Genomic DNA, 230,686 nt, shown 5'->3' on the forward strand with positions numbered 1-230,686 from the left:
GTCGTGCCATCGATCACGATCAGGCAGGCTCCATGGAGAAGAAGAAGCGCGAAGGCTATTTCTAAGTACTTATGTCAGGCAGTCGTGCCATGCGCCACTGTCTCACAGGCTTTCGTCCACAGTGTTCTTCGACAGACGACAGCCAACGAAATTACAGAACACGGGATGTTCGCAGCGCTGGAAGTCTCGTGGGAGGCTCGCGCCGAACAGACCGGGTTCAGGGAGAATGACAGTGTCACACCAGTCAACGATGATCGCGGAAAACATCGAAGCCTATCTCAAGGAACACGAGCAGAAAGATCTGCTGCGTTTCATCACCTGCGGCAGCGTGGATGACGGCAAGTCGACCCTGATCGGTCGTCTGCTTCATGACTCCAAGATGATCTACGAAGATCAGCTGGCCGCCATCACCCGCGATTCCAAGAAGAGCGGCACTACCGGCAAGGTGGATCTGGCACTGCTGGTCGATGGTCTGCAGTCAGAGCGTGAGCAGGGCATCACCATCGATGTCGCCTACCGCTACTTCTCCACCGACAAGCGCAAGTTCATCATCGCTGATACGCCGGGGCACGAGCAGTACACCCGCAACATGGCCACCGGTGCCTCCACCGCGAGCCTGGCGATCATCCTGATCGATGCGCGCTACGGCGTGCAGACCCAGACCCGCCGCCACAGCTACATCTGCTCGCTGCTGGGTATCCAGCACCTGGTGGTCGCGGTCAACAAGATGGACATCGTCGACTACTCCCAGGAACGCTTCGACGAGATCGTCGCGGACTACCAGGAGTTCGCCAAGGACCTCGAGGTCCCGGATATACGCTTCGTACCGCTGTCCGCACTGGAAGGCGACAACGTCGTCTCTCTCAGCGCCAATACCCCGTGGTATGACGATGCCGCCTACGAAGCGCGCCCGCTGATGGACATCCTCGAGACCGTCGATGTCACCGAGGACAGCAACCTGACCGACCTGCGCTTCCCGGTGCAGTACGTCAATCGTCCGAACCTCAACTTCCGTGGTTACTGCGGCACCCTGGCCGCCGGCACCGTCTCACCGGGGCAGCAGATCAAGGTACTGCCGTCCGGCAAGACCTCCACGGTCGAGCGTATCGTCACCTTCGACGGCGATCTCGACATCGCCTGGCCGGGCCAGGCTGTCACGCTGACACTGACCGATGAGATCGACATCTCGCGCGGCGACATGATCGTGGCGGTGGATTCCGACATGGAGCCCTGCACCGCCTTTACCGCGGACGTGGTGTGGATGCATGAGAATCCGCTGGTGGTCGGCAAGGAATACGAGCTCAAGCTCGGTACCTCCAGTGTCATCGGTCGCGTCGGGCGCATCATTCACCAGACCGACGTCAACACCATGGCGCGCAATGAAGCGGAGAATATCCCGCTCAATGGCATCGCCCGCGTGCAGGTCGAGCTGAACCAGCCGCTGGCGATGGACAGCTACCAGCGTTCGCCGCATACCGGCAGCTTCGTGTTCATTGATCGCCTGTCCAATATCACCATCGGTGCGGGCATGGTCAAGGAGACCCTGAGTGCCAGCAACATCGTGTGGCACGATATGGCGGTCACCAAGCAGCGCCGCGCCGAACGCAACAAGCAGAAGCCGTGCATCATCTGGTTCACCGGCCTGTCCGGCGCCGGCAAGTCCACCGCCGCCAACGCGCTGGAGCGTCAGCTGTTCGCCATGGGCTACAACACCTACCTGCTGGATGGCGACAACGTGCGTCACGGCCTGTGTGGGGATCTTGGCTTCAGTGAATCTGATCGTACTGAAAATATTCGTCGCATTGGTGAAGTCGCCAGGTTGATGGTCGATGCCGGCATGATCACCCTGGTCAGCTTCATCTCGCCGTTCCAGGCGGATCGTCAGACCGTGCGTGACATGGTCGGCACTGACGAGTTCATCGAAGTCTTCGTCAACACGCCGATCAGCGTCTGTGAAGAGCGGGATCCCAAGGGGCTGTACCGCAAGGCGCGTGCCGGCGAGATCAGCGACTTCACCGGCATCAGCTCCCCGTACGAAGCCCCGGAGAAACCGGAAATCGAGATCAACACCGGCGAGCTGACGCTGGAGCAGACCGCTCTTACGCTGGTCAGCCAACTCAAGTACTTCAACGTCATCAGTTGACGCCTTTACATCGATCATTCCCTGTTGAAGAGCAGGGAGTCTTGCATTATCAGGATATCAATATGATTTCGCCCTTTATCAAACAACATCGTGCATATGCAATACGGCTTACTGCAGCAGCAGGCATGGCTCTCATCCTCTCAGGCTGTGCGACTTCTTATCCGGCCTCCAGCGGCGCTGGCAGCAACAATCTGGCCAATCTCACCGGTGCTGCGTCGCTGCCGGCGGATGTCTCGTCATTTCTCGACAGCTCAGCTCCCGGTAGCGTGATCGCCGTGCCCACCAGCCCCTGGGGCAGCGATGTCGAAGTGGTCGCCCATGAGCGTTACTTCGCCGCCAGTGGGCGTATCTGTCGCGAGTTGACGGTCTCCAATGCGCGTGACCTGCCGAGCAAGGAGCTGGCCTGTCGTACCAGCAACGAGGGCAAGGCCGGCGAGGGCACCTGGGTGACCCAGCGGCTGGTGACCGGCCTGTTGGAAGAGACGCGCTGAGAGGTTTGTACCGCGACTCAGCATGAACCGACGACACCAGGGAACAGGCTGGCGTGACCGGCACTGTCATTCCTGATCAATACAGCACTATTTTTTGCACTACGAGGGGCCTAGCCCAATGACAATTTCCAGATTCTTGCTCCGGGCCGGGTGCCTGGTGGCGGTAGCGTGCCTGAACGCCAGCCCTGCCATGGCAGCCGGCCTGGGCGGTGGTTCCATCCTGTCCAGCGACGACCAGGCCTCCAGCATTCCGCAGAAGACGGACAGTGTGGAAGACAAGGCGCGCGCCGACTGGCGCAGTGGCACCTACGGCCCGCTGACCTCACGGGAGCAGACCGACCCCGACTCTCTGCCGCCGTTCGGCGAAAACCTCTTTACCGGTGGTTTCCGCGGCATGATGGCCGATGGCCTCAACAGCAGCTACACCATCAAGCCGGGTGATCAGATCACCCTGCGCGTGTGGGGTGGCGTGGAGATGGAGTCTGTTCTGCCGGTGGATGCGCAGGGCAACATCTTCCTGCCGGGTATCGGCCCGGTGAGAGTTCAGGGCACCACCAATGCCCAGCTGGATGGCAAGGTACGCGCCGCCATTCAGGAGGTGTATCCGGAGAATGTCAGCGTCTATACCAATCTTCAGGGCGTACAGCCGGTGGGCGTCTTCGTCACTGGTTACGTCAAGAATCCGGGTCGTTATGCCGGTACCCCGAATGACTCCATGCTGTATTTCCTGGATCAGGCCGGCGGTATCGACCAGGCGCTGGGCAGCTACCGCAAGATCAAGATCAAGCGCAACGGCCGCGTCATCAATACGGTCGATCTCTATGACTTCCTGATCAACGGCGAGATCGCCCGTCCGCAGTTCCGCGATGGCGATACCGTCGTCGTCGAGGAGCGTGGCCCGGCCATCAGCGTGGTGGGAGATGTCGAGCGTGACTATCGCTATGAACTCACCGACTCGCGCCTGAGCGGGGAAGACGTGCTGAACCTGGCGCGCCTCAAGTCCGGTGTCTCGCACGTGCTGCTGCGCGGCTCGCGCTCCGAAGGCCCCATCTCGCGCTATCTGCCGGTGGCGGAGTTCCGTGGCGCTGACGTACGTGCCGGGGATGAAGTGCTGTTCAGTGCCGACCAGCGTGACGAGACCATCGTCGTGCAGCTGGAAGGCAGCTTCTATGGCCCCTCACGCTATGCACTGCCGCGGGATGCTCATCTGGGCGAATTGCTCAACGCCGTCGGCGTGCCGAAAGGACTGACCGATTACCAGAGCGTGTCCATCCGTCGTGAGAGCGTCAAGGAACAGCAGGCGCAGGCACTGCAGGACAGTCTCAAGCGTCTTCAGGCCACCTATCTCGGCGCGTCTTCCTCGACGACAGAGGAATCCGAGCTTCGTGTCCAGGAAGCCGCGATGATCGAGAAGTTCGTCGAGCAGGCCAAGAAGGAAGAGCCGACCGGACGACTGGTCGTGGCACGTGACGACGGCAACATCGCCGATGTGCGTCTGCAGGACGGCGATGTCATTACCATCCCGGAAATCAGCGATTCCCTGCTGATCAGCGGCGAAGTCGTGGTGCCTCAGGCCGTGGTCTACACCCAGGGCATGACGGTGATGGACTATATCAACAGTGCCGGTGGTTTCACCCAGCACGCGGATGATGATCAGATCCTGGTGGTGCGTCAGAACGGCGCCGTACGCCGTGCCGAGGAAGTCGAGCTGCGTTCGGGTGACCAGATTCTGGTACTGCCGGAACCGCCGACCAAGAACCTGCAGCTGGCCACCAGCATCACGCAGATTCTCTATCAGGTCGCCGTTGCCACCAAAGTCGCGATAGACCTCTGATCATGGCCAGTGATAGGAACACTCCAACTGAACGCCCATCAGGCGACAAGAAGAGCGGGCCCAAGGCCCGCTCCGCCTGGGCCGTGACACGCAGTGTCTGGTACGCCATGTTCATTCGTGAGGCTGTTAGTAGAACTATGGCGGATAGGATGGGCTGGTTCTGGATGATTGCTGAACCACTAGCACTGGTAGCAATCATGACTTTCATACGATCGTTTGTTTCAGGGGAAGGGCTGATTGTAAATGCTGAATTTATTCCTTGGTTGGTAGTTGGGCTGATGGGGTTTCATCTTGTGCGCGAGGGAATGATGCGAGGGATGGGGGCGGTCAAGGCCAACCATGCATTATTTACCTATCGACAGGTGCAGACAGCTGATCCTGTTATTGTTCGTAACTTTTTAGAAGGTATGCTGCGCACTTTTGTTTTTTTACTATTCATCGTTGGTGCTTTGTTACTCGGTATTCCACTCTCTCCTGATGATGCATTATCTGCTTTATTCAACTGGTTTTCGCTCTGGGCTTTTGGTTTAGGGCTTGGTTTAACCCTCTCTGTAGTTGCTACTTTAGTGGAGGAGGTCGATAAGATTGTAAAAATGATTAGCATGCCACTATTGATCATATCTGGTGTTATCTTCCCGATAAATCATCTGCCGCATTGGCTGCTGGAATACTTGATGTGGAATCCGATACCCCACGGGCTAGAGTTACTTCGTCTCGGTTTTTTTGAAGATTATCATGTGGTAAAAGGTACAAGCAGGCTCTATCTGTGGTTCTTTATTTTACTCTTAAATGCATTCGGTCTGATGTTACATATCCGTTTTTCCCATAAACTCAAGGCAAAATAACTCATGAAAGCTTTTATCATACGCCAGCCTCATTGGGCAATAGCACTGCTTTCTATTCTACTAGTATCGTTATACTGGACTCTATGGGCATCGGATCGTTATGTGTCCAAAGCATCTGTCGTTCTCGAAAGTCCACAGATAGCCACAACCGATCTGAGTGTGTCTTCTTTATTAACAGGAGGGAGTACTGACAAGGATTTATTGCTTCTACGCGAATATCTTATGTCTACTGATATGCTCAAGTTAGCCGATGAAAAATTGGAGTTTAGAGAGCACTATAGTCAACATGGTGATTTTTTCTCATCATTGATGGATCGCGATACCTCAATCGAAGAGTTGCATGATTATTACCTTCGCCGCGTGAATATTGAAATGGATGAATACGCGGGAGTGTTGGATATCGAGGTGCAGGCGTATACACCGGAATTTGCGCACAAGATGACACAGCTGTTGCTCTCGGCTGGTGAAGCTCACATGAACGAGATGGGACGTCGACTGGCAGAAGAGCAGGTCACGTTCCTTGAGAAACAGTTGGGAAGACTGGAAGGTCGCCTGGATGACGCCCGAGAAGCGCTGTTGACATTCCAGAACAAGGAAGGCCTGGTCTCGCCGACAAGCACAGTGGAAAGCATCAACCAGGTAGTGGCGACATTGGAGGGGCAATTGGCAACCTTGCAGGCCCAGCGCAAGGCATTGGGAAGCTATCAGAGCAATCGCGCCTCCGACATGCGCCGCGTTCAGGCGGAAATAGAAGCGATGCGAGAGCAGATCACCAAGCAGCGCGATCGCCTGGCACAGGCAACGGGTGGTTCACTCAACAGCATTTCGTCCCAGTATGAAACGCTGGAACTCAAGGCCAAGTTCGCTCAGGAGACATATTCCAGTGCGCTTGCAGCACTCGAGAACACTCGTCTTGAAGCAGCTCGCAAGTTGAAGCAGGTCAGTGTGCTGCAAAGCCCTCTGATGCCAGAATATTCGACACAGCCTGAACGCCTTTACAATATCACGGTCTTTGCACTGATCACCATCTTCCTGGCCTTCATCGCCAGCATGTTGATTTTGATCATCAAAGAACATCGGGACTGAATCATGATAGAGATCAAAAATCTCTACAAGCGCTACCACAATCATCATGGCAGTGATTGGGTACTGCGTGATATCAACCTCACCATTCCGGCAGGTGTGAGTGTTGGCCTTATTGGCGCCAATGGTGCAGGCAAGTCAACCTTGCTTAGACTGATTGCTGGGATGGATACACCAGAGCGAGGTGAAGTCATACGGCATAGCCGAGTGTCTTGGCCAGTGGGATTATCTGGTGGAATGCAAGGTAGTATGACTGGACGACAGAATGTCAAATTTGTAGCTAGAGCCCAAGGTAGAAGTAACGAAGTAGATGATATTGTAAACTTTGTTGAAGATTTTGCTGAAATAGGTGCATCTTTTGATGAGCCAGTTAAAACCTATTCCTCGGGCATGCGGTCGCGATTGTCATTCGGTCTTTCATTTGCGTTTGATTTTGATGTGTATATTTCTGATGAAGCTACTGCTGTAGGTGACCGTGCTTTTAAGAAAAAAGCTCAAAGGCTATTTAATCAAAAAGTTGATAAATCTTCATTAATAATGGTCTCACATAGTGAGGGCATCTTGAGAGAATTATGTGATTCAGGCATTTATCTCAAGAATAAAGAAGCAATTTGGTATGATAATATTAATGATGCTATCTATGATTATCATATTGACACAAATAAAGGATTTGATGCAGAAGAATATTTAAGCCTAGAAGATAAAGTAAGTAAGAACAATCAAAATGATCTTGATTATTTGGAAAAAAGTAAAAAGTCATATAACAAAAAAGCAAATGATCTTTGGCAGGCTGTGCGTAAGTTAAAAGATATAGGTGGGTCAAAAGAACAAATTGACATTATAAATAAGCATCATAAGAAATGGAAGTCCGATCTAGCTGAAATCAATGAAAAGATAAGAAAAACCTCCAGTGGAAGATATAAGGAACTTAAGCAAGATTTAAATAATACCCAAAGGTCGATAGATGCATTAAGCATGACTCTTCGGCAAATAGAATTAAAGGATCAAGGTTTAGAAAATTCACTACTAATTAGCTCTTTGGAATTGCTTGAGAAATATAAAAATAAATTAGTTATAGAGATAGAGAAATATGATGAGCTAGATTGATTGAGTTAATATAAATTTTTATTGAATCATATAGGAGTATAGATATGTATAGTAGTAAAGATATTACTATGGTGATTTGCATTAGATTACATGGTCAAAACCCTTGGGTCCTCGATAGGCTGAAGCTTGCTGCTAATTACTATAATCCCGCTCCAAGGATTCTAATTGTAGATTTTGGTAGTGAAAGTGAATATCAAGCACAGATAAAATCTGTATGCAATGAAAATGATGTGGACTATTTTTATGTTGATGATAAAGGTGTGTACTCTGCTGCTGTTGCACACAACCGAGGTTTTGAGAAAGTCTCTACAGATCTAGTTCTTTTCTCTGATATAGATTTCGTGTTTAAAAGTACGATGTTTGGTGAGCTTGCTGAAACAGCAATATCTCTGGAAATGAATAAGAAAATAGATACTTTTATTAATTTTACTGCGTATCATTTAAACAAAAATACTTCGGAAGAATACAGTGAGTTTGAAAAAAAAATAGATAAGGATAGATTTTTAACGAAGGTTAGTTATCAGGCTACATTAGAAAAAAATGGTAATAGTGTGGAATTTATTGCTCCATACTCTAATGTTTATTTGATGAATGTTAAGTTGTATAGTCTAATCGGCGGTTATCATGAAAGCTTTAGAGGTCATGGGTCAGAAGATTTTGAATTCTTTATTAGGCTTGCTTATTACACTAAGCTTCAACCAATACCTGAGGAAATCGAGAAAGATAAATACGGACCTACTAAAAGAGATTTCTTGTGGGTAAAACAATATCGAGGATTTAGACGGTTAAATGAAGCTTTGGCCCTTCCTTCTGAACTAATGGGCTTCAAAGTTTTTCATTTATGGCATCCTACAAAAAGCGAAAATGATTGGCGCTCTCATAATGATTGGAGAAGAGAGCGGATGACGAGTATTGTCAATAGCTATAAGGATAAAAAGAATAAAATATTAAATATAGATTTCATTAATCGAAATAAGAATGCATTATGTATATGTAAGCATGAAGAACATTATGGATATTTCTCCCCTTTAAGAATAGCAGGCTATAAACTAGATGTAATATACGATGGCTCCCCTAAAAGCTTAGACTATATAAAAGAGAAAATAAAGAATAAAGATATAGATGCTTTTGTTATATTTAACCCATATATGAAGAGTCATGCTGAATTTTACCCTTATTTCTTACTTTCACAAGAGTTAAACATTAAGACCATAGTTGTTGAAAGAGGAGCGCTGCCCAATACAATTTACTATTCTAGTGATGTAAGTTATAATTCACTAGACTTTTCTTTAGATTCTTTTAATGAATATAGCCCCAGTTCAGAAAATATAGATGATGCTCGTAGTTATATTGAAGCTCTAACTAAAGGTAACCAGCTTCTTGAAACGGCGAGCGACTTCGATTCAACATATAGTAAGTATGAAGCATTAACAGAAATCAAAAAACATAAAATATTTATACCTCTTCAACTAGATGACGATATGGCGGTTACGAAATATGTACGTAATAGCCAATCATATAATGACTTTAGTAACTCCATTAATCAAGTTGCGGCCAAAAACACTGATAAACTTTTTGTAGTCAAAGCTCACCCTCTCTCAAAGAAAACATTGAATTTAACCTCCGAAAATATAATAATTTCTTCTCCTTCGGATAATGTACATGCTTTATTGGAAGTGGTTGACTCCACAATATGCTATAATTCAGGTGTCGGATTGCTTTCAATTATACATGGCAGGCCTACGATAACTATAGGAAATGCATTTTATAATGTACCTGAGACAGGTTGTTTCTCTGAATCATTAGAAATGGCTGTCAACACAATTAATTCCGTAGATAAACCAAATAAAGAAAAAGTAGAAAAATTAGTTAGCTGGTACCTTAATGTTTTATATAGTAATTTTGTTGCTGCAGATGATATTAAAGAGTTTAAATTTAGAAAAGCTCATTCGTATAAAGATATACTTGTAACGGATTTGAAGATTGATGGTTTGAGTTATGTCTTAAATAGAATTTCGCCGATAATTGACAAAGATAGAAAAAACTATGTTTTTTCTAAATTAAATGTCCCCGCTTTAAGTAATCAGAATGAACCTAAAAATGTAGTAGTAAAACCAAATAAGACTACTCCTAAGCCTACTTCGTCATCAGGGAATAGGGCTCCTAAAGGAACTGTCAAAGACCGTCGCCTAAGGAAACTTCGTGAAAATCCAAAACAATATTTTGCAGATTCATCACATATCTTATTACGTCCATTAAAAGCTTTATTCCCAGATAATAAATTTGGGAGAATTAACAAAAAAGCCATTGAGCTTATTGTGAGGAAAAAATGATTTATTTAATTGGTGGTTCTGGCGGACCTAATTATGGTGATGAACTCATTATATCTCTTTGGATAAAGTTTTATCGTGAGAAAGGTTATAATGGCCCTATTGTCGTAGATTGCTTGAGTAAAAAAAATTCTGAAAGAATGCATTCTAAGTATAGTAATGTATACTTTACTACATTTATAAAAAAATTGGCTAAAGGTAGAGATGGAAGTACTAGCTTCTATATAGATAGGGGGGCTAATTTTATAATAGAGAACAAACAGGCTTTTATAAAAAACATAGAAGAATGCTTTGATGATAATTACTCCTTCGACTTAGATAAAGATTCATGGCATATACATCTCTACGGTGGTGGTTATATAAACGGAGTATGGAAAAATTCTTTTTCCTTGCTTGGGGCTGCTTCACAACTAAAAAAAATGTTTGGTACTAAAATATTTGCTACTGGACTTGGTTTAGCTCCTATAAATATTGAAGGGGGTAGTGATGCTAACCATTTGAAAAATGTAATTAGTACCTTTGATCTATTCGAAGTTAGAGACCTGGATTCATATAATCAAATTGTAGATATTTGTGGTTTTAATAAAAATATCATCTCTGGTTTAGATGACTCTTTTTTATATTCATACGATGAACTCTGCACAGCTAGTAAGCACAAGAGTATACATATATCAGGTTTTTCAAAGTCTTTTGAAAAAATGGATGATGCCACTCTAATAAATTATTTTTCAGATGCTAATGGAAAATATGATAATATTTACTTTTGGGTTTGTAATAAAAGTGATATCGCCGCAGGCGATAGAATTTCTAATTTAGTTGGCGGTGTGACAAAACTTACCTGTTATAATTTAGTGAACTTTGGGCCTCCTTTAAATCCTTCAGATATAATGATTACTGCGAGATTTCATCCCCACTTTATAGCTGCTAGAGCTGGGTTGCATGGTAAATATATCTCGAATTCGGAGTTTTATGTTTCCAAGCATTCATCTATAGTTGATCTTGGTTCGACATTTACAAAGCTTAAAAATGTTGAGCCAGTTATCAAGATGGAAAATTCGAGCACTAATAACCTATGTCGGCGCGACGTTGATTTAGTTCATAGAAAGAATCACTTGGCACAATTTATAGTTAAGGATGTAATATGATTAATTCAACCGTTTTCTCTTCGAATGAGTTCCTGGTCATTGGTGGTATTAATGTTATTGATGATCCAGACGTTGCTTTTAGAACATGCGAAAAGTTTATGGAGGTGACTAATAAGTTAGGCATGAGTTATATTTTTAAAGCTAGTTTTGATAAAGCAAATAGGTCATCATTAAATTCTTATCGAGGACCAGGCCTTGAAGAAGGTTTAAGAATTCTTGATGATGTTAAGAGTAAGTTTGGTGTGAAACTGTTAACTGACGTGCATGAGCCGTGGCAAGCAACTCCAGCATCGGAGATAGTAGATGTATTGCAGCTCCCAGCATTCCTAGCACGTCAAACGGACTTGATTCTTTCATTAGCTAAAACTGGGTCAGCTATTAATGTAAAAAAACCTCAATTTATTAGCCCGTCTCAGATTTCTAATGTAGTGGAGAAATTCAAGGCTGCAGGTTCTGGCGAGTTGATGATTTGTGAAAGAGGTACTTGCTTCGGCTATGATAATTTAGTTGTTGATATGCTAGGGTTTGATGTTATGCGTAAAGCTTGCCCTAATATACCTATAATATTTGATGTCACACATTCTCTGCAGCAACGTGATTCTAGGGCTGAATCTTCTGGTGGACGCAGAGAGCAGGTGGTAAAGCTTGCACGTGCAGGGATAGCTGCGGGAGTTGATGGTTTATTTTTGGAGACACACCCGGACCCCGACAATGCCAAGTGCGATGGACCCAGCGCTTTGCCGCTTCATCAGCTCGAGCCTTTCCTGCAACAGGTCAAGGCTATCGATGATGCAGTGAAGTCGCTGCCTGAACTGGTCATTGAATAAGTCTGCAAAGGGAATAGCGTCGTGACGATTGAGATGAACCAGAAAACGGTCATCATCATTCCTGCACGTTACGGCTCCAGTCGTCTGCCAGGGAAGCCCCTGGTAGACATTGCTGGCAAGCCGATGGTGCAGCATGTGGTGGAGCGTGCTTCCCAGGTATCTGGAATTGATGCTGTCTGGGTTGCCACTGATGACCAGCGCGTCTTCGATACCGTGGAAGCTTTCGGTGGGCAGGCCGTCATGACCTCTCCAGAGCATGCCTCCGGTACGGATCGCCTTGTTGAAGTGATGCAGAAGGTGCCTGCCGACATCTACCTCAATGTGCAAGGTGATGAGCCATTGGTACGACCGGGAGATCTGGAGCTGCTGGTGGCAGCGATGCAAGACAGTTGGGTGAAAGTGGGCACACTCTGTCATGCCATCTCGGCAGAGGAGGCCAGGAATCCGAATACTGTCAAGGTGCTGTGTGATCAGTTTGATGATGCCTTGTACTTCAGTCGCTCTCCGATTCCGTATCCCCGCGAGGCAGAAGAGGCCAGCTATCGCAAGCATGTCGGTGTCTATGCCTATCGGCGCGAGGTGCTGGAGGGATATTCGCAGTTGCCACAGCCTATGGCTGAGCGTGCTGAATCGCTCGAGCAGCTGCGTCTCATGCATGCCGGCATCAAGATTCGTGTCATTGAGGTAGAAGAGACAGGCCCGGGCGTTGACACTCCTGAATGTCTTGAGAAGGTAAGGGCCTTGGTGGAAGGGCGTCCCTCATGCCCCAAGCCTGAGCCACTGGCCAGAACTCGGCTGCTGATTACGGATGTTGATGGCGTACTGACGGATGGCAGTATCTATTACGATGCCTCTGGGGAATCTCTCAAGCAATTCCATGTCCGCGATGGCCTGGGTATCCGCTTGTTGGAGGAGTGCGGTATCCAGGTGGCAGTGCTGTCAGGCCGCGATTCCGCGACATTACGCATGCGTGTGGCGGATCTCGGGATTTCTCATTCCAGGCTTGGGGTGAAAGACAAACATGCTGCATGCCTCGAACTGATGACGGCGGCGGGGGTTACCGCGGATCAGACAGTGTTCATCGGTGATGATGTGATTGATCTGCCAGCCTTCGAGGCTTGTGGTAGCGCTTACGCCGTGGCGGATGCCCCCAACTATATCAAGGCACAAGCCGATGAAGTGTTGTCACTGCCAGGTGGCAAGGGGGCTGTCAGAGAGCTGGCAGACCGAATCCTTTTGGCGCAGGGCAAGGAAGCTGTCTATAGCACCGCAGCAGGTTTCCTGGGCAATGTTGCCAAGGTTGCACAATAAAGAGTGAAGGATACTGCTCAGCAGCAGCATCGCTGGGCAGCCTAGTATCATGGACAGAGGGTTATGCAATGCCAAGCGTCGAGATTGGAAAGAAGGTCTTCGTGACTCAGGCGGAGGCACTTCAAGTCACTTCTGAGCGTTTAGGGAGTGAGTTTGAAGAGTCGGTGCGCATGATCATGACGACGTCAGGTCGGGTGATCGTATCGGGAATGGGGAAGTCCGGTATCATCGGCAACAAGATTGCGGCCACACTGGCTTCGACGGGGACTCCCAGTTTCGCAGTGCACCCGGCAGAGGCTTACCACGGTGACTTGGGGATGTTCACCAAAGGCGATGTGGCCATCCTCATCTCCTACAGTGGTGAAACGGAAGAGGTCATTCGCCTGATCCCTTCCTTGAAGCACTTTGGTGTGAAGATCATTGCACTGGTAGGAAACCCCAGCTCGACACTTGGCAAGAACAGTGACTTGGTACTGGATGTTGGTGTTGATCGTGAGGCGTGCCCCAATAATCTGGCACCGACTACCTCGACTACCGTCACCCTTGCTATGGGGGATGCGCTTGCCGTTGCCTTGATCGAGCGTCGTCAGTTCATGCCTCAGGACTTCGCGGTATTTCATCCCGGTGGAAGTCTCGGGCGTCGTCTATTGACGCGCGTACGCGATGTCATGCATTCGCCAGTCCCTTGCAATACGCCTGCTGACTCCCTGCGTGAAGTCATCATGACGATCACCCAAGGCGGGTTGGGACTCACTGTCATTGCTGACAATGGCACCATCCATGGGTTGATCACGGATGGTGACTTGCGCCGCTCACTCTTTGACAATCAGGGACTGGATGGCGTGACAGGGGGCGATATCATGACGCGCACCCCGATGACGATCAATGAGAACGAGATGTTCTCGGCTGCCGAGAACACCATGTTGAAAGCCAATGTCACCTCCTTGTTGGTGGTAGATGACAATGGTGCGCTGACGGGTGTTCTCAAGCTTCAGGATGCTCGCAAGATCGGTTGAGTGGCTCACTGATCATGAATTCAATGGAGTCAGGCATGCGGTCACTTGCTGCTAGATGCATGGATGCACTTGGATTGTTGACAGGTGCCAAGTCCTTCGTGGCCAATCCAGTGCTGGGCAGTGCTGAGCTCAATCGGCGTGGTCTTCACCTGGCACGCCTGCGCGCTGCGCATTGGCTGATGCGTGTACGCCAGGCCTGGTTTGCCTATGGCGTTCCGCGAGAGCAGCGCAAGGCCTTTCAACGTGATGGCTATCTGATGCTGGAAGATTTCCTGCCTGCAGAGCAGTATCAGCGGCTGCTGGCTGAGGCCGAGGGGGCACGTGGCGAGATTCGTCAGTGTCGGCAGGCAGATACCTTGACCCGTCGCCGGGTGATGTCACCGGAAAATGTTGAAGCCTTGCCGGAAATGCAGACCTTGATGCGTGACAAGCGGTTCCGGCGACTCATGCGTTACTGCAGTGGTCATGCTCGCCAGCCCATCATGCATCTGGAGCGCATCCACAATGGTGTGCTGGAAAGTCACGAGCGCGATCCTCAGAAATCACTGCACGTGGATACCTTCCAGCCCACCATGAAGTTCTGGCTATATCTGCAGGATGTGACGCCTGCACAGGGTCCCTTCATGTTCGTGCCTGGTTCCACTCGCCTGACGTCAGCCCGATTGACGTGGGAGAAGCACATGAGCCTGATCGCCCGTGATCATCCCAATCGCTATACCCAGCGAGGCTCTTTCCGCGTGGATGAGGGGGATCTGGAGCGCTTCGGGCTGGGCGAGGTCAAGCACTTTGCCGTGAAGGCCAACACCCTGTTGATCGCCAATACCTACGGCATGCATGGCCGAGGTGAGGCAGAGCAAGGCAGTACACGGTTTGCGCTGTGGGGAATGAGTCGTACGACTCCCTTCTCTCCGTTACCGGGACTGGGTTTCGAGTGGTTGAATCGCGTGCAGTACAAGGTACTGGAGGCTGAACGGCAGCGTGATGATCGCAAGGCCGCCGCCCGGGGAGAGCAGGCTTCCTGGTTCGTTCCTTCGGACAACGGCGAGCTGTGAGATAGGTCTACTGACGTGCCGGACGCCTGGGCAAGGTATCCGGCCATGGTTCCTGACAGACACAAGAAAGCCCCGTTCGCTTCGCGTACGGGGCTTTCTTGTGTCTGTCATACCTCGGGAGGAGGTTTCTCCCTCGTCATATGAGAATTGCCTCATCATATTGAGGTGACATTCGGCGCAGGAATTTCAGCTGGGCGACGGCAAGTGAATCGGGCGAGGGCCAGCGATGGCGTGACGTATCATCTAGGGACAAGGAGGGTGGCGGCGCGGTGCATTGTCAGCGCCAGGTGGTCGGCGTTGCCATGACTGACAGCACTCTCACATTTTTTTTCTGCGCCAAGTGCGTGGCCGAGGTAAAGCATGAAGTTCCTGATTACCGGTGGTGCCGGTTTCATTGGCTCAGCCGTGGTGCGTGAGTTGATCCATTCGACAACCCATGAAGTGGTCAATCTCGACAAGTTGACCTACGCGGGCAACCTGGACTCGCTGGAGTCCGTCAGTGACCACCCACGGTATGTCTTCGAGCAGGCGGATATCTGTGATGCCAAGGCATTGGCGCGCATCTTCCGTGAGCATCAGCCGGATATCGTCATGCACCTCGCCGCCGAGAGTCATGTGGACCGCTCCATCGATGGGCCGGAAGCCTTCATCGAGACCAATGTCATGGGCACCTGCCGCCTGCTGGAAGCCGCACGTCGTCATTGGAAGCAGCTGACGATGGTCAATCCGGAGAAGGCCGAGAGATTTCGTTTTCACCATATCTCGACCGATGAAGTGTTCGGGGATCTCGATGATGATGCCCCCGGTTTCCACGAGCAGACACCTTACGCACCGAGTTCTCCCTATTCGGCGAGCAAGGCGGGCTCGGATCATCTGGTCAGAGCCTGGCAGCGCACTTATGGCCTGCCCACGCTGATGACCAACTGCTCCAACAACTATGGCCCCTATCACTTCCCCGAGAAACTGATTCCCCTGACGATCCTGAATGCGCTGGAGGGCAAGGCATTGCCTGTCTATGGAAGCGGCCATCAGGTGAGGGACTGGTTGTATGTGGAGGATCACGCCCGCGCCTTGATCAAGGTGGCGTGTGAGGCAGAGGTGGGGCAGAGCTACAACATCGGGGGCCACAACGAGCAACGCAACATCGATGTCGTCCGCATGATCTGCGCTCTGCTCGAAGAGATGGTGCCGACACGGCCAGAAGGCGTCGCACATTACGCGGACTTGATCACTTTCGTCTCTGACCGGCCGGGGCATGATCTGCGCTACGCCATCGATGCCGCCAAGATTGACCGGGAGCTTGGGTGGCGCCCTCGGGAAACTTTCGAAAGTGGCCTGCGCAAGACAGTGCACTGGTACCTGGAGAACCCTGAATGGTGGCAGCGTATCCGTGATGGCCATTATCAAGGAGAGCGCCTGGGCGTCAGCGCCTGATCCGTCGTTCTCATGTGTCTGTAAGGCCTGGAGTATGGCGTCACGTCATGGTGGCATGGGGCGTCTGGATGAGCGGCATCATGCAAGGCATGACTGACACTTGATCCAAGTATGTTAATTAAATGATGTTGGTAACGTCAGCCAAACATGGCGTAAATGGGGATGAATATCGGTGAAAACCATGCTGCGTGACAGGTAAGGGGCACGTACTCTGTTCTGCGACACGGACTGATGAAGCAAGGCATTTTCAAAGCCATGATGCTCTATGCCCATTTGTCGGTCGGTGTTCGCTATCCGCGGTGACAGCGGAATGACGTCAAGGGACAGGGAGATCAGCATGGCACGGAAAGGCATTATTCTCGCGGGTGGTTCGGGTACACGGCTGCACCCGATCACGCTCGGCGTCTCCAAGCAGTTGTTGCCCATCTATGACAAGCCGATGATCTTCTATCCGGCCTCGGTACTGATGCTGGCGGGAATTCGCGACATTCTCATCATCTCGACGCCTGAAGATCTGCCGCAATATCAGCAACTGCTGGGGAGTGGAGAGCAGTATGGCGTGCACTTCGAATACGCCGTACAGCCCAGCCCGGATGGCCTTGCTCAGGCGTTCCTGATCGCCGAGGACTTCATCGGGGAAGACGATGTCTGCCTGGTGCTGGGCGACAATATCTTCCATGGCCCCAATTTCACCGGCCAGCTCAAGCACGCGGCTTCACGTGCTTCCGGGGCTACCGTATTCGGGTATCTGGTTCAGGACCCGGAGCGCTTTGGCGTGGTGGAGTTCGACGAGCAGGGCAAGGCGCTATCCATCGAAGAAAAGCCTGCCCATCCCCGTTCGCCCTTCGCGGTGACAGGCCTTTATTTCTACGACAACGATGTCGTGGAGATCGCCAAGCGCGTCAAGCCTTCCTCTCGGGGGGAGCTGGAAATCACCTGCATCAACAATGCCTATCTGCAGCGGGGCGACCTGCATGTGGAGCGCTTGGGACGCGGCTTCGCCTGGCTGGATACCGGTACCCACGATAGCCTGTTGGATGCAGGGCAGTACGTGCAGACCATCGAGCATCGTCAGGGACTCAAGATTGCCTGTCTGGAAGAGATTGCCTGGGGCAATGGCTGGATCAGCGATGAGGAGCTGCAGGTGCTGGGCCAGCGTCTCAGCAAGACGGGCTATGGGCAGTACTTGCTCAAGCGTCTTGAGGATGTGAGAAGGGCGACCTCACAAGGAGAGGATCGACACGAGCTGATCAGGGTCGCATGAGGCAAGCCCCATGAGGGCCGGTCGATGAGTGATCGGCCGGACATTTGAGGTATCGATGAGTCAAGGCCCACAGCTTACCCTGTGGGCCTTGTCGTTGCTGGAAGGGCTGTCAGCGGCCCTAACGCATGTAACACGTTGATTACCTCCGCTACATGTTGGCAGCATTCGGGTGGTGTCTGGCTCAGAATTCATTAAGCTCAGAGGAAGCGTCCCAGAGACAATGTGTGCTCTTTCGCGCGCTTGCCTCCCTTTTTGGCCTTCGGGCCAGACGCGCCGGGACCATGAATGCCTCGTGTAAAGGAGACTGTCATGACCGCCTTCCCGACAACCCCACGCTGGATCGTACTCAGCGATGATGCTCTGGCACTGGAAGACATCTATTTCTTCCTGCCCGCCATGGGCGCCTTGCGCAAGGAAGGCACTCGCGTCGAGCGTTTCGAGACGCGTCGCTGGAAGTTCTCGCCCAGGCTGGCTCAGGCGCGCCTCGGCGGTGCCTGTCTGCTGATCGCCCGCACCCTGGGTGAGGAGTGGATCGAGATGCTGGAGGCTCACCGCGAGCAGCATGGCCGCATCTGCTATCTGCTGGATCATGACCTCGTCACCGCGCAGCCTCAGGAGGAAAGCGAGAGGCAGGCACGTGAGTTGCAGCAACGCCTGCTGGCGTTGGCGGATGAGGTGGTGGTGGTCAGCGAGCAGTTGCAGACTGCTCTGGCGGGCCTGCATCCCAAGGTCAGCCTGCTGACGCCGCCGCTGACAGGGGCGCTGCCGGACCTTCGACATCTCGATAGTCAGGACTGGTGCATCGGCTTTCATGGCACCCTGGCGCATCGCGACGATATCGTGGCGCTGGCACCGGTACTGCGCGATATCCAGACGCGTCACGACGATACCGAGGTGGAGTTGATGATGGGGCGTCATCTGCCGCTGGCGCTGAGTGATATTCCGCGTCTCAAGTCCATGGAGGCGTTGGGCTGGGAGGCTTTCCAGGACTATTGCTCGCGGCGGCGGATCGCCATCGGTCTCGCGCCCTTGATGGCGGATTCGGTCAATCACGACATGTCGTGGCGGCGTTTTCTCGATATCACGCGCATGGGCGGGGTGGGGGTCTACAGTCGTCGCGCTCCCTATCATGAGCTGATCGAGGATGGCGTCGACGGCCTGCTGGTCGGGGATGACCCGGCAGAGTGGCTGGCGGCGCTGGAGCGTCTGTTGAGTGATCGGGATGCCACCCGTGCCATGGCGCACAACGCCCAGCACAAGGCCCATGAGGTGGGGGACCCCCTGCGAGTGCTGGATTTCTGGCGGGCCCGCAGCACGATGGCCCCGACACGCTGAGGCGTACCATTGCGATCTCCCCGCATGTCGTAAACGAGTTGCTACATGTCTTCAAGCGCCGCGCCCCATGGGGTGCGGCGCTTTGGTATGATCACCAGCCTCAGTCTGTCAATGGAGCAGGGCATGACCTCGTCAGCATTACCGGAACACCCCAAGGACCCAGCACGCCACGCGGCCCAGAAGGATGTCGCACTGGAGAACTCCCGACGGCTGGCAAGCCCCGCGGTCGAGCGCAATCGTGACGTGATTCTCGATGTCTTGCGTGATGTCCTCGCCGAGCGTGGTCAGGTGCTGGAGCTGGCCAGTGGCAGCGGCGAGCATGCCGTGCATTTCGCGCGTGGTCTGCCTCACCTTGAGTGGCAGCCCAGTGACGCCAGCCCACGTGCACTGGAGTCGATCGCGGACTGGCGCGAAGAGGTCGGATTGGCCAATCTCAAGGCCCCCATCACGCTGGATGTGCTGGCCGAGTGGCCTGAAGTGGCCTGCGATGCGCTGGTGGCGATCAACCTGATCCACATCTCTCCGTGGCGCGTCACGTCCGAGTTGATGGCACGGGCAGGGCGACGCCTCCCAGTGGGCGGCGTGCTGTATCTCTACGGCCCTTACAAGCGGGAAGGTCAGCATACGGCACCCAGCAACGAAGGCTTCGATATCCAGCTCAAGAGCCGCAACCCACTATGGGGCGTGCGCGATCTGGAAGCCGTGATCGAGGAAGCGAAGCGTAACGGCCTGACGCTCGACAGGGTGGTCGAGATGCCGGCCAACAATCTGAGTGTCGTCTTTCGGCGCTAGAACTTGAGGTTGCGCTCAGTTGGCAGTCAGGAGGGAGCAAGGTGGTAGGGATTTGACCTCATCTGACCCATTCAATACGACAATGCCCCCGTCCTGCGGCCAGGACGGGGGCATTGTCGTATTGGGGCGAGGCATCGCGCAGGCAGTTGACTCATATGCCTTCCTCCAGCGCCAATCATCGCCGTGAAAGGCAATAGGGCAGCAATGTGGCTCTCGGATTGTCTTGAGGGCAGTAACTTGAGTCGCGATAACTTGGGGGCAGTAACAGATACCCGAAGACTTTCAGCTACCTTGCCTGTCAGGCCGAAGAGCTAGTGCGGGGGGCCGTGCCGATTGAGGCAGAATTGCCCCGGGAGCTTGCGGGCATTCCCCGGGAGCACAAGCGAGCTTACTAGCGCCCGCGAGCGTCGGGTTCGCGCTCGGTATCATTCCAGTCGATCACGTGACTGATGATCTTCCAGCCGGCCTTGCGGGCGGCCTTTTCGGCCTGAATGCGCGCTTCCACCCGGGAGATGCTGTCGGTCTGCACCGTGAAGGGTTCTTCCAGTGCCAGACGTTTCTGCTTGACGCCCAGTGTCACTCTGAGCCCCTTGAGCGGAGTGGTCGTCTTTCTGGCGCGTGGTGCCTCAGGGCGAACGCGCGGCGAGGTGCCGGGAGAGGTTGAGCTGGCGGGGGCAGTAGAGGAGCGGACATATCGCTCCAGCTCACGCTTCATGTTTTCTTCGAATTGTTGGATGGTGGTATCACTCATAATCAGCAGTCTCATTCACGTCCGTAGAGAAGTACGATGATGGCGAAATGGCTCAACACGCATGACGGGCAATGAGTCGTGAGATGTCGGTCAATGGCGTAGACCCGGTAAATTCAAATCTGACGGTGCCCAGGGCGGAGGAGAATATCGTGAGCTCCGAGTCGAGGTCGAAGGTACCGGAGGTTTCAATCGAGAAGGCGTCAATCTTCCTGTAAGGGAGCGAGGTGAAGTCCTTCTTGCTCCCGGTAAGGCCCTGCACATTTACCGCTATGACGCGCTTGGTGGTAAAGATGACCCCGTCACGCATCGATTTGTAGGCCGCGACAATCTCTTCCCCTTCACACAACAACGCTTCCACCTTTTCTGCGTATTCGGCGTGTGGCTTGAGCTTGAACACGCCCTTGTTCTGGAAGTCGATCATGGAATACTCCAGCCTGCTGCTCAAGTCTCTGACATGAGTCTCGCGAACAGGATATCGAGGGGGATGAGAGGCCGTCAGTGAGTCAGTCGCTCATGAATCATGCATCGTGACACGTGGTATAGGCTCAAGGATAAGGGATTCCAGCGCCTGAGGATAGCGTCGTGCTAACGCCTGACAAGGGGCGTCAGCGCACCCTGTTGCGGTGGTTGCCAACGAGCGTGCCATTGGCGAAACAGGATGCGCTTCTGACTTCTAAGGAGGGTGAGACTTTCACGAACCGGCTTTCACGGACAGCCTTTCACGGACAGAAAGGCCGAGTGCGCCTTCAGCGCTCAGCCATTGACGACGGTGCCGCCATTGGGGTGCAGGGTCTGGCCGCTGATGAAGGAGGAATCCAGTGATGCCAGGAAGACATAGCAGGGCCCCAGTTCACAGGGTTGCGCGGCACGTCCCATCGGGGTGTCGGCACCGAAGTCTTCCAGCATCTGCGGGTCATGCGCGCCGAGTGTCGCCGGCTGCAGCGGTGTCCAGACCGGCCCGGGTGCGATGGCGTTGACGCGAATCCCGCGGCCGACCACCTGATTGGACAGTGAGCGGGTGAAGCTGACGATGGCGCCCTTGGTCGCGGTGTAATCGACCAGAAACTCCGGGCCGATATAGGCATTGACCGAGGTGGTATTGATGATGGTGTCATCTTCTCCCAAGTGAGGCAGTGCCGCCTTGGTCAGGTAGAACATGCTGTGCATGTTGGTGGCGAAGGTCTGCTCCCACTGGACATCCTCCAGGGTGGTCAGGTCCTCGCTGACCCACTGGGTGCCGGCGTTGTTGACCAGCACATTGAGCCCGCCGAAGGTCTCGACCACCTGCGCCACGGCGTCGCGGCAGAACTCGGCGTCGCGCAGGTCACCGGCGATCAACAGGCAATGGCGCCCCTCCGCTTCCACGAGTCGCTTCGTTTCCTGAGCGTCCTCTTCTTCGCTTAAATACATCACCGCCACATCGGCACCTTCGCGCGCGAAATGTATGGCGGCGGAGCGACCGATACCGCTGTCGGCACCGGTGATCAGCGCCACCTTGTTCTCGAGCTTGCCGCTGCCGCGATAGTCGTCACGGATGAAGATCGCCTGTGGCTCCATCAGGCGCTCCGTGCCCGGCAGTGTCTGCTGTTGGGCATGAATCTCGGTCTTGGCCACCATCTCATCCTCCTTGACGACGCCGTACGCCGTAGCTGTGTAAGTCGTGTGAGCTGTGTGAGTCATGTGAGCTGCGTCAGTCGCGTGGGCGGTCGTGACCGGCATGACACGCCGCACAGTCTCGGGCACATCAGATATCACGCATGCCCTTGGATAATCTTGTGACAGTGGGCGCAGGGGAAAACGGGCGAGACAGGCAACGCTGCGTCCCGCTCAGGGCAATCCTGTCAGGGATGGGAGATGGAGCGGCCGTGAGAGTGCAAGGGCAGGCGAGGAGAGAAGGGCAAAGAGCTTGTCGCTTAGCGCAGAGGAAAGAGGGAAGGAAGAAGAAGGAAGAGAGAAGAGGTCGGCGTGACCCTCGAAGGGCACAACCTGGCACAACACCTGGCACGACACCGGTCACTCTACCGGCCAGACATTGGCCAGGCTCTGCAATGCCGCCTGAACGCTGGGATCAGCGGCCTTGTCACGGCGCCATACCACGCTGAGTGCGCAGGGCAGACGGGTGTCCGGCACGATATTGAGCCCCCGCTCCTGCCGCTCGGCCAGCGCCAGCACATCACGCGCCAGTGACAGCCCGACCCCCGCGCGTACCAGGTCCAGCATGCAGACTTCCTGATCCACCTGGGCGACGCGATGCAGCGTAGCCTCCACACCGCGCATGGCATGTGCCAGCAGGCGGGAATGTACCGATTTGGGGGGCGTGACGATCCACGGCAGGGCCGCCAACGAGGCCCAGTCGGTCGCGGTCAGCCGCGATGACCAGCCCGCCGGTGCCAGCACGTAGTACTCGAACAGCGCCAATTCCCGGTAGTCGAGGGCGCTGTCGCCCGGCCCTTCTCCCGGTGGGGCGAGATAGAAGCCGATTTCCAGCTCATCCTGCTTGAGTGCCTTGAGCACACATCCACTCATGCCATGTTGCAAAGACGTCTCGATCCCGGGTGCCTGTGCCAGCAGATGCCGCAGGAAACTGCCGAGACGAATGAATTCCGGGTCGATGATGGTGCCGATGCGCAGGGTGCCACGCAGGGTGCTGTGCAGGGCAGAGGCAGCCTGCTCGAACTGGCGGGCACTGGCCAGCGTGCTTTCGGCACTGGAGAGCAGGGCCTGTCCATCGGCGGTCAGCTGCAATCCGTGGGGGTGACGATCAAACAGAGAGAGGCCCAGGCTTTCCTGAAGCTGTTTGAGCTTGAGGCTGACGGCAGGCTGGGTGAGGTGCAAGGCCTCAGCGGCTCGTGACACGCTACCGGTGCGCGCCACGGTGACGAAGGCGTGAAGACGGGACAGATCCTGCATCGAAGGCTCTCTGGGCAAGGGGGCGAAGGATAAACAGCGACATGGTTCATGTAGCAGGTCGCCTGCATTCTTGTCTCAGCGTCCCGCCGATGACCTATTCCCCTTTGGTCTAGCGATGCCACCGAAAGCGCTGCCATGACGCCCGAACATTCCCTCCGCCGTATTCCATTCCACGCTCTCACTCGCCCGCAACCCCGCCATGACTGGGCTGGTGAGCGATGGCGGCTGTCTGCGTTCGGGGGCGTTCGTGATATCAGCAATCGTTATATCGCACCCAAGAATAACTCAATTGAACGTTCCGGCCGGCGGGGTAGATTCAAGGTACAGCCTTCATGCATTCAGCTCTCATAAGCAGCTCTCATGTCCAGCCTTATGACCAGCCCCTATGGCTGAGCCGCCGGGATGCTCCCCGCGCACGCTTCAGTCACAACGCCAGCGGAGACGATTCACGCCATGACCACGCCCCAGCAGACCATCGCCCATTTCATCAATGGCCAGGTGACCCACGGTGACTCCAGCGCCACACAGGATGTCTTCAATCCCGCCACCGGCCAGGTGACCGGCCAGGTCGCGCTGGCACGCGACAGCGACATCGATGCTGCCGTGGCGGCCGCCGACGCCGCCTTTCCGGCCTGGGCCGACACCCCGCCGATTCGTCGTGCCCGGGTGATGTTCAAGTTCCTTGCGCTACTCAACGAGCACAAGGACGCGCTGGCGGAGGCGATCACCCGCGAGCACGGCAAGGTGTTCACCGATGCCCAGGGCGAGGTGGCACGTGGCATCGATATCGTCGAGTTCGCCTGCGGTATCCCGCAGTTGCTCAAGGGTGACTTCACCGACCAGGTCAGCACCGGCATCGACAACTGGACGATGCGCCAGCCGCTGGGTGTCGTCGCCGGTATCACGCCGTTCAACTTCCCGGTGATGGTGCCGATGTGGATGTTCCCGGTGGCCATCGCGGCAGGCAACTGCTTCGTGCTCAAGCCGAGCCCGCTGGACCCCAGCGCCTCGCTGATGATGGCGGACCTGCTCAAGCAGGCGGGCCTGCCGGATGGCGTCTTCAACGTGGTGCAGGGCGACAAGGATGCCGTCGAGGCGCTGATCGATCACCCCAAGGTGCGCGCACTGTCCTTCGTGGGCTCGACCCCGATCGCCAATCTCATCTACGAGCGCGGCGCACGTCACGGCAAGCGCATCCAGGCACTGGGTGGCGCCAAGAACCATATGGTGGTGATGCCGGATGCCAACCTCGACAAGGCGGTGGATGCCCTGATCGGCGCGGCCTACGGCTCCGCCGGTGAGCGCTGCATGGCCATCAGCGTGGCGGTGATGGTGGGCGATGTGGCGGACACCCTGGTGCCGCGTCTGGCCGAGCGTGCCCGCGAGCTCAAGATCAAGGATGGCATGAATCTGGACGCCGAGATGGGCCCGATCGTCACCCGTCAGGCGCATGAGCGTATCTGCGGGTATATCGAGAAAGGCGTCGCGGAAGGGGCCGAGATGATCGTCGACGGGCGTGAGTTCACCGGCAATGACATCGGCGGCGACAGCACTGAAGGTTTCTGGATGGGCGGCACGCTGTTCGATCACGTCACGCCGGACATGACCATCTACAAGGAAGAGATCTTCGGCCCGGTGCTGGCCTGTGTCCGCGTGCCGGACGTCGCGACCGCCATCCAGCTGATCAATGATCATGAATTCGGCAACGGCGTGAGCTGCTTCACCGAGAGCGGCAGTGTCGCGCGTGAATTCGGGCGTCGCATCCAGGTGGGCATGGTCGGCATCAATGTGCCGATTCCGGTCCCGATGGCCTGGCACGGCTTCGGTGGCTGGAAGAGCTCCTTGTTCGGGGATACCCACGCCTACGGTGAAGAGGGGGTGCGCTTCTATACCAAGCAGAAATCCATCATGCAGCGCTGGTCGGATTCCATCGATGCCGGTGCCGAATTCGCCATGCCGACGGCCAAGTAAGTCGCCAAGCCGACGGCCAAGTAAGTCGCTCACACTTTCGGTCATCTGCACCGGCGTCATCAGCATCGTCGCCATCTGCATTCCTGTCATTGGAAAGTACACGCCAGCTGTCTGGAGAGGGACGCGCCATGTCAGACAACAAGAACAATCCGCATCGATCCCCAGGGGGCGAGCAGGACGCTCGCCCCGTCAAACCGGGAGACGATCTGCCGGAATTCGATTTCATCATCGTGGGGGCCGGTTCCGCCGGCTGCCTGATGGCCAATCGCCTCAGCGCCAACCCGGACCACCGCGTGCTGCTCATCGAGGCGGGTGGGCGCGACAACTACCACTGGATCCACATTCCGGTGGGCTACCTGTACTGCATCAACAATCCGCGCACCGACTGGCTGTACCGCACCGAGCCGGACAAGGGGCTCAACGGACGTTCGCTGATCTATCCGCGCGGCAAGACGCTGGGGGGTTGTTCCAGCATCAACGGCATGATCTACATGCGCGGTCAGGCGCGGGATTATGACCACTGGGCCGAGGTGACCGGCGACAGCGAGTGGCGCTGGGAGCAATGTCTGCCGGCCTTCATGCGCCATGAGGATCACGCGCGCCTCGACGAGGGCGGGGATGCCGGCCCCGAGCATCGCCAGTTCCATGGTCACGGTGGCGAATGGCGAGTCGAGCGGCAGCGCCTCAACTGGGAGGTGCTGGACGATTTCGCCAGTGCCGCCGAACAGGCCGGCATCCCGCGCACCGAGGACTTCAATCGTGGCAGCAACGAAGGGGTGGCCTATTTCGAGGTCAATCAGCGTTCCGGCTGGCGCTGGAATACGGCCAAGGCCTTTCTGCGTCCGGCACTCAAGCGCGGCAACCTGACGCTGTGGCACTCCACCCAGGTCAATCGTCTGCTGTTCGCGGGCGGCGAGCAGGGCGCAGGGGATGGCACAGGAGCTGGCACAGGGGCGGACGCAGTGAAGGACGCCTCCAGTCTGCGCTGCACCGGGCTGCAGGTCGTGCGTGATGGCAAGCTCATCAATCTCACAGCGAAGCGTGAGGTCGTGCTGTGTGCCGGCGCCATCGGCTCGCCGCATCTGCTGCAGGTCTCGGGGGTCGGGCCCAAGGCATTGCTGGAGCAACATGGCGTCGAGGTGGTGAAGGACCTGCCCGGCGTTGGCGAGAATCTGCAGGACCACCTGCAGATCCGCTCGGTCTACAAGGTCACCAATGCCAAGACCCTGAACGCCATGGCCAGCACGCTGCTGGGCAAGATGGGCATCGGCATGCAGTACCTGTTCAAGCGTTCCGGACCGATGAGCATGGCACCATCGCAGCTGGGGGCCTTCACGCGCAGCAGCGAGGACTACGCCCATCCCAATATCCAGTATCACGTCCAGCCGCTGAGTCTCGAGGCCTTCGGGCAGCCCTTGCATCCCTTCCCGGCGATCACGGCGAGTGTCTGCAATCTCAACCCCACCAGCCGTGGCTCGGTGCGTCTGCAGAGCGCCGACCCGCGCCAGGCCCCGGCCATCGCGCCCAACTACCTGAGCACGGAGGAAGACCGCAAGGTCGCGGCCGACTCGCTGCGGGTCACGCGGCGCATCGCCTCCCAACCAGCCTTTGCGCGCTACCAGCCCGAAGAGATCAAGCCGGGGGTCCAGTACCAGACTGATAACGAGCTCGCCAGGCTCGCCGGCGATATCGGCACCACCATCTTCCATCCGGTGGGCACCACGCGCATGGGGCGCGCGGATGACCCGATGGCGGTGGTCGACAGCCGCCTGCGAGTGCGCGGTATCCAGGGGTTGCGAGTGGCGGATGCCGGCATCATGCCGACCATCGTCAGCGGCAATACCAACTCGCCGACCCTGATGATCGCGGAGAAGGCCGCTGGCTGGATTCTGGCGTCTGCTGTCGGCGGAGACTGATACGAGACCCTGCATGTCCCCAATGCGTCAGCCATTGCTGATCGCTCAAGGCCGACTCATCTGACTCTGAGCTTGCATGGGTCAGCTCGAGCCAGGTGCATGAGAAGTGCTCAAGCGCTGGGCGTCTTGTGACACGAGGTGAACGTTGAGGTTTCTGCTCATGAGAGTGGCGCATCGGCTGGCGAGACCCTCGCGATGCAAGGGCGGAAAGACTGCCGCGTCAGGTGCTGGCTTATGCGTGACAGTCGCCGCTCATGAGCGTTTGAGACCCACAGGCCGCTGACATTGACGTGTCGGCGGCCTGTTCGCGTCTGGCGGAAATATTGTCGAGAAGGGTGCCAGGAAGGCGCAAGGAGAGGGCAGGAGGGGGAGTGTGCAGCACAAGTTTGATGAATGAAATTCATGTATGCATGAGAAAATACCGTGTCGCGATTCGTGCTCCCCGCGGTTGCCGGGAAAGTATAATGCGCGTGGAATAAAAAAATGTATAATACCGCGCTCTTTTCATTACGAAAAATTATTGAACACAGCGAACTGCCCGAGCAAGAGCGACGTCTCGCCCCTCTTGCTCGGGCTTTCTCACTAAGGTGGTAGTCGTGCAAGAAGCCGTTCCCCCCGCCAGTGATGGCGATCATCTGGACCCCCGTGTCTTCATTCCCGCCGTGTTGGTCATCCTGGCCTTCATCGGCCCGGTCATCCTGTTCCCGGATGCCAGCACCGCGCTGATCAATGCCGCCTTCGCCTTCGCGACCGGCAAGTTCGGCTGGCTGTATCTGGTGGCCGGTCTGAGCGTCGTCGGATTTCTCATCTGGCTGGCATTCAGCCGCTACGGCAACGTCCGTCTGGGTGGGGCAGAGGACACGCCCGATTTCTCCTACTTCAGCTGGGTGGCGATGATCTTCACCTGCGGGATGGGCATCGCGATCGTCAACTGGGCGTGGGTCGAGCCGATCTACTATTACACCTCGCCGGCCTATCACGTGGCGGCCAAGAGTCGTGAGGCCGCGGAGTGGGCGTTGGCCTTCGGTCAGTTCCACTGGGGGCTGACGCCGTGGGCCTTCTATTGCCTGCCGGGCCTGCCGATCGCCTACTCCATGTACGTCAAGAAGCGTGATGGCGTGCGTCTGTCCGTCGCCTCGCGCGGCGTGCTGGGCCGCCATGCGGATGGCGCCTGGGGCGTGCTGCTGGATTCCATCGTCGTGTTCGGGATCGTCGGCGGCGTCGGCACCTCGCTGGGGCTGGCGGTCCCGCTGGTCTCGCAGCTGGTCAGCGGCATCCTGGGCGTTGAGGCCAACTTCGGACTGGAAGTCGCGGTACTGTGCATCTGGACGGCGATGTTCTCGGCCAGTGTCTGGTTCGGCCTGGCCAAGGGCATCAAGATTCTGTCGGACATCAACGTGATTCTGGCGATCTTCCTGCTGGCCTTCACCTTCATCGTCGGTGACTCGCAGTTCATGGTCGAAGGCTTCGTCAACAGCCTCGGCAAGACCCTGGGCAACTTCATCCCGATGAGTCTGTGGACCGACCCGGCGGGGGATTCCACCTTCTGGAAGGACTGGACCGTCTTCTATTGGGCCTGGTGGATCGCCTACGCGCCGATGGTGGGGTTGTTCGTGGCGCGTATCTCGCGCGGTCGTACCATCCGTGAGCTGATCATCGCGGAGCTGGTGTTCGGCTCGCTGGGCACCTGGGTGTTCTTCGCGGTATGGGGCGGTTACGCGCTGGACCTGCAGATCAGTGGCGCGCTGGACATCAAGGCGCTGCTGGATAGCGGCGGTATCCCGCTGGCGGTGGAAGGCATCCTGCAGACCCTGCCGTATGCCAAGCTGGTCACGGTGGCCTTCATCCTGCTGTGCTTCATCTTCCTGGCGACCACGCTGGACAGCTCGGCCTACGTGCTGGCCTCGGTGACCTCACGTAAGCTGTCCGGGTATCAGGAGCCCAAGCGCTCGTTCCGCTTGATCTGGGCTTTCCTGATCGCGGCCGTCGGGGTTGCGCTGATCCAGTTGGGTGGCCTGCAGACCGTGCAGACCTCGACCATCGTGGTGGCGCTGCCGATGATTCCGGTGATGCTGATTCTGGCGCTCTCCATGCTGCGCTGGCTCAAGAATGACTTCCCCAAGGAAGAGCTGAATCCGGTGCTGGTCATCGATGACATGCCGGCGTTTCAGCGCAAGTCGAAGAAGGCGAAGCGCCAGGCGTAGTGGCTGGATGCGCTGAAAGATCTGTCGCAAGACTTGACGACAATGGCTCCTCAACATGAGGGGCCGTTGTCGTTTCTGGCAGTGGAGCGAATCAGGGCGCCTCCGGGGTGACGATGGGCCACGGCCTGAGGCTTCGCGATGCCTGGTTTGCATGCCTGGTTTGTATGACGGGAATGTATGCCTGGATTGGATAGCTGGGTGCAACAATCTTGGACTGCTCTGCTGGCGTTCAGGCCATGGGAAAGCTTTCGCTCAAGGCAGGCGATTCTTACCTCTGGCGTGAAAGCCTCGTCATCGGGACATCTGGCTCAAGGCACACACGGCAAGCATGGCCCGCGAACAGGAAACCACGCCACAGTCCTTGCTTGAGAGTGGAAGTAATTGGTGCTGATTCTGCATCGTGTTAGTTTTTCGCTATTTCAGGGTTAGCTATTATTTATTTTTGCTATGGGAACTTCTCGCGAATACTCCTCGCCTCGTTACTCCCTGATTTGACGAGGAATTTCCGAGATGCTGAGCGTACGTTTTCCCATGAAGACCCTGACAGCCGTGATGGCGCTGGGGCTTTCTGCAAGCAGTCTGGCGCAGCAGGAAGTGATGACACGTTCCAATGGTGCGCCGATCGGCAACAACCAGGACTCCCTGACCGCAGGTCCGAATGGCCCGACATTGCTGCAGGATCACCACCTGCTGGAAAAGCTGGGGCACTTCGAGCGTGAGCGCATTCCGGAGCGCGTGGTTCACGCGCGCGGTATCGGGGCCTACGGTGAGTTCCGTGCCACCGCGGATCTGACCGACCTGACCGTCGCGGCACCTTTCCAGGACAAGGGCCAGGTGACGCCGGTCTTCGTGCGCTTCTCCAGCGTGATCAACAGCAAGGGCTCGCCCGAGACTCTGCGCGACCCGCGTGGCTTCGCCGTCAAGTTCTATACCGACCAGGGCAACTGGGACATGGTCGGCATCAACTTCCCGGTGTTCTTCATCCGCGATGCGATGAAGTTCCCGGACATGATCCATGCCCTGAAACCGGACCCGCGCACCAACCTGCAGGACCCGAATCGCTACTTCGATTTCTTCAGCCATATCCCGGAAAGCACCAACATGCTGACCTATCTGTACTCACCGCTGGGTGTGCCTGCCAGCCTGCGTGAGATGGATGGCTCCGGGGTCCACGCCTTCAAGTTCGTCAATGGCGAAGGTGACTGGAAATACGTGAAGTTCACCTGGAAGTCGCGTCAGGGCAACCATGGCATGTCGCCGGAAGAGATCGCCAAGGTGCAGTCCACCGACTTCAATCACCTGACGGATGATCTCTACACCCATCTCGACGAAGGCGATGACCCGGTCTGGGATCTCTATATCCAGACGCTGGACCCCAGCCAGCTGAACAGCTTCGACTTCAACCCGCTGGATACCACCAAGCTGTGGCCGCAAGACCTGATCCCGGCACGCAAGGTCGGTGAGCTGACGCTGAATCGCGTCCCGGACAACTTCTTCCAGGAAACCGAGCAGGCGGCCATGTCGCCGGCCAACCTGGTACCGGGCATCGAGCCGTCGGAAGACCGCATGCTGCAGGGGCGTCTGTTCGCCTACGCCGATGCCCAGCGTTATCGCCTGGGGGCCAACTACTCTCAGCTGCCGGTCAACGCCCCCAAGGTGGCGGTCCACAACAATCATCAGGATGGCGCGGGCTACTCCGCTCCGCGTTCCGGCTCCATCAACTACCAGCCAAGCCGCAACGCCGACTCGCTGGTGGATGACAGCCAGTACGAATACAAGCGTTACACCCTCAATGGCACTACCCAGCAGCAGCCCATCGGCAAGGAGCAGAATTTCGCTCAGGCCGGGGAGCTGTACCGCTCCTTCTCCGAGGAAGATCAGGATGATCTGATCGAGGTGCTGGGTGGGGATCTGGGCAAGGTCAAGAACGACGAGATCCGCAACATCATGGTCAGCTACTTCTATCAGGCCGACCACGAATACGGCGAGCGTCTGGCCAAGGTCGCTCACGTGGACATGGACGATGTCGAGGAGCTGATCGACGCGCAGCAGAAGTGATTTGACGCGTCGCGTGACAGGGCAGGGGGGCAATGCCTCCCTGCCATCTTCCCGACCGATTTCTGGACCAACCTCGAGGAGAGAGTCCCATGACCTTGACCGTGAATGCCCCCATCAGGCAATCCATCACGAACCTTGTCACCTTGATGCTCGCGCTCAGCGTCGCCGTCATGAGTCTGCTCGCCCTTCCGGCGCAGGCGGACGAGGGCATGGACATCATGGATGCCGCGCGTGAGGGCGACAACGCCGCCATCGAACGCTACCACGACCAGGGCGGAGACCTGTCGATCACGGAATCCCACGGCTATACGCCGTTCATCATGGCTGCCTACTACGGGCATACCAGCACTCTGGCCCTGCTCAAGGGGTATGGGGTGGACGCCTGTGCCGTGGATGAAAGAGGCAGCAATGCCTTCATGGGCGTGGCCTTCCGTGGGCATGTCGAGACGGCAGACTGGCTGTTGGCCAATACCGACTGTGATGTGAATCATCGCAATGCCAGTGGCCAGACGGCGCTGATGATGGCCTCGCTGTTCGGGCGGGAAACCATCATCAGGCATCTGCTCGATGCCGGGGCCGACCCCGGAATTGCGGATCAGCAAGGCAATACCGCCGAATCTCTGGCCGCCGCTCAGGGCCTGTCACGCATCGTCACCCTGGTGAAGTTCAACCTGTAAGGCGTGCAGAGGTTGCCTCTGCCATGCCCGAAGCACCATTGGACGGCTCGGCCGTCCTCTACCCGAGTGCCGCTCCCGCTGGGGCGCTCACTCGACACCACCTGGAGTCTCTCTGAATGAAACGTCTGGTTCCCCTAGTCTGCCTGTCCATGCTCACTGCGGTCAGCACTCTCAGCCACGCAGAAGATAGCGTCTCCGATGCCCGGGTACGTGCTGCCTTGAGCGAGCCTTTGATCGCGGGTCACGCCCACGCGGCGTCCACGCGGCAGGCCGTCTTTGCCGCTACCGGCATGAGCACCTCGGCAGGGCGTGTGCAGCAGGCGCTGGAGCAGCCGCTGCAAGGCGTGCGCGGTGCCGCCGGTGGGATGATGAAAGCCCGCTATCAGGCCAATGATGCTGGCAAGAGTGTTTCTGCAACTCGAGTGGAGCACGCGCTCAACGACAGCGTGTAAGGCTCCGCCTTTCGAGTGATTGAGTGTCTGGCGACCAGCAACAACACCATCAATGGCTGACTCAAGACGAAGCCCGTCCTTGCCTTGCGCTCGATGACTCGAAAGATCTCTGGAAAGCCCTGAAGAAAGCTCTGAAGAAAGCCCTGGAGAGAGACTCGCAGAAGGTCCCGGGAAAGCCCCCAGGACCACACGCGGAACTCTGCCTCCGCGCTCAGCGCCGGCCGAAAGGCCGCGTCGTCAGAAGCGTGCGAGCATTGCCCGCCGCGATGGCATCCTTGCGCAAATGCATGTGACTGACTCGGGCCATCGCCCCTGATGCAGCAGCATGCAGGACGTGTCTTTGCCCAAAGGTGACCTTGTCTGAAGCTGACCTTGTCGGAAGATGACCCTGCCCTGAATATCCTGTCCCGACATTCCTTGCCCGCCTCCGTGCGGGCTTTCTTGTCTTGCGCGCCGGTTCGCGGTGCATCAGCTCTTCAGGAATCCGGCCCTGGCCGATCAGGGGTCGAGGCGTGCCACGCGCTGCGAGATCTCTCTGATCAGCGCCGGAAGCTCGCGTGCACTGCGCATCTTCAGTGCCCCGGAGGGCGTGCCGAGGCCGTCCTCATGGTGGGCGAAGTGGATGACATGCATCCCGGCATCCAGCCCGGCTTTCACGCCGACGGCGGCATCATCGATCACCACGCAGCGCTGCGGCGCGAACCCCATCTGCTCGGCGGCGAGGCGATAGAGGCGTGGGTCCGGTTTCCAGACGCCCAGGGTGTAGGCACTGAAGATATGGCCGTCAAAGAAGCGCGCCAGCCCGGTGGTATCCAGCGCCAGGCGTACCTTGCGTTCCGGCCCGTTGGTGACCACGCCGCAGGGGTAGCCGGAGAGCTCCGCCAGTGCCTGAGGCATGCCGGGCATGGCCGTGAGGCGAGCCGCCATCAGGTCCTCGAGGGTGGCACGCATGCGGGCCTCCATCTCATCCAGCCGCTCGGGGGCCAGCGCGCCATGATGTGCCTCGAGTTCCGCGACGATGCTGCGAAAACGTACGCCCCGGAAATGATCCAGATACTGGGCGGCCATGAAGGGCAGGCCGTAGCCGGGTAACGTGCTGGCAAGCGCTTCTGCCAGCAGGACTTCGCTGTCTACCAGAGTCCCGTCGGAGTCAAACAGCAGGCAGAGTTCGGCCATTGATGCCTCGTGGAGTGTCGGAAGTGATAGTCACGACATTAGCAGTTTCCTGAGGGTGGCGGCCATGGGACAAGTCGTTGAATTCACGCCTCTCATGGCGCGCGAAATGCGTCCGGGTGGTGGAGTTGCCAGGCGGGACTGAGTTGGGCGAGCCAATGAGAATACGTCTTCTTTGGATATTTGTTGACAGTGTCAACCAATCGCCCATATAGTTGCCCTTTAGCAACCAACTGATGGAAGACCATGGCAACGACCGCTTTGCATGAAGTGCTGCATCGTCTGATGCACGTCTATCGCAAGCAGCTCCGCGATGGCATCCAGCAGCACGGCATCGACTTGCCTGTCCTGCACATCCGGATGTTGAAGAGCATCGTCCGGGTTCCCGAATGCACCGCCCACAAGGTCGGGCAGCTGCTCGGGCAGGACAAGGGGCGTGTCACTCGCGTCCTGAACGAGCTGGAGGCCCGCGGGCTGGTGTCACGACACCAGAACCCGCAGGACCGGCGCAGTCAGCTGCTGCAGGTATCCGCGGCGGGGAGTGACATGCTGGAGCGAGTCAAGATGCTGGAACAGGAGACGGCCCAGCGCATGGCCGGTGATCTCGGTGATGAGGAGATCGCGGCCTTTCTGAACACGGCGACTCGCATGATGGACAACGTCTCCGCATGCGGGGATTTCAGCGCTGATGTGCCCAATGGCAATGACGACAGGAGTGCGTGAGATGGCCAAGCCCGCGATGCGAGACCTCGAGGTGATTCGTACCCAGCGTGTCACCGAACACATGTTGCGCGTGACGCTGGGGGGCGAGAATATCGGCTCCCTTCCCGAAGGCCAGGAGAGTGCCTACATCAAGCTGGTCTTCGCGCGTGGGGAAGGTGAGCGACCGATGATGCGCACCTATACCATTCGTCATCAGCGCGCGACCGAGATCGATGTCGATTTCGTGCTGCATGAAGAGGCAGGCCCGGCGTCTGTCTGGGCGGCCAGTGCCAGGCCGGGTGACAGCATCACCATCGGCGGCCCGGGGCCCAGGAAGTTGATCAACATGGCGGCCGACAGCTTCTTGCTGGCGGGTGACATGACGGCGTTGCCGGCGATCAGCGTCAATCTGGCCGAACTGCCGGCGGATGCCCGAGGGCACGCCATCATTGAAGTGCCGGATGCGGCTGACATCCAGACGCTTGAGCACCCGCCGGGAATCGAGCTGCACTGGCTGATCAACCCGCAGCCAGACCCGGAAGGCCAGCCGCTGATGGAGAAGATTGCCTCGTTGCCGAGACTGGAAGGTCAGATCTCTGTCTGGGCGGCCTGTGAATTCGGCAGCATGCGTGCGCTACGTGCTCACCTCAAGCAGGCCTACGAGATTCCCAAGTCCCACTTCTATGTCTCGAGCTACTGGAAGATCGGTCAGTCAGAAGATGGTCACAAGCTGGCCAAGCAACAGGACGCCGAGACCGAGCAGGCGGACTGACACCGGCGCGTCAGGTGCAAGGCGGGTGGTCCGGACACGAAAAAGCCCCACAGGCAGGCCTGTGGGGCAATCTGACAGTCAACACATCGCGAGCATTGGCTGACTGACCCGCAAACAGCGGACGGACTCAGAAGCGGTAGCTGGCACCCAGTCGGATGTCACGACCTGGCTCCAGCATGCTGTCGCCACTGCTGAGCAGGTAGCTGCTGTGATCGCTGTAGCGCTTGTCGAACAGATTGTTGACCGCCAACGTCAGAGTCAGATCCTGCCAGGCGGCCGGTGTCCACTGGGCGCGGATGTCGTGCGTCACGTAGCCCGGCTTTTCCTCATCGCCTTGCGTCACGCGCTCCAGGCGCTCCACCGCATTGAGGGTGTAGCCCAGCGTGATGTCGTGGTGCGCAAGACGGTACTGGTGATCCCAGGTCCACTTGTCGCCGGTGGAGGCACCGATGTTCATCTCGTCACCCAGCGGGTCGCCGTCGTTGTTCTTCATGACGACCTTGGCGTAGCCCAGGCGGGTGTCATAGCCACCGACTCCCCAGTTCAGGCTGGCTTCATAGCCACGACTCTCGACGTCGCCATCCAGGTTGTAGAGCACCGCCGGATCACTGCCGCGATCATAGGCCTGGTAGTTTTCGATATCGGTATGAAAGCCGGTCAGCGCGAAGCCGAGGCGATCACCCTGGGTCAACGCATCCTGCTGGTGCCAATCGAGACCGATCTCGCGCTGGCGAGCGCGTTCCGGCTCAAGCCCTTCCGCGATGGTGACCTCATCCCCGATCAGGATCACTTCCCGCGCCTTGGCACCCCGGATGGCCTCGCCGTAACCGGCATGCAGGGTCAGGTTGTCAGTGGCATCGACACTCAGAATCGCGTTGGGGGAGATCTCGCTGCCACTGACGCTACCCGCCTCGCCGTAATCACTGTCGTAATCATCCAGGCGCGCGCCAACGGACAGAGCCCACGGGCCCAGTGTCATGCGGTTCTGGGCGTAGACTCCCAGGTTGCGTGAGGTGTCTTCGTTGTTGGGGCCAGAGCTGCCTGCGTCATCGGAGCGACGGGTGTCCTGATCATAGAAGTCCACGCCGGTCGTCAGGGCATGCGCCACATCACCCGTCTTCAGGCGGAAGGTGTTGCGAACATCCGCGCCGAATTCGCGGGAGCGGCTGGTGCTGCCACTTTCGACACGATCCAGTTCCTGGATGGTGTGATAGAGGGTGGTCTTCGTATCGATCAGGTCATTGCCCGGGTGCCAGGCGTGATTGACGGTAAAGGTCTCACGCTCCATTTCCTGATAGGTCGGCTGCTGGCTGCTGAAGCTCGGCATGTGAGGGCGTGTGAAGTAGGTGCCGTGATCGGTGGTGCGCTCGGCACTGATGCGCAGGTCCTGATCATTGACGTCAAGCAGAGACATCTTGAGCAGGTAGCCGCGCTGCTGGCCTGCGGTCTGCGCCTGCTCACCGCCACCGCCGACCTCATAATCATCGCTGTTGCGGCCACTGACATATCCCATCAGGCCGAGATTTTCCCCCAGACGTCCATAGAACGCCGTGGTGCCGGAGGTGGCGTCCGCCGCGCTCTCGGTACCGACGGAGACGCGCGCCCCCATATCCTGACCGGGCTTGAGCAGATCCTGCGCATCCTTGGTCTCGAAGCGCAGGCTGCCGCCAAGCGCCCCCGGGCCATCATCCGCCGTCGCAGGGCCGGTATCGACTTCCGCCTGCTTGAGCAGGGCAGGGTCAATGGTCAGTCGGCCGGTATGGTGGAAGAGATAGCCACCCTGACGCGCGCCATCGATGGTGACGTTCAGGTTGGTGTCTTCCAGTCCACGAACATAGACCTTCTGGCCGATGGCGATGCCGCCACCGACACTGACCCCCGGTTCGGCACGGAATAGGTCTTCCAGGTCACGAGCTTGGCGTTCTTCGATCTCTTCGGCGCTGATCACGACATTCTGTTCAAGACGGTCTTCGCTGACGACAAGCGTGGACATGTCGCCGGCGAGCGCATGGCTCGTGGCGCCGAGAATCAGTGCGCTGGCGGAAAGGACGGCGGCGGTAAGCGGATGGAGACGGAGATGCACGTGGATTCCCTTGCTTGAATAGTTATATCTAACGACTGGCAATGATAATCGTTCTCACTAACTCTTTGCAAGATCCTTGCACAATTTATCGTCAGACGCCTCTCCTGAGTCGTCACGAGCCTGTCAGGCGCGAGCGGATTGCGCTGTGGTAGGTGAGCGGCAGAAAGTCAATGAAGAAAGCTCTCGAAACTGAGCTTGGCTTTCTGCGGTTCTCGACAATCATATGACGGATAACGCATAAAAAGCCCGCCATCATGGATGGCGGGCTGTCTTGTCTTTCACCGACGTCTAGCGTTTCAGGCGACTCTTGCCTGGAGCACTCAGCGCCTCGCAGGTGCGAGGCGCGAAGGAGCGTTCAGCCCGTCGAGCCTGCCTTCTCGGGGGGCGTCTGCTTGAGCTGCACCGGCTTGCGGATACCGAGGAAGTAGACGAAGACCACCGTCAGCACGACGAAGAACAGACTGTCCGGGGTGGTGAGGAAGGTCATCGGGTTGCCGTTGGAGAGCGTCAGCGCGCGGCGCAGGAACTCTTCCAGATTCGGGCCGAGAATGAAGCCGAGCAGCAGCGTGATCACCGGATAATCATGCTTGCGCATCAGGTAGGCGACGATGCCCAGCACCAGCGTCATCATCATCTGGAACACGGAGTAGGTGGCCACGAAGCTGCCGACGACGGCCAGCAATGCGATGGCGCCGTAGAGCACGTCCTTGCGGATGGTGACGATGCGCAGGAAGTAGGGACCCATCAGATAGAGCGTCAGGGGAATCAGGATCAGGGCGCTGAACAGCAGCGAGGCCAGCATCGGCGCGATCAGTCCGGATTGTGACGCCATCAGTTGCGGCCCCGGCTGGATGCCGTTGATCACCAGTACGCCCAGCACGATGGCTGTGACCGGATCGCCCGGAATCCCGAAGGTCAGCATCGGCACCAGAGCGCCACCACAGACGGCATTGTTGGCACTTTCGGCGGCGGCGATGCCCTGGGGATTGCCCTTGCCGAAGCTCTCGGGCTTCTTCGAGGTGCGCACGGTTTCCACATAGGCGAGGAAGCCGCCCATCGAACCGCCTGCGCCGGGCAGGGTGCCGACCATGTAGCCGATCAGCGTCGACTTCAGATAGCAGCCGATGCCGATCTCGCGAATGGCGCTCAGCGGCGGAATGAAATCACGACGCTTGAGCTGTTGGCTGGCCTTGAGCTGCTGGCGGATGGCGGCGTCCTTCTTGCGATTGCCGACCTGGATCAGCAGCTCGCTGATGGCGAAGGTGCCGATGATGACCGGCATCAGGTCGATCCCGGCAGTCAGCTCACTGATGCCGAAGGTGAAGCGCGCCAGTGGCTGCATGGCGTCCAGCCCGATCGTCGCCAGCATCAGGCCCAGGCAGGCGGTGATGCCGGCTTTGCGGATGTTGCCGCGCTGGGCGACCACGATCACGATCAGCGCGAAGGCGATCAGTGCGCACTTGCCGGTGGTCTTGACCAGCAGTGAGGCCTCGGCGATAAACGGTGCCAGCACGATCAACAGCAATGCGCCGAGGCTACCGCCGACCATCGAACCGAAGGAGGCATGACCCAGTGCCAGGGCACCTTCGCCACGCTGTTGCATGGGATAGCCTTCCAGTGCCGTCATCATCGAGGAGGGCGCACCGGGGATGTTGATGGTGGTGGCGGTGATGCTGCCGCCACACATGCCGGCCATGTAGATGCTGGCACACGCCATCAGGGCGGTAGTCACGTCCAGGCTATAGGTCAGCGGCAATAGCAGGGCGAGCGCCAGGGTGGCGGTCAGGCCCGGAATGGCCGAGAAGATGGTGCCGATGACGAAGCCGGCGACCACGTAGAACAGGATGACCGGGTCCAGCAGCAGGGCGAAGCTTGAAAATACCTGAGCGATGAATTCCGTGCGTCATCCTCCACTCGTGGCGACGAGAGCGGACAGCTCGAAGGTCGGCAGGTGGACATTGAAGAGTTGTTCGAAGAGCAGATAGCCCAGTGCGGAGATGGCGCAGGCGATCACTGCCTTGCTGACCCACTTGTCACGCCCCGCGAACAGCAGCATCACGGCGAAGATATATAGCGCTGACGAGAGCAGGTAACCCAGATGCGAGAACGCCAGGATATAGAGCGCGGTCACCAGCATCAGGCGCAGCGCCGGCGAGAAGAGCGGCGAGCTTGCGTCGCCGTCCGCGCTGGAGGCGTCATCGTTGGCGGTCTCAGTGCTGGCGGACTCGTTGCTGCGGGAGTCGCGGCTCGCCCGTTGTTGGCTCACCAGCTGCGCCACGCAGAGCACGAGCGCGATGCTGCCGATCAGAGCAGGGAAGAAGGAGGCCGTCAGGCGGCCATTGTCCAATAGCGGCGACATCTGGAAGGCACTGATCAGATAGAGGGCGCTGATGGCGGTCATGACCAGTGTCAGCGGTGTCGCCCCGCTGAGCAACCAGTGACGCCGGGCGGGAGGAGAGGCGGAAGGAGGCATGACAGAATTCCTTGGCGGCGCCCGTGGCCGAGCGCCGCTTGACGATGGAGTGAAGGGGGACGGGTAGATGTGAAGTGGCAGCGGCACTCAGAGGTGCCGCGTGCCAGCGCGTCTACAGGCCGAGTTCATCCATGGCAGTGAAGGTCTTCTGTTGGTAGTCCTCGATCCAGGCGTTGACCTCATCGGCCCCCAGCCAGCTGGGCGTGACGCCGACTCCCGTGATCCACTTCTGGAATTCTGGTGTCTCGTAGGCGCTGTGGTAGGCGCTTTCCAGGGTGCTGACCACTTCCTCCGGGGTGCCCTTGGGCACGGCCAGCACGATGAAGCTGCCGGTCTCGAGATTGCCGCCCAGTTCGCTCATCGGCGGCACTTCCGGGTAGGCCGGATTCTGCTCGGAGGAGAACTCGACGAGGCCGTGGGCGTCGCCGGAATCCAGAATGCCGGAGAAGTCTCCCAGGCTCGAGATGGCGCCGTCGATCTCACCGGAGAGCAGGGCCTCGGCTTCGGCGGTGGAAGAGCCAGGATAGCTGATGACATTGAACTCTACGCCCGCTGCCGCTTCCAGGCGGCGCACCGCCAGATAGGGGCCCGAGCCTTTAGGAGCGACACCGATCCTCACGGTGCCGGGGTTTGCGCGTGCGGCCTCGATCAGTTGCTCATAATTCTCGTAACCGGACTGCCTGGAGACCACGATGGCATCCGCTTCCTTGGTAATGCGGGCGAAGGGGATCATCCGGTCCAGCGAATAGCCGGGCACCAGATTGCCGCGTGGCAGGGTGATGATGCTGTCATAGGTCATCACGCCGACGGTATGGCCGTCCGGACGCGCCTTGCTGAGCTGCATCAGGCCGGTGGCGGTGATGGCGCCGCCGATATTCTCGACGTAGATCGATTTCGGCAGGTCCTGCTCGGCGAGGTTGCTGATCTTGCGACTGATAGCGTCGGCACCACCGCCGGCCGGCCATGGCACGATCAGGCGAATGTCTCGCACGGGATAGTCGGCCTGCACGCCGGTGCTGACGAAGGGCGAGGCCGCCACCATGCCGGACAGGGCCAGCGGGGCGAGCAAGGCCAGCAGCGGACGACTGCGGCGCTTGCGGTCTGCGCGGGATTGCTGACTGGCATCAGAGCTGGCGTGAGGGTTGGCGTTCACGTTGGCCTGATGGCTGTTGAGAAGGCTATTCAGATGGCTATTGAGACGGCTATTCAGATGGGTCATGGCATGACTCCAGTGTTGTTATGGTTGTGGTCACTTGAGGCGCATTGAGGCAGGAGGGATGGCGGACGACAGGTCGGCGTGGCCTGTCGTCCGTGGCCGCCGTGGACAAGACGGCGGCTGGCGAGCCGATTACTGCTTGGCGGCCATATAGCGTTCGAATTCTGCGCGTGCTTCGTCGGTCGGCGGATACAGACCGATCACCGGCGTGCCGTTGCGTACCTTTTCCAGCACGTAATCCTCGAAATCTTCCATCTGGCTGGCTTCCTCGGCGATCTCGTCGGCCAGTTCCAGCGGCACGACCATGACACCATCGGCATCGCCGACCAGCACATCGCCCGGGAAGACCGGCACGCCACCGCAACCGATCGGCACCTGCAGTTCTACCGCGTGATGCTTGGTCAGGTTGGTCGGTGCGCTCGGCTTGGCGCAGAAGATCGGCAAGTTCATCTCGGCGGCGGCGCCTGAATCACGAATGCCGGCATCGGAGACGAAGCCCGCGCACTGACGATACTCCAGACGTGTCAGCAGAATGCTGCCGGCGCTGGCGGCCGAGGCGTCCTGGCGGCAGTCAGACACCATCACGTGACCGGCCGGGACGGTTTCCACCGCCAGACGCTGCGGGTGCTTGGGGTCGCGGAAGGCGGCGACGGTATCGATGTCTTCCCGCGCCGGGATGTAACGCAGCGTGAAGGCCTGGCCCACCATCTGGGTGGTCCTGTTGTTCATCTGCACCACGTTCTGGATGAAGGTGTTGCGCAGACCGCGCTTGAACAGCAGGGTGTGCAGGGAAGCGGTGGAGGCGCGCATCAAACGCTCGCGGGTCACGGAGGAGAGCTCGGCGTAGCTGGGATGCTCTGTGGAGGTAATGGCAGTCATATGGCGTCCGTCGTCAGTATAGGTAAGGAGTCTCGGCTCTCGGCAACGTGCCTGGCCCAAGTGATCAGTCGACACGTGCGTCTGATGTGTTTTCGAGACTCACTATAGGGGGGAAGGGGTGACTGATCAAACAAATATTGACAACTTTTGATGAGCAATAAGTCTAGTGTCGTGACCCAAAAAGCGCGTCTTGGTGGCCGCCAACAGACATGTCACGAAAGGGGTGTGGCAGCGATTGCGCAAGGAGGAATGATGGTGAGCTATTGGGTAATGATAGCAAACTACTGATTGCAAGGGGTTTTTTGTGAGGTGTGAGCGCGATGGGTATCTGGTCGGCCTGGTATCTCGAGACGCGATCAAGGGTTGAGCCCATCTTCAGAGGGAAGTGCGCCCGGTGAGCCGCTCGCCGGTAGCGACATAGGTCGCATGGCAGCAGCTGATACAAGTTGTCATATTTTGTCGGCAGGTGGCATTTGCCCCCTTTGACCGTCAAGGAGATGACATGGAAGCGACATGGCGCTGGTTCGGTCCCGCGGACCCCATCACGCTCGAGGAAATTCGCCAGACCGGCGCGACAGGTATCGTGACGGCGCTGCATGAGATTCCCAACGGCGAGGTCTGGCCGCTGGAGGCCATTCGTGAGCGCAAGGCGCAGATCGAGGCGGCTGGGCTCAGGTGGTCGGTGGTCGAGAGCATTCCGGTGCATGAGAGCATCAAGCAGGCCGCGCCCGGCAGTGATCGCCATATCGCCAACTATCAGCAGTCGCTGCGCCACCTGGCGGAATGCGGGATCGGCACCGTGTGCTACAACTTCATGCCGGTGCTGGACTGGACGCGCACCGACCTCGCCTGGCAGCTGCCGGAGGGCGGCACGGCGTTGCGTTTTGATCAGGATGCCTTCGCGGCCTTTGATCTCTATCTACTGGAGCGCCCCGGCGCTGAGCACGAGTACAGCAGCGAAGAGCAGCAGGCCGCGCTCAGGCATCTGGCGTCGCTCGATGATGCCGGGCGTGAGAAGTTGATCCGCACCATCATCGCGGGGCTGCCGGGGGCGGAAGAAGGCTACACGCTGGCCCAGTTCCGAGCGGCGCTTGCGGCCTATGATGGTATCGATGCCGCGCGACTGCGCCAGCACCTGGCCACCTTCCTCAAGGCCATCGTGCCGGTGGCGGAAGAGGTCGGCATTCGACTGGCCATTCACCCTGATGATCCGCCGCGGCCGATGTTTGGCCTGCCGCGCGTGGTCTCGAGCATGGTGGATGCCGATTGGCTGCTGGGTGTCGTGCCCAGCCCCGCCAATGGCCTGACGTTCTGCACCGGCTCCTACGGGGCCAATCCGGAGATCGACCTGTGCATCATGGCGCGGCGCTTCGCCCCTCATATCCACTTTGCCCATCTGCGGGCCACTGGGCGTGATAGCGAGGACAAGCGCTCCTTCCATGAGGCTGAACATCTCGAGGGCGACCTGGACATGGTGGACATCATCAGCGTGCTGGTGGCGGAGGAGCGCCGTCGCCTGGTGTCTGGTGGCGCGCCCTTGCCGATGCGCCCGGACCATGGCCACCACATTCTGGATGATGCACGCCGCGACACCCGCCCCGGCTATCCCCTCTATGGCCGCATGAAAGGGCTGGCGGAAATCCGTGGCCTTGAAATGGCGATCCAACGGTTGGCGACCTAGCGGCTGGCGATCCAGCGTTTGGTATAACGGCGTCGCGTGATGACAGATACACAAACGGCCACCTCATGGGTGGCCGTTTGTGTATCTGTATGGTGTCATGCATGCCTCACGTTGTTTTGAGCTTTTTTGCTTGAGGAGCATTACGACGTGAGGCATTGATGCGGAAATGGACTTCGTGCTAAAGATGAGAGCTGGCACAAATGCTGATGGCGCTCATCTCAGAGTTTATTGGTCTTGCATGTTGGCATCGGTGATGACGAAATATTTCTTTACGTAGTTTTCGACTGACCATTCAGTTTTCAAACCTGGCTCCATGACAAAGGCATCGCCGGTAGTGACAAAGTGGGTCTCTCCAGTGCCAAGGTTTTTCACCTGAGCTGATCCTTCTATTATGTAGCAGAACTCGATTATACCATCCATCGTTGCAAGGTGGCTGCCTGCCTGACAGTCCCAGGTTCCGAATCGTGCGCCTGCTGCTGTATTGTTGCAGTATAGCCAGACGTTCTGCTGTGGATTTCCGGCTGTGGCGCACGATGAGATATCCTTTTGAAAAGGAGCGACATCGGTGCTGGAAAATGGAATGAATCTGGGGATGGAATTCATATGAGTCCTCTGGGGTTGAAAATAAGAATCGAAGATATCTTCAGTAGAGTGATCAATGATCTTCGAATAACGTTATCGAATAGCTATTTATAACAAGACAACGAGAATCAAAATGAGCACTCGACAGGTAAAGCAGAATTTCTCAGCTAACTTGCAGCATCTTTGTCATTTTTATTCCTCTGCGTCCGAGGTCTGCAGAAAGATCGGAATCAATCGGCAACAGTTCAATCGCTATCTGCATGGTGAATGCTTACCCTCTTTTTCCAACATGAAGAAAATATGTGACTTCTTTGGTGTGGAAAGTGAAGAGATCACTATCGATAATCATGACTTTTGCAAGAAGATATCTCCTGTCAAGGCAGATGATTCCGAAGATGCGACTGCAAAACTTGTAAAACGCCTGCATCCCGTCATCACCAACCATGGTGAATCATTGCAGAGATTTGTAGGGTATTATTACCGATACTTCATCTCGCATGGCTACCCGGGGCATATCTATCGGTCGTTCAATCATATTTACCAAGAAGATGGAGTCACGTATCTCAAGCACATAGAGCGCGTGCGCAAGACGGATGTTTCACTCGGCGGTGGCTCTTCTGTCAAATACGATGGAGTCGTCATTATGATGGCCAATAGAATTTTCATTGTAGAGACAGAACCCTTTCTGAATGCGACAGTGTCAGAAACCATTCTGGCGCCCAATAATCGACCTTCTGAACATTATATACCTGGTCTACAATTATACGCTTCTGCATGTAGTAACCATTATCCCGTGGCTGCGCGGGTGATCTTTGAGTTTCTCGGCAAGAATATCAATGTCAGGGAAGCAATGCGTAAATGTCGCCTGGTACATCATGAGGAGGATGATATTCCTCTCTCCATTCGTGAAGCGATCAAGAATACAATATCACCATCGGATATGCTGTTGCATCCAGCAAAATTATAGACCTCATGGTGCACTCTCTATCTTCCTTCGTGTATTCATGAAGAGCACAGTAGGGAGGGCTGATGGTTCAAGCCCTCCCTTTCTGATCTATTCCTGAATTGGTTCACGCCCTAGCGTGGTCAATGCTTTATTGATATTGTCAAGCCCGATGGTTTCATAGTAATTTGGCCAGACATTCTTGACTACCTTTTCTCTCCATTCTGATTCATCAAGAGATGTGATCTTCATGCCCTGTGTCTTCAATGACTCAATAGCGGATTCCTCTTCGCGCTGAAGGAACTTGAAGCTCTCTTCTGTTGCGAGTTTCCCTGCTTTGAGAATGGCAGATTGGACCTCTTTGGGCTGAGATTGGAAAATCGACTCAGACATGATCAAAGGTTCCAGAAGGAAGTTGTAGTGCAGCCGAGATAAATAATTCTGCACTTCGTAAAACTTGGATTTTTCAATGTCAATAACCGAGAGGTCTTGTCCATCCACTACTTTTTGTTGCAGAGCAGTAAAGACTTCAGACCATGCCATGGGAGTTGGGTTGATCCCCCAGGCACGGTAAGTATCGATCATGATTTCATTCTTGGGAACACGAATAACCAATCCCTGGAGGTCATCAAGTGTCTTGATTTCTCGTTTTGAGTTGGTCAGATACCGGAAGCCAGATAGACTCCATCCGACGATTCTAACGCCTGCATCACGCACTGTATTGTCAACGACAGACTGAGCTGCATCACTCTTCAGGACCTTCATGACATCATCTTCATTGTTGAAGATGTAAGGAAGCGTGAATAGTCCAGAGGTCGGGGAAAAGGGAGTGATATTGTTGATTGCGACAACAGAGAAGTCGAGCAACCCCATCGCGGCGTCATTCACGGTACTTTGTTCTGTTCCAAGTTGACTATTGACGAAGAGATCAGTCGAGTACTTCCCATTCGTGAGTGATTCAAGCTCTTCTGAGAACTGGGATGCCATGAAATACTGAGAACCGCTTTCTGGTCCACCCAATGCGATCTTGAATGTTTCATCAGCTTGTACGCAAGAGAATGCTGAGGGGATCATCAATGCAGCTGTCACTATTGATGCGATTTTCTTGAGTTTCATTGTTTCACCTTTTGTAATTATATTGGTTCGAGAATCAATTTTCCTGAAGGGTGCTACGATGGCGAGATTGCCAATATGTCACTTGTGTCTCCATATAGTCGTACAAACCGTGTTTACCATCTGTTCCTCCTATCCCTGATTGCCGGCGCCCTGCATGATATCCTTGCATGGTCTCGATGTTCTCACGATTGACATATACCTCACCAAACGCAAGATTCTCACATGCATATCCTATTTCATTGATGTCATCAGAGTAGACTGAAGAGGACAAGCCATATCTTGAGTCATTGGCCAGGTGAACTGCTTGCAATATATCATCCACGATCATGACAGGAAGTACTGGTCCGAATATCTCTTCTTGCATGATTGCCATGGAATTATCTTCTACGACGAGCAGAGTTGGTTGGTAATGAGCGCCATTCGTCTTCACTGAACGTGATCCACCACATAGTAGTTGTGCGCCATCTGCGATGGAGTCATTTACCATTTTCTCTATCTTTTCGAGCGCATTGAAGTTGATCAACGGCCCCATTTCTACCATCTGATCTTCGATGGAATCGCCAAAGGTCGTCTCTTTGAAGGCCTGGGTCAATTTACCCAGAAACTCATCTGCAATGGCTCGTTCTACATATACTCGTTCTACGCAGATACAAGTCTGGCCTGCATTTATGATTTTGGAATCTTTTATGGCTTGCACTGCAAGATCAATATCTGCTTTTCTTGAAACAATGGCGGGAGCTTTTCCTCCTAGCTCAAGGTTGACCTTTGTTATGGTCTGAGAACATGAGGCCATGATCTTCTTTCCTGTTTCAACACTACCTGTAAAACTGATCATGCCGACTTCAGGTTGCTTGCAAAGGTGGTCGCCTGCAAGGCCATCGCCATAGATAATATTGCAGACACCCGGAGGAATTCCGATCTTGTGCAATATATGTGCAAATATATCGCAACAGTCAGGTGTTTCTTCACTTGGCTTTATGATTAGGGTATTGCCCGAAAGAAGAGCAGGGGCAAATTTACGCACTATCATGAAGAAAGGGAAGTTCCAGGGCAGAATGGCACCTACGACCCCGATCGGCTTTCTGCTAAGGTAAAGTGTTTCACCTTCTCTGTCGCTTTCCAGAACTTCACCTTCGATGCGGCGTGCCCACCCAGCAACGTAGAGCAAGTATTGTGCAGCACCTGCGACTTCAGCATTAGCCTGGGGAAGTGTCTTGCCTTGTTCCTTGACAAGCTGGAGAGCGATAACTTCCTGTTGACGCATCACTTCTTCAGCTATGAGGAGGAGGTATTCAGCACGCTTTGTCGTTTTCAGGCGAGCCCACTCAGGTTGTGCATCCTGAGCTGCCATGATGGCCATTCTGACATCATGCTCGTTGCTATTGTGAAAGACACTGATGATGTCTTGTGTGTTGGGGTCAATATTCTTCAGTGAATTTTTTTCACGGTAGTCAGTGAAGCTTGAATTGATATAGTTGTGTATTTTTCTCATGTCATGATCCCTTTAGGCAACGCCAGATATCTTGATATCCCAACGGTCACGTGTTTCTAGGTAGGGTATTACTAGCCCGATGGCGAGTGACTTCGCATCGGAGAAGCGGTACCGCGGAAGATCAGTTGTGGGAATGTCCAAATCTTTTGAGGCTTTCCCCAGCACTCTTTGTGCCATGACTCTACCCATCGTACTGCCCATTGCGACGCCACGACCATTGAATCCAAGTCCTGCAAGAATTCCTGGGGCTGGCTCATGAAGGTGAGGCAGCAGGTCAGGAGTAAAGGCAACACGCCCTCCCCAGAAGTATTCAATGTCATTTTCTGAAATACTGGGGTAGACAGTCTTGAATGCAGTAATCAATCGTCGCTTGTCGGAAGCTAGAGAGCACTCCGGAGTCCTCCCGAGACTGCCGAGAAGGATACGGTTGCGATTGTCTCGTCGTGAGTAGTAAATGACACGTCGCGTATCAGCGATCGTATGGCCTTCGGGCAATATCTTCTTATATTGTTCATTTGAAAGTGGTTTGGTTGCTGCTTGCAAGCTGACAAGGGGAATGAATGTCTTGTTCAATCCTGCTAGTACATTATCCGTATAGCCATTGGTGCAGAAGAGTACCCAATCACTGAGAACGCTGCCATCATGGAAGTTGACACGCCATTTATTTCCTTCAGGCACGACGCTTGTGACTCGTGTGTTTCCATGAATTTTGCCACCCATGGAAGATATTTTCTTGGCCATGCTACGGCAATAGGATAGCGGATGAATACAGCCAGCCGACTTTGTCAAAGTTCCAATCCGATAGGAGTTGGAACCTGATAGGCGAAGGAGTTCTTCTGTATCAATCATCTCGATATCCAGGCCTTCACGTGCCCACCCCTGCTGCATGGAGTGCAGGCTTTTCTCTGCCTTTCGGCAGTGCGCTGCTCTTATCCATCCTTTTTGAACAGGCTCACAGTCAAGGTTATTGCTCTTGATGACTGAAAAGAGTTCGTCAGCGGAGTTGATATAGGCCTGTGACAAGCGTGTGCCGAAGACATCACCGAGCTTGCTTCTCATCTGATCGGGTGTTTCGTGTGCCATTGGATTGACTTGGCCGCCCGTTCTTCCTGATGCTCCAAAGCCGGGCTCCTGGCTGTCCAGAATCATGACATTGGTGCCTTGGCTGACAAGTTCAAACCCGGCTCGTAGCCCCGTGAAGCCGGCACCGATAATGGTGACATCCGCTTGATGATGATCATGCAGCGCAGGATATTCCGTTCTTTCGATTGCTGTCTGGCTCCATAGAGAGATGCCAGGCTTCGAAGAGTTCGTCATGAATTTTTCCTGTTGTTGATATTATGTTTCGAGCATATCAACACGTTCTTGCCGTCTGCCATTCACCTCTTTACGCTGTTTTAAGCAGTTGAGCTGAATATGTTTCGCACATCAATATCTGCAGGAGGTGATGGGGCATTATCCAACAATATTCGTCGAGGGCATTATCCTGATGTCATCATGTTGATGAAGGCTGGAAGGAGATGGTTGGCTGTGATGCGGCAGACACTGATCCTGTTTGAATACAAACGGCCACCCATGGGTGGCCGTTGTCGTTACCGCAGATAGGCGCGCCAAGCCGCGCATGGCTCAATTTTCACTCCTCGACGATGTCGAAATCACCATTGGTACGCACGTAGAGCAGGGTCTCGCCGTCGGCGCCGGTGGAGATGTCATGGGTGATCTCGCCCTGAGAGCCGAAGTAGCTGCCAGTCGCCAGGCTCTGGCTGTCGTCCTTGCCTTCGGTCTCGTGGGTCAGGTCGCCCTTGATGACCACGGCGCGGAATTCGTCAGCGTGGCTTTCGATCTCGCCGGAGAAGTCGGCCGGCAGTTTCACCAGGCGGCCGCTCAGCTGGCCGACGTCCGGGTTGCCCCACAGGAAGGCGGTCTTCGGGCCTTGTTCGGCGTCGTCGCTGCCCGGCAGGTTGATCCAGCGGATGTCATTGGCATCCAGCCACACCATGTTGTTCTCTGCGACATTCAGCGGCTCTTCATCGTTGTGGAAGGCCTCGGATTCCGGCTGTACCAGGTAGGGCCCTTCATTGATCTCGATGTAGGCCATGTTGACCTTGTCTCTGGCCGCGGTGATGTGCGATTCCCCTGCCGGCTGGATCCAGAACGAGCCTGCGGGCAGCCACTGCTCATCGGCGTTCTTGTCATCGTTGTGGACCTCGCCCTGGATGACCACGCCACGGTAGGTGATGTTGTGGATGTGGGGCGGTGAGGAGAAGCCTTCGTTGAACTTCACCAGGAAGCCTGAAGCGCCATCCTTGGTGCGGTCGCCCCACAGGTCGCCGGCCGCCGGGCTCTGGTCACCGCGCAGCGGATTCAGGTAGCCCCAGTCGATGTCGGACTGCTGGACGACTTCACTGGACGGTGTGAGCGTGGAGTGGTCATCGGCGTGGGCGGTCATGCTGGCGAAGGCGACCGAGAGGCCGAGAAGAGCAAGAGAGAAGGGACGTTTCATGGTGGCTGCCTGTCTGGTCATGGGAAGAAGGGGGACAATGCCGATGCGCTGGCAATCGACGCAGTGAATCTTGGAACGGGCAGGCGGCGGGATATAGCGGCAGATGGCGTAAAGACTTTCAATCAAAGCATGATAATCAGCCGTTCATCTTGGGCGTGTTATCGGCGCAAAGGCTCAAGACGATGCCATGACCTGTGGCGTGGCGCTCACCCTGAGTTGCGGAGGATTCTTCGACAGATCACGACGTTGGCGCGCTTTTGGGGCGGGTTCGTGCCGCTAGTGTGGCTCGGCCCGCTGGGATGAGGCGGGCAGGAATGAGCCGCTAGGGGAGGCAGAGAGGTATGCGAGGACGAGAAGTTGGCAGTTCCGGACATTCCTCAAACAGTTTTCGGAATGTCCGGATAGTGCGCCGGGTCAGACGAAGTCAGAGGCGATGAGGCGCGGAATGGTCAGCACGAATTCTGGGAACAGGATCATCAACAGGATCACGGCCAGCATCACGCCCAGATACAGCATGGTGGTCGCCATGGCCTTGAGCAGAGGAATGCCGCCTATCTTGGCGGATATCATCAAACACAGGCCGTAGGGCGGCGTGATCAGGCCCAGCCCCAGCGCCATCACGCCGATGACACCGAACTGCACGGGGTGCACACCTGCCGACATCGCCAGCGGATAGAAGATGGGCGCCATGATCGCCATCGCGGGCAGGGCATCCATGAAGGTGCCGATCACCAGCAGCACGATGGTCATCACGATCAACAGCACCGTCGGGTCGGTGATGCTGACGCCCGCCATCAGCTTGGGCGGAATCTGATAGAAGCTGATCAGATAGCCGAAGATGGCCGCGCCCACCAGGCTGAACAGCGACAGCGAGCACAGCCTGACGGTGTCGGTGGAAGCATTGAGCAACTTGGTGAGATCCAGCTCGCGATAGACCACGAAGCCCAGCGCCAGCGCATAGACCACCGCGATCACCGCGGCCTCGGTGGGGGTCACGATGCCCAGGGTGATGCCACCGATGATGACGATCGGAATCCCGGCGGCCAGCAGGCCATCCTTGCCGGAGCTGGCCAGCTCCTTGAGGGTGGCGCGCTTGCGCACCGGCACATCATAGCGGCGGACATAGCGGGTATTGAGCAGCAGCTGAGCCACGCCGATCATCACGCCGGGCAGGATACCGCCCAGAAACAGGCCGGCGATCGAGGTATTGGTCAGTGCGCCCCACACGATCATGTTGATCGACGGCGGGATGATGGTGCCCATCACGGAGGAGGCCGCGGTGACCGCGACGGCGAAGCTGACCGGATAGCCTTCGCGTTTCATGGCCGGAATCAGCACCGTGCCCACGCCGGCACTGTCGGCGGTGGAGGAGCCGGACACCCCTGCAAACAGCATGCTGACCAGTACATTGACGTGGGCCAGCGCGCCACGGAAGTGGCCGACCAGGCGCATGCACAGCGTGATCAGCCGATCGGTGATCCTGGCGGCATTCATCAGGTTGCCGGCCAGCAGGAACAGCGGCACGGCCAGCAGCACGAAGGAATCCATGCCGTTGTACATGCGCTGGAACATGATCCAGTAGGTCAGGCGCGGGTCGAGCAGAATCAGGGTCGTCGCCGTCAGCACCAGCGCCATGGCGATGGGGATGCCGATCACGATCAACACGCCCAGCACGCCGAACAGCAGCCAGGGCATCAGGTAGAGCCAGTCCATTGGCATCATGACAGGGGCCTCCGATCAGTCGCGCCATGCGCATGGCTGGCGATGGCGGGAGACAGAACCGCTTCCGTCTCCTCGGGTATTGCCAGCTCTTCCGCCTCATTGGGCGTATTGAGCGCCTTCTCCATGGCCTGCATGCCGTGCAGCCAGGCATGCAGCAACCGTTGCAGGCTGAACAGCACGATGAAGATGCCGCTGACGATGAATATCGAGTAGACGTAGATCATCGACAGTCCCGAGGCCATGGCACTGCGGCGCAGGCCGGAAAGGGCGAAGTCCTTGCCGTGCAAGATGAACAGTACCCCCAGCAACAGGCAGGCGAGATCACGAATCCAGCGCGTGACGAGATCGGCACGGCTGCCACGCGCAAAGGCTTCCAGCACGAAGTGATCGGCGTGCAGCACCCCGACCGCGGTGCCCAGCATCACCATCCACTGGAAGGCGAAGCGACTGAATTCCTCGGTCCAGAACAGGCGGGGCAGGAAGGCCAGATTGCGACTGGCGATCTGATAGATGATGAAGACGATGAAGCTTGCCAGCAGTACCAGCAAGACGAGATAGAGCAGACGTTCGAGCGTCCGATTCAGGCGTGAGAGCCCTGCGAGCACAGAAGGCATGGCACTGTCCTTTCAAGAAGAGTGCGAGGGAAGGAGAGCGACGACACGAGAGTGATGACACGCGAGGTGACGTGCGCCAGGGGCAGAGGAAGGTGGCGGGGCGCCTGTCCTGAGGCCAGAGTTGGCTGCAGGTGAGGCGCCCCGTCTGACATGCCTTATCTGACGGCGCGTACCTTGTCGTAGATGTCCTGCAGGCCCATCTCGGCGATCACTTCCTTGAGCGGCTCGGCGACGATCTCCTGCATGCGCTCACGGTCGATCTCATGCAGCTTGGCACCCTGCTTCTCCAGCTCCGCGAGGGCTGCCGCATCCTGTTCCAGCTGCACCTTGCGGGCGTAGGCCGCCGCTTCGTGCGCGGATTCCATCAATGTCTTCTGCTGCTGCTCATCCAGATTGTCCCAGGACATCTTGGACATGGTCAGCAGGCGCACGGTGATGTCGTGCTCGGACAGCGCGATGTTGGGGGCGACTTCGTGGAAGCGCATGCGCAGTGTCCATTCCGGCTCATTGAGCAGGCCGTGGATCGCGCCCAGCTGGATGGCGGTGTAGATCTCCTTCCAGGCCACGACGCTCGGCTCGACCCCGAGTGCCTGCCAGGCGACGATCAATGGCTTGGTCGGATTGGTGCGCAGCTTGAGGCCCTTGAGGTCATCGAGTGAGGTGACCTCGCGCGAGCTGACGATGTGGCGCTTGCCGCCACCGAAATAGGCCAGCACCTTCACGTCGGTCTCGTCACTGATCTTCTGGGCGATTTCTTCCCCGACCTCGCCATCCAGCACCTTCTGCCAGTGGTCGACATCGCGATACAGGAACGGGATGGTGAACACGTTGGCGGTGGGCGAGAAGTCGGTGATCAGCCCGGGGCTGACGATGGACATGTCCAGCGCGCCGGCCATCTGCTGCTCGAACATCTCGGTTTCATGGCCCAGCACCGAGTTGCCCATGATGGTCATGGTGATGTCGCCATCGGTCTTCTCGGCGAGCAGGTCTCGCAGGCGCTCGGCGCCGAGCTGGTAGGCGGTATCTTCGGTGCCGGCGTGGCCGAAGCGCAGCTCCATTGCCTGGGCGCTGGCCGAGAAGCCGAGCGTGGCGCCCAGCAGGGTGCCGGTGGTGGCCGCGACGGCCAGCCCCTTGCTCAGCCCTCTGGACAGTCGGGCGCCCACAGGTGAGCGCTGGGAAATGGCAGGGGTGGACGTAGTTGGATTGATCCAATTCAGCATGATGGCGTTTTCCTTGGCGTTGTTTGTTGTTGTGCCTTGCGTCTTTCTGTCTTTCTGTCTTTCTGTCTTGCAGTCTTGCGGCTTGCCAGACCGGCAGTCTCCAGACGGCCGGTCCATGCTCGGGGGTGCGCGGCCAGTCGATGCTCTCCAGGCATGACCCGCCGTTCAGAGAAAGCGTTGGCGTCAGTCCGGGCGAGGCGTCTCGACGATGGCGTCGTCAGGACTCCCGCAGGAGCGGCGTATCTTGAGTTCCGGCGGCATGATGACGCTTTCTCGCTCGCCGCCGGGATTGGCGATCCGTCGCAATGCCAGTCGCGCCGCCTGCTCCCCGATGGCGTAGGGGTGCGTGGCGATACTGGTCAGGGGCGGGTCGCCCAGTTCGGCTTCCTCGACATCATCGGTGCCGATCACGGCACAGTCGCGACCGGGTTCCAGCCCCATCTGGCGCAGGCCCAGCATGGCGCCGAAGGCCACGAGGTCGTTGTGGCAGACCACGGCCGTCGGGCGAGGGCTTTCCTGCATCAGGGTCTTGATCAGCTCATGGCCGACGCGCCGCGTCACGCCATTGCCGCGCACCAGGCGTCGATAGCTCAGGCCGTGATGATCCAGCGCGGCCTGATAACCCAGCCAGCGGTCATGACTGACCGAGTGGTCCGCGCCGCCGATGAAGGCGATGCGCTGATGGCCCAGGCTGACGAGGTGATTGACGGCCATCTCGGCCACGCGCCGGAAATCGGTGCCGGCGTAATCGAAGGGCGGGGCGTCCAGATAGCGCATCACCTGGATGCAGGGCATGCCCCAGTCGGCCAGTTGATGGATCAGGTTCGGGTCTGAGTGTTCGGCGGGGCACAGCAACAGGCCATCGACACGATGTTCACGCATGCGCTCGATGAAGCGCTGCTGACGCTCAGGGGAATCCTCGCTGTTGGCGAGAAATGACACATAGCCTTCCTGATGCAGGGCGGCATCGATCCCCGCGACCATGGAGCCGAAGAAGGGGTTGGCGATGTCATAGACCACCACGCCCAAGGTCGCGGTGCGGCTGCCGCGCATGGCGGCGGCGCCACGGTTGTAGACGTAGCCCAGTGTCTTGATGGAGTCCTGGACCTTCTCGCGGGTGCGTTTCGCCACCAGCGGGCTTTCGCGCAGCACCAGCGAGACTGTGCTGCGCGAGACCTTGGCATGTGCCGCGATATCCTGAAGCGTGATGCTGCTCGAGGCGCTCTGTGATGATGGGGCCTGCGATGACGGGACCTGTGATGACGGGGCCTGCGATGACACCGTGGCATCTGCCTTGGCCGGCGGTGTCGTGATGGGATCTTTCATGGCGTCTTCCCTGGGCGTTTTCTTGTTGTCATCCCGAACTCATGGCCGGGGTGGAGACGTTTTTGGATGGTTCCAAATCCATGTCCAGAGCATAGAGCAATTCGCCCGCGCTCCCCTCAGCACTTTGGTCTGGCAGCCAAGTGTCGAATGGGCGGCGTCACAGGTCTGCCGGCCACCGGTTTGCCGGCCACCGGTTTGCCGGCCACCGGTCTACCGGCGCGTCCAGCTGGCTTCATTGACCGCACTCAGCGGCGATTTCCCCGCCAGTGCCAACAGCAGGTTGTCCAGCGCCCGCTGCGCCATGGCGCGGCGTGTCTCATGGGTGGCAGAGCCGATGTGCGGCAGTGCCACGACCTGTGGCAGGCGCGTCAGCGGTGAACTTGCCGGAAGCGGCTCCTGCTCGAAGACATCCAGCCCGGCGCCGCGGATACCGCCACGCTCGAGACACTCGATCAAGGCCGCTTCATCGATGACACGCCCGCGGGCGATGTTGATCAGGATGGCGCTGGCGGGCATCAGTTCCAGCTCACGCCTGCCGATCAGGCGTTCGGTCTGCTCGCTGAGCGGGACGGTGACGCAGACGAAATCGCTGGTCTTTAGCAAGGTGTCCAGCTCGACGCGGCTCGCGCCCAGTTCGCTCTCCAGCGCAGGCTTGGGGGAGGCATTCGAGTACTGGACCCGCATGCCGAAGCCGAGTGCACCGCGCCGCGCGATCGCCGCGCCGATGCGGCCCATGCCCACCATGCCGAGTGTCTTGCCGTGCACGTCCGTACCGAAGTGAGGCGGTGTGAGGCCACGTGTCCATTGGCCGTCGCGCACCATGTTGGCCAGCTCCACCGCGCGTCGTGCCGTGGCCATGATCAACAGGAAGCCGACATCGGCGGTGGTCTCGGTCAGCACGTCCGGGGTGTTGCACAGCAGGATGCCGCGCGCGTCCATCGCTTCAAGCGGGTAGTTGTCATAGCCCACGGAGACCGTGCAGATCACCCGCAGTGCGGGGGCGGCATCCAGCAGCGCTTCCGTGATCCTGTGTCCAGAGCAGATAAGTCCATGGGCATCGTGCAGGGCGTCGTGCAGTGCCGCATCCAGCGCCTCGGCGCTGTCATGCCCCTCCAGCAGCACGACGTCATGCCGCTCGCGCAGGGTGGCCATCTGCTCCTCATCCAGCGCCTTGAGCACCACGACCTTGCGGCGGGTCACGCACTCGTCAGCGTCACTTGTCATATGGCTGCTACCTCGGGCCGAGTAGTGCTGTGCATGCATCCTTGCCTCCTTGAGAGCGTGGGCGATGAACTGACCGGCAGGCTGCCGTCAGGGGCGTGTCACCCCTGGTCGTGTCGCTACTGGTTGTGTCACCACTGGGTGTCATTGGAAATCGGCCGCGAACTCAGGACACGCTGACGGCATCACCCGCTTCGAGCGCCTTGAGCGTCGCGCGATCCGGCAGGCCCTCCATGTCCCCCCGCACCTGAACGGCACGGCTGCCGAGCAGATTGGCGCGATGCATGGCGTCTTTCGGCGAGAGCCCTTCAAGCAGTGCGCTGACGACACCTACCGCAAAGGCATCGCCTGCCCCCACGGTATCGACGACCTTGTCGACCCGCAGGCCCGGGACGCTGAAGGCGGCTTCCTGGCCGCCGATCATCCCGCGGTAATAGCTGCCCTCAGGGCCCAGCTTGATGATGACGGCCTTGGCACCTTGCTCGAGATAGTGGCCGGCGATGGCCTCAGGCGTCTTCTGGCCGGTCAGTCGCTCACCTTCCGCGAGCCCCGGCAATACCCAGTCGGCGCGGCTTGCCAGCTGATTGAGGGTGTCGCGCATCTCCTGCTCGCTTGACCACAGGGTAGGGCGCAGATTGGGATCGAAGGAAATGCTGGCACCGGACTGGCGGGCCTGTTCGAAGAGATGGAACGATAGTTCACGACAGCTGGGGGAGATGGCCGGCGGAATGCCGGTGGCATGCAGGTGGCGCAGGGCGCTGAAGTCGATGCCATCGGCGTCACTGGCATTCATGCGGCTGGCGGCGCTGCCTTGACGGAAATACTCGACATGCGGATCTTCCCCCTGGCTGGCGCGTGCCTTGAACATCAGGCCGGTAGGGGCATCGCCGTCGCGGGTCAGGTGGCGACAGTCCAGCCCGTTGTCTTCCAGGGTCTGGCGCAGATAGCGCCCGAGGCTGTCGTCGCCCACGCGGCTCAGCCAGCCGACATGAAATCCCAGCCGGGCGAGGCCGATGGCCACGTTGGTATCGGCGCCGGCGATGCGTCGCTCGTAGTGCGAGACCTGTGCAAGATCGCCCTCGCTTTCGGCGACCAGCAGCGCCATGGCTTCGCCAAAGGCGAGGATTTCCAGTGGCGAGGAAGAAGAGAAAGAGGCGGGCGTCGATGACGCGTTGGCTTGCTCAGACATCATGGCGTGTCCTGTGTAGTTGGAGCCGTTCCTTGTGCTTGTCCTGCATGACGACACGGCTGGCGAAGCCGCGCCGTCATGGAAATTGCCGTACTGCGCATTGTCGGTCAGACGTCACTCACTGCACGTCACTTGGGCAATGACTCAGAGCTGGCGCTTGCCGTCCACCAGACGCGGCAGGCCCTGGGTGCCGTCACGCAGGGTCGGGCTCAGCAGTGCCTCAGGCAGATCCTGATAGCAGACCGGACGCAGGAAGCGTTCGATGGCCGCGCTGCCCACCGAGGTGGTGCGGCTGTCAGAGGTTGCCGGCCAGGGGCCACCGTGGACCATCGCCTGACAGACTTCGACACCCGTCGGCCAGCCATTGGCGAGAATGCGACCGGCGCGACGCTCGAGCACCGGCATCAGGGTGCGGGCGGCGTCGATGTCGGCATCGTCCAGGTGCAGGGTGGCGGTCAGCTGGCCTTCCAGGTGCTCGCAGACCGCACGCATCTCGTCCAGATCGCGACAGGCGATGACCAGCGAGCTGGCACCGAAGACTTCTTCCTGCAATGCGGCTTCACTCAGGAAGTCGCTGCCGGTGGTACGGAACAGCGCGGTCTGACACGGACTTGCGTTGTCGCCATCCAGTGCGCCGCGCGCGACTTCCTGTACCTGGGGCAGGGCGGAGAGCTTCTCCACGCCACCCCGGTAGGCGTCGTGGATGCCCGGCGTCAGCATTGTCTGGCAGGCACTGGCCGCGACATTGTCGGCGGCGGTCTTGAGGAAACGCTCCAGCGCTTCGCCTTCGAGGGCCAGCACCAGTCCCGGGTTGGTGCAGAACTGGCCGGCGCCCATGTTGAGCGAGGCGATGAAGGCCTGTCCCAGCCCTTCGGCACGGGCTTCCAGCGCGGCCGGCATCAGCAGTACCGGGTTGATGCTGCTCATCTCGGCGTAGACAGGGATCGGCTGAGGACGTGCCTGGGCGGTCTTGAGCAGTGCGGTACCGCCACTGCGTGACCCGGTGAAGCCCACGGCCTGAATGCGCGGATCATTGACCAGTGCCTGACCCAGGGTGTTGCCGCTGCCGTAGAGCAGCGAGAAGACGCCTTCCGGCAGGTTGCAACGTGTCACGGCGCGCTGGATGGCGCCGCCGACCAGCTCGGACGTCCCCGGGTGAGCGGAGTGTGCCTTGACGATGACCGGGCAGCCAGCCGCCAGTGCCGAGGCGGTATCGCCGCCGGCCACCGAGAAGGCCAGCGGGAAGTTGCTGGCCCCGAAGACGGCGACAGGGCCCAGGCCGATGCGACGCTGGCGCAGGTCGGCGCGCGGCATCGGGCTGCGTTCCGGCATGGCCGGGTCGATGCGCACATCCAGCCACTCACCGGCGCGCACGACGCCGGCGAACAGGCGCAGCTGACCGCAGGTACGGCCACGTTCCCCTTCCAGACGAGCCCGCGGCAGGCCGGTTTCCTGAAGGGCGCGCTCGGTGATCTGCTCGCCGATGGCCTCGATTTCCTCGGCGATGGTCTCGAGGAAGCCGGCGCGGGTTTCAGCATCCGTTTCCCGGAAGCTGTCAAAGGCGTCGTGTGCCAGCTGGCAGGCCAGCTCCACCTCACGGGCACCACCGGCCGGATAGCCCGGCGCCAGGCGCTCACCGTTGGCAGGATTGATGGCGTGTACCGGCTTGCCGTCGGCCAGCAGACTCTGCTGTCCGATGATCTGGTGGCCGCGCAGTGTCGTCTGATCGGAAGGTGACATAAGGCGTCTCTCTTTTCGTGGGGCGTTCTTTTCGTGGGCACAGTCCGGAATGCCCCGCCTCCATCGCCCTCATGGGGCGCGACGCGGGACAAGGGAATGCTCGTCTCGACTGGCGGTGCATGGCGGAACTGTTGCGTGCCGACATGTCATGAGGCCGAGGGCGAGACATTCAGGCTGCTGGGGCGCGTCTCATGGGCGCGATGCCGTCGTGGGCGGTATGCCTCACGGGCACATCTGGCCGCCATTGATGTCGATCACCTGGCCCGTGATGTAGCCACTGGTGGCGTGGGAGGCGAGGAACAGGAAGGTCGGTGCACATTCCTCGGAGGTACCGAAGCGGCCCATGGCGATGCTGCCGGCGATCTTGGCACGCAGCTCTTCGCTCTTGTCGGCGTGGAAGACGGTATCGATGGTGCCCGGCGACACGATGTTGAAGCGCACGTTGTCCTTGGTGAATTCCTTCACCCAGTTGCGGTGCAGGTTGTGCAGCATGGCCTTGGTGCCACCGTACAGGGAGGCGCCGAGACCACCGCCCTCGCGGCCCGCGATGGAGCCGGTGCTGATGACGCTGGCGGTGGTGCCGGAATCCTTGGCGGAGGCCTTCAGATGCGGCATGGCATATTTGGTCGTCATGATCGCCGAGCGCAGGTTCAGGTCCATCACCAGGTCGAAGGCGGCATCGTCCAGGCTCTCGAGTCCGGCACGCACGCCCAGACCACCGGCGTTGTTGACGAGCACGTCCATGCCGCCGAAGGCCTTGGTGAAGTCTTCTATCAGTGCAGCGCAGCCTTCGCTGGTGGACAGGTCGCGCGCGAAATATTCAAAGCGGGCGCCTGTGGCTTCCATCTGGGCGATGGCGTCGCGAGCGGCGTCATCCTGCTGGCGGCTGTTGATGCCGACCACTGCCCCTTCACGGGCGAAGGCCACGGCGGCTGCCAGACCAATACCCTTGGTGGAGCCGGTGATGAGGACTTTCTTCTGCTTGAGATCGGTGAACATGTGGGATTCCTGACGGTGGAAAGCCGTACGCTCTTGGAGGCGGCATGGCGAATGAAAGGTGGAGGAAGTTGCGGCGAGCATTGGCTCCCTCTCGGCACGAGTCACCTTAGCCCAGGCAGACACGATCGACAAACAAATAATGACAACTGGCGAGTAGTGCTTTAGTGCAGTTCGCCGTTGGGTATCTCTGGATCACCCGCCAATGGCACCTGGCAGGACGCGGGCTGGTTTCGGGGCAGGGCAGGCGAGATTTCCTGGAGTGAAGGAAAGGGTGATTTGTCGTGAATTGACAGATAAATCAGTAAAATCAATAAGTTATTCAGGTTTGTCGTGGTTGGGCATGCGCAGGATACGCCGTGGATTGCGGCCATTGGATAAGGGTCTCGCTAGTCCGGTTCGGCTATCCTAGAGGTAGATCCCGTCAGACCCCTACGACAGCCAACCCTTACCTCCCTCCTGATGCTGATTTTTGGATTGGTCTAAAGTTCAAGTTGTCATAACTTGTAAAATTCGTGCATCCCGCTGACACTGATCTCAGTGCCTGGGGCAGCCAACGCCAACCTTCATGACGCTGTCCCACGCTGCAATGCTGCAACAGACATAGCCACGCAACGCCTCCATAACAAGACAACGAGAGAGTCTTCGCCATGCGTAAATTGTCACAAGTCCTCTGTGCCTCCGTGCTGACCCTGTCCGCCTCCGCGGTGATGGCAGCTGACTACCCCTACAAGCCCATCACGCTGATCGTGCCATGGTCTGCCGGTGGTGGCAGCGATGCGGTCGGCCGTCAGCTGGCGGCGGGTCTTCAGGAAGAGCTCGGTCAGCCTGTCAATGTGGTCAACAAGACCGGCGGTTCCGGGGTGGTGGGTCACATGTCCATGAAGATGGCGCGCCCCGACGGTTACACCCTGGGGCTTGGCACCGCAGAGATTGCCACCTATCAGCATATCGGCACCGCGCAGCTGTCCTATGAGGACTTCACGCCCATCGCGCTGCTGAACCTGGATTACGCCTCCTTCACGGTGAACGCCGATTCCGAGTGGAAGACCCTGGATGATGCCCTGTCGGCGCTGAAGGCCAATCCGAGCGATTACACCGTCTCCGGCTCCGCGCCCGGGGCTGCCTATCATCTGTCCTTCGCCGGCTTCCTGGATCAGCAGGGCATCAATCCGAATGACGTGACACTGGTGCCCAGTGAAGGCGCCGCGCCGGGTCTGCAGGAGCTGGCAGCCGGTGGTGTGGATATCGTGTTCTCCTCGCTTCCGGAAATCGAGTCCATGCGCAAGTCCGGACGCGTCAAGGCGCTGGCGGTGCTGGCCAATGATCGTGTCGATTCCTTTGAAGACATTCCGTCCGTCAAGGAAGTCACGGGTGATGACTGGATCCAGGGCTCCTGGCGTGGCCTGGTCGGGCCCAAGGGCCTGCCGGAAGAGGTGACCGCACGCCTGTCAGAAGCCACCGAGAAGGTCTGGAAGTCCGAGCAGTTCCAGGACTTCATGTCCGGTCGCGGTTACGGCACCGTCTGGGAAGATGCCGAAGGTTTCCGTGCCTTCATGAAAGATCAGGATGAGAAGAACGCTGCCACCATCGAAAAGCTGGGCCTGGCCAACTGAACGCGCGGGTCGCCGTGAGCGTCTGCCATTCAGCGTGTTCGACCGTTTCTTCCTGAGTCTTCATGAGTAACCGCACATGCGTACCAACGACAAGGTCACGGGTGTGGTGACGGCAGCCTTCGGGGCTGCCGTCATATATGCCTCCCTCGACTTGAAGAACCTGCCGCGCCAGGAATATGGGGCCGGTACCTTTCCCACGGTCATCGGCGCACTGCTGATGCTGTTCGGAGCCATCCTGCTCGTCCGTGGGCTGCGCAATCGTGAAGTCTGGTTTGCCTGGCAGCACCCTGTGCCACTGATCACCTTCATCATGACATTGGCGGCCATCTGCGCCTCCATCGTGGCCTATATCTACCTGACGCCAGTCATCGGTTTCCCGGTGGTGTCCTTCGTGCTGCTCACGTTGCTGCTCTATGCCTTCCATCATCGTCGCTGGTTGCCTGCCGGTGGTATCGCGCTGGTGGCCACGGGAGTGATATGGGAAGTCTTCGGCCAATTGCTGCACGTTCCGCTTGAGCTGGGCCTGCTGGAAAAGGTGATCTACTGATGAGTGACTTACTGCAAGCCGCCACGATGGTGTTCACGTGGGAAGTGATGCTGATCATTCTGGCAGCCTCCCTCTTCGGGCTCTTCATGGGCGCCATCCCTGGCCTGACGGCCACCATGGCCACGGCACTGCTGGTGCCGGTCACCTTCTTCATGGAGCCGCTGCCGGCCATCGCCGCCATCGTGTCCGCGACTGCCATGGCCATCGTGGCCGGCGACATTCCCGGGGCGTTATTGAGGATTCCCGGCACACCGGCCTCGGCGGTCTATACCGAGGAAGCCTATGCGATGGGCAAGCAGGGCAAGGTCGGGCTGGCACTGGGGCTGAACGTGACCTGCTCGATGATCGGTGGGGTGATCGGGGTGCTGATCCTGGCCTTCTTCGCGCCGCGCATTGCCGAGTTCGCCATCCAGTTCACCAGTGACGAATATTTCTGGCTGGCGCTGCTGGGGCTTTCCTGCGCGATCCTCGTCTCCGGCAGTGACCCGCTCAAGGGCGGGATCTCGATGCTGGCGGGTCTGGTCATCGCGATGGTGGGCATGGACAGCGTCTCGGGGCAGATGCGTTTCACCTTCGGCAACTATGACCTGCTGGCCGGTATCTCCATTCTGCCGGTGCTGATCGGACTGTTCGCGATTTCCGAGCTGATCCGTCGCATGCCGGAAACCCGCAATACCGCGCCGCTGGTGCCGCCCGTCATCAAGCGTCCCTTCGAAGGCGTTGGCGCAGCGCTCTGGAAATACAAGGGCGGTGTCGTTCGCGGCGGTGCCCTGGGGACCGTGATCGGGGCCTTGCCGGGCGCCGGTGCCGATATCGCGTCCTGGATCAGCTACGCCGTGAGCCGCAAGCTCTCCAGGACTCCGGAGAAGTTCGGCAAGGGGCATCCAGAAGGCCTGGTCTCGGCCAGTTCCGCCAACAATGCCTCGTTGTCCGGGGCCTATATTCCGGCCCTGGTCTTCGGGATCCCGGGGGATACGGTCACGGCGATCATCATCGGAGTCCTGATGACCAAGGGCATCACGCCGGGTCCTGACGTCTTCGTCGACCAGGCACCGTTGGTCAATGCCATCTTCATGGTCTTCGTGCTGGCCAATCTGCTGCTGTTGCCGCTGGGCTTCATGGCGATCCGTGGGGCGCGACACATCCTGTCGATTCCCACCGGTATCCTGTTCCCGCTGATCCTGATGTTCTGCATCGTCGGGGCGTTCGCAGCCAACAATGCGATGTTCGATATCTGGATCATGCTCGGTATCGGCCTGGTGGGCTTCTTCATGGCCGAGAACGACTTCCCGGTCGGGCCGATGATTCTGGCGGTGATTCTGGGGCCGATCGTCGAGAGCAACTTCATGCGCTCGATTCTCAAGTCCAATGGGGATCTGACGGCCTTCGTGGATCGTCCCATCGCCATGGTGCTGGCGATTGCCGCAGTGGCGGTCTGGACCATGATCATCGTCAACGGGGTGAAAGCAGGGCGTCGAGTACCGCAGACACCGGCATCGGAACTCCCTCAGGATGCCTGAGTGAGATGACGCGTCGGACCGAGAGGGACTTGCGGGGGAGCACCCATTGAGGGGGCTGCCCCGTAGCCTTTCCTCATGCGGCAGGGTTTCCGGTAGAATCGCACACCATCTGACATGCCTGAAGGTGGACCAAGAGTGATGAGAAAGGGCGACATGACACGATGAGTGACGCAGCCAAGCATTCACTGTCGTTGGTGGTCTACGAGAAGATACTCGCCGCTATCATCAGCGGTGACTATCCCGTCAACAAGAAGCTGCCGACCGAGGCGCGCCTCTGCGAGCTGTATGAGGTATCCCGCCCGGTACTGCGGGATGCCCTGGCGCGTCTGCGCGAGGACAATCTCGTCGTGTCGCGGCGAGGGTCTGGCAGTTTCGTCATCAATCGGCCTGACAGTGCCGTGCTCGAGTTCGCTCGGATCTCCAGCATCGCCGACATACAACGCTGCTTCGAGTTTCGCACCAATGTCGAGGCCAGTGCGGCGGGCCTCGCCGCGCAGCGGCGCACGCCAGAGCAGCTGGAGCACATACGTCAGCGTTTCGAGGCCATCAATCAGGCCAACCTCAATCATGATCGCGCCTCCGAGGAAGACTTCGAGTTCCACCTCGCGATTACCGAAGCCGCCAGCAATCACTACTACGCCACCGTGCTGCGTTCGCTGAATCAGAGCATCAAGGAAGGCATGAACTTGACGCGCGGTCTGTCACTGCGTGCCTCCGAGGAGCGCCTGCGGATCGTCCAGGATGAGCATCAGGCGATCATCGATGCGATCGCCGGCAAGGATTCACCCGCCGCGGAAAGCGCCATGCGTGCCCATCTCGAGGGGGCGCGTCGGCGTATGTTCGAGGGGGTGCACACGCCCTAGTCTCACAGGGGGCGGGCGCTCCACCTGCCATTTCAGCTCCACGACAATGCCTCTGATCATTCCCGGTCAGAGGCATTGTCGTCTCTGGAGCGCAATGCTGTCCCCGTGATGGCTGCGCTCGTCACTCGTCTGCCAGCCAGCGCCGTGCGACCGCGAAGGCGCGTGGCAGGTTGCGGCACCAGGTCAGCTCTCCCGTGCGCTTGCGAATGCCGGCCCGGCGCAGCTTGACGATCAGATGGCTGGGGAGCCCCGACAGGACCAGCGCCACGTGCTGGTGGCGCATGTCATCGATCAGTGACTGCAGAGCGACGATGGCCGTGCCGTCCATGCTGGGTACATCGGCCATGTCGAGAATCACGATCTGGACCTTGTCATCGACCAGGCGCAGCGAGGTCAGTGCCTTTTCCGCCACGCCGAAGAACAGGGGGCCGTCGATGTCATAGAGCGCAATCGCTCGGGTGTCTTCTCCCCGGGCATGCGTCTGGCGTGGAGGATCGCTCTCTGGCGCATCGTTCTCTGGCGCATCGTTCTCTGGCGTGTCTGTCTCTGGCATGTCAACGATCTGACGGGTCTGGGTGAGCTGCATCATGCGGCGGATGAACAGCGCCGCCGCCAGGCCGATGCCAACCGCCACCGCCAGTACCATGTTGAACAGCACGGTAAGGCCGAAGCAGATCAACAGGATCGCCACGTCACCGCCGGGGGCAGAGCGCAAGGTATGCACGAAGTGACGAGCCTCGCTCATGTTCCAGGCGACGATGAACAGCAAGGCGGCCAGTGTGGCCATCGGCACTTTTCCCAGCAGTTCCGCCAGCGCGATCACCGCCAGTAGCACCACCGCGGAATGCACCACGGCGGCCAGCGGTGAGCGGGCACCACACCGGATGTTGGTGGCCGTGCGAGCGATGGCGGCGGTGGCGGTGATGCCTCCGAACAGCGGCGCCACCAGGTTGCCCAGCCCCTGGCCGATCAGTTCGGCATCCGGATCATGGCGTGTCCTGGTCAGTCCATCAGACACGACCGAGCACAGCAGGGATTCGATGGCGCCCAGCATGGCGATGGCGATGGCAGGCCCCAGCAATGCGCGGATCAGGGTGAAATCCAGTGGCAGTGGATATCCGTCCGCTCCGGGCAGGTGCCAGGGGGCCAGAAATGCCGGGGCAATCGGAGGGATGCCATTGCCACTGTCGTTCAGCGTTTCCCAGCTGAAGCGTGAGGCAATGGTCTGCACCAGCATTTCATGTGAGTTATCGCCCAGGCCGTGATTGACGGCGTAGGCGGCAAGTGCCCCGACGAACAGGCCCACCAGCGGCGCAGGAATCGGGAGGTGAAGTCGCGGCCATAGCAGCATGACCACCAGCGAAAAGACCCCGATGGACAGTTCGAAAGGATTCAGTGTCGGCAGGGCGGCCAGAATCTGACCGACGTTCTCCACGAAGTGCTCGCCGAGCTGACCGACACTCAGCCCCAGGAAGTCAGGCACCTGCAAGACAGCGATCACGACGGCGATACCCGCGGTAAAACCCAGCACGACGGGATAGGGCACGAACTGGATGAGTCGCCCCATGCGCGCCAGCCCCAGCATGACCAGTATGGCGCCCGCCATCATGGTGGCGATCAGCAGGCCACCGAGCCCGTACTGCTGAACGATGGGGAACAGGATCACCACGAAGGCCGCTGTCGGGCCGGAGACGTTGACGCGTGAGCCGCCCGTGATGGCAATGATCGCCCCCGCGACGATGGCCGTGTACAAGCCATGCTGTGGTGCGACGCCGGCGGCGATGGCCAGTGCCATGGACAGCGGCACCGCCACGGTGCCGATGGTCAGCCCGGCCAGGATATCCTGGCGGAGATCGGTGAGGCCGTAGCCTGAGTGCCAGGCGGAGCGCAGGCCGGTGGCGATGCGGGGGAGGCGCATGGGAGAGCGCTTGGGGGTCATGGTGGTGGGTCCTCGCGGAGGGAGACGCTACGCTGACTCTGGTGCTGGCGTGTCAGGGCATGGCGTGACATGTCCGAACACGACGAATGCATCAGGCAGCAGCAGGGCGGTCGTCCTGGACTGTCTGCCCTGTCATGACGATCTCATGATAAAGAGATGGTAAAAACATTAACATGTCATTGGCATGTTAGTCATCCGCCCCCCAGTGTCAGGGGGCTGGCCTGTCGGGATTAGCTTGTCTGTACCGGACTCTCGGTATTACCATCAGATGTTAATGGTTTTGGGAGAGCCGAGGATGGAAAAGAAGACCGCACGTCTGACCCTGATGATTGACCCCCACAAGAAGCAGGCCTTCGAGCAACTGTGTGCCACGCAGGACCAGACGCCCTCTCAGGTCGTTCGTCAGTTGATCCGCGAGTATCTGCAGGCACATGGTGTCGAGTACGCCTCCCAGCCCGGGCGTCCGCAACCGCCATCTTCCTGAAAGAACGGGTGTGAAGGGCGTTCTGGCAAGCCGTGACTTGGTCTTCGCTGAAGTGGCCTGTGCTGACAAGCTCCGTGCTTACATGGCCTGCGCTGACGCAAGAGACAAGAAGCCCCTGACAGGCGAACCTGTCAGGGGCTTTCACGTTCATGGGCCAGGCCATTCACCCAGCTCTCTCAGATAGGCGAGATCATTGGCAGAACCTGACCGGTGACAGGCTGCGCGCGTAGCCCGGCAGGGGCTCGCCTGCCACCATCCGGGCCACGATATCCCCTGTCTCGGCCGAGAGTGTCAGGCCTAGATGGCCGTGCCCGTAAGCGAGAAGCAGGCCGGGGCAGCCAGGCATTTCGCCCACTACCGGCAGGCCATCGGGGGTGGAGTGGCGCACGCCCATCCAGTGGCGGGCGACGTCGAGGGGCTGACCGAAGAGTGTCTCGCCCCATTGTGTGAGGGCTTGCCAGCGCTGTGGCGAGGCGGGGCGCGAAGGCGCACAGAACTCGGTGGTGCCCGCCAGGCGAATGCCTTCCGCCATTGGCGAGGCGTAGAAGTGATGCGCCAGCCAGCCTACCGGGCGGGAGAGTGGCAGCTGGGTGTCGAGTTCGATGTGATAGCCGCGCTCACTGACCACCGGCAGACGCTTGCCGAGTCCCGCCAGCAGTGTGTTGCTCGCGATACCGGCACAGACCACGACATGGGGGACCTCGTGGGAGGTGGTGGCGGTGTCGATGCGCCACCCACCACTGGCCAGCGGCGTGAGGGCGTCGACCCGCTGCGCCGTCCACTCAAGGCCACCGTCTTCCAGCTGTGCGAAGAGCTGGCGGCTGAGTGACAGCGGGCTGGTGAGGTGGCGGGTGTCAGGGAAGAACAGGCCGCCTGCCAGCCCCTTCGGGTTGAGCGACGGTTCCATGTCCCGCAGCTGGCTCGCGCCCAGCGGCTGACATTCGACCCCGTCACGGCGCTTGGCCTGGGCCATCTTCTCCAGCGCTGCCGGGGTGATGGCGGTGTCGCGCTGGATCTGCAGGCAACCTGTCTGGCTGGCCAGCGCAGTGGTCGCTTTGGTCTGCAGGTCATCGATCAGGGCATGCTGTCGTTCGACGGCATTGGCCAGCAAGGCGATCAGATCTGCCTTGTGGCGCTGGAAATTGGTGGGCGTTGCCGCCTTGAGGAAACGCCAGCCGAAGTCCGCCAGCGCGGGGGTGTGGCGCAGGGCGATGGCAAGGGAGGGCTGCCTGCTCAGCAGGTGGCCCGGCAGCTGGCGCAGGGTATCTCCGCTGGCCATCGGCGAGGTGGCGTAGTTGGCGATCAGACCGGCGTTGCCGAAGGAGGTGCCTTCGCCGACGGGATTCGGGTCATACAAATGAACGTGATAGCCACGTGCCTGCAAGGCGCGGCAGGTCGCCAGGCCGATGATGCCGGCGCCGATGACGGCAATGCTGTCGTGGCTCGACACTCGGGCGGCGGGGGATTGCGGGGTCATCGCGCGTACTCTCTTTGCCGGTCATGCCGGGCGGATTGCCCGACATGATCAGCGTGATGAAGACGGTGTGAGGGTCGTGACAGGGCCATGACAGAGCTTGGAAAGCCTTGGTCGAGCGGCACAGACCCTGCCGATGGCTCAGTTGTCGCGGTAGAACTTCCAGGAGGCGATGGCGATGACCACGGCGGTGAGGATGCTCAGCAGACAGATGGTGTAGAGAGTGAATCCGAACATGGTCAGGTCCTCAGGAGTGGGTGGGCTGGATCGGGGCGTTCTTGCCGTTGTGGTCTGGCGCCGCGTTCAAGAACTGGTAGACGAGGGTGAAGGCCACGATATTGACGATGACGCCAGCAATCAGTGGGGTGAGCCCGGTGAGGGCTTCCAGTTCCAGGCCACTCCATTTCCACATGCTGGTGGCCAGGGCGCCGGCGATCATCGCGGCCACACCAGCACGCTTGCAGCGAATCCTGAACAGCACGGCGAAGATGAACGGCAGCAGGATGGTCGGCGCCCACAGGGCGTAGCTCAGCAGCAGCGCATCGATGATCGAGGTGGCGTAAAGCGCGAACAGGATGGCGCCCAGGCCGATGGCCAGATTGACGCCGCGCTCGATCCACAGCTGTTGCTTGCCGGACATGGCGGGGTTGATGAAGGGCTTGTAGATGTCGGTCACGAAGATGACCGCTGCCGAGTTCAGATAGGAATCCGCCGTTGACATCACCACCGCCAGCAGTGAGGCCAGCACCAGCCCGGTCAGCCCCAGCGGCAGAGCGTCGCGGATCAGTTCCGGCATGGCCTGATCCGGCGAGATCTGCGGATAGAGCACCAGCGCGATCAAGCCGATGGTGGAGCTGACGGCATAGAACAGCAGACCGAAACCACCGGCCAGCGAGTAGCCGATCCTGGCATGACGGGAATCCGGTGCGGACAGGGCGCGCTGGGTGTAGGGCGGGACGAGGGTCTCGCCGAGCAGGAAGGCGATGAAGATGCTGATGAACATCAGCGGCGTGTAATCGCCCATGAGGCTGAAGTGTTCGCTGGGGAGTGCGGCGATCAGGGCATCCGGGCCACCGATCTTGTCGAGCCCGACGATCATGGTGATGGGCAGGAAGACCGCGAGCATCACGAACTGCACCACGTCAGTCTGGATCACGGCCCACATGCCGCCGGCCGTGGAGTACACCAGTACCACTGCCATGCCGATCAGGATGCCGGTGCTGATCTCGATGCCCAGGATGGCATTGAAGACGGTGCCGATGGCCAGCGCCTGGGCGCCGAGGATGCCGATGCAGAAGATCAGGGAAAAGATGCCGGTCAGCAGGCGGGCGCTGCGACCATAGTGATGCGCCATGATGTCACCGACCGTCTGTGCCCCTGCATAGCGCTTGAGGCGTGGCGCGATGTAGAGGCCCGCGATGATGGTAGCGATGGGGAAGGCGGAGGCCGCGAACATGAAGGCGTAGCCTTCATCGAAGGCCTTGCCGGCGCGTCCCATCGAGGCACCACCGCCGAGGAAGGAAGCGGCGAGCGTGGCGAACAGCACCGGCCAGATGATCTTGTTGCCGGCGACAGCGAAGTCGGCACTGCTGGATGTCTTCCTGGCACTGCGATAGCCGATATACAGCAAGATGGCGAAATACAGCAGTAGCCCCATGAGGTCGATCGTGTGCATTGTCTGTGGCCCTTTGTTGTTGGTTATGAGGGTCTGGTCAGCTTCCTCCCGCTGGGGGTATAAGCACAACTAAAGGCTGTCTATTAAGTCATAAGAACAATTTAGAGCCTATTCACGAGAGGCTAGTCTTGAGCATCCAGTCCCAAGCGTACATTCTCGAACGCCAGGCACGAGGGCCTTGCCACGAGAGTCCCGTCACGAGAGTCCCGCCACAAGAGCCCAGTTGTCATGAAACTCAGACATAACCTGCGTCAGTTGCAGATCTTCCAGGAAGTGGTGCGCACGGGCAGTCTCTCCCAGGCAGCGCGTCGGCTTGGCTTGACGCAACCGGCGGTGAGCACGGCGATCGCCAATCTGGAGAGTGACGTCGGGTTTCTGCTCTTTCGGCGTAACCACTATGGCACCCAGTTGACACCGGAAGCCGTCCATCTGGCGGAGGGTGTCGACAAGGTGCTGGCATCGGTGGGGCATCTGGATGAACTGACGGATGGTCTGCGTGATGGTCACGCCGGCAAGCTCACCGTGGCCTCGATGCCGGGGCTTTCGCCGACGGTGATGCCTCGAGTGATGTCAGGCTATCTTGCCGACTTCCCCAGGAGTCGTCTGTCGCTGCAGACGTTCAGTTCACGCAAGATCGCCGAGTGGGTCGCCGAGGGCCAGTTTGACCTCGGGGTCATCGAGGCAGACGCCGCGGTCGAGGAGCTGGTGCTGGAGGAGTATCAGCTCTGCATGGCACTGGCCGTGCCTGTCATGCATCCGCTGGCGCAACGCGAGGTCTTGTTCCCACAGGATCTGGCCGGGGAAACCATCATCACGCTGGATCAGCACCATCAGAGTACCTTGAAGCTAGCGCGTGCCTTTCAGCAGGCAGGCATGACGCTGCAGGCAAGCATCGAGACGCATCTGTTTCCCTCGGTCGCGATGCTTGTCAATGAAGGGATAGGCATTGCCTTGATCGATCCGGTGACGGCGGAGGCGATGCTGGCGCGGCGCGATTGCCAGCTGCGCGTGGTGCCATTCGCGCCGACCATCAACCTGGATGTCGCGCTGGTCACCTCGCGTTTTCATCCCGTCTCGCGTCAGGGGCAGCGCTTCATACCCTATCTGACGGCGGAGCTTGCTGCCTGGCAGCAGCGCTCGAAGGAGCGTTATGCCGTGACGATGCCGGAGGATGGCGAGGATGCCGCCCCCATGGTGTGAAGCCACTCATGATGGGTCACCGTCACGGACCTGGTCATCTCCCTCGGCGATACTGCCGACAACAATACCCTCGCCAAATAAGCACCAAGGCCCCACCGCTGATGGGCGGTGGGGCCTTGGTTGCCGTTTCAGGCGTGACCGAAGGGTCAGGGTCGCAGAGCCCTCATTCCAGACTCGCCCCATAGCCGAAGCTGGCGGCCGGTTCGGCGGCGGTCTCGACCCACACGCTCTTCACTTCGCTGTATTCGCGCAGCGCATCCAGCCCGGAGGAGCGGCCATAGCCACTCTCGCCGTAGCCCCCGAAGGGGGAGCTGACGTGAATGGTCTTGTAGCCATTGACCCAGAAGGTACCTGCGCGCACCTGACGCGCCACGCGGTGGGCGCGCCCGACATCACGCGTCCAGACGGCACCGGCCAGCCCGAAGCGACTGTCATTGGCGATGCGGATGGCGTCGGCTTCCTCCTCGAACGGTATGGCGACCACGACCGGGCCGAAGATCTCCTCCTGCGCGCAGCTCATGGCGTTGTCGCCCAGCAGCACCGTCGGCGCGACATGATAGCCGCCGGTGTCCGGGATGGGGTCTGCTGAGCCATCCGCCAGGCGCGCGCCGTCTTCGATGGCCCCGGCAAGCATCGACGTCACATGCTGGTATTGCTTCGCGTTGTTGATCGGGCCGATCTGGGTCGCCGGGTCCTGCGGATCACCAAGGGTGAATTGCGTGGCGGCCTCGGCCAGCGCGCTGGTGAACTTCTCGTAGATAGAGGCCTGTACCAGCAGGCGCGAACCCGACACGCAGCTCTGGCCGGCACCGGAGAAGATGGCCGCCTGAGCGCCGCGCAGTGCCACCTCGAGATCGGCATCCTCGAAGACGATATTGGCCGACTTGCCGCCCAGCTCCAGCACGCTGGGAATGCAGCGCTGTGCCGCGGCGGTGGCGATATGGCGGCCGGTGGCGGGCGAGCCGACGAACACCACCTTGCGGATATCGCCCTCGGCGATGAACGCCTGGCCAATGGTATGACCGTAGCCTGCGATGACGTTGACCAGCCCACGCGGCACGCCGGCGCGCTCGATCAACACACCGAGTGCCAGCGAGGACAGCGCCGTCAGCTCCGAAGGCTTGAGAATCACTGCATTGCCGGCGGTGATGGCCGGGGCGATCTGCCAACCGGCGGTGAAGATCGGCGCGTTCCATGGCGTGATCTGCAGCACGGTGCCCAGCGGCTCATAGGTCACGTAGTTGAGGTGTGAGGTCGGGACCGGAATCACCTCGCCGTGCAGCTTGTCTGCCCAGCCCGCGTAGTACTCGAACATCTCGGCGACCTTGGCCACCTCGACACGCGCATCACGAATCGGCTTGTTGGCGCTCAGTGCTTCGAGTTCGGCCAGCGCCTCGGCCTGCTCACGAATCAGGCTGCCTATCTGGTAGATGACGCGCCCACGCGCCTGGGCGGTCATGGCAGCCCACTGCGGTTGCGCCTGACGCGTGGCGGCATTGGCGAGCACGACCTGAGCGCGATCGGCATCCGGGAAGGACAGCATCAGGCTGTCATCATGGGCGTTGCGTACCTCGATGGCGTCACCCGTGCCAGTGACGAACTCACCACCGATCAGGCTGCTGACGACAAAACTGTCGTCAGGAGATTGGCTGCTGCTCTGAAACGCCTGCATCAGCTCGGCGATGCGCTGAGCAATCGGGGAGGTCGGGGTCATGTCCTGGGTCAGCATGGCTTATTCTCCGTGGCCAAAGAGGGTCGGGTCGGTGCGTTGCACGATGGCGCAGAAGTCTTCGCTGTCATCCAGCGTCGCACTGCTCTCGTCCCAGAGCTTTGCGACGGTACTGGAGAGCGGAAGCGCCAGCCCCAGTTCTGCCGTCAGATCACTGGCCAGTCCGACATCCTTGCGCATCAGGCCCATGGTGAAGCCGGAATCGTAGGCCTTGTTGATCACCCAGCTGGGGAACATCACCTGACTCGCGCCGCTGCGTCCCGAGCCCGCATTCACGCCTTCCAGCAATTTCTCTGGGGAGACACCCGCCCTGGCGGCCATGGAGACGGCTTCCGCCGTGCTGATCAGATGGCAGGCCGCCAGCATGTTGTTGGCGATCTTGGCGACATTGCCCGCGCCACAGCGACCGACGTGCACTCGGCTGCCGCTCATGGCCTCCAGCACCGGCATGGCGCGTGCCAGCACCTCATCTTCGGCGCCGATCACCATCGACATGCTGCCGCTCGCGGCGCCCTTGGGGCCGCCGGAGACGGGGGCGTCGATGAAGTCGATACCGCGCGTCGCCAGCGCCGCTGCCACCTTGCGGCTGGTCTCGGGAGTCGAGGTGGTGGTGTCGATCACGATCAGTCCCGGCCTGGCCATGGCCAGCAGGCTTTCGGCCTGGCGGTCTTCTGCTGCATCGCCGCCTAGACACAGGCGTTCGACATGCTCGGCCTTGGGCAGCGAGAGGATCACCACATCGCTCTTCGCGAGCAGCTCGATGAGGGAATCGACCGGCGTGACGCCTGCCGCAGCCGCCTTGTCACGCGCAGCCTGAGAGAGATCGAACCCGAGGATGGGGAAGTCGTGGCGGGCGAGAGTCGCGGCCATGCCGCCGCCCATGTTGCCCAGTCCGATGACACCGACGGTTGTTGTCATTGTGTGATTCCTGTCGTGGTGAAAGGGGGAGTAGCACCCGGTGACTCGAGTATGGACAGCGCTTCTGTGTTCCAGCAATAATCCCGAATTCACTTTAATGTTGCCTTCAAGGCAATGCTGGGGGCGTGATGAGTCTGGTGCAGGAACGACGTATCAGTCATTTCCACGAGGCCGCCAGACTGGGCAGCGTGCGGGCAGCGGCGGATTTCCTGAATGTGGCACCGTCTGCGGTCAGCCGACAGATCACCCAGCTGGAGCATGAACTGGGCATGCCGCTGCTTGAGCGTCATCGACGTGGGGTCAAGCCGACGGAAGCCGGCGAGCGGGTGCTGGAGTACTACCGTCAGCGTCTGGCGCAGCAGGAGGTGCTGCTCGAGTCGTTGCAGTCATTGAAGGGGCTGCAGAGTGGCTCATTGGTATTGGCCATCGGCGAGGGCTTCATCGAGGGACTGGCAGGGCCCTTGAGCCGTTTTTCCGCGCGCTATCCGGGCATCGAGCTCAAGGTGAATCTATGTGGCAGCAATGAGGTGATCCGTCAGGTCGTCGAAGACGAGGCGCATCTGGGGCTGGTGTTCCATCCGGCAAGTGATCCAAGGATTCGCGCGCACGTCTCGCGCCCTCAGCCGGTGTGCGCGGTGGTCAATCCGGCGCATCCTCTGGCGCGTCAGGCGACGGCGGCTGTGCCCGAGCCATTGTCGCTGGCGGCGCTCGACGGCCATGCCCTGGCGCTGCCGGAGGTGTCGTTCGGCATTCGCCAGATCGTCGCGCAGGCGGAGCATCAGGCCGGGGTGATGCTGAGCCCGACGCTCACCTGCAACGCGCTGGCGATGCTCAAGCAGTTCGCGCTGCAGGGCGGCGTGACCCTGCTGCCGGATTTCGTGGTCAGTGAAGAAGTGGCAGCGGGCAGGCTATCTCGACTGTCGCTTCAGGAAGCGCCTTTCATCACGCCGCATGTGCAACTGATCAGTCGACTGGGCCGGCAACTGAGCGTCGGTGCCGATCGACTGCTTGGCCTGCTGCGCGAGGACATGACGGCCTTTGCGGATACAGGGCTCACAGATGGCGCCTGAATCCACGGGCGTCGGCAAGCAGTGCGGGTCAGTTGAGGTCGCGCAGCGTGGCTGACAAGCCTGATGGGAAACAATGAGATAGCGCCAGCGAGGTTCATGGTCCTGACAAGTGGTCAGCGGTATAGTGCGAGGCTTGTGTCATTTGTCCCGAGCCTCGTGCAGCCCGCGGCCTGCTCGGCATCACAGACAAGGATTCCCTCGATGGCTTCATTTTGTATTCTGACGCACCCCGAACACGGGACGCGTGCCGTCAAGATCGGCTGGTCCTGGCCGGCCTTCTTCTTCGGCCTGTTCTGGGCACTCTACAAGCGCATGTGGTTGCTGGCGGCGAGTCTGTTCGGCTTCATCGTGCTCAGCTCGGTCTTCATTCCCGCGACGATGGAAGGGCAGCTGATTTCCAATGTCCTGTTCCTGGGCTTGAACCTGACTATCAGCATGAAGGGCAATCAGTGGTACGCGAGCCTGCTGGAAACCCAGGGCTTCACCCGAGAGGCCCAGGTCGAGGCGCGCAACCCCGGTGATGCGCTGGCCGTGCATGCCAACTCGCTGAAGGCGTCTGCGGCCGACATCCGCGACCATGAACAACGTGGCACTCACAAGCAGGATCTCCCCGTGGATCACCGGGATGAGCAGGAAAACAGGCGCGACCGCAATGATGGCAGGGATGATGAGGATAACGGTGATGGTGGCGCAGGCGGCAAGGGGGGCGGCAACACCTCTGGTACCTTCATCGGCTAGGAGAATTACACACGCTGGTGACGGGCCGCAGACACCCCAGCGCCAGACAGCCTGATAGCAGGCACGTTATCGACCGGAACGGCGCTTCACATTGTGGAGGTGCTGCTCCGGTCGATGGCATTTCTGGGGTCAGACTTCAGCGCCATGTGAATCAGGTCAGTGAAGCTCGGTTGACAGTTGATGGGAAGTGGCGGGTCCTGATAGCGTCACTCCAAGCGATGCCAGCACCACCAGGCCAATGGCCATCCACTGCAGAAGTACCAGCTCCTGCCCCAGCAGTAGCAATGCCGAGAGTGCAGCTGCGGCAGGCTCCAGGCTCATGAGTGTGCCGAAGGCGGGGGCGGAGAGCCTGGGAAGCGTATACATTTCCAGTGCGTAGGGAATCGCCGCCGAAAGGACTGCCACACCCAGCGCCAGTGGCAGGATGTCCCAGGACAGCAGCGCGCTGCCTGCCTCCCATATGCCTATGGGCGTCACGACCAATGCTGCTACCGCCATGCCCAGCGCAACGGCCGAAGTACCATGTCGATTGCCTGCTCGCTGGCCGAACAGGATGTAGCCTGCCCAGCAAGCTCCTGCGCCCAATGCACAGACAACACCCCACGGGTCGATCGGGCCTGAATCCTGTGGCCCGAGAGTCAGTAGCATGACGATACCCAGGATAGCGAGGCACACCCAGGCAAGGTCACCTCTACGTCTTGAACACAGCAATGCAACGCTCAAGGGGCCGGTGAATTCCAGTGCAACGGCGATACCCTGTGGAATCGTCTGCAGAGAGGTGTAGTAGAGCAGGTTCATCATGCCCAGGGCCGCACCATAGCCGAGGATGATCGGCCAGTCGGCTATCGTGATGGGCTTTCGCCATGGCCGGAGTACCGCAAGCAGCAATATTGCGGCGACCAGCAAGCGCAATGTCGTGACACCGCTGGGTCCTATACTGGGGAACAGGCTCTTGCCGAGAGATGCGCCGACCTGGAAGGACGCGATGGCAACGATCAGAATCATCACCGGCCATATGCGATGGACGATGTCTTGAACAAAGGGGGGCATGACGGACTCCGGTAGCGACTTCCCAAGGGTGGCGTAGGGAAGTCATGGCGCAGGTGTTTTTCTGAAGATGCTGTGTTTTTCTGAAGAAGCTGTGTTGGCCTGAGTGGCACTTGGCTCTTTTATTTGTCGCTTGATGATGGGAGGCGATGGGCGAATTTCATGGTGTGCCTTTCACCGTGGTTGTCAGCGCCATGAATCCGGTTATATTCGAAGTCTTGCCAGATGGCATGGCTAGCCTTCTGGCGTGAAAAATCGAGCAAACCACAAACGCAGGTGGCACTTAGATGCTGGGCAATCTTCACGATATCGATCTCAAGTTGTTACGAGTCTTTCATGCTATCTGTGAGTGTGGTGGCTTCACTCAGGCACAACTGCGGTTGGGCATGAGCCAGGCAAGCATCAGTACCAAGATGGCGCGCCTCGAGGGGCGCCTGGGGTATCGGTTATGCCACAGAGGGAATGCCGGGTTCAGCCTGACACCGGAAGGCACTCAGTTGCTGCGCAGTACCCAGCGATTGCTGGCGGCGGTAGACGCTTTCGTCGATGAGGCTGGTGACGTCGGACAGCAACTCAGTGGTGAGCTCAATCTGGGAATCATTGATAATGCGGTCTCCAATCCGGACTTTCGGGTGGCCGATGCTCTCGAGGTATTCCTGGCCGAGGCCCCCGGCGTCAGTGTCAATATCAGTGTTGGTGATCCTGCCGATCTGGAAGCTCAGGTGCTGGATGGTCGCTTGCATCTGGCGATCGGTCTCTTCAATGGCAGTCGTCAGAACCTGGATTACCTGCCGCTCTATCAGACCACTCATGGCTTGTTCTGCGGGCGAGAGCATCCTTTGTTTGCCATCGAGGACGAAGAACTTACCGAGGATGATCTGCATAAAGCCCTGTGTCTGGATACCGGCTATCTGGACACGATAGAGGGCTTTCAGCGCGATATGGGGCTGGGTCAGGTCAAGAGCGATACGCATCAGAATGCTGAAGGCGTGGCACTGTTGGTTCTCTCAGGACGCTATGTTGGCAACTTGCCCGTGTCCTACGCGCAGCGCTGGGTAAAGGAGCAGCGGCTGCGCTTGTTGAAGCCGGATGTCAGTCTGGTGACATCGACTGTCACTGCCATCCATCGTGCTCAACGACCGCCTGCTGCCTTGGTGCGTTTTCTTGAGGTGTTGCGCTTGCAGCATGGATCAGCCCGAAGTGCTTCAAGCCAATCCCTCTGACGGGTGCTTGTGAGCCGAATCCTTGTGAACAGGCATCGGCATGCACTGATGTCGTTGCAATGACAACGCGTGCCAGTGCATGCCGGTTGTGGGGGTTACAGAATGAATCGTCCCATCAGGCTGAGGATCGGGATCGCGATCAATAGACGTAACAGCCAGATCATGAACAGCTGCAAAAGATTCAAACCAATGCGCGCCTTGAGAATCACGATGGCCACTTCCGTCAGGAAGATGATGCCATTCACGGCAGCCCCGGCGACCACGAAGCGTGTCAGTTCGCTTTCGATGCTTGAACCGAGAATCACGGGCATCAGAAGGTCAATGAAGCCCGTCAACATGGCGGTTGCGGCGATTCTGGCTTCCGGCAGTCCCATCAGCTCCAGGTAGGGCACCAGGGGAGTCGCCAGCACCTCGACGACCGGGGTGTACTTGATCAACGCAAGCCCCAGGACACCCAGGATCATCATGGTCGGGTAGACCGTGATGGAAAGGTCGGCAGCTGCGTACAGTGAGCTCTTGAGCTTTGCCAATGGCTTTTTCGCCCTGTCGGCACGCTCGATGCCGCGTCGCAAGGCCCAGCCCAGCAATGGCTCGTCAGCGGCGCGATCTTCCTGTTCCGGTTGAGGCGGCTCATCATCGCGCGTCAAGTTCGCGACTCTGCTCAGCGGTGGCAGGCGTGGAACGATCAGGGCACAGACGATACCGGCCAGGGTGACCGACAGATACCAGCCCAGAAAGACGCGTTCCAGATTGACGAAGCTCAGCACCACATAAGCGAAGGCGATGGAGACGATCGAATAGTTCGTCGCAATCGTCGAAGCCTGACGTTTGGTGTAGTGACCATCATGATACTGCTGTGAGGTCAGAATGATGCCCACTGAGGAGGCGGACAACCAGGAAGCCAGACAGTCGATAGCGGCACGTCCCGGCAGCTTGAACATGCGCTGGAAGGGACGATTGATCATGACGCTGATGAATTCCATCAGGCCGTAATCCGTTAGCAGCGGCAGCAGAATGGAGCTCAGGAAGAACAGCGTCAGCAGAATCGGCGCCACTTCATACAGCAGGACGCCACCAGTATCCTTGTCCCACACCCAGACGGGCCCAACTTCGAAGTACACCATCAGCAGTGCCGCGGTGCCAGCCAGGCGCAGCAGCAGCCAGCCCGGGCGGGCATTGAAGAGCTGAAAGAAGGGATGTGGATGACGTTTCAGGGCGGGGGACAACAGAATGACCAAACTGAAAAGCGATGGGATCACCACGATGATGATGGCAATCGTCATCATGTAGGGAGCTACCATTGCGGTGACCTGACTGATCAGATAAGCAATGGGCACCGTCCACTGGCCCCCCAGCAGCATTGGTGTCATGAATAGCAATACGCCAATCAATGACGGTATCAGAAATCTGAGTAGTCGCTGAGTGCTGACGGGTTGTCCAGTGGAGTGAGTGCTATCCAGCAGGTCGATATTTCCCCGACCTGTACTTGCCTCACGGCGGGTAGGTTTCATGTCAGTTGCCTCGATATTGTAATTATCATGTACTGCTGGCAGTAGGTCTTCGCGGATATTGTCTTCACGTGCTTCATGCACATGCAGTGCCAGGCATATGCAGCTTCACAACGCCATGGGCGGGAGACTCGCTTGCGGGCTGTCCATGCTGCATCGCAGGGTGTCAATCCGTTGCCATTTCTTTCCCTGTCCTTGCCGGGAGCGAACAGGCATGAACGACGCCGTGCTGGCGCTTCATTGAGCCGGTTGACCCTGAGATAGTCATCTCACCGCCTCGCCATCCACTCGCTTGATCGTGAGACGGTGACGAGGCGGTGAGCCCGTGAATTTCAGCTCTCTGGCAATGCGGCAATGACCATCATCTCGACCTTCCACTCAGGTTTGGCGAGCACAGCCTGCACTGCAGCACGCACCGGCGGATGTTGCGGTGAGACCCAGGCATCCCAGACCTCGTTCATCTCGGCAAACTCGGCCATGTCAGTTACCCAGACCTGAGCTGAGACGAGGTGATGCTTATCCGTGCCGGCGCGTGCCAACAGGGCATCGATCTGTTCAAGAATCTGGCGAGTCTGGTCTCCCATGCCGGCGGAAGCGTCGTCAGCCACCTGGCCTGCCAAGTGAACGGCCTTGCCGTGAATGGCGACCTGGCTCATTCGGCGGCCTGAATCAATGAATTGCAGTGTCATGATGAATTCCTTTCGAGAGGTAAGCGGGAGAACATTCAGTATTTCTTGCCCAGGAATGGGAGGGAGACTCCGTGCAAGAGCAGGCGTACTGACTAGGATGATCGGGGGATTCAGACACGGCGTTCAGGCTTGATATGGCTGTCCATTGCACTGAGCATGCTATCCAGGGAGCGCCGCGCGCCACGCTGCAGGTACTCCATGGCCTCCAGCGCACCTTCATGCGCTCGGTAGGACGATCCGGCTACACAGTCTTCGGCGACACGACAGAAGTAATCTCCTTGATGGCCATCAACGAAGGTGTAGTGCACGCAGACATCGGTCAGGCCGCCGCACAGCAGCAGAGTGTCGACATCCAGGCCACGCAGTAGAATCTCGAGGTCCGTGCCATAGAATGCCGAGTAACGGCGCTTCTTGATCAGATAGTCATCTTCGCGATAGCCAAGTTGCTCAGCGGCGATCTCGGTATGTGGGTGGCCTTCGATGCAGTGGCGATCTTCATCGCCATCCAGCTCGCGACCAAAGTCGATGCCGTCCGGACGATGGACTTCCTGAATGAAAATGACGGGAATATCGCGTTCGCGCGCCTTGTCGATCAACTTGCGTGACAGGGCCATGCGCTCGACATAATCCGGCATGTGGGCGATGGCACGCTTGTCCTGATTGATGAAGGCGCCCGCCAGGATGTCGATGACGATGAGGGCCGGGCGGCCTTCGATGATCTTGCGGTTCTTGGCGTCAGGGGTAGACATGATGGGCTCCAGCAACGGGTGGTGGTGTTATTGTCGGGAATGTTGCACCGCGTGAGGGCAGCGATGATTGACGAGAATCATCCTGCTACAGGTCTGAGCATTCGGGAATTTCGCGCTGGTGATGTGTACATTGCGCTGCCGTTAACTAGCTGATGAGTTACGGTTAAATTATTGATATATAATTTTTTTGTACCGACGTGATGCTGGATCATGTGGTGGTGATGCTAGTTCAAAAGGTCGTGTACGAGAACTGCCATTGTTTCGATGGTGATGCTGAAAAGAGAAGATGCAATGAATCATCAGGGAAGATTGACGCGCTGGAACGATGACAAGGGCTTCGGCTTCATCACGCCGGAGTCGGGGGGCAAGGATGTCTTTGCCCACATCAGTGCGTACAAGGGGCGCGGGCGGCCGAAAGCCAGTGCGCAGGTGCAGTATCAGTTGGGCATGGATGAGAACGATCGCCCACGAGCCACACGCTTTCGCACGCATGGAGCAGGGGCTTCCACTACTTCTGCTGGAGTGGGGCTTGCCTGGTTGGTGGTGTTGGTCGTTGCGGTCGTGCTAGGGGCAGGGTGGTGGCAAGGGCGTCTGCCATGGATGTTGCCTGCAGCGTATCTGGGCATGAGTCTGGTGGCGTATCTGGCTTATCGAGTCGACAAACAAGCAGCCACACAGGGTGAGTGGCGTGTGTCCGAGGGGAAATTGCACCTCATGGAGCTGCTGTGTGGCTGGCCGGGCGCGCTGATCGCCCAGCAGAGCCTGCGCCACAAGACGCGCAAGACAAGCTACCGGCTCGTGTTCTGGGGTGTGGTATTGATCAACATCGCGGCCGTGAGCTGGCTGACGCTCTCGCCGGATGCCGCGGCCATTCGTGATTTGCTCGGCTTTCCCGTCATGGCAGGCGAGGCCATGATCAGGTGGTCATGAACGGATGATCGAGCGGCGTTATCGATCGCATGACAACGACAAAGGGGGCCTATGATAGGCCCCCTTTGTCGTTGTTGCTCACTGGTGTGTGCCATCAGAACGGTGCGTAATCATCCTGTTTGACGCTTGAGGCGACCCAGCGGTCTCTGGCAGGTATCGCCCGGCGTTGCGCGCCCTGTGGCGGTATCTGGCCTCGCTCACCATACAGCCACAGCACCAGGTTGGAGCGCTGGCCGCTGGTGATCGGCTGCGCGGCATGCGGCACATTACCGCGATGCAGCATGGCCGAGCCGGGCGTGAACGAGAAGCGCACTGCGTCTCCGCTCGCGGCGTCCAGAACATCCAGTTCAGAGCCCTCGAAGGTCTCGTCGGGCAGGTTCATGTTGATGTTGAGGGTCACGGACGAGGCATCAGTATGCGGCCGAATCGAGGCGTCCGTGGTGGGCTGATAGTGGATCGAGAAGCCGAAGGACTGGCTGTCGTAGCCGATGATTTCCGGGAACAGCAGCCGCGAGATCGGACGCATGTAGGTATCCAGCAGCTGCTGATAGAACGCCTGGAAACTCGGTGCCGCCAGATAGCCCTGTGAGCGACGGTCGAGCATGGCGCCGCGCCGATTGAGCACGATGCCGTAGGGCGGGCGCAGCGGAATACCGGCATCCCATGCCTTTTCCAGGCTCTTCGACGCCAGGTGTGGAATTAGTGCCCTGGAATGGTCCAGGATATGGGCCCCCGAACAGACTGGAGAATTGACATGGATGGTACTCAGATCCTGACCCTTGGTTTGGGCTTGCAAGCGCCTTGGAAACTCAAGGACCAGCATCTGGATACCACGTCATCCCCGCATCGCCTCGAGCTTTACGTGGAAGTCGATCGGGGGAGCCTCTATGCCTGCCCGGAATGCGGTAAGGCATGCCCGGCGCATGACTTTGCCGACAAGTCCTGGCGACACCTGAACTTCTTTCAGCATCATTGCTATCTCCATGCCCGCGTTCCTCGCACCCGGTGTCCAGAGCACGGCGTCAAGCGAGTCGAGGTGCCCTGGGCTCGCCCTGATAGTGGCTTCACACTGTTGTTTGAACAGGCTGCCATGTCGTTGGTCAGGGAGATGCCTGTGCTCGCCGTCTCTCGGCAATTGGAAGTCACTGACAAGCGTCTGTGGCGCATCGTGCATCATTACGTAGGCCGCATGCTGGGAGACCTGGATCTTTCTCAGGTTGCCAATGTCGGGGTAGACGAAACGGCATCACGTCGAGGGCAACGCTACGTCACCGTATTTCTCGATATGCAACGCCAACAAGAGCCGGTGATCTTTGCTGTCCAAGGACGTGGCAAAGAGACGATCAAGGCGTTCAGCGCCTTTCTGGAGGCACATGGCGGCGCCCCGGGCAATGTGGTTGAAGTCGTGTGTGACATGTCTCCGGCCTTCCTCAATGGCACTGCCGAACATCTCCCTGATGCTCGAGTGACGGTTGACTGGTTCCATATCGTGCAGACGTTCACCAAGGCGTTGGATGAAGTGCGTAAGCGGGAACGTCGAGAAAAAGCCCATCCCAAGGCTCTGCGCTGGGCAGTGCTGAAAAGCATGGATAACCACAACCTGACGGAAAAGCAGCTGGTCGCCCTCCGGGAGCTGGTTGCTGACCAAGGGGCTACCGCGAATGCATGGATCATCAAGGAAAAGCTGAGGTGGATTCGTCGCGCACCGACAGCGCGCGGGGCTCGTTGGCGCATCACGAATTACCTCAATGTGATACGTGAGGCATTCGCCGGCCACACGCTTCTCAATCCAATGGCAAAAGCACTCAATACGTTGGAGCGACATGCCGACCAGGTTGTGAGGCGCTGGTATTCAGGCCTGACGAACGCACGTCTGGAAGGCATGAATGGCCTCTTTCAGGCTGCCAGATCTCGCGCTCGCGGCTACCGGAACGAAAGCAATTTCATTGCGATGATCTACCTGATCGGCAGCCCCGTGGGGCGCATGCTGGATGAAGCCAAATCCACATGAAACGTCGAAGAGCCCTTTTCCAGCAGGTTGCGCAAATCAGCAATGCGCTCGACATCGAAGAGCTGGAACTGATAGACGTCAGTGGCGACTTCTGTCATCAGCGCCTTGACGTCCGTCTCGCGCTCGGGATTCTCCCACGCCTGCTTGACGGCAGTGCGCAGCGCCTTGTCGATCAATCCACTGTCGAGGATGGCGAGGTCGTCTTGCTCAACGGCTTCCCATTCACGCCAGGCGTCACTCAGCAGTTGACGGTGGCTGTCCCAGAATTGCTGGACGGAGGGGGCGCGCCGCAGCATGGCTTCGCGGGAAGGCAGTTCGAGCTCGCGGGCTTGCTGCAAGCGGGTCTGCTGTAATCGGGTGGGGTGCAATACAGAGTGGGTCATGGGGTGTCTGCTCCAGAAACTTGCGGCATGAAGGCTGCCGTTTCGATGATATGGGGCAATTTATTACGCCGTGCCTTGTTGATAAACAGGCCCCTGGAGTAAACACATTCAATATTCTATTGATGATCTCCATACGACAGCAGGCCCGCACACAATGCGGGCCTGCTGTCGTATGCCATAGTGATACGTGGCGCTCTGTCAGCGCATCAAGCCATCCACCACGCCCAGTCCATGGAAGGCGATCATGCCGATGATGCCGGCGAAGATCACGTAGTAGAGCGTCGGCAGGATCGTCTTGCGCAGCGTGATGCCTTCACGCCCCAGTAGCCCGACGGTCGCCGAGGCGGCGACCACGTTGTGGATGGCGATCATGTTGCCGGCAGCCGCGCCGACGGCCTGGAGGGCGACCATCATGGCGCTGGAGATGCCCAGCGCGCCTGCCACATTGAACTGGAAATCCGCCAGCATCAGATTGGAGACGGTGTTGGAGCCGGCGATGAAGGCCCCGAGGGCTCCGACGCTGGGGGCGAACAGCGGATAGATGTCGCCCACGCTGTCAGCGATGAACTGCGCCATGGCCACCGGCATCGAGACCAGATCTGCCTCGTTCACGCCGGAGTTGATCAGGATGCGCACCATGGGGATCGTGAACAGCAGCACGAAGCCTGCGCCCAGAATCGTGCGGCTGGATTCCGTGACGGCGGCACTGACATCCTGCATGCGCATGCGGTGCAGCACGACGGTCAGCAGCACCACGATCACCAGGATACCGCCGGGCAGATACAGTGGTTGCAGACTGCCGGAAATATCACTCTCGCCCAGGATACCGCTCCAGCCGAAGCTCAAGGAGGTCAGCGCTTCCTTGAGCGGCTCGATGACGCGGGACATCACCAGCAGCACTGCCAGCAGTACGTAGGGCAGCCAGCCCATGCCGACCGAGAGCGGCGTGCGGCCCTCGACGGGCTCCAGCGTCATGTCCAGCTTGCCCACCCATTCCTCGGGCCAGTGGTCAGCGTTCGGGAAGTCCCAGGTCCTGCTGGGCAGCAGAAAGCCCTTGCGCGCCGCGGGTACCACGATGGCGAGGCCCACCATGGCGCCGATCATCGAGGGGAATTCCGGCCCGAGCAGCAGGCCGGCCAGTACATAGGGCACCACGAAGCAGACACCCGCGAACAGCGCGAAGGGAGCGACTTCGAGTCCCTCGCGCCAGGAGCGATTGGCCCCGAAGTAGCGCACCATCACCGCCACCATGATGAGTGGCATGCAGATACCGATGATGCCGTGGGTAATGGCGACTTCCGAGGTGATCAACTGGAAGTAGCTGTCCCAGCTTGACCCGTTCGCGGCCAGAGCGTCACTGACGCCAGCCTTGTCGAGTCCTCCCGAGACACCGACGACGATGGGGGTGCCGACAGCACCGAAGGAGACCGGAGTGGATTGCACCATCATGCCGACCACGACGGCGGCCAGTGCCGGGAAGCCCAGTGCCACCATCAAGGGGGCAGCGACGGCAGCGGGTGTGCCGAAGCCTGAGGCACCCTCGATGAAGCAACCGAACAGCCAGGCGACGATGATGGCCTGTACTCGCCGGTCCGGGCTGATGCCGGAGAAGCCATTGCGGATCGCGGCAATGCCGCCGGAGTGCTTGAGCGTATTGAGCAGCAGCAGGGCACCGAAGATGATCCACAGGATCGCCACCGTCAGTATCAAGCCCTGCAACGATGAGGCCATGACACGTGTGAAGGTCATGTCCCAGGCAAGCAGGGCGATCAGGGCCGTGACCACGAAGACGATGGGCATGGCAATGCGGGCAGGGATTCTGAACCCTATCAGCAAGATACCAGCCAGTATCAATGGCGTGAACGCCAGAAGCGCCATCCATGATGCATTCATGTCAATACTCTCCTTCGCATGAAAGGGTGATTGTCTTTTTGTTGGTTTTTGTCACTGCAATGTGAAGGTTGATCCAGAGTTTGGCGTTGAGTTTTCATCCACACTGCGGGAAATCACCGTAGGGCTCACCAGATCAAGGTAAGCGAGGAAAACATTCTTGGCGACGTCATGTTGACTGGTAATACCAGTGTCAAACACCGTTTTGAAGACGCGAATATTCGAAGTTTTTCATGAGGTTATGAAAGCCCTGGATAGGCAGTCATGGAGTTTCAGAGACTCTGGTTACGACCAATGAGGGATGGGTTTATGTGTCTTGAGGACTCTTGTTACGCTGCGATTGCGGCTGATAAATCATCGAAGATCTGATTTTTCCTGAGACAAGGGAGCATGAATGGCAAAACTGGGTAGTGTGTTGGTCGTATTGGCCGCTTTTCAATGGGGGCTGACAGGTGGGATTGGCAGCTTGCTGATGTCCTGGGGCTGGGAGGCTGAAGTCATTTCCTTCTGGCGTGCCCTTGTCGGGTTCATCTGCATGCTGGCCTGGATGGTATTGCTGGGCTACCACAAGGTGCCGGCCAGGAAACCGCTCGCGTTGCTGGGGTGGTCGCTGCTGGCGGGAGTAGGGGTCGCCGGCAACTTCATGTTCTATTTCACGAGTGTCAGCATGAGTGGTGTCGCCGTTGCTGCGACTCTCATGTATAGCGCGCCGATTTTCGTCTATATCACGTCATTCCTGGCCCGGGTGGAACGCCCGACACCGATGAAGCTGATTTCCATCGTCGGTGTGATGATCGGCATCGTACTGCTGACGGGGGTGCTGCAATCCGGGAGTGGCAAGGTGACTCCCCTGGGTGTCCTGTTCGGACTTCTGGCGGGTGTGTCATACGCCATCTTCATCTTTGCCTTCAAGTCAGCCACGCGTCATGGCAGCACCCCTGGGGTATTGGCCATCGCGTTGGGCGTGAGCAGTCTGGTGATGTTGCCGTTGACGAATCTTTCACAGGCAGTGGCGGTCCCCTTCGCCGATGAACTGTGGCTGATTCTGATATTCGGCCTGGTGGGGGGAGGGTTCTCCTTCTATTGCTATGTGATCGGCCTGAAGAATACCTTGCCGTCGGTGGCTTCCATCATCGCCATGATAGAACCGATCACGGCCACCTTGTTCGGGGTGTTCGTGTTGGGAGAAGGCATGGACATGATGCAGCTGGCAGGGATGGCGCTGATTCTCGTGGCGATCACGACCCTGAGCCTGGCGCAGAATGGCCCTGAGGTATTGCTTCGCCTGCCGTTGGGCCTGCGGGGCGGAAAGCCGCGCAACATGACGGCCTCCACCCGTGAGGAAGGTGGCGGTACTCAGGCCAGCAAGGGATGAGGCTGCAGACGACTGGTTTGGACAGACGAAGCCGATTGCCAGGATGAAATGACCTGAGAGAAGCAACGAATGGCATGGCCATGCAAGAACGCCTCGACCACCATGTGGTCGAGGCGTTCTTGTACAAGGGGCGGACGACAGCCGTCAGATGGCGGGTGGAGAAACGACCGCGACGTGCCTCAGTTAGGGTTGGCTGGCCTGGATGAAGAAGTCATTCATCGTCAGCTGAAGATATTTCTTCATCATGTCGCGGGCAGGCATCAGCATGCGATCCCCGAGGTCAAAGTTGCCGGTCTGATGAGGTACGGAGTCCTTGACCGTGTAATCCTTGCGATAGAGGAGTTGCTCATCCTTGTCATAGAGGCAGTACACCACCTCGAAATCGGCAATCACATCGAAGTCTTCATTGGCGATGCCGAAGGTGAGCAGATTCATCGGCAGATTCTTTGCCATCAGATAGTCGAGATAGACGGGGCCACGGTTCTCGTGGGCCTGAATCTCGACCTTGAGGCGATAGTCCTTCTCGCGGGCATCGTGCGTGATCACCGAGGTGCTGGGTAACTGTTCGCGCAGCAGCAGGTCGAAATTCTTCATGGGCGGTGAAGAGGCGCGCGGCAGTTTCACGCTGCCCAGTGGGCGCATGGCTTGGGTCGCGGCACCCGAGAACAGATTGGCCTGAGGCTGGCTGTAATAGATGTCGGGGTAGAACGTCTTGTGTTCATAGGCCAGAGACTGCACCGGCTTAATGTTGGGCATATCGATCTCGGCACGCGAGGCGCAACCGGTCATCAGCAGCAGCGCGAGACCTGCCGTGGCGAATTTCAACATTGTCATGGAGGCATCCTGCGCTTTCGGGGGGGGCTCGTGGGCATGAAGAGATGACTTCACGGTAACACGCACGGTGTCACCCGCTAAACGAGCGCTCTACACGGCATTCAACACTGTTGACACCCTGTACATGACGGGGAACTCGTGGCCATTGGGCCGTCACGAGGGGGGAGGCGCTGCCAGGCGCGTCGTCTGCCGTCAATCGAACCAGCGCTTGAGCACCTTGTCCGCGCGTGCGCGATGTTCCGGCTTGATATGGGCCGCCACGATGGCCACCGCGCCCGCCATCAAGGTGATGTCGTCGGTGTAACCCAGCAGGGGGGTGAAGTCCGGCAGGGCATCGATGGGGGAAATGAAGTAGCCCAGCGCGCCATAGATGGTGGTTCTGGCCCAGACGGGGGTATCGGAATCCTGCGCCGCGAAGTACATGCGCAGGGCGGGATTGAGTGCTGTCTGGCCGGCCTTGCGGGCGACCGACGAGACCTTGTGCCAGAAACCTTCCTCGCTGTACTCGGAGGCGTGGGCCGTGAGGGGCTGTGCATCCGGTGCCGGCAATCTGGGTGTCTCGGGTGGAGTGGACGTGGTGGTCGTGTCCTTGCTCATGGGGTGTCCTCCGTCAGCTCACGAGGATGGCGATGACGGCCAGCCTCGCGCTTGATCGTATCATGCCTCCCTATGACAGATGTCGCCCAGCCACGTTCCCTGCAAGGTGTCCTCCCATGCGGACGTGCCATAACGACGCCTCCCCGCAGACAGTGATGTGGGCGGGGAGGCGTCGTGGGTCTAGAGGCCATCGGAGGCCAGCTCAAGCGGGCAGGTCGAACAGCAGCGCATGCAGACCTCGCGCCTCAGCGAGAGTGGCCTCGGGTTCATGATCCAGCGTGACGGCATCCCCCGCGGACAGGGGCAGGCTCTGCTGATCCTTGCCCTTCAGTGTTGCCGTCCCGTCGATGACGTGCAGGTAGTAGCGACGCTGGGGCGCGAAGGGCAGTGCGAGCGAGGTATCCGTGTGTTCCGCGCCTTGCAGGCCGATGCGATACATACGGGCATCCTGATTGATGGACAGGATGCCGTCCACGGCCTCTTGTGGCGGGGCGATCAACAGGTCGAGTCCCTCGCGTGCCGTGAAGGGTTGCTGCTGATAGCGCGGCGTCAGGCCCCTGGCATCCGGGGTGATCCAGATCTGCAGGAAATGCAGTGGCTGGCGAGTCGAGGGATTGTACTCGCTGTGCTCGATGCCGCTGCCGGCACTCATCAGCTGGACTTCGCCCACTCCCAGGGTGCGATGTGAGCCCATGGTGTCACGATGCTCGATGCTGCCTTGCAGCACATAGCTGATGATTTCCATGTCACGGTGCGGATGCGTCTCGAAGCCTGCGCCGGGTGCCACGGTGTCATCATTGAGCACGCGCAGTACGGAGACGCCCATGTGATTCGGGTCATAGTAGCTGGCGAAGGAAAAGCTGTGGCGGCTCTCCAGCCAGCCAAATCGAGCATGACCGCGTTCTGCCGCTGGACGTAACGTGAACATGGCAACCTCCTCAGAGTGTCGTGGTGTCTGCCGGTGAGTGAAGCAGGCTTCAGTCTTCGCGCACGGCGTTGCTGCCCGGTTGCAGTACCCGATCAAGGGACAGCTTGCCGCCGCCGGTGATCATGAGGCTGGCCGCGATGGTCAACAGGGCCAGCGCGTACTCGAAGCCGTTGTTGCTCATGAACAGGCCATTGCCGATATGCACGGTCAGGATGGCGATCAGCATCGTGAAGACCAGCACGGCAGCTGCCGGGCGCGTCAGCAGGCCGATGAGAATGGCCAGTCCGCCGAAGAATTCACCGCTGCCGGACAACAGTGCCATCAGGTAGCCGGGCTCGATGCCCATGGAGGCCATCCACTGCCCCGTGCCTTCCAGACCGTAGCCGCCGAAGGCGCCGAACAGTTTCTGTGACCCGTGGGCCATGAAGATGATGCCGGTGGGCACGCGCAGCACCAGGCTTGCGAGGCTCGTGTCAGTGGACATCAGGCGAGAGAGGGCGGACTTGAACATGAGTGGCTCCAGTGATCAGGTAAGGGGTGGATTTTCAAATCAGTGTGTCTGATCGATGGCGCTACTATAAAATGTGGTGTCACAGAAAAATAACGGAGGATTCTGGTCTGATTGATCAGAATTTTTGAACCATGGTCTCACCCATCACGCTGGACGCGCTGCGCGTATTGGATGCCATTGACCGACGTGGCAGTTTCGCCGCGGCCGCCGAGACACTGCACCGCGTGCCCTCGGCGATTTCCTACTCGGTGCAGAAGCTGGAGGAAGAGCTGGGCGTGCCGCTGTTCGACCGTTCGCGCCGCAAGGCCGAACTGACCGATGCCGGACGCCTGGTGCTGGAGCATGGGCGACGCATTCTGCTGGCCACCGATGAGATGACGGCGCTGGCGTGTCAGGCGGGGGCGGGCTGGGAGGTCGAGCTGCGTATCTGCGTCGATTCCATCCTTGAACCGGACGCGCTCTATCCGCTGTTGGAGGAGTTTCAGGCCATCCAGCCGCGTACCCGGGTGGTACTCGGTGAGGAGGTGATGGGGGGCGCCTGGGAAGCGTTGCATGACAACCGTTGTGATCTGGTGATCGGAGCGCCCGGCGAGGCACCGGTGTCGGGGTTGTCGAGCCGAGTGTTCGGGGCGATCGAGCCGGTCTTCGCCGTGGCGGCCGGTCATCCGCTGACGCATCTGCCGCAGCCGCTGTCCGCCGACGCCCTGCGTGACTATCCCACTGTCATCGTGGCCGACAGTTCGCGCAGCTTGCCCGGGCGCTCTTCGGGGTTGCTGGATGGTCGCAGTCAGATCATCGTCAAGACCACGGCGCAGAAGATAGACGTCCAGCGCAGGGGGCTTGGTGTCGGCTATCTGCCGTTGCACCGGATTCGTCAATCACTGGAAGACGGCAGTCTCACGGTGCTGCCACTGGAGACGGATCGTGCGCCGATCGATCTCTCCCTTGCCTGGCGCAGTGGTCGCCAGGGCAAGGCGCTCAAATGGATTCTCCAGCGTCTCTCGGCTCCCGGCATGGGCGAGGCCTTCGGGCTGTTACCCCGCGAGGCGACGACTGACCGGCACGCGCTCTGACGATTGGGGGGCAGACGATCGGGAGCTGACTGGCGTGGGGGAGCAATCGAGTAAAAGCCCTCAGCCCCAGTCGAGCACTACCTTGCCCGACTGACCGGAGCCCATGATCTCGAAGCCCTGCTGGAAGTCATCGACGGGAAATCGATGCGTGATGATGGGCGAGAGATCCAGCCCTGACTGGATCAGGCTGGCCATCTTGTACCAGGTCTCGAACATCTCACGGCCATAGATGCCCTTGATGGTCAGCCCCTTGAAGATGACCTTGGTCCAGTCGATGGCCATCTCGCCGGGGGGAATGCCCAGCATGGCGATCTTGCCGCCGTGGTTGATGACATCGAGCATCTGACTCACGGCTGATGGCACGCCGGACATCTCCAGCACTACATCGAAGCCCTCATGCATGTCGAGCTCCGCCATCACCTCCCTTAGGGATTCGCGGCTGACATTGACGGTGCGGGTCGCGCCCATCCGCTCGGCCAGTGCCAGTCGATAGTCATTCACGTCGGTGATCACCACGTGGCGGGCGCCGATATGGCGGATGACCGCCGCCGCCATGATGCCGATGGGCCCGGCGCCGGTGATCAACACGTCCTCGCCGACCACATCGAAGGCCAGCGCCGTATGCACGGCATTGCCGAAGGGGTCGAAGATGGCTGCCAGGTCATCGCTGATCTCATCCGGCAGCTTGAAGAGGTTGTAGGCGGGCAGGGCGAGATATTCGGCGAAGGCGCCCGGACGGTTGACGCCCACGCCCTCGGTATTGCGACACAGATGGCGACGCCCCGCGCGGCAGTTGCGGCAATGGCCACAGGTGATGTGCCCTTCGCCGGAGACCCGATCACCGATCTCGTAACCCCGCACCTCGCTGCCCAGCGCGACGATTTCCCCCGCATACTCATGACCGGTGACCATCGGCACCGGTACGGTCGCCTGTGACCACTCATCCCACTGATAGATGTGCATGTCCGTGCCGCAGATCGCGGTCTTGCGGATCTTGATCAGCACATCGTTGTGGCCGATTTCCGGCACGGCCGTCTCGGTCATCCAGATGCCGGGTTCGGGCTTGAGCTTGGCCAGCGCCTTCATGCATCACCTCCCGTCGCAGACCCGATCACGCCCATCTCGAGGCCGATGCGCGCGAAGGCCGAGACGGCCGTGTCGATCTGCTCCGGGGTATGCGCCGCCGAGAGCTGGGTGCGAATGCGCGCCTGTCCCCTGGGCACCACCGGATAGGAAAAGCCGATCACGTAGATGCCGGCCTCCAGCAGCCGATTGGCGAAGTCGCCCGCCAGGCGCGCATCGCCGATCATCACCGGAATGATGGCGTGGCCGGCGCCCGCGAGGGTGAAGCCGGCGGCCTGCATGCCGGTGCGAAAGCGTTCGACGTTCTCCCACAGCTTACGGCGCGGCTCGGCGCTGTCCTCGATACTGTCCAGCGCCTTGAGGGTCGCCGCCACGATGGGCGGTGCCAGCGAGTTGGAGAACAGATAGGGGCGAGAGCGCTGGCGCAGCCACTCGACGATGGGCCCGCGTGCGGCCGTCACGCCTCCCGAGGCACCGCCCAGCGCCTTGCCGAAGGTGGTGGTGATGATGTCGATCTGATCCATCACGTCATGGTATTCGTGGCTGCCACGCCCGTTGTCGCCGACGAAGCCGGTGGCGTGGGAGTCATCCACCATCACCAGCGCGTCGTAGCGGCGGGCGAGTTCACAGATGCCCTTTAGATTGGCGATCACGCCATCCATTGAGAAGACACCATCGGTGGCGATCAGCTTGAAGCGTGCGCCAGCCGCGTCCGCCTCCTTGAGGCGGGCCTCGAGTTCGCGCATGTCATTGTTGGCATAGCGATAGCGGCTAGCCTTGCACAGCCGCACGCCATCGATGATGGAGGCGTGGTTGAGCGCATCGGAAATGATGGCGTCTTCAGGGCCGAAGAGTGTCTCGAACAGGCCACCATTGGCATCGAAGCACGAGGAATAGAGGATGGCATCGTCCATGCCGAGAAAGGCCGCGAGGCGTTTTTCCAGCACGCGATGCTGGTGGTGGGTGCCGCAGATGAAGCGTACCGAGGCCATGCCGAAGCCATCACGCTCCAGCGCCTGTTGCGCGGCCGCGATCAGCTCGGGGCTATCGGCCAGGCCCAGATAGTTGTTGGCGCAGAAGTTGATGACCTGGGCGCCTTGTCCCTCGTCCTTATCGCTGGTGGAAACCTGGATGCTGGCACGCTGGGGCGAGGTGATCTCGCGCTCCTGCTTGTAGAGGCCTTCTTCATGCAGCGTATTGATCTGACGGCTGAGGTGGTCGTGGAAACTGGCTGGCATGCGTCGCTCCTGTCTGTCGTGATCCTGTCGCTTCCGATCGATGCTGTACGCCTTGGGGAAACGTGGTGACACACACTTCAGCCTAGTAGCTCGTTGTCAGCACAGCAGGGCTCTGTCGGCGTCGAGGGCGCAAGACCCGCCATTCCATTCCTGGCCGGTGGCGAAAAAAGGCGGGCATCAGACGTGACACGGCCCTGCACCTCGTTAGAGGGCAGGGCCGTTGTGCTGGACAGGTTGCGTTGCGACAGATCGTTGTCCCGGATTGCGTCGGCACGCGCTGCGGCGCATCACACGCCATGGCGGTTCAGCGCTGGGTGAGTGGCGCCGATGTCGGGATGGCCTGGGAGGCGCGATCACGGCGTACGCGGATCACGAAGGCGATCACCAGGGCGAAGATGCCGAAGGCGACCGGTATCGCGGCGACCGAGATCAGGCTCAGCAGGGTCTTGTAGACGTCGCCGCCCAGCCAGCTGACCACGATGGCCAGGGCGGCCATGGCGATGATCCAGAAGGCGCGTGAGCGCTTGACGGTCAGCATCTCGCAGACCAGTCCTGCCGAGTCGGCACTGGTGATGAAGAACAGCAGGATGTTGAGCGTCAGTATCACCGAGAGGATGCCGGTGGTATCGATGGTATCGATCAGCTTGAACACGTCCTCGACGCCCAGGCTGAGGCTGCCGAGACCGAACACCACGAACCACAGGCACGAGAACAGGGTCGGCACCAGCATCACCCCCAGCACCATGCCACGCAGGGTACGGCCCTTGGAGATGCGCGCCACGAAGACGCCGGTGAAGATGAACCAGCCGTACCAGGCAGCCTCGAAGGCATACAGCCAGTCGGCCAGCCACGCCTTGCGCTCCGGATCACCCAGGCCGATGTCGGTGGCCATCGACGGGTACTTGAGCAGGTATTCCGGCACCAGACGCACGAAGGTGGAAAGGATGTCGCCGGGGACGGTCAGCACCAGCACGCCGATCATCAGAATGATGGCGAACAGGGTGTTGTAGTTGCTCAGCCACTTGATGCCGCGCTTGAGGCCAGAGGCGGAGGAGATGATGGCGCATACGGCCAGCACGCTGATGATCAGGGTCGGGCTGAACTCGATGCCGACCAGCTTGACCAGTCCCTGCTGGATCGGGGTGGTCGCGTAGGTGAAGGACAGCGACAGGCCGATGACGGTGGAAACGACGAGGCTGACCAGATTGAGCTTGCTCCACAGGCCATTGCCCAGCAGTTCTTCGGCGGGCTTGGTCATCTTCATGTTGTACATGGCATGCGCGAACAGCGCGCCGATGGCCAGATAGCCCGCCCAGGCAAGCAGGCCCCAATGATTGAAGGCATTGAGCAGTGCCATGTCGGTGCTCTGGCCGGCATCAGTGTGGTACTTGGGTTCCAGCACGCCCCAGGTGAGCAGGCCGATGCCCATGCCGGTGGCAAACAGCATACCCATCCAGCTCAGGGTGTGGAATTCCGGTTCGCCTTCACCGAAGCGCAGCTTGCCCAGCGGCGTGAAGCACACCGCGACCATCACCAGCGAGATGGCGAAGGCCGGCCAGGTGAAGATGAAGCCGAGATTGCCGATCACCGAGGTCTTGACGGTGTCGAGGGCCGCGAGGAATCCCGTCGGGAAGAGGGCGGCGGCGCCGATCAGCAGCATGATGACCGCCACGGTGGCGATCGAGGTGAGGTACTTGCCCTTGGCGGAGTCTGTATCCCCCAGGCCGCAGACGGAATCCGTGGTGGCCTCGGGCTGGCGGGAGGAGGAAGTGTCGGTCGTCATGAGAGCGCGATTCCTGAAGTTGTTGTTGTCGAACTGGCAAGCTGACGGCAGCAAGAAGTCGTCAAGAGAGGGCAGATAACGATGGCTGTCTCCTGTGGGTGGCAAGGACCTCATAAGCCTATCTTGCCCTCTGGTTAATTTTTGGTTATTGGCGACCAGTATTTGCCATAACACGACATTATGAGTCTCGTGGGACGCCTGACGTGAAAGACATGCCTCAAGGCCCGCCGTTGCCTGTTGGCACGACGGGCCCGGGTCGAGTGAGGGGCTTAGAGCGGGCTCAGGGGCCTGTGTGATGCTGGACGGGTTTCTTGAACCTTTTCAGTGCGTTGCCGGATTCCTGATAGAGCGCCACCAAGAGGCCCATCGTCATTGCCACGATCACGAAGCTCATCGGCAAGGCGGCGGCCATCAGGATGGTCTGCAGTGCCTTGAGGCCGCCTGCCATCAGCAAGGTACCGGCCACCAGTCCGATGCAGATGCCCCAGAAGATGCGGTGACGCGCCAGCGGCTCCTCATCGCCCAGCGACAGGATGGTGGTGACCACCAGGGTGCTGGAGTCGGAGCTGGTCACGAACCAGCTGATCAGCAGGAAGATCAACAGCGAGGAAAGGATGACTCCCAGCACGCCGTTGCCGGCCAGGGCATCGGCGGTGGCGAACAGGGCTTCCGGCAGATTCCAGTTGCGCACCAGCGTCATCAGCTCGCCGGTCCCCGGGCCCATGGCGGCCGTCAGCTCCTGATGCAGACCGGTACCGCCGAACAGCGCCTGCCAGAGGAAGATGATCAGCGGTGGGGCGATCAGCACGCCGAGGATGAACTCGCGCAGGGTGCGTCCCTTGGAGATACGCGCGATGAACAGGCCGATGAACGGGGCCCAGGCCAGCCACCAGGCCCAGTAGAAGATGGTCCAGCCTTCCTGCCAGCTGCTCTCGCCCGGGGTCTGGGCGACCCAGAGTCCCATCGGCACCACGTCGCGCAGATAGGCCAGCAGCGTCTCGCCGAACAGCGAGATCAACCACAGGGTGGGGCCGCCGATCAGGAAGCTGCCGACCACGAGCACCGAGACGCCGATGTTGAGCTCGGAGATGAAGCGGATGCCGCGCTTCACGCCGGAGACGGCAGATGCGATGGAGATCACGCTGATGACGGCGATCAACGCCAGCTGAGTGCCGAGCCCGGCATCCAGTCCGGTGAGGCGGTTGAGCCCGACGGCGATCTGGCTGACGCCGAGGCCCAGCGAGGTCGCGATTCCGAAGACACAGCCCAGTACGCCCATGATATCCACGGCGTGACCGATGGGACCGTAGATGCGCTCGCCGATCAGCGGATAGAGCGCCGAGCGCAGTGCCAGAGGCAGGTGATGGCGGTAGGCGAAGTAGGCGAGTGTCATGCCGACGACGCCATACACCGCCCAGCCATGCAGGCCCCAATGGAAGAAGGCCACCTTGAGGGCCTCGACGGCGCGGGCATGGTCCATGCTGGTAGCGCCGGCCAGATCCGCGTGCGGGTTGTTGGGGTACCCGAAGCCACCGGAGTCGTCGAAGTAGAACAGTGGCTCGGCGACCCCGAAGAACAGGATGCCGATCCCGACGCCTGCCGAGAGCAGCATCGAGATCCAGGTGAAACGCGAGAACTCGGGTCTGCTGTCCCTGGGGCCGAGTCGCAGGCTGCCCCAGGGAGACACCACCATGACCAGTGACAGGGCGATCATGCCCACGACCAGGATGAGGTAGTAGGTGCCGAAGGTGTTCTCGATCCAGGCGCGGGCGGCGCCGAACAGGGCAGAAGAGGCCTGCGGACTCAGGCCGGCACCGACCACGAAGGCCAGCAGCAGGCCGGCAGCGGTGAGTGTCATGCCCTTGTGCATGCCCTTGAGCGGGCCGCGGGTCTCAAGGCGCTGCGTCAAATCAGGGGGGATGCCGCGGTGAGCGGACTCTTGCGAGTCCTGTTGGGCGGGTGTCATGGGAACACTCCTTTATTGTTGTGATTGTTGTCTCGCACTACCTGTGTGGAACGTTCTGGACATCAGACATCGACACGTTCTAAGGCTAGAGCGTCGTCCCCGATCATTTTCTCCCCAAACGAAGTCCAGTTAGCTGAACGCGTCATGCGGCAAGCGTCAGGCCGGCTTTTCGGATATTTTCTCGCTGGAAGCCTGCAGTGCCTCAGCGCTCAGGGGCCCTCCGAGAGAGGCTGGAAGAGGGATGTCCGGGAGCCAGAAACGCCAATCCCCGCCGGGCCTTGTGGCCTCAAGCGGGGATTGGTGTCATGCGGGTGCCGGCATCAGGTCATGGCAGGAGCCGTGACCGGCATCGGTCAGACTGACCGGCGGATCAATTCAGGCCCGTGTCGGGGGAGGCGCGGCGACGTGCCTTGAGCGCCATGCGCGATTCCTCGATCAGGGCGATCAGAAGACCCAGTGTCATGAGCAGAATCACCAGGCTGACCGGCAATGCCGCCGCCATCAGCACGGTCTGAAGGGCTTTCAGGCCGCCGGCCATCAACAGGACGGCAGCGACCGAGCCGATGCAGACGCCCCAGAAGATCCGGTGGCGCGCCAGCGGCTCCTCATCGCCCATCGACAGGATGGTGGTGATGACCAGGGTGCTGGAGTCGGAGCTGGTCACGAACCAGCTGATCAGCAGGAAGATCAGCAGTGAGGACAGGATGACGCTCAGGGTGTCATTGGCCACCAGTGTATCCGCCGTGGCGAACAGCGCCTCCGGCAGGTTCCAGTCGCGGATCATGCCCATCAGTTCGCCGGTTCCCGGGCCCATGGCTGCGGTCAGTTCCTGGTGCAACGCGGTGCCACCGAACAGCGCCTGCCAGATGAAGATGATCAGCGGCGGTGCGATCAGCACGCCCAGCACGAATTCACGCACGGTGCGGCCCTTGGAGATACGGGCGATGAACAGGCCGATGAACGGCGCCCATGCCAGCCACCAGGCCCAGTAGAAGATGGTCCAGGCATCCTGCCAGTCGCGTTCCAGCGGCGTGCCCGCCACCCACAGGCCCATGGGAATGACGTCACGCACATAGGAGACCAGCGTCTCGCCGAACATGCTGATCAACCACAGTGTCGGCCCCCCGATCAGGAAGCTGCCCACCACGATGACGGAGACGCCGACGTTGAGTTCGGAGATGATGCGGATACCCCGGCTGACCCCCGAGACGGCAGACGCGATGGAGATGGCGCAGATCACGGCAATCAGCACCACCTGGGTGTAGATGCCGGAATCCAGCCCGGTCAGACGATTGAGGCCGACGGCGATCTGGCTGACGCCCAGGCCCAGCGAGGTGGCGATACCGAACACGCAGCCCAGTACCCCCATGATGTCGACGGCGTGGCCGATGGGACCATAGATGCGATTGCCGATCAGCGGATACAGCGCGGAGCGCAGGGCCAGCGGCAGGCCGCGGCGATAGGCGAAGTAGGCCAGGGTCATGCCGACGATCACATAGACCGCCCAGCCATGCAGGCCCCAGTGGAAGAAGGCCAGCTTGAGCGCATCCACGGCGCGCGCATGGGTCATGGCGGTGTGGCCGGCGAGGTCCGCGTGGGGGTTGTTCGGGTAGCCGAAGCCGCCGGAGTCATCGAAGTAGAACAGCGGCTCGGCGACCCCGAAGAACAGAATGCCGATGCCGACGCCTGCCGAGAGCAGCATCGAGACCCAGGTGAAGCGAGAGAATTCGGGACGGCTGTCCGGTGCGCCGAGGCGCAGGTTGCCCCAGGGAGAGAACACCAGGGCGATGCACAGCCCGATCAGTCCGACGATGGTGACGAGATAATAGGTGCCGAAGGTGGACTCGATCCAGGCGCGGGCGGCGCCGAACAGACTCGCGGACATGTCGGGTGCCAGGCCCGTGGCCAGGACGAAGAGCAGCAGCAGGCCCGCTGAGGTCAGGGTCATGCCCTTGTGCATGCCGGTCAGCCAGCCTGAGGTCTCGACCTGCACGCTGGAACTGGCGTCGGGATAGGGCAGAGGGGCGGTATTCGTGGAATCGGGAGAGGACGCGGGGTCGGATTGGGAAGGGGTCACGCAGTAACTCCTGTTCGAGCTGGTCAAAGGGCCAGCGATCCCTGTCTCGGTCGAGGCATCGGGGATATCGACCGCTCATCCGGCACCATTATTGTTGTCGTGTTGGCAACGAGAAGAGAAGAGGAACGCATTTTGGAAAGAGCAGTTCTTGGCTAACTGCCTAAAAACATTACGATATATTATGGATGGAATTGTTTTTGATGGCTACAGCTTCTGGAAAAATCACGCTACGCCAGAAGCGGGTCGGGCAAGCGGGACGTGAATCACCGGGACATGATTGCCAGGCGCTCGCACTGAGGCCCCGGGGATGCCCGGGAGGCGGCATGGTGAAGTCTCGACGACAGGTAAATTTCAACAGTCTGTTTTGTCGTCAGGCGAATTATTGTTAACGTAATGCGTCATTTTTGACGGTCGTCGTCATGTCACGCTCTCGGGTGATGACCCATGACACCTCTCTTTCCCTGTCACGGAGGCTCTCGCGTCATGCGTCTCGACTATTCCGGCCCCTTGCCCGAAACGATCGGATTTCTGCTGCTGCCGCGTTTTTCGATGATGGCCTTCTTCGCGGCGGTGGAGCCGTTGCGCATCGCGAATCGCATCAGCGGCAAGCCGCTGTTTCGCTGGTTGCTGATCAGTGAGGATGGCCAGCCGGTCACGGCATCGAGTGGCATGACGCTGGTGGCGGATCACAGCATTCTGGATATCCGCTCGCTGCCTTCGCTTGCGGTATGCAGTGGCTTCGAGCCGGAAGCTCACCTGAATCGCGCTCTCACTGGCTGGCTGAATCGCCTCGATGCCGGTGGCTGTGTGCTGGGCGGGCTGGATACCGGTTGCTTCCTGCTCGCCGCGGCCGGGCTGCTCAATGGTGAACGCGTCACGCTGCACTGGGAGAGTCTGCCGGCGTTTCGCGAGCGTTTCCCTGCCATCAGCACCTCGGATGAATTGTTCGAGCTGGGCGCACGGCGTTTCTCGTGTGCCGGGGGAGCGGCGGCGATGGACATGGCATTGGACGTGATTGCCCGGCGGCACGGCACGGCCCTGGCAGTCGATGTCTCCGAGCAGCTTGTCCATGACCGCATGCGGACGCGTACCGATCAGCAGCGCATGACGCTGGCGCGGCGACTCGGCACTCACAAGCGCCAGCTGGTCGATGCCGTCGCCTTGATGGAGCAGCATCTGGACACCCCCCTGTCGCTGGAGGAGCTGGCCCGACGCTGTCGCATCTCGCTCAGACAGTTGCAGCGTCTGTTCGAGCAGGAACTCGCCACGTCGCCGCGAGCCTGGTACCTGAGGCTGCGGCTGGAGCGTGCTCGGCATCTGCTCAAGGAGACGGATCTCGATATTCTCTCCATCGGACTGTCCAGTGGCTTCACGTCGAGCTCGAGCTTCTCGCGGGCCTATCGCAATCACTTCGGGCATTCCCCGCGAGCCGAGCGCTAGGGCTACCGTGGAGCCGTCTTTGTGAAATGACAGCACTCGTGAAAAGTCAGTTCTCGTGAAAAGTCAGTTCTCGTGAAAAAGGCAGCTTTGTGCAAATGAGCGGCGCGTCTTTCCTTATGGGACGTGTTTTCCATAGGCTTGGCCTTGCGATGGGTGGGCCGTTCAGGTGAAGTGCAGATGACGTGCTGATGCCCTGGTGATCACAAGAGGAAACATGATGAAGCGAATGGCACTGGCCTCGTTGTTCAGCGCGGGGGTCGCCAGCCTGATCCCCGTGTCCGCGATGGCCCACGAGGGGGATGTCTCGGAGCGACTGGCGCAGATCGCCTCCCTGTTCGATGCCCGGAGCATCGTGGCTGGCCCTGAGGTAGTGGATTGCACGCTGTCTGGTGGGACCGAGACCCAGTGCTTCAGCATCACGCTGAAGAACTCGCTGGAGTCCAGCGAGATGGGCCCCTGGTGTCCCGGCAAGCTCTCGGACGGTGCCGACAAGGGGGGGATCTGGGTGCGTGACGGCAAGCAGTACGACGTGGATGGTGCCTTCATCGAGAATCTGGCCACCTTCTATGATGACCCCGAGTGGCAGCTGTTCGACGAGGCCACCGGCAAGGTTCACGTCACGGATACCAGGACGGCCTGTGATCAGGCGGCGCGGCCGGATGTGGCCGAGGCGTACCACAACTACTGCGTGGAATGCCGCACGGAATACATGGATGAGGTCGTCGAGACCACCTATGTGCTGCCACTGGTTCCCGTTGCCCGTCAGGAAGCGGCATCAGGGCGCACTCCGCCAATTCCGCGGGGAATCGCCTTCAATGGCGTCAGATTCGATGCGGCAGCGCCTCAGGATGCGATTCTTGCCGCCCATACCCTGGCGCCTTTCGATGACTGCGGAGGGCATGTGAATCTGCATGTCGGCTATCACTATCACGGTGCCAATGGCTGCAGTCCCGCGAAGGAGAACGTCGCGGCGGATGCCCCGATGATCGGCTTTGCCATGGATGGTTATCCGATCCTGGCCAGACTGACCGGTGACGAGGCCGAGGAGGCAGAACTCGACGCCTGCAGTGGCCATGTCGGTGCAGGCATCGGATACCATTATCATGGCAACAGCGCCGAAAAGAACGAGATTCTGGGATGTTTCCATGGCGAGATAGGCTGCGCACTCGACTCACCGGATGCCGTCTGCACCGCAGATGACATGGGACATCGCGGGCCACCTCCCGGTGAGGAAGATCGTCCGCCGTCCGGGAAGGAGTGAGCCTGCAGGCACCTGAACACCTGTCGTTTTCTGACATATTCGTTGCACATTGCGTCAGCAAGCTTGTCGTCATTGAGTGATGACACAAGGAAATGCCGACATGAAAGCCTCTGAAACTCCTTCCGCTCGCGTGACCTTTCGTCGTCGCGGCAGCCTGGCCTTGATGGCGGGCGCACTGCTGGCCATCAGCGGGATGAGCATGGCGCAGCCTCCGGGTGGCAAGCCGCCGCAGGAAGCCTTCGATGCCTGTGCCAGCAAGCAGGTGGGAGACCAGTGCCAGATCGCGGTGCCTGAGGCAGACTCGCTGGTGCCGGGGCATTGTGTCGCTCCGCCCCAGGGTGGCGAGACGGCCTGCTTGCCGGATGATGCCAAGCAGGGGCCCAAGCACTGAGGTCAGGGCCTGAGCCGAGCCTGAGACCAGGCTGAACTTGAGTCCAGGCCGAGCTTGACCCTCACGGTTGTCCCGCCCATCGACACCCGCCACGCTGATCACTCGAGAGAGCAACAGCGTGGCGGGTGTTCTCTCTTCGGAGCCTACTCATGAAGACGGCACGCCTTGTGCGAAAGACCGCATCGATCACGGCCTGGTTGCCGGCCTCCCTGTTGATGGCAGGGGTGGCCCATGCCGAAGTGGTGCCGAGCCAATTCTCCACGGCCGCGCTGGTCAAGGCGCCGGAAACCGTCAGCTGTACGCTGGAGAATGGCAGCTCTGCCCAGTGCACCCGACTTGTCGTGAAGTACCGGCCTGATGACCTGGAGATCGGCCCTTTCTGTCCACCGACGCTGGATGATCAAGGCGGTATCTGGCAGTGGGATGGCCAGCACCCCGGTCTATATCGGCTGGATCGTGCCTTCTTCGAGATGCTCGATACGCTCGGGTTTCATTTTCATGATGAGGACGAGACGCTTCACATCATGACGGACCTGAGCAAGCGTCAGGAAGAGGCCAACAACTGCCTCAACGTGGCGGAAGATGACAGCGTCGAGATGAGCATTCTGCTGCCTGTCGTCCCGGTGCCGGCCGACTCGCCGACGTCGCTTGGCACTGTCGCCAAGGTAGGCCTGGCACTGGATGGCGTGCCCATCTTCGCCGATGCTCCCTCGGTGCTGGATACCGGCAATCTGCCGGCATTGGATACCTGCGGCGGTCATGTGGACCCGGGTGGCTGGTATCACTGGCACGCGACGGCCACGGATATCGATAGCGTCTATGACACGCAAGGCGTGGATGCCCATTGTCAGCAACCGCAGAGCAAGAGCGCCCAGTTCGCCTATGCCTTCGATGGCTATCCGATGTTCGGCAGTGAAGACCCGACGGGCGAGGTGCCGACCGATCTCGACAGTTGCAATGGTCACTTCGGCCCGACCGAGCGTCACCCGGAAGGCGAGTATCACTATCACGCCACTCAGGAATTCCCCAACCTGCCCGCATGTCTGAAGGGTGTGGTGGCGAAGGACAACTTCACTACCAATGCCAGGATGGGGATCGGCTCTCCACGCAAGCCGGGTCAGGGCCCCATGCCCGGCCATGCAGGCGACGGACATCCGGACGGGCCAATGCCGGGAAATGATGATGACAGCGCCGGGGTCGGGGCGCCGTGAACAGCGCCGGCGTTTTGGCGCTCCGGCGCTGCGTGCCATGCCATACCCTGCTGTCTGCACGAATGTCATGGTCTTTGCCGAGACTTCCGCGTCTCGGTGTGTGTTTCACACTGCTGCTGTCTCCCCCCAACCGAGAGATCTCTTCACTGGATTTGCCTTCATGTCGCTTTCTCGCACCTCTTCATGCACCTCATCTCGCACCACATCTCACACCTCTTCTCGCGTTGCGCCTCTCGCGGCTCACTCCGCTCGGCGTCGTGACTCGCGGCCTTGCCGCTTGCCCCGTCTGACGGCTGCCCTTGTCGGCATGTTGACGGTGCTCTTCACCCAGACAGCCAGCGCGCATGTCGATACGGATAGCGTCGGCGGCTTTGCCGCGGGCTTCCTGCACCCCCTCACGGGTCTGGATCACTTTACCGCCATGGCAGCCGTGGGGCTGTGGGGGGTGATTCTGGGGCGTCCTGCTTCCTGGCTGTTGCCGGTGGTCTTCCCGATGATCATGGCGCTGGGCAGTGTGGTGGGCATCGTGGGGGTGACATTGCCCGGAATCGAGATCGGCATTGCCTTGTCGGCTTTGGTGCTCGGCGGCTTCATCGCGGGGCGCGTGCGCCTGCCGCTGTGGATGGCCTGTGCGGTGATCTCCGTCTTTGCCGTCTGTCATGGCTACGCCCATGGGGCGGAGTTGCCCCTGGCGTCTGATCCCTTTGCCTTTGCGATGGGCTTCATGGTGGCCACCGGCAGTCTGCATGCCGCGGGTATCGGCGTTGGCATCATGGCGGAGCGCTTCCGTCAGGGCATGTTGCTGCGCGGATTGGGGATTCTGACGGCACTGCTGGGTGTCTACTTCCTGGTCGAGGCATTGTCATGATGTGGCCGGAACAGTGGATGATCGGCGTTCGTGCCGTCTGTGGCAGCCCGGTGATCCTGTATCTCATCGTCACGGCGGGTCTTGTCGGAGTCGCCAGTCAGGACACGCTCACCTGGAAGGCGGGCGGGCGAATTCAGCTGCGGCTCATCAATGGCCTGCTGCTCGGGATCACCCTGTCACTCTTTGCGCCACAGAGGCTGGTAATGGCCGTGATGGGACTGGCCATGCTGGTGTCGTTGCTCGTCGCGATTCACGTACCGCTGCGCCATGCCTTCGGTCAGGGCATCTTCCAGCGGGTGCCGGCGCTGCTGGCCGGGCTGGTGGTGGCGCTGCTGTTTCTGGGCCATGAGGTGGCCTCGACACCCTTTGCCATCCTTCTCGGTGTCATGATGACGGTGATGTGGGGTGTCCTGCTTTGCTGTGCGATATTCGCGTTGATCGGTCGCCTTCTGCCTCGTGCGGCCTTCGTGATCGCGCAGCGAGTGCTGGGCGCCTGGATGGTCGCGATCGGTGCCATGTCACTGACCTTCATCGTGATGCAGTGGTAGCCGTCCCGGCATGACGAGAAGAACTCGGAGACCCTGTCGGCCTTCCTGCGTCCGCATCTGACTGGCTGACACCTCAGGCCACCCGGCCATGCGCGAATGCCTCATGAATTCATCGTCCGACACACAGGAAAGCCCATGCGCCCACATTCCCTGACGTCTCGGGGACGACCCCGTATCGTGAAGCCCGTCGTGGCACTGACGGTGGCATCCGTTCTCATGGTGCCAGTGTTCTTCCATGTCGCGCAGTCAGTCGCGAATGATCAACCCTCGCTCGCGAAGGCTCAGTCCGGCTCAGAAAAGTCCACGTCGGAGGCAGCGGCACAGCGTACGGGCAGGTCCGCCGCCGAGGCGCATTGCGCCGCCGTGAAGGCTTCCGTGCAAGATGCCGGCTTCGCCGACTCGGTGTCTGTCACCTGCCAGGACGGCAAGGCGCTGATCACCTCGGATACCTACCCGGATCACGAGATGATGACCGGTATCGTGGGCACCAATGAGCAGGTGCCGGTGCCCGCCAGCGACTACATCTCTCCGATCGCACTTGAGTCCACGCTGGAGGACACACCGCAGACACGTGATGCGGCGCTGGGGGTGGCCGTCAATGGTGTGCCCATCTATGACTACACCGGCGGCGGAGAGATGTCTCAGGATGACCTCTCAAGTTATCAGGCCAAGAATGACACCCTAGCCACCAAACAGCTGGATGCCTGTGGCGGGCACGCCGGACGCGGCGATGATTACCACTATCATGTCAAACCCGTCTGCATGATCGACAAGATGAAGAATGCCGATGACAACCCCATCATTGGCTGGGCTTTCGATGGTTACCCCATCTATGGCGATGACAACCCGGATGGCTCCCCTATCGCGATGGATGTGCTGGATGTCTGCAACGGACAGCCTGATGACACCTTCGGGTATCGCTATCACACCTCCGAACAGGCGCCCTACATCATTCAGTGTCTGATGGGCGAGGTGCCAGAGGCGAAAGACCTGCCGCGTGTTCCGCCGCTGAAGGCCGCGAGTGGCGATACGCAGGCCGACAGTCGTGGGCGGCCTGCCGGCACTCCGCCGCAAGGGGGCGTGGAAGACCTGGTCTTTACCCAGCAGGCAGACGGCAAGCGCAGCATGGATTACACCTATCACGGTGAAGCCTATTACATTCGCTATACGCCCACCGATACGCCCAATTGCTATGACTTCGAGACGCGTACCGTGACGGATGGTGGCGACGTCAAGACCGGGGAGTACTGCCGATGATTCGGGCATGGTCGAGCAAGTTATCGAGCAATCTGGCGGGCAAGTTCTCAAGTGCATGGCAGACGCGTCTAGCACGTGGCTTGGTCGTCGGGCTTGGTGCGATGGCCTTGGCCACACCGGCGCTGGCACAAGGCGACTTCACGCTCACCAGCCCTGCCTTCAATGATGATGGCTGGTTGCCGGATGACCTGAAATGCACTCGTGACGGCGGCGATGGCGTCACGCCGCCGCTGACATGGGGTGATGTGCCTGACGGCACACAGAGCCTCGCCCTCATCATGCATCACTATCCCAAAGGCACCGTCGAAGGTCGTGACGCACCCAGCCAGTATTGGCTGCTGTGGAATCTTCCGGCAGACACCCACGCCTTGCCGCGCGGCAACCCGGCGTCGCTGGGGGATGAGGGCGCCGACAAGGACAAGAAACGTATCGGGTATACGCCGCCTTGTTCACCTCCCGGCCCTGAGGGCTCTTATCACGAATACACGATCACGCTGTATGCCTTGAAGGCACCGCTGGAGGCGTTGCCGGATCATGACGACATGAGCGTGAACTGGGACACGATGACCGAGGCACTGCAGGGCAAGGTGCTGGATTCCTCCTCCATCATCTTCCGTAACTGAGCAGATGATGGACGCAAGCCCCCCCCTGCAAGCCAGGAAGCGCGATCGCCATTCACCACGAAAGGAATTTTTCCATGCGCACATTGCTGACCGCCGCCCTCATTCTGGCTGCCGCACCTGCCTTTGCCGATTCACATGCCAAGGATGAGCATGCGGCCAAGCCCAAGGCCGGCCCCCAGAGTGGCACCAGACTCAAGGCCGAGATCTGGGTCGATAACTGGTTCGAGATGTACGTCAATGGCGAGAAGGCGATGCAAGACAGCGTGCCGATCACCACGGAGCGTTCCTTCAATTCAGAAACCGCCATCATCGAGACGCGATTCCCGGTGACGATTGCCATCAAGGCCAAGGACTTCAAGGAAAACGATTCCGGCCTTGAGTACATCGGCACGGACCGCCAGCAGATGGGCGATGGCGGCCTGATTGCCCAGTTCCGTGATGCCAGAACAGGCGAGGTCATCGGGGTCACCAACCGCGACATGCATTGCCTGGTGGTGCAACACGCGCCTGTCGAGGCTTCCTGTGCCGATGAGAGCGACCCACAGGCAGGCGAGGGTGCCTGTGACTTCGAGGAAACCACGGTGGACGGTGACTGGACGGCCCCGGACTTCGATGACAGCGCCTGGCCGGCTGCCATCGAGCATCAGTACAGCGATGTCAGCCCGAAGGACGGCTACGACGATATCGACTGGGATGACAGTGCCAGGTTCGTGTGGGGGCAAAGCCTCAAGCAGGACAACACCCTGCTGTGCCGCATGACCCTCGACGGCTGAGAAGACACGCGAAAGGCGTGAGCGCCATGACATTGCATTGTGCCCGTTCCTCCCCCATCCCTGAGGGAGGAGCAGGGAGATCTCAAGGAATGGAGCACTTATGCAGTTCATGAAGAATGCCAAGGAACTGGCGCGCAATCCGCTCGGCATCATCGCGCTGTTCATCTCGTTGATCTACGGCTTCGCGAGCCTGTTGCTGAATTCATCCGCAGACAAGCTGACAGAGGTCGAGCGTTGGCCGCTGATCGCCTTCATCGTCATCTTTCCGCTATTGGTGCTGGGCGTGTTCTATCGTCTGGTGACCAGGCATCATGGCAAGCTCTATGCCCCCGGCGATTACCACAAGGACCGCTCCTTCATGCGCACCCTGTCGCCCGCCGAACAGGAGGAGCGCCTGACGGCCGAGGTACAGGACTCACTGGGCGGAGAGCCTGGCATCGAGATGCCGCCAGCCAAGGCCTCGTCTGCCCAGCCACCCGTGGATGATGCCGACGTGGCGCAACTGCTTCACGACGACAGTGACGATACGCCAATGGCGTCACCCGCCGGTGGGGCGGTGACATCGCATGAGATGTCGCGGGAGAAGATGACGCGAGAGCATCGCCATGAGCTGCGCGCATTGAAGACCGCACTGGTAGGACAGATCGTCCGCGAGTCCGGGGCAGAGCCGTCCGGCGAGGTACGTCATGATGTCCAGGTAGGGGATACGCGGGCATGCTTTGATGCGGTGTTTGCCGGCAAGGCCTCCACGACTACCTTCGTGGATGTCAGAGTGCTCAAGCATCACGCCAGGGCCGAGCGTATTCTCGACAGCATTCTCTATGAAGCTCTCATCGCACAGCGGGCGCTGGAGGATGATTTTCGTCTGGTGGTCGTGGTCGTGATCTACGGCGACGCGGACCTGCGTGAGCGACTACAGTCCCGCTGGCAGCCGCGGGTCTCACACTGCCCGGCGGATGTCGAACTGCGTGTCCTTCGACGCGATGACGTGCGCTGTGAGGCAGCGTGATGTGCTGAAGCGTGATCCACCGTAGCCATGGGAATGTCTCGTCCAGACACGGCAGATGAGGGGACACCTCGGGCCGGCCAGTGCTTGAGGTGGATCACGACGAAAAGAGGCCCGTACCGATGCCATCGGTACGGGCCTCTTTTCATGGCGCGACCGCCCGGGACGGCATCATGCCTCGCCAAGACGGCGCGTCAAGGCGTCACAGAAATCACGCCAGGCGATGCCCATCTCAGGCAATTCATGATGAGCGTGCAGGGCGGCGTGGACCATCCCCGTCGCGCAGTGATAGCCGACTTCCGCCCCCTGGGCCTTCCAGGTGGCGACGGCCGCCTCCAGCGGCGCCGTGAGAGGGTCATGTTCGACCGAGAGCACTTCGATGACCTGCGCCGGTGCCTGCCGTGAATGGGGTGGCGTCATGGCGTAACTATGCGAGGGGTCACCCTCGGCCACCAGCTGCCACATGGCGACGATTTCTTCACGGCTCAGCAGTGGCGCCGTCGGCCCCAGTGTGGCGAGGTCCTCATTGTCGAGGCTCAGTACCGGGTCCATCGGCGGGTAGATAAGGCCCAGCACATAGGGGGAGTGTGTCTCGTGATGCAGGCGTGCCACATCCATCACCAGTCGCCCACCGGCGCTGTCGCCGACCACCGCGATAGGGGCCAGTTCACGTACGGCAACATCACAGTCCATCAACGCCTGTTGATAGGAGGCTTCCGGCAACAGGCGATAATCCACGCTGATCACCTCACGATTGAGCCATGCCGCCAGACTTGCAGCGACGCCCTGATGGCTGTCCAGTGAACCGATCTGGCAACTGCCACCGTGGAGGTAGACGACACGGCCGTCCTTGCGTGGCGTATCGAGCATCGGGGTGAAACGGCGCAGAGGAATGACGTGGCCGTCATCACTGCGCAGGCTGTCATCGCGCAACGTGACACCCGCAGCGACTGGGGCGGCCAAACGCGCGTAGAGGGCTTCGCACTGCCGACGGGTCTCGGCGATCGAGAGACCTTCGAGTTCGGCCATGCCGTGAGAGAAAGCCTCGATGAAGGCCTGGCAGCGCAAGGGTGATGGTTTCTCGGTGGTCATGATCACAGGCCCCAGAAGATAAATGTTCTGCATACGATAACACCCCGCCAGAAACTGACGGGGTGTCGGTCCATCCTTCGAAAGGACGGTCTACTTCTTGACGCTGTCGGTGCGCATATCAGGCCGTCTTGCGACGGATACCGATACGGCGGCCAGCAGCCTTGGGCCAGTCTTCTTCGCCTGTCGGCTGGGGCAGGGCGGCAATGCGCTCCGCCACCGGTTCCGGGCAGGGGGTCGGACGACCACCACTGATGCTCATCGCCATCAACATCTGCTCACTGGTGGCGATCTCGCCGCCGTCAGCATCCGTCAGGGTGAACAGCACGTGCTGGCGCTTGGCATCATGGTCCAGCAGCAGGACCTTGACCTTTAGCGTCTGGCCTTCATGCGCTTCCGCCAGATAGCACAGGTGCGTTTCCAGGGTGTAGATGGTCAGGTCGTGCTCGCGACGACCGTCGGCATCCAGGCCCACGTGCTCCATCAGCGCTTCGACGGCCATCGAGAAGGCGCGCGCGTACTCGGCGTCATTCATGTGGCCGTTGTAGTCGACCCACTCATGCGGCACCGTGATCTCGAGCAGGTCCATCAGATACGACCCTCGAGGCCTTCAGCTTCCGGCCAGTACTTGCGTGTCAGCGTCAGCAGCTCGACCAGGAAGTCATCGCGACGACGGTCCAGTTCGGCAACCGGGCGACCCGCTGCCTGGTATTCACAGCCTTCCACGACCTTGTCGATCAGCTCGTCGGTCAGTTCCGGCGCTTCGAGTTTGGTCCACGGAAGTTTCAGAGCCGGGCCGAACTGTTCGAGCATGTGACGCATGCCCGGCTCGCCGCCGGCCAGGTGGAAGGTCAGGAAGGTGCCCATCAGCGACCAGCGCAGACCACAGCCATAGACGACGGCCGCGTCGATCTCTTCGGTGGTGGCGACGCCATCGTTGACCAGGTGCAGGGCTTCACGCCACAGCGCTTCCATCAGACGATCCGCGATGTGACCTTCGATCTCGCGACGCACGATCAGCGGACGCATGGCCAGTCCTTGATAGTCTTCGCGTGCGCCTTCCAGCAGCGCCGGGGAGGTGTGCTCGCCACCCACCAGCTCGACCAGCGGCAGCAGATAGACCGGGTTGAAGGGGTGGGCGACGATGACGCGGCCCGGCGCCTTCTTGCAATCCTGCTGCAGATCGGTCGGCTTGAAGCCGGAGGTGGAAGAGCCGATCACCACGTGCTCTTCGGCCGCGTCATCGATGGCGCTGAGGATTTCCTGCTTGAGCGGCAGACGCTCCGGCACGTTTTCCTGGATCAGATCAGCACCGACGACAGCTTCCTCGAGGGTCGCGGCGAAGCGCAGGCGCTCGACGGAGGCGCCTTCCGCCAGGCCATCCTTCTCCAGTGCATGCCAGGCATTCTCGACGAAGGCGCGAGTGCGGGCTTCGGCGTCCGGGGCCGGATCAAAAGCGACCACATCCCAGCCATTGGCCAATGCACGTGAGATCCAGCCATTGCCGATGACACCGGTTCCTACGACAGATAACTGGCTCATGCGACACCTCCAGCGGTTTCGAGGGCTGCCACGTCGCCGGCGGTCTTGCCGGTAGACGGATCACGCAGCTTGAGGAAGGCGCGCGTCTCGGCCGGGGTCATCACGCTGGAGCCCAGGTTCTCGATGATGCCAGAGGACTTCTCGACCAGCTGTGCATTGGTCGCCATCACGCCCTTGGACAGATAGAGGTTGTCTTCCAGACCGACGCGAGCGTGACCGCCCAGCAGCACAGCCTGTGCGACCATCGGCATCTGCATGCGGCCGATACCGAAGGCTGCCCAGTTGGAGTTGGTCGGAAGCTTGTTCTTCATGGTCAGCATGGTTTCGGTGTCGGCTTCCGCGCCCCACGGAATGCCCAGGCACAGCTGGAACAGCAGGTCGTCGTCGAGCAGGCCTTCCTGCTGCAGCTGGCGAGCGAACCAGACGTGGCCCAGGTCGAAGCACTCGAGCTCCGGCTTGACGCCAGCGGCCTGCACCAGACGAGCGTGCTCACGTAGCCAGTCAGCGGTGTTGATGTAGACCATGTCGCCGAAGTTCAGGCTGCCGCAGTCCAGGGTGCACAGTTCCGGCAGCAGTTCCTGGATCGGCGCGTGACGCTCGGCCGGGGTCTGGATGTCGGTGCCCGGGCCACCACGAGTCGGGTCGTTGACGTCAGGAATCCAGTCGCCGCCGCCACCGGCGGTGATGTTCATGACGATGTCGGTGTCGGCGGAACGCACACGGTCCATGACTTCACGGAAGTGCTCGGTGGAGTGGCTGATGCCGCCGGTCTCCGGATCACGCACGTGAATGTGGGCCACGCTGGCGCCGGCCTTGGCCGCCGCGATGCAGTCATCGGCGATCTGCTTCGGCGTCACCGGGACATTCGGGTTCTTGCTGGCGGTATCACCCGCGCCAGTGATGGCGCATGTCAGGATAGTCTTGCGATTCATCGTCGAGCCTCACGTGTCAGGACACTTGTCTGCGGTAAGTCGCAGCGGCCATGTCACCAGACGTCAATCTGCACGCCCCGGTCGCATCGCCTCTGCGCCTTTGTTGAACACAGTGTCGTGAAGTTGGGGGCAGCGAGATGATCAGAACACGCCGGATACTTTGCGTTTTACGTCAACCTGCCGCTCGCAGCAGATTGAGGGTGATCACTGACATCTCTTGCAGGCTTCTCGACGTCTTTCTCCGACAGGCAGGCCAAGGGTAGCGATACGCTCATTGCGTCGAGGAGGAGAGGGTCGAGATGAAGGAAGAGTGTAGGGATGAGAGAGGAGAGAGATGAGAGATGAGAGCGAAAAGAGATGAGAGAGGAAGTGAGAGGGAGTGAGAGGAGAGAGGGAGCGAGAGGAGAGAATAGAAGAAAGGTGGCGTGAGAAGAGAGCGACAGGAAGGAGAGACAAGCCAGGGGAAATGGACAGTCTCGAGTGCCCTGGTCATCGGCAACGCAACTCCCCCTGGATTGCCAGAGGTAGGGCCTCTGACAATCCAGGGGGAAGAGGACGACATGCCCCTGGCTGAAGAGACATGTCCCTGGCTGAAGAGACATGGCCTTGGCTCAAGAGTATGAGTGGCAACCCCTTGCCCGAGACTCGTGATCTCACGCGGGTCTCATCCCTTGGGCGTCTCAGCGCTTCAGCATCTGATCAGTTCAATCTTTCATCACTGAATCTTGCCACTTTTCAGCTCAGAGAAGACCACCTTGGCGTAGTCGCCGTTGGCCTTGTCGGTTTCCCATACGCCCGTGCCTTCACAGGCATTGGAACTGGCCTTGGTATTGCATTGGTTGTAGGAGCCCGCCTTGAAGTACATCCAGTCACCGGCGTAGCCCGCCGGAAGGTCATCTGCGTCCACCTTGCCGTTGGCATCGACATTGTCGGCAAGGTTGATCTCGAAATTGCGTGTCGGATGGCCGTCCGAATTGAAGGTCAGATGCATGATGTCGCCCTTGACCTCGACCTTGTAGCTGAAGGTCTCGCCCAGCGAAATGCCTTCCTTGCCAGGATCAGCGTTGCTGCTCCAGTCGTTGCCCCATACCGCATAGCTGACATCCGTGCGTTTGGGATCTTCCTTGGCGAGATTCTTCTCGTAGTTCCAGAACACCGAGCCAGTGTCCTGATCCGGCAGCTTCTTGTAGAAGATCTTGAGTGGCTCGTTGCCATGCCCAAAGCCTTCATTCGCCTCCATCAATGCCTGGTCCTTGCCAGCATGTATCTGGCCGATGACCACCGAATAGGTTGACTTCCTGTCTGGTTTCTTCGAACGCTCCGCGACATGGTCCACGCGCAACGTGGCCTCAAGATAGCCGCCTATCTGAGCGAATTCATCGGCCTTTCCATGCGAGGCGAGTGCGAAGTTGTTCTTCGGGTCATGGGTGCCGATGCTGGTGTCGGTACCGCGTAGCATCTGACGCAGTTCCGTGCGGGCATTGCTTGAATTTGGCGTCGTGAAGGCACTGTTGGGCGTCACGAAGACCATATGGGAATCATCGTCGAGATAGAAATAGTCAGAGTGACGATAGCTCTGAAGGTCTGACACCTTGATTTCATCCACCTTGCCATTGCCGTCGGCGTCCATCGGCAGTGTCAGCTTCCAGGTGCTGAGATCGAATGTCTCTCCGGGGGGAGTGTCATTGGCAGCACTTGGCGATGAAATGATACCTGCACTGGCAGCGAGGAGAAATGCTGTCACCAAGGGGTGGCGTACCCGAGTATTACGCATGGTCTCAAGCCTTTTTTATGCTTATGGGGTGAGTGCCAAGATGGCAGTCGAAGGCTAGAGCCAGTTGATCATGACTGTCAAGACGATTTTTGATGAAAATGAAATAGCGTTTTGAAAACTGTATTTCCAATATTTTACAGAGGGTTATGTGGTGATCTGAGAGGTAGGATCGTGCTTTCATCCATGAGAGAGGAAAGGTATCGCTGTTGGCATCTCAATGATTGATAAGGAAAAAATCATATCAATGCGTTTTCTTGAATTTTCATGTCATCCATTGGTCATGCATGGCGGTTTCGCCATGGTGGACGCTGAATGAAGACAAGGCTTGACCGCCTCACGCAAGAAGAGAGTGAGCAGTTGCCTGAAGAGAATGAAGAAGGGGTGGCACGGTGTGTCGATACAATTGCTGGCATGAAGTACTGGCATGCCGACAACGGTGTGACAACGGAGATTCTTTCACGCTGTGACATCCATCCATGGATGTCAGGCGATTGGCGAGCAATGACTTGCACGCTGCGTGCCGGATAGCGAAGCGCTACCTGACGTCGTTCAGGGGTGATGCGTGTCTCAATCCGTTCCCTTCCAGCCAAGTTGGCGGGAAATATTGCGCCCGGATTCACACAGGTTGGCCTTGTAGGCCAGGGTGATATCCTGGTGATAGCGAATGGTGGGGATCGACATGCTCAAGGCGGCAATGGCCTTGCCGGTGTGATCAAGAATCGGTGTCGCGAAACAGCACACTCCGGCGTCCATTTCCTCGAGATCTTCTGCCAGACCCGACTGACGCGCCTGTGCGAGCTGCTCATCCAGCGCCTGACGCGAGGTCAGCGTGCGCTCGGTACGCGGTTCCAGTGGTTGCAGTGTCAGCAGGTGCTCAAGCTGGGCTTCGGTCATGCGTGACATCAGCGCCTTGCCCATGGCAGTGGTGTGCGCGGGGCAACGGTCACCGATGCGGGTATTCATGCACAGGTTGAAGTGCGAGTTGTACTTGTGGACATAGACGATTTCCCCGGTGCTGGCATCCAGAGTGCCCAGGTGAACCGCTTCACGGGTCAATTGCGACAGGGCGGCCATGTCGGGGTCCGCCATCTTGATCAGGTCCATGTTGCCCAGGGCTGAACTGCCCAGCACGAAGGCTTTCATGGTCAGGCGGTATTTCTCGCTTTCGCTGTCCTGGGCGACATATCCGAGGTTCTTGAGTGTCTGAAGAAACCGATAAGCAGTGCTTTTCGACATCATGGCACGCTGCGAGAGTTCGGCGAGGCTGGACTCATGATCGATATCCAGCCCCTCCAGCACTGCCATCACCTTCATCACCGCGGTGACGTTGTCGACCTTGGCTTCGGCAGCCTTGGTTTCTGAAGACATGAAATCCCTTATTCTGAAATTAATGAAACTTGATTTTAGAACACCCATCTTCGCTTTTACACCCTCAGCCGCGCTACCACAACGCTTGCGGCCGGTGGTGGCATCGATGGATGCGCTGAGCGGCAGATCATCGTCCAGGCATTGGAGCGGTCTAAAAGTCTAAGATGGAATGAAATGCTGTTTCAAAAATAAAAATCCCCTGCTACGTTTTCAAAACGCCATTTCAGATTGATGTCTCAATCGACGGTGTCCCTCGCGAATCTGCTCGCGCTGCGAGTGCGGGGGAGCGTCTCAAGGATGGGACATGGTGCTCAGGATTCAGTACCCGGTACTCAGCAGGGAGCGACAGCGATGAACGCAGGCAGTTTCTTCATCAACGACGAACAGGATTGGCAGGATGTCGAGCCGGGCATCCAGCGCAAGATCGTCGCCCACACCCCGGACCTGATGGCCGTATGCGTCAAGTTCGACCTCGGTGCCGTCGGTACGCCCCATCAGCACGAGATTCATGACCAGATCGGCTACGTCGTGCAGGGCGCATTCGAGGTCGAGCTTGACGGCGAGAAGCGCCGGCTCGGGCCGGGCGATGCCTTCGTCGCACCGCATCACACCCTGCATGGCGCCGTGGCGCTGGAGTCAGAGAGTGTGGTGATCGATCTCTTCTCGCCGCGCCGCGATGACATGCTGACACCGTGACGTTACGCCGCTCTCGGGCTCTGGCCCGGGTCGGCACTCTGGCGTCCTTAATGATGCGGTTTATCTAAATAAGACTTTATTGATTTATGGGTGATGACCATTGTGCCGGGGCCACTGACGCCCGCCATTCCCCCAATTTCATTCCACAATTTCAGGAGTGTCGTGATGTTTGAAGATCTCAAGGACAGACGTGTATTGGTGACCGGTTCCACTGCAGGCATCGGGCTTGAGGTGGCGCGAGCCTTCCTAGCGGCAGGTGCCAAGGTCGTGCTGCACGGCAGCCGGAGCCCGTCTCAGGCGGAATCGCTGCTGAGCGAGCTTTCCGCGCCGGGACGCGTGTTCTATCTGCAGGCGGACGTGCGCGAGACGGCTCAGTGCGAGGCGCTGGTGAAGCAGGCCGTCGAGGCCATGGGCGGGCTGGACGTGCTGGTCAACAATGCCGGCGGTCTTGGCGGGCGCCAGGGGCTCGAGGGCATTGACGATGACTTCTTCGACAATGTCATCGACCTCAACATTCGCTCGGTGGTGATGGTGACGCGCTTCGCGATTGAGCCGCTGCGCGCCTCGGCCCGCCAGTCCGGACAGAGCAGCAGCGTGATCACGACCGGGTCGATCGCGGGGCGTGAAGGCGGTGGCCTGGGCGCGTGCCTTTACGGTGGCAGCAAGGCAATGGTGCACAACCTGCATCGCAACTGGGTCAAGGAATTCACCAAGGACAGCATCCGCTTCAATACCGTGGCGCCGGGCACCATCGATACGGCCTTCCATGCCGACAAGAGCGATGCGCTCAAGCAGACCATCGCCGGCAGCATCGCCATGGGGCGCTTCGGCGAGTGCCAGGAAATGGCGCCGACCTACCTCTATCTCGCCTCGCATGCGGCCAGTGGCTATGTCACCGGCCAGGTGATCGACGTCAATGGTGGGCAGATGTGTCCGTGAGTTCGTCAATCCGTGCTCAGGCAATCTCTGCGCCCTCTGGTGTCGCGGGGCCGGGCGAGACTGAGCCAACCAGGGACGTCCGACAAGCTGTCGGGCATCAAGACGACACGCCAACCATCATCGCGAGTGGCCACGCCATGGAACAGACATTGCTATTGGATCGCGCAGCACTGACGGCGCTGCGCCAGGCCCATGAATCGCAGGACAGGAGCGGACTGCTGGCACGCCGGCTGGCACATGCCGAGACGAGCCTGGCGTCGGTCCTCTCGGCACCCCTGTGCATTCCCGGGCAGGGTGAGGCGGGCGGAGAAGAGCATGCACGCCACAAGCTCAACTATCAGCACGTCAATCTGGCCTCTCAGCTGTGGCTGGTGACACATGATGAGCGCTATCTCGAATTCGTGCGTGGCCTGTTGCTGGGATATGCCGAGATCTATGAAGCGCTGCCCGCCCATGTCTCCAGGGACAGCAATCCGCCGGGCAAGCTGTTTCACCAGTGTCTGAACGAGGGGATGTGGCTGCTGTACGCCGCGGATGCCTACGGCAATATCCGCTCGGAATTGCCTGAGGCGGAGCGTGAGCAGATCGAAGCGCATCTATTGCGTCCGATGATCGACCTGCTGGTGGTGCAGAACGCCCATGACTTCGATGTGGTGCACAACCATGGCATCTGGTCCGTGGCGGCGGCGGGGATTGCCGGGCTGGTACTGGGAGACGAGGCGCTGGTGGAGCAGTCATTGCTCGGCAATGCCCGCGATGGCGCCAGCGGTGGCTTTCTCGCCCAGCTGGACCAGCTGTTCTCGCCGGACGGCTATTACCTGGAAGGCCCCTATTACCATCGCTTCGCCCTCAGACCGATGGTGCTCTTCGCCGAGGCATTGGTGAACAGTGGCGTGCGGCCGGACATCCATGATCATCGCGATCAGATCATTCGCAAGGCGATTCTGTGTCTGCAGGAGGTCGCGTTCCCCGATGGCCGTTTCCTGGCGCTCAATGACAGCTCAAGAACCATGGGACTGATCGATGAGGGCGCGATGCTGGGCGCTGCCACGCTGCTCAAGCGCTATCAGGATACGCGGCTCAATCCGGCGGTGGCGGGTCTGATCCGCGACAAGGTCGAACGCCTGCCGCTGTGTGGTGGCAGTCAGTCGCTGGCGGAATTCGCCGAGACGGCGACACGGGCCCCCGGCGCACGTGCCAGTCAATTCATTTCCGATGGTCGCGAGGGCAATGCGGGCGGTCTGGCCATCCTGCGTGCGCCTTCGGCGAGCGGTGCGGAAACCATGCTGTATCTGGCCTTCGGACAGCATGGCAGTGACCCCACGCTGCACTCGGCGCTCGATCATGGTCACTTCGATGGCCTGCACTTCGGTTATCACAACGGCCAGCACGAAGTCCTGACCGACTATGGCTTCAGTCGCTGGGTCAATATCGAACCGAAATTCGGTGGCCGCTACACCCCGGAGAACCGTTCCTACGCGAAGCAGAGCGTGGCGCACAACACCCTGGTCGTGGATGAAACCTCGCACCATGGGCTGGACACCGCACGCGCCTGTGAACATCACGGGGAACTCGGCGCCTTTGACACGACTGACCCGCGTCTGCAGATGGTTCGGGCGCGGCTCCGGGATTACGTGCCGGGCGTGGTGCTCACCCGCAGCCTGCTGCTGGTCTCGCTGCCGGAGATGGCCGAGCCGCTGGTCCTGGACCTGATGCAGGCACGCAGTGATGGCACGCATCGCTATGACTACCCCTTGCATTATCAGGGGCAACTGATGATGGCAGAGCCGGCGCTCGAGCAGCAGGCCTCACCCACGGCATTGGGTGCAGCCAATGGTTACCAGCATCTGTGGAAGATGGCGTCCGGCGCGGAGCAGGCGGCGGGCGTCTCGCAGGCCGTCACCTGGTTGCAGGAGAACCACTTCGTCACCGCGCGCATGGTGTGCACCGCGCCTGCCACGCTGGTCCAGGGCGTCATCGGGGCGAATGATCCCGAGCGCAATCTGCGCGATGAGCCCTACCTGTTGCTGCGCTCTCAGGCCTCTTCGCAGACGGTGGCCTGTGTCATCGAGACACACGGTGTCTTTGAGGAAGCGCGCGAGATCGCCAGTGAGGCGCGTCCCCGTGTCCTCAAGCTTCAGCTGCTTCAGGAGAGTGACGAGGCCTGTGTGCTGGCGCTTGAGCTGCGCGATGGCACTCGACACCGTCTCGCCGTCGCACTGACGCCCGGCGTGCAGCATGCGGTGAGCGTGGCAGGCGAACGCCTCGAATGGCAAGGCGGGTGCGCCTTGCTGTGATGCACCGCCACCTGCCTCGTGAGGCCATCCGTGTCGGTCGCTGCGAGGCAGGACCCGGGCAACAGGCAGGATCAGTGAACGCTTCATTCAGTGAGAATTCTATCTATGTCGGCACAAGGTGATTACCTGCTCTGGACCCGTGAGGAGCTTGACGAGCTTCGCAGGCAGCAGGGGCAGGACAATGCGATGGGGCGCAGCCTCGCCGCGCTGGAGGCCAGAGTGGCGGCCAGCATGGCGCGCGGTATCGTGATTCCGGGGCAGGGCGAGGCGGGTAGCTTCGAGCACAATACCCACAAGGAGAATGCCCGCGTGATCGAGGGGGCGGCTCTGTGGGGACGGCTCAGTGACAATGTGCAGGCCCTGGCGCACGCCGAGGAGCTGCTGGCGGGCTACGCGGCCTGCTACCGCGACATGCCGTATCAGGTCGCGCGCAATACCAATCCGCCCGGCAGGCTGTTCCATCAGATTCTCAACGAGCATATCTGGCTGCTGCATGCCTCGCTGGGGCTGGCGTTGCTCAAGCCGTCCCTGAGCGAGGCGCGGTATCAGTCGCTGCTGGATGGGCTTTTCCAGCCGATGCTCGAGATGTTCACCGAGACCTACCGCCACGATTTCGACCGCATTCACAATCACGGCCTGTGGGCCGTGGCGGCGGTCGGGATCTGCGCGATGGTGATCGAGAGTCCTGAGCATCTGGCGATCTCCATCGATGGCCTGGATGGCAGCGGCGAGACCGGCGGCTTTCTCGCCCAGATCGCGCTGCTGTTCTCCCCGCAGGGCTATTACGTCGAGGGCCCCTATTACCATCGCTTCGCCATCCATCCGCTGTGTCTGTTCGCGGAGGCGATCGAGCGTCACCACCCTGAACGCAAGGTGCTGACACATGCCGACGGACGCATCGAGAAATCGCTGCACGTGCTGCTGTCCACGGCCTATCCGGATGGACGCTTTCCGGCGCTCAATGACGCCTCGCGCAGCATGAATCTCGATGATGAGGGCGCGCGCTGCGCCATGTCGCTGCTGGCGGCACGATACGAGGCACCCCGGGAGCTGCTGGCCATGGCGCGTCAGCAGCAGGGCTGCTGGATCCATGCCAATGGACTGGCGCTGCTGAACGCGGTGCAGGGTGTCGACATGCAGGTGGAAGCGACCAGCCAGCTCTTCCGCGATGGCCCGGATGGCCAGTCTGGCGGGCATGCGCACCTCAAGCGTGGGCAGGGGCTTGCGGCACAGCATGCCGTGCTGACGGCCGGTCAGCACGGCATGGGGCATGGCCACTTCGATGAGCTGGGGCTGAGCTTCTTCTCGCGTGGCAAGGAAGTGCTCAAGGAATATGGCTTCGCACGCTGGGTCAATGTGGAGACCAAGTTCGGTGGACGCTACCTCAAGGAAAACGAGGGCTATGCCAAGCAGAGTGTCGCCCACAACCTGGTCGTGGTGGACATGCAGTCGCAGCACGCGGCGAATCACGCGCTGTCGGACGAGCGACATGGCGAGATCTCACTGCTGACTGGTTGCGCGGCGGGTGCGCGTGCCCGATGTGACAACGCGCATGACGGCGTGGCCATGCAGCGTGAGGTGCTGCTGGTGGAAAGCCGTCATACCGAGACTCCGATTCTGCTGGATGTCTTCACGCTGACCTCGGAGCAGCCGCACGTCTATGACTACACCTTCCATCATGGTGGTCATGTCGTGCGCTGGTGGGGAAGTGAATTCACCGCGCTGGATGCCCTGGAAGTGATGGGGGATCGCCACGGCTATCAGCACCTCTGGAAGCAGGGGCAGTGCCGGCCCGCCACCGGACACAGCATGACCTGGCTTGAGGGTGACAGTTTCCATAGCTGGCATCAGATCACCCAGGCACCTGCTGAAGCCTTCCAGCTGCGTGTCGGTGCCAATGACCCTGATCACAACCTGCGGCCTGACGCCAAGGTGATGACGCGCCTGACCGCCGCCTCGCAGACCTTCTATTCCCTGTTCGAGAGCCACGGGCATTTCGATGAAGCTCTGGAGCAGTGTGGTGGGGCGCGTCCGCAGGTGATCCATTTCCGGGTGCTGCCGAGTGCGGATGGCCTGACGATTCTCGAGTTGACCTTCGCCACCGGTCGACTGCTGGTGGTGCTGGCCGAGCCAGCCCGACAAGGGGAAAGCCTGACGCTCGAGGCCGGGGAGCGCCCCCTGCGAATCGAGCAGGATGTCACGCTCATTGATCTTCCAGACACGGCGCGGATGTCACAGAACGCCTGACCCGCCGTCGGCGTCCGAGGTCTGGATGGCGTCATCCGGGAGTCGATTCAGGATGTGAGTTGGACCGATCCAAACAACGGCCGGGATCTCTCCCGGAGATCGAAGACGCTGCCAGCGACAGATGAGACAGCGCCCCCCCGTGGTCAGGGAAAGGCGGCGGGGAAACGTGCACTGCCGGGTGCGCAACAACAATGACAAGACAGATAAAGACAAGAGTGCATTGCCATGAACCTAGATCTGGATACTGCCGTCATCGGCATCTATTTCCTCTTTCTGATCGCCATAGGCTGGCTGTTCAGAACCTTTACCTCAAGCACCAGTGATTACTTCCGCGGTGGCGGCAAGATGCTGTGGTGGATGGTCGGTGCGACCTCCTTCATGACCCAGTTCAGTGCCTGGACCTTCACCGGTGCGGCAGGCAAGGCCTACAACGATGGCTTTGCCGTGGCGATCATCTTCATGGCCAATGCCTTTGGCTATCTGATGAACTATCTGTATTTCGCACCACGCTTCCGGCAGCTGCGGGTCATCACCGTGATCCAGGCGATCCGGCAGCGCTTCGGGGCCGTCAACGAGCAGGTCTTCACCTGGTCCTCCATGCCCACCAGCATCATCAATGCGGGTATCTGGCTCAATGGTCTGGCCATCGTGACCTCCGGGCTGTTCGGCTATGACATGGAAACCACCATCATCGTGACCGGTCTGGTCGTGCTGGTGATGTCGGTGACCGGCGGTTCCTGGGCGGTCATCGCGTCAGATTACATGCAGATGGTCATCATCATGGCCGTCACCATCACCTGTGCCATCGTGGCCGTGATCCACGCCGGCGGCCCGAGCCATGTCGTGGAAGACTTCCCGGTGAACTTCCTGATCGGGGGTGACATGAACTACCTGTCGCTGTTCGCGCTATGGGGGTTCTTCATCTTCATCAAGCAGTTCAGCATCACCAACAACCTGCTCAACTCCTATCGCTACCTGGCGGCCAAGGATTCGAAGAATGCGCGCAAGGCGGGTCTGCTGGCCTGTGTCCTGATGACCATGGGGCCGTTCATCTGGTTCATGCCCAGCTGGTTCATGGCCAGTGAAGGGGTGGATCTGTTCGCGATGTATCCCGAGGCAGGTGCCAAGGCGGCCGACTTTGCCTACATGAGCTTCGTCAGCCTCTACATGCCTGCCGGGATGCTGGGGCTGTTGGTGGCGGCGATGTTCGCCGCGACCATGTCCTCGATGGACTCCGGCCTGAATCGCAACTCCGGGATCTTCGTGAAGAACTTCTATGAGGTCGTGCTGCGTCCCAAGGCGTCTGAAGGTGAACTGCTGCTGATGTCGCGCCTGTCCTCCACCGTCTTCGGCCTGGCGATCATCGGGTTTGCCCTGTTCATCAACTCCCTGAAGGGACTGAGCCTGTTCGACGCCATGATGTATGTCGGCGCTCTGATCGGTCTGCCGATGACCATTCCCGGCCTGCTCGGCTTCTTCATCCGCAAGACGCCTGACTGGGCGGCCTGGGCGACGCTGGTGGTCGGTGGCCTGGTGTCCTATGTGGTCGGCTTCTTGATGACGCCGGACTTCATCGTCAACACCTTCGGTCTCGACGCGGACCTGACCTCGCGTGAATGGAGCGACATGAAGGTGGCGGTCGGCATCATGGCGCACACCGTGATCACGGCAGGCTTCTTCGTGCTGACCACGCTGTTCTATCGCGGCCTTTCCGCCGAGCGCGAAGCGGAAGTCGCGACCTTCTTCACCAACCGTGACACGCCCGTCATCAGCGATGACGAGGAACATCGCAGCGTCGACAACCGCCAGCGCAACATTCTCGGCTACCTGATCCTGGTTGCCGGCCTGGGCGTGATGCTGATGTTCCTGGTACCCAATCCCTTCTGGGGACGCATGGTCTTCGTGCTGTGTGGCGGCATCATCGTGGCGATCGGTCTGCTGCTGGTGACCTCCATCGACAAGACGTCACATTCCAGGGAAGAGCGCCTGGTCAGCGATGGCAGTACGCGCTGACGCGGCGTGATGGTGAGCGGCGCTGGCACCTGGTGCCTCGTCGCTCACTTGGCTCGCCATTCGTGCGCGCCACTCGCTCCGTAAACCTCTGATACCCCGAACCCGAATCCCCCCCTCCTGACTCGGTCAACGTCAATGACCACATCAGCAGGAGAGTCGATGCGCCTTTGCGCCATCGGCAGGGGATTCTGCGGCCTGCATCTGGCGTCTGGATCGATCCAGTACGCCGATGCCAACACAAGGCAACCCACGCGCTAGCCAATGCCGGGCACGCGACAGGACGCAGGTTGCCTGCAAGTCAATTGACTGACTCCCCATAAAAACAATGAGGTACGCCATGAAACACTACAACAAGATCTCCCTTTCGATTGCCGCACTGGTGTTCACTACCAGCGCCCAGGCCGTGACACTGGATATTCGTCATGAATACAAGCATCACGCCAAGCAACATGCCACCCGAGTCAAGGTGAGCGATTCCATCGACAACTTCTATTACGGGCTGGAATCCAAGTTTGCGTCCGAGAAGCGTGAAGATGGCTCACAACCCGCGATGGGGAATCTGGAGCGCGGTGACAGTGAGATCGATTGGGGCTTCAAGTTCAAGCTGGACGATAACTGGTATATCCAACCCGGCATGCCCATCGCGTTCGGGGACGGCAAGTACACGATCAAGCCGCAGCTGCGTGTCGGCTACAAGGCCAGCAGTATCCCCTTGACCACGGCGCTGCGCTATCGTCGGGAATACTCCAACTACAGTGAAGATTCCAATGATGATTATGAACAGAACAAGATCACCTTCACCATGTCCTACAACCACGGCAAGAATAAATACTGGCTGGAGGCCAACTATTATCGCAACGAAGACAAGGACATCTACAACAATACCCGCGAGAACTACGATTATATTCTGAGTGCGGGGCGTCGCATGGGATCATGGTTCCCGTATCTGGAATTCGCGGATGTCAGTTCCAGTTCCAGTACCGATACGCGTCAGCTCAAGACACGTGTCGGCTTGAAATATTATTACTGATCATGAAGTGCTAGACAGATGAGCGCGCAAGTCTTGCGCGCCCGGCGTCAGTATCACGCCTCATGATGGGGAAGGGCACTCTCGAGCCCCCGAATACTCGGGTTCGAGAGTGCAGGAATGTGCGTCGGCACGGGAATGATCGGCAGGGAGCCACATGACACAGCTGGATAGAGTCGCACTGTTCTTCTCCATCATCCTGATCGTTCTGACGATCCTGGTCTATCGACGTCGCAGCCAGACCCCGGACAGCTTCATCCGGGGGAGCGGCAACGTGCCCTGGTGGATGGCGGGGAGTACGGCGTTCATGACGCAGTTCTCCGCCTGGACCTTCACCGGGGCCGCCCAGAAGGCCTACGAGGATGGCTTTGCCGTGCTGGTGATCTTCTGGGGCAATGCGCTGGGCTTTCTGCTGGCGGCGCTGTATTTCGCGCCGCGTTTCCGCCGGCTGAGGGTCAGCACCTATTCCGACATCCTGGAGCTGCGTTACGGCAAGACGACGCAACTCGTGTATGTCATCAGTCAGATCTTCCTGACGCTGATGACCGCCTCCATCGGCCTCTACGGCGTCTCGCTTTTCCTGAGCGCGGTCTTCGGCTTTCCGGTGGTGAGCATCGCCGTGCTGATCGGCAGTCTCATCATCGCCATTACCCTGGTGGGCGGCGTGTGGATCGTCTCGGCCAACAACTTCATCCAGATGATGCAGCTGGCGATTCTCACGCTTGTCATCGGTGGCTTCTGCCTCACGCTGATGTGGAACGGATCGTTGAGCTTCCCTGAGTCGAACTGGGATTTCTGGATCGGCAGTTCACACAACAACCTGCTCATCATGGGGATCTGGTCACTGGCCATGCTGGTCAAGCAGTGCATCAGCATCAACAATGCCACCTCCAGCTATCGTTTCCTCACTACGGCAGATGACGGCGAAGCGCGCAAGGCGGCAGGCCTGGCGTCGGTGCTGTTCGTGATCGGGCCCGTGACCTGGTTCCTGCCGCCCTGGTTGCTGGGGTCGGCGGGCATCGACCTGGCGGCACGTTATCCCGCGCTCGGCAATGACGCGGCCAACGTGGCCTATGTGCATTTCATCATCCACTACCTGCCGTCCGGTGTACTGGGACTGGTGATCTCCGCCATGCTGGCGGTCACCATCGCGCCCATCACCACGGCCTTCAATCGTGATGCCGGCGTGATGATGCGACTCGTGATGCCACTGCTCGAGCAGACCTCCGGCATGGCAACGCGACTGGTGAGCCTGGGGCGGATGTTCGGTGTCGTGCAGGGTGTCATCGTCGTCCTGTTCGTCATCGTCCTGAGTCGCATTGAGCTGGTGAGCCTGTTCGACATCATGATCATGTTCGGGGTGCTGCTGCAGATGCCGCTGGCACTCCCGGCCCTGATGGTGCTCTTCAGAACGGGGGCGCCTGACTGGGCCGGGTGGGGCAGTGTGCTGGTGGGGATCACGGTCACGCTTGGCAGCTATCTCTGGCTCGACATGCCGACACTGCAGCGTCTGCCCTGGCTCTCGGGCTTCCCGGAATCCCAGCTGGTCGACATCAAGCTGGCGATATCGCTGGTCATCCAGATCGTGACTGTCGTCGGCTTCCTGTTCCTCGCCCGTTATCTGTATGCGCCAAGATGCCCGTTCTCACGCGCGCGACGGCTGGCGGAATTCTTCGCCAACCTCAAGCGTCCCGTCAGTCCTCCGCCTCTAGAAAGCGTATCCCGTCGTCGAATCAGCCTGCCGTCGCGTCTGCTGTGCGTCGCGGCACTGCTGTCCGTGGCGCTGGCCAGCTTCTCCTCCACGCTGGCGGGCCTGAGTGTCTTCGTGTGTATCGCGCTGGGCCAGCTGATGATGGCGTGGGTGATGCGCTGAGCTTGTGTGTGCTCAGGGGGTGTTCAGGTACTGTCGCCGACCCGCAGCGTGAACCCCAGGTCGTGGCTCAGTTCTCCGACGGGTTCACCGTTGATGCGTGCCAGCAACTTGCGTGCGGCCACACGGCCTATCTGCTCCCGCGGTGAGACGATGGTGGTGAGGCGCGGCGTGACATGCTCCCCGATTGGCAGGCCATTGAAGCCGGCGATGGCGATATCCTCTGGGATGCGCACCCCAAGCCGCGCGGCGGCGAGAATCGCGCCACAGGCCATGTCATCGTTGGCGAAGTGGATGGCGTCGCAGTCAGGGTGGCTCTCGCGGATGCGCTCCAGCGCCTGCGCACCGCTGGTCATCTGCTGACGCACGGGCAGGTCGAGCAGGGGAGCCTCCTCGATACCGGCGGCGGCCAGCGCCGCGCGATGCCCGGCGTAGCGCATCGCCGCGCGATAGTCGCGATCGAGCTCGGCACCGGCGAAGTGGATCGTGCGATACCCGCATGCCAGCAGGTGCTCGGTCATGGCGCGTCCGGCGGCGACATGATCCATCCCCACGTTCAGATCCAACCCTTCCCCCAGCTCCATGATCTCCACGATGGGCTGATTCCAGTGCTCGAGTATCTGGCGCGTCGCCTCGTCATGGCGCAGTCCCGTCACCACCAGGCCCGCGGCCGACCAGCCCAGAAAGGTACGGATCAGCTGGGTTTCACGAGCCAGATCGTAATCCGTCTTGCCTAGCAGCAGCTGATAACCGTGCGCCTCGAATTCCTCCTGGAGCCCCTTGATCACGTCGATGAACACCACGTTGGACAGCGAGGGCACGATGACCGGAATCACGCGACTGGTGGCCGAGGCCAGGCTGCCGGCAATCAGGTTGCGCACGTACCCAACCTTCTCGATGGCCGCCTCGACCTTGAGGCGTGTCGCCTCGCGCACGCTGTCGGGACTGTTGAAGTAGCGCGAGACGGTGATCGACGAGACACCGGCTTCCCGGGCCACATCATTCAGGGTCGGCTGCATGGCCCCCTTGCGGCTGCGTCGGGATGATTCTGATTGATTAGACATTTGTCGCGTTTTCTCATCTGCCGCTTGTCGTGGCTTGGAGCCTAATCTATTAGTGATGTTAGCGCTAACATGGTAGCGCTAACATTCATGGAAGTGCAGATCGATGTCGCTGAAAGAGGCCGCCTTGATCGTCACTCGGAACAGGTTCAGCGGGAGACGCCAGATGACAGCAGTAACGACTTCACCAGTGATTGGCCTTGTCGGCCTCGGCGCGATGGGAATGGGCAGTGCGCGCGCCATGCTGGAGGCAGGCCTGGACGTGATCGGCTGTGATATCTCGCCTGGTGCCTGTCAGGCGTTTGACGCGGCAGGGGGGCGCACGGTGGCCTCGCCGCTGGAACTGGCGGCCGAGTGTCAGGTGGTGGTGCTGGTCGTGGTGAATGCCGATCAGGTCGAGCAGGTGCTGTTCGGGGCCCAGGGAGAGGGTGGGCTGGCCGAGGGGCTCGCGCCGGGTAGCCTGGTGATCCAGTGCGCCACCGTGGCGCCGAGCTTCGCGCGTGAACTGGAAACCCGCCTGAATGGCATGCAGCTGGAGCTGCTCGACGCCCCGATCAGCGGCGGTGCCGTCAAGGCACGCAGTGGTGAGCTGTCCGTGATGTCCTCCGGCAGCGACGCGGCTTACGTCAAGGCGGAACGCGTGCTGGCGGCGATGGCGGCCAATGTCTATCGGCTGGGCGACTGCGCCGGCCCGGGCTCCAGCGTCAAGCTAGTCAACCAGCATCTCGCCGGCGTTCACATCGCGGCGGCGGCAGAAGCCATGGCGCTGGGCATGAGCATGGGGATCGACCCCGACACCCTCTATGACGTCATCACCCATTCCGCGGGCAATTCCTGGATGTTCGAGAATCGCGTGCCGCACATCCTCAAGGGCGATTACACGCCGCTGTCGGCCGTCGACATCTTCGTCAAGGACCTGAACATCGTGCACAGCACCGGCCGCGAGCTGAAGCTTGCCATGCCGGTGGCCGGCAGTGCCCTGCAGCAGTTCACCGCCGCCAGTGGCGCCGGTTTCGGGCGCGAGGACGACTCGGCGGTCATCAAGGTCTATCAGCGTCTCGGCAGCTTCAGCCTGCCGGCCGCGAATGATGAAGGAGCGCAGTGATGCCGATCGTACTGGGCGGAATCGCCGATGACTTCACCGGCGCGACGGATCTTGCCAACAACCTGGTACGTGCCGGCATGCGCACCGTGCAGGTGATCGGGGTACCCCAGGATGCGCTGCAGGAAGGGGCGGCGAACGGACTGGATCTGACTGAGGTCGACGCCGTGGTGGTCGCGCTCAAGTCGCGCAGCTGCCCGGTGGATCAGGCGATCAGTGAATCCCTCGCGGCGCTTGAATGGTTGAAGGCCCAGGGGGCTCGCCAGCTGTTCTTCAAGTACTGCTCGACATTCGATTCCACGCCGGAGGGCAATATCGGCCCGGTCGCCGATGCGCTGCTGGAGGCGCTGGACAGCACACAGACCGCCTTCGTGCCGGCGTTCCCGATCAACGGGCGCAGTGTCTATCAGGGGCATCTGTTCGTGGGTGACCGTCTGCTCAATGACAGCGGCATGCAGCATCACCCCCTCAACCCGATGACCGATGCCGACATCGTGCGCGTGTTGTCACGCCAGACGCCCCAAGGCGTGGGGCTGCTCAACCACGCCACGCTGAGTGAGGGAGCGCAGGCCGCTGATGAGCGACTTGCCACGCTGAAGGCGCAAGGAGTGCGTCATGTGGTCTGCGACAGTCTCGACGAGCGTGATCTCGAGGTACTGGCCGAGACGCTGGTGGAGCACGCGCTGGTCACCGGCGGCTCTGGCCTCGCGCAGGCCTTGCCTGCCCAGTACCGCCGCAAGGGCTGGCTTGCGCAGATCGATGATGCGGCGGTCTTGGCCCCGGCGCAGGGCGCCGCGATGGTGCTGTCCGGCAGTTGCTCGCGCATGACGCTCAAGCAGGTGGCTCACTTCACCCAGCAGCATGCCGCCTTCGCGCTGGACCCCGTCAAGCTCAACGCGAGCGATGCCCACTTCGAGGCGGCACTCGACTTTGCCCGTGAGCAACTGGCGGCGACGGACCCCAAGCCATTTCTGATCTACGCCTCGGCCGAGCCGGAAAGCGTCAAGGCGGCGCAGGCGTCACTGGGCGTCAAGCAGGCCGGTGAACTCATCGAGTGCGCCCTGGCCAGTCTGGCCAGCACGCTGGTCGCGGAAGGGGTCGGTCGCCTGCTGGTGGCGGGGGGAGAAACCTCCGGCGCGGTGGTCTCGGCACTCGACATCCGTGAGCTGCGCATCGGCGGTCAGATCGACCCCGGCGTGCCCTGGACACAGGCACCGCACCCGGCCGCCGGCCCCTCGCAGCCGGAGGCGATGCTCTCGCTGACCCTCAAGTCCGGCAACTTCGGCGGCGAAGACTTCTTTACTCGGGCATTCGATGTCCTCGATGCCATGAATCCTCGCGAGGAGACCGCATGAGTCAGTCACGGCACGACATCAACGTGTTGCGCGAGCAGATCGCCACCTACGGCAAGTCACTGTTCGACCGCGGCCTGACCATGGGCTCCAGCGGCAACATCAGCCAGCGGCTGGACGATGGCGGCTGGTTGATGACGCCGACCAATGCCTGTCTGGGGCGCCTGGACCCGGCGCGCATCTCGCGTCTCGACGCCCAGGGCGTATTGATCGATGGCGATGCGCCGACCAAGGAGCACTTCCTGCATCGCGCCATGTATGACGAGCGCCCGCAGTCGGGTGCCATCGTCCACCTGCATTCGACCCACTCGGTGGCGGTGTCCTGCCTGCCGGACGTGAATCCCTGCGAGTGCATTCCGCCGCTGACGGCCTATTACGTGATGCGGGTCGGCAAGCTGCCGCTGGTGCCTTACTACATGCCGGGCGACCCCGCGCTGGGCGATGCCGTGCGTGGCCTGGCCGGCAAGCACTGTGCCGTGCTGCTGGCCAATCATGGCCCCGTCGTGGCCGGAAAGACCCTGGAAGCGGCGGTCTATGCCACCGAGGAGCTTGAGGAAACCGCCAAGCTGTTCCTGCTGCTGCAGGGCAAGAATCCGCGTGGGATGACCCCGGAACAGGTGGCGGAACTCGAAGCCAAATTCGGCCGCCCCTGAGTGATGACCTCTTCGTCTGTGACATCCAAGGATCTGACATGACCCGATTGGCCGCCAATCTCAGCATGCTGTTCACCGAGCATGACTTTCTTGATCGCTTCGCGGCTGCGGCCGACAGCGGTTTTCGCGGGGTCGAATATCTCTTCCCCTATGCCTATTCCCCGGAAGAACTGCGCGCAAGGCTCGATGCACACCAGCTGTCGCAAGTGCTGTTCAATCTGCCGCCGGGCGACTGGGAGGCCGGTGAGCGTGGCCTGACCTGTCTGCCGGGGCGCGAGGAGGAGTTCCGGGCCTCGGTGGCAGAGGCGATTCGCTATGCCGAAGCGCTCGACTGTCCCCGCGTGCATGCCATGGCGGGGCTGGTGCCGGAGGGGGCGGATGACGCCATGCGGGCCCGTTGCACCGAGACCTACCTCAGCAACCTGCGTTACGCCGCCGCAGAGCTTGAGAAGGTCGGCAAGACACTGCTGATCGAACCGATCAACCCGCGCGACATGCCCGGCTTCTATCTGAGTGGCCAGGCGCAGGCACGCGAGATTCTCGCCCGGGTCGGCGCCGCCAACCTCAAGGTGCAGTTCGATCTCTACCACTGCCAGATCGTCGAGGGGGACTTGATCCGCAATCTGGAGGCGCAGTTCGCACACATGGGCCATGTGCAGATCGCCGGCGTGCCGGACCGTCACGAGCCGGATGTGGGGGAAGTGCACTATCCGGCGCTGTTCGCCCGGCTGGAAAGCCTGGGCTACGACGGCTGGATCGGTTGTGAATATCGCCCACGCGGTGAGACGCGCGCAGGCCTCGGCTGGGGACAGGCTTTCGGGCTCAACGACGGCCTGTCCGGCACCGCCTGATCATCAGACAAGCCAGCAACAACGCCGATAACGCCAACAACCATAACAACGACAACACGCCATGGGCCGTCATGCCGACGGCTGGCAAGGAGTCCACACGATGCACGTCATGATTACCGGCGCCGCCGGATTCCTCGGTCAGCGCCTGACCGAGGCCCTGATCGACAAGGGCAGCCTGAACGGCCAGCCATTGTCACGCCTGACTCTGCTGGATCAGATCGAGGCGCCACGTCCCGAGGCGGCGTCATGTCTGGCAGCCGAACCGGCCACCTCGCCGGATGTCGAGATCGTCGCCGGCGACATCGCCGATGCCGAGGTGCTTGATCGCTGCCTGGCCGGTGAGCCTGCGGTGATCTATCACCTGGCAGCCGTGGTCAGTTCCGCGGCCGAGGCGGATCTGGCACTCGGCATGCGCGTCAATTTCGACGCGACTCGCCTGCTGCTGGAAGGCTGCGCGGCGCGCGGGTTGAGCGATACCCGACTGGTGATGGCCAGTTCGGTCGCCGCCTACGGGGGTGATCTCCCCGAGACGCTGAGCGACATGACTGCCCTGGTGCCGCAGAACTCCTACGGCACCCAGAAGGCGATGTCGGAGCTGCTGATCAATGATTACAGCCGTCGCGGTCTGGTGGATGGCTGCGTGCTGCGCCTGCCCACCATCATCGTGCGCCCGGGGCGCCCCAACGCGGCGGCCTCGAGCTTCGCCTCCTCAATCCTGCGCGAACCGCTCAATGGCGAAACCGCCATCTGCCCGGTACCGACCGAGCTTGAGATGTTCGTGATGTCGCCGCGTCGGGTGGTCGCGGCCCTGATCCAGGGTGCGGAAGTGCCGGCGGCTGATTTCGGCCTCTCTCGCTGCTTCATGCTGCCGGGCATCACCGTCAGCGTCGCCGAGATGCTCAAGGCGCTGGCAGATATCGCCGGCGAGCAGGCGCTGGCCCTCGTCAAGCATGAGCCTGACCCGCGGATCACCGCCATCGTCGGCAGTTGGCCGGCGCGCTTTGACACCCGCAAGGCGCGTGCGCTGGGCTTCGTCGGCGATGCCGACCTGCACGAGATTCTCAATGCGTATCGCGACGAGAGCGCCATCGCCTAGCCAGCGTTCGGGCATCTCATCCAGGACGAGCTCGCCAGACACCTTCGCCAGACCTGCTCGTCACACCCGTACGTCAATAACAACGATCGGTGACATGCCAGACGGCAGCGCCGACACCGCACGCCACACAATAACAATCGACAGGAGCATCACCCATGACAGACGCCGCCGTCGCGGGGCCACAGGTCATCATCGGCCTGGGTATCGCCATCTTCGTCATGATCTATCTGGTTTTGAAGACCCGCGTGCATGCCTTGCTGGCCTTGATCATCGCCGCCTCTCTGGCGGGGTTGATCGGTGGCATGCCGCCCAATGAGGTGATCAGTGCCATCACCACCGGCTTTGGCAAGACACTTTCCACCATCGGTCTCGTGATCGGCTTCGGCGTGATGATGGGGCGTGTGCTGGAGGTGACCGGTGCCGGGCAGCGCATGGCCTATGCCATCCTCAATCTGCTGGGCAAGAACAAGGAAGAGGCCGCGATGGCGCTGACGGGCTATATCGTCTCCATCCCGATCTTCTGTGATTCGGCCTACGTGATCCTCAACCCGCTGGTGCGTTCACTGGCGCGCAACAGCGGACGTTCGGTGATCGGTCTGGGCATCGCGCTGGCGGCTGGCCTGATCATCACCCACTCTAGCGTGCCACCGACCCCGGGTCCGCTGGGCGTGGCCGGTATCTTCGGTGTCGACATCGGTCTGATGATCGGCTGGGGCCTGGTGATCACCGCCCCTGCGCTGATCGCACTCGTCATCTATGCCCGTATCATGGGCCCGCGCATCGAGGCGATGCTGGAGGCCCAGCCGGGTGGTTTCGAAGGTAGCGTCAAGCATGACACCGACAGCATGCTGCCTGAATCGGAGCTGCCGTCCCTGCTGATGTCCTGCATGCCGATCGGCCTGCCCATCGCGCTGATCTTCCTCAACACGCTGGTCAGCGCCGTGATGGGCGATACCAGCAATGCGCTCACCAGTACCATCGCCTTCATCGGCAACCCGGTGATCGCCGTGGGCATCGGGGTGCTGGTCGCCATCTATGGCCTGATGCCGAAGACCCCCAGGCAGGAAGTCTTCGATCATCTGGAAAAGGGCGTCGAGACGGCGGGGATCATCCTGCTGGTCACCGGTGCCGGTGGTGCACTGGGCTCGGTACTGCGTGCCAGTGGCGGCGGCGATTACATCGCCATGCAGGTCGCGGCACTGGGGCTTCAGCCGCTGTTGATCCCGTTCATCATCGCAACGCTTGTGCGCTTCATCCAGGGCAGTGGCACGGTGTCGATGATTACCGCAGCCTCGATCTCCGCGCCTATCCTGATGGGCATGCCGGACGTCAACATGGTGCTGGCCGCGCAGGCCGCCTGTATCGGCGCGATGTTCTTCAGCTACTTCAATGACAGCTATTTCTGGGTCGTCAATCGCATGCTCGGCGTCAAGAGCACCAAGCATCAGATGCTGGTGCTGACCCTGCCGACGACACTTGCCTGGGCCATCTCCATCATCACGCTGCTGATGCTCAACGCCATCGTCGGTTGAGCCAGTCAGGACAGTCTGCTGCAACAGCAACGCCGGGCCTCATCGAGGTCCGGCGTTGCTGTGTTGAGCTGCGTGTTCTTGAACCGTGTATCCATCAGCCCTTGAGCTGCTCCTGATAATCGATCCTGTCGCTCTTGCCGATCAGCGCCTTTCGGGTCTTGAGATAGATCACCGGGAAGGACAGCACCAGGCAGAGACATGCGGCCCACCAGGGGTAGGTCAACCCGGGACCCAGCCCCTCGGAGAAGTGATCGATGAGGGCGATGATGAGGGAGGAGAGGAAAGGCAGCATGAGCAGAAGCACCATGACCAGAGCCAGCAGAGGTTTCCTCATCCTGCGTCGCCAGAAGAAGTGCTTGCCGTACTTCTCCAGGACACCATCGATGTTGATCTTGTCGTCATATTGCAGCACGACCATGTAGCCGTGGTCAGGGCTTCCCTGGCGTGCGAGTCTCAAGAACGGGAAGAGAGTCCGAAACGGTGGCGATACGCCGTCAGGGACATGGGCACCAATGACGGATATCTCCTCGCCGAGGGCTGGACGGACGATGTCATCAGCCCCGGGAGGCAAGATCAGGCGGGTATTGCCCAGATAGTAGTGGCGAGTGGTGATCTTTCTGGGGTTGCTGGAGTGATAGCTGATGCCTTCATGTGTCTGTTTCCATCCCTGTCTTTGAAATCTGTCCTCGATTATCGAGTCCGGAGGGGTAGTGGGGGTCGAGGATGTCACTTCCTCAAGCTGCCCGGTCATCCGTCCTGCCGTCGGTGGCATGCCATGACGGGCGTGGTAGGGCAGGCTCATGAGAAACAGGCCCACCCACACGATGACGATCACCACCAGGTTGGCAGGCCAGGGAAGGCTGTCCTTCGCCGGGAAGAGCAATGGCGCCATCAGGAATACGCATGAAAGACCCACCAGCAGGATGCCTACCAGCGCCAGGCTCCAGGCGGTATATAGCTTGCGTCTGCGGATCGGGGCGACATATTCCTGTTCGTGTTGAGTGAAATATCGAATGTCCTTTTCGAAGATGGGGGTCACGGTACCAATGCCTTGTCGGTAGATGAGGGAGAGCTCGCTCAGCGCGCTGCAAGTGAGCGAGGCGTCTCAGGAGGTGGCTCTCGGCAGAATTTCTGCTCAGGAGGCCTGGGGACCAAGCACCTCTCGATGCTCCTCGGTTGAATGCGTCTTGTCTGATGAAAGATCGCGCGAACGCTACCACAGCCAGCCGATGCCCTCCATTCAGCGCTGGTGGAGACTCATCGCATCCGCATGACCGGACTCTGCCCTGACTCTGACCGGATGAGGAGATCGAGCACGGCCACTGACATCCCCGGCGGTCAGACCTTTTACCCTCATGGCAACTCCCCAGCCGCGCTTCAAGCGGCTACACTGCGCGCCGAGATTTTTCATTCACTCCCTGTTCATATCGGAGCTTGTCTTGGCTACGCCTGACACCTCGTCGTCTTCCTCTCCTTCCTCCGCGCCGGACACCGGCGAGGTTGCCTCCACGTCACGCCTGCCATGCGTCGTCATGCCTGCCAGCTGGCGGGGCTGGAGTCTCTTGGCGGTCTTTCTGCTGTTGATCGCGCTGGGTATCTGGCCGGTGATCGGCTGGGTCAATCAGCAGAGCTCGCTGTGGGGCATGCCGTCGTTGATCCTCTGGAGCTACCTGATCATCTTCGCCTGCAGCGGGGCCATGCTGCTGGGCAATCGTCTGTTGCCGGATGAGGAGGATGGCGCACCGCGCGAGGATGAGAGGGCGTCACATGAGTGAGTCACTGACCCTCACGTCCTGGCAGGGCAGCGTGCCGCTGATGATGACTCTGGGCTATATCGCGCTGGCGATGCTGATCGGCTTGGGCGCGCGCGGCGGCCGACGCATGGATTCGCTGGAGCAGTGGGGTGTGGCCGGCCGCTCGATGGGGCCGATGACACTCTATCTGTTGATCGCGGCGGGCAGCGTGAGTGCCTACACCTTCATGGGCGCGCCGGGCTGGGCCTACAGCAAGGGAGTGCCGGTCTTCTATGTCGCGATCTATCTGGCCTATCTGGCGCTGGTGGCCTGGTACTTCGGGCCCAAGGTGTGGAAGTTCGGTGAGCAGTTCGGGCATGTCACCCAGGCAAGCGCGATCGCGGATCGCTATCAGAGCCCCGCACTCGGCGCGCTCTCGGCGCTGGTGATGTCGATCGCCTCGGTGGCCTATGCGGTGCTGCAGACCATCGGCTCGGCCTACATCCTGCTGGTGATGAGCGGCGGGCGTATCCCGCTGTGGGCCGGCGTGCTGCTGGTACTTGCGGCGATCGCCGTGTATCTGTTCGTCAGTGGTCAGCGCGCCATCGGGCGTACCAATGTCTTCCAGGGCGTGCTGATGGTGGTGGTGGCATGGGTCATCGGCCTGTGGGCGGCGCACCTGGCCACGGGGGAGTGGGGCTTCAGCGGAGTGTTCGAGCGCCTCGAGCGTTCACATCCCGAGTATCTCCGCCTGCCGGGGGCGGGGGGCGACATGAGCTTCAGCTTCTGGACCACCTCGATCATCGTCTCGATGCTGTCCTTCATGCCGCCGGTGTGGACGCAATGGATGAGCGCCTCCTCCGCGCAGACTATCCGCCGCAGCGCCAGCTGGCTGCCGACCTACTACGTGGTGATCCTGCCGCTGGTGGTGGTGGGCTTCATCGGCATCTTCAGCCTGCCCGAGCTTGAGCGTGCCGATACGGTGGTGCTGGAGTACGCGATGGCCAACATGCCGGTCTGGCTGGTGGGGCTGCTGGGGGCGGGGACGCTGGCTGCCTCGATGTCCTCCAGCGAGCCCTTCATCCATTCGGTAGCCCTGAGCCTGAGTCGGGATGTGCTGCAGCCCGGGCTCAAGCTCAGTGATGCACGCGCCGGCCAATGGGCACGGTGGCTGATCTTCCCGGTGATGTTTCTGATCATCGCGCCGCTGGCCATCATCGAACCGGGCAATCTGGTGATGATCCTGCTGATCGGGCTGGGCTTTGCCTCCCAGGTGCTGCCGGCGTTTCTCGGCATGTTCTTCTGGCCGCGTGCCTCGGCCGCCGGGGTGTCTGCAGGCATCTGCGCCGGCTTTGTCGTCACGGTGCTGTTGACCATCGTCTGGCCGCATCCGCTCGGGATTCACGCCGGTTTCTGGGGCCTGATGCTCAATCTGCCGGTCTTCGTGCTGGTCTCGCTGATCACGCGTCCCGTGGACGAGGCCGTCACGCGTCGCTTCTTCCGGATTGCCGCGCCGTGGCGCTTTTCATCGCCTGCCGATCGCTGAGGGCGCACTGCCGATTGTCGCCTGCAGGGGGAGAATCACGGGTGACGAGCGAGACGGGAGGGACCCCGTCGCCTCGTCCCACCCGCCGGGGCGTGGGGGCAATGTCCGTGGTCTCGAATATTTGGACAATCGTTTGACAAGCGTGAACGATTGTCACGTTTGGCCCTCATGCCTTATTCACCGGTGTCGCCTTGTATAGAGTGTGATCATTGATTGACTGTCCTCAAGGGAGGGGGCGTGGATGAATGATCTGATGGTACAGGTGGACAGGCAGATACACCGCAACGGCGGGCTGGGTATCGATTTCCCGGACGAGATCGAGGCGCGGTTCGAGCGGGACATCCACGCAGAGCGCAGTCACAAGCTTGTCTGCATGGGGGCGGTGGCGATCAGCATCTATGTGCTGTTTCTGATCAATGACTGGCGCTTTCGGCCGGATCACATGCTGGAAGCCATCATCATCCGGGTCGGAGTGATGACGCCCATCGCGTTGCTCTGCATCTACCTGCTCAAGCGCGGTGTGACGCCGGTGTTGCGCGAGATGCTGATGACCGCTCTCGTGTGCTTCGCGATGATCTTCACGGCCCTGTTGATCCAGTTGTCAGTGTCACCGCATTCCTTTCTGGATCTGTTCGCGCTCGGGCTCATCGTGCTGGTGGGAAATGTCCTGTTCCAGCTGCGTTTCTGGTACGCCCTATGTTCCTCGGCCTTCCATTTCTGCGTGATGCTGTACCTGGTCACCGCCCATCCTGCCCCCTATGAGTCGGCAGGGTTCATGGCGTTGATGGTGTTCTTCTCCATCACGCTGTTTTCCATCATCTCCAATCTGCGCAGCGAGAAGGCCGAGCGGCTTTCCTACCTGTTGCTGCTGCGCGAGCAGTTGCGGGTCGAGGAGTTCACGGAGAAGAATGAAGAGTTTCGGCGACTTGCCTCCATCGACCCCCTGACGGAAGTCTACAACCGCCGCCACTTCGACAGCCTGGTGAGTTCCCTCATCGGCAAGCAGGTCGATCGCCGACTCCAGTACGGCGTCGCCATGATCGATGTCGATCAGTTCAAGGCCTACAACGATCACTACGGTCACGTGAAAGGCGATGTCTGCCTCAAGCGCATCGCGACGGCCATCTTCGAAAGCGTGCACCCCGATGTCGACATCGTGGCGCGTTTCGGGGGGGAGGAGTTCGTGGTGCTTCTGCCATCCTGCTCCCCGCAAGCGGCGCTGGCGCGAGCGGAGGAGATTCGCGAGCATGTCAGCGGACTGGCGCTACCGCATGCGGGCAATCCGCAGCAGGGGATCGTCACCATCAGCGTGGGGGTCTCCGCCGCTGGCAGCGGGGAGGATTACGACTTCGAGAATATCCTGAATCAGGCGGATGAAGCGCTCTATCACGCCAAGGCCAGAGGCAGGGACCGCTGCGTGCTGTCACCTCGCTCGCTGCCCGAGACCCCGGTCACTGCTGACGCCTGATGGCGTACTTCTGCATCTTCTTGACCAGTGTCGATTGATTGATGCCCAGCGAGGAAGCGGCAGCACGCGTCGTGGCATGTCGCTCGAGCGCCCGGTGGATCAGTTCCCGCTCCAGGGCCTGGGTGCATTGCGTGAGTGTGGCGTGGTTCTCGCGCACTCCGGCAGGTATCGTCGCAGCGGCAGAGGGGGCCGCGAGACCGCCTGGCCCCAGGCATTCGGCGGGCAGCATGTCCGTGGTGATGAGCGTATGATGGGTGGTGACGACCAGTCGCTCGACCAGGTTGATCAGCTCACGGATGTTGCCCGGCCACTGATGCGAGGCCAGCAGTTCCAGCACCTCGGGATCGAAGTGGCGAACGCGGGCATGGCGTTGGCAGAAGTGACCCAGATAGTGGCGTAGCAGCGGGATGACCTCACCACGGCGCTCGCGAAGCGGGGGCAGCGTGATGGGGACGACGCTGAGGCGATAATAGAGGTCTTCGCGGAAGCGCCCCTCCCTCACGCGAGCGGCCAGGTCATGATGTGACGCGGTCAGCAGGCGCAGGTTGGTCCGCCTGAGTTCGGTTCCTCCCACGGGCATGAAACGTTGCTCCTCGACGACCTTCAGCAGCTTGGCCTGCAGCGAGAGTGGCAGGTCGCCAATCTCGTCGAGAAACAGCGTGCCACCATTGGCCACATCCAACAGCCCCTGTTTTCCCCGGGCATTGGCACCGGTGAAGGCCCCGGGCGCATAGCCGAACAGTTCCGCCTCCAGCAGTCCTTCGGGCAGGGCGGCACAGTTGAGTTCCAGAAACACGCCGGCAGAGCGTTCGCTGTGCTCGTGAAGGTAGCGGGCCAGCAATGTCTTGCCCGTGCCCGTCTCGCCCTGGATCAGGACCTTCACATCGGTGGCGGCCACGCGTTCTGCCAGCGCGAAGCAAGCGGCCGTGGCCTCGCTGGTGACGAGTTCCAGTGCCTGCTCGTCGGTACCGGCGTTGACGCTGTAGGTCTCGTGCAGGGAGTGCAGCTGGCGAAGCTGTTCCTGGGCATGCTTGGCGCGCAGCAATTCGGTGATATCACGCACGCTGGTGACGACGTGACTCAAGGCGCCATCCCGCGCGTGCATGGGCAGGCCACTGACCAGGATCTTGCGGCCATCGTGCAGGCTCTGGACCAGAGTGACGGGCTTGCCGTCCCGGATGACCTCCAGAGAGACCGACTTGGAGATATAGCCCCTGCGCACCAGTTCCTGCATGTGCCGGCCCAGCACATCGCTGCGCTTGAGCCCCGTGATGCGCTCATAGGCCTGGTTGATGGCCACGGTCACCCCGAGGGCGTCGGTGATGTAGACCCCGTCGTGCAAGGCATCCAGCACTCGCTGCACCGGAACCTCGGCCAGCAGGTCCGTGGCGGTGTCCGGTGGGCCGTCCGGCCCGGCGGCGAGGGTGCGCTGATTCGACCGGGCGAGGCGTTCCTTGCGCTCGGCGGCGGATTCCACTTCCTGGCGCGTCAAGACGCCGATCACCTCGCCGCGGGTGTCGATGACCTCGACGGCCTCCAGTGACTGACGTTCCAGCAGTGCCAGCGCCGCTTCCAGCTTGAGATCCTGTTCCACGTTCTGCATTGAGGGTTCCCCTGACAGAAGCCCCCGCGCGCTCAGGCGGCGGGGGGCCATGGGGTAACGATACGTCAATGCGAGGATGTCGTGGAAACGGTTGGCGTCACGTCACTGGCGGGAGCGTCGATATCGCCCTTGCCGAGATCGCGGCTGAAGGTCTCGTCGTTTTCCCCCGAGAAGAAGCGCTTGCCGTAGATCAACAGGCACAGGGCGATCCCGATTCCGAAGGCCCAGGCGGCGCCCTTGATCACCAGAACGGCGGCGATCACGCCGGCAATGCCGAGGTCACGCTGGCTGCGGGCTTCGAGAATCCCCAGTCGCACGCTGACATAGCCCTGGATCAACAGGGTCAGTGCCAGCGCGATCCCCAGAATGGGCTGGACCAGACTGACGATGGGCAGCAACAGCAGGCCGGTATTCGTGCCCCAGCGGAAGGAGCCTGAGCCCCCGAACAGCGAGTGCATCGCCTGCTTGCCTTCCTTGTAGCGCTCGACCACGACGACCTGCATGGCGGCCCACAGCGGCCCGCACATGGTGACGTCCGGACCGAACAGGCTCATCAGCGTATTGCGGCCACCGAAGATCATGTGGGCACGGTTGGCGTCGTAGTCGATCTTCTCGTCAGGCCGTGACTCATCGGCTTCCTCGACCAGCGCCTTGGATTGCAGGACATCGCCGAACAGCACGATATAGGCGGCCAGTACGGTGGGCAGGGCGGTCAGGAACATCGACAGCGGCGGCAAGCCCACGCCAAAGACGGTGTACTGGCTGAACATGGTCACGAAGTCCGGCTGACTGAAGCCCCACTGCACGTCAGGCCAGGCGGCCTCGCCGACCAGCGGTGCGACGATGATCGCCAGCAGGATGATCGGGAAGATCCCCAGCTTGCCCAGGTTGCCCCAGAACGGATTCGAGGTCTTCAGCCTTGCGAAGTGGCGCGAGAAGATGATGTAGAACGCCAGACCCACGGCGATGCTGATGGTGATGGGATAGGTGTCGAAGCGTCCGCCTTCCTTGAAGACCACGCTGATCGCGGCCAGGCCTGCCCCCATGATGATGCCGGCCTTGATGGCAGAGGGAATCAGGTTGACCACCTTGCTGGCCAGCCCCGTTCGCCCGAGCACGATGGCCAGTATCCCGAGCATCAGCTGGAAGGCGATCAGGGCATGCACCCGCGTCTCGCCCTCGGGGAAGGTGGCCACATAGGCCATCAGCAGAGGGATGGCCGGCGTGATCCAACCGGGAATGACCGGGTCGCCCAGCAGATGGTGAACGAGATACAGCAGCCCGTTGAGCATCACGATGGCCAGGGCGGCTTCAAACGGCATGCCCAGCAGCTCCGTCATCAGCGGGATGGCGGCGAGATCCACCGCGCACATCAGAAGTCCCTGCAGATAGTCGGGCAGCTCGAATCGGTAGTGCAGGAAGGGCAGGCGAATCTTGAAAGGCCCCAGGGCGTAGTAGGGGCTTTCCTCTCCGGGTTGGCGGGTTTTCCAGTGGCTCATGATGGCGTTCCTGTTGTTATCGTTATTCATCTTCACCTGGGGTGGAGATGGTGTTCACGAGAAGGGGCAGTGCTCATGCCTGGCGGGCTTCACCAGGCGGCGCGATAGATGCACTCGATGTCGTGCTGGGTCAGTTGGCGCGGATTGTTGCGCAGCAGGCGTTCCACCTTGACGGCATCTGCCGCAAGCGAAGGAATATCCTTTTCGGAAATGTCGAAATGGCGCAGGCCACTGGGGATGTCCACGTCTCGGCACAGCTGGTGCAGGCGCTCGACGACCAGTTCAGCCGCGGCCTCATCCTTGAGTGCATGATGCGCAGTATCCAGTGCCTCAGCGATATCCCGGAAGCGTTCGACGCAGGCCAGCGCATTCCAGCGCATCACATGCGGCAGCAGCAGGGCGTTGGTCACGCCATGGGGCAGGTGGTAGCGCCCGCCCAGCGGGTAGGCCAGGGCGTGGACCGCACCGACCCCCGCATTGCCGAAGGCCATGCCTGCCAGCAGACTCCCCGTGGCCATGGCTTCACGCGCCTCGAGATTGCCGGGATTGGCATAGGCCTTGGGCAATGCCTTGATGATCAGGCGCATGGCCTTGATGGCCAGCGCATCGGTGATGGGCGTGGCGAAGTTGGACAGATAGGCCTCGATGGCATGCACCAGAGCATCGACGCCGCTGGCGGCAGTGACATGGCGGGGACAGCTGACCGTCAGCTCCGGGGCGACGATGGCGACGTCCGGCAGCAGGTAGTCATTCACGATACCTTTCTTCATGCGTGCTTCGGTGTCAGACAGAATGCCGATGTTGGTGACTTCGGAGCCGGTGCCTGCCGTGGTCGGCATCGCGATCAGCGGTGCACCACGCACACGGGCCTTGTCTTCCCCGAACAGGCTTTCCAGATCGCCGTCATGGGTGGCGTACACCGCCACGCATTTGGCGATGTCCATGGCGCTGCCGCCACCCAGCGCGATCAGGCCATCGCACTGCGCCTCGAGGTAGACGCTCATGCAGTCCTCCACGATGTGCACTTCCGGCTCGGCACTGACCTCGCTGAAGATGCGGTAATGGGTCAGCTGGCCATTGGCCTTCAGTACATCGAGCTGATCCGTGATCGGCTTGAGGGTACCCGACCCCAGCACACCGGGGTCGGTGACCACCATCGGGCAGCGCATGCCCAGGCGAAGGATTTCTTCACTGAGGCGTGATGAGGCCTGTTGGCCCGTTATCAGGCGGTGGGCGGATTTGAAGCTGGCGATGCTCATGGCGATATCCTGTCCTGGATGACATGGGGAAGGGCGCTGGTTGGCGTCTCCTGTCATGATGGATAGCAAATGGCATGCCAGTTTCTTCCTCTTTTCAAGCCACTGAATTCAATGGGTTTTTATTGAGTTTTCGCCTAAGGTCGCTACGCCCAAGGTCGATGTTCTGATGCCATATGGAATCACTCGCGTGGCTTGAGTGATGCGTTATGTCATCAGACGCGATGCGATGATGGCAGGTGACAGACGATCGAAAGCCGTGATTCTGCACGGGTCACTGGTCTCTTTTCCCCAATGTCATTATCGTTTGATGAAAACCGCCGAAGGATTGATGAAAATCGCCATATGCCTGATACCCCGACCGCGCTGGACATGAAGCCCTTGAACACTGGCGCGCATCCCTACCCGCGGCCGGATTCACCGCCCGTGCTGGCGCCCGGCGCCGCCGAGAATACGCTGAATGTCTGGCTGGTACCGCGCTTCTCGATGTTGACGCTGTTCTGCCTGCTCGAGCCCTTGAGGGTCGCCAATCGCTTCGGGCGGGATCTGTTCGCCTGGCGGCTGTTGTCAGCGGATGGTGAGGCGGTGGTGGCCAGCAATGGGGTCCGTATCGATGTCGATGGTCGCCTCGATCAGCTGATGACGGGGGAGCCCCGGCAGGCACCGGAAGCGGTGTGTGAACAGGCCTCGGCATCCATGGCCCGGATGCGCCTGATGGTGGTGTCGTCCTATGAGCCAGAAGCGAGTGTCGACAGTGAGTCGCGTGCCGTGCTGCGCTGGCTGGCGGCCCATGGTGCCTGGCTGGGGGGACTGGATACTGCCCCCTTCATTCTGGCGCGGGCCGGTGTGCTGGCGGGGCATCCGGTCGCATTGCACTGGGAAAGCGTGCCGGCCTTTCAGCAGGAGTTTCCTGAGCTGGACGTCAGCTCGGCCCCTTATGAATGGCAGGGTGAGCGTCTGACCGGCTCCGGCGGGGCGGCCAGCATCGACATGATGCTGGCCTGGATCGAGCGGCTCTATGGCCCTTCGCTGGCCGATGCCGTGGGACGTCAGATCATGCACCAGCGCACGGCCGTGAACGTGGAGAGCCCGACTCCGCGCGATTCGTCGTTGCCGCGCAGTGTCGTGCGGGCGCTGGCGGTGATGGAGGCCAATCTTGCCCAGGCCCTGCCCATTCCGGTGGTCTGCCGGCTCGCGGGGCAGTCACAGCGCCAGCTGACGCGCCTGTTCGTGGCGCAATTCGGCGAGACACCCAAGCAATGCTATCTCGGCATGCGTCTGGATCATGCGCAGCGGGTGCTCGCCGACAGTCGGGTCAGTGTCTCCCAGGCGGCCTTTGCCACGGGATTCACCCATCTGGCGCACTTTTCTCGTGCCTATCAACAGCGTTTCGGTGAGGCACCCAGCGTGACGGCGCGTCGCGGACTGGCCGCTGAATGAACGGCCATCACGCTCGCGTGTGGCGCATGAATGTCAGTTTCGACGTCTGAGGATGCTATGGGTATGAACTGGATAACCTGGCTGGACCTGGCCGGTGTGATGATCTTCGCGCTGACAGGCGTCGTCGTGGCCTGTCGTTCGCGGATGGACCCGATCGGCATGCTGGTGCTCGGCGCCGTGACCGGTATCGGCGGCGGCACCCTGCGTGATCTGGTGCTGGGCATCAGGCCGGTGTTCTGGGTCGAGCAGCCGATCTATCTCTGGGTGATCCTGCTCACGGTGGGCGTGGCGACATTGGGCTTTCACTACATTCACCGCCTGACGCGGGTCTTTCTGCCCGTGACGGATGCCTTCGGCCTTGCGCTGTTCACCGTGCTGGGCGCTCACAAGGCCCGCACGATGGGGGTAGACGGCATCGTTGTCGTGGTGATGGGCACCATGAGTGGCGTGGCAGGCGGCATGATCCGGGATGTACTGGCGCGCCGCGTGCCGATGGTGCTGCGTCAGGAAATCTACGCCTCGGCGTCGCTGGCGGGCGGGATTCTCTATATCGCGCTGCTCGAGCTCGGGATGCCGCTTGCCTGGGCGACAGGCGCGGCCATCGTGATGGTATTGATGATTCGACTTCCGGCCATCTACTGGAATCTGACGCTGCCGACCTTCGCCTGGGTCATCATCCCGCCACCGGACCTGTCAGCGAGTGGTGGACCCCGCACGTCGGGTACGCCCTCAGACAATCAGCGCGAGCAGGGTGACGCTGAATTCGCCACCACCCTGGGGGGCTCAGTGGGGCTCAGCAAGCTTGAGGCCTCTATGAAGATCGACCAGCCCCCCGAGCCGCCGATGCTGCCACGTCGTACTCCCAAGGCCCGGGTGCGCATGCTGCGCCCCGGCGAGAGCCGGCGAGGCAGGAACTGAGCACGGAAGGCCATGGCGTGATCGCTTGGAAGCGGTGCGTGACTGTGGTGCAAGAAGTGCCTGACAGGTGCCGATCATTGCGATTTCTGCAAAGATACGGGCCGAAAAAGGGGTCATCAAGGTCTGACAAGGGCCATCGTCTTCTGGGAGAAGTTTCATCATGCGCAGTCGCTCACAAGACCTTGAATGGTTGCTGGCGGTGGTCGACAGCGGAGGGTTCAGTGCTGCCGCCAAGCAGCGGGATGTGCCCGTGGCCAAGGTGTCACGGGCCATCCAGCGGCTGGAAAGCGAGCTTGAGACACCGCTGTTGACTCGTACCACTCGCAGCGTCGCCCTGACGGACGAGGGGCGTGCTTTCGTCGAGCGCATCAGGGAAGGGCTGCAGCAGTTGAGCGAGGCCGAAGACGTCTTGCGTCAGCAGCGTGATCAACCCAGCGGCCGTCTGCGGGTCGATGCCGCCAGTCCTTTCGTCCTGCATCAGCTGGTGCCGCTGGTGGGAGAGTTCGAACGTCGCTATCCCGGCATTTCCCTGGAGCTTTCGGCGGGTGACGACATCATCAATTTGCTGGAGCAGCGCACCGATGTCGCCATTCGCATCGGCGAGCTCGAGGATTCGACCCTGCATGCCAAGGTACTGGGGCGCTCGACCCTGCACCTGGTCGCCAGCCCCGCTTATCTGGCAAGGCATGGCACGCCGACGAGCGTCGCGGCGCTGGCGGCGCATCGCCTGCTGGGGTTCCTGCCGCCCAGTCGCCTGAATCGCTGGCCACTCAAGGGTGCGCCCCGGGAGCTGGAAACGACGCCGCACCTTTCCACCTCCAGCGGTGAAGTCATGCGCCAGCTATGCCTGGCCGGCCACGGCATCGCGCTGATCTCCCGCTTCATGCTCGCCGATGACCTGGCGTCGGGCGCTCTGGTGGAAGTGCTGCCGGGGCAGGTCCAGTCGCCCAATCCGCGTGAGCTGATCCAGGCGGTGTACTACCGCAACAGCACGCTCTCGCCCCGTATCAGTGCCTTTGTCGAGTTTCTTGCGTCGCGCCTGACGTTGTAGGGAGCCGAGGGGGGCTCCCCAGTCGCTTCAGCTCCTGCCAGCGGGTGGTATAGCGTGAGCTGCGATGCGCGCAGCGCAGCTGCCAGGCGGCATCCGGGCGCGCGACGCCCAGACGCACGGTGCCACGACCCATCTTCTGATTCATCGCATCCAGTGTCGCCATCAGCTGCTGGTTGCGTTCTCGTCTGGCGATATCGGCTTCGCTGTCGAGCAACGAGAGCTGCTCTCGGGGCTGGTCGATGAGGTCCAGCAGCATCACGCCTGCCTTCATGAAGCGATAGCCGCGCAGATAGATACGCTCGAGCGCCTGATGGGCGGCGGCGAGTATCTCGCGGCTGTCGCTGGTCGGTTCGGGGAGTTCGATGATGGTGCTGGGCGAGTATTGCGGGAGATCCGGGCGGTGGCGGTTGCTCTTGAGGAAGACCAGCACGGCACGTGTCTGGCTGCCCTGATGGCGCAGCTTCTCGGCGCCGCGCTGAGCGTGCTGGCGAATGGCATCCTTGAGCTCATTCATGTCATCGGTCATGCGGCCGAAGGAGCGTGAGGTCATGATGCGCTGACGGGCATCATCGGGGTCGTTCATCTCGAAGCAGGGCGTGCCTTGCAACTCGCGCACGGTGCGCTCCAGCACGACGGAATAGCGCTGACCGATGGCGCGCGGGTCCGCACAGCGCAGGTCCCAGGCGGTATGCAGCCCTTGCAGTGCCAGCCGTTCGACCAGGCGATGGCCCACGCCCCAGACATCGCCCAGCGGTGTGTCTTCCAGCAGGCGCTGGGTGCCGACTTCGGCAGGTTCCAGCACGCAGACACCGCCGAATTCCGGCCGCTTCTTGGCGGTACGGTTGGCCAGCTTGGCCAGGGTACGAGTGGGGGCCACGCCGACACATACCGGGATGCCGGTGAACTTGCGCACATTGCGGTGCAGGGTACGACTCAGCGCCAGCATCGCGTTGCGGTCAAAGCCATCGAAGCGCACGAACATCTCGTCGATGGAGTAGGGTTCGACCCCCGCGCTGTATTCCTCCAGCACGTCGCGCACGCGCGCCGACATGTCGCCATACAGCTCATAGTTCGAGGAGAGCAGGTGGATGCGACCCTCGCGTACCAGGGATTGCAGCTGGAAGGCCGGGGTCCCCATCTCGATGCCCAGCGCCTTGAGTTCCTGAGAGCGCGCGATCACGCAGCCGTCATTGTTGGACATCACCCCCACGGGGCGGCCTTCCAGGCGCGGATCAAAGACTCGCTCACAGCTGGCGTAGAAGTTGTTGCAGTCGACCAGCCCGATCATCGGCGCGCTCATACCGAGTATTCGTGGATGACGGAGCGCACCACCCCCCAGACCTGACACTCGAGATCGACGATAGCCACCGGCGGATACAGGGCATTGCCGGAGCACAGATACGGCCGCTGGCCGATCAGTTCGTAGCGCTTGACCACCACCTCGCCCTCGACCAGCGCCACCACGATATGTCCGGGGCGGGCGTCGATGGAGCGATCCACAACCAGGGTGTCATTCTCGTAGATGCCGAAGCCTTCCATGCTGTCACCTGCCACCGTCATGAAGAAGGTCGCTGCCGGACGCTTGATCAGCCGCTCATTGAGATCCAATGTCCGGCCAGCGTAATCCTCGGCCGGTGACGGAAAGCCGGAAATTCCCGCACGCCCCGTGATGTGGGGGTATGGCAGCTCACATGGCGCAGGAGCGGGATGAGGGCGAGCCAACGTCTCGTGAGTGGCAAGGGGGGCAGATGCGGTCATGGAAAGCTCTCCTGTCATGGCTGTATTTATATACAGTATCCGTGGCAGACAAGCGTTAGGCAACCGCTAATATGCAAAGCCGCCTCAAGTGAAAGTGGCCGCTGCGAAGCCCGGATGGCGAGGGTGTTATGCTCGGCATCGGCGAATGCCATCGGGCGCAAGGTCCGGTGTCGACGTGAAAGGCGGATTCACTGTGGAGAGCCATGAACGAACTGACCCAACGACTGCGCACCTTCCTCAAGGTGGCGGAGCATCAGAGCTTCAATGCGGCTGCGCGTGAGCTGGAGATCGCCAGTTCCACGGCGACGCGTCACGTCAATCATCTGGAGCGACAGCTGGGCGAGCCGTTGCTGGTGCGCACCACGCGCCATGTGCGGCTTTCGCCTGCCGGGGAGCGAGCCGTGATCCGTTTCCGTGCCATCCTGGGCGAGGTGGCTCAATTGACGGATGAGCTCGAGACGCTGAGTGAGCGAGTCGCAGGGCCGCTGCGCATCTCGGTGCCGTGGCGATATTCGCGCCTCTATCTTGCGCCGCTGGTGAGTGAATTCATGCGGTGCTACCCCGAGGTGGCGCTGGATATCGTCAGCAGTGATCAGCGCGTGGATCTGATCGAGGAGCAGTTCGATGTCGCCATCCGCATCGGCCATCTGGAAGACTCGAGTCTGATCGCACGGCACATCAGTGACCAGCGTTTCGTGCTGGCCGCGGCGCCGTCCTATCTCAGTGCCCAGCCGCCCATTCGTCAGCCTGAGGACCTGGAGCGGCACCGCCTGCTGACCTTCAGCTATACCACCGCCAATCATCACTGGCGGCTGGTGCAGGGTGAGCGGGAGCACCGCATCTCGGCGCGAGCACGCGCGTTGCGCACCAACAACGCCGACATTCTGACCCAGGCAGCCCTCGAGGGAGCTGGTGTCGTGGTGCAACCGCTCTGGGCCATCCGTGAAGAACTGGACCAAGGACGCCTCGTGGCGGTGCTGGAGGACCATCAGGTCACGTCGTCGGATTTCGACACTGGCATCCATGTCGTCTTCGCGCGCGAGAATCAGCACAACCCGCGCGTGCGTGCCTGGGTCGACTTCCTGCTCGCCCGCCGCGAGCGGCTGGCCGGTCGCTAGCAGGTTCTCGGCAGGTGGTCATCAGTAGAGAATATCGCTGCGGATGATGTACTTGGCACCATCGCGGATCGGCTCGCCTGCGTGCACGCAGTGCTGCGGGTGCGAGCCATGCGGGAAGCACAGCACGCCGCCCTTGGGCGTTGCGATCGAGACTGTCTGGATGTCGTCCCGTGACTGGGCAGGCCTTTCGGGGTCGCGACGGCTGACCAGAAACTCGGTGCGCCCGCCGGTATAGCCATCGCTCAGGAAGATGAGGAAGGTGTACTGGCTCATCCGGCCCGGATAGGCGTCCTGGACGATCTCGCCATTGATGACGCGACTGCCCGGCCAGGCACCATCGGTATGCGGCTTGAAGAAGTCACCGGCCTCGTAGCGATAGACACGAAAGCGCGCATTGATGCCTTTTGCGCCCTCGCCCTGGATCTGCTCGGTCACCAGCGGCGCCGAGCGCGCCCAGATGACCTGATCGATGGCGTCACTGACGACCCAGTTGACGTTGTGGTTGTGGCGGACCGAACGCGGCAGGGAGACGGGCGCATCCTCCTCGAAGCCCATTTCCTCCAGAGTGGCGACGAAGTTGTCGGCCTCGGCAGGCGTCAGCACATTGAGCAGCTGGAAGGCGCCCGGGACACCCTCGACCTCCTGACGGACCACCTCGGGTGTCGCCTTGGGCTCGAAGAGGTCAGACACGTCACCGTTGTCCGTCCAGATGGGCAGGGGCGTGGGAGAGAAGCCGCGCTCGTGACTGACGGCGTAGAAGGACAGGCTCATGGCAAGACTCCTGAATGGCATGATCACGAATGTTGCCCGAGAGGCTAGTGCACTGCCAAAGACAGAAAAAGGCACCTGACGGCAATTGGCCATTGCACGAATGGCAATGATCAATGTCCGCCTGTCAGGTTGAGGCCGACGATCGACAGCACGATGAGGCCGATGCAGGCCATGCGGCGAAACGAGAAATGCTCTCGCCAGAACAGCACCCCGATGATGGCGCTGACCACGGTGCCGATGCCGGAGAATACGGCATAGGCGATGCCCAGGCTGATGGTGTCCATGGCCAGATACAGCAGGCTCAAGGAGGCGCTGAAGCCCAGCGCGACCAGCAGCACACCCCGTCGGCGGCGGTGGTTGGCGTATTGATTGAAACCGGTGACGCCGACGACTTCACAGCAGCCGGCGGCGATCAGATAGACCCAATCCATGTCATCCCTCCTGCTCATTCACTGACGGTGGCCTGTGGTGTGGCACTTGCGTGAGTCCGCTTGCGGCCGGGCGCGCCGGGGGCCGTCTTGAGCACGATGATGCCGATCAGCATCAGCACCACGAAGCCCAGCGTGGACCACTGGAACTCGAGCTCGAAGAACAGCAGATCAGTCACCACCGTCCCCAGCGTGCCCAGGCCGACGAAGATGGCGTAGGTGGTGCTGGCGGGCAGTGTCCTGGCGATCTGGGTGACCAGACTCAGGCTGATGATGACCAGCAGCACCGTCAGCGCCCATTCCAGGGGAGTGTCGGCGACCTTCAGGCCCGTGGCCCAGCCGATTTCGCACAGGGTCGAGATCAGGAAATAGAGCGTGATGCGCATGGTGATCGGGCGTCCTTGTGAGGTGTCGGGAAAATGAGGCGTTCAATCGCCAGCGAAAGACATGCGTTGCATGAATGCGAGTCTATATGAGTTTTTGTTGATGTTTCTGGCCATGAAAAGGCGGAGGGAGCCCCTCCGCCTGGTGCCTGGCGAGTCGTAGGTGCAGCTCCTTCTCACAAGAGCGTCAGGTGACCAGAAAGCGTCAGGAGGCCAGCGGCGTGGTCGTCGCCTGAGCAGCTGACTCCTCGTCGGATGGCGCCTCGGCCGGCTGGGCCAGATAGGCTTCCAGCGAGTCATCCATCGCCTCAAGCCACGGCGTGTGATGTCTGGGCGCCAGGGTGCCGGTCATCAAGGAGCGATAGCCGTGATCGCGGAAGGTCATGATGTTCTCGTGCTTGTGATGCTCCCACTCGAGGAAGGTACGATTCACGCCATCGATATCGAAGCTCGGGTAGTCGGTCTCGCTGATCAGCGATTTCACGTAGTCACCCTGGAAGACGATCATCGCCTCGTCGCTATCCAGCGTTTCCTCACGCTCGCGCCATGCCTGGCTATCGGCTTGCATCGCCGCTTTCGCCGGCAGTGTCTGGGTGCCGAGAATCGCATCGCGCACCCACCAGGCCTGGGCATCGAACATGTTGAAGGTGTACCACTGGTCCTGCATGCCGAGATAGAACAGGCGCGGATTCTCTTCCCACACTACGCCCTTGTAGAGCCCCAGCGGCCACATGCGGTTGGCAGTCTTGAGGCGCAGCGACTCCTCGAGGAACGGGAAGTGATGCAGATAGCCGGTGCACAGGATGATGGCATCGACTCGCTTGTGGCTGCCGTCACTGAAATAGGCGGTATCGCGATCGACCTTCACCAGCAGCGGCTTCTCTTCCCAGTTGTCCGGCCATTTGAAGCCCATCGGGGCGGTGCGGTAGCTGGTGGTGATGCTGCGCGCACCGTATTTGTAGCACTGCGAGCCGATGTCCTCCGCGGAATAGCTGCTGCCGAGCAACAGCAGATCCTTGCCCTTGAATTCCAGTGCATCGCGGAAATCATGCGCATGCAGAATGCGGCCATTGAAGGTCGCGAAACCGGGGAATTCCGGCACGTTCGGAGTCGAGAAATGCCCGGAAGCCACGATGACGTGATCGAATTCTTCGCTGGTCACCAGATCGAGCGCCTGATCATGCACGCTGACCGTGAATTGCTGGGTAGTCTCATCGAAGGTGACCTGACGGACCGGACAGCCGAAGCGAATGTACTTGCGCACGCCAGCCTTCTCGACACGCCCCTTGATGTAGTCGAACAGCACGGCGCGCGGCGGGTAGGAGGCGATAGGGCGCCCGAAATGTTCTTCAAAGGAGTAGTCGGCGAACTCGAGACACTCCTTGGGACCATTCGACCACAGGTAGCGATACATGCTGCCGTGGACCGGCTCACCGTGGGCATCCAGGCCGGTGCGCCAGCTGTAATTCCACAGACCACCCCAGTCATCCTGCTTCTCGTAACAGACAATCTCGGGGATCTCGATGCCCTTGTCGGCTGCGGATTGAAAGGCGCGCAATTGAGCCAGTCCACTGGGGCCTGCGCCGATGATCGCGATACGTTGGGTCATGGATACCATCCTGTTCTTGTTGTGTCTTGATGCGTTACCTGAGGTTTCGTGACGTGATGACGTCGAGAAACACTGACAACGAAACAGGCTAGCGAGATGTGACCTGGCTGCACATTGCTCGGAAAGGGTAGCCATAAAGGAGTATGCGATGCCGGTGCCATACCCACCGGATCATGCAGAATCCCCTGCCAGGTCCGAGGTGTCGACGGCGAAGATGATGCCTTCCACGGCCAGTGGCGTGCCGTCAGGTGAATAGATGCCATGGCCCTTTTCCTGTACCCGGCGCACGTCGCCATCGCGGTGACGAATGCGGTAGGCAAGGGTGAAGGGCGTGTGTGCCTGAAGGGCGGCCTGTACCTGGTCCCACACGCGGTCGGCATCCTCGGGGTGGATCATGTCGCCGTAGGTGAGGGAGGGATGATCGAGCAGGTCGCGCGGGCTGAGTCCGGTGATGGCCAGGCAGCCGTCACTGATGTACTCCATCGACCAGTGGCGGTTGTTGCGCGCGCGATAGACCATCGCGGGCAGGCCCTTGATCAGGCGCGTCAGGCTGCGCAGGTTGGCGGCGTCGATCTGCTCCTGCTGCACGCGCTCGCTGATGTCATGCAGTGTGAGCGTGGCGGGCCAGGGCGAGGCCAGCGAGAGCGACTGGCTACGGACTTCACACCAGCGATAGTGGTGGTCCGGCCCGAGGATGCGCAATCGCCAGCAGTCAGGCCGCTCACGGCGTGACACGTGGCGGGCGAGCACGTCCCAGCGGGCGTGATCTGCGGGGTGCAGTGCTTCCCGCAGGCGTTGAGGGGGCGCGACCAGCTCCGTGGTCTGCCCTCGGGAGATGGCTTTTGTGATGTCCCGCTGACTTTCCGGCAGGTGTCCGCTCAGGGCCTGCCAGCCACGCGAGGCATAGAGCAGCGTGCTGTCAGCATCCACCACGACCACGGCATCACTCAGGCTGTCGAGAATCGCCTGTGCGCTGAAGGGCGAGGCAGTCGAGGCGGAGGCGAACTGTTCGAGAAAGCGCATCATCTCAGGCTCTCCTTTTCGGCCCGTGTCATGGCCTCTTTGGCGCTTGTCGCGTCCTCGGCGGGCGCTCGGGTGGCATCTCTCGCTGGCGTCAGCGGGTGGGCGTAGACCCAGGCGGCCAGCTCCAGTCGCGAATGCAGATCCAGCTTGCGCAGCAGATTCTTGACGTAGACCTTCACCGTGCTGTCACTGATGCCCAGCTCGCGCGCGATCAGCTTGTTGCTGAGGCCGCGCCCGATCCATTTGAGGGTATCGCGCTCACGCTCGGTCAGGCCGCGATGCCAGTCCGCCGTCTCGGCCTCAGCCATGCCGTCAGCCAGGGCAGCGTCTTTCGCCTCGATCAGCGGCGCGCCCGGACCCGGCGTGGGAACGCCACCCTCCGGCGATGCATGTTCGCGTGCCGAGCGCTGGCGGTGGTCCTGCTGCAGGCGCCTGGCCAGCAGCAGCAAGGTCTCTTCCTCCAACCCCAGCTTGCCGTCGATGACGGCCTGCAGGCGCTCGAGAATGCGTTCGGGGGCGGTGTCCTTCATCAGGTAGCCATCCGCCCCTTGCTGGATGGCATCCAGCAGGTGACGGCTGTCGTCGGAGGCGGTCAGCAGTACGACCTTGAGAGCGGCATCACGCTGCTTGAGATGGCGCATCAGGGTCAGGCCATCAAGCTGCGGCATCTGCCAGTCGACGATCACCAGCTCGGGGGCGAGGATGGGGAGGCGCTCGAGCAGATGCGCACCATCATCGAAGTCGGCCACGACCTCGAACAGGCCACCTTCACTCAAGAGCTCGGCAAGCCCGCGCCGAAACAGCGGATGGTCGTCGACGAGTACCACTCTTGTCGGGAGTGTATGACGTGTCGGGTGCGTCGAGGGTGTCTGTCGTGTCGCGGTCATGTGTCGCGGCGCTCCCAGCTCAGTGTCACGCGGGTACCGCCCTGGCGAGGCTGGGTGATGGCGAACTCGGCCCCGAGGTGGCGTGCGCGATCCTGCATGATGCCCAGTCCGAAATGCGCGGCGGGGATCTCGGCGGGATCGAACCCGCAGCCGTTGTCCTCGATGGTCAGCAACACCCGCGCCGCCGGCTGCGGTCCTGAAGACTGATAGAGCAGTTGCAGGCGCAGGTGGGTGGCCCTGGCATGACGCACGCTGTTGGTCATCGCTTCGCGCACGATGAACATCACCTGCAGGGACAGGGCATCGGGGAGGTGCAGTGACTGGATGCGATTGTCGAGCTCGAACACCATGCTGGAACGGGTCTCGAATTCCTCGATCAAGGCCTCCAGCACACAGGCAAGCGGCGCGTCTCCCCAGGTGGCGTGCGCGCCATTGATCAGTTCACGGGTCTGGCGGAAGGCGCGGCGGGCCTGGGTATGCACCTCCTCAGCCAGTGCCTGCACCTCCTGTGGCGCATGACGGGCGGCACGTGTCAGGCGTGCGCTCTGCATCTGCAGATAACTCAATTCCTGGGCGAGGGTGTCGTGCAGCTCCGCCGCCAGTTGTCGGCGTTCGTTCTTCAGGGCCTGCGCCACCGCTGATTTCGTGTCTTCGGCATGACGCGCCTGTTGCTGGTGATGCAACGCCAGGCCACGGCTCAGGGTATTGATGACGACGTTCGCCAGCCCTGATTCGATGACTGCGGCTGTCGGCTCTCCAAGCCACAACCAGTCATCGCCCGTCGCCCCTTTGCCTGTTTCCCCTCTGCCCGTCTCCCCTCTATCAGTGGCGTCCGTGAGGGCGATCAGCACGCCACCTGGCGTGCCGTCCATGTCAGACACCTGCTGTCGGGCGCCGGGATCGCGACTGATATCCCAGACGACCTCCTGCAATCTCTCACGCGCAGCGGCTGACAGAGCGAGACCGACAGGGGAAATCACCGCATGGGTCGCCTGACCGGGTGCGCGATGCACGACACAGAGTTCGCCAGTCGCGGAGAGCGCCGTGCCGCTTTCAGGACAGCCGTTCAGCATGTCCAGCAGCTCTCTCAGCACGGATGGCAACGCCTCCTCGAGGTCAGCGCAGGTAGCGATGCGCAAGGTGATGGCATCGAGGGGGTGTCTGTCACGCAGATCAGGCGGCGGGATGGCAGCAGGGCGAACGGGAGTCTCGGCATCGGCGGGACAGCCTCGTGCGCGCTGGACATCAAGGCGATGTGCTATCCCTTGCGATGCAGGCGCCTTGCCTGTCTTCGATGCGCCGAGACTGAGTGCCATGCGAGTTCCTCTGTCGTTTCGCCGCCCCTGCGGCGCGCCATGATTCGAGTGTCACACCAGCAAGCTTCATGCCAGCGAATGGATTACTCCTTCATGGGTACCTCTCTTGATGGATTGTCGTCGCATCTACTGAGAGTAAATTTAATTAACCATGAAGAACGTGGTGCGCGGCGCAAGGGGTCATGCACCATCCAGGCACATCTGATCCAGGCTTGCCCTTCGAGCACTTCCTTCGACTGGCTCGCCTGCCATGACAACAAGAGGTATCACCAGGATGGGACTTGCAGTCGAGATACCCGCTGCCACGCCGAGCCAGCCGTATCGTTACCGAATCGCCGGCCTGGAGGTGTTGGCACTTGATCTGTCGCCCGGCGATAGCGTGCAGGTGTCATCCGTTGACGGTGCGCAGTCCTGTGAGTGGCTGGCACTGAAGGCTAGGGGTGATGAAGCCGCCGATGCGGCACAGCAGAGCGGGGAAAGCCCCCGCGAAGCGGTGAAGGGGGCAGGCACGACAATCGAGGCGTCGCTTGCGCACTTCGCGAGCGTTGTCAGCCAGGGAGATCACGCCTTCGCCAGTCAGCCTCAGGCCAGCGAGGCACAGGAGATGTCTGGCAATAGGAGTCCGCACACTCAGGCACGCCTGGAGGCGCTGGGAGTCGCGCATTGCCCGCCAGCGTACTGGCAGCGCCTGTCAGCGGCCGGATTGCCGGCCGAGATTCGCTGGCCGCTGGAAGCGCCTGCCGCACGCCTGATTCTGCTGGCCCCCGGCAGTGACATGACGATCGAAGGAGAGCGGCTGGCCACCGAGCTTGAGGTGTCCCATTTCTGCACCGGGCTTGTGGGGCTGGAACATCTGCCGGTGCCGCTGGCGCCGATCCGCCAAGAGACGAGAGTCGCGGCGGGGACGGTCGAGGTCTATGAGGTCAAGCAGGGCGAGTGGATCCAGATCATCGATGTGGCGGGGCGTCAGTGCTCCGACTTCGTGGCCTTCGACGCCACTGCCTGGGCACGGGGCGAGGAGCTGGGGCTGGATGCCGGCGCCACGCGCAGCCTGTCCGGGCATTGCATGCCCAATCCGGGACTGTATTCGGTGTTCTTTGATCAGCACCTGCATCCGATGCTCGAGGTGATCCAGGACACGGTCGGACGTCATGACAGCTTCATGCTTGCCTGCTCGCCGCAGTATTACGAACACCACGGCTACTTCGGTCACGACAGCTGCACGGTCAACTTCAACAATGCCCTGTCGGCGTCTCACGGCATCCGACAGCGTGCCAGCTGGCCGGCCATCAACTTCTTCTTCAATACCTGGGTACAGCCCTGCGGCACCCTGGCGGTGGATGAGCCCTGGTCACGACCCGGCGACTATGTGCTGCTGCGCGCCGACCGTGACCTCATCTGTGCCTCATCCGCCTGTCCGGACGACATCGACGCCGCCAACGGCTGGGTGCCGACCGATATCCATGTGCGTATCTACGCCGCTGAACATGACTTCCCCCGCGGTATCGCCTATCGCAACCGGCCCGAGGAATTGCCGCGCATGACATTGCCCACCGCCTTCCATCCCTGCACCTCCGCCTTGACCAAGCAGTACATCGATTACCACGGCTACTGGCTGGCCACCCATTACGAGGGGTGGGGGGCCAAGGCGGAGTATCTCGCCTGTCGCGAACGGGTCGCGGTGATGGATCTCTCCGCATTGCGCAAGTTCGAGGTCGCCGGACCGGACGCCGAACGCCTGTTGCAATATGCGCTGACCCGCAACGTGCGCCGACTCTCCATCGGAGAAGTGGTGTATTCCGCCATGTGTCAGGAAACCGGCGGCATGCTCGATGACGGCACCCTGTTCCGCATGGGCGAGCAGACCTTCCGCTGGATCTGTGGTGATCCGGCCAGTGGCCAGTGGCTGCGGGATCTCGCAGAGCAGCAGGGCTATCGCGTCACGGTGCGCGACTCCACCCATCAGCTGCACAACATCGCGCTGCAGGGGCCGAAGAGCCGCGAGGTGCTGGCGCCGTTGATCTGGAATGCGCGTACCCAGCCGGAGGTGGAAACGCTGGGCTGGTTCCGCTTCATGGTCGGTCGTCTGGCGGGCCCGAATGGCATCCCGCTGATGGTGTCGCGGACCGGCTATACCGGTGAGCTCGGCTATGAAGTCTGGTGTCATCCGCATGACGCCCCGGCCGTGTGGGAGGCGATCTGGGCGGCCGGTGAGCCGCATGGCATCGCGCCGCTGGGGCTGGATGCCCTCGACATGCTGAGGATAGAGGCGGGGCTGATCTTCGCTGGCCATGAATTCTGCCCGCAGACGTCTCCCTACGAGGCGGGCATCGGCTTCACCGTGCCGATGAAGAGCAAGGAGGATGATTTCATCGGGCGTGCGGCCATGCAGCGCGAGACGCCGGAATCCCGCCATCGGATCATGGGCCTGAGGGTGGACAGCAGCGAGCTGGTCAGCCACGGCGACCTCGTCTATCACGGGCGCTATCCGGTCGGGGTGATCACCAGCGCGACCCGCTCTCCCTTGCTCAACCAGTCCATCGCCATGTGTCGTCTCGCCCCGGATTTCTCAAGCCCCGGAACGCAGCTTGAGATCGGTCAGCTGGATGGTCACCAGAAGCGTCTCGTCGCCGAGGTGGTGACATTGCCTTTCCATGATCCTGAGCGTCTCAAGGTGCGCAGCTGAGTGATGCATGACGCATGACCGAGACCTCGCGCGTGAGGCTGGCCGGTGACGATCCGTATATGCAGTACGACTCACGTCATATCACGGTGCAGGACGCCGCCTGCCTGCCTCAATAACGAACACCCTCTTGCCAGGTGGTGATTTCCGGGCTTCATATGTGAAGAGGTGTCCACGATTTCGAGAAGATATCAATGAAAACAACGTATTGCTGAAGGTGCCCATCAGGGGTCATCTGGCATGTCGCTTGCTTTATCCAGCAGGTCCCCCTTGAAAAACAACAACAACCTTCGGGCAGACAGGGTTTCCACCGGCAGGCATGCGGTGGCAGACCCGGCCCGGAAAAGGAGAAAAGACGATGGATGAAAAGACGTTGCAAAGCATATTGGATATGCACCAGGCGATGAACATCGAGGTGTTCTACTGGTGGTGTACCGCCATCATGTTCCTGATCCACGCAGGCTTTCTGGCCTATGAGATCGGTGCCTCCCGTTCCAAGAATGCCCTGGCGTCCGGCATGAAGAACGTGCTGACGCTGGCCTCGATCATCCCCGCCTTCTACTTCGTGGGCTGGTGGATCTACAACGCCTTCCCCAACGGGCTGATTCCCATCGAGGCTTCCGCGGCACTGCCGTGGAGCGCGAGCATGCGCCCGGACGCCGATGACATGGGCACCGGTATCTTCTTCGCGGCCTTTGCCCTGTTCGGTGCGACCACGGGCTCGATTCTCTCGGGGGCGGTGATCGAACGCATCCGCCTGGGCGCCTTCCTGTTACTGGCGGTGATTCTCGGTGCGGGTGTCTGGATCCTGGCGGGTGCCTGGGGCTGGCATCCGGATGGCTGGATGCTGCACAAGCTGGGCTACCACGATGTCGGCGCGGCGGGCGTGGTGCATGCCGTGGCCGGCTTCTTCGCGCTGGGCGTGCTGCTCAATCTGGGCGCGCGTATCGGCAAGTACAGTGACGATGGCAAGCCGCAGGTGATCGCGCCCCACAACATGCCGATGACCTTGATCGGGCTGATGCTGATCATCGTCGGTTTCTTCGGCTTCCTCGGCGGATGCATCATCTTCAACACCGGTGACATCGGCTGGACCACCATCTATGGCAATCGCACCAACCTTTCGGCCTTCGCCTTCAATACCCTGATGGGCTTCGGTGGCGGCGTGATCGGCGCCTACCTGTCCTCGCGTGACCCGTTCTGGACCATGTCCGGTGCACTGGGCGGCATCATCACCGTCGCGGCGGGGCTGGATCTCTACAACCCGGGCCTGGCCTTCGTACTGGCCGTCACCGGTGGCGCCTTGATGCCGAAGATCGGCGCGCTGCTCGAGAAGCGTGGCCTGGACGACTCCGTCGGCGCCTTCGCGGTACATGGCTTCTGCGGTTTCTACGGTGTGGTACTGGTGGGTGTCTTCGCCGCGGGCTTCCCGAATGTCGGCGAAGGCGTGCCGGATGTCTCCTTCACCGGGCAGCTGACAGGCGCGGTGGTGATGGCAGTGACGGGCTTCGTGCCGGGTTGGGGCGTTGCCTATCTGCTCAAGAAGTTCAACCTGCTGCGCGTGCCGCCGCATGTCGAAGTGCTCGGGCTGGACCTGTTCGAAGTGCCGGCCAAGGCCTACCCGGAGAGCATGGCAACCGAGTCATCTTCCAGCGTTCCGGCACGTTCCGGTGGGGTAGTGGCAGCACCGATGGACAAGCGTCCCGATATCAGCTGAGTCGGTTCTGACGATTACCCGCATGAGGATTGGCTCGTTTGTTGCAGGGTTCGTTGCCATCTGTCCTGAAGTCTGGCTGCCAGCCAGTGACGGAGCGAACGGGCCGATTCGTTTTCTTTCTTCTCCAGGAGTCTTGTCATGGAAACTGTCGATACTGCGGTACATGCTGCCAACTATGCGTTCTTCTTCAGCAATTCAGGGATGGTGGCGGTCAGTCTGTTGATCGCGGCTGGCGTCTGCATCTCGTTGAGCGTCAATATCCTGCGCCATGAGAAAGTGTCATTCCGCAGCAAGAAGACCCTCTGATCCATCGGGGCCTTCTTGCTCCGCAACCACAGAATGCACAACGCCGCGAAGCCATGCTTCGCGGCGTTGTGCATTCTGTGGGCCCGACGTCACATGTCAGGTGACACAAGGCCGTCAGTCAATCAGATCCTGTCCGTCACTCAGACCTTGTCAGTCGCGAGGGAGCGTTCGGTGGCTGTCTCGCCGCCTGCTTGTCCAGCGCTCTTGTCGGGCTGTGCCAGGAAGGCTTCCAGCGAATCATCTATCGCGTCGAGCCAGGGCGTGTGATGGCGCGGGGCCATGGTGCCGGTCATCAGCGAGCGGTAGGAGTAGTCACGGAAGGTCATGATGTTCTCGTGCTTGTGGTGCTCCCACTCGAGGAAGGTGCGATTGACGCCGTCGATATCGAAGCTCGGATAATCCGTCTTGGAAATCAGTGACTTCACGTAATCGCCCTGGAAGCGGATCATCGATTCATCGCTGTCCAACGTCTCTTCCCGGTCACGCCATGCCTGACTGTCTGCCTGCATGGCCTCGCGGCTGGGCAGCGCGATCTCACCGAGAATCACGTCACGCACCCACCATGCCTGGGCATCGAACATGTTGAAGGTGTACCACTGATCCTGCATGCCGAGATAGAACAGGCGCGGATTGGCTTCCCAGGCAGCGCCCTTGTAGAGACCGAGCGGCCACATGCGGTTGGCTGTCTTGAGGCGCAGCGGTTCATCGAGGAACGGGAAGTGATGGAGGTAGCCGGTGCACAGGATGATGGCATCGATCTTCTTGTGGGTGCCATCGCGGAAATAGGCGGTGTCGCGGTCCACTTTCTGCAACAGCGGCTTCTCTTCCCAGTTCTCCGGCCAGGCAAAGCCCATCGGGGCGGTGCGATAGCTGGTGGTGATGCTGCGAGCGCCATACTTGTAGCACTGTGAACCGATATCTTCGGCAGAGTAGCTGCTGCCGATCAGCAGCAGATCCTTGCCCTTGAACTCCAGCGCATCGCGGAAGTCATGTGCATGCAGAATACGGCCATTGAACTCCGAGAACCCCGGGAACTCAGGCACGTTGGGGGTCGAGAAGTGACCGGAAGCGACGATGACGTGGTCAAACTGCTCCTGAACGACCGTGTCCGACTGCTGGTCATGGACGCTGACGGTGAACTGCTGGCGGGTGTCGTCAAAGCTGACATGGCGCACCGGGCAATTGAAGCGAATGAACTTGCGCACGCCCGCCTTTTCGACCCGACCCTTGAGGTAATCGAAGATGACTGCGCGAGGCGGGTATGAGGCGATGGGGTGGCCGAAGTGCTCCTCGAAGGAATAATCCGCGAACTCCAGACATTCCTTGGGGCCGTTGGACCACAGGTAGCGGTACATGCTGCCGTGGACGGGTTCACCATTTTGATCGAGACCGGTGCGCCAGCTGTAGTTCCACAGGCCGCCCCAGTCGCTCTGCTTTTCAAAACAGACTATCTCGGGAATGTCGATACCCTTGTCAGCGGCAGATTGAAAGGCGCGCAGCTGTGCCAGGCCACTCGGCCCTGCGCCAATGATCGCAATGCGTTTTGTCATGGGTATTTCCTGTTGAGACTGTAATGAGACGTCGTGTTCCGTGAACCCCGCGTTGCGGGATGTCGTGTTGACCAGGTGCTTTTTCCTCTGTAGTGGATCGCGATAATAATGAGCATTTTCCAGCGCTTGGGTGGCCTGGAAAGGTAAGGAATCCAGTTGACTGGCCACCTGTCATTTCGCTGAGCCTGAGCACGGAAGGCGTATTTTTTATTGCCTTGAGAGCCATCTACGGCTCGCGGAACGTGAGGCATCCTCGCAGAAATGATGCGTCATCTCAAATGTGAGGTATTGATTCTGAGTGCATGAAGTGTACACGATCATGAGAGTGTTTAGGCTTTAGTGGCAAGATCCTTGTGGATTGTGTCTTTCTCCAGAATGGCCAGGATGAAGGATGTGGTTTATCGGCTCATGGTTGGTGTAGTTATTTGGTAAATTGTTGATTTTCAGCATCTTTTTTATGTCGTGGTGGATTTCTATGGCGTTGTCTGGCGTGTTTTTCTGTGTAGAAAAAAGAAGATTTCCGTGTTGCAATGCCGCTTGGAAGGTGGATGATTTTCTGTCTCTTCAATGCGTAATTTGTCAAGCGGGTGGTGGGCTAAAATATCCTCTTTGTCAAGCAGGCTGGCGCTCGTGATTTTGAGGTGTGGAGTAAATAAGGGTGTGAGAAGGATGTGAACGTAGTGTCGGAGTAGTGTGTGGCGTGAGAATGGAGAAAGAACAGAAATCAGAAGGGAAAAGGGTGCCAGATTATCGAATGATCCTCGCTGGAGGATTTTCTAGAGGATCTGCGGGGCTATTCACTCACCAGACCAGCGACGAGGGGGAAGCGGAGGTTGATCACTCTGCATGGCGAAAGGGCGTATACTGGGCCGGTGACAGAGAGGCCACAGGAGAAGACACCATGACTCACAAGCGCAAGGTGCAGGACAACGCCCTCAAGGCAGTGCTGCGTACCCCGATGTTCAAGCAGCGTGTCGTGAAGGCGCGCAAGGGCAAGGGCAGCTACCAGCGCAATGGCAAGCAACAAGGGGGTAGCGGTGGCAGTGAGGCTCCTTCAGTCGGTGTGTATTGCGCCGCTTGAAGAAGCCTCATTGCCGCCTCTGAAGGGAGCCCCTGTCTGAGGCGCTGGTCACATGAACGCCGCAGCATCAGCGCTGCGGCGTTCGTGTATCTGGCCACTTCGAGAAGCGGCTCAGTCGCGGAGACAGTCGGCGAAGTGCGCGTTCCAGGTCTCGGCGCGTGCGGCGTCGCGGGCTTCATAGTCGGCCAGCACCGTCTCCAGTTCGCCCAGTGATTCCTGCTCACGGTCCTCGCCCAGCTGGGTCAGGCGCAGCGTATACCAGGCGGTCACCCCACCTTCCGGCGGCGCGCTGAAACGCGGGAATTCTGGCGCAGGGCATTCTCCCGCTCGCCATAGCGTGGGCAGTGACGGGTGCAGCGCCAGTGGGCGGGCCAGGCCGACGAGATCGACGGCGCCCTGTGCCACGGCGTCTTCGGCCTGCGCCAGAGTCTTGAAGCCGCCGGTCGCCATCAGCGGCAGGGTCGTCACCGCGCGTGCGCGCCTGGCGAACTCGACGAAGTAGGGGCCGCTGGCACTGGCGTCCGACGCGGAGCTGGCGCCGGGGAAGTAGGTGCCGCCACTGATATCGATCAGATCGATGGGCAGCTCATCGAGCGCTGCTATCACCTGTAGCGCTTCGGCCTCCTCGAAACCGCCCTCAAGTTGATCACTCGAGTTGAGTTTCACCACCACCGGGTAGTCGTGGCCAACGGCCTCACGCACGGCAATGATCACCTCACGCATCAGCCGCATGCGGTTGTCGAGGCTACCGCCGTAGTCATCCGTGCGCTGATTGAAGAGGGGAGACAGAAACTGGCTGAGCAGAAAGCCATGCGCGGCATGTACCTGAACCCCGCCAAACCCGGCGTCACGAGCCAGGCGCGCCGTGGTTGCCATGGCGGCAGGCAAGGCCTTGATGGCCTCCAGACTCATGGCCTCGCAATGTAGCCCGGGGATATCCAGCGCGCTGGGGCCATGTGGCGTACTGGTCGGTGGGTAGGCCATTGCGCCGGCATGGCCGAGCTGCAGCCAGAGCTCGGCTCCGTGCTGCTGGCCGCGCTGCGCCAGTTGCGTGAAGGCCGCGAGGTCGGACTGCGCATTGAGGACCAGATTGCCGGGCTTCTCGGCATGGTGGTGCTCCGGTTGTACTTCCCCGACCAGCGCCGCCGCCACGCCGCCTTCCGCCCAGCGCTCATAGAGGCGAATCTGGGTGTCACTCGGATGTCCCGTGCCATCACCGAGAGAATCCGACATCGCGGCCTTGATGAGGCGATTGGCGAGCACTCGCCCGCAAGGCAGCGTGAAGGGCGTGAACAGGGTGGAAGCGGTCGGCTGATCTATCATGGTGGCGATGTCTCTGGGCACTGAATATGGCATGTAAGGAACAGATGCCATGGTGACATGGGCAGTGTCTGGTGATAATCCGGTGTGTGAGCACAGCATCCGTGAGCCAATGGAACATATGAAAACGTATACGGATCTCGATATCTTTCATGCCGTGGTCGATGCCGGCACCTTTACGGGAGCCGCGCGACAGCTCGGTATTACCCACTCGGCGATCAGCAAGCGCATCGCGCATCTCGAGCAGCGCCTGGGCGCGCAGTTATTGATTCGCTCCACACGGCGGATGCGCCTGAGTGAAGCGGGTCAGCTCTATGCCTCGGAGACACGTGAGCTGCAGGAGCGGCTGCGCAATGTAGAGCAGGAGATCGCCGAGGGCAGTGGTGCACTCAAGGGGCGCATTCGTCTCTCGTGTTCCAACGCACTGGGGAAATTGCAGGTAATGCCGTTGCTGATGCGCTTCATGGAGCGCTATCCCGAGGTCATCGTGGACCTGACCCTGACGGATGCCGTGGTCGACCTGGTGCATGAGGGGATGGATCTGGCCATCCGCAGCACCGCAAAGCCCGAGCCCGGCCTGATCGCCAGGCGGTTGGCCACCAATCAGCGTGTCATCTGTGCATCGCCGGAGTATCTGGCAAGACATGGCACGCCGCGCTCAGTGCCGGATCTGGCGGAGCATGTCAGCCTGATCCTGAATCTCCCCGGTGGCTTCAACGCCTGGGGACTCACGTCACTGCCCGAGATGCGCTGCGGCTTCCTCTCCAACTCCCTGGAAACCCTGCACGCCGCCTGTCTGGGAGGGCGTGGCGTTGCCTGTCTGCCGTACTATCTGATCGCCGATGACCTGGCCTCTGGGCGCTTGATCCCGCTGCTGGAAGACATTCGCGGTGACGGTGCCGATACCAGCATCTTCCTCGTCCGCCCGGAGACGTCGATTCTGCCGCGCCGGGTGAGAATGCTGATGGATGCCTTGATCGCGGGGTTTGACGCAGAGGAAGCTCAGCGTACGTGAGTAAACGACGATTTACCGAGTGATTGTCTTGCAGGATTCATGACATATTGACCCAAGGAGCGACCTTGAGACTCCTGTGACGTAGATCATGGAGCGAGACATGTCACCAACGGGAAAAGATCGATTTGCGGTACTGATTGATGCAGACAATGCCCAGGCAGCCGTCTGTGAGGAATTGCTGGCGGAGATCGCGAAACTGGGAATCGCCAGTATCAAGCGCGCCTATGGGGACTGGACCACCTCCAATCTGACGCCCTGGAAGGAGCCACTTCTGCACCATGGCATTCAGCCTATCCAGCAGTTCCGTTATACCCAGGGCAAGAACGCGACGGATTCCGCCTTGATCATCGATGCCATGGATCTGTTGTATGCGGGCAATGTGGAGGGATTCTGTCTGGTGTCCTCGGACAGTGATTTCACGCGCCTGGCGACACGTCTGAGGGAAAGCGGCATGCGCGTGCATGGCTTCGGAGAAGCCAAGACCCCTCAACCCTTCGTTTCCGCCTGTGACAGTTTCCTGCATACCGAGTGTCTGCGCAGGGAGCCGGATACGCCCGCCGTGGCGAAGCCCTCGAGCAAGTCGCCTGTCGTGAAGAAGCCCCCGAGCAAGCCGCCGGCCGAGACGGTCACCCTCGTCAAGCCGACCAAGGCACAGCGACAGCTGAGGTCGCATATCCTCAATGCACTGAACGAGCTGCCACAGACGGATGGCTGGACGGCCCTGTCAGCGCTGGGAAGTTACCTGAAAAAGAAGATGCCCGGCTTCACGCCGGCGGATCATGGTGCCAGCAAGCTGGGGGGCGTGATTCAGCAATTGGAGTATCTGGACAAATGGCAACGCCCTGTCAAAGGCGGTTCCGTGCATTTGTATGTCCGGAAAAAGGCCAGGGAGACGGCGAAGGCCAGCTGAATCCTCGTCATCTCACGATGCACGATGCCTTTCGACACAGAAGCCCCGTGATGGCCAGTCTCCTGTCTGGCTGTCACGGGGCTTCTGTCGTTCAGCGTGGCGGTGGTTTCACGCCTGACGCGTGCGGGGCTCGCGCAGTCCATGTCACGACTGGCCGGGCTTGGAGTCCTCCGTTGATGCCTTGTGTTCTGTAGGTGATGTGTCGTTCTGTGAAGAGCTCTCTCGGGCGTCGTCCGGTGTCGAGGGGGCGGCACCGATGCGCTTGATCCAGCGCTGGCGGGCGAAGCGACGCAGATTGGCCACGTTGTCCGTCTCGTCGATGATGTCCTCGCCGAGAATCGTCTCCATCACGTCTTCCAGCGTGATGACCCCCAGCCAGTTGCCGAGATTGTCGTAGACGACACACAGGTGCTGGCGCTCGCGCTGCATGCGAGCGAAGGCCTGTTCGACGTTGTCTTCGGCGTGCAGTTCGCTGATCGGGCGCATCAGGTCCTTGAGCGGAGTGGTGGGTTCGGCCTGATGCGCATCGGCGCGGTGGATCATGCCCAGTGTCCTTTCATCGGCGGTCATCACCGGGTAGCGGCTGAAGGGCCAGACCGTCAACTGGTCATTGAACTCGGCCACGGTCATCTCGGGGCTGACCGTCTGGCAGACAGGACGTGGCGTGAGCACATCACGCACCTTCATCTCATGCAGGTTGAGGATGTTGGTGATGACGCGTTGCTCATCATTTTCCAGCGCCTTCTTTTCCAGCCCCAGTTGTGCGAGCGCCTTGATCTCGCCACGCAGATCAATGTCATGCGAGTGCTTGCCGATCCGCGAGGTGATCATTTCCGACAGCCAGATCAGCGGCTTGAGCGAGATGACCATGATGTTGAGCACGCCGGGCAGCATCGGGGACAGCTGACGCCAGTAGGTGGCACCGATGGTCTTGGGAATGATTTCCGAGGCCACCAGGATCAGCAGCGTCATGACCGCCGAGGCAACGCCGACCCAGGCCTCGCCGAACACGACGGACACCTGTGCCCCCACGCCTGTCGCACCGACCGTATGCGCGATGGTATTGAGCGTCAGGATGGCGGCCAACGGCTTGTCGATGTTGTCCTTGAGGGTGGCCAGCGCCGCATGGCGCTTGGGGTGTTGCTCACGCAGGCTTGCCACATAGCTTGGGGAAAGCGACAGCAGCGCCGCTTCCAGCACGGAGCAGATGAACGAGATGCCGATGGCGATGGCGGCAAAGAGAATCAGCAGAAACATGCAGCGTGCTCCTTGGGTGGATAGGCCACCATTAGTGACAGATGCCCGGTGACTGTCAAACCTTTGGCGTTGATTGCCTGGCGCTTGTCATCGCGACGCACATGCGGGCGTCGGAGGCACTGTCGGGAGAGGGTGCGTGGAAGAAGGCGAGTGGAGAAGGTTAGGGGAGAGTCGCAGCGCGAAATATGAATGAGATTGTTTTGCTTTTGAGATCTGTTGTATTTTAAAGCAGCTCTTATCAAGGGAATTTGCATAAATAAAGGTGTGAGGCAGTCAATTCCTCGATTTCTTCGATGTCATGGCACGTCGCTCGCACGCCCAGAGGCAACTCTTACCTATCCATGACTCCAGGGAACGGCGCTTTCATGCAGCAGGGCTTGAGACAGCAGGGCTTGAGACAGCAGGATGCTTCCTCCCTGCCTCCGTGCGGTGTGCGGAGAGAGGGCTGGCAGTCCGTCCGCTATGCACACAGCACCGGCTGGGTTAAGGAGATCCCGGTCTGGCCCGGAGGGCGTCTGGTGCTGTGTGATCTGACGATCCGTGACGGCTATCAGGAAGTGCATCCCTTCCATGAAGGACTCTATGTCTGCCTGATACTGGAAGGCACGCTGAGGCTGTCGGGCATGGCAGCGACGCCAACTGCCACGTGCCCGTGTCCTGAGCCCCTCTCGAGTGCAAGCGAGAAGGTCGCGGAAGAGGCGCGAGTCCAGGTCGATGTCACCCGGGGAGAAGGCGGCGTCTTTCGCGCTCCGATGGTGGGTTCCCCGCATGCTCTGAACGTCGGGTACTTCCCCGGGCGGCTGCGGTGTGTGGTGCTGCATATCGAGGATGAACGTCAGCAGTCCGACAACATCCTGCAGCGCTTTGCCGAGTGGGATCTGCATTCGCCCCCCTGGCCGGCTCAGCCTCGCCGGTGGCGGCCGGGGTCAGGCCTTCGTCAGCAGCTGGCGGAATGTCTGGCGCAGCGCCTCGACGGTGCAGAGCACACTCGTGAGACATGCTGTCTGCTGGAATGGCAAGGGCTGGGCCTGCAATTGCTGGGAGGTGCCTTGCGTCGCCGGCATGCGCGGCAGTGTCATGCCGGTCAGGTGTCCGAGGATCGGGTCGCTCGTGACAGGGGCGCTGACGGCCGAGCCCCGAACGCCAATCGACGAGAGAAACGGGCTCACGAGAGGCTGACGCCGGGGTACCCGGAGACATCCAGCAGTACGTGTCGGCATCTCGAGGCGGTGCGTCAGCGGTTGAAGATGGCGCCGGAGCGTCAGCATGCCTTGCCGGAACTGGCGCGGCTTGCCTGCATGAGCGCGTCGAGTCTGCGCCAGAAGTTTCGCGAGACCTATGGTTGTTCGCTGAGCCAGTATCAGCGCGAATGTCGCATGCAGCGCGCACGTCAGGCCTTGTTGCAGGGCATGAGTGTGCAGCAGGTGGCGCATCGTGTCGGCTATGCGCATGCCTGCAACTTCGCGACGGCCTACCGACGTCATTTCGGGCTCTCGCCCCAGGCTGTGCGGGCTCGGCCGCAGCGGGCTGACTGAGCACTGCTGGCCGTCAGCCTTCGTCATGGTCGGGCGTGAAAAGAGAACGGGCACCCTCAGGGTGCCCGTTCTCTTGTCGTTGCCTGGTGTCTCTTGCGCTGCGTTGCGTGGCTGTCTGCGGCGCGAGAGGCCTTACAGGAAGGGAATCATCGGCAGTACCACGTCATCCAGCAGTCCCGTCGGATAGTGCAGATTCATGGCCGCCTGCATCCCGAGCAGGAAGACCGCGACGCCCAGGGCGAAGAGTCCCGCGAACGCCGCTGACTTGCGTGCGACGATGAGCTGGAAGCCCAGGCAGAACAGCACGGCGGTGGAGACGAAGCCCAGCAGTGCGCTGACGCCGATCAGCACGAAGAAGCCGAGTACCACACCCACTGCCTTGAAGGCCGGTTGCTTGACGCGAATCATGCCGCGACGCCAGCCGTTGAAGACCACGGCAATCACCGAGACCAGCGTGATGAAGGCGGCCAGGGTCGGGAAGGCCTTGCCGAGTGGCATCAAATCCTTGACGTCGTAGAGCGCCCAGAGGCCGGCGAGCCCCATCAGGCCCAGCAGCAGGAAGTCGACGCCACCGAAACCGCGTGATTCCAGCACATCCTCTTCTGGGGACGGCGCGGTCTCGACCACTTCATGGGTCTGGCGACGACGCATGATCGCCTTGCGGATCACCGGCAGGAAGAAGGCCAGCAGGATCAGGCCGAGGATGATCAGCACGCCCGGACGCAGGAAGGCTTCGGCGCCGTGGAACTGCATGCTCTGATAGAAGTAGTTCTCGGCACCCGGTGCCAGCACGAAGCCGATCAGGAAGGCCGGACGCGACCAGCCTGCCGTCTTGAACAGCACGCCCAGCATGCCGATCATGCCCAGCGCGGCCCAGTCACCCAGCGAGCGGCTGGCCTGATAGGCGGCGAACAGGATCAGCACGGTGATGGCCGGCGCCAGAATGGCGAAGGGCACACGTGTCAGCTGCGCGACCGGACGCGCCAGCATCAGACACAGGCCCGCGCCCAGGATATTGGCCAGCGCCAAAGACCAGATGATGGTGTAGGTCATGTCCAGATTTGTGGTGATCATCGACACGCCCGGCTCCAGGCCCAGCAGCAGCAGGCCCCCCAGGAAGACGGCGGCCGTCCCGGAGCCCGGCACCCCGAACAGCAGGGTCGGCACCATGGCGCCACAGGCACAGGCATTGTTGGCGGACTCCGGCGCGATGACGCCGCGGATGTCACCCTTGCCGAACTGGCTCGGGTCCTTGGCGGTCTTGACCGCGAAGCCGTAGGTGATCCAGTCGACCACGGAACCCGCCAGACCCGGAATGGTGCCGATCAGGCTGCCGATCCCGGCGCAGCGCGCGACCAGCCACCTGTTCTTGACCACATCCTTGATGCCGGCAGACCAGCCCTTGCCCAGGTCCGTGTTGCCGTCCTTGGCGATGCTGCCACGTCCCAGCAGCAGCTCGACGATCTCCGGAAGGGCGAAGATGCCCAGGCCCAGCACGATCAGCGGCACCCCGTCGTACAGATAATCGATATCCAGATTCATGCGGTACTCGCCGGTCGCCGGTGCGGCGCCGATGGCACCGACCAGCAGGCCGAGGCCGCAGGCCGCCGTGCCCTTGAACAGGTTCTTGCCGGACAGCACCGCCACCATCGTCAGACCCAGAAGCGTCAACACGAACAGCTCTGCTGACGAGAAGGCCAGCACCAGCGGTCGCGCGACGAGGATGAAGCCGGTCAGGATGATGGCGCCGATCACGCCCCCACACAGGGAGGACAGGAAGGCACTGGTCAGCGCGCGCGCCGCCTGGCCTTTCTTGGCCAGCGGGAAGCCATCAAGCACCGTGGCCTGCGACGCGCTGGAGCCGGGAATGCCCATCAGCACCGAGGCGAAGGTATCGCCGGTCGGGATGACCGCGACCATGCCCATCAGCATGCCCAGTGCATAACCGGGGTCGAGCCCGTAGAGGAAGGGCAGCAGTAGCGCCATGCCGGCGATGCCGCCCAGGCCGGGGATGATGCCGACCAGCAGGCCGACGAAGATGCCGATCATCATGAACAGCAGATGCGTCAGCGTGAAGACGTGTCCAATGCTGGACAGGAGGGTGTCGATCATGGCGTTGCTCAACCTCTTGTTCTTCTCTGGTGCTTCTTGCGCTCTCCAGCGTCATGGCGCTGGAGAGCGTCAGCGGGCTTCAACGAGATTGCAGGCGAATACCGTGTCGTTCCATCAGCCAGTGCTTGACCCATTCGTGCTGGGTTTCGCTCAGTTGCATGGCGTCTTGCAACTGCGCCGCTGCCGCCTTGCCGACCATCAGGCCATAAGGACCGACCTTCACCGCCGCTTCCTTGAGGAACTCGGGGTCCTTGGCCATGTCACGTGCCGCCTGACGGTATTGCTCCAGCAATGCTGGATCGACACCCTTCGGCACCAGCAGCATCTTCTGCATGGCGTAACCGGAGGCGAAGAACTTGTGGAAGATCTGATAGGCCTCGTCATCGCGTGAATGGCCTTCCTGCGCCAGATACAGCTCGGAGAAGGTCGGCAGGTCCGGGAAGGACGGGTCGCGCTCGATGTGGCCTTCGACATCCATCACGCCGAGGCTGAACAGCGGCACGGCCTGGCCGGCGTCGACCAGCGGCGTGACGTTGCTCCTGTAGGCGGAGGTGGTCTGGAAATCGAGGGCGACTTCGCCACGCTCGAAGGCCAGGCGACCTTCACCACGGCTCTTCATGCCGAAGACCGGATCAACCTGGAAGTCGAGCAGATCGAACGCCATCAGCACCGGCATCTCGAGCCCGGTCGGGTTCTGGCCGGCGAACTTCACCGTCTGGGAGGCGAGGGCCTTGAGCGCACTGGCGCTGTCCTTGCCCAGCGAGCTTGAGGCATAGACGACACCGCCTGTCGGGGCGGCGAGGATCGGTTCCCAGTCGGCATAGTCGTAACGCACGCGGCGGTCGCGCAGCATGGCCGGATACTGGGTAGAGGCCGAGGTGACGACCATCTCGTCGCCGTCATCGCCGGCACGCTTGCTGAACAGGTTGACGCCGGTGATGGAACCGCCCCCCGGCACGTTGTCGATCACGACAGCCGGGTTGCCCGGCAGGTCCCTGGTCACCCAGTTGGACATGAAGCGTGCCCAGACATCGGTGCCGCCCCCGACCCCGAAGGGCACGGTCCAGGTCAGGGTGTCAGGGACTTCCGCTGCGGCGTGCACGGCGGAAGACAGCGGCAGCAGGCCCATGACGGGCAGCATGACGGCCAGGGCGGTGGTGCGGGCATGGCGCTTGAGGGCATGGCGTTTGGGCGTAGACACGATGAGGGACATGGTCTGACTCCTGATTATTGTTGGAATGCGTTGTCAATCAGTGATGCGCTAACTGCATGGCGGCGCAGAGAGGTCATTTCATTTCAATCAAATGCATTGTAAATCAATCTTCTGCAGTACTTTCGTCACGCTTGTCGAGGCGTTGTCGGCGCTGAGTCGCATGCGATCGTGAAAGCCTGGCGATCCTGCACGCGCTCGGACTGCGCTCAGGCGCGTTCAGGCATTTCCAGCGAGTCCGGGAGGTTCAAGAACACCTCGCCATTCATGATCTTGCGTGCCGTGCGCAGCAGGGACACACGGCTGGGGGTCATCGGGTCGCCATCGGCGTGTTCGACCTCGACGTCCAGGAACCCGGCCGGGTGCTCGAGCTTCACCTTCTCCGCCAGAGCCCCCGGTGTCAGGGTGCCGGCGGCCAGCGCCACGCGGTTGGCCAGAGTGCCGGGGAGACTGGTCGCGACGGCCAGCGTGATGGCCCCCGTGACGGCCAGCGCGCCATGGCAGCGATGCGGCACGAAGTAGCGTGCGCACAGGGTGCCGCCCTCGGTGCGCGGAGCGGAGAGAACCACCGGCTTGGGCAGCACCGAGTCACTGACGTCACCCATGCCCATCAATTCCCCCGCCTTGAGGCGAATCTTCTCGAGGCGTGCCATCGCGTCACGGTTGGCGTCCATCTCGGCCGGCGCTTCGTTGCCTGCCCAGCCCAGACTTGCCGCTTCGATCAGTACCACCGGCGTGGCGGAGTCGAGGCAGGTCACCTCCACGCCCTCGATCACGTCGATGACCTGACCGCTGGGCAGCAGCTTGCCGGTCTTGGCACCGACAGCGCCCAGAAAGCCCAGCTTGATGGCACTGCCGGCGCCGGGCACACCACTGATGCGCGTGTCGCCCTGGTAGGCGACGCGACCATCGGGTGTCGGGACCTGGCTGTCGATCAGGGTGCGGGTGTTGAGGTTGTGAATCCGCAGACGGGTCAGGTCACCCTTTGCCGGGATCATGCCGGTCTCGATGGCATAGGGGCCGACCGCGGCCAGCATGTTGCCGCAGTTCGGCGAGAAATCGACCTTGTCGCCCTCCACATCGACCTGGGCGAACAGATAGTCGATATCCGCTTCAGGATGCGTGGAGGGGCCGACAAGGGCGACCTTGCTGGTCAACGAATTGCCGCCGCCCAGCCCATCGATCTGCAATGCGTGGCCGGAGCCCATGACCTGGCGCAGGACTTCGCGACGGCCGTCGTCATCGGCGGGGAGGTGATCCAGACGCAGGAAGGGGCCCCGAGAGGTACCGCCACGTAGGATCATGCAAGGAAGTGAATGCATCATGTTGGAACGCGCTCCTGTCTGTTTGCGCCTTTCTGAAGCATCACAGCCGATGATCTATGCATCAAATGCAAATAAAAACTATACTGTCACCATTACACGCATTAATCCGAATAATGAATCAATAGGATAGTTGCATGCATAGATTGGAGTTTCTGGATCTGTCGGCATTTGTCGAAGTGGCCGAGAATCATTCCTTCAATGAAGCGGCGGAGCGACTGCACATCTCGCAGCCGGCCCTGTCGCGCCGTATCCAGAAACTGGAGGAAGTGCTCGGTGCAAAAGTGCTGGAGCGTACGACGCGGAGAAGCCGACTGACGCCAATTGGACGTGATTTCCTGCCAAAAGCCCGCAAGTTGCTCGAAGATTACGAATCCTCTCTGGTGGGCGCTCGCGAGCTGGCCACCCACCGCAAGGGGGTGCTGACCATCGCCTGCCTGCCCACGGCAGCCTTCTACTTCCTGCCCAGCGTGGTGCGCGAGTTCAACACCGCCTACCCCGGCATCCGGATTCGCATCCTGGATGTCAGTGCCAATGAAGGGGTCGAAAGGGTGGTCTCGGGGGAGGCAGACTTTGGTATCAACATGGTCAGTGCCCACCACCCGGCAGTGGATTTCACCTCCATCTATCGTGATCCCTTCGTGTTGGCACTGCGTCGCGACCATCCGCTTGCACAGAAACAGCGCGTCGAGTGGAGCGATCTGGATGATGTGCGCCTGATCACCGTCTCCCGCGACAGCGGTAACCGCATTCTGCTCGACAACACCCTGCTGTCCGCCGGATTGCATCTGGACGGCTTCTACGAGGTCCAGCATCTCTCGACCTCGCTGGGGCTGGTCGAGAGCGGGCTTGGCGTCGCCATTCTGCCGTCGATGGCGATGCCCGGGCCGGAGCACGAGGTGCTGTGTCAGCGTGAGCTGCCCGAGCCACGCATTGATCGCACCATTGGCCTGCTGCGGCGCCGTGGGGAATCCCTGTCACCGATCGCGGAGCTGTTCATCGAGATTCTGCTCAAGCGCTGGAACTGACCACACGCAAGGGAAGGGCCCATGAGTGTCAGGCGTGCAGGGGCTGGCCAGCCTCGGTTCAATATATGAGTTGTTTATGTATAAGTTTTTTGTGTTTCACTAAAGGAACAGGTCACGGCCAGCATGTTCGACGGCGTGGCCGATGACAGCGTCTCGATGTCGCGGGATCAGCCTGATGGCGCAGGTCGGTGAGGGGCTTGCTCCCACCTCCTGCCGTCAGGCCATTGATGACGTGGATACCTGCCCAATACAAGGATGCACATGCCCATGAGTACCCGAATAGCCACTCACGCCACCTCCCGTCAGACAGCCCTTGCGCTGGGCCTGGCGCTCGGGCTTGGCAGCGCGCTGCCTGTCAGCGCAGATGAGCCGATGGCAGCCGATGACACTGGCAAGCGCGCGCCGCAGGGCGAGCACACGCTCAAGCATGAGCAGCTGGCCAGTCTGGTCGAGCAGGGGCAGGAGACACTGGCGGCAGACTTCAACGGTTTCCTCAAGCAGGTCGCGGAACGCAATCAGGAAGACAGCGCGGTTTCCGGCGCCATTGACCACTATCTGGCCGGCGAGCCGCTGGAGGGGGATGACTTCGTCAACGTCTATCGCCTGCTGGGGGTCTACAACCGACTGCAGTATGGCGATGACGTCCAGGAGCTGCTCAAGGAAATGGTCGCGATCCCGACCTTCAAGGTCGGTGAGAAACCCCAGCATGAAAACCCCGAGATCTCGCGTTTCGGGGAGTTGATCAAGGACAAGGCCGAGGCATTCGGCTTGACGTTCCGCAACGTGGATGACCGTGTCTTCGAGGTGGAGCTCAAGGGGACGGGGGAGGATGTGTTCGGCATTCTCACCCACGGGGATGTGGTGCCGGCGGACCAGGAGGGCTGGACGCTTGAGGATGGCACCCACCTGGATCCGTTCGAGGTCACCGAGATCGATGGCAAGCTGTACGGGCGTGGCACCGAGGATGACAAGGCCTCCATCGCCGCGGCGCTGTATGCCATGAAGTCTCTCAAGGAGAATGCGGTGCCGGTCAAGCGCACCATTCGCCTGATGATCGAGACGACGGAAGAGACCGGTGGTGACGGCTTCGCCTATTACAAGGCGCACAACGCGCTGCCCGAATACAACATCGTGCTGGACAGCGGCTATCCGGCAATCACCGCCGAGAATGGCTTCGGCACCATCGATGCACGCTTCCCGCTGGCACGCGAGACACAGACGGGGCAGGCGGCGGATGGCCTGCCGGCGATCACTTCCTTCAAGGGGGGACTTGCGACCAACCAGATTCCCGAGCGCTCCGTCGCCACCCTGCACGCCAGTGATGCCGCGGGCGCCAAGGCGCTCAACCACAAGCTGGAAGCGCTTGGCAGCCGTTACGTCAACGAGCACGGCAAGGATTTCAGCGTCGCCAGTGAAGTGAAGGGCGAGGACGTCATCGTCACGGTGACGGGCAAGTCGGCCCACTCATCGGCACCGGCCAATGGCGTGAATCCGGTGACACGACTGGCGGGACTGCTGGCCACCTCCGGTATCGATTTCCAGGACAGTGCCTATGAAGATGCCGTGCACTACCTGAATGACAATTACGGGCTGGATTATCACGGCAAGCTGCTGGGCATTGCCTACTCCCATGATTTCATGGGGCCGCTCAAGGTGACGCCGACCTATCTGGAGAAGGAGGACGACGCGCTGCGTGTCGCGGTCAACGTGCGGGCTCCGGCGGGCGAGAAGTCGCCTGAGGAACTCAGCCAGGTGATCAAGGAAAAGCTCACAGCCTATGCCAGGGAGCAGGGCATGGACGTGGCGCTGAACGTCGAGATTCGCGACTGGATGCTGCGTGATCCCAGCGGTGCCTGGCTCCAGACGCTGCTCAACATCTTCGGCGATACCACGGGACTCGATGCCGAGCCGCGTTCCTCGGCGGGGAGCACGACCGCCAAGCTGCTGCCCAATGCGATCAACTTCGGGCCGTCGATGCCGGGCGAGACCTATACCGGGCATACCTCTGAAGAGTTCAAGCGTGTCGACAATCTGCTGCTGGACATCCAGATGTTCACCGAGATGATGGCCCGCATCGGCAATCAGGATTCGCTCAAGTAATCGGGTGAGTTCGCGGGGCCGCCGTCATGTGAATCGCCTTTTGCATGGCGTATTGAAATAGCCCTTTGAAATAGCCCTGGAAATTGCCTCTTGCCTGGGTGACAGGCATCACATGCCAACGCCCGCCACCGCCCCTGATGAAGAGGCAGTGACGGGCGTTGTCGTCTGTGAAGGTCGCCGGTCAGCCAGTGCGGCCGCGCGATCTCACCTCGGGCGGTAGGGCTCGGCGGGGTGCGCGGTCGGGTAGGCGTCCATATAGGCGGTGGCCGCTTTCAGGAGATGGACGTCCGCGTGCCTGGCGCCTGCCAGCTGAAAGCCGACCGGCAGTCCCTGCGAAGTGAATCCGCAGGGGACCGAGGCGGCGGGTTGGCCGCTCAGGTTGAAGGGGTACGAGAACGGCGCCCATTCCTCCCAGTCGTGCCATTGGCTGGCGGGCGGCACCTGATGATTCAGTGCGAAGGGGAGGACGGCGACGCTTGGCGTCAGCAGCAGAGGGTAGTCCTGATGGAAGCGCTCAAGCTGCTGGGTGAGCCGGTGCCTGGCCTCGAAGGCCTCGAACAACTCAAGCGAGGTCCAGTCGCGGGCACGCATGGCATTCTCGACCAGGCCGGGGTCGAGCTGTTCGCGCTGGCGGGCATCACAGCCTTTCCAGACCCCTAGCGACGCGGTGAACCAGATCTTGCGGAAAATCTCGAGGCTTGAGTCGATGGGGGGATCGACCTCCACGATCTCGGCGCCAAGCCCTGCCAGACGCTCTGCGGCGCGTGCTACCCGACTGGCGATCTCGGGGTCGACATCGGCCTGCCCGAGGCGCGGGGAGTAGGCGATTCGCAGGCCTGTCAGTGGCGTGCCGATCTCCACGCCCCAATCCTCAGGTTGTCCGCGGGTGGCGTAGGGGTCCTGTGCATCATGACGGCCGATGACATTGAGCATGGCGGCGGCGTCGCGTGGGCTGCGGGTGAGCGGCCCGATACTGGACAGGGACGCGGCCTGGGCGGGAGGCCACTGGGCTGTCCAGCCGAAGGTGGGCTTGAAGCCGAAGACACCACTGAAGGCGGCGGGAATGCGAATTGACCCGCCGGAATCTCCGCCTTGATGCAGGACTCCCAGGTTCAGGGCGGCGGCGGTGGCCGCCCCCCCTGAAGAGCCGCCCGGGGTCAGCGCGGTATTCCAGGCATTGCCGGTGGCGCCATGCACGCGATTGTCGGTGACGGCCTTCCAGCCGAACTCGGGGGTATTGGTCTTGCCCAGCAGAATCGCGCCTGCCTCGCGCAGGCGCCGCACCGGAGGGGCGTCCTGCTGACAGGGCGTGGCCGCCGTGGTGAGCGAGCCCTCGCGCGCCGGCATGCCGGCGACATCGGTGAGATCCTTCAGCGAGATCGGGATGCCATCGAGCGGGCTCAGGGGCTTGCCCGCCTGCCAGCGCTGTCTGGCGTGATGCGCCGCCTCCAGCGCCGTGTCATGCGCGACATGCACGTAGGCGTTGACTGCCGGATTGAGTCGCTCGATACGGGCGAGCACTGCCTGTGTCACTTGCAGCGGGTCGAACTGGCCACGTTGATAGCCGCGCGACAGCTGCTCGGCGTCCAGGGTGGTCAGGTCATCCTGGGCGGAATGTGGCGTCAGGTCGTGGGGGAATTCGGCGTCGGGCATGGCGGCTCTCCTGCGGGTGAACGGGGCCCATCGATGGATGGCATGTGGCGCTTGCATGGACGAGCGGTACGCTGTGGCTGGCGCATCGCTGGCAAGACGTGGCCTGTTGTTCATGGCCTTGGGTCAGCGGGGCGAAACTCAAGGCTTGTCGAGGCTTGAAAAGCTCGCGGGAGAGCCGCATGGCGGTGAATGAGCATGACAGCGAGCCACCGCGTCAGGCTCGCTGGCGCCGATCATGGCGCATGGAAGTCATCCAGAGTGATGGGAGGAGAGTCATGCCAGCCAAGTCCAGAGCACAGCAGATGGCAGCAGGAGCGGCGTTGGCCGCGCGCCGGGGAGAGCAGAAGGCGAGCGAGCTGGAGGGCGCGGCGCGTTCGATGTACGACTCCATGAGCGAGGAGGAACTCGAGAAGATGGCCTCCACCTCACGTGAGGGAAAACCGCGGCACGACAACCAGAGCGACGATTAGCACGACGACCAGAGCGACAACCAGCACGACCGCCATGATCGAGGTGGTGCCGAGAAGAAGCCACCCCGAGTGGTTTGCTCAGATGACAGGGCGCCCGGCAATTGCCGGGCGCCCTGTCATGAGTGCTGTCATGAGTGCTGTCATGAGTCGCGTCATTCGCTGTCGAGAGAGGGTCAGCGCTGGTCGTCCAGGCTCTCGTGAGGCGGCTGATGCGACTCGTTGTCAGGCGGTGTCGGGCCGCCATTGGCCTTCGGACTGACCTTGGGCATCGCGATATCCGCACGCTTCCGGCGGCGCTCCTCGGTGCTGATACCCAGGCGTTCATCGCGGCGCTTCATCAGCTCCTCGTCGATCTGGCCGTCACGGGTGAAGGCCATCATCAGTTGCGGAATCCCGTAGGGGAAGTCGTCGCGGTCGATCTGCCAGGTGTGGAAGGTCTTGCCGTAGGTCGTGACCAGATCCTCGAAGTAACTGCGCTCGGCCAGTTCCGGGATGCCCGGAGCGACCAGAATGCCGGACTTCACCTCATAGTGATGGCTGTGCCAGAGCGGCTTCTCTTCTTCGGGGAGTCGCTCGTAACGTTCGGCGCTGATGATGTACTCGATCCCGATCAGACGTGCGTCGCTGCGGTTGGAATCGAAGATGACGCACTGGTGGAGATCATGTTCCAGGTGGATGCAGAAATGACTGGCTTCCACCTGGCGGCCCATGTCATCGGCGTAGTGATGGAAACCGTTGAGGTAGGTGCTCATCGCTTCCATCGGGTACTTGCGTTGCATGACCTGCGAGGCCGCGTCCAGCACCTGGTGCTTGAGCGGATGGCCGCTGCTGACCTTGCGAGCACGGTTCAGACGGCGTCCCAGAAAGAAGGCGGTCGCCGCGGCCGCGCCAGCGAGCAGGCCAGTGCCGAAGCCGCGCGTGGAGTGTGAGGCGTGATGGCATGGGGTGGACGTACGATGATGCATACTTCCTCCTGCGTGGTCGTCTCGAGCAAGTGAGAATCCCTGTCACACCTTCTCATTGCAGTGCATCTTGCTTGGCGAGGTCAAGGGATGCGCGATGGTGACGTTCGAAACACGGCAATTCGTGCTCAAGGATTGCCTTGTGTCGCCTCCGCCCTCATGAATGAGGGAAATGATGACTGTCATGGCGTCATCGTTGCCCTGACAAGCCCCCTCGGGTGACAGGCCGATGCCATGCACCTCCCTTTGATTGCCTGGAGATTGAATGAAACAGCTGATATTTGATTGTGATGGAGTCCTGGTCGATAGCGAGATCATTGCCGACGGCGTGCTCAAGGAGAAGCTGCCGCTGTGGCTGCCGGATCTCGGCACGAGCGAGCAGATCGAGCATGAGCTGGATCGCTGCCTGGGGATGATGACGCGCGACATCCTAGTGGACCTGGAAGGCCGCAGTCAGCATCGCCTGCCGGCCGATGCTCTGGAGCAGGTTCGTCTGGAGGTGGATCAGCGTCTCGCCAATGGCCTCGAGGCCATGCCGGGCGTGGTGAAGACGCTCGAGTGGATTCGCGATCAGCGCCTGCCCCTGGCGGTGGTGTCCAACAGCTCCGCCTCACGCATGAAGATCAATCTCGAGAGCTCGGGACTGCGTGGCATTCTGGACGAGATCGCCGCGGCCAATGGCGACCGGGAACTGCCGATCTTCACCTCCGATGACGTCATCAACCCCAAGCCGGCGCCCGACCTCTATCTGCTCGCCCTCAAGACGCTGGGGCGTTCCGCCGAGGAATGCCTGGTGGTGGAGGATAGCCGCACTGGGATGCAGGCAGCCGTGGCTGCGGGTCTCAAGGTCGTGGGGCATCTGGGGGCCAGCCACATTCCGCCGGGCCACGCCGAGGTGCTGCGGGATACCGGCGCCTGGCAGGTCATGAAGCATTGGGAGGAATTCCCCGAACGCTGCCGGGAGGCAGGCCACCAGGTGCAGGAGCCGGCATGACACGATGCCGTCCGAGGTGAACGACTGACATCATGAACCCGCAGGACGGCACTGGCTGGCTGTTGTAACATCGCGGGAGTGCCGTCATCGAAAAAGCGTCACAAGGGTGTCGCCACAGCGCCGCAAGCCGCTGTGCCTGATACCGTCGCGTGTCGAGATGCCGGCAGTCCTGTCCATTCATCGCTCCCTCGTGGCTTCTGGAGCTACCTCTTCGTCTTTCGGAAATCCTGATGATCAACGCCTTCATTGCCAGTGATACCTTTGAAAACAAGGGCTATTGGCTGCGCAAGCGTGTCCCCTGGTTCAGTCGTCGCTACGACGCCCATTACGGCATTGACCAGCTTGAGCCCGGCACCCCTCGGCATCAGCAAGCCTCTGCGGCGCTTGAGCATCTGCGCGCCGCGTGCGAATGCCAGACGAGCGGACACCAGACGAGTGAAGAGCAGCAGGGCGTCGAGAAGATCATCTGGATGTATTGGCATGCCCCGCTTCAAGAGGCGCCGGAAGTGGTGCAGTTGAGCGTGGCATCCTGGCAGAGACAGAATCCGGACCACGAAGTGCGCCTGTTGAACGCTGACAATCTCGAGCAGGTGCTGGGCGTGGACCTCATGGCGGCGTTCGAGCTATCCACCGTCAGGCTGTCGATGGCGATGAAGACGGATGTTCTCAGACTCTATCTGTTGAGTCGCTTCGGTGGCATCTGGGCGGATGCCACGACGTTCTGCCTGGCGCCGCTCGAGACATGGTTGCCCGGCGCCACCGCCAGACATGGCGTCTTCACCTTCCGTCAGCACAAGGCGCCCAGCCGGCCCGTGGAGGCCTGGTTCATCGCCGCCCGGCAAGGGTCCCCGGTGGTCACGCGGGTTCTGGCACTGTTCGTGGAGCATCTGTTCCTGCCACGCCAGACGGCCGTGTTCGTGTCCAATCGTGCCAAGAATCACGCGAAGCTGGGGATCGGACGTCAGCATCCCACGCTGCTGTATGCCGATTTCGTTCGGGACGCGGAGCGCCACGGTTTCATGCCGTATTTCTCGGTGGGCTACTTCTTCAACGAGAGCCTGCGTCAGCACTACACGCCCTCTCTGATCGAGGCGTTCATGGCGCTGGACAATCGCTTCGCCAGCAATGGTGCACCGTTCGAGGTGTTCGAGACGGCCGTGGTCTCCAAGCAGACCTACAAGCGAGACTACGAGCACCGTGAGTTGTTCAAGGCACGCAAGGCCCACCTGCTGGCGCTGCTGGAAAGGCATCCCGAGACTGCGCCAGAAGCGGCCGAGGTCTGAGCCTGGCCAGTGTCCATCCCTCGGTGTCTATCCAGGAGTGTCGACAGGGGAGGTCAGCGGCGTCGGCGGGAGGGTGACGCGAGGGTGATGCGAGCGTGACGCAAGAAAGCAAGACGACAAGACAGGCCCCCGGAGTCTCTCCGGGGGCCTGTCTTGTCATGGGACGTAGTAGTGGGAGCTGGCAGCAGGAGCTGATGGCAGAAGAGCGTGCTTGCCGGAGATCCCCACAGAGCCTGCGAGGCGTTGGGCGTGTCATCGCTAGCGAAAGCAGATCCGCGTTCCCCAGGCCAGCAATTCCTCCTGAGTGAGGGAGCGCGACACCATGCCGATCATCTCATCCCCCCACTGATCCGCCCAGGTCAGCACGCCGTGACTGATGCCCCGCGATCTCATCAGATCCCGTATCTCTCCCGTGCCCTTGAACCACAGGGCCTTGCCATCAAGGCGAGTCAGATCGGAAATGCCGTGGCAGTGGTGAATGCGCACCTTGTAGATGCCATCCAATGACATGACCTCGACGACCGGCACCATGCCCTGTTGCAGGGCGCGCGACAGGGAGTCGAGCGTCATGCTGGCCTCAGCCTGCCGCTCGGCGGGTGAGCTGACATGCAGCGTGTCAGGGGGCGTTGTAGGGAGGGTGGCAGTCTCGGTATTCGCCGTGTGGTGCGAGGTGGAGGCTTGAACAGGCATCGGGGATTCTCTCCGTGGCAGGTCATCTTTCTATCACTTGTGTACAAGTAATGTAGAAGTCTTTTGGCGTGCTCGCCAATGTCTGTCGGGAGCTGCCTGTCAGGAGCTGCCTGTCAGGCATCATCTGGCAAGCTTCGCCTGCCATGAATTCTCACACCGCTTTCCGATATCAGGATGATACCCGTCATCTGCCTGCCCCTTGGCGCACCCAGCGCCGGCCAGACGCAAGTTTTCCGTCGCTGGCCCTTGAAGTTCTGGGGAATCAGAGTCATGTCTACAAGGCACTGCGAATATTCGTTGGCGATAGCGCTACTCGTTTCTCGCTGGTGCGCGATCCACCTCACCGCTGTCACAGCTAACAGGGAGTAGCGATATATGACATCTGGAGGAAAGCGCGTATTCAGCGCGTCAGTCATCATCATTCTGGGTCTGGTCGCGTTGGGGGCAGGATTCCCCACCCGTTTCGGTGAATTGGCTGATCAGGCGCTTGGCGCCGTGACCAGCATGTTCGGCTGGTTCTATCTGATTTCCGTCTTTGGTTTCGTGATCTTTCTGGTCAGCCTCGCGCTGAGCAAATACGGCAAGATCCGACTCGGGCCGCAGGATTGCCGGCCTTCCTACAGCTTCTTTTCCTGGGTCAGCATGCTGTTGGCGGCGGGGTTCGGGGTCGGGCTGGTGTTCTACGGCATGGCAGAGCCCATGCAGCACTATCTGAAGCCTCCCTTCGGTGACATGCCGGGGGAGACGCCTGAGTCCGCGCGCTACGCCATCCAATATGCCTTCTTCAACTGGGGCGTCCATCAGTGGGCCGCCTTCTCGGTCGTCGGGCTGATCATCGCCTATTTCCAGTTCAGGAAAGGGCAGGCGGGGCTGGTCTCCTCGGTGCTGTCGTCCGTGACGGCCAAGCACCCCAAGGTGCGCCGCTACGGGCCAGTTCTGGATGTCTTCGCGGTGGTGGCCACCGTGATGGGGGTCGCGACGTCGCTGGGGCTTGGTGTGTTGCAGATGAATGGTGGTCTGCACTTCGTCTTCGGAGTGGAGGAGAGCTGGCAGTGGCAGTTCATCATCATGGGGGTGATGTTCTGTGCCTACATGGCCTCGACCTGGTCCGGGCTCGACAAGGGCATCAAGCGACTGTCCAACCTCAACATGAGCATCTGCATCGCGCTGATGCTCTATGTGCTGTTCACCGGGCCGACGCTGGATATCCTAAAGACGATCACGCTGGGGATCGGCGATTATCTGCAGAACTTCATCGGCATGAGTCTGCGCATGTCGCCCTATGACGGCAATGACTGGAACAGTTCCTGGACCGTCTTCTACTGGGCATGGGTCATCGCCTGGTCACCCTTTGTCGGCACCTTCGTGGCGCGTGTCTCGCGGGGACGTACCATCAAGGAATATGTGGTGGGCGTGCTGATCGTGCCGCCGCTGCTGGCCTGTCTGTGGATCGGTGTCTTCGGTGGCGCGGCGCTCAACATGGAGCTGGGCGGGGATGTCGGACTGGCTGCCGCAACGGATGCCAACATCACGTCCGCGCTGTTCGAGATGTTCGATCTGATGCCCTTCAGCAATGTGCTGTCCGTTGTCGCGATATTGCTGATCTTCGTGTTCCTGGTGACGTCGGCGGATTCCGCTTCCTATATCGTGGCGCAGATGACGGACGCCGGCTCGATCAACCCGCCGCTCTACAAGCGTGTGGTCTGGGGCGTGCTGATCGCGGCCATCTGTCTGACGCTGATCTCGACGGGCGGTCTCAAGGGCCTGCAGTCGGCCTCGGTCCTCTCGGCCTTGCCCTTCACCTTCATTCTTTACGGAATGATCGTGGTGCTGGTGAAGGAGCTGCGTGCAGACCGCCGCCAGATGCTCAGCCAGCTCTATCGCCGTCATGGCGAGACACCGGTCGGTGCGGATGTCTTCGAGGCTGATAGCCTGGCCGAGGAAGACCGCATCCGTCGTGCACCGGACGTCAAGAATCGCCGAGTGAACCCGCGCGATCACCATTGAGCCGAGCCTGTGCTCTGACAGCAAGACGCCGCTCACATGTCATGTGGGCGGCGTCTTGCGTGGGGCAGGAGGGTGGGGCGTGGTGGGGAAATCCCCCTTCGGTCAACGCCTGGCGACCTCGGCGAGTATCTCGTAGCTCTTCAGACGGTCTGCATGGTCATAGAAATCTGAGTTGAACATCAATTCGTCCGCCTGCGTCACTTCCAGCAAGTGCTCGAGTTCGCGGTGAATGCGCTCAGGCCCACCGATGATGGCGGCTGCCAGATTCTGGCCGACCATGGCTTCCTCCCGCGCTGACCAGTCCAGCGTCTCGCGGGGTGGCAGGGCGCGCGTGCTCTCACCGCGGATCAGGTTCAGGAACTTCTGTTGCTGGGTGCTGGCCAGGAAGTGGGCGCGTTCATCGCTCTCGGCGGCGATCAACGGCAGGCCGAGCATCACGTAGGGCGCGTCCAGCACCGCGGAGGGCGTGAAGTTCTCACGATAGAGCCGGATGGCCTCCAGCATGTAGCCGGGCGCGAACTGGCCGGCGAAGGCGAAGGGCAGTCCCTTTTCGGCCGCCAGGCGTGCACTGAAATCACTCGACCCCAACAGCCACAGGGGCACATGAGTGCCCTGACCCGGCATGGCCTTGACGCGCTGGGCGGGGGAAGCCTCGCCCAGGTACTGCTCAAGCTCGGCCAGCCGCTGAGGGAAGTCGTGCACGCCGGCGGAGGGATCGCGGCGCATCGCCTGCATGGTGATGCCATCGGAGCCCGGCGCTCGCCCGAGTCCCAGGTCGATGCGGTCAGGATAGAGCGTGGCCAGGGTGCCGAACTGCTCGGCCACCACCAGAGGGGGATGGTTGGGCAGCATGATGCCGCCGGAGCCGACTCTCAGACGTGATGTCTTGCCGGCGACATGGCCGATCAGCACTGATGTCGCGGCACTGGCGATCCCATCGATGTTGTGATGCTCTGCCAGCCACAGGCGATGAAAGCCCAGCGCTTCGACATGCTGGGCGAGGCTGACGCTATTGTGGAAGGTTTCGGCAACACTGCCGGTGTCTCGGATGGGGGCAAGGTCCAGCACCGAGAGCGGTATCCTGCCCAGTCGTGAGGTGGATGCTGTCGTCATGTTCGCTCCTGAAATCGCGTTGCCGTGCAGAGGCAGTCAGAGGATCGCGGCCCATCAGGGTGCGTCTGACCGCTCTGCTGGATTGCGCCCAGCATAGTGGACAGGCGAGTGTCTGGCAGCGCCTCATCCTTCATTTCACTGTTTCTGATATGGCATGCATGGGAGATGTCTCAGGCATGCCGGGAGCCGAGCACGGCGACGAGGGACTCGAGCCACGAAGAGGAGACATGTCATGGACAGACCGCAACGCAAGGCAGGACGCAAGGGCCGCTGGGTCACGCTGATGTGCCTGGCAGTCATCCTGCTGGGCGTAGGGCTTCAGCGGGATATCCTCGTGCTGTCACGCTGGATACCCGCGCATCATCTGCCGTGGACGCCTCTGCAGCTGGGTGACCCGCCCGGCATGCTGACCGGCTGGAAGCTCTCACGACTCGACGATGACCCGGCCGCCTGTCGCGCCTTTCTCGAGCGGGAAGCCCCGCAACGGGTGACCTTTCTGCCAGATCGCCCCAGTGACAGTGGCTGTGGGCTCATCAACAGCGTGCGCATGCATGCCGTACCCGGGGACACGGGCAAGGAGCAGGGCGTTCGCTTCAACCAGTCCTTCATCGCCAGCTGTCCATTGGCCGTGAGCTGGTTGCGTTTCGAGCGCCATGGCCTGCAGACGGCGGCGCAGGAGGTGTTGGGGAGTAGGGTGACGCAGGTGACCCATCTGGGGAGCTATGCCTGTCGCAATATCTATGGGCGGGAGAACGCACGTCGCAGTGAGCATGCCACCGCAGATGCGCTGGATGTCTCAGGCTTCACGCTGGCGGATGGGCGCCAGGTCCGCCTGCCACGCGACTGGACGGCACCAGAGGATGAGGATGCCCCGGGGCGTTTCCTGCGCGCCGTGCAGGACGCTGCCTGCGAGAGCTTCGGCACCGTGCTGGGGCCAGATTACAACGCGGCACATCGTGATCATTTCCATCTCGGCACACGGGGCTGGCGATTCTGCCGGTGATTCCTCACGGCGTCTGAGCGGCGCTTTCCAAGCCGACCAACATTGATCGAAAAAGGCACTGATGCGACTCGCACAGTGCCTTTTTCATGCCTGATGTCTACGCCATTTCCGGTGTGACATGGCGCGACACATTGGTTTGCAGTTGAAACTCTCTGAATCCATTAGTCTTCATGGCGTGGGCAGACGATGCAGATGACAGTCTGACGGTGGCCACGAATTGTCGGGCAGGAAAGCGACGCTGACGCAGATATCCTCACTGGAGATTCTCAGATGAAAAAGACAACCAAGAAGTCCCAGGCAGGTTTCGTGATGACGACCGAGTTGGTGTTGATTCTTTCCGTCATGGTAATCGGCATGGTCGTCGGATTGGTCACCATGCGAGATTCATTGACGGCGGAAATGGAAGATGTGGCAGAAGCTATCGGCCAGCTTGATCAATCCTATGCATTTGATGGTCTGGTCAACGCGGAAGGTACGGCATTCCTGGAAGGTTCGGGCTTCATTGACAGTACCGATACCAATGCCGGTGACGAAGTCACCTTTGATTTCGTGGCGGTCGACTTCACCGAGTCCGGCGCTGCAAATGGCTCGGGGCCAAGTACGGGTGGCGCTGCGGATGATGCGGCAAGTGCCAGCAGCTTCACTCCGTAATCGACATCGTCACGGGTCGGGTATCAGCGTCAGGATGCCCGGCCTGCCCCCCATGCCATAACTGAATATCGGAGGATGCCATGAACATTCGTCTCAATGGCAGCACGACGATCGCCATGGTCGTTTTCCTGATATCCACCTCGATGGCAAGCCTGTTGGGGTATCGACAGTACGAGCGTGTGGGGGCTGAAGAGGTGCTGGTGGCCAACGATCTCATCGCTCGGGGTCAGATCGTCACCCCTCAGATGCTGGAGCTCAAGATGATGAAGGATGTGGCAGGAGGGTTGCAGGACATGAGCATGGCAATCGGCAAGGTCATGACGCGCAATCGTCTGCCGGGGGATGTCATCCAGTCCCAGGATCTCCAGCCGGTGAAACGTCAAAGTCTCTCGCACTACATTCCTGAGGATAGAGTACTTTTCTCGCTCCCCATGGCGAGCCATTCCTTCCCCGTCTCACAGATAAAACCCAGTGATACCTTCGATGTCATCGGTAGCCTGAACGGGCGAGTCCGTGTCATCGCACAGCAGGTTCGCCTGATGGGTACCATGAACAATCCGCAGCCTTCTCCGGTGGAGAGTGGCCCCCTGTCATCGCTGTCACCTCAGGTCATCGGCAAGTCTTCCAGTCAGACATCCGGCCTGGTCATCGCGGCTCTTCCTGAGGATATCTTCCGGCTTGCAAGTCTGGGCGCCCAGGAAAGAGTGTCATTGGTATTGCATGGCAAGGAGGTCAAACATCGCTTGCCAATCGCACCTGCCGTTCAGACGCGTCAAATCGAGATCTTCCAGGGATTGCAGCGTCGAAGCGTGGACATAACGCTGTAGGATTTCCGCTGGTGGAGACAGGGCCTTTTCCTCATCTGATGCCCGACGATTCGTGAAAGGAATACCGAAAACGTCTTTCTTGGATCAGCGGTCTCGGCGTGATCCTCGAGATCAGCCTTACCCCGGAGCGCCCATGAACAAGCTTTCCACTCTTCTTCCCGAGACCCCTCGTCTCCTGTTGTGCCTGGCACTTTTCAGTGCCGGCACAAGTCACCTCGTCATTGCGGCCGAGATGGACAATGCTCCCCTTGCCGTGGGAAAGCCGGCCTTGGCCGGCAGTGATCTCCCCGCCGCCGGGCTCATCAATGTGGATACGGCCTACAGCAGCGGCAGTTCCCGTTCGCGCACTCTGGTGCAGTGGACACACGCGCGATTGGCCTTCGGCAAGGACATCGAACGCATTGCCGTCGGCAAGCAGAGCATCATCGAGGTCGAGGTGATCGGCGGCCGTGAAGTCCTGATGCTGGGCAAGGAAGTCGGTCGTACCACGGTGATGGTGTGGTACGCCGATGGCAGCAACGAATCCTTTCTGTTCAGCGTGAGCCCGGATCTGAGTGTCCTGGGCAGTGCGCTGCGCGAGATTCACCCCTCCATCTCCATTCATTCCGCCCCGGACAGGCCTGTACTGGTGATGCGCGGCAAGGTGCCCACGGCAGACTATCGCCAGGCCGCCCAGCAGGCCGCGATGGATTACCTGCTCTCCGGTCAGCGTGGCGCCGCCCAGCCCGCCGCCGCCATGGGGCTGCAGGCAGGAGCACCGACGATGGGCATGAGTACCAGCATGGCAAGCCCGGTCATCAACCTCATCAAGGTGACCCAGAAGCCCAAGCCGATTGCCGACAAGCTCAAGGAGGCCATCGCGTCGCTGGGGGGAGAGGAGGTCAAGGTCAGGCGGCTGCAATTCGGTGAGATGCCCAATGATCTCTTCGATACCTTCCTGCTGGAAGGCGAGGTGCGTGATCAGGTGGCGTTGACGCGGATTCTGAATGTGGCAGCCCGTGTCGTCGGGGGCAGTCCGCTGGCCGGTGGTGATGCGGGGATCGATGTGCTGGCGGATGAGTCCGGGGCGCTGATGGGGGACAACGCTCGCGCCGGGGGCTACGGAGGCTCGATCACCTCCAGCAGTGGTGTCGGTGGTGGCGGCAGCCTGAGCAACAACATCCGCAACAACATCGCCCGCTCCAAGGTGCTTTCCATCGCGGGCGGGCGCCTCATCTCGATGATCGAGGTCCGTGACGTGCCGCAGGTACGGGTGGCGATCCAGATGCATGAGGTCAATCGCTCGCGCATGAAGGCCTGGCGTCCGGACCTGAGCATCATGACCAACGGCTACAACGCCAGTGGTCCGCTGGCGCTGGGCGAGACCGGCGCCGCCGGTGCCTCTGGGCTCGAGAATGCCCTGCAGATTCTGGATGGCACCCTGATCAACAACCTGCAGATCGGCGGCAGTGACATCGCCTTTGACCTGCTGTTCAGCCTGATGGAGAACGAAGGCATCTCGCGCACGCTGTCGCGTCCGACCTTGACGGTACTGGCCGGCGAGAGCTCGGTCTTCCAGGTCGGTGGCGAGATTCCGGTCCCGTCCGCCTTCGCGCCCTCCGGCGTGGGCCAGGATGACACTCTGGGCGCCAACACCAACGGGGTCTTCAGCGGGACTGACTTCAAGTCGTTCGGGGTCCAGCTCAGCGTGCGTGCCCTGGTCGACGAGAATGATCGCATCACGCTGGATGTGCTGCCTACCATCTCGACGCCGGACACCCTGCTGACTCAGCAGATTGCCGACAGCACCGGCTCCGAACTCAACAGTACCGCCTTCAATGTGCGCAGCCTGCGCACCACCACGCGCCTGCGCGACGGGCAGCCGCTGATTCTGGGCGGACTGGTCTCGCGTGACATGAGTGGCCAGGAAGACCGCGTGCCCGGCGCCAGTGACGTCCCGCTGCTCGGCTGGATGACACGCTCCTTCAATCGTTCCGATGTCGACAAGGAGCTGGTCATCATCGTGACTCCCACCTTGATACGGGAGCCGATCAACGAAGTCGCCCAGTGGAGTTTCCCGGATGGCGCCAGTCGCCTTGCCGACATGCCGCTGAGCCGCCTGCCATCTTCGCGTTGAGGAGTACGCCATGAACATTCGTGAATCCGTGTGTCGTCTTGGGGTACTGGGCGTGATGGTGGGGTGGTTGGCTGGCTGTGGCTCCATCGACAGCATGCGGGAGTCTCGCCCGGATGCCGGAGATCGCCTCGAGTACCTCAACGAGCGCTATCAGCAGTTGATGGTGCAGGGCCGAACCTGTCTGGAGCTTGAGGATGTGGCAAGCCCGATGGTGGATTGCCAGCGCCTGCTGCGGGAAGCGGAGCGGCTGCACGTCGAGTACCCGCGCAATCCCGAAGTCCTGTACTTCAATGCCTTGCTGAGTCATGCGGCGGGACGTGGAGACAAGGCCCAGTTCTTCCTCGATCAGATGAGCATCGGGCCCTCGCACCCGCCGGAGGCCTTCGTGCTGCGCAGTCAGTTGGCGCTGGAAGAGGGCAACACGACCCTGGCGCGCAACGTGCTTGAACGTGGCATGTTGCTGCACCCGAATTATGCCGGTCTCTATGAAGGGCTGGCGGCGGTGGGCTATGTCGAGGGGCGTTATGACGATGCCGAGCAGCAGTTGACGCTGGCCTCGCGTCTCGGGGCGCCGGCCTGGCGGGTGGAGTATCACCGTGGCTTGATCAATGAGGCGCAGGGGCATCTGGCGAACGCCTGCCGTCAGTTCGATGCCAGTCTGGCCCGCAGGCAGGACCATCAACCGGCACGTGCCCATCTGCTGCGCCTGGCGACGGCAGGGCATTGTCGGGGCGATGCCCTGAAGGCAGCGGCTGGTGGGATGAGGATTTCCTCATGAACGGCGCACTGTCACGCATGCGACGTGGTCGAGCGTCCTCACAGGATGCTGAACGCCTCGCGGTGAGCGAAGTGGAGGAGGTCTCAGTTGCTGAAACACGTGTCTTGATCGCGCCCGAGATCCTGGATCGTCTCAAGCGCGTACTGGTCACGCGTCTGGCCGATGAGCAGGGACAGGCCGTGCGTTACCGGCGCCTTGCGACGCGCCAGGGTGAGCTGGAGGGGGATCATCAGACTGCCTTGGAAGGGGTGCAGCAGCGTCTGGCCTCCTCGCTCACCGTGCTTTGCGAGGAGTACCAGATCCAGCTCGATGGGCCCAGTCGCGAGCGACTGCTGGCCAGTCTGACCAATGATCTCTGTGGTTTCGGCCCGCTCACCGAGTTGATGAGTGATGAGAGCGTCAGTGACATCCTCGTCAATGGCGCTGATGAGATCTGGGTGGATCGCGGCGGGCGACTGGAGGCCACCTCACTCAGTTTCGATGACGAGGCGCATCTGCAGCGCTTCGTCGCGCGCCTGATCGCGCCGCTCGGCAAGCACCTGGATGCCTCAAACCCCATCGTGGATGCACGTCTGGCCGATGGCAGTCGCCTGCATGCGGTCTGCGCACCCCTGACCCCCGATGGCATCCTCGTCTCGATTCGCCGGTTCCGTCGGCACCATCTCACCGGGGCGAGGCTCGTGGACAGCGGATTTTTGAGTCCGGGCCTGCTGGCGTTGCTGGAAGCGGCCGTGATCGCTCGGCTCAACATCGTCATCAGCGGCGGTGCCGGAGCCGGCAAGACCTCCTTGCTCAACCATCTGGCCGGTTACATCAATGCGCGCGAGCGGCTGGTGAGCGTGGAGGAGTGCGCCGAGCTGGATCTGCAGCATCCGCATGTCGTCAGGCTGGAAAGCTATCCCGTCGCCGGAGACACGCCGCGCCCACAGGGGCTGGGGGAGCTTCTGCGCGCGGCATTGAGGATGCGCGCGGACCGTATCATCGTCGGCGAGGCACGTGGTGGTGAAGTCTTCGAGATGCTGCAGGCCATGACGGTGGGGCATGACGGCAGCCTGACCACCCTGCATGCCAATGGCGCGCTGGATGTGCCGGTGCGCATGCTGGCACTGGCCTTGATGAGCAGTGCTCACCCGGACCGTCAGGTGATCGAGGAGATGGTGCGTCTGAGCGGGGCGCTGATCGTGCATCTCGAGCGCGATGCCGATGGCCACCGTCAGCTTGCCAGCCTGGCCTGGCTGGGTGAGGCGCGTCCTCGTGAGCTGTTGCAGCGTCGTGCAGGCGTGCCGGCCGGTGAGGCATGTGATGAAGACGCCTATCAGGCCGACCCGGAGGTGCTGGATGCCTTCCTCGCGCATCTGGCATCGCGCGGGGCCTCCCTGGCAAGCGGTGTCAGGGATGGCTGGTGCCAGGGCCCGTCACCGCAGGGGAACTGACATGCTGATCCTGCTGCTGGTCTGCATCGCGCTGTCTGCCCTGTGGTTGATCATCAGCATGATCAGGGCGCAGCGTTTCATGGGCGCGGATACCACGCTCGGGCTGATGCACCGCCGAGAGATGCCACGTCTCGAGCGCCTGCTGGCGTTGCTGGACATCAGCATGCGGCCGGTGCTGTTCGTGGCGGGCGTGTGGGGAAGCAGCGTGATGATCTTCGTGATCTTCCTCGGCTGGTTCCCCGGCAACCTGTTGCTTGCCTCACTGGCATTGATGACGAGCCTGTTGCTGGTCGGCTTCCTGCTGCATGAATTCGCCAGTCGGCGCATCTTCCGCTTCGAGGGGGATCTGATCCAGGCGCTGGACATGCTGGAAGCGAGCCTGAAGTTGGGAGACAACCTGCGCAACGGGCTGCGCCTGGCGGGGGCATCGTCCCTCAAGGCCTCACGCCGCGAACTGATGCAGCTTGTCTATCGGCTGGACATGGGACTGTCACTGAACGAGGCCTGCGAGCGGATGCTGCGCCTCTACCCCTGCGAGAGCGTCAGACTGTTCACGGCGGCGATGATCAGCGCCGAGCGGCGTGGCATGAGCCTCGCAAGCCTGCTGCCCTCCCTGCTGCCCACGCTGCATGAGCGTTACCAGATGCGCCGTCAGCTGCGTACCGAACTGTCCGGCGCGCGCTACTCCCTGCTGGTGATCGCCTTGCTTCCCTACGCCATCGTGCCCTTCATTCTCTGGAAGGAGCCGGACTGGCTGAGATTGCTGCTGGAGCACCCGCTGGGCAGCGTCCTGTTGCTGGGCGCCGTGTGCTGCCAGATTCTGGGCTTTGCCTGGCTGCGTCACATGATGAGGAAGCAGCCATGAATGGCCTTGCCTCGCTGCCGTCATGGTCGCTCCCCGACGCCTATCTGCCGGACATCATCATCCTGTGTGTGCTGGGCGCGCTGCTGGCGCTGTATCTGGCCCTGCAGAGCACCTTCAAGGTTCGTCTGGAGCAGAGCGGCATCGCGCAGGTGCTGCAGGAGCTGTTGCGCAATCCTGACGATATCCGACAAGGCCGCTCACTCACGCCACGTCGGCGCATGCGTCAGGCCGGGCTGGAGTCGCGTCGCGTGATCTGGTGGTGGGTATTCCAGCTGATGTTGCCCGTTCTGCTCGGCTTGCTGGTTCTGCGCGTGACGGGTACGGGGCTTGGCGGTCTGGCGGGCCTGCTGATGGGAATCCTCCTGCCGCATCTGTGGCTGGGGCAGCGTCGGCGTGAACGCCAGACACGCATCGCCGCGGCGCTGGGCCATCTGCTGGCTGTCTCGCTGGCGTATCAGCGCCATGGCCTGTCGCTGGCCGCATCGTTGCGGGAGGCTGCTCGTCAGGCACTGCCGCCTGCCCATCCGCTGGCCTTCGAACTCGAGCTGTTCAGTGCAGAACTGGAAGGCGGGTTGTCGCTCAAGGAAGCCGCCTCGCGAATTTCCAGGCGCACTGGCAGCCGCGAATTGCACCAGTTCGCCATGTTGCTGGTGGCGGGCAACCGGATGGGCAACCCCTTGCACGATGTGCTGGAAGCCTTTGCCGCCCAGCTGGCGCGCCAACAGAGCGAGCGCCAGCGCAAGGCGATGCAGCAACGCAGCGTCAAGGCGCTGTTTCCGATGTTGCTCGTCGGCGGCCCCTTGTTCTTCGTGCTGGTGATCTTTCCGGCCAGTCTGCGCGTTCAGGAGGTTCTGATCCTGATGAGAGAGCTGTGGTAATGCGGCGAAGCCGACAGCCTCGCCAGCACAATCATCTCGGGGGAAAGCACATGGCGGCAGATAAGAGGTCGGTCACTCACGCATGCCGTTCGCCTGGCAGACAGGGCGGTTTCATCATCACCATCGAGCTGATCCTGATCACCTCGATCCTGATCATCGGCTCGCTGGTCGGGCTGGCGGCGATACGGGATGCCCTCTTCAAGCATTACATGACCCAGCAGTCACGCGAGCTGGTGGTCGAGGATGCCAACGGGCGCGCGCTGGGCGAGGTCTTCGATGTCGATGAGCATGACGCCCCGCGCATTCTGTATTTCGATCGCAGCCAGCCTCCCGTGGTCAGTCGCGCCTTGATCGGGATACGGGATGACCGCTTCTCCAGTCGTGAGCCACTCTATTACGCCACTGCCAACTGCAGTGGTGACCCTTGTCTCAAGTCCGCCAGTGATGAAGCGACCGACAGCCGTGATATCGCCGGTGACGTGAATGCCGGCAGTGTCAGCTATCTGCATGCGCTGCAGGGCGGACCTGTCTATGCCATCGGCCCTGGCGAACCTGCCGCCTTGCCGGGATTTCTCTATCGCGGAACACCCCAGCAATGTCCTTTCAGCGGCAGGGACGTGCAGTCGCGCTGGATATCGCAGAAGGTGATCGCGGGGACGCCTTGCGAGACGTTCACGCTGGAAGAGCAACAGAATCCGCCGGCGGATACCAGCTGTCTGTTGAGCACCGGGGTGCTCGACCTGTGCACGCCACCCCCCGGGACCGTCGCGCAGGATGACATTCTCACCAACTACCTCGGCCCGGTGGTTGCGTTGGTGGATGCGACCCTGGGCACGGTGAATGCCCTGCCCACCTGCAGTCTGCTGGGAGTCTGCGTTCCAGAAGTGGAGGTGGGAACCTTGTACTGTCCCGTGGGGACGCAGCTTCAGGAGGACGGTGATCTGGTGACCGCACTGGTACGTTCGCTGTTCGATCAATTGCGAGCTACCACTGACCTGGGACTGATCGAGCCCTTGCTGCAGCAGGTGACGAACCTGCTCCCCGGCACGCTTGAATGCTCCGCGGAAGGGGGCTTCCAGCTGGCGGAAAGCGTGCCCTCTGCGGAGAATCCCTCCGACAATGCGCTCGAAGGACTGGCAGCGCCCTTCCAGTTGCGGTCACCAGGCAGCGCAGGCATTGTCTGGTTCAGAACCTCGCCGGATGGAGAAGGGCGCTAGCGGCATGAGCCATCGGCGTGTCTTTTATTTCGTGTCTTTCACTGCGCGTCTTTCACTGAGCGTTCTTGACACCTCGGCTGATCACCGGCGCGCAGCGCTCGGGGTTGATGCTGACCACGCGCAGGCGATGCCCATCAGGCAACACACAGTCCAGGACCTGCCAGGCACAGCCCGGGGCGCTGCTGCCGTGGCTTTCCATCAAGTGTGCGCCGTGGGCCTGCAGCAGGTACCTGACATGGGGAAAGTCATCGCGATCCACCTCCAGGGTCAATTTGCGGCTGTCCGGTTGCTCTGCGCTCAACTGCAACAACAGGACACTGGTCTGCCCATCGGGTGCGTGATGCAGCTCGAGCGTCGCGCTGGTCGCGTTGCGCAGCAATGTGGGCAGGGCGAGAGTCTCCTGGAAGAAGCGGCAGGCGGCTTCCAGATCGCGCACCTCCAGAATGGCTGGGTGCAGGGACAGGCGTTGAATCATGGGGGACCTCATGACAAGAGGGAGGGAATGAGCCTAGTGTCGTGGCAGTCCGTGGGCGGCGCACTTTGAATCTGATGATGGTCATGATGGCTTGTCGCTATCGCAGCGTGCACCGAGCGTGGCGTGGCAACTTGTCGCATTTGTCGCATCTCGCGACTGAACCGTTAGCATCCGTGCAACTGACAGAGTCAGGACCCATCGTCCAGGCGCACCGCATCGTGCGGTGACGCTCATTGCCATGCTTCCGGGGCTTTCATGTCGCTGCGCAAACTGGCCCTCATGGGGCTCAGTGCTCTCGCTATCATGTTGATCGTGCTGGTGATGGGGTTCAATGCCTCCCATCAACCGCGCGAGGCCTGGCCGACGACGCTGGAACTGTCTTCAACGCGCGGCACCTTGACTCCCGGCACGCTGGCCGGTGATGAATCCGGGCATCTGAGCCTGTTGATCCCCGGCTTCACCCATTGCCCGGATATCTGCCCGCTGTCTCTGGCGCGTCTGCAGATGGTCTGGCAGCGCCTGGACCTTCAGGATCAACACAGGTTGCACCCGCTGTTCCTGACCCTGGACCCCGCCCGCGACACCCTGCCTGTCCTCACTCGCTATCTTTCCGCCTTCCACCTGCCGGTGACAGGCCTTCGCACGGCCCCGGACGATGAGCAGAGCCTCAAGACCCTGACGCAGCGATTGGGCCTCCAGTTTCATGTGCGTGAGCACGGTCCAGCCGTTCATCCTGCTGACGACTACATGATCGACCACAGCGTGGCGATTCTCGTCCTCGATGATCAGGGCCGTCTGCGCGATACCTTGCCGCTCAGTCAGACGCCGGCCCAGCTGGCCGATCGCATCGAACAGCTGCTCGACTCGGTGCATGACTCGGTGCACGACTCGATAGATCAGGGCGCGGGGCATGATGTGCCAGCGGAGTCGGCCTCATGATGTCGGCTCCATGCTCGCGCCAGACTCGCAATGAGTCCGTCTCCTTCCACCGTGCATTGTCACGCCTGACGGCGGCCAATGGCCACGCGGTCTTCGTGATGTTGCTGGCGCTGGCCGCGATGCTGGTGATGCCACTGGCGGCGCCACGTGTGGTGATGGTGAATGATCACGCTGTCTTCGAGAGTCCCGGTGCCGGACATTGGGTCAGCGGGGATAGCGACTGGATCACTCGCGCGGCACGCGAGAGTGGCTCCCAGGCGCAGATCACCCACAGTTCTGCCGCCTCGGATTGCCCATTGGCCAGCATGGCCGCCTTCACGCTGGCATTGATCGCCGCCGTGCTGGTACTGATGCTGGCAGTCCTCGGGCGAGACGCCACGCCTCGCCCATTGCCGGTCTCCCGACGGGAGATCGATGTCCATCTACGTCCTCCCGGGCGTGCACCGCCTTTCCCATCAGTGTTTGCGTGAACGCTTCCGGGGCCGTCGTGACGGCTCCAGACCATGTTCGGTGACCCCGCGTTGACCGACGGACCCTGGATCCGTCGCACGTGGGGCGCCTGCTGATGGGTAATTTGTGCAATGAAGACCGCAACAGACACTGGAACCGCCAGCCGCGCCGGGCGGGGGTTCAGCGATATCTACCGGGCAGTATGGCGCTGGCATTTCTATGCCGGCCTGTTGGTGCTGCCGTTTCTGGTACTGCTTTCCGTGACGGGAGGCCTGTACCTGTTCCGCGATGGCATCGATCAATTCGTCCATTCCGACCTGATGAAGGTCAACACGCCCGTCACGCAGAGTGCTCAGAATCCGGCAGTGACAAGCCTGCCGTTGAGCGAGCAGGTGGATCAGGCGCTCGCGAGTCTTCCGGGCACGCCGGTGCGCGTCGTGCCATCTCCCGCCCGTGACCTGACCACGGAAGTCGATATCGTGGCAGCCGATGGCAGTGGCAAGCAGGCCGTCTACGTCAATCCTTACAGCGGCGAAGTCCAGGGGCAGATGGCCTACCGCGACAGCATCATGTGGACGGTACGTCGTCTGCATAGCCTCGCGATCACGGGGCCGATCGGTAACGCGGCGCTGGAGATCGCTGCCGGGTGGTCGATCCTGCTCGTGTTCAGCGGGCTATATCTGTGGTGGCCGCGGGGGCAGAAAGGGGGTGTGGTCACGCTGCGGGCCACGCCGGCGCGCCGGCTGTGGTGGCGGGACCTGCACGCCGTGTGTGGCATCATCGCGGCCGGCTTCATCGTGTTTCTCGCCGTGACCGGCATGCCGTGGTCGATGGTCTGGGGGGCCAAGGTCAACGAGTTGGCCAATGGGCATAACTATGGGTACCCCGATGGCGTGCGCGTGAACACGCCGATGTCGGATGCCCGCCTGGTGGATCAGGAATTGACCAGCTGGTCGCTTGAACAAGCCGTTATCCCGTTATCTTCTTTGCCGGGTGACGCCGCTGATCCCATTGTCGACGAGGGTGAGCACGCCGGTCACGGCGGCTCTGGCGCAAGTTCCGCGCCGGTGAAAGCGGCTGTGCCACTGAGCGCTGCGGCGATTGCCCACGCCGATATCGGCCTCGACGAGGCAGAACGCATCTTCGCTCGCGAGGGCCTGGCGCCGGGCTATGCCATCAATCTGCCGAGCACCGCTCAGGGCGTCTATACCGGCTCCGTGTATCCGGATGCGCTGGAGCGCCAGCAGGTCGTGCATGTGGATCGCTACTCCGGCGATGTGCTGCTCGACATGCATTACGCCGACTACGGGCCATTGGGACGGGCGCTGGAGTGGGGCATCAATGTGCATCTGGGGCAGCAGTACGGCCTGATCAATCAGCTGATTCTGCTGATGGCGTGTCTCGCGATGGTGATGATGAGCGTCGGGGCAGGCGTGATGTGGTGGAAGCGTCGTCCGGTGGGCGGTATCGGTATCCCGCCGCTGCCCAGGGAGCGCAAGCGTATCGCCGGTGTCTGGGGCCTGATGATGATCATCGGGGTGATCTTCCCGCTGGTCGGCCTCTCGCTGATCGTGATGGGCCTGCTCGATTGGCTGTGGATTCGTGTCAGTGCCTCTCGTCACCACGATGCGGCGGAGGCCAGCGCATGAAGCCGTCATCCGTCTTCTCATCACTTCCCTCAACCGTCTTCCCATCACTTCCGTCTTCTCCGCTCGCGCAGGCCATGAGCGGTCTGCCCAGTCGTCGGCGTCTGCCAGTGACGGTCGCGGCGGTATTGGCGAGCAGTGCCTCATTTGGCGTCCACGCCGAGGAGAGCTCCGTCTCGCAACTGCCTCTGGTGCATGTCGAGGCCGAGGCACCCATGGCCAGCCCCATCGTCGAGTCAAGCCAGGGGCATGCCAAGGGCAATCTGGATATCGGTGAGCAGTTGCGTGAGGTCAACGGTGTCAGTGGCTCTCGTCTGGGCAGTCATGGTGTCTCGGCCATCTTTCGGGCGCAGGGCGGTGAACGCCTGATTCAGGAGGTCGATGGGGCGCCGCTCTATCCGGCCTGCCCCGGGGGCATGGACACCACGCTGGGCTATGCGACCACCGGCAGTCAGTCGGATCTCACCCTCTACAAGGGCGCGCAGAGCGTCAGTCGTGGTCCCAGCTTTGCCGCAGGCACCGTCGAGGTGACGCGTCACACGCCATCACGCACCGACGATGACGGCGTGCATGGCACCTTGGGGGCCGGCTGGCGCAGCAATGACGATGCCACCAGCGAGACGCTGTCGCTGACCGCCAAGCAGGGCGATGTCTGGGCTGCGCTGGACGTCGAGCATTCCGAGCGCAACAACTATGAGGACGGCAACGGCGATACCCAGTCTGGTGCCTATCGTAGCGACAACGGCAGTATCCGTGTCGGGGCCTTCGCCACCGAGGATGTCGCCATCGAAGCGGGGGTCGCTGTCGTCAGGATCGACGATGCGCTCTATCCCACCATGGATGCGCCACGCAGTGACATGGACCGCCAGTACCTCAAGTTGACCATCGATAACGTCGGGCCTTTCTCGCATACCGAATCGCAGATCAACCATGCTCGCGTCGTGCACGACATGGACAACGTCACCCTGCGTGACGTTGATGACTCCAGATCGAGCATGGACATGAGTTCCAGCATGGACATGAGCTCAGACATGGACATGGACATGAGCGACATGGCCATGTTCTCCAGCGCGACCACCGAGACCTGGTATGCCAGCACCCAGGGCGATATCCCGCTGACCGTCGCCGGGCGTGACGCGACACTGACATTAGGCGCTGACGCCGAGCGTCTGGAAAGCAACGCCGACTCCCGGATGGGCATGTCGCTGGACAGCCTCTCGGACAGTCAGACCTGGCCGGATGTCGTGCGCACGCGCGGTGGCGTATTTGCCGAGCTGGATACCCCGCTGGATGCCGACAATCGTCTGGTGACCGGTGCGCGCTATGACGTCTCCCTCAGCGATGCGCGAGATGCTGATGAGGTGGTGGGCAGCAATGCCTCGGCCATCTCCGCCTGGCGGGATCAGTACGGAGAGGATGTCGAGGCCAGTCAGCGGGATGGGGAGCTCAGTGCGCTGGCGCGCCTGGAGCATCGCGTCAACGATGAGGTGAAAGGCTACGCGGCGCTCAGTCGCAGCGTGCGCTTCCCTACCGCCACCGAGCGTTATTACAACCGCCAGTCCGAGACTGACGGTTGGCTGGGCAATCCCGAGCTTGAGCCCGAGATCCATCAGCAGCTCGAACTGGGCGTGGCAGTCAGGCAGGGCGCGTGGCGTTATTCGGCGGACACCTACTACAACCGGGTGCATGACTGGATCGAGTTGCGCGAAGGGGACTCGCTGACCACCTATGACAACGTCGAAGCCGAGATCTATGGTCTCGAGCTGGAGGCCAGCTGGCAGCAGCATGGCTGGCGGCATTCGGCAGGCGTCGCCGCCACCCACGGCACCAATCTGAGCGATGGCACGCCGTTGTCCCAGGTGGCACCGTTCAATGGCTATCTGGCGACACGCTATGACGCCGATGCCTGGTGGGCCGGTGCACGTCTCGATGCGGCAGCACGCCAATCACGCATCTCCGACAGCGAACAGAAGACGGCAGGTTTCGGCATCGTCGGGCTGGAAGGGGGCTATCGTGTCACTGACACCATCGAGCTGAGCGCCGGCATCTCCAACCTGTTCGACAAGGCCTACGCCTACCACGTCAATCGCTTCTACGATGATCCGCTGCAAGGCGACGTGCGCGTCAATGAGCCCGGGCGGATCTTCTGGACGCATGCCCGCTGGAGTTTCTGAGGTCCGCGTCACTGCAACAGTGAGCGCTGGTCGTTATCCGTTAGAGCGCGAGAAGCCCGCCATCGGTCGTCAAACATGACTGATGGCGGGCTTCTTGTTCAAGGCAAGTTACAGCTTGATGGCTCTCAGCGCTGGTGGGTTCTCCTTTGAGCCTTCAGGCGCGGCCGATATGCTCGCGCAGATGCTCACGATAGGCCCGCGTGTAAGCCTCCAGATCGGGATTCTTGATCACATCAGTGGCCAGATAGGTCGGAAGTGCCGACATGCCCAGGAATTCCATCGCCTTGTGCACGGGATAGTAGACGGCATCGATGCCTTTGCCTTCGAAGAAGTTGCCCGCTTCATCAAAGGCTTCGAGGGGCGCATTCCAGGTCAGTGACAGCATGTAGCTGCGGCCCTGCATCAAGCCACCCGTGCCGTAGCCCTGGGTCGGGTTGGTGCGGTGACGGCCATCGCTGGCATACAGCGCGCCGTGGCCCTCAGTCAGGATGTCATCGAGATACTTCTTCACAGTCCACGGCAGACCCATCCACCAACCTGGGGTCTGATAGATGATCAGGTCCGCCCACAGCTGCTTCTCGATTTCCGCCTTGGCCTCGAAGCCTCCCTCGATGACGGTTTCACGCACCTCATGACCCAGCTCGGCCAGCTCACCGCGCGCCAGTTCATGCAGCGTCGCGTTCAGCTCGCCATTGGAATGGGCAAAGGCCTTGCCGCCGTTGATCAGTAGAATCTTCATGCCGGGTACTCCACAACTGTTGGCTTTTCAGCAATGGCGCACAGCATGAGTGTTCGCAAGTCATTGATAAAGCGGCACTGGCGTAAAACACCTTTGCTGTAGGTGCAACAATCCGATCAGATTACGCGCGATATCTACGCATTCACTCCCTTCATGCCTTCTGCGGTGTAACGCTCCCCGATGATGGGTATCTGAGCTGTGGCTTCTTCCAGTAGACGTTGCTCTTCAGGGGTGAGGATAAATGTCGTGGCAGCAGCATTCTCCATGAGATAGCACTGCTGCTTGGTGCCGGGAATCGGTACGATGTCAGTTCCTTTCGATAGCAGCCAAGCCAGCGACAATTGCGCGGCAGTACAACCCTTTTGATTTGCCATATCGGCAATCACCTCGGCCATCCGGCGGTTGGTTGCCATTGCCTCATCGGAGAAGCGGGGTAGGTCTGAACGGAAATCACCTTCACCGAAGGCATCATTGTGTTGAAAGCGTCCGGTGAGATACCCACGACCAAGCGGCGAGTAGGGAACAAAGCCGATGCCCAGCTCACGACATGTCGGCAAGATGCTTTGCTCGACATCCCGCGTCCATAGTGAGTATTCGGTCTGCACTGCCGTGATCGGGTGTACTGCATGAGCACGGCGCAGTGTTTCCGCATTTACCTCACAGAGTCCGATATGGCCGATCTTGCCTGCCTTCACCAACTCTGCCAACGCAGTGATGGTTTCCTCAATCGGTTGATTGGCATCGACACGATGCACGTAATAAAGATCGATCTGTTCGATACCAAGGCGCTTCAAGGACGCATCGCAGGCAGTACGTATGTACTCGGCGCTGTTATCGAGGCGACGTGCATATTCGCCCGGATTGCGCACGATGCCGAACTTGGTGGCAATGCGTATCTGTGCTCGATGTTTGGCCAGAACATCCTTGAGTAACGCTTCGTTGTGATGTGGCCCGTAGCAGTCGGCGGTATCCAGGAAGTTGATGCCAAGCTCGATAGCCTGATCAAGAACGCGCAATGACTCAGTGTCATCGCGGGGCCCGTAGAATTCGCTCATTCCCATGCAGCCGAGGCCGATGGCGGATACTGACAGGCCATTACCGAGGATTCGATGTTCCATTCGATGTCTCCTTGAGTGTTGGAGTGACAGCGTGTCACTATCCTGGAATGAAAAAAATTGACGAGTTGGATAAGTCGTTTTCCAGAAATGGAAGGCAAGGTTCACGCGGCTGGGTCTGGGATGACACGCGGGTGTTTCTCGCTGTCGCTCGGCTAGGGACTTTGAGTGCTGCTTCACGCGAGCTGAAATTGGGCATAGCGACGTTGTCGCGCCGCATCGAGCGACTTGAACAGGCGCTGGGGATACCGCTGTTCGTGCGTCAGCAAACGGGCTATCAGCTCACGGAGGAGGGGGAGGATCTGCTTGATAAGGCCGAAGGGCTGGAATCAGCGGCCTTGGCTTTTGCTTCGGAGGTCTCTGCGCAAGCGCAGATCAGCGGGAAGGTACGTCTGGCAACAGCAGAAAATCTAGCCACGGAATTGATCCTGCCGGCATTGCCAGCCTTTTATCAGCGTTATCCTGAGCTATCGATTGAATTGATGACCGATAGTACGACCGTCAATCTTCATCGCCGGGATGCCGATCTTGCACTGCGCATGCTCAAGCCGGAGCGCGGAAACGTAACATTGAGGCGGTTGGGCGTCCTTGGCTACGGGCTCTACAGCAGCGCTGAGTATGCAAGTCAGAGAATCGAGGAGATCAGACCTCTCTCAGCGTCAGGAGTCATGGATTCATGGGCATCTCAATCGTTTTTCCGCGATAGCTTCATCACCTGGAGTGATCATTACTCACACCTACCTGCCTCACAGTGGATCGAGACTGCGTTACAGGGACGAGAACCGGCATTGAGAACGACGTCGCTGAGGTCTCAGGTCGTCGCTGCGCAAGCAGGACTTGGTATCGCGTTATTGCCGCATTTCATTGGCCGCGAGGCTGATTTACGTTGCCTGTCAGCCGTGACGGCAATCGATCAAGACATTTATCTGGTCATGCAGACAGACTTGGCGCATTCACGTCGTGTCCGTGCTGTCGCTGATTTTCTGGTGGAGCTGGTCAATGACAATACGACGCGACTGAGTGGCGAGTATTGGCACTAACGCAACCGCTTCAATTCCTGCCAGTTGGTGGTGTAGCGGGCGCTGCGGTGGGCGCAGCGCAGTTGCCAGGCGGCGTCGGGGCGTGCGACGCCCAGACGTGCGGTGCCGCGGGCCATCTTCTGATTCATGGCGTCAAGTGTCGCCACCAGTTGCTGACTACGTTCACGCTTGGCGATATCCGCTTTGATGTCGAGCAGCGAGAGCTGTTCGCGTAGCCGTCGGTTGAGAGGGCGTGCAGCCTCACGTGATGAAGCTGTGCCATGAGCGTCACGAGAGATGAGCGCTGACGACCCACGGGTTTGCGTTTCCAGGCTATCCACCTTACCTTCATATATTCCTTATATAACAATATTAGAGGTGGAAAATGCGGTTATCGATGCTGGCGATGGGATTGGCATATGGGTTGTGCAGTGCCAATGCACAAGCTGCGGATCATCAGGATGTGCAGGATGCCGTCGAGCAGCAAAGAGCCCCCTTGCTTTCGACACTCGAAACGTTGGTCAATGTGGATTCTGGCACGGGTTACAAAGCAGGCTTGAGCGATGTCGAGGCAATGCTTACCAAGCATCTCAAGGCGCTTGGTGCACAGGTGGAAACGTATCCCGCCGAGACATATGGTGGAAACACGATTGTCGGTCGCCTCAAGGGAGATGGCAGTCGCAAGATCATGTTGATGATTCACTATGACACTGTCTTCGATGAAGGCGCCGCTACGCAGCGTGCCTTCCACATCGAGGATGGGCGTGCCTATGGTCCTGGCGTGGGCGATGCGAAAGGCGGTGCAGCCGTTATTCTGCACAGTCTCGAGGCGCTGAAGACGCTTGGGTTTGATGACTATGGTCAGGTGACGGTCGTCTTCAATCCTGATGAAGAGAAAGGCTCCCCCGGTTCGCATGAACTGATTCATGAGCTATCGGCTGATCAAGACGCCGTTCTGGTATTCGAGCCGACCTTTGCTGATCCGGGAGTCGATGCCGTGACCGTCGTCACCAAGGGCATCAACTATGCATTTCTCGAGGTAAAAGGCCGTGCCTCCCATGCCGGTGGCGCACCTGAAGAAGGGCGCAACGCCATCATGGAGTTGTCCCATCAGCTGCTGCAGTTGAATGAACTGGGTGATGCGGACAAGGAGACGACACTCAACTGGACGATTGTCGAGGGTGGCGTCAAACGTAACGTGATTCCCGAGCATGCCAAGGCAGAAGGTGATATGCGCTACTTCGATAGTAGCGAGTATCAGCGCGTCTTGAAGGAAGCGCAGTCCATCACGAAGAATCAGTTGATCGATGACACCGAAGTGGAGTTCCACCTCGAGAAGGGACGCCCGCCGCTACCTGAAAATCCGCAGAGTCAGAAGCTGGCCGAGCAGGCTCAGAAGATCTATCAAGAGCTGGGGCAGACACTGCAAGCGGTCGAGATAGGTGGCGGCACCGATGCGGCCTACGCCTACCATGCTGATTCCGAGAAACCCGCAGTGCTAGAATCCTTGGGACTCGTCGGGGGCGGCTATCATAGCGACAAAGAATTTGTGCTGGTTGATAGCATCGTGCCACGCCTTTATCTGACGACACGCATGATCATGCAGCTTTCCGAGGCGGATTGATCAGAAAGCAGCCGGCGATTTTCTATAGAACCTGTTGATGTAAAAACGGCACTGTCGATGACAGTGTCGTTTTTATGCGTTGCCTTTCTCATGACCGTTTCATTGCGAGAGCTTGGGATAGACAAGTTCAGGAAGCATCTCCTCCAGCAACCTGGCGGCATGCATCACCTTCATGTCCTGGAATTTTCCTCCGACAATGTGCAGGCCGACAGGCAGTCCCTGGTCATCCAGCCCACAGGGGAGGGAGGCAGCGGGTTGTTGAGTGAGGTTGAAGGGGTAGCTGAAGGGGGTCCATTCCATCCAGTCGTGATATTTCCCCTCCGGCGGTACGTTGTGGCCGGCAGTGAAAGGTGAGATGGGCAGTGTAGGAGTGATCAGCAGGTCCCATTGCTCGTGGAAGGATTGCATGTGTGCGCAAAGCGCAGTTCGCTCTCGTCTTGCCGCCAGATATTGCGACAAGGAAATGTTGCTCCCGCGCGCTGCAATGTCCAGCAAGCCCGGGTCCATCTGATCTCGCTGGCTGTCGGTCATCTTCTCGAGCACCTGGGTGGCACCCGCGAACCACAGGGTATTGAAGGTCTCCAGCGGGCAGGAGAAGCCCGGATCTATCTCGATGACCTCCGCGCCCAGTCGGGACAGCTGAGCGACGGCGTTATCCACTCGCTTGCGTATGTCTGGCGCGACTTCCACGTAACCCAGGGTCGGGCTGTAGGCAATCTTCCAGCCTTGCAGCGAGACTGGCGCTCGGGTGTCCATTCTGAGGCTGTCCGGATCGCCAAGCAGACCATCTCGGCTATCGGCCTGCGCCATGCTCTCGAGCATCAGGAGGCTATCGGAGGCCGTGCGCGTCATTGGTCCCAGGTGTGAGAGGGTCGACATGGCACTGGTCGGCCACTGGGGAATCCAGCCAAACGTGGGTTTCAGGCCGAAGGTGCCGGTAAAGCTGCAGGGAATGCGGATCGAGCCACCTGCATCACTGCCCTGATGGAGCATGCCCAGGTTGAGCGCGGCCGCTGCTCCAGCTCCACCCGAGGATCCCCCGGAGGTCAGCGCGGTATTCCAGGGATTGCGTGTCACGCCGTGCAGCGGGTTGTCCGTCACTCCCTTCCAGCCGTACTCCGGTGAGGCTGTCTTGCCGAGAAACACGGCGCCTGCCTTGCGAAGACTCGCAGCCACCGGGGCATCGACATCACTGCCTCCATCCGGGGATGTGGTGGCGGAGCCGTACCGGGTCGGCATGCCGCGCGACAGCGTGAGGTCCTTCAAGGTGGTCGGCACGCCACACAGTGGGCCGCAGGGCGTGCCCTTCATCCAGCGGGCTTCGGCGTCTTTCGCCGCCTTCATTGCCCCATCATGGGCGATGTGCACGAAGGCATTGATCTTGGGGTTGAGCGTGTCGACACGTTCCAGGCAGTCTCGGGTCAGCTCGACGGGGGAGAGCTCGCCTCGTCGAAACAGTGCCAGGGCATCAATCGCTGTCAATTCAGATAATTGCGTGGGAGTAGAGACTGGGTTCATGGCCGATCCTGTCCATTGGGTAGCAATCAATCGAGTGGCTGAATGTGCTCGGAAACGAAAAGGGCCTGCGTGATGCAGGCCCTTTGTTCTGGTCAGCGGGCTTCGATCACCCGAGATGGACCAGCCTCGGCGTCTTCCAGCTGCTCCGGGTGATACTCGGCGGTGTAATCCCGACGCGCCTGGGCGAAGCGTTCCACCACCTCGGCATCCTTGCGCTGCAGGGCGAGGCTGAGGATCACGAAGGCTGACGCATTGAGAATCAGGCCCCAGATGCCGGCATGCAGGCCAAGCGGATTGCTGACACTGGCGCCGTAGGACAGCCACAGGACGGTCACGATGCCCAAGCTCAGGCCCCAGAAGGCCGCTTGCGGGTGCGCCTTGCGCCAGGTGATGGCGCCCAGTGTCGGCACGATCAGCTGAGCGGTACCCGCCAGTGCCGCGATGCCGATGGTGACCAGCAGTCCCGGAACGGTCAGGGCCAGGATGTAGGCCGCGAGAGAGAAGCCCACCAGGGACAGGCGCCCGATATGGACGATGCGTTCCTGATTCGCCTGCGGGTTCACGTAGCGCTTGTAGATATCCATGGTGACGACGGTCGATACCGCATGGATCTGGGAGTTGGCCGTGGACATCGCCGCGGCGGCCCCAGCCGCCATGATCAGCGAGGCCAGCAGGTAGGGCGCATAGTTCATCAGCATGACGGGCAGAATCTGGTCAGCATTCTCCAGGTCAGGTTCTAGCAGTACGCCGGTATAGCCCGTCAGTACCGAACCGAAGTAGGCGAAGGCGGCGAGCCCCAGCAGGAAAGGCATCAAGCCGAACAGCTTGCCGCTTTTCACCGAATACATGCGCAGCCAGATCTGGGGGCCCATGAAGGCGCCGATGGCGACGATCACGAACAGCGAGAACCACATGGAGTAGCCCATGTTGCCATTCGGCCCCGGCAGGGTCAGATGCGCAGGCGAGTCGCTGGCAAGCTGCGCGAACATGCTGGTCGGGCCACCTGCCTGGCCGGCGATGTAATAGCCCGCATACATCATGCCGAAGAACAGCAGCGCCCCGTAGATCACATCCGTCCAGGCGATGGCGCGGATCCCGCCGACCCACACATAGACAATGATGATGAAGTAGAACAGCAGCGCGGCCAGCCAGAAGGGCACGACGCCACCCGAGGCGACCTCGATCAGATACGCGCCACCGGTCAGCTGGATCTGCAGATACGGCACGGTGAAGATCAGCGTGATGACGGCGACGAGAATTCTCAGCGCTTCACTGTTGTAGAAATCGCCCATCAGGTCTGACGGCGTCAGGTAGTCGAAGCGCTTGCCGAGATACCAGACACGCTTGCCCACCCAGTAGTACATGAAGCCGAAGAGCAGGTTCCACGCCAGCGCCGTGAGATAGATGGGGCCACTGGTATAGAAGGTGGCGTTGGAACCGAGGAAGGCAAAGGCGCTCCACCAGGTGGCCGCCACCGTGAAGAACACGGCAATGCTGCCCATGGCCCGCCCTTGCACGAAGAAATCTTCACTTGTCGTCTGGGACTTTCGCGCGGACACGAGCCCGACGATCAAGGGGATGATCATGAAGGCCGCGATGATCAAGATACTTCCCGTCATGATGAGCTCCTCAGCGCTTGCCGCCGGTGGAAGGGGCCTTGGCGCTACCCCAGTTGGTCAGGTAGGCATACAGGAACACGGCGGTCAGGAAGCCCCACCACACCAGGTTCCAGACGAGGAAGAACGGGGTTCCCATCACCATGGGCTCGATCTTGTTGGCCATCAGGATCATCGGGCTCTCGAGCATGAAAAACCCGAACAGCATGCTGCCGTAGATGGCGACCTTGCGGGTCGTGAAGCGCTTCATCATTGCATACCCCTTTATTGTGGTTGGTGGGGGGTGTTGTGACCTGTCGTGGACAACGACAGGGGGCGGAACATGGCAATGCATCAATTATTGTATTTATGCGTATAAATTAACTAATAGGTGACAATCCCCGGACCGTCAAGAAAGTGGCGGCGATTGCACCGGATGTTTCAGGAAGTGAAGAAGATCCGCCGGCCTCCCTCAGCGGCTGGCGACAGCAGGAGTGCGCAAGTCTTCCGCTTTTCGTCTCACCCGCGACGCAGGCCCCCAAAATCTGGATAATGGCGCCCATCGCGTAGCCGCCTCCGGCGTGCTGGCGCCCATACTCTTCACAGCGGTGCATCGTTCATGGAAATCAAGGTCAACTTTCTCGACAACCTGAGGCTCGAGGCGAAATTCGACGACTTCACGGTCATCACCGATCAGCCCATCCGCTACAAGGGCGATGGGTCGGCGCCGAGCCCGTTCGACTACTTCCTGGCGTCCTCAGCGCTGTGCGCGGCCTACTTCGTGAAGGTGTACTGCGTGGCGCGCAACATCCCGACCGAGAACATCCGTCTGTCGCAGAACAACATCGTCGACCCGGAAAACCGCTACAACCAGATCTTCAAGATCCAGGTGGAGCTACCGGAAGAGCTGTCCGACAAGGATCGCCAGGGCATCCTGCGCTCCATCGAGCGTTGCACGGTGAAGAAGGTCGTCCAGACCGGCCCGGGCTTCGAGATCGAGACGGTCGACAACCTCGACGAGGACGCCCAGGCCCTGCTGATGGCGGAGCCGCCGGAAGGCCAGAGCACCTGGATCGAGGGCAAGGACCTGCCGCTGGAGCAGACCATCGCCAACATGACGGGCCTTCTGAATGATCTCGGCATGAAGATCGAGATCGCCTCCTGGCGCAACATCGTGCCCCACGTCTGGTCACTGCACATTCGTGATGCCGCCTCGCCGATGTGCTTCACCAACGGCAAGGGCTCGACCAAGGAGAGCGCGCTGTGCTCGGCGCTGGGCGAGTTCATCGAGCGTCTGAGCTGCAACTTCTTCTACAACGATCAGTTCTTCGGCGAAGCCATCGCTGACAGCGAGTTCGTGCACTACCCGAACGAGAAGTGGTTCCAGCCGGGCCCGAATGACGAGATCCCGGAAGGCGTGCTGGACGATTACTGCCTGGAGATCTTCAATCCGGACGGCGAGCTGGGTGGCTCCAATCTGATCGATACCAATTCCGGGCGTGCGGATCGTGGCATCGTGTCTCTGCCGTTCACCCGTCGCTCGGATGGCGAGACGATCTACTTCCCGTCCAACCTGATCGAGAACCTGTACCTCAGCAACGGCATGAGCGCTGGCAACACCCTGCCGGAAGCCCAGGTGCAGTGCCTGTCCGAGATCTTCGAGCGTGCCGTGAAGCGCGAGATTCTCGAGCAGGAACTGACCCTGCCGGACGTGCCGCAGGAGGTGCTGGCCAAGTACCCGGAAATCGTCGAGGGCATCGAGGCACTGGAAGCTCAGGGCTTCCCGATTCTGGTCAAGGACGCCTCGCTGGGCGGTCAGTTCCCGGTGGCCTGCGTGACCTTGATGAACCCGAAGACCGGCGGTGTCTTCGCCTCCTTCGGCGCGCATCCGAGCTTTGAGGTTGCCATCGAGCGCAGCCTGACCGAGCTGATGCAGGGCCGCAGCTTCGAGGGTCTCAACGACTTCATGCCGCCGACCTTCAACTCGCTGGCCGTCTCCGAGCCGAACAACTTCGTCGAGCACTTCATCGACTCATCAGGCCTCGTCTCCTGGCGTTTCTTCAGCTCGAAGACTGACATCGAGTTCGTCGAGTGGGACTTCTCCGGCAGCAATGAAGAAGAGGTCGCCAACCTGTTCGGTATCCTCGATGAGATCGGCAAGGAATCGTACATGGCGGTGCACGAGGACCTCGGCGCGCCGGTGTGTCGTATCCTGGTGCCGGGCTATTCCGAGGTCTATCCGGTTGAGGACCTGGTGTGGGACAACACCAACATGGCGCTGGATTACCGCGAGGACATCCTCAATCTGCATCGTCTCGATGACGATCAGCTGGCGGACCTGGGCGAGCGTCTCGAAGAGAGCCAGCTTGATGAGCACATGGACATCAAGACGCTGATCGGCATCGAGTTCGACGAGAACACCATCTGGGGCCAGCTGACGATTCTCGAGCTGAAACTGATGATCAATCTCGCGCTGGGTCAGCACGAGGATGCGCTGGATCGCGTCGAGATGTTCCTGCAGTACAACGACAACACCGTCGTGCGCGGCCTCTACTACCAGGCCATGAAGGCGGTGCTGGAGATCACCCTCGACGATGAGCTGGAGCTCGAGGACTACCTCTACAACTTCCGCCGCATGTTCGGTGAAGACACCATCGCTGCCGTGGTCGGCTCCGTGCAGGGTGAGGTGCGCTTCCATGGTCTGGAGCCCACCAACATGCAACTGGAAGGATTGGATCGCCACCTGCGTCTGATCGAAAGCTACCAGAAGCTGCACGCCCATCGTGCTGCCTTGGCGGCCGAGCAGGCCTGATGCTCGCCTGCTGAATCCTGTGGCATGACCTGTGGCATGAAAAGAACGGCCCCTCACTGGATGGTGAGGGGCCGTTTTCGTTTCCGGGGGCTTGCGTATGCGTACCAGTGGCTCAGGACAGCACCTTCTGACCCTCTGCCAGACGCTGACAACACGCGATGATCTGCTCCCTGATCCAGCGGTGCGCCGGGTCCTTCTGATAGCGGCGATGCCAGCTCAGATGGAAGGGGAAGGAGGCGAAGGCCACGGGTGGCGGCACGAGGGTGACGGCGAACTGACGACAGAAATGCTGGCACAGCCCGGTGGGCAGGCTCGCGATCAACGGCGAGCGTTCCAGCAGAGAGGGCACGGCCATGAAGTAGGTGACGGCCAGCGCCACCTCGCGTTTGAGCCCCTGGCCCTCGAGCTGCTTGAAGATGCCGCTTTTCAGGCGGGCATGCGGTTGAACCAGCACATGGGCGTGGTGCTCGAAATCCGCCTTGGTCATGCGGCCCTCGCCATCCAGACGCTCCAGCAAGGGATGGCCATTGCCCACCAGGCAGTCGATGCCTTCGGTGATCACCTCACGCACCACCAGATTCTCGGGCGGGTCGACCTGACGCCCGAAGGCGAGATCCGTCGTGCCGCTCATCACGCCGGCTTCGCTCATGTCCTGCGAGAGACGACGCACCTGGAGGGTGATGCCCGGCGCCTGCTCACGCAGGATCGTCGCCAGTTGCGGCAGGATCAGCACCTCGAAGTAGTCGTTGGCGGCGATCTCGAAGTGACGGCTCTCGGTGGTGTGGTCGAAGTGTCGCTCGCTGTTGATCAGGCCGTCGAGGTCGGTCAGCGCCGCCTCGATGGTCGGGAACAGATGGTCGGCCTTCTCGGTGGGGCGCATGCGCTGGCGGTCGCGAATGAACAGCGGGTCATTGAACAGTTCGCGCAGTTTCGACAGCGCCGCGCTCACCGAGGGCTGACTCAGGTGCAGGCGCTCGCCGGCGCGGGTGACGTTCTGCTCGAGATACAGCGCATGGAAGGTGCGCAGGAGGTTGAGGTCGTAATTGAGCTTCATGATGACTACCAGAGCAGGCGGAGTGTCTCGGCTGCACTCGGGCGAGTGAGCACTATTTGTCTGGATGATAGCAGCTATCCGGACTATCGATTATCACGATGGGAGGCTCAGGCGGTAGGGTGGTCTCAAGGACACGGCGAGAGATCAATGCGACCCACAGGAGCGATCCATGAGTGATGTGAAGCAGATGCAAGCCGAAGGGCAAAAGATCATTCTGATCACCGGTGCCTCCAGCGGTATCGGTGAGGCCACCGCACGCACTCTGGTGAAGGCCGGGCACAAGGTCGTCGTGACCGCCCGCCGCAAGGAGCGCCTCGATGCGCTTGTCGAGGAGCTGGGCAGCGACAAGGTGCTGGCGATCGCCGCGGATGCGACGGACTACGTTCAGCTCGCCAAGGTCGTCGAGCAGGCCGTCGCCCATCATGGCCATCTGGATGTGGCGTTCGCCAATGCCGGTACCGGCGTCAGCCAGGCTGGCACCGAGAACGGCGATCCCGAGGAGTGGAAGCGAGTCGTCGACATCAACATCAATGCACTGCTGTGGACCGCCCACGCGACCCTGCCGCATCTGAGAGAGCGCAAGGGCCACTTCATCCTCACCAGTTCCGTGGCCGGGCGTGCCAATCATGCGGGCTCCATCTACAGCGCCAGCAAGTGGTTCGCCTACGGTTTCGGCCAGAATCTGGCGATGGAAATGGCCGAATGGCAAGGCCGCTGCACCACCATCACGCCAGGCATGGTCAACACTGCCTTCTTCGATGAGCCCAAGCCGGACAAGCTGGACCCGCAGGATGTGGCGGATGCCGTGCTCTACGCCATCAGTGCCTCACCGCGTGCCAATATCCGCGAAGTGCACCTGGTGCCGACCTGGTGAGCCGGTTCGCTCGAAAGCGGGCTTCCGCCTTCGCTGAGCACGCTTTCGCAGGACAGCTATTTGTATGAGCGATAGTGGCTATCTGGACTATCGATTATGACGATGGTGACGTGAGCCGTAAGCTTGATTCAACACGTGCCGAGCATCGCAGGGCGAGCATCACGTGCCGATCATCACAGGGCGAGCATCACGTGGTGACCATCACCTCGCCGACAAAATTCGTGAAGTGACCGTTGCGGGCTATCCCGCACGTAAAGGAGAGCATCATGAGCAAGGTTCTGGTGGTAGTGACATCCCACGATACGCTGGGTGACACGGGCAAGAAGACAGGCTTCTGGCTGGAAGAGCTGGCGGCTCCCTACTACGTGCTGAAGGATGCCGGTGTCGAGGTGACACTCGCGTCTCCCAAGGGCGGTCAGCCGCCGCTGGACCCGGCAAGCCAGGGCGAGGACTTCCAGACGGATGCCACTCGCCGCTTCGACAAGGACACTGCCGCTCAGCAGGACCTCGCCACCACCGCCGTGCTGGCAGACATGAAGGTCGAGGACTTCGATGCCATCTTCTACCCGGGTGGCCACGGCCCGCTGTGGGATCTGACCAACGACGCCGATTCCATCCGTCTGATCGAGCAGTTCCACGCGGCCGGCAAGCCGGTCAGCTCTGTCTGCCACGCCCCGGCCGTGCTGCTGAATGCCCGCAAGCCGGATGGCACTCCCTTCGTGGATGGCGTGCATGTCACCGGTTTCACCAACGGCGAAGAAGAAGGTGTCGGCCTCACTGACGTCGTGCCGTTCCTGGTGGAAGAGGCGCTGCAGCAGAAGGGCGGCATCTATGAGAAGAAGGACGACTTCACCTCCTACGCCATCCAGGATGGGCTGATCATTACCGGCCAGAACCCGATGTCCTCTGAAGGCGTCGCGGAACTGCTGCTCAAGAGCCTCGAGCAATAAGCGCCCTGAGCGACAAGCACTTCGGGACACAAGCACTGCGAAACACAAGTACTTCGAGAGACAGACACCTCGAGCAACAGGTGCTTCATGATTCGGGCGCTGCCTGATCTGACGAGTGCATGAAAAAAGCCGCTACCGGTCATCCGGTAGCGGCTTTTGCGTGTCTGGCATCCAGCTTCGACGAGAGGTTGTCAGCGAGTGCGGATCACCCGCGCTCCACCCAGGCCTTCCAGCCACCGTACTCGCTGATGTCCGTCATCGGCACGCCGCTGTCAGCGGTGACCGAGCAGATGAAGCCCGCGACCCAGCGGCCGTCTTCGAGCTCGATCTGACCCAGCCCCAGCGGGAAGGGGATGCCGGCGAGGAAGCTGCCGACACTGGCGATGGGCAGTGACCAGACTTCCAGCGCTATGCTGGTGCCGTCCTCTGGCGCGCGCAGCATGGCCGGTTTGGCGGGTGTGGCGTCATCCAGTTGATACAGGCGGTAGCGGGGGGCGCTGTGAGTACGGGCGACCAGGCGAGCATCGCGCTGGGTGAGCTGGTGATTGAGCGGCATGTCAGTGAGATGCGCACCGCAGACCGCGATCTCGAGCCGGCCATTCTTCGCCATCGGCAGATCGCTGTCGGCGAGGCGTGCCTGGGGACGGGCAACGGCGCTGGCCCCCAGCGGCAGCGAGAATTCCTTCTCGAGCAGCCGCGCGATGCTCAGCAGTTGCAGGTCTTCGAAGGCGGGCGCGAACAGCGTCACACCGCCGGGCAGACCCTGGCTGTTGAAGCCGACCGGCACGGCCAGTGCGCTAAGATCCAGCAGGTTCATGAAGTTGGTCCAGGTGCCCAGTTCCGAATTGACCGCGATCGGTGCCTCGGCCAGCTCCGCCTTGGTCGGCAGACGCGGCGTGGTCGGGGCCAGCATCACGTCCACCTGCGCGAGCAGGGCATCGGCCTGACGGCGGTATTCGGCCAGCTGATAGCGGGCATCGAAGGCATCCACGGCCAGCGGCGTGGCACCGCCAAGAGTGATCTCGCGTGTCACCGGATGCAGTGCCTCGGGATTACGCTCGATCAGCTCGCGCACCGCGTGATAGCGCTCCGCCACCCACGGACCTTCATAGAGCAGGCGCGCGGCGGCCAGCAGCGGGCTGCAATCCAGCTCGACCAGCTCGGACCCCGATGCCTTGCACTGACGCATCGCCGCTTCCATGTAGCCGCTGTAATCGGCGTCGGTGTGCCACTGGGTACGCGGCGGCACGCCGATACGCAGGCCGGCGAGATCCGGCAGCACACCATAGGCCTGGCCGTGAACGGCGAAGTCATGCTCGCGCGCCCAGCGGTTGTCGGCATCGAACTGTGCGGTGACGGACAGTATCTTCGCGGCATCATCGCAGCCGAGTGCGAAGATCGAGATGGTATCCAGGGTGGCGCAGGCCGGCACCACACCGCCTGCGCTGAGCAGGCCGAGGGTCGGTTTCACGCCGACCAGGTTGTTGAAGCAGGCCGGCACACGTCCGGAGCCCGCCGTGTCCGTGCCCAGCGCGAAGCTGACCTGACCCTGGGCAGTGACGACGGCGGAGCCACTGCTGGAGCCGCCCGGCACATAGGCGGGGTCGAAGGCATTCGCCGGGGTGCCGTAGACCGGCAGCGCGCGCTCCCCGACCAGGCCGGTGGCGAACTGATCCAGATTGGTCTTGCCCATCGGGATGGCACCGGCCGCGATCAGCTGCTTGACCACGAAGGCGTCATCGTCTGGCGTGTAGGCGAATTCCGGGCAACCGGCGGTAGTGGTCACGCCGGCGAGATCGATGTTGTCCTTGATCGCGAAGGGGATGCCATAGAGCGCCAGTGACTCGGGCGCCACGTCGTCCAGACGCGCCAGATAGGGTTCCAGCTGATCTGCACTCAGGCGGGTGATCCAGGCGGCGTCTTGCTCGGGCTGTGCGGCCAGCAGTTCATTCACCAGCTGGCGTGGCGTCAGCTCTCCGGCCTGATAGGCCTTGCTCAGCGCCGTGATGCTCAGGTTGTGCGGGGTATGGGTCATCATCACAGCGTCTCCTCGGAGGACAGGGTCGATTGGGCGTTGTCTGTTGCGCTGGCATCAGCTGGATCAGTGGCTTCCACGGCGGTCGACAGCACGATCAGCGGCTGGCCGGGGGCGACGCCGCTGCCTTCCTTGATCGGCAGGCGAACGACACGGCCTGCGGTGTGGGTGCGAATCTCGACTTCCATCTTCATCGACTCGACCAGCGCCACCACCTGGCCGGCCTCGACGAGATCGCCCTCGGCGACCTCCAGCTTCCACAGGCTGCCGGTGACCGGTGTCTCGATGCCCAGCTCGTCATCGCTCAGGCTGTCGGCTTCCTGCACCTCGTTGATCTGATCCTCGAAGGTGAACTGGCCGCGTGCATGCCAGTCGTCGATTTCCTGCTGGAAGGCGGCCTGACGGCGTTCACGGAAGGCATCGGTCTCGGCCTGATGCTCGGCGATCTGCGCCTGATAATCGGCGAGGCGGAAGCGGGTCTTCTCGATCTTGAGGTCGTAACGCCCCTGAGGGTGATCACGACGGATCTGTTCAAGCGCCTCATGGCTGACCGGGTGGAAGCGCAGCTGGTCGAACACACGCAGCAGCCACGGGCTGGTGAAGTGTTCGGTGCGGCGATAGCGATTCCACATCTGCAGCGTGCGGCCGACGAACTGATAGCCGCCCGGACCTTCCATGCCATACACGCACAGATAGGCGCCGCCGATACCCACCGAGTTCTCGGCGGTCCAGGTGCGTGCCGGGTTGTACTTGGTGGTCACCAGGCGCTGGCGCGGGTCCAGCGGCGTGGCCACCGGCGCGCCGAGATAGACATCGCCGAGGCCCATCACCAGATAGCGGGCGTTGAGCACCGTCTCGCGCACCGCCGCCTCATCGGCGAGGCCATTGATGCGGCGAATGAATTCCAGATTGCTCGGGCACCAGGGGGCGTCCGGGCGCACCGAGCGCTGGTACTTGTCGATGGCCTGCTGACACGCCGGATCATCCCAGGACAGCGGCAGGTGTACGGTGCGCGCCTCGATCTCGATGTCCTCGACATCCTTGAGCGCGACTTCCGCCTGTTCGAGGTGCGTCATCAGTGTGGCGAGGGCAAGCTTGCGCGGATCGTAATGCAGCTGCAGCGAGCGGATGCCCGGTGTCATCTCCATCAGGCCGGGCAGCGGATGCTCCTTGAGCCACAGCATCCAGGCGTGGGCGCGGAAGCGCAGCGCGATATCCAGCTCCATCTGGCCGAATTCGATCAGCAGGAAGTCATCCCCGGCGCGGCGATAGACGATCTGCTCGCCGCCTTGCTCGGCGCTCAGGCGCTTGAGTACTGGGGAGTCGTCCGGACGCGGACGTTGCTCAGCGATGGCGCTCAGCGTGGTGCTGGTCGCCGCCAGAGGTGACTCCAGTGCGTCGAGCTTGCCACTGGCGAGGGCGGTGATCACGGCGTCCTGCTGCACCTCGATGGCGCGAGCTTCCTCCAGAGTCAGCGCGACGAAACGGATGCGATCGCCGGCGGCCAGCTGGCCCAGCTTCCAGCGCTCGGCGCGGACCACGGTAGCCGGGCACACGAAGCCGCCCAGCGACGGGCCGTCCGGGCCGAGGATGACCGGCATGTCGCCGGTGAAGTCGATGGTGCCGAAGGCGTAGGCGTTGTCGTGAATGTTGGAGGGGTGCAGACCGGCCTCGCCGCCGTCGGCACGCGCCCACTGCGGACGCGGGCCGATCAGACGCACGCCGGTGCGGCTGGAGTTGTAGTGCACTTCCCAGCGGTGGCCGAAGAAGGTGCTGATGTCGTCTTCGGTGAAGAAGTCAGGCGCACCGTGCGGTCCGTAGAGCACGCCGATCTGCCATTCGCGACCTGAGGTCTTGCCTTGCGCATTATCGATAATGCTAGCGCCCTGCGGGATCAGCGCCTCGGGCAGCCGGGTCAGGGCGGGCTGGGGGCACTCGGCGAGATCAGCCAGCGGCAGGGTATCGCCACTGCGCAGAGCACGTCCGGCATGGCCGCCGAACTGGCCCAGGGTGAAGGTCGCGCGCGAGCCCAGATACTGCGGGCAGTCGATGCCCCCGGCGATCAGCAGATAGCTGCGCGCGCCGGCGGCGACCTTGCCCAGGCTCAGGGTGCTGCCAGCGGCGATCTCATGCACCTGCCACAGGGCAAGGTCGTGAGTCGCGGTGTCATCGGAGCCGCCTTCAAGTGCTGGAGCGGAAAGCGTGGCGGGCAACGGCCCACCGGCCAGCACCACGCGCGTGGCGCGGTGGAAGTGCAGCGTCGGGCCGTTGAGGGTGATCTCGAGGCCTGCGGCATCGGCCGCGTTGCCCAGCAGCGCATTGCCGAGACGGAAGGCGTAGTCATCGAAGGGGCCGGAGGGCGGCACGCCCACATCCCAATGCCCCTGGCGACCCGGCATGTCCTGCACGGTGGTCAGGGTGCCGGGGACGATCACTTCAAAGGTCGGTGCTGCCCACTCGAGACCTTCCAGCCAGCGGGTGTAGATCTCGACATTGAGGAAGCGCGGGTCTTCCAGCAGATGCGACAGCCACTGGCGGTTGGTCTCGATGCCGTAGAGGCGAGAGGCGGCCAGTGCCCTGGAGAGATCGCCGCGTGCCTGCTCGCGGGTCGGGGCGTGCACCATCACCTTGGCCAGCATCGGGTCGAACCACGCCGGGACCTCGAAGCCGGCCTCGATGGAGTGATCCACCCGCAGCTGGCTGTCCTCGGAGAGGGCGGCGGTCACGGCGTCATTGGCGAACTCCACCTCGGTGAGCAGGCCGCTGGAGGGGCGGAAATCGTGCTGCGGATTCTCGGCATAGACCCGCGCCTGCATGGCGTGACCCTTGGGGGACAGCGGTGCGGCCAGCGTTGCGAGATCGTCCAGCTCACCGGCGCCCAGCTTGAGCATCCAGGCGACGATGTCCACGCCCCACACCAGCTCCGTGACACCATGCTCGACCTGCAGGCGCGTGTTGACCTCCAGGAAGTAGAAGGCCTGACGCTCGGCGTCATAGATGAATTCGACGGTACCGGCGCTGCGGTAATTGACGGCTTCGCCCAGGCGGATGGCGGTGGCGATCATCTCTTCACGAACGCGCTCGGGCAGGTTAGGTGCCGGGCATTCCTCGATGACCTTCTGGTGGCGGCGCTGACTGGAGCAGTCGCGCTCGCCGAGGGCGATCACCGTGCCTTTACCATCCCCGAACAGCTGCACTTCCAGGTGACGGGCGCGGGCGATATACGCCTCCAGGAAGACGCCGCCATCCCCGAAGTTGCGCTCGCCCAGGCCCTTGACCGAATCGAAGGCGCGACTGAGGGAGGCGTCATCCTCACACACCTGCATGCCGATGCCGCCGCCGCCGGCGGTGGACTTGAGCATCACCGGATAGCCGATACGGGCGGCCTCGCTCAGTGCGCTCTCGACGTCGTCCAGCAGGCCGGTACCGGGTACCAGCGGCACGCCGGCGTTCTCGGCGATGGTGCGCGCCTCGTGCTTGAGGCCGAAGGCGTGGATCTGCTCGACGGTCGGGCCGAGGAAGACCAGACCGGCAGCATCACAGGCCTGGATGAAGCGGGTGTTCTCGGACAGGAAACCGTAGCCCGGGTGCACGGCCTGGGCGCCACTCTCGCGGGCGATGGTGATCAGCTTGTCGATGTCGAGATAGGTGTCGGCGGCGGCACCTTCGCCGAGGCTGTAGGCGTCATCGGCCTCGCGCACGAAGGGGGATTCACGATCGGCTTCTGCGTAGACGGCGACGCTCTGGACACCGAGGGCACGCAGCGTGCGCTGGATTCGGGTGGCGATGGCGCCACGGTTGGCAATCAGGACCTTATGGAACATGACGGAGTCATCCTTCCGGCGGCGGGTCGTCCCGCCTTCAAACTGTGAGCTGCCGGTCGTCCGGTAGCCGGGCAGAGCCTTGGGGGTTGACGAGTGATGCAAGAGAGATGACATCGTCAGGTATGGCTCGGCCGTTTCTTGTCATATGCGTGTTCGAAAGCGTCGCTGTCAGCTCGGCGGCTCAGCTCAGCGGCGAGTCGCTGATGCGGATAGCGACCGGTGTCGGGTCGTAGCCGTTGCAGGGGTTGTTGAGCTGCGGGCAGTTGGAGAGCAGCACGTAGACGTCACGCTCGGCGACCATCTCGACGTACTTGCCCGGGGCGGACAGGCCGTCCTCGAAGCTCAGGCCGCCATCGGCGGTGACCGGCACGTTCATGAAGAAGTTGATGTTGTGGCCGATGTCGCGCTTGGTCAGGTCGTACTTCGGGTAGCGGGCGATGGCCAGCATCCAGTTGTCACGACAGGAGTGCATGTGACGCTTCTCCAGGTCGTAACGCACGGTGTTGGACTCGCTGGAACAGGCGCCGCCCAGGGTGTCATGACGGCCACAGGTATCGCCGGTGATGGTCAGCAGCGCACGGCCACGGGTGGAATAGAGCACGCTGCCGGTGGTCAGGTAGACCTTGCCCTGCTCGCGTACGGTGTCCATCGCGCTGTAGCGCTCGGCGGTGTCGTCGGCCGAGAAGAACAGGGTGTCGGCGGCCTGATTGCCGTGCAGGTCAGTGATGCGCAGGTGCTGACCGGCGCGCACCAGCCCGATGAAGTGATCGCCGGCCTCGACGGTGCGCTCTAGCTCGCGCGGCTGCTCGGCCGGGTCTGCGTAGCTCAGCGGGGCGTCGTCCGTCGTGGCTGGGGTGTGGGCATGGGGGTGTTCAAGCGTCGAGGTGCACATGGGGATGTCCTTTGTCCTTGTCATCGAGGGCGTCGTTTCCAGTTGCCACTGGCCCGTCGGCGTGGCGTCCATCTGCTGTCAGGGAATGCCTCAGCCCGCCAGGTGATAGAGCTGATTGTTGGCGTAGGCGCGGGCATTCTCGGGGCGCGACAGATAGCAGGCGTCGCGCTCATCCATCGGTGTCGCGGTGCCGAAGGTCATGTCCACGCCGCGCAGCGGATATTCCTCGGCGGGGTCCAGCGGATGTGGACAGGTGTGCAGCATGACGAGGGTGTCCATCTCGAAGCGCAGGGTGACGCTGTCGCCGGCGGCGCAGTGGTCCGTGACGTAGTGCAGGTTGGCGTCTTCATCGGCGCGCACGCGGGAGAACAGATTGAGGTTGGCGCACAGGTCGCGCTCGCTCAGGCCGTACTTGGCCATCTCGATCAGCAGGCTGTCGTGGCCGGTGGGCGTGAAGTCATTGAAGGCTTGCTGGTAAGCCTTCTTGTGCCAGCCCTTGGCGGCGAAGTGCTGCTCCATCAGGTTGCCGCTGGCGCTGTCATGCCAGCCCAGATCGTCCTGGATGATGGAGGCGAAGATGCGGCCCATGTCGGAATACAGGCAGTGACCTTCGGTGAGGCGGAAGGTGTGCTGACCCTTGAGGGTATCCGGCAGATTGAGGCGCTCAAGCAGATCCAGCGGGTTGTACATCACCAGGCCGACATTGGCGTTGGCCTCACGGGCGGTCAGCTTGAGTGCGCTGCCACGCGGCATGCGCATCGACCAGTGATGGCCGCCGGGCAGATGGGTCTGATACTTCGCGGTAAAGCTGGCGCGGGCGGTGGTTGCGGCATCAAGCGGTATGTTCATTGATTTGGCCTCCGGTGAGAGTGGCTGGGGAAACGGAGTGGGCTGGCGTCGTCAGCGTTTCGTGCTCGGGCGTCGGTTGGTCAGCGCCCGCTTGGACAGCGCTCGTTTGGACAGAGCTCGTTTGGACAGAGCCCGGCTGCTGGGACGACGCCTTGGTCTTGCTGCGCTCGGTGGGCAGGTCATAGGTGATGGTCGAGCCATAGGCCTGCGGGGCCTGCGGGTCGACACGCACCTTGTCGAACACCCAGACGCGTGAGCCCAGCTCGAACGCTTCCTTGAGGTCATGGGTGATCATGAAGATGGTCAGCTGCTGCTCTTCCCACAGACGCAGGATGAGCTGGTGCATGTCCTTGCGGATGCCCGGGTCCAGTGCGCCGAAGGGCTCATCCAGCAAGAGGATGCGCGGCTTCATCATCAGCGCCTGGGCGATGGCGAGGCGCTGCTGCATGCCGCCGGACAGCTCATGCGGGTACTTGTCCAGCGCGTGGGACAGGCCGACTTCTTCCAGGCGTTTCTCGGCGGCGACCCGTGCCTCGCGACGCTTGGCCCCGAACAGCTTGCCGGTCAGCGGGGCGCGCGCCAGCTCCTCGGCCATGATCACGTTGCCCAGCACCGTGAGGTGCGGGAAGACGGAATACTTCTGGAAGACGATGCCGCGGTCCGGCCCCGGCTCGCCGGGGATGGGCTTGCCGTCCAGCAGCAGCTCACCGCGCGAGACGCCCTCGGTGCCCAGCAGCAGCTTGAGGAAGGTGGTCTTGCCGCAGCCGGAGGCGCCGACCAGGGTGATGAATTCCCCGGCCTCGACGGTCAGGTTCATGCGTTCCAGCACGACCTGCTGGCCGTAGTGCTTCTCGAGACCCTTGGCGTGGATGAGGCTCATGATTGGCTCTCCTCAGCGTGGTACCAGGGGAAGGCGCGGGTCGAGACGAGCACCAGCAGACGGTCGAGCAGGAAGGCCAGCAGCGTGATCCAGGCCACGTAGGGCAGGATGACGTCCATCGCCAGATAGCGGCGCACCAGGAAGATGCGATAGCCGAGGCCGTCCTGGGCGGCGATGGCTTCCGCGGCGATCAGGAACAGCCAGGCGCTGCCGAGTGCCAGACGCGTGGCGCTCAGAAGGCGCGGGGTCAGCTGGGGCAGCAGCACGCGGGTCAGCACTTGCCAGGAGCTGGCGCCCAGGGTCTGGGCCTTGATCAGCTGCTCATCGGGCAGGCGCAGGGCCTGATTCTGCAGGTCGCGAATCAGGAAGGGCGTGATACCGATGACGATCAGCGCGATCTTGGCCAGCTCACCCGTCCCGAAGGCGATGAACAGGATCGGCAGGATCGCCATCGGCGGAATAAGGGACAGCACGGTAATCAGCGGTGACAGCTTGGCGCGCAGCAGCGGCAGGCCGCCGGTGAGCAGGCCGACGCTCAGGCCGATCAGCGCACTGATCAGCACGCCGGCCAGCAGGCGTTCGAGGCTGGCGAAGGTGTCGGTCCACAGCGGTAGATCGCCGGTGCGCACGTTGACCTCGGTGGCCAGCTTGGCGAAGGACTCGCCCATGGACGCGAAGGACGGCAGCAGGCGGTCGTTGGGGTTGTCGAGCAGTCGCTGGTTGGACTGCACGATGTAGAGGATGGCCAGCAGCGCGAAGGGCAGGCCACCGAGCAGCCAGCGGCCACCACGGGAGGGTGTCAGATTGATCAGGCGTTTCATGCGCGGGCTCCACGGGTGCGAACGAGAGGTGCGGTCGAGGGAGGCGGTCGGTTCACCAGCCACAGAGACAGCTCTCCTGCGGCTGGTGTGCGGCATCCACCGCGTGGCGTTACTGGCTGTCGGCCAGTGCGGCGGTGTAGCTCGGGTCGAAGCGCAGCATCACGTTGCCCTCATTGCCGACGATGCCGGCAGGCGTCTCGATGCCGATGAAGCCGGCATCCGGCGCGCCTTCGCCCAGCAGCCCCTGCGCGAAGCTGAAGTCGGCGATGTGCTGCATGGTGTCCTTGAGGCTCGGCGCATTGAAGGCGGCCACGGCCTCGGCGGGGGTGTAGTACATGTGGGTCGCGGCCAGCTGGGCCTGATAGCCGGCGAGGTCGGTGCCGGCGGCATCGGCCATCTGGGAGAGCGCGGCTTCGTCACCGGCCTTCATCTTCTCCATCACTTCATACCAAGCGCCGACCAGCGCGTGGCCGAAGTCCGGGTTGTCCTTCAGTGTCTGGGTATTGACGACCATCAGATCGAGAATCTCGCCGGGGATGTCACTGGAGTTGAAGACTTCGGTGTAGCCGGGCATGTCCTTGAGCGTGGCCAGCTGCGGGTTCCAGGTCACCACCGCCTGGGTATCGGTGTTGCTGGCCAGCGCCACGATATCGGCATCGCCGGTATTGGTGGTGGTGAGGTCACGCTCGCTCATGCCGACGCTGTCCAGCGCGCGTGCCAGCAGGTAGTGGGAGACACTGAACTGCACCAGATTGACCTCACGGTCCTTCAGGGACTCGATGGAATCGCCGTCGCGTACCATCACGCCGTCATTGCCATCGGAGTAGTCGCCCAGAATCAGCGCGGTGGAATCGACACTGCTGGCGGCAGGGAGGGTGAGGGCGTCCATGTTGGTCATGGCGCAGCCATCGACATTGCCGGAGGTGTACTGATTGATGGACTCGACGTAATCGTTGACCTGCACCACATCAATGTTCATGTCGTACTTCTTGGCCCACTTGTCGACGATGCCCTGGGTATCCGCGTATTCCCACGGCATCCAGCCGGCATACACCGACCAGCACACGCTGAAGGAATCCTGCGCCATGGCCTGCGGGCTCAGCGATGCGCCAAGCAGCAGGGCGCCGGCCAGCGCGGCATGTCGGGAGGTCTGGCTGGATACGGCGGATATCGCCGGGGAATCAGATGCGACAGCAGCGGATGGCGCCTGAGCGCAGGCATCCGAGAGGGAAGTCGTAGACGGGGAAAGGCGAGCGGGCTGGGTCATTGTCGTTATCTCCGGCGGAAAAAGTGAGAGGCGCCGACCTTTTCAGGCGTTGCGTCTCCCGGGCTTTTGTCCCGCCGTGTAACCCCCAGCTTGGAGGTCGAGTGCTCTCGGACCAGTCGTGACGGCTATCAGCCAGTCACCGGAACCCTAGCGCTCCATTGGTGTAGATTTTCGATTGTTGTATGCCTATCGGTGCCTCGCTGAATGTCTAGCAGGAAGTATGCCGGAGAGAATTTCTCAAATTAAACCAATGGGTTATAAGAATTATTGGAGTATGGATACGCGCATCGAAAGTGTACGCTGCACCAATTTGATGAATTTTGTCGATTCTTGCACCTCGGTGAAGTCAGTCGAGAGTGGGTAGCATATGGATGTGATAGGAAGTGAAAGCTTACAGCATATATTTTGATAACCTATTGATACATTGCTATTGTTTAAAATGGTGATTGTATAGCGCTTGATTAATACTTTTGTTTTGGTTTTGTGTTTATAAAGGTCGACTCATGGAGTTTTTTAACGAGTTGATTTGCTGGGGAGCTTTGGTAGATAATATCGTCAGTAATTAGATGTTTTTTGAACTTAGAAAAAGCTTCAAGGAGTGAGGCAAATGTTTATAGATAAAGATAGGCTACTAAGCTATTATTATAATAATGTTGCTAGCGTTTTTTGGTCTCTATTTCTTGTATTCGGTGCTGTGATATTTGTTGCTTATTATATCCATATAGAATACATGCCCGATTTCGATATGATGTCGTCGATTTCATTATTAGCGGCTGTGTCAGCTACCTCTATATTTTTTATAGTTTTTTTGGTTTTAATGGGAATAATGCCTGGGCTCTTTTGGGACTACTATTGGAGTGATATGGGCGGTAGCTCCAACTTAAGTCAACAATGGAAAAAGCTCGAAACAAGAGATACAATTCAAGCCTTAATGATTTGGTTTGCGTTACCTATCTTGGCTATCTTTGCCTCTGTTATTGGTGAGCTATTTTTTGGTTGGTACTCTTTTATTTTTTTAGTGATAGTTGCATTTGGTTTTTTTGGATATTTAGTTACAAGAAGTGATTATGGATTTTGGGAGGGATGTAAAAATTTTATATCTCTAGCTTTTGCTTCTTTCATGACATCAGTTTTTGCATTTTTTCCTTTTTATTTTATTATAAAGGCTTCGGAAATGAAAAGCGACGATAATGACATGCTTCTGTTTTTAATTGCATTATTGTCATTGTTTGTGGTTTTCATGAATGTGTTTGTGGCAGCACCAATCACATCAAGTCAATTGTCTTTAAATAATATAAAGAAAAATAAGATTATAAAAAATACGATAATAGGGGCTTTGGTTTTGGTTGTTATTTGTATATGGTCTAAAGCAACGCATTTAATACCAGAGTCAGTGATGAGGTTGTATAAGTTTGGCGCTATTCATGCTAGTAAAATTGTGTTTGATAAAGAGGGTTGTGATGTTTTAGGGAATTTGTATCTAAAAGGAAATCCAGAGGAAGGGATGTGCTATGTCGATGATGTCTTAATTTTGTCCCGTTTAGGTAATGAATATTACTTGCAGATGGCACAGGGTGCTCTTATCAAGAGTAGGTATTCGGATAGCAAAAATCATGAAAACGAAGAGAGGGGAGAAGTAAAAACAGGAGCAAAAGCAGGAGCAGAAGCAGATAAAATTGAAGCTAGGTTATCTAGTGATACTATAAGGTTTACTATATCCGCTGACCGTATTGTCTCATGGGCCACATCTTCTAGTGTTAATGAGCCATAGTAACTTGTAAGTCTATTTTAAATAATGCTTGCGGAAATAGATAATTCTAGAGGAAAGTCTCATGGCACTTTCACAGATGCAGATCATTCAATCCCTGGGTGAGGCGATGGCCTGGTTCGAGCGAGAACTGAACTGGGGCGTGCCGCCGACTGAGCTACGTCATCTTTGCGGACGCATTGGTGAACTTTACGCTGCATTGATCACCAATGGTCAGATGGCGACCGAGGTGAACCAGCGTGGCTATGACGTGGTAAGCGGTGACGGTGAGCGAATCTCGGTCAAGACCACTGCGATGATGGGCGGTGGAGGCCATGTTGCTTTCAATCCCCGCTCGCTGGAGGAAGTGGAGCGCATCATCATCCTGCGTATCAATACGGAAGAGATGCAGATCGAGAAGTTGCTGGATGCCACAGTGGAAGAGGCAAGGTCGTTGATGTCACAGGAACGCGCAGGCAAACAGAGCATCTCGTTGTCTCGACTGGCCAAGACTACGAAGCCACGCAGCGAGCTGAAAGCCGTGCGTGAAGTCATGTTCGCATCTTGTCTTGTTCGCGAACTTGAGAACGGCAGCATCGAAGTCGAGCGCGATGATGGTCAGGGGATGCAGGCAGTGAGCCCTGTTCAGCCAGTGCTGCGTGAATTGGCAAGACAACTGAATCTGCCGCTGGTCAATGGCAACGGCAATCCGCACAACACCCGTCAGCTGGGTAGTCTGGTTATCAAGAGTCTGAGTGAGTCGTCGCATATCTAGTCGCGAGAGAGTCATCATATGAAGCGCTGAACAAGGGGCCATGGCGGCCCCTTGTTCAGTGATACCGATTCTGATGTCTCATTTGGACTGTGTTGCATTGAATGTGCTCTGGCCTATCCAACAGCGTGATCAGCTCGACATGGCTACGTTCCTTGCGGCTTTCATCCCATGGCGTCCGACGGGCACCATCATCGGCTTGCCGGTAACGGGGTCCGACGTGATGTGGCTTTCCAGCCCGAATACCTCCTTGACCATCTCGCGTGTGAGTACCTGCTCGGGCGGACCGCTGGCATGAATCTGGCCGTCTGACATGGCGATCAGTACATCCGCGTAACGTGCGGCCAGGTTCAGTTCATGCAGCACCATCACGATGGTGGTGCCGCGAGCGTGGTTGAGGTCCGTCAGCAGGTCGAGCACTTCCACCTGATGATTGATGTCGAGGAAGGTGGTGGGCTCATCCAGCAGCAGAATGTCCGTCTGCTGGGCGAGCGCCATGGCAATCCAGACGCGCTGACGCTGTCCGCCGGAGAGTTCATCCACCGCTCGTTCGGCGAGTGCGGCGGTGTCGGTGGCGTTGAGGGCTGCCAGCACCGCGGTGTCATCGTCACGCGTCCAGCGCTGGAACAGCCCTTGATGCGGATGCCGCCCGCGGCTGACAAGATCCAGCACCGTGATGCCTTCCGGGGCGATCGGTGACTGGGACAGCAGCCCCAGCTGGCGGGCCAGTTGGCGTGCCGGCAGGCGGTGGATCGACTTGCCATCCAGCAGCACCTCGCCCCGCGAGGGAGGCAGCAGGCGCGAGAGCGTGCGCAGCAGGGTGGATTTGCCGCAGGCATTGGCGCCGACGATCACGGTGATCTCGCCCGGAGCGATGTCGAGGTCTATCGACTCGAGCACCGGCCGCTCGGCATAGCCTGCCGTCAGGCCATTCACGCACAGGGAAGGGTGGGTCATGAGGAAACGACTCGCTGAGATGACGGGCGGTGAGGGGCGGAGGAGGAAGATGGCGGCGTCGGCTGTCTGCCGCGTCGTTGTCTGCGCCCTGAGGGGCCGGGCCCCTGATGTTCCCGCATCAGCAGCAACAGCAGCACCGGTGCGCCCAGCACGCCTGTCACCACGCCCACCGGATAGCGCGCAGGCAGCAGGAACTGGCCGATGAAGTCGGCGACCAGCATCAACAATGCCCCGATCAGGGCGGCCGGGATCAGCATGGAGCCGCGTCGCCGGAACAGGCGCGTCGCGATGGGCCCGCTGACGAAGGCGACGAAGGCCACCGGGCCGACCACCGCCGTGGCGCAGGCGACCAGCCCGACCGCCGAGAGAATGATGATGAAGCGCGTGAGCGAGAGCCGCACGCCGAGACCGCTGGCCATGTCATCGCCCATGCGCATGACGTCCAGATGCCGACTCATCATCAACAGCAAGCTGCCCAGCAGGCCCAGTGCCACGGCAAGTGGTGGTAGCTGACTCAGGGTGATGCTGTTGAGGCTGCCGGTCATCCAGCGCAGCGCCTCCTGCAATGACCAGCTGGGCGCCTGCGTCAGCAGATAGGCGGTGATGCTCTGCAGCATGGCGCCCAGCCCGATACCGACCAGTATCAGCCGTGCCCCGGCCACCCCCTTGCGCCAGGAGAGGGTGTAG

The 230,686-nt window shown here is 60.6% G+C and carries 193 protein-coding genes and 1 riboswitch (1 of these 194 cut by a window edge); of the genes, 102 read left to right on the forward strand and 91 right to left on the reverse strand.

Annotated features, from left to right (window positions below; genetic code table 11):
* The first annotated feature begins 232 nt into the window (after positions 1–232).
* The 16 genes from cysN to OW493_RS08500 all read left to right on the forward strand — a co-directional run bounded on the left by cysN (position 233) and on the right by OW493_RS08500 (position 20,009).
* Positions 233–2,143, forward strand: coding sequence for a sulfate adenylyltransferase subunit CysN (cysN, locus tag OW493_RS08425; RefSeq protein WP_289863832.1), 1,911 nt, complete (start codon positions 233–235; stop codon positions 2,141–2,143).
* Positions 2,144–2,268: 125 nt separating this feature from the next.
* Entirely contained in the window at positions 2,269–2,634 is a 366-nt protein-coding gene (locus tag OW493_RS08430) for a DVU3141 family protein (protein WP_289863833.1), read from the forward strand.
* Positions 2,635–2,752: 118 nt separating this feature from the next.
* Positions 2,753–4,468: a polysaccharide biosynthesis/export family protein gene (locus OW493_RS08435; protein ID WP_289863834.1), complete on the forward strand. Its 1,716-nt coding sequence runs from the start codon at positions 2,753–2,755 to the stop codon at positions 4,466–4,468.
* A gap of 2 nt (positions 4,469–4,470) precedes the next feature.
* The gene (locus tag OW493_RS08440) at positions 4,471–5,313 is read left to right on the forward strand and encodes an ABC transporter permease (protein WP_289863835.1); all 843 of its coding nucleotides are present in this window, start codon (positions 4,471–4,473) and stop codon (positions 5,311–5,313) included.
* A 3-nt stretch (positions 5,314–5,316) separates the two neighbouring features.
* Entirely contained in the window at positions 5,317–6,399 is a 1,083-nt protein-coding gene (locus tag OW493_RS08445; RefSeq protein ID WP_289863836.1) for a chain-length determining protein, read from the forward strand.
* Positions 6,400–6,402: 3 nt separating this feature from the next.
* Complete coding sequence (locus OW493_RS08450) at positions 6,403–7,503, forward strand: ATP-binding cassette domain-containing protein (protein WP_289863837.1); 1,101 nt, start codon at positions 6,403–6,405, stop codon at positions 7,501–7,503.
* A 44-nt stretch (positions 7,504–7,547) separates the two neighbouring features.
* Positions 7,548–9,836 carry a glycosyltransferase gene (locus tag OW493_RS08455; RefSeq protein WP_289863838.1) on the forward strand — a complete coding sequence of 763 codons (2,289 nt, stop codon included), beginning with the start codon at positions 7,548–7,550 and terminating at the stop codon, positions 9,834–9,836.
* Entirely contained in the window at positions 9,833–10,978 is a 1,146-nt protein-coding gene (locus tag OW493_RS08460) for a polysaccharide pyruvyl transferase family protein (protein WP_289863840.1), read from the forward strand. Before OW493_RS08455 ends, OW493_RS08460 begins: the two co-directional genes overlap by 4 nt.
* Positions 10,975–11,805, forward strand: a complete 831-nt coding sequence (gene kdsA, locus OW493_RS08465; RefSeq protein WP_289863841.1) for a 3-deoxy-8-phosphooctulonate synthase — start codon at positions 10,975–10,977, stop codon at positions 11,803–11,805. Before OW493_RS08460 ends, kdsA begins: the two co-directional genes overlap by 4 nt.
* Positions 11,806–11,826: 21 nt before the next feature.
* Entirely contained in the window at positions 11,827–13,116 is a 1,290-nt protein-coding gene (kdsB, locus tag OW493_RS08470) for a 3-deoxy-manno-octulosonate cytidylyltransferase (protein ID WP_289863842.1), read from the forward strand.
* 68 nt (positions 13,117–13,184) lie between these two features.
* On the forward strand, positions 13,185–14,132 hold the full coding sequence (locus tag OW493_RS08475; protein ID WP_191237291.1) for a KpsF/GutQ family sugar-phosphate isomerase: 948 nt from the start codon (positions 13,185–13,187) through the stop codon (positions 14,130–14,132).
* A gap of 35 nt (positions 14,133–14,167) precedes the next feature.
* Positions 14,168–15,184 carry a phytanoyl-CoA dioxygenase family protein gene (locus OW493_RS08480; protein WP_289863843.1) on the forward strand — a complete coding sequence of 339 codons (1,017 nt, stop codon included), beginning with the start codon at positions 14,168–14,170 and terminating at the stop codon, positions 15,182–15,184.
* Between the two features lie 360 nt (positions 15,185–15,544).
* On the forward strand, positions 15,545–16,618 hold the full coding sequence (gene rfbB / locus OW493_RS08485; RefSeq protein ID WP_271302800.1) for a dTDP-glucose 4,6-dehydratase: 1,074 nt from the start codon (positions 15,545–15,547) through the stop codon (positions 16,616–16,618).
* Between the two features lie 337 nt (positions 16,619–16,955).
* Complete coding sequence (rfbA, locus tag OW493_RS08490) at positions 16,956–17,882, forward strand: glucose-1-phosphate thymidylyltransferase RfbA (protein WP_289863844.1); 927 nt, start codon at positions 16,956–16,958, stop codon at positions 17,880–17,882.
* 309 nt (positions 17,883–18,191) lie between these two features.
* Positions 18,192–19,217: a glycosyltransferase gene (locus OW493_RS08495; protein ID WP_167592989.1), complete on the forward strand. Its 1,026-nt coding sequence runs from the start codon at positions 18,192–18,194 to the stop codon at positions 19,215–19,217.
* A gap of 123 nt (positions 19,218–19,340) precedes the next feature.
* Positions 19,341–20,009, forward strand: coding sequence for a DUF938 domain-containing protein (locus OW493_RS08500; RefSeq protein ID WP_289863845.1), 669 nt, complete (start codon positions 19,341–19,343; stop codon positions 20,007–20,009).
* 391 nt (positions 20,010–20,400) lie between these two features.
* Here the strand turns inward: OW493_RS08500 and OW493_RS08505 are convergent, their stop codons facing one another.
* From OW493_RS08505 to OW493_RS08520, 4 genes are all read right to left on the reverse strand, one after another.
* Complete coding sequence (locus OW493_RS08505; RefSeq protein WP_176494182.1) at positions 20,401–20,760, reverse strand: hypothetical protein; 360 nt, start codon at positions 20,758–20,760, stop codon at positions 20,401–20,403.
* A 52-nt stretch (positions 20,761–20,812) separates the two neighbouring features.
* Positions 20,813–21,181: a PH domain-containing protein gene (locus tag OW493_RS08510; RefSeq protein WP_084208355.1), complete on the reverse strand. Its 369-nt coding sequence runs from the start codon at positions 21,179–21,181 to the stop codon at positions 20,813–20,815.
* Positions 21,182–21,513: 332 nt separating this feature from the next.
* The gene (locus OW493_RS08515) at positions 21,514–22,377 is read right to left on the reverse strand and encodes an SDR family oxidoreductase (protein ID WP_289863846.1); all 864 of its coding nucleotides are present in this window, start codon (positions 22,375–22,377) and stop codon (positions 21,514–21,516) included.
* Between the two features lie 396 nt (positions 22,378–22,773).
* A complete protein-coding gene (locus OW493_RS08520) occupies positions 22,774–23,670 on the reverse strand; it encodes a LysR family transcriptional regulator (protein WP_289863847.1) in 897 nt (298 codons plus the stop codon).
* Positions 23,671–24,123: 453 nt separating this feature from the next.
* Between OW493_RS08520 and OW493_RS08525 the strand changes: the two genes are divergently transcribed.
* From OW493_RS08525 to OW493_RS08550, 6 genes are all read left to right on the forward strand, one after another.
* Positions 24,124–25,641, forward strand: a complete 1,518-nt coding sequence (locus tag OW493_RS08525; protein WP_289863848.1) for a CoA-acylating methylmalonate-semialdehyde dehydrogenase — start codon at positions 24,124–24,126, stop codon at positions 25,639–25,641.
* A gap of 128 nt (positions 25,642–25,769) precedes the next feature.
* Positions 25,770–27,557, forward strand: a complete 1,788-nt coding sequence (locus OW493_RS08530; protein ID WP_289863849.1) for a GMC family oxidoreductase N-terminal domain-containing protein — start codon at positions 25,770–25,772, stop codon at positions 27,555–27,557.
* Positions 27,558–28,153: 596 nt separating this feature from the next.
* Positions 28,154–29,761, forward strand: a complete 1,608-nt coding sequence (locus OW493_RS08535; RefSeq protein WP_289863850.1) for a BCCT family transporter — start codon at positions 28,154–28,156, stop codon at positions 29,759–29,761.
* A 510-nt stretch (positions 29,762–30,271) separates the two neighbouring features.
* Positions 30,272–31,819 (forward strand): catalase, encoded by a 1,548-nt coding sequence (locus OW493_RS08540; RefSeq protein ID WP_279854845.1) that lies wholly within the window; start codon positions 30,272–30,274, stop codon positions 31,817–31,819.
* Positions 31,820–31,908: 89 nt separating this feature from the next.
* Positions 31,909–32,496 carry an ankyrin repeat domain-containing protein gene (locus OW493_RS08545; RefSeq protein ID WP_169477253.1) on the forward strand — a complete coding sequence of 196 codons (588 nt, stop codon included), beginning with the start codon at positions 31,909–31,911 and terminating at the stop codon, positions 32,494–32,496.
* A 116-nt stretch (positions 32,497–32,612) separates the two neighbouring features.
* On the forward strand, positions 32,613–32,948 hold the full coding sequence (locus OW493_RS08550; RefSeq protein WP_141391705.1) for a hypothetical protein: 336 nt from the start codon (positions 32,613–32,615) through the stop codon (positions 32,946–32,948).
* Positions 32,949–33,446: 498 nt separating this feature from the next.
* Here the strand turns inward: OW493_RS08550 and OW493_RS08555 are convergent, their stop codons facing one another.
* The gene (locus OW493_RS08555; protein ID WP_289863852.1) at positions 33,447–34,124 is read right to left on the reverse strand and encodes an HAD-IA family hydrolase; all 678 of its coding nucleotides are present in this window, start codon (positions 34,122–34,124) and stop codon (positions 33,447–33,449) included.
* A gap of 243 nt (positions 34,125–34,367) precedes the next feature.
* Between OW493_RS08555 and OW493_RS08560 the strand changes: the two genes are divergently transcribed.
* Together OW493_RS08560 and OW493_RS08565 are read left to right on the forward strand one after the other, a co-directional pair.
* A complete protein-coding gene (locus tag OW493_RS08560) occupies positions 34,368–34,844 on the forward strand; it encodes a MarR family winged helix-turn-helix transcriptional regulator (RefSeq protein WP_289863853.1) in 477 nt (158 codons plus the stop codon).
* Between the two features lies 1 nt (position 34,845).
* Positions 34,846–35,595, forward strand: coding sequence for a siderophore-interacting protein (locus OW493_RS08565; RefSeq protein ID WP_289863854.1), 750 nt, complete (start codon positions 34,846–34,848; stop codon positions 35,593–35,595).
* A gap of 127 nt (positions 35,596–35,722) precedes the next feature.
* On the opposite strand, the gene OW493_RS08570 is transcribed toward OW493_RS08565, so the two are convergent.
* The 5 genes from OW493_RS08570 to OW493_RS08590 form a co-directional block, all read right to left on the reverse strand.
* Positions 35,723–37,678 carry a TonB-dependent receptor gene (locus OW493_RS08570; RefSeq protein WP_289863856.1) on the reverse strand — a complete coding sequence of 652 codons (1,956 nt, stop codon included), beginning with the start codon at positions 37,676–37,678 and terminating at the stop codon, positions 35,723–35,725.
* A 355-nt stretch (positions 37,679–38,033) separates the two neighbouring features.
* Complete coding sequence (locus OW493_RS08575) at positions 38,034–39,512, reverse strand: tripartite tricarboxylate transporter permease (protein WP_289863857.1); 1,479 nt, start codon at positions 39,510–39,512, stop codon at positions 38,034–38,036.
* Positions 39,513–39,581: 69 nt separating this feature from the next.
* Positions 39,582–40,151, reverse strand: coding sequence for a tripartite tricarboxylate transporter TctB family protein (locus OW493_RS08580; RefSeq protein WP_289863859.1), 570 nt, complete (start codon positions 40,149–40,151; stop codon positions 39,582–39,584).
* 112 nt (positions 40,152–40,263) lie between these two features.
* Positions 40,264–41,370: a tripartite tricarboxylate transporter substrate binding protein gene (locus tag OW493_RS08585; RefSeq protein WP_289863861.1), complete on the reverse strand. Its 1,107-nt coding sequence runs from the start codon at positions 41,368–41,370 to the stop codon at positions 40,264–40,266.
* A 129-nt stretch (positions 41,371–41,499) separates the two neighbouring features.
* Positions 41,500–42,246, reverse strand: a complete 747-nt coding sequence (locus OW493_RS08590) for a ribonuclease activity regulator RraA (RefSeq protein ID WP_052384648.1) — start codon at positions 42,244–42,246, stop codon at positions 41,500–41,502.
* Between the two features lie 502 nt (positions 42,247–42,748).
* On the opposite strand from OW493_RS08590, the gene uxuA reads away from it, so the two are divergent.
* Complete coding sequence (gene uxuA, locus OW493_RS08595; RefSeq protein ID WP_289863862.1) at positions 42,749–43,927, forward strand: mannonate dehydratase; 1,179 nt, start codon at positions 42,749–42,751, stop codon at positions 43,925–43,927.
* 225 nt (positions 43,928–44,152) lie between these two features.
* Here the strand turns inward: uxuA and OW493_RS08600 are convergent, their stop codons facing one another.
* On the reverse strand, positions 44,153–44,530 hold the full coding sequence (locus OW493_RS08600) for a cupin domain-containing protein (RefSeq protein WP_216060851.1): 378 nt from the start codon (positions 44,528–44,530) through the stop codon (positions 44,153–44,155).
* Positions 44,531–44,642: 112 nt separating this feature from the next.
* Here OW493_RS08600 and OW493_RS08605 point away from each other — a divergent pair, with 112 nt between their 5' ends.
* Positions 44,643–45,476: a helix-turn-helix transcriptional regulator gene (locus OW493_RS08605; protein ID WP_216060850.1), complete on the forward strand. Its 834-nt coding sequence runs from the start codon at positions 44,643–44,645 to the stop codon at positions 45,474–45,476.
* A gap of 87 nt (positions 45,477–45,563) precedes the next feature.
* On the opposite strand, the gene OW493_RS08610 is transcribed toward OW493_RS08605, so the two are convergent.
* The 12 genes from OW493_RS08610 to OW493_RS08665 all read right to left on the reverse strand — a co-directional run bounded on the left by OW493_RS08610 (position 45,564) and on the right by OW493_RS08665 (position 60,594).
* Positions 45,564–46,568 (reverse strand): TRAP transporter substrate-binding protein, encoded by a 1,005-nt coding sequence (locus tag OW493_RS08610; protein WP_289863863.1) that lies wholly within the window; start codon positions 46,566–46,568, stop codon positions 45,564–45,566.
* 34 nt (positions 46,569–46,602) lie between these two features.
* Positions 46,603–48,060, reverse strand: a complete 1,458-nt coding sequence (gene aldA, locus OW493_RS08615) for an aldehyde dehydrogenase (protein WP_289863864.1) — start codon at positions 48,058–48,060, stop codon at positions 46,603–46,605.
* A 12-nt stretch (positions 48,061–48,072) separates the two neighbouring features.
* Positions 48,073–49,377, reverse strand: a complete 1,305-nt coding sequence (locus OW493_RS08620; RefSeq protein WP_216060848.1) for an FAD-binding oxidoreductase — start codon at positions 49,375–49,377, stop codon at positions 48,073–48,075.
* A gap of 316 nt (positions 49,378–49,693) precedes the next feature.
* On the reverse strand, positions 49,694–50,563 hold the full coding sequence (locus OW493_RS08625) for a DUF4437 domain-containing protein (RefSeq protein ID WP_289863865.1): 870 nt from the start codon (positions 50,561–50,563) through the stop codon (positions 49,694–49,696).
* Between the two features lie 414 nt (positions 50,564–50,977).
* Positions 50,978–52,285: a TRAP transporter large permease gene (locus OW493_RS08630; RefSeq protein ID WP_289863866.1), complete on the reverse strand. Its 1,308-nt coding sequence runs from the start codon at positions 52,283–52,285 to the stop codon at positions 50,978–50,980.
* Complete coding sequence (locus OW493_RS08635) at positions 52,282–52,899, reverse strand: TRAP transporter small permease subunit (protein ID WP_289863867.1); 618 nt, start codon at positions 52,897–52,899, stop codon at positions 52,282–52,284. Before OW493_RS08635 ends, OW493_RS08630 begins: the two co-directional genes overlap by 4 nt.
* Positions 52,900–53,054: 155 nt before the next feature.
* Complete coding sequence (locus OW493_RS08640; RefSeq protein WP_141391709.1) at positions 53,055–54,119, reverse strand: TRAP transporter substrate-binding protein; 1,065 nt, start codon at positions 54,117–54,119, stop codon at positions 53,055–53,057.
* A gap of 183 nt (positions 54,120–54,302) precedes the next feature.
* Positions 54,303–55,445: a LacI family DNA-binding transcriptional regulator gene (locus tag OW493_RS08645; RefSeq protein WP_176494168.1), complete on the reverse strand. Its 1,143-nt coding sequence runs from the start codon at positions 55,443–55,445 to the stop codon at positions 54,303–54,305.
* Between the two features lie 210 nt (positions 55,446–55,655).
* Entirely contained in the window at positions 55,656–56,669 is a 1,014-nt protein-coding gene (locus OW493_RS08650; RefSeq protein ID WP_077377677.1) for a D-glycerate dehydrogenase, read from the reverse strand.
* Between the two features lie 163 nt (positions 56,670–56,832).
* Positions 56,833–57,855, reverse strand: a complete 1,023-nt coding sequence (locus OW493_RS08655; RefSeq protein ID WP_176503916.1) for a sugar kinase — start codon at positions 57,853–57,855, stop codon at positions 56,833–56,835.
* Between the two features lie 144 nt (positions 57,856–57,999).
* The gene (locus OW493_RS08660; protein WP_284728985.1) at positions 58,000–59,595 is read right to left on the reverse strand and encodes an aldehyde dehydrogenase (NADP(+)); all 1,596 of its coding nucleotides are present in this window, start codon (positions 59,593–59,595) and stop codon (positions 58,000–58,002) included.
* Between the two features lie 222 nt (positions 59,596–59,817).
* A complete protein-coding gene (locus OW493_RS08665) occupies positions 59,818–60,594 on the reverse strand; it encodes an SDR family oxidoreductase (RefSeq protein ID WP_271302828.1) in 777 nt (258 codons plus the stop codon).
* Between the two features lie 647 nt (positions 60,595–61,241).
* Here OW493_RS08665 and OW493_RS08670 point away from each other — a divergent pair.
* From OW493_RS08670 to OW493_RS08685, 4 genes are all read left to right on the forward strand, one after another.
* The gene (locus OW493_RS08670) at positions 61,242–62,207 is read left to right on the forward strand and encodes a tripartite tricarboxylate transporter substrate binding protein (RefSeq protein ID WP_077377584.1); all 966 of its coding nucleotides are present in this window, start codon (positions 61,242–61,244) and stop codon (positions 62,205–62,207) included.
* 76 nt (positions 62,208–62,283) lie between these two features.
* The gene (locus tag OW493_RS08675; protein WP_084208377.1) at positions 62,284–62,754 is read left to right on the forward strand and encodes a tripartite tricarboxylate transporter TctB family protein; all 471 of its coding nucleotides are present in this window, start codon (positions 62,284–62,286) and stop codon (positions 62,752–62,754) included.
* Positions 62,754–64,274 carry a tripartite tricarboxylate transporter permease gene (locus OW493_RS08680; RefSeq protein ID WP_258038306.1) on the forward strand — a complete coding sequence of 507 codons (1,521 nt, stop codon included), beginning with the start codon at positions 62,754–62,756 and terminating at the stop codon, positions 64,272–64,274. Before OW493_RS08675 ends, OW493_RS08680 begins: the two co-directional genes overlap by 1 nt.
* Positions 64,275–64,435: 161 nt before the next feature.
* Complete coding sequence (locus tag OW493_RS08685) at positions 64,436–65,137, forward strand: FadR/GntR family transcriptional regulator (RefSeq protein WP_077377578.1); 702 nt, start codon at positions 64,436–64,438, stop codon at positions 65,135–65,137.
* A 121-nt stretch (positions 65,138–65,258) separates the two neighbouring features.
* Here the strand turns inward: OW493_RS08685 and dauA are convergent, their stop codons facing one another.
* Positions 65,259–67,076 (reverse strand): C4-dicarboxylic acid transporter DauA, encoded by a 1,818-nt coding sequence (gene dauA, locus OW493_RS08690; protein WP_289863868.1) that lies wholly within the window; start codon positions 67,074–67,076, stop codon positions 65,259–65,261.
* Positions 67,077–67,371: 295 nt separating this feature from the next.
* On the opposite strand from dauA, the gene OW493_RS08695 reads away from it, so the two are divergent.
* Complete coding sequence (locus tag OW493_RS08695) at positions 67,372–67,560, forward strand: CopG family transcriptional regulator (RefSeq protein ID WP_084208379.1); 189 nt, start codon at positions 67,372–67,374, stop codon at positions 67,558–67,560.
* Positions 67,561–67,750: 190 nt separating this feature from the next.
* Here OW493_RS08695 and OW493_RS08700 read toward each other — a convergent pair whose 3' ends face one another.
* Entirely contained in the window at positions 67,751–69,037 is a 1,287-nt protein-coding gene (locus OW493_RS08700; RefSeq protein ID WP_289863869.1) for an FAD-dependent oxidoreductase, read from the reverse strand.
* A 244-nt stretch (positions 69,038–69,281) separates the two neighbouring features.
* Positions 69,282–70,691, reverse strand: a complete 1,410-nt coding sequence (locus OW493_RS08705) for a sodium:solute symporter family protein (RefSeq protein ID WP_289863870.1) — start codon at positions 70,689–70,691, stop codon at positions 69,282–69,284.
* A gap of 246 nt (positions 70,692–70,937) precedes the next feature.
* Here OW493_RS08705 and OW493_RS08710 point away from each other — a divergent pair, with 246 nt between their 5' ends.
* Complete coding sequence (locus tag OW493_RS08710; protein WP_289863871.1) at positions 70,938–71,909, forward strand: LysR family transcriptional regulator; 972 nt, start codon at positions 70,938–70,940, stop codon at positions 71,907–71,909.
* Positions 71,910–72,072: 163 nt separating this feature from the next.
* Here OW493_RS08710 and OW493_RS08715 read toward each other — a convergent pair whose 3' ends face one another.
* Complete coding sequence (locus tag OW493_RS08715) at positions 72,073–73,638, reverse strand: aldehyde dehydrogenase family protein (protein WP_289863872.1); 1,566 nt, start codon at positions 73,636–73,638, stop codon at positions 72,073–72,075.
* Between the two features lie 3 nt (positions 73,639–73,641).
* Positions 73,642–74,649, reverse strand: a complete 1,008-nt coding sequence (locus OW493_RS08720; protein WP_289863873.1) for an NAD(P)-dependent oxidoreductase — start codon at positions 74,647–74,649, stop codon at positions 73,642–73,644.
* Between the two features lie 35 nt (positions 74,650–74,684).
* Here OW493_RS08720 and OW493_RS08725 point away from each other — a divergent pair, with 35 nt between their 5' ends.
* Entirely contained in the window at positions 74,685–75,626 is a 942-nt protein-coding gene (locus OW493_RS08725; protein WP_279875264.1) for a LysR family transcriptional regulator, read from the forward strand.
* Between the two features lie 201 nt (positions 75,627–75,827).
* Positions 75,828–76,364: a DUF2628 domain-containing protein gene (locus OW493_RS08730; RefSeq protein WP_289863874.1), complete on the forward strand. Its 537-nt coding sequence runs from the start codon at positions 75,828–75,830 to the stop codon at positions 76,362–76,364.
* A gap of 156 nt (positions 76,365–76,520) precedes the next feature.
* On the opposite strand, the gene OW493_RS08735 is transcribed toward OW493_RS08730, so the two are convergent.
* On the reverse strand, positions 76,521–77,414 hold the full coding sequence (locus OW493_RS08735) for an EamA family transporter (RefSeq protein ID WP_289863875.1): 894 nt from the start codon (positions 77,412–77,414) through the stop codon (positions 76,521–76,523).
* A gap of 284 nt (positions 77,415–77,698) precedes the next feature.
* Between OW493_RS08735 and OW493_RS08740 the strand changes: the two genes are divergently transcribed.
* Positions 77,699–78,634, forward strand: coding sequence for a LysR family transcriptional regulator (locus tag OW493_RS08740; protein ID WP_289863876.1), 936 nt, complete (start codon positions 77,699–77,701; stop codon positions 78,632–78,634).
* A gap of 95 nt (positions 78,635–78,729) precedes the next feature.
* Here the strand turns inward: OW493_RS08740 and OW493_RS08745 are convergent, their stop codons facing one another.
* The 3 genes from OW493_RS08745 to OW493_RS08755 form a co-directional block, all read right to left on the reverse strand.
* On the reverse strand, positions 78,730–80,226 hold the full coding sequence (locus OW493_RS08745; protein WP_289863877.1) for a YjiH family protein: 1,497 nt from the start codon (positions 80,224–80,226) through the stop codon (positions 78,730–78,732).
* Between the two features lie 248 nt (positions 80,227–80,474).
* Positions 80,475–80,831 (reverse strand): RidA family protein, encoded by a 357-nt coding sequence (locus OW493_RS08750; RefSeq protein WP_289863878.1) that lies wholly within the window; start codon positions 80,829–80,831, stop codon positions 80,475–80,477.
* A 110-nt stretch (positions 80,832–80,941) separates the two neighbouring features.
* Positions 80,942–81,580: an isochorismatase family cysteine hydrolase gene (locus OW493_RS08755; protein WP_289863879.1), complete on the reverse strand. Its 639-nt coding sequence runs from the start codon at positions 81,578–81,580 to the stop codon at positions 80,942–80,944.
* Positions 81,581–81,844: 264 nt separating this feature from the next.
* On the opposite strand from OW493_RS08755, the gene OW493_RS08760 reads away from it, so the two are divergent.
* Positions 81,845–82,510, forward strand: a complete 666-nt coding sequence (locus OW493_RS08760) for a cold shock and DUF1294 domain-containing protein (protein ID WP_289863880.1) — start codon at positions 81,845–81,847, stop codon at positions 82,508–82,510.
* A 94-nt stretch (positions 82,511–82,604) separates the two neighbouring features.
* On the opposite strand, the gene OW493_RS08765 is transcribed toward OW493_RS08760, so the two are convergent.
* A complete protein-coding gene (locus OW493_RS08765; RefSeq protein ID WP_289863881.1) occupies positions 82,605–83,114 on the reverse strand; it encodes a 2OG-Fe(II) oxygenase family protein in 510 nt (169 codons plus the stop codon).
* Between the two features lie 150 nt (positions 83,115–83,264).
* Between OW493_RS08765 and OW493_RS08770 the strand changes: the two genes are divergently transcribed.
* Positions 83,265–84,521 (forward strand): ISL3 family transposase, encoded by a 1,257-nt coding sequence (locus tag OW493_RS08770; protein ID WP_289863882.1) that lies wholly within the window; start codon positions 83,265–83,267, stop codon positions 84,519–84,521.
* Here the strand turns inward: OW493_RS08770 and OW493_RS08775 are convergent.
* A complete protein-coding gene (locus OW493_RS08775) occupies positions 84,467–84,904 on the reverse strand; it encodes a hypothetical protein (protein ID WP_289863883.1) in 438 nt (145 codons plus the stop codon). The genes OW493_RS08770 and OW493_RS08775 overlap by 55 nt on opposite strands.
* A gap of 198 nt (positions 84,905–85,102) precedes the next feature.
* Positions 85,103–86,797, reverse strand: coding sequence for an L-lactate permease (locus tag OW493_RS08780; RefSeq protein WP_136939228.1), 1,695 nt, complete (start codon positions 86,795–86,797; stop codon positions 85,103–85,105).
* A gap of 391 nt (positions 86,798–87,188) precedes the next feature.
* On the opposite strand from OW493_RS08780, the gene OW493_RS08785 reads away from it, so the two are divergent.
* Positions 87,189–88,169 (forward strand): DMT family transporter, encoded by a 981-nt coding sequence (locus OW493_RS08785; protein WP_289863884.1) that lies wholly within the window; start codon positions 87,189–87,191, stop codon positions 88,167–88,169.
* A gap of 183 nt (positions 88,170–88,352) precedes the next feature.
* On the opposite strand, the gene OW493_RS08790 is transcribed toward OW493_RS08785, so the two are convergent.
* From OW493_RS08790 to OW493_RS08805, 4 genes are all read right to left on the reverse strand, one after another.
* Positions 88,353–89,003 (reverse strand): hypothetical protein, encoded by a 651-nt coding sequence (locus tag OW493_RS08790; RefSeq protein WP_289863885.1) that lies wholly within the window; start codon positions 89,001–89,003, stop codon positions 88,353–88,355.
* Positions 89,004–89,195: 192 nt separating this feature from the next.
* Positions 89,196–89,600 (reverse strand): YkvA family protein, encoded by a 405-nt coding sequence (locus OW493_RS08795; RefSeq protein WP_289863886.1) that lies wholly within the window; start codon positions 89,598–89,600, stop codon positions 89,196–89,198.
* 202 nt (positions 89,601–89,802) lie between these two features.
* The gene (locus OW493_RS08800) at positions 89,803–90,528 is read right to left on the reverse strand and encodes a pirin family protein (protein WP_176503811.1); all 726 of its coding nucleotides are present in this window, start codon (positions 90,526–90,528) and stop codon (positions 89,803–89,805) included.
* Between the two features lie 49 nt (positions 90,529–90,577).
* Positions 90,578–91,039: a DoxX family protein gene (locus tag OW493_RS08805; RefSeq protein ID WP_084208395.1), complete on the reverse strand. Its 462-nt coding sequence runs from the start codon at positions 91,037–91,039 to the stop codon at positions 90,578–90,580.
* A gap of 131 nt (positions 91,040–91,170) precedes the next feature.
* On the opposite strand from OW493_RS08805, the gene OW493_RS08810 reads away from it, so the two are divergent.
* The gene (locus tag OW493_RS08810) at positions 91,171–92,112 is read left to right on the forward strand and encodes a LysR family transcriptional regulator (protein WP_289863887.1); all 942 of its coding nucleotides are present in this window, start codon (positions 91,171–91,173) and stop codon (positions 92,110–92,112) included.
* A gap of 60 nt (positions 92,113–92,172) precedes the next feature.
* Here the strand turns inward: OW493_RS08810 and tdh are convergent, their stop codons facing one another.
* The 5 genes from tdh to OW493_RS08835 all read right to left on the reverse strand — a co-directional run bounded on the left by tdh (position 92,173) and on the right by OW493_RS08835 (position 100,259).
* The gene (gene tdh, locus OW493_RS08815; protein ID WP_289863888.1) at positions 92,173–93,198 is read right to left on the reverse strand and encodes an L-threonine 3-dehydrogenase; all 1,026 of its coding nucleotides are present in this window, start codon (positions 93,196–93,198) and stop codon (positions 92,173–92,175) included.
* Complete coding sequence (locus OW493_RS08820; RefSeq protein ID WP_289863889.1) at positions 93,195–94,433, reverse strand: glycine C-acetyltransferase; 1,239 nt, start codon at positions 94,431–94,433, stop codon at positions 93,195–93,197. The genes tdh and OW493_RS08820 overlap by 4 nt, the downstream gene beginning before the upstream one ends.
* A 304-nt stretch (positions 94,434–94,737) precedes the next feature.
* Entirely contained in the window at positions 94,738–96,216 is a 1,479-nt protein-coding gene (locus OW493_RS08825; RefSeq protein WP_289863890.1) for a BCCT family transporter, read from the reverse strand.
* Between the two features lie 280 nt (positions 96,217–96,496).
* Positions 96,497–98,182: a BCCT family transporter gene (locus OW493_RS08830; protein ID WP_289863891.1), complete on the reverse strand. Its 1,686-nt coding sequence runs from the start codon at positions 98,180–98,182 to the stop codon at positions 96,497–96,499.
* Positions 98,183–98,552: 370 nt separating this feature from the next.
* Positions 98,553–100,259, reverse strand: a complete 1,707-nt coding sequence (locus OW493_RS08835; protein ID WP_240499701.1) for a BCCT family transporter — start codon at positions 100,257–100,259, stop codon at positions 98,553–98,555.
* Between the two features lie 483 nt (positions 100,260–100,742).
* On the opposite strand from OW493_RS08835, the gene OW493_RS08840 reads away from it, so the two are divergent.
* From OW493_RS08840 to OW493_RS08885, 10 genes are all read left to right on the forward strand, one after another.
* Complete coding sequence (locus tag OW493_RS08840; RefSeq protein WP_176494141.1) at positions 100,743–101,699, forward strand: GlxA family transcriptional regulator; 957 nt, start codon at positions 100,743–100,745, stop codon at positions 101,697–101,699.
* A gap of 214 nt (positions 101,700–101,913) precedes the next feature.
* Positions 101,914–102,960, forward strand: a complete 1,047-nt coding sequence (locus OW493_RS08845; protein WP_084208405.1) for a YHYH protein — start codon at positions 101,914–101,916, stop codon at positions 102,958–102,960.
* Between the two features lie 100 nt (positions 102,961–103,060).
* Entirely contained in the window at positions 103,061–103,351 is a 291-nt protein-coding gene (locus tag OW493_RS08850) for a hypothetical protein (protein ID WP_176503824.1), read from the forward strand.
* A 149-nt stretch (positions 103,352–103,500) separates the two neighbouring features.
* Complete coding sequence (locus OW493_RS08855) at positions 103,501–104,562, forward strand: YHYH protein (protein ID WP_289863892.1); 1,062 nt, start codon at positions 103,501–103,503, stop codon at positions 104,560–104,562.
* A 307-nt stretch (positions 104,563–104,869) separates the two neighbouring features.
* Positions 104,870–105,430, forward strand: a complete 561-nt coding sequence (locus OW493_RS08860; protein ID WP_127735016.1) for a HupE/UreJ family protein — start codon at positions 104,870–104,872, stop codon at positions 105,428–105,430.
* Positions 105,427–105,978: a hypothetical protein gene (locus OW493_RS08865; protein ID WP_289863893.1), complete on the forward strand. Its 552-nt coding sequence runs from the start codon at positions 105,427–105,429 to the stop codon at positions 105,976–105,978. Before OW493_RS08860 ends, OW493_RS08865 begins: the two co-directional genes overlap by 4 nt.
* Before the next feature lie 363 nt (positions 105,979–106,341).
* Positions 106,342–107,235 (forward strand): YHYH protein, encoded by an 894-nt coding sequence (locus OW493_RS08870; RefSeq protein WP_289863894.1) that lies wholly within the window; start codon positions 106,342–106,344, stop codon positions 107,233–107,235.
* Positions 107,232–107,858: a YbhB/YbcL family Raf kinase inhibitor-like protein gene (locus OW493_RS08875; protein WP_289863895.1), complete on the forward strand. Its 627-nt coding sequence runs from the start codon at positions 107,232–107,234 to the stop codon at positions 107,856–107,858. Before OW493_RS08870 ends, OW493_RS08875 begins: the two co-directional genes overlap by 4 nt.
* Before the next feature lie 74 nt (positions 107,859–107,932).
* The gene (locus OW493_RS08880; protein WP_289863896.1) at positions 107,933–108,631 is read left to right on the forward strand and encodes a PEBP family protein; all 699 of its coding nucleotides are present in this window, start codon (positions 107,933–107,935) and stop codon (positions 108,629–108,631) included.
* A 100-nt stretch (positions 108,632–108,731) separates the two neighbouring features.
* Entirely contained in the window at positions 108,732–109,640 is a 909-nt protein-coding gene (locus tag OW493_RS08885; protein ID WP_289863897.1) for a hypothetical protein, read from the forward strand.
* Between the two features lie 168 nt (positions 109,641–109,808).
* On the opposite strand, the gene OW493_RS08890 is transcribed toward OW493_RS08885, so the two are convergent.
* The 6 genes from OW493_RS08890 to kdgR all read right to left on the reverse strand — a co-directional run bounded on the left by OW493_RS08890 (position 109,809) and on the right by kdgR (position 116,342).
* Entirely contained in the window at positions 109,809–110,729 is a 921-nt protein-coding gene (locus OW493_RS08890) for an alpha/beta hydrolase fold domain-containing protein (protein ID WP_289863898.1), read from the reverse strand.
* Positions 110,730–110,847: 118 nt separating this feature from the next.
* The gene (locus OW493_RS08895; RefSeq protein WP_289863899.1) at positions 110,848–111,315 is read right to left on the reverse strand and encodes a thioesterase family protein; all 468 of its coding nucleotides are present in this window, start codon (positions 111,313–111,315) and stop codon (positions 110,848–110,850) included.
* A complete protein-coding gene (locus tag OW493_RS08900) occupies positions 111,315–112,268 on the reverse strand; it encodes an L-carnitine dehydrogenase (protein WP_289863900.1) in 954 nt (317 codons plus the stop codon). The genes OW493_RS08895 and OW493_RS08900 overlap by 1 nt, the downstream gene beginning before the upstream one ends.
* Complete coding sequence (locus OW493_RS08905) at positions 112,265–113,200, reverse strand: 3-keto-5-aminohexanoate cleavage protein (RefSeq protein ID WP_024952191.1); 936 nt, start codon at positions 113,198–113,200, stop codon at positions 112,265–112,267. The genes OW493_RS08900 and OW493_RS08905 overlap by 4 nt, the downstream gene beginning before the upstream one ends.
* Before the next feature lie 715 nt (positions 113,201–113,915).
* A complete protein-coding gene (locus OW493_RS08910; protein WP_289863901.1) occupies positions 113,916–114,944 on the reverse strand; it encodes a polysaccharide lyase family 7 protein in 1,029 nt (342 codons plus the stop codon).
* Positions 114,945–115,541: 597 nt separating this feature from the next.
* Positions 115,542–116,342: a DNA-binding transcriptional regulator KdgR gene (kdgR, locus tag OW493_RS08915; RefSeq protein WP_084208418.1), complete on the reverse strand. Its 801-nt coding sequence runs from the start codon at positions 116,340–116,342 to the stop codon at positions 115,542–115,544.
* A 351-nt stretch (positions 116,343–116,693) separates the two neighbouring features.
* Here kdgR and OW493_RS08920 point away from each other — a divergent pair, with 351 nt between their 5' ends.
* The 7 genes from OW493_RS08920 to OW493_RS08950 all read left to right on the forward strand — a co-directional run bounded on the left by OW493_RS08920 (position 116,694) and on the right by OW493_RS08950 (position 127,434).
* Positions 116,694–117,038, forward strand: coding sequence for a cupin domain-containing protein (locus OW493_RS08920; RefSeq protein ID WP_084208419.1), 345 nt, complete (start codon positions 116,694–116,696; stop codon positions 117,036–117,038).
* A 165-nt stretch (positions 117,039–117,203) separates the two neighbouring features.
* Positions 117,204–117,977 (forward strand): SDR family oxidoreductase, encoded by a 774-nt coding sequence (locus OW493_RS08925; RefSeq protein WP_136939248.1) that lies wholly within the window; start codon positions 117,204–117,206, stop codon positions 117,975–117,977.
* 137 nt (positions 117,978–118,114) lie between these two features.
* Positions 118,115–120,274 carry a heparinase II/III family protein gene (locus OW493_RS08930; protein ID WP_289863902.1) on the forward strand — a complete coding sequence of 720 codons (2,160 nt, stop codon included), beginning with the start codon at positions 118,115–118,117 and terminating at the stop codon, positions 120,272–120,274.
* A 105-nt stretch (positions 120,275–120,379) separates the two neighbouring features.
* A complete protein-coding gene (locus OW493_RS08935; RefSeq protein ID WP_289863903.1) occupies positions 120,380–122,521 on the forward strand; it encodes a heparinase II/III family protein in 2,142 nt (713 codons plus the stop codon).
* 225 nt (positions 122,522–122,746) lie between these two features.
* Entirely contained in the window at positions 122,747–124,534 is a 1,788-nt protein-coding gene (locus OW493_RS08940; RefSeq protein WP_077371173.1) for a transporter, read from the forward strand.
* Between the two features lie 337 nt (positions 124,535–124,871).
* Entirely contained in the window at positions 124,872–125,564 is a 693-nt protein-coding gene (locus tag OW493_RS08945; RefSeq protein WP_289863904.1) for an oligogalacturonate-specific porin KdgM family protein, read from the forward strand.
* A 154-nt stretch (positions 125,565–125,718) separates the two neighbouring features.
* Positions 125,719–127,434, forward strand: coding sequence for a hypothetical protein (locus OW493_RS08950; protein ID WP_289863905.1), 1,716 nt, complete (start codon positions 125,719–125,721; stop codon positions 127,432–127,434).
* 23 nt (positions 127,435–127,457) lie between these two features.
* Here OW493_RS08950 and OW493_RS08955 read toward each other — a convergent pair whose 3' ends face one another.
* Positions 127,458–128,495: a LacI family DNA-binding transcriptional regulator gene (locus OW493_RS08955; protein WP_289863906.1), complete on the reverse strand. Its 1,038-nt coding sequence runs from the start codon at positions 128,493–128,495 to the stop codon at positions 127,458–127,460.
* A 163-nt stretch (positions 128,496–128,658) separates the two neighbouring features.
* On the opposite strand from OW493_RS08955, the gene ltnD reads away from it, so the two are divergent.
* The 6 genes from ltnD (at position 128,659) to OW493_RS08985 (ending at position 135,078) form a co-directional block, all read left to right on the forward strand.
* Positions 128,659–129,597, forward strand: coding sequence for an L-threonate dehydrogenase (gene ltnD, locus OW493_RS08960; RefSeq protein ID WP_289863907.1), 939 nt, complete (start codon positions 128,659–128,661; stop codon positions 129,595–129,597).
* Positions 129,597–130,949: a 3-oxo-tetronate kinase gene (gene otnK, locus OW493_RS08965; protein ID WP_289863908.1), complete on the forward strand. Its 1,353-nt coding sequence runs from the start codon at positions 129,597–129,599 to the stop codon at positions 130,947–130,949. Before ltnD ends, otnK begins: the two co-directional genes overlap by 1 nt.
* Positions 130,946–131,599, forward strand: a complete 654-nt coding sequence (otnC, locus tag OW493_RS08970; protein WP_077371185.1) for a 3-oxo-tetronate 4-phosphate decarboxylase — start codon at positions 130,946–130,948, stop codon at positions 131,597–131,599. Before otnK ends, otnC begins: the two co-directional genes overlap by 4 nt.
* 38 nt (positions 131,600–131,637) lie before the next feature.
* Positions 131,638–132,450, forward strand: coding sequence for a 2-oxo-tetronate isomerase (gene otnI / locus OW493_RS08975; protein WP_077371187.1), 813 nt, complete (start codon positions 131,638–131,640; stop codon positions 132,448–132,450).
* Positions 132,451–132,550: 100 nt separating this feature from the next.
* Complete coding sequence (gene denD / locus OW493_RS08980; protein WP_289863909.1) at positions 132,551–133,546, forward strand: D-erythronate dehydrogenase; 996 nt, start codon at positions 132,551–132,553, stop codon at positions 133,544–133,546.
* 155 nt (positions 133,547–133,701) lie between these two features.
* Positions 133,702–135,078 (forward strand): gluconate:H+ symporter, encoded by a 1,377-nt coding sequence (locus OW493_RS08985; RefSeq protein WP_136939259.1) that lies wholly within the window; start codon positions 133,702–133,704, stop codon positions 135,076–135,078.
* 94 nt (positions 135,079–135,172) lie between these two features.
* Here the strand turns inward: OW493_RS08985 and OW493_RS08990 are convergent, their stop codons facing one another.
* Complete coding sequence (locus OW493_RS08990) at positions 135,173–136,117, reverse strand: hypothetical protein (RefSeq protein WP_289863910.1); 945 nt, start codon at positions 136,115–136,117, stop codon at positions 135,173–135,175.
* A 400-nt stretch (positions 136,118–136,517) separates the two neighbouring features.
* Here OW493_RS08990 and OW493_RS08995 point away from each other — a divergent pair, with 400 nt between their 5' ends.
* The 3 genes from OW493_RS08995 (at position 136,518) to OW493_RS09005 (ending at position 139,825) form a co-directional block, all read left to right on the forward strand.
* The gene (locus OW493_RS08995) at positions 136,518–136,853 is read left to right on the forward strand and encodes a hypothetical protein (RefSeq protein ID WP_240499702.1); all 336 of its coding nucleotides are present in this window, start codon (positions 136,518–136,520) and stop codon (positions 136,851–136,853) included.
* Positions 136,846–138,357, forward strand: coding sequence for a sodium:solute symporter family protein (locus OW493_RS09000; protein WP_084208433.1), 1,512 nt, complete (start codon positions 136,846–136,848; stop codon positions 138,355–138,357). Before OW493_RS08995 ends, OW493_RS09000 begins: the two co-directional genes overlap by 8 nt.
* Before the next feature lie 241 nt (positions 138,358–138,598).
* Complete coding sequence (locus tag OW493_RS09005) at positions 138,599–139,825, forward strand: diguanylate cyclase (RefSeq protein WP_084208434.1); 1,227 nt, start codon at positions 138,599–138,601, stop codon at positions 139,823–139,825.
* Here the strand turns inward: OW493_RS09005 and OW493_RS09010 are convergent.
* The 3 genes from OW493_RS09010 to OW493_RS09020 form a co-directional block, all read right to left on the reverse strand.
* Positions 139,809–141,428 carry a sigma 54-interacting transcriptional regulator gene (locus tag OW493_RS09010; RefSeq protein ID WP_289863911.1) on the reverse strand — a complete coding sequence of 540 codons (1,620 nt, stop codon included), beginning with the start codon at positions 141,426–141,428 and terminating at the stop codon, positions 139,809–139,811. The two genes, OW493_RS09005 and OW493_RS09010, sit on opposite strands and share 17 nt — an antisense overlap.
* 65 nt (positions 141,429–141,493) lie before the next feature.
* Entirely contained in the window at positions 141,494–142,927 is a 1,434-nt protein-coding gene (locus OW493_RS09015; RefSeq protein WP_077371203.1) for a hypothetical protein, read from the reverse strand.
* An 89-nt stretch (positions 142,928–143,016) separates the two neighbouring features.
* Positions 143,017–144,186, reverse strand: a complete 1,170-nt coding sequence (locus OW493_RS09020; RefSeq protein ID WP_077371205.1) for an iron-containing alcohol dehydrogenase — start codon at positions 144,184–144,186, stop codon at positions 143,017–143,019.
* Positions 144,187–144,528: 342 nt separating this feature from the next.
* On the opposite strand from OW493_RS09020, the gene OW493_RS09025 reads away from it, so the two are divergent.
* The 3 genes from OW493_RS09025 (at position 144,529) to OW493_RS09035 (ending at position 147,592) form a co-directional block, all read left to right on the forward strand.
* Positions 144,529–145,623 carry a helix-turn-helix domain-containing protein gene (locus tag OW493_RS09025; RefSeq protein WP_289863912.1) on the forward strand — a complete coding sequence of 365 codons (1,095 nt, stop codon included), beginning with the start codon at positions 144,529–144,531 and terminating at the stop codon, positions 145,621–145,623.
* A gap of 63 nt (positions 145,624–145,686) precedes the next feature.
* Positions 145,687–146,541: a trimeric intracellular cation channel family protein gene (locus OW493_RS09030; protein ID WP_289863913.1), complete on the forward strand. Its 855-nt coding sequence runs from the start codon at positions 145,687–145,689 to the stop codon at positions 146,539–146,541.
* A 160-nt stretch (positions 146,542–146,701) separates the two neighbouring features.
* A complete protein-coding gene (locus tag OW493_RS09035; RefSeq protein WP_136939265.1) occupies positions 146,702–147,592 on the forward strand; it encodes a LysR substrate-binding domain-containing protein in 891 nt (296 codons plus the stop codon).
* On the opposite strand, the gene OW493_RS09040 is transcribed toward OW493_RS09035, so the two are convergent.
* The gene (locus tag OW493_RS09040; RefSeq protein WP_141391801.1) at positions 147,549–148,880 is read right to left on the reverse strand and encodes a Y-family DNA polymerase; all 1,332 of its coding nucleotides are present in this window, start codon (positions 148,878–148,880) and stop codon (positions 147,549–147,551) included. The two genes, OW493_RS09035 and OW493_RS09040, sit on opposite strands and share 44 nt — an antisense overlap.
* Positions 148,881–148,888: 8 nt before the next feature.
* Positions 148,889–149,350, reverse strand: a complete 462-nt coding sequence (gene umuD, locus OW493_RS09045; RefSeq protein ID WP_284728943.1) for a translesion error-prone DNA polymerase V autoproteolytic subunit — start codon at positions 149,348–149,350, stop codon at positions 148,889–148,891.
* A gap of 203 nt (positions 149,351–149,553) precedes the next feature.
* Between umuD and OW493_RS09050 the strand changes: the two genes are divergently transcribed.
* Positions 149,554–150,468 (forward strand): LysR family transcriptional regulator, encoded by a 915-nt coding sequence (locus OW493_RS09050; protein WP_289863914.1) that lies wholly within the window; start codon positions 149,554–149,556, stop codon positions 150,466–150,468.
* A gap of 21 nt (positions 150,469–150,489) precedes the next feature.
* On the opposite strand, the gene OW493_RS09055 is transcribed toward OW493_RS09050, so the two are convergent.
* From OW493_RS09055 to OW493_RS09090, 7 genes are all read right to left on the reverse strand, one after another.
* Entirely contained in the window at positions 150,490–151,239 is a 750-nt protein-coding gene (locus OW493_RS09055; RefSeq protein WP_289863915.1) for a 2OG-Fe(II) oxygenase, read from the reverse strand.
* A 110-nt stretch (positions 151,240–151,349) separates the two neighbouring features.
* Positions 151,350–151,670 (reverse strand): multidrug efflux SMR transporter, encoded by a 321-nt coding sequence (locus OW493_RS09060; RefSeq protein ID WP_136939268.1) that lies wholly within the window; start codon positions 151,668–151,670, stop codon positions 151,350–151,352.
* Between the two features lie 14 nt (positions 151,671–151,684).
* Entirely contained in the window at positions 151,685–152,053 is a 369-nt protein-coding gene (locus tag OW493_RS09065) for an SMR family transporter (RefSeq protein ID WP_289863916.1), read from the reverse strand.
* A gap of 202 nt (positions 152,054–152,255) precedes the next feature.
* Positions 152,256–153,659, reverse strand: a complete 1,404-nt coding sequence (locus OW493_RS09070; RefSeq protein ID WP_136939270.1) for an NAD(P)/FAD-dependent oxidoreductase — start codon at positions 153,657–153,659, stop codon at positions 152,256–152,258.
* A gap of 171 nt (positions 153,660–153,830) precedes the next feature.
* A complete protein-coding gene (locus OW493_RS09075; RefSeq protein ID WP_084208445.1) occupies positions 153,831–154,685 on the reverse strand; it encodes a PAS domain-containing protein in 855 nt (284 codons plus the stop codon).
* Positions 154,682–155,569, reverse strand: a complete 888-nt coding sequence (locus tag OW493_RS17210) for a response regulator transcription factor (RefSeq protein ID WP_354670145.1) — start codon at positions 155,567–155,569, stop codon at positions 154,682–154,684. Before OW493_RS17210 ends, OW493_RS09075 begins: the two co-directional genes overlap by 4 nt.
* Positions 155,566–156,885 carry a histidine kinase gene (locus tag OW493_RS09090; protein ID WP_289863917.1) on the reverse strand — a complete coding sequence of 440 codons (1,320 nt, stop codon included), beginning with the start codon at positions 156,883–156,885 and terminating at the stop codon, positions 155,566–155,568. The genes OW493_RS17210 and OW493_RS09090 overlap by 4 nt, the downstream gene beginning before the upstream one ends.
* A gap of 274 nt (positions 156,886–157,159) precedes the next feature.
* Between OW493_RS09090 and OW493_RS09095 the strand changes: the two genes are divergently transcribed.
* The 3 genes from OW493_RS09095 to OW493_RS09105 all read left to right on the forward strand — a co-directional run bounded on the left by OW493_RS09095 (position 157,160) and on the right by OW493_RS09105 (position 161,591).
* Positions 157,160–159,571, forward strand: a complete 2,412-nt coding sequence (locus OW493_RS09095; protein ID WP_289863918.1) for an aminomethyltransferase family protein — start codon at positions 157,160–157,162, stop codon at positions 159,569–159,571.
* A 355-nt stretch (positions 159,572–159,926) separates the two neighbouring features.
* Entirely contained in the window at positions 159,927–161,285 is a 1,359-nt protein-coding gene (locus OW493_RS09100) for an ammonium transporter (RefSeq protein WP_077371230.1), read from the forward strand.
* 138 nt (positions 161,286–161,423) lie between these two features.
* Positions 161,424–161,591 (forward strand): hypothetical protein, encoded by a 168-nt coding sequence (locus OW493_RS09105; protein ID WP_289863919.1) that lies wholly within the window; start codon positions 161,424–161,426, stop codon positions 161,589–161,591.
* Positions 161,592–161,731: 140 nt separating this feature from the next.
* On the opposite strand, the gene OW493_RS09110 is transcribed toward OW493_RS09105, so the two are convergent.
* Positions 161,732–163,141 (reverse strand): NAD(P)/FAD-dependent oxidoreductase, encoded by a 1,410-nt coding sequence (locus OW493_RS09110; RefSeq protein WP_289863920.1) that lies wholly within the window; start codon positions 163,139–163,141, stop codon positions 161,732–161,734.
* A gap of 901 nt (positions 163,142–164,042) precedes the next feature.
* Here OW493_RS09110 and arfA point away from each other — a divergent pair.
* Positions 164,043–164,222 (forward strand): alternative ribosome rescue factor ArfA, encoded by a 180-nt coding sequence (gene arfA / locus OW493_RS09115; protein WP_077371234.1) that lies wholly within the window; start codon positions 164,043–164,045, stop codon positions 164,220–164,222.
* A gap of 111 nt (positions 164,223–164,333) precedes the next feature.
* Here arfA and OW493_RS09120 read toward each other — a convergent pair whose 3' ends face one another.
* On the reverse strand, positions 164,334–165,545 hold the full coding sequence (locus OW493_RS09120; RefSeq protein WP_289863921.1) for an oxidoreductase: 1,212 nt from the start codon (positions 165,543–165,545) through the stop codon (positions 164,334–164,336).
* Positions 165,546–165,663: 118 nt separating this feature from the next.
* Between OW493_RS09120 and OW493_RS09125 the strand changes: the two genes are divergently transcribed.
* Positions 165,664–166,557 carry a LysR family transcriptional regulator gene (locus tag OW493_RS09125; RefSeq protein WP_289863922.1) on the forward strand — a complete coding sequence of 298 codons (894 nt, stop codon included), beginning with the start codon at positions 165,664–165,666 and terminating at the stop codon, positions 166,555–166,557.
* A 100-nt stretch (positions 166,558–166,657) separates the two neighbouring features.
* A complete protein-coding gene (locus OW493_RS09130) occupies positions 166,658–167,467 on the forward strand; it encodes an NYN domain-containing protein (protein WP_176503859.1) in 810 nt (269 codons plus the stop codon).
* Between the two features lie 144 nt (positions 167,468–167,611).
* On the opposite strand, the gene OW493_RS09135 is transcribed toward OW493_RS09130, so the two are convergent.
* A complete protein-coding gene (locus OW493_RS09135) occupies positions 167,612–168,724 on the reverse strand; it encodes a CNNM domain-containing protein (protein ID WP_084208453.1) in 1,113 nt (370 codons plus the stop codon).
* Between the two features lie 518 nt (positions 168,725–169,242).
* Between OW493_RS09135 and OW493_RS09140 the strand changes: the two genes are divergently transcribed.
* Positions 169,243–170,259 carry a helix-turn-helix transcriptional regulator gene (locus tag OW493_RS09140; protein WP_289863923.1) on the forward strand — a complete coding sequence of 339 codons (1,017 nt, stop codon included), beginning with the start codon at positions 169,243–169,245 and terminating at the stop codon, positions 170,257–170,259.
* Positions 170,260–170,391: 132 nt separating this feature from the next.
* Here OW493_RS09140 and OW493_RS09145 read toward each other — a convergent pair whose 3' ends face one another.
* The 3 genes from OW493_RS09145 to OW493_RS09155 all read right to left on the reverse strand — a co-directional run bounded on the left by OW493_RS09145 (position 170,392) and on the right by OW493_RS09155 (position 174,906).
* Complete coding sequence (locus OW493_RS09145) at positions 170,392–172,371, reverse strand: tripartite tricarboxylate transporter permease (protein WP_289863924.1); 1,980 nt, start codon at positions 172,369–172,371, stop codon at positions 170,392–170,394.
* A 79-nt stretch (positions 172,372–172,450) separates the two neighbouring features.
* Positions 172,451–173,584 (reverse strand): tricarboxylate transporter, encoded by a 1,134-nt coding sequence (locus tag OW493_RS09150; protein WP_289863925.1) that lies wholly within the window; start codon positions 173,582–173,584, stop codon positions 172,451–172,453.
* 206 nt (positions 173,585–173,790) lie between these two features.
* Positions 173,791–174,906, reverse strand: a complete 1,116-nt coding sequence (locus OW493_RS09155; protein WP_289863926.1) for a 4-oxalomesaconate tautomerase — start codon at positions 174,904–174,906, stop codon at positions 173,791–173,793.
* Positions 174,907–175,040: 134 nt separating this feature from the next.
* On the opposite strand from OW493_RS09155, the gene OW493_RS09160 reads away from it, so the two are divergent.
* Entirely contained in the window at positions 175,041–175,931 is an 891-nt protein-coding gene (locus tag OW493_RS09160; protein ID WP_289863927.1) for a LysR family transcriptional regulator, read from the forward strand.
* A 267-nt stretch (positions 175,932–176,198) separates the two neighbouring features.
* Positions 176,199–178,031 (forward strand): dipeptidase, encoded by a 1,833-nt coding sequence (locus OW493_RS09165; RefSeq protein ID WP_289863928.1) that lies wholly within the window; start codon positions 176,199–176,201, stop codon positions 178,029–178,031.
* A gap of 204 nt (positions 178,032–178,235) precedes the next feature.
* Here the strand turns inward: OW493_RS09165 and OW493_RS09170 are convergent, their stop codons facing one another.
* A complete protein-coding gene (locus OW493_RS09170; RefSeq protein ID WP_289863929.1) occupies positions 178,236–179,684 on the reverse strand; it encodes an amidase in 1,449 nt (482 codons plus the stop codon).
* Between the two features lie 275 nt (positions 179,685–179,959).
* On the opposite strand from OW493_RS09170, the gene OW493_RS09175 reads away from it, so the two are divergent.
* Entirely contained in the window at positions 179,960–180,154 is a 195-nt protein-coding gene (locus OW493_RS09175; RefSeq protein ID WP_077371330.1) for a DUF3008 family protein, read from the forward strand.
* 173 nt (positions 180,155–180,327) lie between these two features.
* On the opposite strand, the gene OW493_RS09180 is transcribed toward OW493_RS09175, so the two are convergent.
* Positions 180,328–181,119, reverse strand: coding sequence for an OBAP family protein (locus OW493_RS09180; RefSeq protein ID WP_289863930.1), 792 nt, complete (start codon positions 181,117–181,119; stop codon positions 180,328–180,330).
* 262 nt (positions 181,120–181,381) lie between these two features.
* Here OW493_RS09180 and OW493_RS09185 point away from each other — a divergent pair, with 262 nt between their 5' ends.
* Positions 181,382–182,110: an HAD family phosphatase gene (locus OW493_RS09185; protein ID WP_289863931.1), complete on the forward strand. Its 729-nt coding sequence runs from the start codon at positions 181,382–181,384 to the stop codon at positions 182,108–182,110.
* 230 nt (positions 182,111–182,340) lie between these two features.
* Complete coding sequence (locus OW493_RS09190) at positions 182,341–183,393, forward strand: capsular polysaccharide synthesis protein (protein WP_289863932.1); 1,053 nt, start codon at positions 182,341–182,343, stop codon at positions 183,391–183,393.
* 258 nt (positions 183,394–183,651) lie between these two features.
* Here OW493_RS09190 and OW493_RS09195 read toward each other — a convergent pair whose 3' ends face one another.
* Entirely contained in the window at positions 183,652–184,083 is a 432-nt protein-coding gene (locus OW493_RS09195; RefSeq protein WP_289863933.1) for a hypothetical protein, read from the reverse strand.
* Positions 184,084–184,458: 375 nt separating this feature from the next.
* Between OW493_RS09195 and OW493_RS09200 the strand changes: the two genes are divergently transcribed.
* A complete protein-coding gene (locus OW493_RS09200; protein WP_077371258.1) occupies positions 184,459–186,090 on the forward strand; it encodes a BCCT family transporter in 1,632 nt (543 codons plus the stop codon).
* A 102-nt stretch (positions 186,091–186,192) separates the two neighbouring features.
* Here OW493_RS09200 and OW493_RS09205 read toward each other — a convergent pair whose 3' ends face one another.
* Complete coding sequence (locus OW493_RS09205) at positions 186,193–187,203, reverse strand: LLM class flavin-dependent oxidoreductase (protein ID WP_191237162.1); 1,011 nt, start codon at positions 187,201–187,203, stop codon at positions 186,193–186,195.
* Between the two features lie 232 nt (positions 187,204–187,435).
* Here OW493_RS09205 and OW493_RS09210 point away from each other — a divergent pair, with 232 nt between their 5' ends.
* The 9 genes from OW493_RS09210 to OW493_RS09250 all read left to right on the forward strand — a co-directional run bounded on the left by OW493_RS09210 (position 187,436) and on the right by OW493_RS09250 (position 196,971).
* Positions 187,436–188,206 carry an extensin family protein gene (locus tag OW493_RS09210; protein ID WP_289863934.1) on the forward strand — a complete coding sequence of 257 codons (771 nt, stop codon included), beginning with the start codon at positions 187,436–187,438 and terminating at the stop codon, positions 188,204–188,206.
* A gap of 270 nt (positions 188,207–188,476) precedes the next feature.
* Positions 188,477–188,857 (forward strand): hypothetical protein, encoded by a 381-nt coding sequence (locus OW493_RS09215; RefSeq protein ID WP_084208465.1) that lies wholly within the window; start codon positions 188,477–188,479, stop codon positions 188,855–188,857.
* Between the two features lie 80 nt (positions 188,858–188,937).
* The gene (locus OW493_RS09220; RefSeq protein ID WP_191237161.1) at positions 188,938–189,684 is read left to right on the forward strand and encodes an SAF domain-containing protein; all 747 of its coding nucleotides are present in this window, start codon (positions 188,938–188,940) and stop codon (positions 189,682–189,684) included.
* 133 nt (positions 189,685–189,817) lie between these two features.
* Positions 189,818–191,800 (forward strand): pilus assembly protein N-terminal domain-containing protein, encoded by a 1,983-nt coding sequence (locus tag OW493_RS09225; RefSeq protein ID WP_279875338.1) that lies wholly within the window; start codon positions 189,818–189,820, stop codon positions 191,798–191,800.
* 10 nt (positions 191,801–191,810) lie between these two features.
* Positions 191,811–192,578, forward strand: a complete 768-nt coding sequence (locus OW493_RS09230; protein WP_084208468.1) for a hypothetical protein — start codon at positions 191,811–191,813, stop codon at positions 192,576–192,578.
* Entirely contained in the window at positions 192,575–194,011 is a 1,437-nt protein-coding gene (locus OW493_RS09235) for an ATPase, T2SS/T4P/T4SS family (protein WP_289863935.1), read from the forward strand. Before OW493_RS09230 ends, OW493_RS09235 begins: the two co-directional genes overlap by 4 nt.
* 1 nt (position 194,012) lies before the next feature.
* Positions 194,013–194,876 (forward strand): type II secretion system F family protein, encoded by an 864-nt coding sequence (locus OW493_RS09240; RefSeq protein WP_289863936.1) that lies wholly within the window; start codon positions 194,013–194,015, stop codon positions 194,874–194,876.
* Positions 194,873–195,754, forward strand: a complete 882-nt coding sequence (locus OW493_RS09245; RefSeq protein WP_289863937.1) for a type II secretion system F family protein — start codon at positions 194,873–194,875, stop codon at positions 195,752–195,754. Before OW493_RS09240 ends, OW493_RS09245 begins: the two co-directional genes overlap by 4 nt.
* Before the next feature lie 50 nt (positions 195,755–195,804).
* The gene (locus OW493_RS09250) at positions 195,805–196,971 is read left to right on the forward strand and encodes a hypothetical protein (RefSeq protein ID WP_289863938.1); all 1,167 of its coding nucleotides are present in this window, start codon (positions 195,805–195,807) and stop codon (positions 196,969–196,971) included.
* Positions 196,972–197,023: 52 nt separating this feature from the next.
* On the opposite strand, the gene OW493_RS09255 is transcribed toward OW493_RS09250, so the two are convergent.
* Positions 197,024–197,446 carry a VOC family protein gene (locus tag OW493_RS09255; RefSeq protein ID WP_077371280.1) on the reverse strand — a complete coding sequence of 141 codons (423 nt, stop codon included), beginning with the start codon at positions 197,444–197,446 and terminating at the stop codon, positions 197,024–197,026.
* Positions 197,447–197,701: 255 nt separating this feature from the next.
* Between OW493_RS09255 and OW493_RS09260 the strand changes: the two genes are divergently transcribed.
* The 4 genes from OW493_RS09260 (at position 197,702) to OW493_RS09275 (ending at position 202,655) form a co-directional block, all read left to right on the forward strand.
* Positions 197,702–198,385, forward strand: coding sequence for an SCO family protein (locus tag OW493_RS09260; RefSeq protein WP_289863939.1), 684 nt, complete (start codon positions 197,702–197,704; stop codon positions 198,383–198,385).
* Positions 198,382–198,855 carry a hypothetical protein gene (locus tag OW493_RS09265; RefSeq protein ID WP_289863940.1) on the forward strand — a complete coding sequence of 158 codons (474 nt, stop codon included), beginning with the start codon at positions 198,382–198,384 and terminating at the stop codon, positions 198,853–198,855. Before OW493_RS09260 ends, OW493_RS09265 begins: the two co-directional genes overlap by 4 nt.
* Positions 198,856–198,966: 111 nt before the next feature.
* Positions 198,967–200,484 (forward strand): PepSY domain-containing protein, encoded by a 1,518-nt coding sequence (locus OW493_RS09270; RefSeq protein WP_289863941.1) that lies wholly within the window; start codon positions 198,967–198,969, stop codon positions 200,482–200,484.
* 74 nt (positions 200,485–200,558) lie between these two features.
* On the forward strand, positions 200,559–202,655 hold the full coding sequence (locus OW493_RS09275) for a TonB-dependent receptor (RefSeq protein ID WP_289863942.1): 2,097 nt from the start codon (positions 200,559–200,561) through the stop codon (positions 202,653–202,655).
* 154 nt (positions 202,656–202,809) lie between these two features.
* Here OW493_RS09275 and OW493_RS09280 read toward each other — a convergent pair whose 3' ends face one another.
* Together OW493_RS09280 and OW493_RS09285 are read right to left on the reverse strand one after the other, a co-directional pair.
* Positions 202,810–203,394 (reverse strand): NAD(P)H-dependent oxidoreductase, encoded by a 585-nt coding sequence (locus OW493_RS09280; protein ID WP_289863943.1) that lies wholly within the window; start codon positions 203,392–203,394, stop codon positions 202,810–202,812.
* A gap of 134 nt (positions 203,395–203,528) precedes the next feature.
* Complete coding sequence (locus tag OW493_RS09285; RefSeq protein ID WP_289863944.1) at positions 203,529–204,512, reverse strand: aldo/keto reductase; 984 nt, start codon at positions 204,510–204,512, stop codon at positions 203,529–203,531.
* Positions 204,513–204,559: 47 nt separating this feature from the next.
* On the opposite strand from OW493_RS09285, the gene OW493_RS09290 reads away from it, so the two are divergent.
* Entirely contained in the window at positions 204,560–205,549 is a 990-nt protein-coding gene (locus tag OW493_RS09290; RefSeq protein WP_289863945.1) for a LysR family transcriptional regulator, read from the forward strand.
* Here the strand turns inward: OW493_RS09290 and OW493_RS17215 are convergent.
* On the reverse strand, positions 205,546–205,869 hold the full coding sequence (locus tag OW493_RS17215) for a DUF4113 domain-containing protein (protein ID WP_354670148.1): 324 nt from the start codon (positions 205,867–205,869) through the stop codon (positions 205,546–205,548). The two genes, OW493_RS09290 and OW493_RS17215, sit on opposite strands and share 4 nt — an antisense overlap.
* 56 nt (positions 205,870–205,925) lie before the next feature.
* On the opposite strand from OW493_RS17215, the gene OW493_RS09300 reads away from it, so the two are divergent.
* Positions 205,926–207,152 (forward strand): glutamate carboxypeptidase, encoded by a 1,227-nt coding sequence (locus OW493_RS09300; RefSeq protein ID WP_289863946.1) that lies wholly within the window; start codon positions 205,926–205,928, stop codon positions 207,150–207,152.
* 99 nt (positions 207,153–207,251) lie between these two features.
* Here OW493_RS09300 and OW493_RS09305 read toward each other — a convergent pair whose 3' ends face one another.
* The 3 genes from OW493_RS09305 to OW493_RS09315 form a co-directional block, all read right to left on the reverse strand.
* Positions 207,252–208,670, reverse strand: a complete 1,419-nt coding sequence (locus OW493_RS09305; RefSeq protein WP_289863947.1) for an amidase — start codon at positions 208,668–208,670, stop codon at positions 207,252–207,254.
* A gap of 92 nt (positions 208,671–208,762) precedes the next feature.
* Entirely contained in the window at positions 208,763–210,289 is a 1,527-nt protein-coding gene (locus OW493_RS09310) for a sodium:solute symporter family protein (RefSeq protein WP_289863948.1), read from the reverse strand.
* Between the two features lie 10 nt (positions 210,290–210,299).
* Complete coding sequence (locus OW493_RS09315) at positions 210,300–210,539, reverse strand: hypothetical protein (RefSeq protein WP_289863949.1); 240 nt, start codon at positions 210,537–210,539, stop codon at positions 210,300–210,302.
* A gap of 345 nt (positions 210,540–210,884) precedes the next feature.
* Between OW493_RS09315 and OW493_RS09320 the strand changes: the two genes are divergently transcribed.
* Positions 210,885–213,077 (forward strand): OsmC domain/YcaO domain-containing protein, encoded by a 2,193-nt coding sequence (locus OW493_RS09320; RefSeq protein WP_084208482.1) that lies wholly within the window; start codon positions 210,885–210,887, stop codon positions 213,075–213,077.
* 112 nt (positions 213,078–213,189) lie between these two features.
* Here OW493_RS09320 and OW493_RS09325 read toward each other — a convergent pair whose 3' ends face one another.
* Positions 213,190–214,131, reverse strand: a complete 942-nt coding sequence (locus OW493_RS09325) for a LysR substrate-binding domain-containing protein (protein ID WP_077371304.1) — start codon at positions 214,129–214,131, stop codon at positions 213,190–213,192.
* Positions 214,132–214,300: 169 nt separating this feature from the next.
* Here OW493_RS09325 and OW493_RS09330 point away from each other — a divergent pair, with 169 nt between their 5' ends.
* Both OW493_RS09330 and OW493_RS09335 read left to right on the forward strand, forming a co-directional pair.
* Entirely contained in the window at positions 214,301–215,005 is a 705-nt protein-coding gene (locus OW493_RS09330) for an SDR family oxidoreductase (protein ID WP_289863950.1), read from the forward strand.
* Positions 215,006–215,271: 266 nt separating this feature from the next.
* Positions 215,272–215,955 (forward strand): type 1 glutamine amidotransferase domain-containing protein, encoded by a 684-nt coding sequence (locus OW493_RS09335; RefSeq protein WP_279875354.1) that lies wholly within the window; start codon positions 215,272–215,274, stop codon positions 215,953–215,955.
* Between the two features lie 205 nt (positions 215,956–216,160).
* Here the strand turns inward: OW493_RS09335 and atzF are convergent, their stop codons facing one another.
* The 7 genes from atzF to OW493_RS09370 all read right to left on the reverse strand — a co-directional run bounded on the left by atzF (position 216,161) and on the right by OW493_RS09370 (position 226,343).
* Positions 216,161–217,993: an allophanate hydrolase gene (gene atzF, locus OW493_RS09340; RefSeq protein ID WP_289863951.1), complete on the reverse strand. Its 1,833-nt coding sequence runs from the start codon at positions 217,991–217,993 to the stop codon at positions 216,161–216,163.
* Entirely contained in the window at positions 217,993–221,814 is a 3,822-nt protein-coding gene (gene uca / locus OW493_RS09345) for an urea carboxylase (protein WP_289863952.1), read from the reverse strand. The genes atzF and uca overlap by 1 nt, the downstream gene beginning before the upstream one ends.
* A 181-nt stretch (positions 221,815–221,995) precedes the next feature.
* Positions 221,996–222,706, reverse strand: coding sequence for an urea amidolyase associated protein UAAP2 (locus tag OW493_RS09350; protein WP_289863953.1), 711 nt, complete (start codon positions 222,704–222,706; stop codon positions 221,996–221,998).
* Between the two features lie 90 nt (positions 222,707–222,796).
* On the reverse strand, positions 222,797–223,555 hold the full coding sequence (locus tag OW493_RS09355; RefSeq protein ID WP_289863954.1) for an urea amidolyase associated protein UAAP1: 759 nt from the start codon (positions 223,553–223,555) through the stop codon (positions 222,797–222,799).
* Positions 223,539–224,435: an ABC transporter ATP-binding protein gene (locus tag OW493_RS09360; protein ID WP_289863955.1), complete on the reverse strand. Its 897-nt coding sequence runs from the start codon at positions 224,433–224,435 to the stop codon at positions 223,539–223,541. The genes OW493_RS09355 and OW493_RS09360 overlap by 17 nt, the downstream gene beginning before the upstream one ends.
* Positions 224,432–225,256, reverse strand: coding sequence for an ABC transporter permease subunit (locus OW493_RS09365; RefSeq protein WP_077371317.1), 825 nt, complete (start codon positions 225,254–225,256; stop codon positions 224,432–224,434). The genes OW493_RS09360 and OW493_RS09365 overlap by 4 nt, the downstream gene beginning before the upstream one ends.
* Before the next feature lie 109 nt (positions 225,257–225,365).
* On the reverse strand, positions 225,366–226,343 hold the full coding sequence (locus OW493_RS09370; RefSeq protein WP_289863983.1) for a putative urea ABC transporter substrate-binding protein: 978 nt from the start codon (positions 226,341–226,343) through the stop codon (positions 225,366–225,368).
* A gap of 233 nt (positions 226,344–226,576) precedes the next feature.
* Positions 226,577–226,685, reverse strand: a riboswitch (guanidine-I (ykkC/yxkD leader).
* Between the two features lie 445 nt (positions 226,686–227,130).
* Between OW493_RS09370 and OW493_RS09375 the strand changes: the two genes are divergently transcribed.
* Positions 227,131–228,294, forward strand: a complete 1,164-nt coding sequence (locus OW493_RS09375) for a hypothetical protein (protein WP_289863956.1) — start codon at positions 227,131–227,133, stop codon at positions 228,292–228,294.
* A 61-nt stretch (positions 228,295–228,355) separates the two neighbouring features.
* Positions 228,356–229,045, forward strand: coding sequence for a hypothetical protein (locus OW493_RS09380; protein ID WP_289863957.1), 690 nt, complete (start codon positions 228,356–228,358; stop codon positions 229,043–229,045).
* Positions 229,046–229,174: 129 nt separating this feature from the next.
* Here OW493_RS09380 and OW493_RS09385 read toward each other — a convergent pair whose 3' ends face one another.
* The gene (locus OW493_RS09385) at positions 229,175–229,999 is read right to left on the reverse strand and encodes an ABC transporter ATP-binding protein (RefSeq protein WP_289863958.1); all 825 of its coding nucleotides are present in this window, start codon (positions 229,997–229,999) and stop codon (positions 229,175–229,177) included.
* Positions 229,996–230,686: the 3' portion of an iron ABC transporter permease gene (locus tag OW493_RS09390; protein WP_289863959.1), read on the reverse strand. It continues 467 nt past the right edge of the window; the window shows 691 of its 1,158 coding nt (coding positions 468–1,158); the start codon falls outside the window, past its right edge; it ends in the stop codon at positions 229,996–229,998. Before OW493_RS09390 ends, OW493_RS09385 begins: the two co-directional genes overlap by 4 nt.

It is taken from the genome of Cobetia sp. 14N.309.X.WAT.E.A4 (genome assembly GCF_030397495.1).
Classification (GTDB): domain Bacteria; phylum Pseudomonadota; class Gammaproteobacteria; order Pseudomonadales; family Halomonadaceae; genus Cobetia; species Cobetia marina.

What these genes read in the sequence shown, in the direction of transcription:
- OW493_RS08430 (WP_289863833.1), top strand. Translation starts at nt 2,269, where the DNA reads ATGGCTCTCATCCTCTCAGGCTGTGCGACTTCTTATCCGGCCTCCAGC.
- OW493_RS08435 (WP_289863834.1), top strand. Translation starts at nt 2,753, where the DNA reads ATGACAATTTCCAGATTCTTGCTCCGGGCCGGGTGCCTGGTGGCGGTA.
- OW493_RS08440 (WP_289863835.1), top strand. Translation starts at nt 4,471, where the DNA reads ATGGCCAGTGATAGGAACACTCCAACTGAACGCCCATCAGGCGACAAG.
- OW493_RS08445 (WP_289863836.1), top strand. Translation starts at nt 5,317, where the DNA reads ATGAAAGCTTTTATCATACGCCAGCCTCATTGGGCAATAGCACTGCTT.
- OW493_RS08450 (WP_289863837.1), top strand. Translation starts at nt 6,403, where the DNA reads ATGATAGAGATCAAAAATCTCTACAAGCGCTACCACAATCATCATGGC.
- OW493_RS08455 (WP_289863838.1), top strand. Translation starts at nt 7,548, where the DNA reads ATGTATAGTAGTAAAGATATTACTATGGTGATTTGCATTAGATTACAT.
- OW493_RS08460 (WP_289863840.1), top strand. Translation starts at nt 9,833, where the DNA reads ATGATTTATTTAATTGGTGGTTCTGGCGGACCTAATTATGGTGATGAA.
- kdsA (WP_289863841.1), top strand. Translation starts at nt 10,975, where the DNA reads ATGATTAATTCAACCGTTTTCTCTTCGAATGAGTTCCTGGTCATTGGT.
- OW493_RS08475 (WP_191237291.1), top strand. Translation starts at nt 13,185, where the DNA reads ATGCCAAGCGTCGAGATTGGAAAGAAGGTCTTCGTGACTCAGGCGGAG.
- OW493_RS08480 (WP_289863843.1), top strand. Translation starts at nt 14,168, where the DNA reads ATGCGGTCACTTGCTGCTAGATGCATGGATGCACTTGGATTGTTGACA.
- rfbB (WP_271302800.1), top strand. Translation starts at nt 15,545, where the DNA reads ATGAAGTTCCTGATTACCGGTGGTGCCGGTTTCATTGGCTCAGCCGTG.
- rfbA (WP_289863844.1), top strand. Translation starts at nt 16,956, where the DNA reads ATGGCACGGAAAGGCATTATTCTCGCGGGTGGTTCGGGTACACGGCTG.
- OW493_RS08495 (WP_167592989.1), top strand. Translation starts at nt 18,192, where the DNA reads ATGACCGCCTTCCCGACAACCCCACGCTGGATCGTACTCAGCGATGAT.
- OW493_RS08500 (WP_289863845.1), top strand. Translation starts at nt 19,341, where the DNA reads ATGACCTCGTCAGCATTACCGGAACACCCCAAGGACCCAGCACGCCAC.
- OW493_RS08505 (WP_176494182.1), bottom strand. Translation starts at nt 20,760, where the DNA reads ATGAGTGATACCACCATCCAACAATTCGAAGAAAACATGAAGCGTGAG.
- OW493_RS08510 (WP_084208355.1), bottom strand. Translation starts at nt 21,181, where the DNA reads ATGATCGACTTCCAGAACAAGGGCGTGTTCAAGCTCAAGCCACACGCC.
- OW493_RS08515 (WP_289863846.1), bottom strand. Translation starts at nt 22,377, where the DNA reads ATGGTGGCCAAGACCGAGATTCATGCCCAACAGCAGACACTGCCGGGC.
- OW493_RS08520 (WP_289863847.1), bottom strand. Translation starts at nt 23,670, where the DNA reads ATGCAGGATCTGTCCCGTCTTCACGCCTTCGTCACCGTGGCGCGCACC.
- OW493_RS08525 (WP_289863848.1), top strand. Translation starts at nt 24,124, where the DNA reads ATGACCACGCCCCAGCAGACCATCGCCCATTTCATCAATGGCCAGGTG.
- OW493_RS08530 (WP_289863849.1), top strand. Translation starts at nt 25,770, where the DNA reads ATGTCAGACAACAAGAACAATCCGCATCGATCCCCAGGGGGCGAGCAG.
- OW493_RS08540 (WP_279854845.1), top strand. Translation starts at nt 30,272, where the DNA reads ATGCTGAGCGTACGTTTTCCCATGAAGACCCTGACAGCCGTGATGGCG.
- OW493_RS08545 (WP_169477253.1), top strand. Translation starts at nt 31,909, where the DNA reads ATGACCTTGACCGTGAATGCCCCCATCAGGCAATCCATCACGAACCTT.
- OW493_RS08550 (WP_141391705.1), top strand. Translation starts at nt 32,613, where the DNA reads ATGAAACGTCTGGTTCCCCTAGTCTGCCTGTCCATGCTCACTGCGGTC.
- OW493_RS08555 (WP_289863852.1), bottom strand. Translation starts at nt 34,124, where the DNA reads ATGGCCGAACTCTGCCTGCTGTTTGACTCCGACGGGACTCTGGTAGAC.
- OW493_RS08560 (WP_289863853.1), top strand. Translation starts at nt 34,368, where the DNA reads ATGGCAACGACCGCTTTGCATGAAGTGCTGCATCGTCTGATGCACGTC.
- OW493_RS08565 (WP_289863854.1), top strand. Translation starts at nt 34,846, where the DNA reads ATGGCCAAGCCCGCGATGCGAGACCTCGAGGTGATTCGTACCCAGCGT.
- OW493_RS08580 (WP_289863859.1), bottom strand. Translation starts at nt 40,151, where the DNA reads ATGCCTCCTTCCGCCTCTCCTCCCGCCCGGCGTCACTGGTTGCTCAGC.
- OW493_RS08585 (WP_289863861.1), bottom strand. Translation starts at nt 41,370, where the DNA reads ATGACCCATCTGAATAGCCGTCTCAATAGCCATCTGAATAGCCTTCTC.
- OW493_RS08590 (WP_052384648.1), bottom strand. Translation starts at nt 42,246, where the DNA reads ATGACTGCCATTACCTCCACAGAGCATCCCAGCTACGCCGAGCTCTCC.
- uxuA (WP_289863862.1), top strand. Translation starts at nt 42,749, where the DNA reads ATGGAAGCGACATGGCGCTGGTTCGGTCCCGCGGACCCCATCACGCTC.
- OW493_RS08600 (WP_216060851.1), bottom strand. Translation starts at nt 44,530, where the DNA reads ATGAATTCCATCCCCAGATTCATTCCATTTTCCAGCACCGATGTCGCT.
- OW493_RS08605 (WP_216060850.1), top strand. Translation starts at nt 44,643, where the DNA reads ATGAGCACTCGACAGGTAAAGCAGAATTTCTCAGCTAACTTGCAGCAT.
- OW493_RS08610 (WP_289863863.1), bottom strand. Translation starts at nt 46,568, where the DNA reads ATGAAACTCAAGAAAATCGCATCAATAGTGACAGCTGCATTGATGATC.
- aldA (WP_289863864.1), bottom strand. Translation starts at nt 48,060, where the DNA reads ATGAGAAAAATACACAACTATATCAATTCAAGCTTCACTGACTACCGT.
- OW493_RS08620 (WP_216060848.1), bottom strand. Translation starts at nt 49,377, where the DNA reads ATGACGAACTCTTCGAAGCCTGGCATCTCTCTATGGAGCCAGACAGCA.
- OW493_RS08625 (WP_289863865.1), bottom strand. Translation starts at nt 50,563, where the DNA reads ATGAAACGTCCCTTCTCTCTTGCTCTTCTCGGCCTCTCGGTCGCCTTC.
- OW493_RS08630 (WP_289863866.1), bottom strand. Translation starts at nt 52,285, where the DNA reads ATGATGCCAATGGACTGGCTCTACCTGATGCCCTGGCTGCTGTTCGGC.
- OW493_RS08635 (WP_289863867.1), bottom strand. Translation starts at nt 52,899, where the DNA reads ATGCCTTCTGTGCTCGCAGGGCTCTCACGCCTGAATCGGACGCTCGAA.
- OW493_RS08640 (WP_141391709.1), bottom strand. Translation starts at nt 54,119, where the DNA reads ATGCTGAATTGGATCAATCCAACTACGTCCACCCCTGCCATTTCCCAG.
- OW493_RS08645 (WP_176494168.1), bottom strand. Translation starts at nt 55,445, where the DNA reads ATGAAAGATCCCATCACGACACCGCCGGCCAAGGCAGATGCCACGGTG.
- OW493_RS08650 (WP_077377677.1), bottom strand. Translation starts at nt 56,669, where the DNA reads ATGACAAGTGACGCTGACGAGTGCGTGACCCGCCGCAAGGTCGTGGTG.
- OW493_RS08655 (WP_176503916.1), bottom strand. Translation starts at nt 57,855, where the DNA reads ATGTCTGAGCAAGCCAACGCGTCATCGACGCCCGCCTCTTTCTCTTCT.
- OW493_RS08660 (WP_284728985.1), bottom strand. Translation starts at nt 59,595, where the DNA reads ATGTCACCTTCCGATCAGACGACACTGCGCGGCCACCAGATCATCGGA.
- OW493_RS08665 (WP_271302828.1), bottom strand. Translation starts at nt 60,594, where the DNA reads ATGTTCACCGATCTCAAGCAGAAGAAAGTCCTCATCACCGGCTCCACC.
- OW493_RS08670 (WP_077377584.1), top strand. Translation starts at nt 61,242, where the DNA reads ATGCGTAAATTGTCACAAGTCCTCTGTGCCTCCGTGCTGACCCTGTCC.
- OW493_RS08675 (WP_084208377.1), top strand. Translation starts at nt 62,284, where the DNA reads ATGCGTACCAACGACAAGGTCACGGGTGTGGTGACGGCAGCCTTCGGG.
- OW493_RS08680 (WP_258038306.1), top strand. Translation starts at nt 62,754, where the DNA reads ATGAGTGACTTACTGCAAGCCGCCACGATGGTGTTCACGTGGGAAGTG.
- OW493_RS08685 (WP_077377578.1), top strand. Translation starts at nt 64,436, where the DNA reads ATGAGTGACGCAGCCAAGCATTCACTGTCGTTGGTGGTCTACGAGAAG.
- dauA (WP_289863868.1), bottom strand. Translation starts at nt 67,076, where the DNA reads ATGACCCCCAAGCGCTCTCCCATGCGCCTCCCCCGCATCGCCACCGGC.
- OW493_RS08695 (WP_084208379.1), top strand. Translation starts at nt 67,372, where the DNA reads ATGGAAAAGAAGACCGCACGTCTGACCCTGATGATTGACCCCCACAAG.
- OW493_RS08700 (WP_289863869.1), bottom strand. Translation starts at nt 69,037, where the DNA reads ATGACCCCGCAATCCCCCGCCGCCCGAGTGTCGAGCCACGACAGCATT.
- OW493_RS08705 (WP_289863870.1), bottom strand. Translation starts at nt 70,691, where the DNA reads ATGGGGCTACTGCTGTATTTCGCCATCTTGCTGTATATCGGCTATCGC.
- OW493_RS08710 (WP_289863871.1), top strand. Translation starts at nt 70,938, where the DNA reads ATGAAACTCAGACATAACCTGCGTCAGTTGCAGATCTTCCAGGAAGTG.
- OW493_RS08715 (WP_289863872.1), bottom strand. Translation starts at nt 73,638, where the DNA reads ATGCTGACCCAGGACATGACCCCGACCTCCCCGATTGCTCAGCGCATC.
- OW493_RS08725 (WP_279875264.1), top strand. Translation starts at nt 74,685, where the DNA reads ATGAGTCTGGTGCAGGAACGACGTATCAGTCATTTCCACGAGGCCGCC.
- OW493_RS08730 (WP_289863874.1), top strand. Translation starts at nt 75,828, where the DNA reads ATGGCTTCATTTTGTATTCTGACGCACCCCGAACACGGGACGCGTGCC.
- OW493_RS08735 (WP_289863875.1), bottom strand. Translation starts at nt 77,414, where the DNA reads ATGCCCCCCTTTGTTCAAGACATCGTCCATCGCATATGGCCGGTGATG.
- OW493_RS08740 (WP_289863876.1), top strand. Translation starts at nt 77,699, where the DNA reads ATGCTGGGCAATCTTCACGATATCGATCTCAAGTTGTTACGAGTCTTT.
- OW493_RS08750 (WP_289863878.1), bottom strand. Translation starts at nt 80,831, where the DNA reads ATGACACTGCAATTCATTGATTCAGGCCGCCGAATGAGCCAGGTCGCC.
- OW493_RS08755 (WP_289863879.1), bottom strand. Translation starts at nt 81,580, where the DNA reads ATGTCTACCCCTGACGCCAAGAACCGCAAGATCATCGAAGGCCGCCCG.
- OW493_RS08760 (WP_289863880.1), top strand. Translation starts at nt 81,845, where the DNA reads ATGGTGATGCTGAAAAGAGAAGATGCAATGAATCATCAGGGAAGATTG.
- OW493_RS08765 (WP_289863881.1), bottom strand. Translation starts at nt 83,114, where the DNA reads ATGCTCGACCGTCGCTCACAGGGCTATCTGGCGGCACCGAGTTTCCAG.
- OW493_RS08770 (WP_289863882.1), top strand. Translation starts at nt 83,265, where the DNA reads ATGGATGGTACTCAGATCCTGACCCTTGGTTTGGGCTTGCAAGCGCCT.
- OW493_RS08775 (WP_289863883.1), bottom strand. Translation starts at nt 84,904, where the DNA reads ATGACCCACTCTGTATTGCACCCCACCCGATTACAGCAGACCCGCTTG.
- OW493_RS08780 (WP_136939228.1), bottom strand. Translation starts at nt 86,797, where the DNA reads ATGAATGCATCATGGATGGCGCTTCTGGCGTTCACGCCATTGATACTG.
- OW493_RS08785 (WP_289863884.1), top strand. Translation starts at nt 87,189, where the DNA reads ATGGCAAAACTGGGTAGTGTGTTGGTCGTATTGGCCGCTTTTCAATGG.
- OW493_RS08790 (WP_289863885.1), bottom strand. Translation starts at nt 89,003, where the DNA reads ATGACAATGTTGAAATTCGCCACGGCAGGTCTCGCGCTGCTGCTGATG.
- OW493_RS08795 (WP_289863886.1), bottom strand. Translation starts at nt 89,600, where the DNA reads ATGAGCAAGGACACGACCACCACGTCCACTCCACCCGAGACACCCAGA.
- OW493_RS08800 (WP_176503811.1), bottom strand. Translation starts at nt 90,528, where the DNA reads ATGTTCACGTTACGTCCAGCGGCAGAACGCGGTCATGCTCGATTTGGC.
- OW493_RS08805 (WP_084208395.1), bottom strand. Translation starts at nt 91,039, where the DNA reads ATGTTCAAGTCCGCCCTCTCTCGCCTGATGTCCACTGACACGAGCCTC.
- OW493_RS08810 (WP_289863887.1), top strand. Translation starts at nt 91,171, where the DNA reads ATGGTCTCACCCATCACGCTGGACGCGCTGCGCGTATTGGATGCCATT.
- tdh (WP_289863888.1), bottom strand. Translation starts at nt 93,198, where the DNA reads ATGAAGGCGCTGGCCAAGCTCAAGCCCGAACCCGGCATCTGGATGACC.
- OW493_RS08820 (WP_289863889.1), bottom strand. Translation starts at nt 94,433, where the DNA reads ATGCCAGCCAGTTTCCACGACCACCTCAGCCGTCAGATCAATACGCTG.
- OW493_RS08825 (WP_289863890.1), bottom strand. Translation starts at nt 96,216, where the DNA reads ATGACGACCGACACTTCCTCCTCCCGCCAGCCCGAGGCCACCACGGAT.
- OW493_RS08830 (WP_289863891.1), bottom strand. Translation starts at nt 98,182, where the DNA reads ATGACACCCGCCCAACAGGACTCGCAAGAGTCCGCTCACCGCGGCATC.
- OW493_RS08840 (WP_176494141.1), top strand. Translation starts at nt 100,743, where the DNA reads ATGCGTCTCGACTATTCCGGCCCCTTGCCCGAAACGATCGGATTTCTG.
- OW493_RS08845 (WP_084208405.1), top strand. Translation starts at nt 101,914, where the DNA reads ATGATGAAGCGAATGGCACTGGCCTCGTTGTTCAGCGCGGGGGTCGCC.
- OW493_RS08850 (WP_176503824.1), top strand. Translation starts at nt 103,061, where the DNA reads ATGAAAGCCTCTGAAACTCCTTCCGCTCGCGTGACCTTTCGTCGTCGC.
- OW493_RS08855 (WP_289863892.1), top strand. Translation starts at nt 103,501, where the DNA reads ATGAAGACGGCACGCCTTGTGCGAAAGACCGCATCGATCACGGCCTGG.
- OW493_RS08860 (WP_127735016.1), top strand. Translation starts at nt 104,870, where the DNA reads ATGTTGACGGTGCTCTTCACCCAGACAGCCAGCGCGCATGTCGATACG.
- OW493_RS08865 (WP_289863893.1), top strand. Translation starts at nt 105,427, where the DNA reads ATGATGTGGCCGGAACAGTGGATGATCGGCGTTCGTGCCGTCTGTGGC.
- OW493_RS08875 (WP_289863895.1), top strand. Translation starts at nt 107,232, where the DNA reads ATGATTCGGGCATGGTCGAGCAAGTTATCGAGCAATCTGGCGGGCAAG.
- OW493_RS08880 (WP_289863896.1), top strand. Translation starts at nt 107,933, where the DNA reads ATGCGCACATTGCTGACCGCCGCCCTCATTCTGGCTGCCGCACCTGCC.
- OW493_RS08885 (WP_289863897.1), top strand. Translation starts at nt 108,732, where the DNA reads ATGCAGTTCATGAAGAATGCCAAGGAACTGGCGCGCAATCCGCTCGGC.
- OW493_RS08890 (WP_289863898.1), bottom strand. Translation starts at nt 110,729, where the DNA reads ATGACCACCGAGAAACCATCACCCTTGCGCTGCCAGGCCTTCATCGAG.
- OW493_RS08895 (WP_289863899.1), bottom strand. Translation starts at nt 111,315, where the DNA reads ATGGACCTGCTCGAGATCACGGTGCCGCATGAGTGGGTCGACTACAAC.
- OW493_RS08900 (WP_289863900.1), bottom strand. Translation starts at nt 112,268, where the DNA reads ATGAGCCAGTTATCTGTCGTAGGAACCGGTGTCATCGGCAATGGCTGG.
- OW493_RS08905 (WP_024952191.1), bottom strand. Translation starts at nt 113,200, where the DNA reads ATGAATCGCAAGACTATCCTGACATGCGCCATCACTGGCGCGGGTGAT.
- kdgR (WP_084208418.1), bottom strand. Translation starts at nt 116,342, where the DNA reads ATGTCTTCAGAAACCAAGGCTGCCGAAGCCAAGGTCGACAACGTCACC.
- OW493_RS08920 (WP_084208419.1), top strand. Translation starts at nt 116,694, where the DNA reads ATGAACGCAGGCAGTTTCTTCATCAACGACGAACAGGATTGGCAGGAT.
- OW493_RS08925 (WP_136939248.1), top strand. Translation starts at nt 117,204, where the DNA reads ATGTTTGAAGATCTCAAGGACAGACGTGTATTGGTGACCGGTTCCACT.
- OW493_RS08930 (WP_289863902.1), top strand. Translation starts at nt 118,115, where the DNA reads ATGGAACAGACATTGCTATTGGATCGCGCAGCACTGACGGCGCTGCGC.
- OW493_RS08935 (WP_289863903.1), top strand. Translation starts at nt 120,380, where the DNA reads ATGTCGGCACAAGGTGATTACCTGCTCTGGACCCGTGAGGAGCTTGAC.
- OW493_RS08940 (WP_077371173.1), top strand. Translation starts at nt 122,747, where the DNA reads ATGAACCTAGATCTGGATACTGCCGTCATCGGCATCTATTTCCTCTTT.
- OW493_RS08945 (WP_289863904.1), top strand. Translation starts at nt 124,872, where the DNA reads ATGAAACACTACAACAAGATCTCCCTTTCGATTGCCGCACTGGTGTTC.
- OW493_RS08950 (WP_289863905.1), top strand. Translation starts at nt 125,719, where the DNA reads ATGACACAGCTGGATAGAGTCGCACTGTTCTTCTCCATCATCCTGATC.
- OW493_RS08955 (WP_289863906.1), bottom strand. Translation starts at nt 128,495, where the DNA reads ATGTCTAATCAATCAGAATCATCCCGACGCAGCCGCAAGGGGGCCATG.
- ltnD (WP_289863907.1), top strand. Translation starts at nt 128,659, where the DNA reads ATGACAGCAGTAACGACTTCACCAGTGATTGGCCTTGTCGGCCTCGGC.
- otnK (WP_289863908.1), top strand. Translation starts at nt 129,597, where the DNA reads ATGCCGATCGTACTGGGCGGAATCGCCGATGACTTCACCGGCGCGACG.
- otnC (WP_077371185.1), top strand. Translation starts at nt 130,946, where the DNA reads ATGAGTCAGTCACGGCACGACATCAACGTGTTGCGCGAGCAGATCGCC.
- otnI (WP_077371187.1), top strand. Translation starts at nt 131,638, where the DNA reads ATGACCCGATTGGCCGCCAATCTCAGCATGCTGTTCACCGAGCATGAC.
- denD (WP_289863909.1), top strand. Translation starts at nt 132,551, where the DNA reads ATGCACGTCATGATTACCGGCGCCGCCGGATTCCTCGGTCAGCGCCTG.
- OW493_RS08985 (WP_136939259.1), top strand. Translation starts at nt 133,702, where the DNA reads ATGACAGACGCCGCCGTCGCGGGGCCACAGGTCATCATCGGCCTGGGT.
- OW493_RS09000 (WP_084208433.1), top strand. Translation starts at nt 136,846, where the DNA reads ATGAGTGAGTCACTGACCCTCACGTCCTGGCAGGGCAGCGTGCCGCTG.
- OW493_RS09005 (WP_084208434.1), top strand. Translation starts at nt 138,599, where the DNA reads ATGAATGATCTGATGGTACAGGTGGACAGGCAGATACACCGCAACGGC.
- OW493_RS09010 (WP_289863911.1), bottom strand. Translation starts at nt 141,428, where the DNA reads ATGCAGAACGTGGAACAGGATCTCAAGCTGGAAGCGGCGCTGGCACTG.
- OW493_RS09015 (WP_077371203.1), bottom strand. Translation starts at nt 142,927, where the DNA reads ATGAGCCACTGGAAAACCCGCCAACCCGGAGAGGAAAGCCCCTACTAC.
- OW493_RS09020 (WP_077371205.1), bottom strand. Translation starts at nt 144,186, where the DNA reads ATGAGCATCGCCAGCTTCAAATCCGCCCACCGCCTGATAACGGGCCAA.
- OW493_RS09025 (WP_289863912.1), top strand. Translation starts at nt 144,529, where the DNA reads ATGCCTGATACCCCGACCGCGCTGGACATGAAGCCCTTGAACACTGGC.
- OW493_RS09030 (WP_289863913.1), top strand. Translation starts at nt 145,687, where the DNA reads ATGAACTGGATAACCTGGCTGGACCTGGCCGGTGTGATGATCTTCGCG.
- OW493_RS09035 (WP_136939265.1), top strand. Translation starts at nt 146,702, where the DNA reads ATGCGCAGTCGCTCACAAGACCTTGAATGGTTGCTGGCGGTGGTCGAC.
- OW493_RS09040 (WP_141391801.1), bottom strand. Translation starts at nt 148,880, where the DNA reads ATGATCGGGCTGGTCGACTGCAACAACTTCTACGCCAGCTGTGAGCGA.
- umuD (WP_284728943.1), bottom strand. Translation starts at nt 149,350, where the DNA reads ATGACCGCATCTGCCCCCCTTGCCACTCACGAGACGTTGGCTCGCCCT.
- OW493_RS09050 (WP_289863914.1), top strand. Translation starts at nt 149,554, where the DNA reads ATGAACGAACTGACCCAACGACTGCGCACCTTCCTCAAGGTGGCGGAG.
- OW493_RS09055 (WP_289863915.1), bottom strand. Translation starts at nt 151,239, where the DNA reads ATGAGCCTGTCCTTCTACGCCGTCAGTCACGAGCGCGGCTTCTCTCCC.
- OW493_RS09060 (WP_136939268.1), bottom strand. Translation starts at nt 151,670, where the DNA reads ATGGATTGGGTCTATCTGATCGCCGCCGGCTGCTGTGAAGTCGTCGGC.
- OW493_RS09065 (WP_289863916.1), bottom strand. Translation starts at nt 152,053, where the DNA reads ATGCGCATCACGCTCTATTTCCTGATCTCGACCCTGTGCGAAATCGGC.
- OW493_RS09070 (WP_136939270.1), bottom strand. Translation starts at nt 153,659, where the DNA reads ATGACCCAACGTATCGCGATCATCGGCGCAGGCCCCAGTGGACTGGCT.
- OW493_RS09075 (WP_084208445.1), bottom strand. Translation starts at nt 154,685, where the DNA reads ATGATGCGCTTTCTCGAACAGTTCGCCTCCGCCTCGACTGCCTCGCCC.
- OW493_RS17210 (WP_354670145.1), bottom strand. Translation starts at nt 155,569, where the DNA reads ATGACCGCGACACGACAGACACCCTCGACGCACCCGACACGTCATACA.
- OW493_RS09090 (WP_289863917.1), bottom strand. Translation starts at nt 156,885, where the DNA reads ATGGCACTCAGTCTCGGCGCATCGAAGACAGGCAAGGCGCCTGCATCG.
- OW493_RS09095 (WP_289863918.1), top strand. Translation starts at nt 157,160, where the DNA reads ATGGGACTTGCAGTCGAGATACCCGCTGCCACGCCGAGCCAGCCGTAT.
- OW493_RS09100 (WP_077371230.1), top strand. Translation starts at nt 159,927, where the DNA reads ATGGATGAAAAGACGTTGCAAAGCATATTGGATATGCACCAGGCGATG.
- OW493_RS09105 (WP_289863919.1), top strand. Translation starts at nt 161,424, where the DNA reads ATGGAAACTGTCGATACTGCGGTACATGCTGCCAACTATGCGTTCTTC.
- OW493_RS09110 (WP_289863920.1), bottom strand. Translation starts at nt 163,141, where the DNA reads ATGACAAAACGCATTGCGATCATTGGCGCAGGGCCGAGTGGCCTGGCA.
- arfA (WP_077371234.1), top strand. Translation starts at nt 164,043, where the DNA reads ATGACTCACAAGCGCAAGGTGCAGGACAACGCCCTCAAGGCAGTGCTG.
- OW493_RS09120 (WP_289863921.1), bottom strand. Translation starts at nt 165,545, where the DNA reads ATGATAGATCAGCCGACCGCTTCCACCCTGTTCACGCCCTTCACGCTG.
- OW493_RS09125 (WP_289863922.1), top strand. Translation starts at nt 165,664, where the DNA reads ATGAAAACGTATACGGATCTCGATATCTTTCATGCCGTGGTCGATGCC.
- OW493_RS09130 (WP_176503859.1), top strand. Translation starts at nt 166,658, where the DNA reads ATGTCACCAACGGGAAAAGATCGATTTGCGGTACTGATTGATGCAGAC.
- OW493_RS09135 (WP_084208453.1), bottom strand. Translation starts at nt 168,724, where the DNA reads ATGTTTCTGCTGATTCTCTTTGCCGCCATCGCCATCGGCATCTCGTTC.
- OW493_RS09145 (WP_289863924.1), bottom strand. Translation starts at nt 172,371, where the DNA reads ATGATCGACACCCTCCTGTCCAGCATTGGACACGTCTTCACGCTGACG.
- OW493_RS09150 (WP_289863925.1), bottom strand. Translation starts at nt 173,584, where the DNA reads ATGTCCCTCATCGTGTCTACGCCCAAACGCCATGCCCTCAAGCGCCAT.
- OW493_RS09155 (WP_289863926.1), bottom strand. Translation starts at nt 174,906, where the DNA reads ATGATGCATTCACTTCCTTGCATGATCCTACGTGGCGGTACCTCTCGG.
- OW493_RS09160 (WP_289863927.1), top strand. Translation starts at nt 175,041, where the DNA reads ATGCATAGATTGGAGTTTCTGGATCTGTCGGCATTTGTCGAAGTGGCC.
- OW493_RS09165 (WP_289863928.1), top strand. Translation starts at nt 176,199, where the DNA reads ATGAGTACCCGAATAGCCACTCACGCCACCTCCCGTCAGACAGCCCTT.
- OW493_RS09170 (WP_289863929.1), bottom strand. Translation starts at nt 179,684, where the DNA reads ATGCCCGACGCCGAATTCCCCCACGACCTGACGCCACATTCCGCCCAG.
- OW493_RS09175 (WP_077371330.1), top strand. Translation starts at nt 179,960, where the DNA reads ATGCCAGCCAAGTCCAGAGCACAGCAGATGGCAGCAGGAGCGGCGTTG.
- OW493_RS09180 (WP_289863930.1), bottom strand. Translation starts at nt 181,119, where the DNA reads ATGCATCATCGTACGTCCACCCCATGCCATCACGCCTCACACTCCACG.
- OW493_RS09185 (WP_289863931.1), top strand. Translation starts at nt 181,382, where the DNA reads ATGAAACAGCTGATATTTGATTGTGATGGAGTCCTGGTCGATAGCGAG.
- OW493_RS09190 (WP_289863932.1), top strand. Translation starts at nt 182,341, where the DNA reads ATGATCAACGCCTTCATTGCCAGTGATACCTTTGAAAACAAGGGCTAT.
- OW493_RS09195 (WP_289863933.1), bottom strand. Translation starts at nt 184,083, where the DNA reads ATGCCTGTTCAAGCCTCCACCTCGCACCACACGGCGAATACCGAGACT.
- OW493_RS09200 (WP_077371258.1), top strand. Translation starts at nt 184,459, where the DNA reads ATGACATCTGGAGGAAAGCGCGTATTCAGCGCGTCAGTCATCATCATT.
- OW493_RS09205 (WP_191237162.1), bottom strand. Translation starts at nt 187,203, where the DNA reads ATGACGACAGCATCCACCTCACGACTGGGCAGGATACCGCTCTCGGTG.
- OW493_RS09210 (WP_289863934.1), top strand. Translation starts at nt 187,436, where the DNA reads ATGGACAGACCGCAACGCAAGGCAGGACGCAAGGGCCGCTGGGTCACG.
- OW493_RS09215 (WP_084208465.1), top strand. Translation starts at nt 188,477, where the DNA reads ATGAAAAAGACAACCAAGAAGTCCCAGGCAGGTTTCGTGATGACGACC.
- OW493_RS09220 (WP_191237161.1), top strand. Translation starts at nt 188,938, where the DNA reads ATGAACATTCGTCTCAATGGCAGCACGACGATCGCCATGGTCGTTTTC.
- OW493_RS09225 (WP_279875338.1), top strand. Translation starts at nt 189,818, where the DNA reads ATGAACAAGCTTTCCACTCTTCTTCCCGAGACCCCTCGTCTCCTGTTG.
- OW493_RS09230 (WP_084208468.1), top strand. Translation starts at nt 191,811, where the DNA reads ATGAACATTCGTGAATCCGTGTGTCGTCTTGGGGTACTGGGCGTGATG.
- OW493_RS09235 (WP_289863935.1), top strand. Translation starts at nt 192,575, where the DNA reads ATGAACGGCGCACTGTCACGCATGCGACGTGGTCGAGCGTCCTCACAG.
- OW493_RS09240 (WP_289863936.1), top strand. Translation starts at nt 194,013, where the DNA reads ATGCTGATCCTGCTGCTGGTCTGCATCGCGCTGTCTGCCCTGTGGTTG.
- OW493_RS09245 (WP_289863937.1), top strand. Translation starts at nt 194,873, where the DNA reads ATGAATGGCCTTGCCTCGCTGCCGTCATGGTCGCTCCCCGACGCCTAT.
- OW493_RS09250 (WP_289863938.1), top strand. Translation starts at nt 195,805, where the DNA reads ATGGCGGCAGATAAGAGGTCGGTCACTCACGCATGCCGTTCGCCTGGC.
- OW493_RS09255 (WP_077371280.1), bottom strand. Translation starts at nt 197,446, where the DNA reads ATGATTCAACGCCTGTCCCTGCACCCAGCCATTCTGGAGGTGCGCGAT.
- OW493_RS09260 (WP_289863939.1), top strand. Translation starts at nt 197,702, where the DNA reads ATGTCGCTGCGCAAACTGGCCCTCATGGGGCTCAGTGCTCTCGCTATC.
- OW493_RS09265 (WP_289863940.1), top strand. Translation starts at nt 198,382, where the DNA reads ATGATGTCGGCTCCATGCTCGCGCCAGACTCGCAATGAGTCCGTCTCC.
- OW493_RS09270 (WP_289863941.1), top strand. Translation starts at nt 198,967, where the DNA reads ATGAAGACCGCAACAGACACTGGAACCGCCAGCCGCGCCGGGCGGGGG.
- OW493_RS09275 (WP_289863942.1), top strand. Translation starts at nt 200,559, where the DNA reads ATGAGCGGTCTGCCCAGTCGTCGGCGTCTGCCAGTGACGGTCGCGGCG.
- OW493_RS09280 (WP_289863943.1), bottom strand. Translation starts at nt 203,394, where the DNA reads ATGAAGATTCTACTGATCAACGGCGGCAAGGCCTTTGCCCATTCCAAT.
- OW493_RS09285 (WP_289863944.1), bottom strand. Translation starts at nt 204,512, where the DNA reads ATGGAACATCGAATCCTCGGTAATGGCCTGTCAGTATCCGCCATCGGC.
- OW493_RS09290 (WP_289863945.1), top strand. Translation starts at nt 204,560, where the DNA reads ATGAAAAAAATTGACGAGTTGGATAAGTCGTTTTCCAGAAATGGAAGG.
- OW493_RS09300 (WP_289863946.1), top strand. Translation starts at nt 205,926, where the DNA reads ATGCTGGCGATGGGATTGGCATATGGGTTGTGCAGTGCCAATGCACAA.
- OW493_RS09305 (WP_289863947.1), bottom strand. Translation starts at nt 208,670, where the DNA reads ATGAACCCAGTCTCTACTCCCACGCAATTATCTGAATTGACAGCGATT.
- OW493_RS09310 (WP_289863948.1), bottom strand. Translation starts at nt 210,289, where the DNA reads ATGACGGGAAGTATCTTGATCATCGCGGCCTTCATGATCATCCCCTTG.
- OW493_RS09315 (WP_289863949.1), bottom strand. Translation starts at nt 210,539, where the DNA reads ATGATGAAGCGCTTCACGACCCGCAAGGTCGCCATCTACGGCAGCATG.
- OW493_RS09320 (WP_084208482.1), top strand. Translation starts at nt 210,885, where the DNA reads ATGGAAATCAAGGTCAACTTTCTCGACAACCTGAGGCTCGAGGCGAAA.
- OW493_RS09325 (WP_077371304.1), bottom strand. Translation starts at nt 214,131, where the DNA reads ATGAAGCTCAATTACGACCTCAACCTCCTGCGCACCTTCCATGCGCTG.
- OW493_RS09330 (WP_289863950.1), top strand. Translation starts at nt 214,301, where the DNA reads ATGAGTGATGTGAAGCAGATGCAAGCCGAAGGGCAAAAGATCATTCTG.
- OW493_RS09335 (WP_279875354.1), top strand. Translation starts at nt 215,272, where the DNA reads ATGAGCAAGGTTCTGGTGGTAGTGACATCCCACGATACGCTGGGTGAC.
- atzF (WP_289863951.1), bottom strand. Translation starts at nt 217,993, where the DNA reads ATGATGACCCATACCCCGCACAACCTGAGCATCACGGCGCTGAGCAAG.
- uca (WP_289863952.1), bottom strand. Translation starts at nt 221,814, where the DNA reads ATGTTCCATAAGGTCCTGATTGCCAACCGTGGCGCCATCGCCACCCGA.
- OW493_RS09350 (WP_289863953.1), bottom strand. Translation starts at nt 222,706, where the DNA reads ATGTGCACCTCGACGCTTGAACACCCCCATGCCCACACCCCAGCCACG.
- OW493_RS09355 (WP_289863954.1), bottom strand. Translation starts at nt 223,555, where the DNA reads ATGAACATACCGCTTGATGCCGCAACCACCGCCCGCGCCAGCTTTACC.
- OW493_RS09360 (WP_289863955.1), bottom strand. Translation starts at nt 224,435, where the DNA reads ATGAGCCTCATCCACGCCAAGGGTCTCGAGAAGCACTACGGCCAGCAG.
- OW493_RS09365 (WP_077371317.1), bottom strand. Translation starts at nt 225,256, where the DNA reads ATGAAACGCCTGATCAATCTGACACCCTCCCGTGGTGGCCGCTGGCTG.
- OW493_RS09370 (WP_289863983.1), bottom strand. Translation starts at nt 226,343, where the DNA reads ATGGCGCAGGATTCCTTCAGCGTGTGCTGGTCGGTGTATGCCGGCTGG.
- OW493_RS09375 (WP_289863956.1), top strand. Translation starts at nt 227,131, where the DNA reads ATGTTTATAGATAAAGATAGGCTACTAAGCTATTATTATAATAATGTT.
- OW493_RS09380 (WP_289863957.1), top strand. Translation starts at nt 228,356, where the DNA reads ATGGCACTTTCACAGATGCAGATCATTCAATCCCTGGGTGAGGCGATG.
- OW493_RS09385 (WP_289863958.1), bottom strand. Translation starts at nt 229,999, where the DNA reads ATGACCCACCCTTCCCTGTGCGTGAATGGCCTGACGGCAGGCTATGCC.